This window comes from Arthrobacter sp. IK3, assembly GCF_051337705.1.
Taxonomy (GTDB): domain Bacteria; phylum Actinomycetota; class Actinomycetes; order Actinomycetales; family Micrococcaceae; genus Arthrobacter_B; species Arthrobacter_B koreensis.
The window spans coordinates 1-222,964 of sequence record NZ_JBPPSW010000008.1; the positions used below are offsets into that span (position 1 = coordinate 1).

Genomic DNA, 222,964 nt, shown 5'->3' on the forward strand with positions numbered 1-222,964 from the left:
GGGGGGGCCAGTTGGCCCGCCCCACTGTTTTTTTAAGCCGAGTAGAATTGGCTTGATCCAAAATTTTTCAACAAGGAGAACCATGGCCAGCTTTGTAGACCGTGTTGTACTGCATGTTTCAGGCGGTGCCGGCGGCCATGGTTGCGTGTCCGTAAAGCGTGAGAAGTTCAAGCCGCTTGGCGGTCCCGACGGCGGCAACGGCGGGGACGGCGGGGACGTCATCCTGCGCGTTGACGGCCAGACCACCACCCTGCTGGACTACCACCACGCACCGCACCGCCACGCTGGCAACGGCGGACCGGGCATGGGCGACTGGCGCGCCGGCAAGACGGGGGAGACCCTGGTGCTTTCCGTACCGGAAGGAACCGTCGTCAAGACCAAGGATGGCAAGGTCCTTGCAGACCTGGTTGGCATGGGCGCCGAATACATCGCCGCGGCAGGCGGACAGGGCGGCCTGGGCAACGCCTCGCTCTCCTCGCAGAAGCGCAAGGCCCCCGGCTTCGCCCTGCTCGGCACCCCCGGCGACGAGCGGGACATCGTCCTGGAACTTAAGTCCATCGCAGACATTGCACTGGTTGGGTTCCCGTCCGCCGGCAAGTCCTCCCTGATCGCTGCGATGTCCGCTGCCCGGCCAAAAATTGCCGACTACCCCTTCACTACGCTTATTCCGAACCTCGGCGTTGTCCAGGCCGGCGATGTCCGGTTCACGGTGGCGGACGTTCCCGGCCTGATTGAAGGTGCTTCGGAGGGCAAGGGACTGGGACACCACTTCCTCCGGCATGTTGAGCGATGCGCCGCCCTGGTCCATGTGCTGGACTGCGCGGCCCTCGAAACGGACCGCGATCCGCTTGGGGACCTCGACGTGATCGAGGCCGAACTCGAAAAGTACGAAGTGGACATGAGCTACGCCGGTGCTGACGGCGACGTCGTGCCCTTGAACCAGCGGCCCCGCCTGGTGGCGCTGAACAAGGTGGACGTTCCTGACGGCCGCGACATGGCTGAATTCGTCCGTCCCGAACTCGAGAAGCGCGGTTATCGTGTCTTCGAGGTCTCCGCGGCCAGCCACGAGGGACTGCGCGAACTCGGCTTCGCGATGGCTGCCATCGTCGCCGAGGCCCGCAAGGCCGTGGAAACGGCGCCGCCGCGCGTCGCGCCCCCCGTTGTCCGTCCCCGCTCCGTCAACGCCAAGGGTGGATTCACCATCCGGCGGGAAGAGCGGAACCTGGAGCCGCTGTTCCGCGTCCTGGGTGAGAAGCCCGTGCGCTGGGTCCAGCAGACAGACTTCACCAACGACGAAGCCGTGGGCTACCTCGCGGACCGCCTGGCGAAGCTTGGCGTTGAAGACCAGCTCTTCAAGGCAGGCGCAAAGCCCGGCGACGCCGTGGTGATCGGCGAGGGCGACGGCGTTGTCTTCGACTGGGAGCCGACCATGATCGGCGGAGCCGAGCTCCTTGCAGCGTCCCCGCGCGGCTCGGACATCCGCATCGAAGAGTTCTCCCGTCCCACCCGCAACGAGAAGCGTGAAGACCACCAGAAGCGCAAGGATGCCCGTGCGGCAGCCCGCGCGGAGCTGGAAGCCGAACGCAAGGCTGGAATCTGGACCGAGTCGGTGAACTACAAGCACTCCCGCCCCACATCGGGCGATGACGACTAATCGCTTCACAGACGCGGGGCACGGGCCCGCTTGGGCATAGGCTGGTTCGGTCATGAGGAAAGAAAACGCTGAAGCCAAGTCCACCGCCGCACCCAAGCGCCCGTTGATGTCCCGTGCCGGACTGGCACGTGCCCGCCGCGTCGTCGTTAAGGTGGGGTCCTCCTCCCTGACGTCGGTTGCGGGCGGTATCTCGGATGAGGCCCTGACCTCGCTGGCGGACGTGCTGGCAGCGCGGCGCCGGCAAGGAACCGAAGTCATCCTCGTGTCCTCCGGTGCCATCTCCGCCGGACTGGCCCCGCTGGGGCTGTCCAAGCGGCCCTCACAGCTGTCCACCCAGCAGGCTGCTGCCAGTGTTGGGCAGGGCCTGCTGATGGCCCGCTACACGGAAGCGTTCGGTCGCCACGGAGTCACGGTCAGCCAGGTCCTGCTGACCATCGAAGACCTCATGCGGCGCACGCACCACGCCAATGCGCACCGGGCGCTGGAACGCCTGCTGAACTTCGGCGTCGTGCCCATCGTCAACGAAAATGACACTGTGGCCAGTCACGAGATCCGCTTTGGCGACAATGACCGCCTGGCCGCGCTGGTGGCGCACCTGGTCAAGGCAGACGCCCTGATCCTGCTTTCCGACGTCGACTCCCTCTACGACGGTCCGCCGTCGGCCGGAGCCCGCCGTATTCCGGAGGTTACCGGAATGAAGGACCTGGAAGATGTCCGGATCGGCAAGGTCGGCAAAGCGGGCGTGGGTACCGGGGGCATGGTCACCAAAGTGGAGGCCGCGACCATCGCCGCCCAGTCCGGCATTCCCGCCCTGGTTACCTCCACTGAAAACGCAGCGGCGGCCCTGGCCGGCGAAGACGTGGGTACCTGGTTCACCACGCGGGGCGTCCGCCAGCCCATCCGCCTGCTCTGGCTGGCCCATCTGGCCCGCATCCAGGGAACGCTCGTCCTGGACGACGGCGCGGCGCGGGCCGTGGGGGAGCGCCGCCGTTCCCTGCTCCCGGCCGGAATCGTGGCCGTCGAAGGCCATTTCGAACCCGGGGATCCGGTGGCCCTGGCCGATACATCCGGGCGGGTCCTGGCCCACGGCCTCACCAACTATGCGTCCGATGAACTGCCCCGGATGCTCGGACGTTCCACGCGCGAACTGGCGAAGGAATTCGGCCGCGGCTATGAACGCTCGGTGGTACACGTCAATGACCTCGTGATCCTCCAGCCGCACGGTTCTTCGGCGGTTCAGCCTGTGTCACGCACCCTCCAGGACGACGGCGCCGCCGCTACACTGGGAGCATGACCGTCCAAGAGACCGCTTCCGTGAACCGCAACGCTGAATCCGTGCCCACGCCGGAGGAAGTCGAAGCCGGAGTCCACAGCATCGCAGACCGGGCCCGCGCCGCTTCCCGCCGGATGGCCCGCGCGAACCGGGCGTGGAAGGACCTGGCACTGGAACAGATTGCGCAGGATGTGGTCGCGCGTCGTGACGCCGTCCTGGCCGCCAATGCCAAGGATGTGGAGCGCGGGCGTTCCAGCGGCACGTCGGAGGCGCTCCTCGACCGGCTGACGCTGACCCCGGAGCGTATCGATGCCCTCGCCTCCGCCCTGCGCAACCTTGCCGGCCTGCCGGACCCGGTTGGTTCGGTGGCACGCGGTCAGACACTTCCCAACGGGTTGCGGATGCGCCAGGTGCACGTTCCCTTGGGCGTCGTCGGAGCCATCTACGAGGCCCGCCCCAACGTAACCCTGGACATTGCCGGACTCGCACTCAAGAGCGGCAACGCCGTGATCCTGCGCGGCGGCAGCGCGGCAGCAGCCACGAATACCGTGCTCGTGAACCTGATCCGCGATTCACTGGACACCGTGGGGCTGCCCTCCGACGCCGTGCAGACAATCGACCAGTTCGGGCGGCCGGGAGCGAACTTCCTGATGAAGGCGCGCGGCAAGGTTGATGTCCTCATTCCGCGTGGTGGCAGGGACCTGATCCAGAACGTGGTCACCAATGCGGCGGTACCTGTCATCGAAACTGGGGAAGGCAACGTCCACATCTACCTGGACGAAACCGCGCCCGAGGAGATGGCGGTGGACATCCTGCTGAACGCCAAGACCCAGCGCCCCAGTGTCTGCAACACCGTGGAGACCCTCCTGGTACACGCTGACTGTGCTGCCGCTCGGGAAGTGCTCTCGGCACTGACCGCTGCGGGAGTCCGCCTGCACGCGGACGAGCGCATCCGTGGAATCCTGCCGCAGGGCACTGCGGTGCTGGAGGCAACGGAGGAGGACTGGGGCCGGGAATACATGGACCTGGACCTCGCCGTGGCCATGGTGGACTCGATGGACGAAGCGCTGGAGCACATCAGGACTTTCTCCACCGGCCATACCGAGGCGATCATCACCAATGACCTCGCGAACGCCGAGCGTTTCATCGCGGAGATCGATTCCGCGGCCGTGATTGTCAACGCCTCCACCCGGTTTACCGACGGCGGCGAACTGGGACTCGGTGCCGAGGTAGGCATCTCCACGCAGAAGATGCATGCGCGCGGACCCATGGGACTGAAGGAACTGACCACCACCAAGTGGATCATCCAGGGCGATGGCCAGGTGCGCGCCTAGGCAGGGCTGCAGGCGTGCGGACTGCGGAGTTATCGCCCCGTACGCGTACCATTGATCTAGAAACGATGCTCCGCCGGGATGCCCGGCGGTTGATTTAGGGAGATTCATGCTGATCCAGCTTTCCAGTGCTGCGCTGATGGCGGCCGAAGTTGCCGAAGAACACGCCGAAACGTCGCCGTTCGTGTACGGCGGAGTGATCTTTGCGATTTTCATGGTGCTGATGTTCGCGACCATGGCATTCACCAGCCTTGGCCACCGCCATGAAGCGGTGCCGGAACACGTTGATCCCCAGCGCCAGTTCCCGAACAAGCACGACCACGGCCAGGGCATCCCCGAATAGGCTTCGGGAGCAGCTGAACCGGCTGGGACCATGGAAAGCGCAGATCAGGAGCAGGCGAAAAGCCCGCGTCCCTACCGGCTGGGCGTGATGGGCGGGACGTTCGATCCCATCCACCACGGCCACCTCGTAGCCGCAAGTGAAGTGGCCTCGGTTTTCGACCTGGATGAAGTCGTCTTCGTGCCCACCGGCGAGCCGTGGCACAAGTCCGCCCAGGAGGTCACCCCGGCTGAACACCGGTACCTGATGACGGTCATCGCCACCGCGTCGAATCCGCGCTTCAAGGTCAGCCGCGTGGACATCGACCGTCCGGGACCCACCTACACGATTGATACGCTGAGGGATCTGCGCCATGCGCGCCCGGACGCAGAGTTGTTCTTCATCACCGGCGCCGATGCGATGGCGCAGATCCTTTCGTGGAAGGACGTCCAGGAACTGTGGTCCCTGGCCCACTTCGTGGGCGTCACGAGGCCCGGGCATGAACTGCAGAACATGGGCCGCGATGACGTCAGTCTCCTGGAGGTTCCGGCGATGGCCATCTCTTCGACAGACTGCCGGGCGCGCGTGGCGGCATCGGAGCCCGTCTGGTACCTGGTGCCGGACGGCGTGGTCCAGTACATCGCCAAGCACAACCTGTACACCCCTGTTCAGCAGCAGACGAGGCCCGCCACCACTGAGCCAGTAGCCTGAGCAATCAACACCTGATGGGTAGGAAATGACGAACGGTCCAGAGTCCGCAGACGCACCCCGACGCAGCCGCCGCGCGGCCGGCACCGGGACTGCTGCCGGAGCGCAGGAACGGGAGTCCCAGCAGCGGGCCAGGGACCGCGAGGCACTGCGCGCTTACAAAGCGCTGACGGACAGCCAGCCCCGGCCTGATGCGGCTGATGCCAACCCGCCAACCCGTCGGCAGCTCCGTCTCGCCCAGCAGGCCGCCGCCCAGCAGGCCGCCGCCCAGCAGGCCGCCGCGCAGGAGGCCGCCGCCCGGAAGAATGCCCCACCGGCCGAACCGGCGGACCGGCAGCAGCCGCCCGCGGCAGAACAGCGGAACGATGCTCCAGCGTCCCGGCAGGGCCGCAGGGACGGAACAGCTGCCGGCAAGAACTCCGCGCCCCAGCCGGGAACCCGCCGGGAACGCCGGCGTGCCGCGGCAGCAGCTGATCCGGCAGCTGTACCCGCCCATGACGCAGCAGAACATGACGCAGCGGCGGGCCGGGCCGCAGCCGGCGAGGCTCCCTCCGGCAAGGCCGCATCTGCGGACACATCCGAACCGGCCGGGGAACCTGGAACGGCCGAGGAACCTGGAACGGCCGAGGAACCTGCACCGAACGAAAAGGCTGCGGAAGCGTCCGCCGTCCAGGCGCCCGTCGTCAAACCCCTAACTCCTGCTCCCCAACGCGCTCCAGCAGTCCGCGAAGACTCGGCGGCAGGAGCACAGGCGGCGGAGGAGCGGCAGCCCGCGCCGGAACCGAACGCCGATATTGCCAACATGACGGTGGAGCAGGCGCTGGCTGCCCGCGAAGCTCTGAAGCACCAGGCCCGCAACCAGGTTGCTGCAATGGAAGCGCTCCAGCAGTCCGACCCGCATGCCGTGGACCTCGAACTGCTGGCACAGCAGCGGGCGTTGGCTGAACGCGCGGCTGTGCTCAACCGCAGGACGCAGAACATGCAGCGCCTGGCCCAGGAAAATGAGCAGCGCCGCTCATCACCCTCGGACCCCACCACCGCGCACAACCTGGCCATGGTGACCCCCCTTGAATTCGTGGAGGTGCCCGGGCTCGAGCGTCCGGTGATGCGGCCACCGGCCACTTCGCACGTGCCCGTAGTGACGTCGTCGAACCCTGCTGCGCGCAAGCCGCCCGCAGGACGGATGGCTCCGGCAGCGAGGCCAGGGACCGAACGCCGGCCCGCCAGGCTGGAGGAATCCGCCCCCGCCGCCCGTGCGGAAGTGCGCCATTCCAAGATCCTGGCCCGTGCCGACGCCCTGGTGAACGCACCACTGGAAGTTGACCAGGGTGCCAAGCCCGTGGGTGCCCGCAGCGCCTTCGGCCTGGACCCGCTGGATGTCATGACCGCAGGCCTCGGCCGCACTCGGAGGATACGGTTTGTATCCCTGGGAATCGTGGGTGTAGGGCTTATTGCCCTCACCATCGGAGTACTAATGATCGTCGGCGGCTTTGGCAGCTGATACCAAACTAGGAGACATGTGAGCGCCACCGAATCATCCATGAGTATTGCCCGGACCGCAGCCAAAGCGGCTTCGGACAAGCTGGCCGACGACATCGTAGCCATCGATGTGAGCGAACGGCTGGCCATCACGGACATCTTCCTCATCGCTTCGGCCTCCAACGAACGCCAGGTCAACGCGATCGTGGACGGCGTCGAAGAGGAACTCGCCAAGGAAGGGCTGAAGCCCGTCCGCCGCGAGGGCCGGAGCGAAGGCCGCTGGGTACTACTTGATTACGCCACCGTGGTGGTGCACGTACAGCATGAGGAAGACCGCGTCTTTTACGCTCTTGAGCGCCTCTGGAAGGACTGCCCCTCAGTGGACCTCCAGCTGCCTGACTCCGAGCCGGCTTCCGGGCAGGAATAAGCTATCCGGGTGCGGGGCAGGACTACCGGAACTGCTCCGCACCGCCTGAATTTCATAGGTGTAGTTTGATTTTGCACTGTGGCCCATCTGTACTAAAGTAGAGGAGTTGCTTCGGCCCGGAGGGAAAGAACCGGACTGAAGAAACATCCGAAAACTGCCTGTACTGGTACGGGTAATCCGGGGCTGTGGCGCAGCTGGTAGCGCACCTGCATGGCATGCAGGGGGTCAGGGGTTCGAGTCCCCTCAGCTCCACCGATAGAACGCCGGGCAGCCGGCATCTAGGGCTGAATGAATGCCATTCGGTGGACAATACAACTGAATTGGGGCTGTGGCGCAGCTGGTAGCGCACCTGCATGGCATGCAGGGGGTCAGGGGTTCGAGTCCCCTCAGCTCCACCACATCAATCCACCCCGGTCTTCGGACCGGGGTGGTTTTTCGTTAACGCCGGGAGCCGGTTCACAGGACCCGCAGTCCGGCCCGCGCGCTAAGGGCCGTCAGCCCTTCGAGGCCGAACGCGCCCACCGGCCCCTGCACTCCGGACGCACCGGCGTGTCCGTCCCGGAGTGCCACGGCTGCTTCGGCGAGCAGCTCCCCGGTCAGGGTATAGACGTTGGGACCCTGCAGACGGACCTCGACGGCGGTATACCCGCGGCTGTCCGACAGGTTTGCCACCGTGTAGCTCCCGGACCTGGACCGTTCGCGTTCGTCCGGACCGCCGCCCGGCAAACCTCGCAGAGACGCAGCCCTGGCCAGGGCCTTTCGGCCACCCGGCAGCCTCTGCAGGGCGCTGGCGGCACGCGTGAGCGGTCCAGCCACACGGGCGAGCGCGGGAAACCATCCGTTGTAGACTTCCACGGCGGCGAGGACGGGGTAGGTCCCGGGCAGGAACAGTACTTCCGTGCCCATTGCGAGGAAGGCCTGCCTCCTCCGGTCCTGCACCCTGAACTCGTATCTGGCGCTTCCCATCCGGCGGGTGAACAGCGAGCCGGAGCGGTACACCGCAGTTGGGCGGGTCAGCGCCTCCGCGAGGGTTGCCCGCGTCCCTCCACTGATGCCGCGCCGCAGCGATCCAAGCGCAAAATAACCGATGCGCAGGTAACCCCCGGGTGTGCCTGCTGCCTGCGCTGCCAGCGCGCCGGCCAGGACTCCGGGCACGTAATCGTAGCCGAAGGCGGGAACCATGGTGGCGCCGTTTGCGGCAGCACGGTCCGAGAACTGCTCCTGGAGCTGCTGGACAAAATCGACTTCGCCGGTCGAGTCTACGTAGTGGGCGCCGGCGTCGGCTGCAGCTGCGGCGGCCGCGTAGCCGTACCTGCTGAAAGGACCAACCGTGGACACGAGCACGTCTCCGGCTCCCACCAGGGCCCGGACAGTGGAAGGGTCAGTGGCGTCGGCAGTCCGGTACGTAAGGCCGTTCGGAGCCGCGAGGGGCTGCAGCGACGCTGCGCTGCGCCCCGCAAGTACAGGGTCCACGCCCCGTGCAAGCAGCGAGGCGACCACCAGCCGGCCGGTGTAACCGGAGGCTCCAAAAACAACGATCCTGGGTGCCATCCCTGTTTCCAGCCTCCTCGGATTGCCCAGGCGCTGACACCGGGCAGTGACGCGCACAGTACGCGCAGTCTAGCGGCGCAGGCTGGATCTAAACAGCAACGTTCAGCGGACCCGGGGAGCCGTGTGGCAGGCTGGGTGGGATGACGATTGAACCCCCGGCTCCCGGAGAGCCCCGCCGCCCGCACGGACCACGCGACGCCGGCGATGCCTGGGTTGTAGCCCCCGACGGACAACGGTATTGGGGCAGGTTCGGTGCAGCAGGGCTGCTCGCCTGCGATCCCGGCCGCGGCATCCTGCTCCAGCACCGGGTTTCATGGAGTCACCACGGCGGTACCTGGGCGCTGCCCGGCGGTGCCAGGCACCAGGGTGAGTCGGCACTCGATGCGGCGCTGCGGGAGTCCACCGAGGAAGCCGGCGTTCCGCCCGCTTCACTGCGCCCCAGGTTTATGAGTGTCCTTGACCTGGGCATCTGGTCCTATGCCACGCTCATGGCCGATGTTGAACAACCGTTCGACCCGGTGATCAGTGACCAGGAGAGCGTGGAACTGGCATGGGTGGCACCGGAGAACGTGGACGGGCTGCCGCTGCATCCGGCCTTTGCCGAGGCATGGCAGCGGCTGCGGCCACTGCTGGGAATCCGGCCGGCGCTGGTTGTTGACGCCGCCAACCTGGTGGGCACCGTTCCCGACGGCTGGTGGAAGGACCGCGCCGCCGCGGCAGAAAGGATCCTTGAAGCCCTGGCAGGACGCGGGCCGGCTGGTATGCCGGCAGACCTGCTGGGACTCCCGGAAGACCTCTGGTACCCGGAGATCACGGTGGTGCTTGAGGGCCGGGCACGTACGGCCAGGGACACAAGCGGCCTGGAGATCATCCGTGCCGAAGGCTCCGGGGACGACGCCGTCGTGGAGGCTGTGCGCCGGCTGGCAGCCGAGGGGCGCACGGTAAGTGTCGACACCAGTGACCGGGCGCTTGCCGAAACCTGCCGGGCACTGGGCGCCCACGTGGCGGGTGCCGGAGAACTGCGTACCGTGCTGGAGTCCTAGGCCCGGATCCCGGGGCGGCAGAAGGTGCGCAGGAAACCCGCGACGATCATGCCCTGTCCGGCGCAGTACGTCAGCATCACGAGCGCGCTGGTGATGTCCGGCATCGACTCAGGCATGAAGATGCGGAAGGCAAGAATGGTGTCCGAGCCCAGGAAGAGCACACCGCCGGCGGCGATCAGCGGGCTGCAGCGGGCCGCCGTGGCTGCCGTTCCGCCAAGCACCGCACCGTAAAGCGCGACGGCGGGAGCCAGGGATCCCAGCGACGGCCAAAGTACCAGGAGCATGGCGGCCCACCACAGCGGGAAGACCAGCGCCCAGCGGGGGAAGCCGCGCACCGACGCGTACTTCCAGAGCAGCCTGATGTAACACAGGTGCGCCAGGCCAAAAGCGCCCAGCATCACCGGCAGTTCGGGAAGCCGGGGAAGCAGGGCGGCTGCGCCGTCGCCAATCCAGGAAAAGAGCAGGGCAGCGAGGACCAGGGCCGCCGGACCGTTCTGCCACCGGCCGCGCAGGCCCCACAGTGCTGCAGCGGCCAGCAGCGGCATGAGCGTCAGCTTGGTGGATGCGGCCAGCCAGTCGGCTTCGACGGCGCGGGCGGCCACGTGCACCGCGGACATGGCGGCAAACGGAGCAAACGCCCACCACCAGTTGAGCGGCGCTGCCTGGACCTGGTTACGGGCAGGGGCAGTGGACACGGACACTCCTTTGGATCGGCTTGAGCATCCTAAACGAACGTTGCTGCCTCGGAGCGGCGCGCCACGGGGCCCGTAAGATGAGTCGTGGCAACCCAGCTGGCCTGCTGCAGGAATGAAAGCGCTGGTACGCGCGTTACTCCTGAGGTGCGCGGCCCGGAACGGGCCGGACGCAGCCGGCGTTGCCGCCGCGCAGAGCCGGACTTTTCCGCTGTGTCAGCCAGCACCAAGAACCCCGCAGAGGATATCTTCACCCTTGAGTACCGAAACCCGCCCGGCCCTGCGTCCGGCAAACGACCACAGCCCCGGCACGGACCGCCTGGATGCACGAACCAAGACCGTGATTGGGCTGCTGCTGGTCTCATCCTTCGTGGTGATCCTGAATGAGACCATCATGAGCGTGGCACTGCCCCGGCTGATGGCGGACCTGCAGATCACGGCGCCCACGGCCCAGTGGCTCACCACCGGTTTTATGCTGACCATGGCCGTAGTCATTCCGGCTACGGGCTACTTGCTCCAGCGCTTCACCATGCGCGCCCTGTTCCTGGCTGCCATGTCACTGTTCAGCGCAGGGACGCTGCTGGCTGCCCTCGCCCCGGGGTTCGGAATGCTTCTGGGCGGCAGGATCATCCAGGCCAGCGGCACGGCCATCATGATTCCGCTGCTGATGACAACCGTGCTGAACACCGTCCCGGTCCACCGGCGCGGCACCATCATGGGCACCATCTCCATTGTCATCGCGGTGGCTCCGGCAATCGGCCCCACCGTCTCAGGCCTCATCCTCAGTGTGCTCGACTGGCGCTGGATGTTCTGGCTCGTCCTGCCGATCGCCCTCCTGGCGCTGGGACTTGGAGCGCTGAAGGTACAGAACCTGACCGAGACCAGGCGGACGCCGTTTGACGTGCTCTCCATCCTGCTGTCCACGGTTGCCTTCGGCGGCCTGATTTTCGGGCTGAGCAGCATTGGCGAAGCGGCTGCCGGCGAGGCACCTGTCCCGGTGTGGATCCCCGTAGCCCTGGGCGCACTCTCGCTGGCCGCCTTCGTTGCCCGGCAGCTGTTCCTGCAGCGCAGTGACCGTGCGCTGATGGACCTGCGGACGTTCTCCAGCCGGCCGTTCGTCGTCGCAATCATCATGGTCCTGATCAGCATGATGGCACTCTTCGGTGCCCTGATTGTCCTGCCCCTCTACCTGCAGAACGTCCTCGGCCTGACCGCCCTGGATACCGGGCTGCTGCTGCTGCCCGGCGGCGTCGTGATGGCTGTCCTGTCGCCGATCGTGGGCCGGCTCTATGACCGCGTTGGCCCCCGCCCGCTGGTGATCCCCGGAGCGCTGGTGCTTACCTCCGCCCTGTGGGGACTCACCATGCTGGACCAGGGCACTCCGGTTGCCCTGGTGATCGCCCTGCACTGCCTGCTGAACGCCGGTCTTGGGTTCATCTTCACCCCGCTGTTCACGTCCTCGCTGGGGTCCCTGGACCGTTCCCTCTACTCCCATGGCAGCGCGATCCTGAATACCCTGCAGCAGCTGGCGGGAGGCGCCGGAACGGCAGTGTTCATCACCCTCATGACCACCGGAACCGCGGACGCGCTCAGCAACGGTGCCGACGCCGTCGAGGCTGCAGCCGCGGGCGTGCATACTGCCTTCTTCTGGGGCGCCGTGGTGTCAGTTGGCGCCCTGGCGGTGTCCTTCCTGGTGCGCCGGCCGAAGAACGCCGCCCCTGCCGAACCGGGAGGAACCCACTAAACGGTCAGGGACCCAGCACCCGGTCCAGGTAAGCGTTCGTGAAAACCCGGTCAGGGTCCAGGTCATCGCGCAGGCGGACGAACCGGCCAAAGAGCGGATAGCGTTCCGCCAGACTCACCGCACCGAGGCTGTGTTCCTTGCCCCAGTGCGGCCGGCCTCCGTGGGCCAGCATCAGTGCTTCGAAAGCGGCGAAATACTCGCCGGGGTCTTCGCGGTAATAGCGGTGTACGGCGATGTAGGCGGTGTCCCGGCCGTACGCCGTGGAGAGCCAGCGGTCATCCGCGGCCGCCCAGCGGACTTCCACCGGGAAAGAGATCCGCCAGTGCGGATTGTCCGCCACGAGCTGCCGCAGACCGGCGAAGGCGGAAGGCAGGTTCTGTGCGGGAACGGCGTACTCCATTTCACGGAACCGCACCGTCCGGTCCTGGGTGAAAACCCGGGAAGACCGGTCCGTGTATTCGCGGCCGCCGAGCGCTGCGGCCGCCACCCGGTTCACGGCCGGAACCATCGCGGGTATCGCCGAACCGGCGGCGCAGGTAGCCCGGAACACAGTGTTGGAGAGCAGCGAATCATCAACCCAGCGGCGCAGCGGCGGCAGCGGGGCCGGGGGAGAAGAGGCGGGCAGGCGGGTATTGGTCTTCGTGGCGGCCCGGCCGGTGTGCGGAAACCAGTAGAACTCGAAGTGGTCCGCTTCTTCCACCCGATCGGCCAGACCGGAGACGACGGTCTCGAGGGATTCCGAACGTTCCTCGGCACGCAGGAGGAATGCCGGCACGCACTGCAGCGTGACCTCGGCAATAATCCCCAGCGCTCCGAGTCCCAGGGCAGCGGCCGGGAGCAGCGGGTCCCCCTCCGGCAGGCTGAGGCGGCCGCCGTCGGGCTGGATGAGGACCAGCCCGCAAACCTGGGTGGACAGCCCGCCGAATCCGGCACCGGTGCCGTGGGTGCCGGTGGAAACGGCGCCGGCGGTCGACTGCCGGTCAATGTCGCCCAGGTTCGGCATCGCCAGGGCGTAGGGAGCCAGCAGCCGCGGAACCGCATGCAGGCGGGTGCCGGCCAGCAGTGTCACCCGGCCCGTTCCCGGATCAGCGCTCACCAGTCCCTGCAGCCGGGAGAGGTCCAGCAGCACATCCGGCGCTTCCGCGATCCCGGTGAATGAATGCCCGGCGCCCACGGCCTTCACCCGCAGTCCTTCCGCGGCAGCGCCCGCCACGGCGCGCTGCAGGGAAGCGACCGACGCCGGAACCTGGATCCGCTGCGGCCGGACCCGGACGGTCCTGGCCCAGTTCTGCCAGCTGCGTCCCTTCACCGGCCCGCGCCGGATGTCCGGGCTGGGATCGACCCGTTTCACAGGAAGGCCTTGCCTTCGCCGCGGTACGTCGGCAGGACGGCTGCCACCTGCCCGTCCCTGACCAGATGGAACTCATTCACCCGCTCGGACAGTTCTCCGGATTTAGCGTGTCGCAGCCAGACGCGGTCTCCGGGCCTGAGACCGCCCGCTGCCGGTCCTGCGAGCGGCGTCTGGACCTCTCCGGCACCCTCCCGCGGCAGCAGGCGCAGGCCCCGGGGCCACGCAATCTGCGGTACCCGGCTGGAACCGGGAGGGCCGGAGGCGATCCACCCCCCGCCAAGCACCGTGGTAAACCCGGGACCCGGGCGCCGGACCACATCCAGGGCGACGGCGGCTGCCGGGGCGGGCGAAAAGGACCGGTAGTTATTGAACAGGTGTCCGGCAAAGATACCGGATCCGGCGGTGATTTCCGTGACCGCCGGATCAGCGGCCGTGGCTTCAACCGAGCCGGTGCCGCCGCCGTTGACGAACTCGAGGTTGGCCAGCTCGCCCAGTGCCTGCACGATCCGACCGCGCCGGGCGGTGAGTTCGGCCATGGACCGGTTCTGGACCAGGCGCATGAGCCGGTTGCGGACGGCGGCACCGGGGACAGCGTTCCCTACGCCGGCCACCTGCGCTTCATACATCATCAGGCCCACCAGCCGGAATCCGGGCCTGGAAGCGACCGCGCGGCCAAGCTCGGCAACCTGTGCCGGGGTCTGCAGGGGAGAGCGGCGTGTGCCGATGAAGCCGAACAGCCGTGAGCGCCAGGAAGCGTCGGCGTCCAGGCAGATCCGCAGCGTGCAGCGGCTGGCCGGGGGCAGCACGGCGTCGATCAGGTCAAGCTGCTCCTCGCCGTCGACCATCAGCGTGACCCGGGAGGCCAGCAGTTCGTCCCCCGCGAGGCGGCGCAGCGCTTCCCGGTCCGCGGTTGGGTAGCCCACCACCACGTCGTCGAAGTCCCGGGCGAGCCACAGGGCTTCCGCGAGCGTGAAGGCAAGGATTCCGGAAATGCCCGGCACCTGCTGCAGCGACTGAAGCACCCCGCGCACCCGGAGGGACTTGCTGGCGATTCGCAGGGGTACTCCCGCGGCGCGGCGCACCAGGTCACGGGTGTTCCAGCGCAGGGCATTCAGTTCCAGTACCGCGGCAGGAGCGGGAATCCCGGCCACCGCGCCGGTCAGCGATGCCCAGTAGGCATCCGGGTTCAGCCAGGGTTCGGCGTCGGGGCCGGCGATGGCGCCGGCGGCCAGGTCCAGCATCGTGCCGCTCGGTCCGGAACGCAGGACATCGGGGGAACCGGTATCTTCCATGCCTGGATCCTAGCGGCGGCACGTGCGTTTAAGGCTGAGGTTCGTCTCCCAGATAGGCCAGGAGCGCAGACCGGACGAAGGCTGCGCCGCCGTCCCCGCCGTAGTTCGCCGCGAACCGCGGATCCGACACGTACATTTCCGCGAGGGAGCGGACGTAGCCATCCAGCTCTCCCTCACCCGTGGGAGCTCCCGGGACGCTCTTCAGCCACGCGACGTGCCGTTCCGCGAGTCCGCGCGCCACGGGGCCGGTGGGATCAGCTCCCTGTTCAGCGGCCTCTGACCAGGCCCGCCCCAGTTCCTGCGTTTGTTCCTGCCAGGCGGCGCGCTCGCCGTCGTCCATGTTCTTCCACCATTTCTCGGAGCGCGCGTACGCTTGCGTCCCCCATCTGCTTTCAACCTCATCCTTGTACTGGGTATGGTCGAATCCGTCGAAGGTTTCCTCGGGCATGATCTGCTGTCCTTTCTCCAATGCTGTGATGGTCTTCCGGACCGATGCGGCCTGCCGCAGCAGCCGGTCCTGTTCTTTCTCCAGCCAGGCCAGGTGGTTCCGCAGTGCCGCCGCGGGGTCTTCGCGGCGTTCCAGGACGCCGGCGATTTCCGGCAGGCCCAACCCCAGTTCGCGCAGCAGCAGGATGCGCTGCAGCCGTACCAGGGAATCGCGTCCGTAGTAGCGGTAGCCATTGCTGCCGGTCCGCGCAGGGGGCAGAAGGCCAATCGCGTCATAGTGCCGAAGCGTCCGGCTGGTGATGCCGGCCCGGCGCGCCACGTCCTGCACGCTGAACTCACGTGCCGGTTCCGCGCTGTGCGTGTTCATACTGCAACGCTAAGGGTTGACGCAGCGTCAATGTCAAACGGTTCAGCTGAGCAGTGCTGCCAGGTCCCGCAGCTCGCCGGCAGCTGTCAGCGTTGCGGCGGTTCGCAGCAGACCGCCGATGTTCTCCGGACTGGCATCGTCCAGGGCATGCCCGACGCCGGGCAGCAGCGGGACCTGCAGGCGCACGTACCGCTCGCCAAGGGCGAGGCCCAGCAGGTTTCGGGTGAGGCGGCCGGGTGCTCCATACAGGGACTCGATGATCGGTTCCAGGGCGGCGAGCTGCTCAGGGTGTGCCAGCTGGGACACCGCATTGGGCTCAAGGGACTCTCCACCGTTCTGCAGGCCGGTTCCCATGGACACCAGCAGGATGTCCTCACCTTTCCGGACCGTGCGCTGCTGCACCACGGCGATGGCGAACCCCACAAAGGCAGGATCGTTCGCGGCCAGCCCGCCGTCCACCAGCAGCCGGTCCACGCCGTCCGGCCCGCGGTAAGGCACCGGTTCAAAATAGGTGGGGGCGGACGACGTCGCCAGTGCCGCGAGCTGCATCGGTGCGTCCCCGAGCGGGTCCTGGCCAAGCCCTCCGCCGCTGAAGAGCAGCCCGGCGACGTTGCGGATGTCCACCGTCACAACTGCCACCGGTTTCAGGGCCGCGGAAAGCGGCAGGTCCCCAAAGAAGCCATTCAGGTACCGGCGCAGGGGCTCGGAGGAGTAGCGGGCCTTCGGGCCCGGGGAAACGGTGCCGCGGGGTTCCTGCCCGGTGCCGGAGAAGATCTCCGCTCCGTGGTCAACGTAGAGGCTGAGCAATTCAGCGGCGGTGGGCGGCACGCCGTTCGTGCCGGGGCTGGTGAGCCCCAGGGCCAGGATTCCCCCGGTTGACGTTCCGACCACTACGTCAAAGAGTTGGGAGACCGGTTTTCCGGTTTGTTCCTCGAGGGCGGCAAGCCAGTAGGCAGGGAGGATTCCCCGGATTCCGCCGCCGTCAAGTGAAAGGACTCGAATCATTGCGGCTCCCAGGGTTGTGGCGGGCGTGGCGGTACGTGGGAGCCATGCTGGCTGCCGGCCTCGGAGCCGGTCAACGGTGCGCGCCCGTTCCGCCAGCCAACGGCCGGAACCTCTTTGTTACGGAGCGGTCACAGCGTATTGCCAGTATTCCGGGTTACGCTTGCCACATCTACAGGGCATTTGCTCTACTACGCGGCTGGGAAGTCGAAGAGACTCCAGAGGCGCTTATGAGCATTGCTGCACAACCACGTACCACGAGGAACCGCGAGAACGCTGTTGCCAGCAGCTATTCAGCGCTGCTGAAGATCATCCGCGACGAAGGGCTGCTCAAGCGGCGCCGTGCTTTCTACATCACCACCTTCGTGTTCCTCTGCGCCGGCCTCATCGCTGCCGGCACCGGCTTCTTCCTGATAGGGGAGAGCTGGTTCCAGCTGCTGATCGCAGCAGCACTGGGCATCCTGTTCACGCAGCTTGCCTTTATTTCCCATGAAGCTTCCCACCGCCAGGTATTCGAGTCCGGTCCCGCGAATGACCGCGCCGGTCGATTCCTCGCCAACGCCGTCGTAGGCATCAGCTACCAGTGGTGGATGAACAAGCACACCCGGCACCATGCCAACCCCAACACGGTGGGCAAGGACCCGGACATCGAGATGGACACCATCTCCTTCCAGGTTGAGCAGGCCGAAACCCGCAAGGGTTTTCTGGCGTGGCTGACCCGCCGCCAGGGCTGGCTGTTCTTCCCGCTGCTGCTGCTCGAAGGCATCAATCTGCATGCAACCTCCATCCGGCACCTGTTCTCCAAGAACAAAGTCAAGGGCCGCTACACGGAGATCACCATGGTCTTCCTGCGCCTGGGCCTCTACGTGGCCGCAGTGTTCTTCTTCCTGCCCGTGGGTATGGCGTTCGCCTTCCTCGGCGTCCAGCTCGGCGTCTTCGGTGTCTACATGGGCGCGTCCTTCGCGCCGAACCACAAGGGCATGCCGCTGATTCCGCGTGACTCCAAGGTTGACTTCCTCAGCCGCCAGGTCCTGACCTCGCGTAACATCACCGGCCGCGGCATGAACACGTTCATGGGCGGACTGAACTACCAGGTGGAGCACCACCTGTTCCCGAGCATGCCGCGCCCGCATCTGGCCCGTGCCTCGGAAATCGTGAAAGAGCACTGCGCCAAGCACAAGATTCCGTACACCGAGGCAACGCTGACGCAGTCCTATGCGATTGTGGTCCGCTATCTGAACCGCGTGGGTCTTTCCGCCCGCGATCCGTTCGACTGCCCGGTGCGGTCCCAGTACCGCTAGGCCACGGGCTGCCGGAACAGGCAGGCAGGGACGGCTCCCGGTCCGGGGGGCCGTCCTTTTGCGTTGTCCGGAGCCGAAGCCGGATATAAAGTGCCCTGGCTGTCTGCAAGACTGGGGGCATGCCTTCAACTTCCGTAGCCGGACTGCCCGCCGTTAAACGCACCAAGGACCAGGCAATGCACATTGGTGCCAGGCTCGAGGACCGGATCCACTCCACCCGCATGAACGCTGCCCGCAAACGCGGGGGCGTGCAAACGGTGCTGTCCTTCACCGGGTACGGCTCGACTACCTGGGTGCGGGTGCTGGGCAGGGTGGTCCTGGCCAAGCCGGGCAAACTCTCGGCCCGCACCGGAACCGCGCAGGCGCTGCGTGACGGGGTGCGCGGGTGGCGGAACTTCATCAGCCCGCCGGTCAACGACGCCGTCGTCTGCGTCGAAATCGGCGATGAAAAACACCTTGTCACCGCAGACCGCGGCGGTGTCATCGACGCCGTACTTCCGGCATCCCTGGCGCCGGGCTGGCAGAGCATTACGCTGCGTCCGGAGGCAGAGCCCGACGCCGCACCGGTTGCCTCCCCGGTCTACATCGTCGATCCGGCGGCCACGACGGGCGTCATATCCGATATCGACGACACCATCATGGTCACTGCCCTGCCGCGTCCCTTCCTCGCCGCGTGGAACACCTTTGTCCTCGATGAGCATGCCAGGACTCCCACCCCGGGGATGGCAGTGCTGATGGACCGGCTGATGCGGGAGAACGAAGGCGGACCGGTTTTCTACCTCTCCACCGGGGCGTGGAACGTAGCCGCAACCCTGACGCGCTTCATCACCCGCAACCTGTACCCGGCCGGGCCGCTGCTGCTCACTGACTGGGGCCCCACCCGTGACCGCTGGTTCCGAAGCGGTCCGGAGCACAAACGCACCCAGCTTGAGCGTCTGGCCAAGGAATTCCCGGACATCAGCTGGCTCCTCATCGGAGACAACGGCCAGCATGATGAGGCAATCTATGCGGAGTTCAGCCGGACCCATCCACAGAACGTGCAGGCCGTGGCCATTCGGGAACTTTCCCCGAGCGAGGCCGTCCTGGCCGGCGGACGGTCATCCGGTCCGGGCGCCCCGCCGCGGGACATTCCCTGGATCTACGCTCCGGACGGTGCAGGAATGTCCCGGCAGCTGATGGAGAAGGGGATCCTGCCCGAGGCCGGCTAAGGCTGGTCTTCCTCCGTGCGGATGGTGCGCATGATGCGCCGCAGGCTCATCGCCAGCGAGGCGGTGGCGTCCATCGGGGTGTCCGGTGACGCTTGTCCGTTCATGGTGCTGACGAGCTCCCGGACGGCGTTGACCGCCTCGGCGTACTCCTGCGCATCGGCGTCCCAGGTTTCGACGGCGTCCGCGGACGTGAGCATGGCGCGTTCCAGTGCCTCGGACACCGTCCCGGGAACCGGAGTTTCCTCCGGCGAGGTCCAGATGGCCGTGGCCAGGACCTCTGTCATGTCCTCCACATAGAGCGTGACGCGTTCCATGGCGCGCAGCGCACGGAAATCTGCATTCAGGTCACGCTGGTGGCGCCGCCGCCGAAGGTTGCCGTGGCGGCTGGAGTCGGCCAGCTGCACCGCTTCCCGGACTTCGCGGCTGAAGGAAATCAGCTCCGTGCGGCGGTTGGACCAGTCCTCGTGCTCCGGCGGCCACGACTCGCCAACGGCCATGCCCATTTCCCGCAGCTGGCGGGCCAGGGTAAGCCGCAGCGAGGCCAGTCCGTCCACCGCGCCGTTCAGGTGCAGCGGCGGATAGAGCACTGCGTTGACGGTTAGGCCCACGAGAACGCCCACGAGCATCTGTACGGCGTAGCCGTAGGAGTAACCGTCGGCGTCGTCGCCGCCCAGTACCAGCACGAACAGTGCCGCGACCGGCAGGTAGTCCCGCCCTGCGCCGAGCCGGGGAATGCCGGCGAGCAGCACGCCGAGTCCCACAATCAGGGAGATGGTCCACACGGTGGGTCCGCCAAACAAAAGGGCGATCAGGGCCAGGCCGATTCCGCTGACGAGGCCAATCAGGGTCTGGATTCCCGCCCGTGCCGTGCCGGCGACCGTCGGATACATACTGACCAGGGCGCCCAGGGGCGCGTAATACGGGTACTCGGAGGCGACTCCGGGAATCAGCGGGGCGATGCTCCAGGCGATGCCGACTGCCACGGCCGCCTTCACCGCGAGCTGGAAGCGGGTGTAGCGCAGCATCCCGGTGAGCCGGTTGGACACGGCTGCCAGGGACGGTTTGGGCAAGGACTTGCCGCGGAGAGCCATTTGGCCAGTATGCCTGCTGCCTGCCGGGCCGTCGATTTATGCGACCTGTCCCACTGCCCGGGCCAGCCGCCCGGCTGCCTACCGCGGCGGAGGAGCCGGGCCGGGGGAGGGCGAGATGCTGATGCCTTCCAGCACATCGGCCAGCCGGTCCAGGAAGACCCTGGTACGCGGACCCTGCCGGTCGTTGATGACCAGGGCAAAGATGCTCCGGGCCAGCCGGATCTCCGGGACGTCAAGGACTACGACGCCGCGGCTGTGGTTCAGCATGGCCAGTTCCGGTACCAGCGCGGCCCCGATGCCCGCGGCGGCCATCTCCAGGCTGGCATTGAAGTCGTCGCAGTAGGCAGCCACCCTCGGGTGGAGGCTGCAGCTGGCGAACAGCCGTTCAATGACGAGCGCATCCGGAGTGCCCGGGTGGTGCATGATCCACGGCATGTCCGACAGCTGTTCGGCGGTGACCTTGGCGCCCGGCCGGATTCCCCATGCCTCGGGAAGCACCACACGGAAGTTGTCATCCCCAAGCCATTGCCGGCTCACGGTCCCGGGCCAGGCCAGGCCGCCCTGTCCCACCTGGAACACCAGTGCCACATCCAGTTCCCCGCCGCTGCGGAGCCCCTGGATTGTCTGCCCGGGCTCGGCCACGAAGATCTTCAGGTCAATCCCCAGGTCCTTCCAGTCCGGGGACCCCACGAGCCGGGGGAGGGCGAAAGTGGCGAGGCTGGGAAAGATGCCCAGGCGCAGTTCGTGCCCGGTGCCGGCTTCCGCGCGGGCCGCGGCGGCCAGCAGCGCGTCCATGTCGGTCAGCACCTTGGCGGCGTGGCGGGACATGACGACGGCGGCTTCCGTAGGCACTGCCGCGCGCGCGGACCGCTCGAAGAGGGTGGTTCCGGTCTCGCGCTCCAGTGCGGACATCTGCTGGGAAACGGCGGAGGCGGTGTAGCCGAGGTGCACTGCGGCTGCTGCGAAGGACCCGCTGCGCATGACTTCGAGCAGGGTCTTGAGGTGGATCGGATTGACCACGGCCGTCGTTTTCCCCTCTGTGGTGAGTCGGATCGACGTCGACCACAATATCTAGTGGTGGCAGGTACTACGCGCGACACGCCCAGCAGCGGCGACACGCGATCATTCCGCCAGCCCCACAGCCTGTGCACCCGGTCTCCACAGGCTGTGGAGAAGTACCTGTTTCCCAGCGGAATCCCACGTAAATCCACGGCTCTTCCTGTGCAGAAACTGTGGACGACGGACGTGTCGAATGACATACTTGTAATACATCATCTAGGGGTAGGGCATCGGCTGTCGCACTAGATGTAGTGGCTGGATGTAGTATCAATGGACAGACTTCAGCATTACCTAGGGGAGACCACCATGACCGTCACGGTTTACACCAAGCCCTCGTGCGTACAGTGCAACGCCACCTACCGCGCCCTCGACAAGAAGGGGATCGCGTACCAGAGCGTCGACATGTCCCAGGACCCGGAGGCACTCGAGCGCGTACGGGCACTGGGGTACATGCAGGCTCCCGTGGTTATCACCGATCAGGACTCCTGGTCCGGCTTCCGCCCGGACAAGATCGAGGAACTGGCCCAGGCCAGCGTCACCTCCGTCGCCTAGCCTGGACTAGACGCACGCTGCAGGCTTCTGCCGGGAAGGCACAAGGGCCGCAGGCACGAATGCAGTACAGGCGCAGCCGCCAAGAAAAGCCAAACCGCTGTCAAAGAAGCAGGATGCAATGACATTGGGAACCGTGATTCCGGGAGCCGGAGCCGCCTCAGGCTCCGGCAGGCTGCACGTCCCGGGCCGCTCGGCCGGGAACGCGGATTCCCCCGAGCCGAATCCGGTCACTGACGCAGACCTGGTGTACTTCACCTCTGCGTCCGGCTACACCGGACGGTTCGCAGCCAAACTGAACCGGCCGTCCGCCCGGATTCCGCTGCTGACCTCCGCGCCGACTTTACTGGCGCGCCGGCCGTACGTCCTGCTGCTTCCCACCTACGGTGGAACGGCAGCGCAGCCGGGAGCCGCAGCCAAGGGTGCGGTTCCCAAACAGGTCATCAAATTTCTGAACGTCGAGTCGAACCGGGAACTTATCCGGGGCGTCATCGGCGCGGGCAACACGAACTTCGGTGAGAACTACTGCCTGGCGGCGGACATCATTTCCGCCAAGTGCAAGGTCCCCGTTTTGTATCGATTTGAACTCATGGGCACGTCGGAGGACGCTGCCACGGTAAACCAAGGATTGGAAGAGTTTTGGACACATCAGTCGCAGAAGCCGGCATGACGGACTCCAAGGAGCTGCCGGAAGCCTACAAGGGCCTGGGCTATCACGAGCTCAACGCCATGCTGAACCTCTACGGCAAGGACGGTGAAATCCAGTTCGACGCCGACCGTGCGGCTGCACGCCAGTACTTCCTTCAGCACGTCAACAACAACACCGTGTTCTTCCACGACCTGGAAGAGAAGCTGGACTACCTGGTCAAGAACGACTACTACGAGCGCGAGACGCTCGACCAGTACACGATGAACTTCATCCGTGAGCTCTACAACCGGGCCTACAAGAAGAAGTTCCGCTTCGAGACCTTCCTCGGCGCCTTCAAGTTCTACACCTCCTACACGCTCAAGACCTTTGACGGCAAGCGTTACCTGGAGCGCTACGAGGACCGCGTGTGCATGGTTGCCCTGCACCTGGCCCGCGGCAACGAGCAGCTGGCCACCCAGATGGTGGATGAGATCATCGAGGGCCGTTTCCAGCCCGCCACCCCCACGTTCCTCAACGCCGGCAAGAAGCAGCGCGGCGAGCTGGTCTCCTGCTTCCTGCTGCGCATCGAAGACAACATGGAGTCGATCGGCCGGTCCATCAACTCCGCACTGCAGCTCTCCAAGCGCGGCGGCGGCGTTGCCTTCGCGCTGACCAACATCCGCGAGGTCGGTGCTCCGATCAAGCAGATCGAGAACCAGTCCTCCGGCGTCATCCCCGTGATGAAGCTTCTTGAAGATTCCTTCTCCTACGCCAACCAGCTCGGTGCCCGCCAGGGCGCCGGTGCCGTGTACCTGCACGCCCACCACCCGGACATCAACCGGTTCCTGGACACCAAGCGGGAGAACGCGGACGAGAAGATCCGCATCAAGACCCTCTCCCTCGGCGTCGTCATTCCGGACATCACCTTCGAGCTCGCCAAGCGGGACGAGGACATGTACCTCTTCTCCCCGTACGACGTCGAAAAGGTCTACGGCATGCCGTTCTCCGACGTTTCTGTCACCGAGAAGTACTACGAGATGGTTGACGATTCCCGGATCAAGAAGACCAAGATCAAGGCCCGCGAGTTCTTCCAGACCCTGGCTGAAATCCAGTTCGAATCCGGCTACCCGTACATCATGTTCGAGGACACGGTGAACCGGGAAAACCCGATCGACGGCAAGATCATCATGTCCAACCTGTGCTCGGAAATCCTCCAGGTTTCCCAGCCCACCACGTACAACGATGACCTTTCCTACGACCAGACCGGCAAGGACATTTCCTGCAACCTGGGTTCGCTGAACATCGCGAAGACCATGGATTCCCCGGACTTCGGCCTCACCATCGAGACCGCGATCCGTGCCCTCACTGCTGTCTCGGACATGAGCCACATCGGTTCGGTTCCGTCCATCGCCAAGGGCAACGACCAGTCGCACGCCATCGGCCTGGGCCAGATGAACCTGCACGGCTACCTTGCCCGCGAGCGGGTTCACTACGGTTCCGAAGAGGGCATCGACTTCACGAACATCTACTTCTACACGGTGGTCTATCACGCCGTGCGAGCCTCGAACCTGCTGGCCATTGAAACCGGCCGCACGTTTGCCGGCTTCGAGAAGTCCAAGTACGCCTCCGGCGAGTTCTTCGACAAGTACGTGAACGGCGAATGGGTTCCGCAAACCGAGCGTGTGCGGGAACTGTTCGAGAACGTGCACATTCCCACCCAGGCCGACTGGGCCGCCCTGCGCGCTTCGGTCATGGAGCACGGCATCTACAACCAGAACCTGCAGGCTGTTCCGCCGACCGGTTCGATTTCCTACATCAACAACTCCACCTCCTCTATCCACCCGGTGGCGTCGAAGATCGAAATCCGCAAGGAAGGCAAGCTGGGGCGTGTCTACTACCCGGCTCCGTACCTGACCAACGACAACCTGGAGTACTACCAGGATGCGTACGAAATCGGCTACGAGAAGATCATCGACACCTACGCCGCTGCCACGCAGCACGTGGACCAGGGCCTGTCCCTGACGCTGTTCTTCAAGGACACCGCCACCACGCGTGACATCAACAAGGCGCAGATCTACGCCTGGCGCAAGGGCATCAAGACCATCTACTACATCCGCCTGCGCCAGCTCGCCCTGGAAGGCACCGAAGTTGAGGGCTGCGTCAGCTGCATGCTGTAGCCGCCGTCCCGCTTCGACTTCTTCAAGACAAGGAAAACAATGACCGAGAAGCTTAAGCTGATCGACCACGTGCAGGCGATCAACTGGAACCGCATCCAGGACGACAAGGACGTAGAAGTCTGGAACCGCCTGGTGAACAACTTCTGGCTGCCTGAGAAGGTGCCCCTGTCCAACGACGTCCAGTCATGGAACACGCTGACGCCGGAAGAGCAGCAGCTGACCATGCGGGTCTTCACCGGCCTGACCCTGCTGGACACCGTGCAGGCAACTGTGGGTGCCGTCTCCCTGATCCCCGATGCGCTCACCCCGCACGAGGAAGCGGTCTACACGAACATCGCGTTCATGGAGTCCGTCCACGCCAAGAGCTACTCTTCGATTTTCTCCACCCTGTGCTCCACCAAGGAGATCGAAGAAGCGTTCCGCTGGTCCACGGAGAATGAGAACCTGCAGAAGAAGGCCCACATCGTCACGGATTACTACCGCGGCGATGATCCCCTGAAGCGCAAGGTGGCCTCCACCCTGCTGGAGTCCTTCCTCTTCTACTCTGGCTTCTACCTGCCGATGTACTGGTCCTCGCGGGCCAAGCTGACAAACACTGCAGACCTGATCCGCCTGATCATCCGTGACGAGGCCGTGCACGGCTACTACATCGGCTACAAGTTCCAGCGCGGCCTGGAGACTGTTTCCGAAGAGCGCCGCCAGGAGCTGAAGGACTACACGTACGAGCTGCTGTACGAGCTGTACGAGAACGAAGTCCAGTACACGCACGACCTGTACGACGGCGTCGGGCTGGCTGAGGACGTCAAGAAGTTCCTGCACTACAACGCCAACAAGGCCCTGATGAACCTGGGCTACGAGGCTATGTTCCCGTCCACCCTGACGGACGTGAACCCGGCAATCCTTTCGGCGCTGTCCCCGAACGCGGATGAGAACCACGACTTCTTCTCCGGCTCGGGCTCGAGCTACGTGATCGGCAAGGCCGTGAACACCGAAGACGAGGACTGGGACTTCTAGTACGCTGCCGGAGCAAACTCGTTCCGCAAGCGGCAAAGGGCCGCCTATCCGGGGAAAATCCCGGATAGGCGGCCCTCCTTGTTTTATGCCGGAGACAAATCAGTTACCGGCGGCGCGGCCCCGCTTGGCAAACCGCAGAACAGTGCCAGCTGCCATCAGCAGAAGTCCTGCTCCAGCAGCAAGCATCCATCCCCGCTGGACGCCGGTTGCGGCCAGTGCGCCGCTGCCGTTCGAAGTGTCCGATGCGGCAGACGGCAGAATACCGCCAGCCTGCCCGGGGTCTGCGCTTCCGGTATTCGTTCCCGGGCCCGAAGTGTCCGGCGCCTGGCCCATCCCTCCGGTACCCGGACCGGGCGTCGTGCCACCACCGTTCCCGGTGCCGCCGTCGTTCCCATTCCCTGGATCCACGGGATCAGCAGGATCCGTGGGGCCGGGTACCGGCCCCTGGTTGAAGGACAGCAGGTTCACCGGTGAGTAGTGCACGGCACCATGGGGGTCACGCGTCTCCACGTACCAGCCCCGCTCGCCTTCGCCGGGATCGGCCCAGGTTGCTGTAACAAGCGATCCGCTCTCGACACCGGTCTGGCAGCTGATGTCGGCAGTGGAGAGAATGTCCACTGAGAACGCATCGGTGGCCAGTTCCTTGGTGCGGACCTCGATGCCCAGGTCCGAATAGCTCATGGTGAATTCCTGATGGTGGGGTTCCAGCGAAGGATCGTTCGAGTTGTACTGGTCCAGCGACGGCGAGTAGGTGCGGGCGGTGACGTCCCCTGCGGCGTTGTCGAAGTGCAGGAGGCGCAGGAATCCCTGACCGCCCTCGGGCAGGCCCTGGTAGTCGAACAGGATCTGATGGACTTTCCGGTCGGTGGTGCCGTCGCCGTCGTCATCGAATTCGTCCACCCGGGTGTAGGCGTCGTGGTAGTGGCCGGAGAAGACCATGGCCACATTGGGGTTTGCCGCAACGACCTCGTTCTGGATCCGTTGCGGAACCGGCCCCAGCCCGCCGGTTGTTAGGAGGTATTCGTGCAGGTTCAGCACTGCGGTGCGTTCCGGGTATTTCTCCAGGACGCTGTTCATCCAGTCGATTTCCTTGTCGGCAGGTCCCCAGCCCATGTAGAGCATGATGAAGTCGATTCCGCCGGCGGTGATGAGGTCATAGTGTCCTCTGTTGTCCTGGTACGTGCCGCCGTACCAGGGGTTCTGGTTGAACCGGCCGGCGCCGAACCAGTTGGAGAAGGCTCCGTAGTCTCCTGTCTTGTGTCCGACGTCGTGGTTTCCGGCAAGCACCCCGTACGGCAGTCCTGCTTGGTCCAGCTGCCGGTAGGCGGCGTCTGCGTTTTCCCACTGGTATTGCTTGTCCGACTCATCGACGATGTCGCCGGTGTGGAACACGTACTGCAGGTTAAGATCATCGCGGCGGTTCAGGAAATATCGGTGGATGTTCAGTTGGTGCTCGTAGAAGGTCTCGTTGTAATACTGCGTATCCGATTCCCAGCCGAGCGTGAAGTCGTATTCGTTCCGGGGCGTGTCCTCAGAGTAGGCCGGCTCCACCACAGTGGACCGGGTGGACCGGTCCGCCCCGGCGAATCCTTCGGAGTGCTGAATTAGAACCTGTATTTTCCCCTCCGCTTCGTGTTCCGCTGCCGGAACCATGGCCGTGAGGTCGAAGGCGGACGAGCCGCTGGCTCCGGTGGTGACGTGGCGGTCCACCTCTTCCCACGCACCGCTGGTCCTGTTGAGTACATACATCAGGACCTTGGCATCGGGATTGGCCGATCCGGTCCACTCGAGCCTGGCGGTGTAGTCCGTTCCTGCGTTCGGCGGGACGGTGACTTCGAAGAGCTGGTACGGGAATTCGCTGCTGGAAGACACCTCGGATTCCACTCCGTCAGAGCCGGTGATTTTCTGCAGTTCCCGCTCATCCAGCAGAGTCTTCGCTGATCTGTCCAGACCGGCGGCGGTGCTGGTGGTGCCGCGGTACGACGCTACGGATGATGTCCCGGGGGCGAGGCGGTAGCCTTCCCGGAAGCACACGTCCAGGTGGTCTGCGCTGGGGTCCGTGACGCGGGCGCTCAACGTGACGGGACCGCCGTCGACCGCGGTGTTGTCTGCGGGGGAGAGTTCCTCTGCGGAGGGCTGCTCCACCGGAGTGGTGAACCGGATGGTCTTTTGGGCAATGTTGCCGACCTTGTCCTGGCCCGAAATGGCCAGGTCATGGGATCCGGCCTGGAGGGTGAGCGACGACGTCTCGTAGGGGAGCGGGATCGTTTCCCCGTCGAGGAGGGCGCTGATGGAGTCAACGCCGGACCCGGCGTCCGAAGCAGAGGCGTCGATGGTGAAGGCGCCCTGGTAATCCTGCCCCTCCTCGATGGTTGTTGTGAGCTCCGGTGCGGTGTTGTCGACCCTGACGGTGCGGATGAGTGAGTACCCGGGAATTTCGGCGCTGACGTTGTGTCCGCCGTCCGGAACGGCCGTGGTGTCCCAGGCATAGGAACGGGCGGTGAACGCGTTCTCCGGGATTGTGAAGGAGGCATCGAAGAAGTCGAGCTTGCCCGCGCTGTCGCCCATGTTCAGCACCCGGTTGGGGTCCGTGTACCCGGCGGGGTACAGGGTGCGGCCATCGGGCAGGATCATTCTCAGGTTCTTGATCTGGAAGTCGTCATTGTTTTCATCCGGATCAATTTCGGGGGCCGCCTTCGTGCCTGAGTACACGCTGAGGACCGTGTCCTGGCCCGGAGAAACCTTGGACAGCGGTACGGAAACGGTGATGGTTTCGTAGCCCTCATAGATTCCGTCGTCGAAGATGTGCAGGATGTCTTCTCCGGCAAGGACACCGTTGCGGAAGAAGGTATCGACGCCGGCGGCTTCAAAGGCGAAAACCGGTTCGTCTTCGAGCGCCGGGTCGGTGCTCTCCACCGTCGTCCCGTCGATGTCCAGCTGTACGGGAGAGGGGTATTGGTCCGCCGCGGCGGCAACGGTGGTGGTACCCGAAACGAACTGACCCTCTTCGAGGTTCAGGCGGACAGGGGCGTTGTCCGCGCCTTCGGCATTAATGCGGCGCAACTGAGTCTGTGAGGTAGTGCCCCCGTCACTGGCTACCAGGTAGTACTCGTACCACTTCTTCCCGGTGAGGTCGGCCGCCGCCACTTTGTGGGTGAACTGCAGGCTGGACGGCGTCCCGGGATTGGCAGCCTGGAGGTTGATGGCGGTGAAGTCCTGGTCTGCGCTGCTTTTGAGGTAAAGGGTCAGGCTGCGGACTATCGAGTTGTCCCGGGCTTCAGCGGCGATGGTCAGCTCGGTGCCGGCGCCGAAGGTGGACGATGTGGCATCAGTGATCTCCGGTGCCGACCCGTCCAGCGGCAGGACCTGCAGCGGGTTGGCGGCCTGCTGCCCGGATACTGCGCCCGGCGTAGGGGCCGCGTTGCCAAGCAGTGCCTGCCGTGTCCTGTCCTTCGCATCCGCAGCGTACTGCAGCCCCTGGCCCGCGGCGACGTCTTTGGTTCCGCCAAGGTTGTAGTAGGCCCGGTTCACGGGTATTCCGGATTTGGTGGTGATCTCGATGCCCCGTGCGCTGCCGTTCGCCATGCCCCCGGTATGGATTTCCACGATATCGGTGCCGGCGGCCAGGGTGGTGCCGTAGATCCGGTTGAACTCTTCGGCGTCCATGCCATCGTTGGGGCCGTTCTTGATCCAGAACACGAGGGTGCCGCCGGCGGGGATCGAGACGTTGCCGGGGCTGGCCGGCCAGTCCGTGATGCTGGAGTTGCTAAGGTCCTCCAGCGGGTAGAGATAGCGGAGCTGATAGTCGCCGAAGTTGATGGCGCGGCTGGTGGGGTTGTAAACCTCGATGAACTCGTATCCGTCAGAGCCGCCCACATTCGGTGAGTCCACGAGGAGCTCGGTGATCTGAAGTTCAGCGCCCTCCGCCGGGTTCGGTTCCGCAGGCACTCCGGTTGGGGACGGAACGGGTACGGGTTCGGCCGGAGCAGGTGTTGGCTGCGGCTCGGACGGAGCCGGCCCGGGGGCCGGGCCGGCTGGCTCCAGTGCGGCTGGATCTACCGCGCCCGGGGTGGGAACTCCGGAACCGAGAACGCGAAGTGCAGGCGTGCCGCCGTCTCCGGGCCTGAAATGGGCGGAAACGTCAATGCCGGTCGAGCCGGCAGGGTAGTAGGACCAGCTGATGCTTTGGCCGGCATTATCGGAGACCCGGATGCCGCGTTCGCCGCCATTGGCTAGTCCGGCCTGTCCGGACACCCTAACCAGGGGGTACCCGCCCGGAGCCGTCCCGTCCAAAGACGCGTAGTAAGAGCGGAAGTCGGCGTCGGTCCTCCCGGCAGTGTCTACGGTCGCTGTTTGATACTGGACCCAGAACACGGTTGCCTGGCCAGGCCGAATCACTGTTCCGTCCGGAACCGAGAGAGGAACATCCCGGCTTTGGTCATCGGAATCGGTGTAGGTGTAGGAGAGCTGGGCTCCAGCCGTTCCAACGGAAATGTCGGTGCCTGTGGTGTTCAGGACCTCAAAGAATTCGAAGTTGTCATATCCGGTGTTGTCCGGTGCGATTTCGGTGACCATCAAAGCGGGTAAAACGGGCGCCGGGGCAGCGGCCGCTGCGCCCATTGACGTGGTCAGGAAACCGGCGGTAACAGCGGCAGCCAGGAACACGGCGGTCACGGAGGAAAGAGAATTCCGGCCACACCTTCCGGGCACGGGTTGGCAGTGGGACTGCGGCAAGGGAGGACTCCTAGGAGAGGATCGGGTGATTCCCAGAGCCTAGGGATGGAACGTGTCCTGCAGCTGAACAAAAGACCAATGGGAGGTATGCGCCTTCATCCGGTTCTGCCTGGACAGCAGCAGGGCCATGAAACTAATCGCCCATCGGCTTCCGCCGCTGCTGTTTGGTCGCTGACCGCTGCTTCTTAGCGTCGAGGCGCCGAACCTTCGATCCCCGTGTGGGTTTGGTACGGCGGCGGACGGCAGGGCCACGTTCCAGCCCGCGTGCCACCGTCTCGGCGAGCTTTGCCAGGGCGATCTCGCGGTTGCGCAGCTGGGACCGCTGTTCCGACGCCGTCACAACCAGTGATCCGGCAATCAGGCGGTGCCCCAGACGCTGGAGAAGCATTGCCCGCTGCGCGTCCGACAGCACCGCGGAATGCGCAACGTTCCAGGACAGCGCGACGCGGCTGTCCGTGGTGTTCACGTGCTGCCCGCCAGGTCCGGAGGAGCGGGAGAAGCGCCAGACGAGCTCCGAGGCAGGGATCGTCAGCGCAGGCGATACCGATAGGTCCATGGCACCAGCGTCGCACGAATGCTCGTTCCCTGCGTCAGGCCCCACATGCCCGTTGAGCCTGCAGCTAAGCTGGGGACCGACAGAGGGCAGGACCTGCGCATGCCACAGTGAAGGGCACCGAAATCTCAGGGGGGAGACGCTGGATATGAGCAGAGGGCACACTGGTTATTCTGTGGCTGGAACACTTCTGGCAGCAGCGGCGCTGCTCGCGGGCTGCGCATCCGGCGCCGCCGGGGAACCCGCGCCGGACGTGCAGCTGTCACGATTCGGCTCCGCGGATGAGCTGCTGGCCGCCGTCAACGGACTGTATGGCTGCGATCCTGAAGCGGCAGCGGAGCCAACGACTATCGTTTTCGATGGATACCTTCCGCAGTACGCGATGTGCTCCGAGGCGCTGCAGATTGTCCGCTACGAAAATGAGGAAGACCGGATCACCGTCTCGAACCTGCTGCCCAACGGCCAGAATGGACCGGAGGGCATGGCCGAAGGGGCCAACTGGCACGTGCTGCCTCGGCCCGGAACCGCGGCTCCCGGCGAGAAGGAACTGAAGGACCTTGCCTATCAGCTGGGTGGCCGTTACGTGGACCTCATGGCAGAGGGATGATCCCCGGCTGCCCAACCACTGAAACAGATGACGCTGAATAGCCAGGCTCACCCGGTGCCGCATTACTGTGAGGTTCGAATAGTGTTTCCGGAATCTGAAAAGCGAGTTTGAACGTGACTATCCCGGCCGAAGAATTTGACACGGTTGTTGTGGGGGCAGGAGTGTCGGGCCTTACCGCTGCGCGGCTGCTGGCAGCCAGTGGACACCGCGTGGTGGTACTTGAGGCGAGGGACCGGATCGGCGGCAGGCTGCACACCGAACGCCTCGACGGCCGGGTCACGGACCTCGGCGCATCCTGGATCCACGGGATCGACGGCGGCCCGCTGCACGCGCTGACACGTGCCTTCGGGATGGCCGACGTCGAGTTCACAGTTGGCAGTTACCAGCCGGGCGGCCGGCCCATCGCATACTACGGGCCCGACGGCGCCCGGCTCTCCGACAGCGCCGCCGGCCAGTTCATCGCAGACGCCGCCCGCGTGGAAGACCAGCTTGCCGCCGTCATCGAGGTCACGCCGCCTGGCGCCAGCTACGCAGCAGCGGCGCGCACCGCCGTCGGGCAGGTGGCCGAGGCCGGCAACTGGGACCCGGAGCGGGCGGCGCGCGTCATCGAATACCTCGATCACCGTTCCGAGGAACAGTATGGTGCCGACTCGCACCTGCTCGATGCGCATGGCCTGGAAGACGAAGTCATTCTCGGCGACGAGGTGGTCTTCCCCGGCGGATACGACGAGCTGGCATACAACCTTGCGGCCGGGCTCGACGTACGGCTTGGGCATGTAGCGACCCGCGTCCTGCGGCCCGGAGCAGCGGGGAACGGATCCGGCGTCGTCGTGGAGACAAGCGCGGGAACCTTTGCGGCGGCACAGGCGGTAATCACGGTTCCGGTCGGTGTCCTTCAGTCAGGCCGCCTCACGTTTGAACCGCCGCTGCCGGAGACAGTTGCGGGCGCGGTTGCGAAGTTCCGGATGAACACCTTCGAGAAGATCTTCCTGCGCTTCCCGGAGCGGTTCTGGGATGAGGACGTGTATGCGGTCCGCCGGCAGGGCGAAGCTGCCAGCTGGTGGCATTCCTGGTATGACCTCACTGCCATCTCCGGTGAACCCACGCTGCTGACCTTCGCGGCGGGGGAGTGCGCACGGGAGATTCGGGGGTGGCCGCAAGCACGCGTGGTGGACTCGGTGATGGATTCACTGCAGCAAATATACGGTTCCGAAATTCCTTCCCCCGTGCACGCCCGGATCACCGACTGGCAGGGCGATGAGTTCGCCGGCGGTGCCTATGCCTACATGGCGCGGGGATGCACCGGGGAGGACCACACGCTCATCGCAGCGCCCATCGACGGCGTGCTGCATCTGGCCGGGGAAGCCACCTGGGAGGAAGATCCAGCCACCGTCAACGCTGCCCTCTGCTCGGGGCACCGGGCAGCGGAACGGATCCTCGGAACGCAAGTGCCGTACGAATCCCTGGCTGAACCGTTGCAGGCGTCGTTCCGCGCGCCGTGAATATCCGCGTCGGTACTGCTCCGCCCTGCCGGATTGTGGGAAAGTTGCAGGGGAGGAACAAATGCCGCGCCAGCTCGTCAAGACCCACATCGCCCTCATCGGCTGTGTGTGCCTGTGCCTGCTGGGATATCTCTCGTGGTTCGAATCCCAGGCGCAGCAGGCAGCGGCGCAAACAGCGCAGCTGGACTTCGACTCGCCCTCCAGCCTCGCCGTCGTCGTCAACAAGAACCGGCCGCTGGCCGATCCCGCCTACGTTCCGGCGGAACTGCACGACGCCGGGGGCGTGCTTCTGCGTCCCGAGGCAGCGGGTGCCTTCAGCCGCTTGAACGCTGACGCGGCTGCCGCCGGCGTTGGTATAACGGCTGTCAGCGGCTACCGCACGGCCGCGGACCAGGCTCACATCCATGACTCGTACACAGCCAGCTACGGGCCTGAGACAGCGGACGGCATCTCGGCCCGCGCCGGATACAGCGAACACCAGACCGGGCTCGCCGTGGACATTGGCAACGCGGACGGATCCTGCGCCCTCGAGGCCTGTTTCGAAGCGACACCGGCGGGGGCCTGGGCTGCCGCCAACGCCCACCGGTACGGTTTTGTGGTCCGGTACCCCGACGGCGCCGCACCGGTTACCGGATTTGCGTACGAGCCGTGGCACCTGCGCTTCGTGGGGACCGAGCTCGCCGCCAAGCTCCACCGTTCCGGCCAGACCCTGGAACAGTTCGCCGGCCTGCCGCCGGCACCGAACTACTAGACCGCGCCTCGCACCGGGCGGCTCAGTGCCCGCGCCGGCATCGCGGCTTCGGGAGAAGCCAGCTCCACCCGGTGGGTGCGGCAGCGCACGCAGCGCACATAGACGATGACACCCTGCGAGGTCGCGTGTCTGGATGCCGTCACCCACCCGTGTTCGCAGGCGGCGGGAGGGGCTTGCGGCGGTGTCCGCCGGTCCAGATCGATGTTCATGCCTCCGAGCATGCTGTAATGCTCATATGCATCTCAACCCTTACGGCGAGTACGCTGTCCTCCTGGCGGCGTCGCTGGCCAACGACTGGCCGGAATCACGGGCGGGCATCATCGCCCGGACCCGCGAACACGGTATGACCATGGACTTTCCCCACGCGCCTGGGGACCACGAAGCGGTTCACCGGGTCATCCAGCGGTGGCTGGACGTGGTGGACGCCGGCACCCCAGCCCTCCGCGCCGAACTGCTGAACGAGTTGATGAAGGACGCTGCGGCCTACCCCCGGCTGACCGACCATGACCAGGAAGGCTGGCACCTGCACTACCGCGACGACGGGCAGCCCCTGGCCGGGGTGCTGCTGGCAGTCTTCAGCGTGGGAACGGCCCTGCACCTGACCACGCGGGGAATGACCCGGCTGAAGCGGTGCGAAGCCGGTGACGCCCCGGGGGATCCATGCCGCAACGTCGTCGTGGACGTCACCCGCAACGGCCGCCAGCGGTTTTGTTCTGTCCGCTGCGGCAACCGGGCAGCCGTCCGCCGGCACCGGGCCGCGCAGAACTGGCCCGCGTCGGCGGGCCGGTCCCGTCCCGGGCGCTGAAGGCTGTGCAGGGACGGCAGAGTGCGGGATTCTGGAAGCCAGACCCTGCGCACGCTAGGAGCTTTTCGATGAATGCCATCATGCCCAAGCTGACCCTGAACAACGGCGTGGTCCTGGATGCGGTGGGCTTCGGTGTCTATCGAAGCGCCCCGGCGGAGACCACGGTTGCGGTGGAGACCGCGCTGGCCAACGGTTACCGGCTCATCGACACTGCAGCTGCCTACCGCAACGAAACCGAAGTGGGCGCTGCCCTCGCCCAGTCCGGCTTCGACCGGGCCGAACTGTTCATCACCACCAAGCTCTGGGTTGATGACTACGGCTATGACGCGGCCCTGCGTGCCTTCGACGCCAGCATGGGCAGGCTGGGCCTGGACGTGCTGGACCTGTACCTGCTCCACCAGCCGCTGCCGTCCGACTTCGACCTCACCGTAGCTTCCTACCGGGCGCTTGAGACCCTGTACGAACAGGGCCGGGTGCGGGCCATCGGGGTGAGCAACTTCGGGACGGAAGAGCTCAGTGACCTGCTTGCGCGCACCGACGTCGTACCGGCCGTAAACCAGATAGAGGTGCACCCCTATTTCAGTGAACCCGGGCTGCGCGCCTTCAACCTGGAGAACGGTATCCTGACCGAGGCATGGTCGCCGATCGGCGGCGTCACCCGGTACTGGCGGCACGGATCCGGGGCAGCGCCGAAGGACCCGCTGCATGACCCGGTGATCGTCCGCATCGCCGCGGCTCACCACAAGACACCTGCCCAGGTGATCCTCCGCTGGGAGATCCAGCTGGGCATCTGCGTGATTCCCAAATCGGTGACCCCCAAGCGGATCGCGGAGAACATCGACCTCTTCGATTTCTCCCTGAGCGCCGCCGAACTCTCCGACATCAGCGCCCTGGACACCGGTGTCCGCGCCGGCCCCGATCCGGGAACCATCACCCGGAGCTGACACGGCCCGCACGGCACCGTCCCGGAAAGATACCGTCCCGGGAGGACACAGTACGACGCCGCTCCGCCGCGCTTTGCTAGTCTCACGGCCATGGAGAATCCCCAGTGGGCCGCGGCGTCGGCACGGGTTGAACAGGCGCTTACCGAGCGCGGATCGGCAGCGCAGGTAGTGGTGACGGACGGATCCGCGCGGACCGCCGTCGAGGCAGCGCAGACGCTGGGCTGTGAGGTGGGAGCGATTGGGAACAGCCTGGTGTTCATGGCGGACTCAGCGCCCCTCCTGGTCATCACGTCCGGTGCGCACCGGGTGGACACGGCGGCGCTGGCCCAGCGCCTGGGCAAGCAGAAGATCAGGCGGGCGACACCGGAGCAGGTGCGGGAGGCAACGGGCCAGGAGATCGGCGGCGTTGCTCCCCTCGGGCACCCCGTGCCCGTGGAAACCGCCATCGACGAGGACCTGGGCGGCTATCCCGCGGTGTGGGTCGCCGCGGGAACGCCGTATTCGGTGTTCCGGACAAACCTTGCGGAGCTCGTTCGGCTGACCGGCGGCACAGTGGTGAAGGTCGACTGAGATCAAATGCGCCGCCTGCGGCCTGTTGACGGCGCCGGCGGGCGGGCGCAGGGTGGTAGGCAGACCAGAGGAGACGGACCGCAGCCAGCCAGCCGGCGTCGTGCGCTGAGGCGTCCGGGCAGCGGAAGGACAAGGATGAAGACACGCGAACTGGGGCCGTCCGCCCTGAAGGTATCCGAGCTGGGGCTGGGATGCATGGGGTTCAGCCAGGGGTACGGACCGTCCGGCAGCCGGGAACAGGCCATCAAGCTGATCCGCACGGCGTTCGACCGCGGTGTCAGGCTCTTTGACACCGCCGAGGTGTACGGCCCCTACACGAATGAGGAGCTGGTGGGCGAAGCCGTAACTCCGTTCCGGGACCGGGTGGTCCTGGCCACCAAGTTCGGCTTCAAGATCAACCGGGACGGACGTCAGGTTGGCCTGGACAGCCGTCCGGAACACATCCGGGAAGCAGTGGACGGTTCGCTGCGGCGGCTGGGGACGGAATACATTGATCTGCTGTACCAGCACCGGGTAGATCCGCAGGTTCCCATTGAGGATGTTGCCGGAACGGTGAAGGAGCTCATCACCGAAGGCAAGGTGAAGCACTTCGGGCTGTCGGAAGCTTCCGCGGGCACTATCCGTGCCGCCCATGCGGTCCAGCCCGTCACTGCGGTGCAGAGCGAATACTCCCTGTGGTGGCGTGAGCCGGAAGAACATGTCCTGCCGGCCTGTGCACAGCTCGGCATCGGGTTTGTGCCCTTCAGCCCGCTGGGACGGGGATTCCTCACCGGAAAGATCTCCCCCTCCACCCAGTTCGCCTCCGGTGACATGCGCGGCAAGCTGCCACGTTTTACTCCCGAGGCCCGGGAAGCGAACCGGGCGGTCGTGGAACTGCTGGAGGCCACGGGCCGGGCCAAGGACGCGACGCCCGCCCAGATCGCCCTGGCCTGGCTGCTCGCCCGGAAACCCTGGATCGTACCGATTCCGGGCACCCGGAAACTCGAACGGCTCGAAGAGAACCTTGGGGCCACCAGCGTGGGCCTCAGCGCAGAGGACATAAAAGCGCTGGACGACGCCGCTGCCCGCATACCGGTTCAAGGCGCCCGCTACCCTGAAGAGCTGGAGAAAACGATCGACCGTTAGCCAATGGACCGGGAGGACACGCAGCAATGGGCAACCGTGGGGCCGACGCCTACCGGCGCCGGATGGAACGGGCCGCCAGGATACGTGCGGCAGGAGTTCCTGCTGAAGCGGATGGCGAGACGCCTGAGGAGACGGCGCTGCGGCGGCGGAAGGAGCAGGTGGATCCGGCTGACAAGGCTGACTACCTGATCCGCGATGCCATGCTGCGCGGGGAATTCGAGAACCTGCAGTACGCCGGAAAACCCCTCCCGAACCTTGCGGAAGCCAACGACCCCGACTGGTGGATCAAGGGGCTGATCCAGCGCGAGAACATCAGCGGCCTGGGACCGCCCGCCCTGCTGCTGCGGGTCGAGGATGCGGAGCTGGACAATGTACTGGACGCCAGGTCCTCCGCAGTGCAGGTAAGGGAAACCGTGGAAGAATTCAACCAGCGGATCATCGAAGCCCGTAGGCAGCTTCTGGGAGGCCCGCCCGTCATTACGAAACTGCGGGACGTGGAACTGGAAGTGCAGCGCTGGCAGGAACGGCGGGGCAGTGCAGCTACCCCCGAGCCGGCGCCCGAGCCGAGCCGTCCCTGGTGGCGCCGTCGCTGGTGGAGCCGGGCCAGGAACCGCGCGCAGTAGAACCCCGCCCGGTTGCCCGGGCACGAACGTGAAACACACAGACACACAGAAGGCAGGACCATGGGAGCAGTACGGCTGGAGCACGCCTCCGCAGCGGAGATAACGGACCTGGCAGCGGTCCTGGCGGAGGCCTTCGCGGACTATGCCTGGACCCGCTGGACCGTAGACAGCGAGCGCCGGGAGGCCCGGACGGCCGCCATCCAGCGGCTCTACCTGGAGCATCTGGCCCTGCCGCACGGAGAGGTGTGGGCCAATGAGGGCCGAACCGCCGTCGCCGTCCTGCTTCCGCCGGACCTGGCGGAGCTCGACCCCGCGCCCCTGACCCCTGAGCTGCAGGAGAAACTCGCGTCCCTGCACGGCGAATCGGTGCGGAACCTGGCGCATGCCCTGCCTGAGCCGCCGCCCGGGGCCTGGACCCTGGCGACCATCGGCGTCGCTCCCCGGGAACAGGGCAGCGGGCAGGGTACCGGGCTTCTGGAATCCGTGCTGGCCGCCGGTCCCGGACGGACCATAGCCCTTGAAACCTCCTCGGAATCCAACGTGGCTTTCTACCGCCGGTTCGGGTTCGAGGTGTGGGCGGTCTCGGAGATGCCCGACGGCGGCCCGCCGGTGTGGTCAATGCTGCGCTCTCCGGACGCACCCGTCGAGGCTGTATCCGCCTAGGCCGCACCCTCGACGGGGCTGCCCGCGCTCGGCACACTTTAGGGAGTCCCTCCAGCCGTAAGTGCCCGACGGAAGGTTGGCCCGTGCTAGGTCTGGAACTCGTAGTGGCCCTGGGGGTTGCCATCCTGGCCTGCTCGCTGGGCGCGGAACGGCTCCGCATTGGCGCCCCTTTGCTGCTGCTGGCCGGGGGAGTGGCCCTGGGGTTCGTGCCGGCGTTCCGGCAGGTTGAACTGCCGCCGGAAGTGGTACTGCTGCTCTTTCTTCCGGCCCTGCTGTACTGGGAGAGCCTCACCACGTCCCTGCGGGAGATCCGCAGCAACCTGCGCGGCATTGTCCTCTCCGGCACCGGGCTGGTCCTGGTGACTGCGGCGGCCGTTGCCTTCACGGCCAACGCCCTGGGCATGCCCTGGGGCCCGGCCTGGGTCCTCGGCGCCGCGCTGGCTCCCACCGATGCCACAGCCGTGGCCGTCCTGGCCCGCAGCCTGCCGCACCGCAATGTCACGGTGCTGCGGGCCGAGAGCCTGATCAACGACGGCACGGCCCTGGTGATCTACGCCGTTGCCGTGGGGATCGTGGCGGGTGACGGCGACTATACGCCGCTTTCCATCTCAGGGATCCTGGCACTGTCCTACGGGGGCGGCATCGTCTCGGGGCTGCTGGTCGCGTGGGCCGGGATCTGGGTGCGCCGCCGGATCCAGGATCCCGTGCTGAACAACGTCGCCACCTTCATCACCCCCTTCGCGGCCTTCCTGCTCGCTGAGGAGACGGGCGGGTCCGGGGTGCTGGCCGTCGTCGTCGTTGGCCTGATCATGAGCCAGGCCGGTCCGCGGGTGACGGCCGCGCTGGCCCGCCGCCAGTCGCAGGCCTTCTGGTCCTTCTCCACGTTCATGCTCAACGCCGCGCTCTTCGTGCTGATCGGCATCGAGCTGCACGTGGCAGTGCGGCTGCTGAGCGGGCCGCAGATCGCCGTGGGCCTGGTGGCGGTCGCCGCAGTGTCGATCGTGCTGGTGGTGGTGCGCATCGCCTTCCTGTTCGTCACCACCTACATGATCAGGATGATCGATCGGCGTCCGTCGCAGAAACTCCGCCGGGTCAGTAACCGCTCCCGTGTCCTCAGCGGTATGGCGGGCTTCCGTGGTGCGGTGTCCCTGGCAGCGGCCTTGGGCGTTCCGGCCCTCACCGCCGCGGGTACGCCGTTCCCGGACCGGGGGCAGATCATCTTCGTGACAGCAGGGGTCATCCTGGTGACGCTTACGGTGCAGGGCCCGCTGCTGCCGGTGATCGTCCGGTGGGCACGGCTGCCCCAGGACACGCGGCTGGAGGAGGAACGACGCCTGGCAGAAGTGCGGGCCGCCGAGGACGGCCTGTCTTCCCTGCCGGAACTCGCGGCCAGGCTGGGCACGGACGGCCGGGTGGTGGAACGGGTGACCCATGAGTACCGGCACCACCTGGAAGTCCTGCGGGCGGACGGAGCCGCCCAGCCGGCGGGGGAACCGGCGCCGGCGCTGGCACACTGGCAGCAGGAGACGGAGCTGCGGCTGGCGCTGCTGGAGCGCAAACGCACGGTAGTGCTGGCGCTGCGGGACGAGCGCACCATCGATGACCGGGTGCTGCGGATGCTGGAGACGCGGCTGGACGTGGAGGAACTGCGCCTGACGCAGCCGGACCGCGACGACTGATCCGGGCGCAGCCGGGCCCGGTCCGTGGTTCCGGCTCCTCCGGCTCAGCGTGCTGTGACCACCGGAAGCTCATCCCAGACCGTGGTGTAGCGCGGCGAGGAGTACTTGCGGGACATGGTCCATTCCGGGCGGGCACTGGGCATCCCCGCCACGCCAAGTCCTATGCTGGCGGAGCCGTATTTGTCCGCGACCTTGCCCAGCAGCTCCCCAAGGTGGCGGTGTTCCTGCTCCGGGACGAAGGCATCGAGGACCGGCTGGGCTCCCGCATCGGAGAGGCCGCTGAGCATTACTCCCGCCTTGGTGTAGGGGACGCCTTCAACGATCTGGTCTTCGAGCGCGCACACCGCCGCGCGGGTCAGTACCACCGGGTCCGAGGTGGGGCTTTGCAGTTTGACGGTGACGGAAGGAAACGACGCCGCTTTGTGGCTGAAGTGCGACGTCCCGGCGTAGGCGGTGAGCACCCGTGCCTGCTGGTGTTCGCGCTGCAGCCGGGACGCCGCCTGCTGGGCATAGATGCTCATCACCTGCCTCATCTCAGCCGCAGTTGTCACCGGCACGGAGAAGCTCCGCGAGAAGATCAGCTGCTGCCGGTCGGCGCGCTCCTCTTCCAGCGGCAGGCACGGCGTGCCGTTGAGTTCCAGGACGGTCCGTTGCAGCGTCACGGAGAAACGGCTGCGGATCACAGACGGATCGGCGGCTTTGAGGTCCGCGACGGTCCGGATGCCCATCGCTTCGAGCCGTTTGCCCAGCTTGGCTCCCACGCCCCAGAGCCCGGTGACCGGAACCCGGGACATGATCGTCGCTACGGCACCGGGGTCCATGGTGTCCAGGTTGCAGACCCCGTTCAGGTGCCCGTTCTGCTTGGCGATCCGGTTGGCGAACTTGGCCAGCGTCTTGGTGGGCCCGATGCCCACGCAAACGGGCAGGCCGGTATTGCGGGCTACCGCGGCGCGGATCCGCGCGCCCTGCGTATCGAGTTCACGCGGCGTGCCGGCCAGGCCCAGGAAGGACTCGTCGATGGAGTAGACCTCCTGCCACAGGGCGTACCGGCCCAGCAGTTCCATGACCCGGGAACTCAGGTCTCCGTAAAGTTCGTAGTTGCTTGAACGCTGGATCAGGCCAAGATGCGGTGCAGCTTCGGCCAGCTTGAACCAGGGCTCCCCGGTCTTGATTCCCAGGGCTTTCGCCTCATCGGAGCGGGCCACCACACAGCCGTCATTGTTTGACAGCACGACGACGGGCACGCCTTCCAGCCGGGGGTCGAAGGCGCGCTCGCAGGAGACATAGAAACTGTTGACATCCACCAGGGCGATCCGATGGAGCTGCCCTGCGGGGGAGCGGACACCGCCACCGGCCGGATGCTCAGACATGGTGGAGGCAGCGGGTCACGACACCCCAGATGGTCAGCGCCGCCGGGTCCGGAACGGCTACGTCCCGGTACTCCGCGTTTTCAGCAGCCAGGACAATGCCCCGGCCGGTGAGCCTGAGGCGGCGCACTGTCAGCTCCCCGTCCAGGACGGCGACAACCACTGAGCCGTCACGGGGCGTCAGGGAACGGTCCACAATGAGTTCGTCTCCGTCACTGATTCCGGTGCCGGACATTGAGTCCCCGGAAACCCGGACGATGTAGGTGGACGTAACGTCCCGGATCAGATGCCGGTTGAGGTCGATGCGCCCGTCGAAATAATCACGTGAGGGACTGGGAAAGCCGGAGGCGGCATCGGCGTCGGACACCGAAGCGGAGCGTGAACTGCCGGAGACATTGAAGACAGGCATCCGCCGGGCACCTCCGCTGCTTTTAGAACATACTTTCGATTACCCAACACTAGCACCGTGCGGCCGTCCGGAAGATAGAGTGCGGTGCTGTGGAACCACTTTTCACGCCGATGGCGGACTCGGTACTCCGGCTGGTCGCGGCGGCGCTGCCGGTACCCTCAGCGGGACGCAGGGTTTTCATCGGCGTGGACGGGGTGGATGGGGCGGGCAAATCAACCTTCGCGGACGCCCTGGGCGCCCGCCTCCGCTGGCCGGTGATCAGGATTTCGCTTGATGGTTTCCACCGGCCCAGCCGCGAGCGCTACCGGCAGGGCAGGGCATTGCCGCTCGGATTCTTCGAAGACTCCTATGACTACGCTGCCTTCCGGCGGCTGGTGGTGGAGCCCCTGCGCCCGGGCGGTTCGGGACGCTACCGTGCGGCCAGTCACGACCTGGCCTCCGACCGCCAAGTCTGCGGTCCGGAACTCCCGGCGCCCAATCCGGCGGTGGTGCTGGTGGATGGACTGTTCCTGCACCGGCCGGAACTGTCCGGCATCTGGGACGCGACGGTTTTCCTGGATGTGTCTTTCGAAACATCCTGCCGAAGAATGGAACTCCGGGACGGGGCCGATCCTGACCCGCTGGCGCCGTCGAATCGCCGCTACGTCGGCGGCCAGCAGATCTACCTCGCGGCCTGCAATCCATGCGCTGCCGCGTCAGTGGTGGTGGATTACAACGACGCCGCGGCGCCGCGGCTGGTCCGTCCGGCTCCGCCGCAGTCCCTCCGGAATGCCGGCGGGGGTAACAGCTGAGGCGGAGGCCTGCGCACCCGGAGAGGTGCCCGGTTCGGACTGGCTCCGCAGCGGCGATACCGTTAAGCGCATGAACGTCGAGGTGTACATCCCGCCCAAGCTGGGCCGGGAGCTGGAAGAGCTGGCCGCAGAACAGGAAGTTCCGGTGGAGACCCTGATCCTCAACGGAGCCCGCCTGCTGCTGGAGCACCGCCACCGCCGGAACCACGTCCAGTCCTAGCCGCCCGCTGAATTTTCCGCCAACCCCTTCCATGCAACCTGCCGGTTGCCTATGGTGTCTGCATGGATGCTGTCTTCCGGGCGTTGGCTGATCCGGTCCGCCGGATCCTGCTGGAGGAACTCGCATCCCAGGCGGGACAGACGCTGTATGAACTGTGCGTCCGGCTGATCAGCAATCACGCAATAGGTATTACGCGGCAGGGAGTCTCAAAGCATCTGGCGGTCCTCGAATCAGCCGGACTGGTCAGGGTGGAAGCAGACGGCCGCTACCGGCGGCACCACCTCTGCCCTGAGCCGCTGACCCTGGGAGTTGCCGGATGGATTGGCACCCTGGCACTCCCGCTGCCGCCGCGGCAACCCGAACGAAACGAAGCGGAAGGACCGGAGCCATGAGGATTGTGACGGCAAGCATCTTTGTTGATGACCAGGAAAAGGCACTGGATTTCTACACCCGTGTTCTCGGATTCGAGAAGCGGCAGGACCAGCCAGCCGGAGGCGCCCGCTGGCTGACTGTGGGGAATCCGGGGGAGGAGGGCGGCGTCGAACTGCTGCTGGAGCCCAGCTCGCATCCTGCCGTGGCCCCCTTCAAGGAAGCACTGGCGGGTGACGGGATTCCCTTCAATTCCTTCGCAGTGGATGACGTGGCAAAGGAGTACGAGCGGATGCTGGCTCTCGGCGTCGAATTCACGCAGCCACCGGCGAACATGGGTCCGGTGACCACCGCGGTCTTTTCCGACACCTGCGGGAATCTCCTGCAGATCGCCTCCATGAGCCAGGACTGAGACGGCTCGATGTGCGCCGGGGGCCCTCACACACCCGGCGGGAGGCTAATGCTTGGAACCGTAGCTAGGCTCGCGCAGGGTGGAGCCGCTGATGCGGTGCATCCGCTGGCGGCAAAACGGGTCATAGACGGCGACGCCGATCCGGCCGGTTGCGGGATCGGCAGAGCGGATGCAGGTGCACGGGGCGTTCACGTGCCTGGACCTTTCTACTGCTGGAAACCGGAACTAGGTTCTTCCATTTTTACTCCCCGAAGCCGGAGTCCTTTCGCCAAGCGCGGTCCGGGACCGGCCGCTGGAGCGCCGGGAAACCGCCGATGCCCACACCCAGGTGGAGCGCCTGACGCCGGCGTCTTCCCACAGCACCTGGACCGCTTTCGCTGACCAGGTGCAGGTTTCGCCGGCAACGTGCTCTGCGCAGCCCGGAAAGCGGATCCACGCCCACACCGGGATGGCGGGCATGGCCGTGGTGGGCGGAAAGTGGTCAAAATCAAGTTCTTCGGGAGTCAGCCCGATGGGTTCCGCGCGCCTGGCATACCTGGCCGCCAGCCGCGCCGCAGCCTGAGGATCCATGGTTTAAGTAGAACATACGTTCGAATCTTTTAGCCGGCAGGCGAGGAACGACTGCACTGGGTTCCGCCGCCGAAGTGCGGCACAATGCTGTCCATGTGCGGACGATATGTGATGGCCCGGGCCACGTCGGACCTGGTTTCGGCTTTCGCGGCGGACCAGGTGGTGGGGGAGGACGTGGGACCGTCCTGGAACATAGCCCCGACGGATGATGTGCGCATCATCACGGAACGCCGCGGCCCGGACGGCACGCAGCGCCGCCTGGCCACAGCCAAATGGGGCCTGGTGCCGGTGTGGGCAAAGGACCCCAGGGTGGGATCCAGGATGATCAACGCCCGCCGGGAGACCATCCTGGAGAAGCCCGCGTTCCGCAAGGCGGCGGTGAAGAGACGGGCGCTGGTGCCCGCAGACGGCTACTACGAGTGGGAAAAGACCGAGGACGGAAAGATCCCGACCTACCTTTCCCCCACGGTTCCTGATCCGATTGCTTTCGCCGGACTCTACGAATTCTGGCCCGACCCCAACCTGCCCGACGACGACGAGCGCAAGTGGCTGCTCAGCGTCACCATCATTACCACCGAGGCGGCCGACGAACTCGGGCACATCCACGACCGGACTCCGCTGGTGGTGCCCAGGGACCTCTACTCCGAATGGCTGGACCCTCAGCTGACGGACGCCGAGGCAATCGCGACCCTGCTGGATGCGATTCCCGAACCGGTCCTCACCCCGCGCGTAGTGTCCAGCGAAGTCAACTCGGTGAGGAACAACGGTCCGCAGCTGATCCGTCCCGCGGAACCGGCAGCGGACTAGGTCCGGCGGAAGGATCTACCAGGCGTAGTCCTCCGGTGCCGGCTGATGGCCGGGGAAGATCTCATCCAGTTTCCGCAGTGCGCCGTCATCCAGTTCCACCTCCAGGGCGGCCAGGGCGTCGTCGAGCTGGCCCATGACCCGCGGACCAACGATCGGGGCGCTGACTGCGGGCTGGTGCAGCAGCCAGGCCAGGGCGAGGATCCCGGGCTCAATCTCCAGCTCAGCCGCGAGGTCCTCATACGCCTGGATCTGTTCCCGGTGCTTTGCCAGCAGCTCCTGGACCCGCCCCTCCGCACGCCGGCCACCGTCCTCCTGGGACTTCAGGATGCCGCCCAGCAGACCGCCCTGCAGCGGAGACCAGGGGATGAGGCCCAGCCCGTACTCCTGCGCCGCAGGAATTACTTCCAGCTCCACGGACCGGTTGACCAGGTTGTAGATGCTCTGTTCCGAGATCAGGCCGGCGAAATTGCGCCGCCGGGCGCTTTCCTGGGCCTGGGCGATATTCCAGCCGGCAAAGTTGCTGGACCCGTTGTAGATGATCTTGCCCTGGGCAACCGCGGTTTCCATGGCCTGCCAGATCTCGTCCCACGGGGTATTCCGGTCAATGTGGTGGAACTGGTACAGGTCGATGTAGTCCGTCTGCAGCCGCTTCAGGCTGGCATCCAGCGCCTGCCGGATGTTCAGCGCCGAGAGGAAGGTCTGGTTGGGCCCCGGCCCCATGGACCCGTAAAGCTTCGTGGCAAGAACAGTCGACTCACGCCGTCCGCCGCCCCTGGCGAACCAGCGCCCGATGATCTCCTCGGTCAGCCCTTTGTTCTCCCAGCCGTACACGTTCGCCGTGTCAAAGAAGTTGATTCCGGAATCACGCGCCGAATCCATGATGCCGTGCGCCTGGTCCTCCGGAGTCTTGGGGCCGAAGTTCATGGTGCCCAGGCAGAGGCGGGAGACCTGCAGGCCGGCGCGGCCCAGATGCGTGTACTTCATGGTTCCTCGGTTCATCGGTGGAAGGGTCAGGGGTGCAAGGGTCAGGCTGGAGTCGCCCGCTCATGCAAGGTTTGCTCCACGGGCCATTCAACACCGCCGCGGAGACACGGGGAAGGTGCCGGCACCGTGGCGGGGCCGCGGGCAGGATAGCCTGAGTACGCACATTCCAGGACGCGCCGGGAGGATAAGTGGCCGAATCGTACTACCGCTCACTGGGTGAGGGGACTTTCGAATCAACCCATCACACGCAGGGTGCCTGGAACGAGGACGAGCAGCATATGGCGCCGGTAGCCGGGCTGCTGGTGCACTGCCTGGAAGAGGCCGATCCCCGTCCCGGGATGCGGCTGGCACGGGTCAGCTTCGAAATCCTCGGCGTCATCCCGCAGGGCGTCTTTGATGTCACCACCAAGGTCATCCGTCCCGGACGCACCATCGAACTGCTGGAGGCCGAGCTGACGGCCGGCGGACGGACAGCCGTGCGTGCCACGGCCTGGCGCCTCGCGCTGGGAGACACCACCGAGGTTGCTGCTGTGGAAGACGAGCCAATGCCCGGCCCCGGGCAGGCTGAAGGATTCGAAGGCATGACCGCCTGGCCGGGGGACTTCATCAACGGCCTCGAGTTCCGGGCGGTTCCGGGACTGCGGCCCGGACGCGGCCAGGTGTGGGTGCGCTCGCCGTTTGAAATGCTCGACGGCGTGCAGACGCCTTCCACAGTGCGGCTCCTCGGCCTGGTCGACGCCGCCAACGGCATTGCCGCGCGCGTCCCGCCGGGAGGCGACAGCTGGATGTTCCCCAACGTGGACCTGCAGATCCATCTCTACCGCCGGCCTGCGGGACAATGGCTCGGGCTGGATACACGGGTCAGTTTCGGTACGGACGGAATCGGCCTGACGTCCTCGGTACTGCACGACGAGTCCGGGCCCTTCGGACGCAGCGAACAGATCCTCACGGTCCGTCCGCTGGGACGGAACTGACCGGTGGGAGCACGCGTGCTGGATGTTTACCGGCAGGAAAAATCCTTCGGCGCCGCCGGAGACCTGCAGCACGCCCTCGACCTGCTCTCAGCCGCCCGCGGCGGCCAGCTGGGTCCGTCGCTGCGGATCTACCAGCCGCGTCCCACCGTGGCCTTCGGGCAGCGCGATGCCCGCCTGCCCGGATTTCCCGACGCCGCCGCGGCCTGCCGGGACCTGGGCTTCGAGCCCCTGGTCCGCAAGGCCGGCGGGCGGGCGGCCGCCTACCACGAGGGCTGTCTGGTCCTTGACCACATAGAACCCGAAGCCGACGCCGTCAGGCACTCGCTGGCGCGCTTTGCTGACTTCGCGCAGCTGCTCGCCGGAGCCCTGCAGCACGCCGGCGTACCAGCAGGCGTCGGCGAGATCCCCGGCGAGTACTGCCCGGGCGAGTACAGCGTCCACGGGGGAACCGAAGCCCGGGTCAAACTCGTGGGTACCGCGCAGCGCGTAGTCTCCGGTGCCTGGCTCTTTTCCTCGGTGGTTGTCATCGAGGACTCCGCACCGCTGCGCGGAGTCCTTACCGCCGTGTATGACGCCCTGGGCCTGGACTGGGATCCATCCACGGCAGGGGCCGCCGAGGACCTGCGTCCCGGGCTCACCGTCGCCGTGGCCGAGGCGTCCCTTCTTGCCGCCTACGGCAGGTACGCCGCGCTCCGCACCGCAGATCCCCGGCACCTGGAGCGGATCACCGCGCCCGGGACCACCGTCTTTCCAACCGCTGCCCCGGCCCGTTAGGCTCGGGCAGCGGAAGCCACCTCAAGAAAAGGACCCGCACGTTGCCTAAGAAGAGCGTCGAGAACACTGCCCTGCGGCTCAAGGCCGTCCTGGAAGTCCTGGCGCGCCAGGACCCGTCAGCGGAGAAGAAGACATCACGGGCGGACGTGCTGCGCCAGGCACTGGAACAGGTTCCGCTGGAAGGCACTGAAGCGGTGCTGCTGGCCAGCGGCGTCGCCCGCGGCGAACGGGCGCTGGTTACCGCCAGCACCAAACTGGTCAAGGCGGGCTGGATCCTGAAGGAAGGCCGCGCCGGGTGGAGCATCACCTCCGAGGGCCGCTCCGCGCTCTCCGACTTCCCCGATGTTGAACACCTGCACGCTGCTCTCAGCGGCAGCGAGCACTCGGTCACGGCAGTGACAAAGGCAGAGGCGCACAGCGAAGCCGTGCTGGAGGAGGCCCTGGTGGTCTCCGACGCCGCCGCCGAACCGGCAGCGTCGGTCCACGGTGCGCACGCCGACGAGCACTACGACGGACCGTCCTTCCCCCAGCCGAACGCCGTCGCAGTGCCCGGAACGTTCGGTTCCGCGCTCGGCGGTGAGGACTGGGATCCCTCATCCGACGCCGTCCAGCTGGGCTTCGACCGCAGCGATGAACTGTGGAAACTCAGCGTTGACCTGCCTGCGGGGAGCTACGAGTTCAAGGCTGCGCTGAACCGCAGCTGGGACGAGAACTACGGTGAGGGCGCGCACTTCGACGGCGCCAACTACCAGATGGGGCACGCGGGAGGGCCCGTGACCTTCCTGTATGACCACGCGACCCACACGGTGGTAACCAAACCCGACGGGCTATAACCGCGCAGCCGGTGCCGGACACCGGTGCCTCGGGACTATCATCAGGGGCACGGCAACGGCGAAGGAGTGCCCATGAACGTCCCCTCCATCCCGGAACAGGGCTAGCGGCTTTTGGCGGCAGGTTGGCGCGATGCGCTTGGCCCGGCTGGCCGGCCGTACCGCAGGGTCCTGGCGGCCGCAGCGGCCGCAGGATCGGCCGCGGGTGTCTACTTCCGGCTCGTCCGGCCGCTGCGCCGGCGCACCGAACCGGGGGCCGGCCCGCGGATGCCCGGGGATGCGGTCCTTACCGGCCCCGTGCTGCAGTACACCCGCAGCATCCTCATTCCGGCACCCGCGGCGGACGTCTGGCCGTTCCTGAACCGGATAGGGCACGGCCGGGCCGGTTGGTTCGTGTTGGACCGGGTGGGCCTGCCGGACCAGCGGGAAGCTGACCGGGCCGTCCCGCAGCTGCGGGACCTGGACATCGGAGACCTGCTGAGCACCGGAACCGGGCACCGCCTGCGGATCAAGGAAGTCCAGCCCCGGGACTGGATGCTGTGGGCGAACGGGGACGGCCGGTCCACCTGGCTCTGGCTGTTGAAACCTCTGCGGCCCGGGCAGACCCTGCTGGTGGTGCGTGCCCGTTTCCAGTACGGATTCCGGCGTCCCGGTGCCCTGACCTCGCTTCCTCTCGACGCCGTCTACTGGGCATCCGTCCGGCGGTCCATGCTGGCCATCCGGGACCGGGCCGTGCTCCGTTCGGCAACCCGTTTGGGGAAGGGCTGAGCCAATCCAGGAGCACCGCTCACCGGGCAGCCGGAGCCACTGCTAGCGTGGATGTATGGAAGAACTTCCTGCCGCCCAGCTGCTGCTGTCTGGACCCCGCGGCCGGGAACTCTGCCTGGACCTTGCCCGGTCACTCGCCCCCCAATATCCAGCGTTCTCCTGCGGAAGCAGCGACCAGCTGCCCCGCGGCCTGGGGCAGGAATCCAAGCGGGTGCTCCAGGTGCTCAGGGCCCTTCCCAGCCGCCCCGAAATCGCTGTTGCACAAGTCCTCCAGAGCCTGGACCGCGTCGTAAAGGGCGCGTCCTACTGGCAGCCGCCGTCGGAAACTGCGCGTGTGCTGGCCGAACCCGATGTGAGGGACCTGCTCATCCCGGTAGCCGTCGCCGTCGTTCGTGCCCGGCCGCAGTGGTGGCTGGCCCCCGGCGCGCTGACCCAGTATTACGTCCAGTGGATCGCCAGCACCACGGTTCCCGGGACGGACCCGCCAACCCTGGCCGGCAGTGCCGCCGGACTGCAGCGCTGGCGCGAGTCGATTTCAGCCGAGGAAGGCAACACTCCGCTGGTCGCCACCTGGACCGGCCGCTGGTGGTCCGTTCCGGCGCTGTCAGACGTTCCGGTCACCACCCCGGCGATTCCCGGCAACGGCCCGGCGGGGCTGCGGATGGTGGAAGATCCGCTGCCGTGGAACATGGCGCGGACCTATCCGCTCCGGGCGGCGGAAAACGCCCGGATCTACGAAATCCGGGAGGCGCGCAGCTGGCAGGACCTGGTCTCGGCCTATCCGCTGGAGGTGACGCGTTCGCGCGGACGCAGCTGGGCGGTCAGCTCAGGGAAAGCGGAGGCCGACACCTGGTTCTGGGCGATCCCGGACTGGCAGGCGGTTGCCCGGGACTACGACGGCGTCCATCTCAGCGTCGCGGGTTACCTCCGCACAGCCGGCAGCGTACTGGATGCCGCCGGCATGAAGACCATGCTGGCCGGCTGGGCTCCCGCCGAGACCTGGTGGCTCAAGGACGTCCTGGTCCCGGCCGGCGACCCGGTGAACTGGACGGCCACCCCGGACCACACCGGCTGGCAGGTCCAGGCGGCAGAAGTACCTTGATCCACGCTGTACCTTGATCCACGCCGTTCCCTGATTCACACAGTTCCCTGATCCCGCTCCGCCCCGATACCCTCCGGACACGCCGAAAGGGCAGTTACGGCTGCTTTGAAGCCTCATTCGAGCCGTAACTGCCCTTTCGGGGGTGGGGGAGGGGGCGGGAGCCTAATGGCCGCGCGCGATCCATTCGTCCAGGTGCGGTGCCTCGGCGCCGATCGTCGTCGAATCCCCGTGCCCGGTGTTCACCGCGGTCTCGGCCGGCAGCGTCAGCAGGCGCTCCCGGATCGAGGCGATGATGGTGCCGAAATCGCTGTAGGAACGGCCGGTCGCGCCCGGACCGCCGCTGAACAGCGTGTCACCGGAGAAGAGCACCGGAGTGCTGCCTTCTTCGTCCTCGAGCAGGAAGCAGACCGAGCCGGGGGAATGCCCGGGGGTGTGCAGAGCCTCGAGCGTGACGCCGGCAATCTCGAACGTGTCGCCGTCTTCGATGACGTCATCGGGTGCTTCATCCGGGAACACTGCGTCCCAGAGCATCCGGTCCGCCTCGTGCAGGAACACCGGTGCGCTGAACCGGTCCTGGGCCTCAGCCACGGCACGAATGTGGTCGTCGTGGCCGTGGGTGAGCAGGATGCCCATGACTTCCCGGTCCCCAACCGCTTCGGCGATGGCGTCGACGTCGTGCGCCGGATCAATGATGATCACCTGCAGGTCATTCCCGATGATCCAGACGTTGTTGTCCACGTCCCAGGTGCCGCCGTCCAGGCTGAAGGTGCCAGAAGTGACAACCTTGTCGATGCGGGCCGCCACTAGAGTTCCACCACCGAGCGCAGGACCTTGCCGTCATGCATCTTGGTGAAGGCTTCCTCGATGTCGCCCAGGCCGATCCGCTCTGAAACGAAGGCATCCAGGTCCAGCCGGCCGAGCTTGTACTGCTCCACCAGCATCGGGAAGTCGCGGGAGGGCAGGCAGTCGCCGTACCAGGAGGACTTCAGCGATCCGCCGCGGCCAAACACGTCGGCCAGCGGCAGCTCGATCTGCATGTCCGGGGTGGGCACGCCCACCAGGACCACGCGGCCGGCGAGGTCACGGGCGTAGAAGGCCTGCTTGTAGGTTTCCGGGCGTCCCACGGCTTCAATAACGACGTCGGCGCCGTTGCCGCCGGTGAGCGCGCGGATGGCTTCCACGGGATCCTCTTCGCGGGAGTTGATGCCGTGCGTGGCGCCGTTGGCCAGGGCGAGGTCCACCTTCGCCGAGTCAATGTCCACGGCGATGATGGTGGTGGCGCCGGCCAGCTTGGCTCCGGCAACGGCGGCGATGCCGACACCGCCGCAGCCAATCACGGCCACGGATTCGCCGCGCTTGACCTCACCGGTGTTGATGGCTGCACCAATGCCGGCCATGACGCCGCAGCCGAGCAGGCCCACGGCGGCGGGATCGACGTCGTCGTCCACCTTGGTGCACTGTCCGGCGGCAACCAGGGTCTTCTCGGCGAACGCACCGATGCCCAGCGCGGGGGAAAGCTCCGTGCCGTCTTCCAGCGTCATCTTCTGGGTGGCGTTGTGCGTGTTGAAGCAGTACTGCGGCTGGCCCTTGCGGCAGGCGCGGCACTCGCCGCACACTGCGCGCCAGTTCAGGATCACGCGGTCGCCCGGGGCAACTTCGGTGACGTCGGGGCCGACGGCGGAGACCACACCGGTTGCTTCGTGGCCGAGCAGGAACGGGTAGTCATCGCTGATGCCGCCCTGCTTGTAGTGCAGGTCCGTGTGGCAGACGCCGCAGGTGAGGATGTCCACCAGGGCTTCTCCGGGCCCGGGATCCGGAACCAGGATGGTCTCCAGCGAGACGGGGGCATTCTTTTCCTTGACTACTACAGCTTGGACCTTGTGAACCATGGGGGAGGGCTGCCTCTCGGGTGATGTCTCAGGGGCACCCCGGCGTTCCGGGGCTACGGTTCCATCCTAGGGACGCCGATGCCGGGAGTCACTTTCGCGGCTCCCGGCATCGGTTCGGAGAAAAGCTCAGGTCACAGGCCCAGACGGGACTTCACCTCGGCGGCGGAGGGGTTCGTCGCAGCGGAGCCGTCGGGGAAGATCACGGTGGGAACGGTCTGGTTGCCGCCGTTCAGGGATTCCACCAGCTCGGCGGTTCCTTCGGTGTCCTCGATGTTCACCTCGGTGTAGCCGATTCCCGCCGAATCCAGCTGGGACTTCAGCCGGCGGCAGTACCCGCACCAGCTGGTTGAAAACATGGTGATGGTTCCGGCGTCGGGAGTGAATGCTTCGGCTGTGGCGGACATGGGAGCTCCTTGCTTCTTTACGGGGTGTTCTGCTGATTTCTCAACGCCGGTTCCGGCGGTTTGATTCCCCGGCGGCACGTCCTGCCGGCCGGGGAAGGAGCTGCGGAATGAACCGGATACACAGTGCCATCCCGGCGAGCTCCACGAAAGTTTGGGTGACGACGGCGGCGGCAGCGGTTCCGCCGGCATCTGGCAGCGCGAGCGCCAGCGGGAGCACCACCAGTGAATTGCGCGTCGCTCCGCTGAACGCCAGTGCACGGGCACTGCCGTAGTCCAGCCCGCCCGCCCGGCCGGTGAACGCCCCGGCGAGGACCATGACGGCCAGGAACACCGCGTACAGGGGCACCAGCCAGGCCAGGGAGAGTCCTTCCTCCAGTACCCTGCGGGCCTGCGAGGCGGCCACAGTAAACAGGACAACAAGCATCAGCGGCACCATGGACGCGTTGCCGGCGGCTGCGAGCGCACGGAAGGCCGGACGGCGGCCGGCCAGGAGCTGGGTAGCTGCCGCGGCTGCCAGTGGAAGGAGGATGAGGAATACCAGGGCTTCCAGGAACGGCCCGGGTTCAATGAGACCGGCGACCGATCCTGAGGTGAAGAGCCAGAGGAAGGGCGGCAGCAGGAGCAACTGGGCAATCATCAGCAGCGGAGTGGCCGCCAGGAGCTTGCCGTGGTCCGCCCCGCCCAGGGCCGAAAACACGATCACGTAGTCAACGCAGGGAGCGAGGAGGACCAGCAGCACGCCGGTGAGGAGCGCGGCGTCGTGCGCCACGAACCGGGACAGCACGAAAACCAGCGCGGGTACCAGCACGAAGTTCAGCAGCAGAAGCAGCCCGAGGAACCGCAGGTCCAGCAGGCCGGCGCGGATCCGGGTGAACGGCACCGCCAGGAACGTGGCGTAGAGGAGCAGTGCGATGGCTGGATTGATCAGGGCCTGCAGGGCTGACGCGCCGGGAAGAGCCGCACCGGCCAGGAAACCTGCAGCGAGGGCAGCTAGGCAGAGGCTGATCTGGTGCCGCTCGAGTGCATCCCGGAGACGGATGCCGGCCATGCTGTCCATTCCTGAAGACTATCCTCCCGGGAGGCCGTCTCCGCCGCGGCCGGTTCGGGGGCCGGCGCCCGTACAGGGCAGACTGGAACCATGTGCGGAAGATACGTCATGGCCCGGGCAGTCGGTGACCTGGTGGCTGAAGCGGAAGCCGAGGCCGACGCGAACCTTGAGCTGCGCCAGTCCTGGAACGTTGCTCCGACGTCGGACGTGCCGGTGGTGCTTGAACGGGTGATCGACGACGCCGCCGTGCGCCAGGTGCACGTGGCTCGCTGGGGACTGGTACCGGGGTGGGCGAAGGACATCTCCGTGGGTGTGCGGGCGTTTAACGCCCGCAGCGAGACACTGCTGGAGAAGCCAACGTTCCGCGAGGCGGTCCTGGCCCGCCGGTGCGCAGTGCCCATGGAGGGCTACTACGAGTGGCAGGCCGGACCCGCCGGTACCCGCAGGCCGTATTTCGTGCGCCGTGCCGACGGAAGGCTGCACTGGTTCGCCGGGCTGTATGAATGGTGGGCGGATCCGGCCCTGGCGGCAGGGGACCCGAACCGCTGGCTGCTCTCCGCCTCCGTGATCACGCTCGCCTCTCCGGAGCCGGACAGCGCGGACCCGGCCCTGCGCACGCTTGGCGAACTCCATGACCGGATGCCGCTGCCGCTGTCCGGGCAGGACCTGGATGCGTGGATCGCCCCGGGGACGCTGAACGCCACCGCAGCACTCGGGTTGCTCTCACGCGTCCTGGGCAACGCCTACGCCGCCGCAGGCAGCTGGATGATCCAACCGGCCAGTCCCGCGGTCGGAAACGTGCGCCATGACGGTCCGTGGCTGCTGGACGCGGACGCTGATCCCCGCACCGAAGCCGGGGCCGTGCTGTTCTAGGAAGCGGGCGCGAAGGTCAGGAGGCGGACAGTGCCGCACCGGGGTCCCCGGGGTCCAGGACGGACAGGGTGACCGTGCCGTCCTCGGCAACCCGGAGGCCGGGGTTGTGGCAGACTTCCCAGCGGAAACCGTCCGGGTCCGTGAAATACCCCGAGTAGCCGCCCCAGCTCATCTGCATGCCCGGAGCAGCTATTGAGCCTCCGGCGGCAGCCGCGTCATGCAGGATTGAATCCACGTCCGTAGGGGAGCCGACGTTGTGCGCCAGGGTCACCGGTGCCAGGCTGGCGGACCCGGTGGCTCCCGACTCGGCAGCCAGATGGTCGCTGCGGAAGAAGGACAGCAGGATTCCGTGTCCCACCTGGAAGAACACGACTTCCCCGGGGACATACTGCACCGGGGTCCAGCCGAGGCGGCTGTAAAAGGCGTGGGACACTTCAACGTCGCGCACGCCTAGGGTAACGACGCTCAACTGGGGCTGCATGAAAGGAATCTTCCCACCGAAACCCCGGTAAGCGAAGTAGGTTGCCTGCCCGGATTTCGCGCCGCGCGGCCGTGTTCCCGGCAGGGGCCGTTGACGCGGCCGGTATGGGCGGGCTCTCATGGAAGGCGGCAGTGCACGTCCAGGGGCGCAGCGGAGTCCGGGAACGGTCTTCTCCCGCGCTATCGCGAGAATGGGACGAGGCCCATGAGCACAGCGATCCCCCCTCATTCCGGCCAGCCGGAGCGATCCGGCGCTTCCCCGGTGTCCGGCGCAACTTCCGTTCCCCGCGGCGGGGACGGCCCGCCGCGGGACGGCTCAGCCGGGACCGGCAGTTCCGGACCGCCGGCCTGGCTGCGGATCGCGATCCCCGTGCTGCTGATCGTTATCTGGTTCGGCCTCGGGGGTGTGGGCGGCCCCTACTTCGGCAAGATCAGCGAAGTGCAGCAGAATGACCAGGCCTCCTACCTGCCATCGAGCTCGGAATCGACCAGGGTCAGCGAGCTGCAGCCGCAGTTCACGGACAGCGAGGCGATTCCCGCCGTCGTGCTTTATGTGAACGATTCCGGACTGACGGATGCCGACCGCACGTTTATCCAGGACCGGAAGAAGGCCTTCGCGGAGGCTCCGGGGGTCAGCGGCGGCGTGTCTCCGGCACAGTATTCGCAGGACGGCAAGGCGGCGGAGATCTTTGTTCCCATCACGGATGACGACGCCGCTGCGGACAATGTGGAGAACCTCAGCACAGTGGCGAAGGACGGACTGCCCGGCGGGCTCACTGGGTACGTGACCGGACCGGCCGGGCAGCTGGCGGACATTTCCCAGGCCTTCGGCGGAATCGACGGTGCCCTGCTGGTCGTGGCGGTGGTTGCCGTGCTGGTGATCCTGGTGATCGTCTACCGGTCACCGCTGCTGCCCATCCTGGTTCTGCTGACCTCCATCCTGGCCCTCTCCGCGGCGATCCTGGCCGTGTACTGGCTGGCGAAGGCGGGAGCAGTAACGCTGAACGGGCAGGTGCAGGGCATCCTCTTCATCCTGGGTATCGGCGCCGCCACGGACTACTCCCTGCTCTATGTCGCCCGCTACCGGGAGGCCCTGCGCGACAACGCAGACCGCTGGGGCGCCACCCGTGCGGCCCTCCGCGGCACGATCGAGCCCGTCACTGCCTCCGCCGGTACCGTGGTGGCGGGCCTGCTCTGCCTGCTGCTCAGTGACCTGAACTCGAACAAAGCGCTCGCGCCCGTGGCATCGCTGGGAATTGTGTGCTCCTACCTGGCGGCCATGACACTGCTTCCCTCGCTGCTTTTCGTCTTTGGCCGGGCCGCGTTCTGGCCGCGCCGCCCGGCGTTCGGTTCGCCCCACCCGGACCGTGACCACCAGGCCCGCGGGTTCTGGCCCGGGGTTGCCCGCACCGTGCGGAACCATTCACGGCGCACCTGGCTGATCTGCGCCGTCGTCCTGGCCGCAGCCGCGGTGGCGGTAGTGGACTTCCGCGCGTCCGGGGTGCCGCAGAGTGATTTTGTGCTGGGGCAGACCGAAGCCAAGGAGGGGCAGGCGGCGCTGGGGAAGCATTTTCCCTCCGGGTCCGGCAGCCCGGTGCTGATCGTGGCCCCCGAATCCGGGCTGCAGTCCGTGGCGGACACCGTGCTGGAAACCGACGGGATTTCCGACGTCACGGTGGTGGCTCAGGGCACTCCGGCCGGGACGCTGCCCGTCACGGATGCCGGCGTGCAGGTTCCGCCCATCCCCGGTTCCGAAAACGCGGCTCCGAAGACAGTGGACGGACAGGTGCTGCTCCAGGCCACCCTGACCGAGAACGCGGATTCGGCCGCGGCGGAGGACACGGTCCGTGAGCTGCGCCAGAAACTGGCCGGGCAGCAGGACGTGCTGGTGGGCGGCACCACGGCCACCACGGTGGACACCAACGACGCCGCGGAACACGACCGGAATCTCATCATCCCGGTGGTACTGGTGGTGATCTTCATCCTGCTCATGCTGCTGCTGCGGGCAGTGCTGGCCCCGTTCCTGCTCATCCTGACCGTCATGCTGTCCTTCGGGGCCACCCTGGGCGTCTCCGCCCTGCTGTTCAACTACGTACTGGACTTCCCGGGTGCCGATCCGGCGGTGCCGCTGTACGGGTTCATCTTCCTGGTGGCCCTGGGCGTGGACTACAACATCTTCCTCATGACCCGGGTGCGGGAGGAGAGCCTTGCCCTGGGCACCAGGGACGGAATTATCCGGGGGTTGATGATTACCGGCGGGGTCATCACGTCCGCGGGAATCGTCCTCGCCGCAACGTTTGCGGCGCTGGGCGTGATCCCGGTGCTGTTCCTCGCGCAGCTGGCGTTCATTGTCGCTTTCGGCGTGCTGCTGGACACCCTGGTGGTGCGCTCGCTGCTGGTTCCGGCGCTGTCCTACGACATTGGACCGCGCATCTGGTGGCCCTCGAAACTGGGCCGGGAGGCCCCCGCGGAGGACGCTGCAGCAGCCTCCCGGTAAACTTGTCCCATGGGAGAAACAGTGGAAACAGACCCGACGACCGAACAACTTGGGGCCGTACGCACGGCCATTGATGAGATTGACGAAGAAATTGTGGCCCTCATCTGGCGCCGCGAGCGCCTGGTGCGGCTGGCCGGGGGACTGAAGGACGACGACGCCCAGGTCCGCGCCCGGGGCCGGGTTGAGGAAGTCATCAACCACGTCCGCGAAGCCGCCGAGGCGCAGGAACAGGACTCCGAGGTGGTGGAGAAGACCTACCGCGCCATGATTGACGCGTTCATCGAATACGAACTGCGTACCCGGCACGAGGACGAAACACAGGCACGCCTGGACGCCTTCAGCCGCAGCTAGCAGGCTGCACAGCGGTGCATCTGCCTGCCGGAACGGCTACCAGGCGGCGGGAGCCGAGCCGAGCGGGGCAGCAGGCAGGTCCCATGCCATGACAGGGACCGGTCCCGCGGAGCTGAAAGCCAGCGGCGGCGCCAGTCTCTCGCCGGGTCCCCACCAGGTCTGTTCCGCCGTCCGGGGCAGCGAAGCCGGGGTTGGATCCGGTGGAGACTCCCAGGGGGGAGGCATCGGCCGGCGGGCGTCTGCGGCACGCTGGAGTTCCACTGCCGTCCGGGCCAGGGAAAGCCTCGCCGCATACACCTCGCCGTCCAGCCGCCGGGTCCACGCCCGCACGGCCGCTGCGGCGGCAAGGTATCCCGTGGCATGGTCCAGTGCCTGGACGGGCAGCGGAAGCGGTGCATCCGCAGCGGACCAGGCCATGCCGGCGTCGGCAATCCCCGAGGCCGTCTGCACCAGGGAGTCGAAGCCGCGGCGTGCGCGCCACGGTCCGGTCCAGCCCCAGGCATCGAGGGCCACGGTCACGACGCCGGGGCGCAGCTGCTGGAGGCGGTGTTCGTCCAGCCCCAGTCCGGTGAGGGCACCGGGACGGTAGCCGTGCACCACCAGATCTGCGGTGGAAATCAGTTCCCGGACCTTCGCCGCCCCGCCAGGTGTGCCCAGATCCAGCCGGGCGCAGCTCTTTCCCACCGTCATTTCGGCTTCCAGCGACGGCTCGTTCCAATCCGGCGGATCGATGCGCAGGACCCGGGCGCCGAACCCGGCCAGGAAACGGGTGGCAACCGGCCCGGCGATGACCCGGGTGAGGTCCAGGACCCGAACTCCGTCCAGGGGCCGCAGCGGGGTTCCGGTGGTTTCCGCGGGAGGCCGTGCGGCGCGCCGGATCCAGCCGACGAGCGGTTCGGCGCTGACGGCCTGCCCCTGTGGGGAGGACTGCCACTGCTGCGTTGTCCGCAGCTGCGCTGCGCAGCCGCCCGCTTCCACCACGGCGGCTTCGAGTTCGCCGCCCTTCCAGGCCTGAACCGCCACCGAAGCGGTGTCAGGTGTGGCGTCGGCCGGAAGCCCCAGGACGGCGAGCGCGGCACGGCGGTGATGCGGGGCATTGGTGTGCAGCCTGATCCAGCCGTCAGCACACCGGTAGTCCCGCGAGAGCGGGTCCCAGGGCGGAGGAACTTCCCAGCCCGCGGGACGGAAGGATGAGCCGAACCAGGCGCGGGCAAGATCAGGGCTGGTGCCGGCATGCACGGGAACCCCGGAGAGCCGGGAGGCGAGCTCCGCGACTGCACTGCCCGCCGCGCCCACTGACGCCGCTGCGAAGGCACGCACCGGGTAGCAGGACTCCATGTTCCAGCCCCCTCCGGTCCGTGACCCTGTTGCAGTAGGCTACGTCAAGGGCCTGAGCCCGGACAGGGCGGGGCCGCACAAAAACCAGGCATGAAAGGCGCGGCAGGTGAACCATCCCGGCACGGCAGGAAGCTCCCACTGGAAAGCGGTGGCGGCAGCGCTCGCAGATACCCGCCGGCTGGACCTCTACGCACGGATCATTACCGCCGCCGGGAAGGGGGAACCGCTCTTCCGGGACAGCCTGGACCGGGCTGAAGCCAAATCCCTGGACGCCCTGCAAAAGGCGGGGCTGGTCCGGTCCGGAGACGGCGGCCTGTTCCCGGTGCCGGAAGTCTTCTCCCGCCTGCTCGCTGCGGACCAGACTCCCCGGGACGAATCCCCCATGCGCCACCTCGGGCCGGGGAGCTCGGGCAGCCTGCCGGCCAAACGGACCGAACGCCTCGAAGTGCTGCACCATCTGGCCGGAGAAGTCTTTTCCCGGCACGGGGTCCTGGGCGGCGCAGATAATCCTGCAGCCAGCCGTGCCCGGCTGACGGAAGCCGAAGTCACCGGGCGGCTGGCGGCCCTGACCAAAGACCCGGCCATGTTCCGGCGAGCCATGGTGGATGAGGGAATCGTGCGGCGCAGCCCGGACGGATCAAGCTACTGGCTCGCGGCCCCGCGCCCGGCCAGCGGCATCGAATTTGCCGGCTGACGGCGCACCGGCCCCCTGTCCAGGCAGCTCCAGGCGTGCCGGCTCATCGCTCAGCGGGCGAATGACGGCGTGTCCCGCAGCTGACACTGCAGCACACGGCAACCGGGCACCGCGCTGCGGACCGTTGACTTGACCGGACTGCGGGCGTCGAATGGGTAGTGGGTTTTGGTTCCGGACCATCCGCGTATGGCTTCCCTAGGAGGCGTCATTGGCCGCTCGATTCACTGCCCGCGGAGCCGAAGCCACGCATCCCGGGGCACGCGCCGCCACAGACCTTGGATCGCCGGCGTCGTCCTATCCAACGGGTTCCGCACCGGCTGTCCCCGCACCGCCTGCGCCTCCGCGCCGGGCCGGAGCAGCAGCCCCGGCCCCGCATAACCGCCGGCAGGTTGCCCTGGTGTTCAGCGGCCTCATCATGGCGGTTCTGATCTCGGCCCTGGACCAGACGATCGTTTCCACCGCGCTGCCAACGATAGTGGGTGATCTGCACGGCCTGGAGCATTTGTCCTGGGTCATCACCGCCTACCTCCTGACGTCCACGATCGGGCTGCCCATCTACGGCAAGCTCGGCGACCTGCTGGGACGCAGGAACATCTTCATCTTCGCGATTGCGGTCTTCCTGCTGGGATCTGCGCTTTCGGGCCAGGCCCACAGCATGGGCGAGCTGATTGCCTACCGGGCGCTGCAGGGAGTTGGTGGTGGCGGGCTGATCATCGGTGCGCAGGCAATCATCGGAGACATTGTTTCGGCACGCGACCGCGGCAAGTACATGGGATTGATCGGTGCGGCCTTCGGCGTCGCCTCGGTCAGCGGACCCCTGCTGGGCGGATACCTGACCCAGTACTGGTCCTGGCGGTGGGTCTTCTACATCAACCTGCCGCTCGGCGCGATTGCCCTGGCGCTGATCATTACGTCCCTGCACCTGCCCAGGCGCAGCGCTGCCGGCATCAAGCTGGACTATCCCGGCGCCGTCATGCTCGCCGTTGCGAGCGCGGCACTGGTCGGCATTACGAGCTGGGGCGGAACCACTTACGCCTGGACGTCCCCAACCATCCTTGGCCTCGGGGCGGCCGCGCTGGTTGCCGTCGCGGTGTTCATTCCGGTGGAGCTTCGCGCCGAGGAGCCCATCCTTCCGCTGCGCCTGTTCAGGATCCGCAACTTCGTCGTCTGCTCACTCGTGGGACTCGCCGTCGGGCTGGCGATGTTCGGCAGCATCTCCTACCTGCCGACCTTCCTGCAGATGGTCAACGGTGCCAGCGCCACGGACTCGGGATTGATGATGCTGCCCATGACGGCCGGCCTGCTGCTGAGCTCCATTGGAACCGGGCAGCTCATCTCCCGCACCGGCCGGTACAAGATCTACCCGGTTGCCGGCGCGCTGATCATGATTTTTGGCCTGTTGCTGCTCTCGCGCATCTCGGCCAGCAGCCCGTACTGGTTCACGGCACTGGGAATGTTCGTCCTGGGACTGGGAATCGGCATGCTGATGCAGAACGTCGTGCTGATTGTGCAGAACAGCGTTCCGCCGCAGAACATGGGCACAGGAGTCTCCTCTGCCAACTACTTCCGCCAGATCGGCGGAACACTCGGAATCGCCGTCTACGGATCGGTCTTCATCTCCCGGCTCAATGACCAGGTGGCGGATGCCCCGGCCGCCGTGCGGTCAGTGACCAGCCAGGGAGTGAACTCCATCAGCCCGGACCAGCTGCGGGCCTTGCCCGCGCCGGCTCGGGATTTCATTGCCGACGCGTTCGGAACCGCCCTGCCTCCGGTCTTCCTGCTGGGTATCCCGGCCCTGGGGGCGGCGTTCGTGCTGACGCTCTTTATTCGGGAAATACCGCTGGCCAGGACGGCCAGCGTTCAACTGGAAGGGGAGGCGCAACACTAATGGCCTCAGGTGCACATGCTGCAGTACCGGTCGGTGCCGGAAGTACGGAAACCCAGGACGAGGGAACGCCGCGCGGGCGGGTGCTGGTGTTTACCGGCCTGGTTCTCTCCGTCCTGCTCGCGGCACTGGACCAGACAATCGTGGCCACGGCCCTTCCCACCATCGTGGGGGACCTCAACGGCCTTGAACACCTCTCCTGGGTAGTCACCGCCTACATCCTGGCCGCGACCATCGGGCTGCCCATCTACGGCAAGCTCGGTGACCTGTTCGGCCGCAAGAACATCTTCATCTTCGCCATTGCCGTCTTCCTGCTGGGCTCCGTCCTCTCCGGGCTGTCCCAGAACATGGGCCAGCTGATCGCGTTCCGGGCCCTGCAGGGCATCGGCGGCGGCGGACTCATGATCGGCGCGCAGGCCATCATCGGAGACCTGGTCTCCCCGCGGGAACGCGGGCGCTACATGGGGCTGATCGGGGCTTCCTTCGGCCTGGCTTCAGTGGGCGGGCCGCTGCTGGGCGGCTGGATCACCGATTCGTGGTCCTGGCGCTGGGTGTTCTACATCAACGTGCCCATCGGCGCGGTCGCGCTCGCCGTCGTCATCACCTCCCTGCACCTTCCCAAGGTCTCCGGGCGCCGTCCGCGCCTCGACTACGCCGGCGCAGCGCTGCTTGCGGTTGCCTCAACGGCCCTGATCCTGGTCACCAGCTGGGGAGGCACCACCTATGACTGGGGCAGCCCGCAGATCCTGGGCCTGGCCGCTGCCGCAGTGCTGGCCGGGGCGGCGTTCGTCTGGGCCGAACGGCGCGCGAGCGAACCGATCCTGCCGCTGGGCCTGTTCCGGATGCGGAACTTCCTGATCCCGGTGCTGGCGGGCATCGCCGTCGGAATAGCGATGTTCTCCACCATCTCCTACCTGCCCACGTTCCTGCAGATGGTCAATGGCGCCACCGCCACGCAGTCGGGGCTGATGATGCTGCCGATGATGGCCGGGCTCCTGCTGACGTCCATCGGCACCGGGCAGCTCATTGCGCACACCGGGCGGTACAAGATCTACCCCGTCGCCGGGTGCGCCGTGATCATTGCCGGGCTGGTGCTGCTCTCGCGGATTTCCCAGGACACCCCGTACTGGTTCACGGCGATCGGGATGGCTGTGCTTGGCCTGGGGATTGGTGCGCTGCTGCAGAACCTGGTGCTGATTGTGCAGAACAGTGTTCCGCAGCAGAACATGGGCACTGCCATCTCCGCCGCGAACTACTTCCGCCAGATCGGTGCTTCGTTCGGTATTGCCGCCTTCGGGTCCATCTTCATCCAGCGGCTGACCGACCAGCTTGCAGATGCCCCCGCCGGGGCTGCGGGGATGCTTCCCGCGGAAGGCATCAATTCGCTCACTCCGGCGGTGCTGCAGTCCCTTCCCGGCCCGGTGCAGCAGGCAATCGGAGCAGCGTTCGGAACGGCCCTGCCGCCCATCTTCCTGCTCAGCATTCCCCTGGTTGCCGCAGGCGGGGTGCTGTGCCTGTTTATCCGGGAGATTCCACTCTCAACACAGTCACGGGTGGAGGCAGCAGCAGAATAAATCCGAACTCACACCAGCTTCCCAGAGGGCACTGCGGGGATTGTCAGAGTGCAGTCGTACACTGGAGATTCGAATATATATTCGAATAGGGTTCAGTTCCGGGAGATGCTTCATCTGTCCGGAGCAGCGGCCGGACATCAATCCAATTCAGGCGAAGGCCACACCGGCAATAGGCACAGCGAGGGGCAGCCATGGGACTTTTTAGTGAAGCGGTGGAGGTAGTGTGCTCACCCGCGGGCATACCGCTGCGCCTTATCTGGCAGGGAAGGACATACAAGGTGGCAGCCAACCCGGTGCGCTGGTATGAACGCCGCAGCTGGTGGGAGGAAGAACCCCGGGCAGAGCGCGGACACGGCCCCGGACTGGTGGATTCGGAAATCTGGCGGGTCCAGGCCCGCCTGAGTCCGCGCTCGCCGCTGCGCACCCTGGACATTTCCCGGCAGACTGCCTCCAACACCTGGCGGCTGATCCGGATCCATGACGCCCTGCGGGAAAGCGCTTAGCGCGCGTGCCGTGAGTACCGTGCCATGAGCTTCACCCATCTTCACGCCGCTACGGCCTTTTCCGCCCACTACGGCACGTCCTGGCCGGAAGAGCTGGCCCAGGCCGCCGCAGCGGACGGAGCCGACGCGCTCGCCTGCACGGACCGTGACGGCCTGTACGGCACGGTCAAGCACCTGCGTGCCTGCATGGACGCCGGCATTGATCCCATCGTCGGGGTGGACCTTGCCATCCTGGACGGGGAAGGCCGGGACGCTGAGGTGACCGGCAGGGCGGTCATCCTGGCCCACGGGAATAACGGGGGAGCGGGCTACCACGCGCTGTGCCGGCTCATTTCCGACGCACATGCCGGAACCTCTCCCTCCAAGGGGCGTACGGGACGCCCGCCCGGCGTCACCCTCGAACAGCTTGCAGCCCGGGTACTGGGCAGGGACGGGGAACCCGTACTGACCGTGCTGGTGGGCCCTTATACCGACGTGGGACGGGCCATGCGCAGCCGCAGCTATGCCGTGGCCCGCACCCTGTTCCGGCGCTGGCTCTCGGTCATGCCGCGCGCGGCGCTCGCCGTGGAGGTAGTCACGCACCTCAGCGCGCCGGGAACCAACCTGAGCCTGGCCCACGCCGTGCGGATGTACCGGCTCTCCGATGAAATGCACCTCCCCGCCGTGCTGACCAACGCCGTGCGCTACGTGGATGAAGACGGCGCCGCTACCGCAGACGTGCTCGACGCCGCACGCGCCCTGACCGCCATGGCGCAGCTGCAGGACCTGCAGCCAAATGGGCAGGGCTGGCTCAAGACGGGCAGGCAGATGGCAGCGCTCGCCGCGGAGATCAGCGAGGAAGCAGGCTACGGGCGTGCCGGGGCAGCCAAGCTGCTGGCCGGAACGGAGGCGCTCGCCGATACCTGCCGGATCGACCCGGAAGCAGACATGGGGTGGAAGCAGCCCGTGGTCCCGGAAGCCGGGGTCATCGGGATCGACGCGGAACCGGTGCTGGAACTGCGCGGACGCTGCGAAGCCGGAATAGGCAGGCGCTTCGGGCACCTGGGCGGTGCCGCGGAAGCTGCCATGCGCAACCGGCTGGAACACGAGCTGGGGATTATCGAGAGGCTCGGCTTTGCCGCCTACTTCCTCACTGTCGCGGAAGTCTCCACCATGATCCGGGACATGGGAGTGCGAGCGGCGGCACGCGGATCGGGTGCGTCCTCGCTGGTGAACTACCTGCTGGGCATCAGCCACGTGAACCCGCTGGCACACAACCTCATATTTGAACGGTTCCTCTCCCGGGACCGCTCCACGCTGCCGGACATCGACATTGACGTTGAAAGCGCCGAACGGCACAACGTGTACCACCGCATCTTTGAACGCTTCGGCGCCCAGCGGGTCACCCTCATGAGCATGCAGAACGGTTACCGGGCGCGCGGAGCGGTGCGCGACGCCGGCCTGGCCCTGGGATTGCCTGATGAGGAGGTCAGCGCCGTGGCCAAGGCACTGTGGCGCTTCTCGGCGAGCCATTTCCGTGAGGCGCTCGCCGAGAAACCCGAACTGCGCGGCGTGGCCGAGGCCGTGCAGCAGAACCGCCAGCTGGACCTGCTGGTGGACCTGACCGAACGGCTGGACCGGCTGCCCCGCCATATTTCAATGCATCCGTGCGGGGTGATCCTGGGGGACACCTCGCTGTTGGACCGCACGCCCGTGCAGCCCAGTGGCCTGGGCCTGCCCATGTCCCAGTTCGACAAGCACGACATGGATCCAATGGGCATGCTCAAGCTGGACGTGCTGGGCGTGCGGATGCAGTCCGCCATGGCGTTCGCCCTGAACGAGGTGGTTCGGGTCCATTCCGGCGGAGACGACGTAGCCCGGGCCGGAAAGCATGTGGAAGAAACCGAACCCCGCCCGGAGTGGATCGACGAGGACGGGCGGATCGACCTGGATGCCGTTCCGCTGGATGACGAGCCCACCTTCGAGCTGATCCGCAGCACGCACACGCTGGGCTGCTTCCAGATCGAGTCGCCCGGCCAGCGGGAGCTGGTGGGCAAGATGGCGCCGCGGGACTTCAATGACCTGATCATCGACATTTCACTGTTCCGGCCAGGGCCCATGAAATCCGACATGGTGCAGCCGTTCCTGGAGCACCGCCACGGCTGGGCCCCGGCGGTGTACCCGCACGAATCGCTGCGCCCGGTGCTGGCGGAAACCCACGGGGTGACGGTCTTCCACGAACAGGTGCTGCGGACCTTCGACGTCTTCACCGGCTGCGGGCTGGCAAAGGCCGATGAGCTGCGCCGGCTGCTGGGCAACCCCGCTGCCGAACAGGGGGTGGAGGATTTCTTCCGGCAGGCGGCGCAAAAACGCGGTTACGACGCGCAGACCATCGACAACGTCTGGGGAACACTCAAGGCCTTCGGCAGCTTCGGTTTCTGCAAGGCCCACGGCGCCGCCTTTGCCGTGCCCACCTACCAGTCGGCCTGGCTAAAGGCACACCATCCCGAAGCGTTCCTTGCCGGAATCTTCGAGCACGATCCAGGCATGTATCCGCGCCGGCTGCTCGTGGCCGAAGCGCGGCGTATGGGCATCCCCATCCTGCCGCTGGACATCAACCGCAGCGGCGAGCAGTACCGGGTGGAATGGGTTCCGCCCCTAACGGCGGCTCCGGGGCGCAGGGCAACCCCCGGCAGGTTCGGGATCCGGCTTAGTTTCGCCGGGATTTACGGTCTTTCCGCCGCGGAGGTCCGGCGGATCGCCGCCGGGCAGCCGTTCGATTCCCTGGCGGATCTGCGTGCCCGCGCCAAACTGTCCCGGCCCTCGATGCAGCGGCTGGCGCAGCTGGGTGCCTTCGACTCGCTGTCCCGGGAGAGCGGTTCGCGGGGCACCAGGGCGGACCTGCTGCAGCACCTTGCCGAAACATCCGGTAAACCCGGAACCCGCAAATACGATCCGATACCGGGGCAGCTGGCGCTTCCGCTGGGCGATACCGAACTGGCCAACCTCGTGCCGCAGCTGCCTGAGCCCACACTGCCGGAGCGGGTCCGCACCGAACTGGACCTGCTCGCCGTCGACGTCAGTGCCCACCTGGTGGACAGCTACGAACCGCTGCTGGCGGCCCTGGGTGTAACCAAGGCCGAATCCCTGCTGGGGCTGCGCAACGGGTCCGAGGTCCTGGTTGCCGGAATCCGGGTGGCTACCCAGACCCCGCCGATGCGCGGAGGCCGCCGGGTGGTGTTCATCAGCCTGGATGACGGAACCGGCTGCGTGGACTGCACCTTCTTCACCGAGGCGCAGGAGAAAACCGGCCCGCTGCTCTTCGGTACCGAACTGATGCTGATCCGAGGGCTGACCCGGCGCACCGGGCCGCGGGGCATGAGCCTGCAGGCGCTGCAGGCCTGGGACCTGGCGGACACCGCGTCCCTGCCGCTGCCGCGGGCGGCGGCGAAAGCCCCCCGGACACGGCTCCGGAAAGAGGGCAGGCCGGCCGCGCGGCCGGTTGGTCGGGCTGAAGAACAGCGGATAACATCGTAAGGGCGCGCACCGTAGCTGCATGGGCAACCCCGTGCTCAAGCGCCAGTACAAACGAATCAAGGAGACAACGTGTCAGTGCCGGAACAGTTCACCCTCATCGTCGACGGCGAAGAGACCACGGTGGATACTGGCACCACCGGTGCTCAGCTCTTTTTTGAGCGACGCGAAGTCGTGGTCATGCGTGTCGACGGAGTCCTGAGGGACCTCGACACCCCGCTGGCTCCGGGCCAGAGCATCGAAGCCGTAACCATCGATTCGGAAGACGGCCTCAACGTCCTGCGCCACTCCACCGCCCACGTCATGGCCCAGGCCGTGCAGCAGCTGCGCCCCGACGCCAAGCTGGGCATCGGCCCGTACATCAAGGACGGCTTCTACTTCGACTTCGATGTTGCCGAGCCCTTCACGCCGGAAGACCTGAAGACCCTCGAGAAGATGATGCAGAAGATCGTCAACTCGAACCAGAAGTTTGTGCGCCGGGTGGTCACCGAGGAAGAAGCCCGCGAAGCGATGGCCAACGAGCCGTACAAGCTCGAACTGCTCGGGAAGAAGGACGGCGCCGAGGAAGCCGGCGAAGGCGCGAACATTGAGGTCGGCGCCGGGGAAATCACCATTTACGACAACGTTGACCGCAAGTCCGGGGACACCGTCTGGTGCGACCTGTGCCGCGGCCCGCACCTGCCCAACACCAAGCTGATCTCCAACGCCTTCGCGCTCACCCGCTCCGCCGCTGCCTACTGGCTGGGCAACCAGGCCAACCAGCAGCTGCAGCGCATCTACGGCACGGCCTGGCCCACCAAGGATGACCTGAAGGCCTACCAGGAACGCCTGGCCGAGGCCGAGCGCCGCGACCACCGCAAGCTCGGCACCGAACTGGACCTGTTTTCCTTCCCGGACGAGCTCGGTTCCGGCCTGCCGGTGTTCCACCCCAAGGGCGGCATCATCCGCAAGGCCATGGAGGACTACTCCCGCCAGCGCCACACCGAGGCAGGCTACGAGTTCGTCTACACCCCGCACATCACCAAGGGCCACCTGTACGAGGTTTCCGGCCACCTGGACTGGTACCGCGACGGCATGTTCCCTCCCATGCACGTTGACGAGGTCACCGACCCGGAAACCGGCGAGGTCACCAAGCCCGGCCAGGACTACTACCTGAAGCCGATGAACTGCCCCATGCACAACCTGGTCTTCCGCTCCCGCGGACGCTCCTACCGGGAACTGCCGCTGCGGCTCTTCGAATTCGGTTCGGTGTACCGCTACGAGAAGTCCGGCGTCATCCACGGACTGACTCGCGTGCGCGGCATGACCCAGGACGACGCCCACATCTACTGCACCCGCGAGCAGATGAAGGACGAGCTGACCAAGACCCTGAACTTCGTCCTGGACCTGCTCAAGGACTACGGGCTGGATGACTTCTACCTGGAGCTTTCCACCAAGGACCCGGAAAAGTACGTCGGTTCCGACGAGGTCTGGGAAGAAGCCACCCGCACCCTGGCCGAGGTTGCCGAGGCCTCCGGCCTGGACCTGGTGCCGGATCCCGGGGGAGCAGCCTTCTACGGTCCGAAGATCTCTGTCCAGGCCCGCGACGCCATTGGCCGCACCTGGCAGATGTCCACCATCCAGCTGGACTTCAACCTGCCGGAGCGCTTCGAACTTGAGTACCAGGCTGCCGACGGAACCCGCCAGCGCCCGGTCATGATCCACCGTGCGCTGTTCGGTTCAGTGGAACGCTTCATGGCAGTGCTGACCGAGCACTACGCCGGCGCCTTCCCGGCCTGGCTCGCTCCGGTCCAGGTAGTGGGTATTCCCGTCGCCGAGGCATTCAACGACTACATGTACGACGTCGTGGACAAGCTCAAGGCAGCGGGCATCCGCGCCGAAGTCGACGCCGGAACGGACCGCTTCCCGAAGAAGATCCGCACCGCTTCGAAGGAGAAGGTTCCCTTCGTCCTGATCGCCGGCGGTGAGGACGCCGAAGCCGGCGCAGTCTCCTTCCGCTTCCGCGACGGCAGCCAGGACAACGGCGTGCCGGTGGAGGAAGCCGTGAAGCGGATCGTCGAAGCGGTAAGGAACCGGGACAAGTAGCGGCACGGGGGAGTCCAGATGGAAAGCCAGGAACAGTATCCGCACGACGGCGATGTGACGGATAACTTCGAACTCGCCGGAGTGCCGGACGCCTTCCAGCGCCTCTGGACTCCCCACCGGCTCGCCTACATCAAGGGCGGGCAGGACCAGGTTTCTTCCGAGGACAACTGCCCGTTCTGCACCGCGCCCTCCCACACGGATGAGGAAGCGCTGATTGTCCACCGCGGGCGGCACGCCTTCGTGATCCTGAACCTGTTCCCGTACAACGCCGGCCACCTGCTGGTGTGCCCTTACCGGCACGTACCGGACTACACCGACGTCGACGCCGAGGAGACGGCGGAAATCGCCGCCCTGACCCAGACCGCCATGCGCGTGCTCCGGAAAGTTTCAGCGCCGGCCGGTTTCAATCTGGGAATGAACCAGGGGGCCGCAGGCGGCGCCGGCATCGCCGCGCACCTGCACCAGCACATTGTTCCGCGCTGGAGCGGCGACGGGAACTTCCTGCCGATCATTGCCCATACCAAGGCCATCACGCAGACCCTGGGCGAAGTTCGGCAGATGGTTGCCGATGCCTGGCCTGCCGCTGCTGGCGAAACTTCTTCCGGCGGCCCGTCCGCTGCCGCCGGAAACGACGAGGCCTAGAACGTGCTGAACAAATATGCCCGCGGTTTCTTTACCGCACTGTTTACCCCCCTTGCGTCCTGGCTGATCCGGCACCGGGTCTCACCGGACGCCGTCACCGTTGTGGGAACCCTCGGCGTCATGGTCGGCGGACTCGTGTTCTATCCGCTGGGCCAGCTTTTCTGGGGCACGATGTTCATCGTCCTCTTTGTGTTCTCCGACGTCATTGACGGGATCATGGCCCGCCAGCAGGAGCGCAAAGGCAAGTGGGGTGCCTTCCTGGACTCCACGCTGGACCGGTTTGCCGACGGCGCACTCTTCGCCGGCGTCAGCATCTGGTTCTTCACCGGGGGAGACAACGACGCGATAGGCGTTGCGGCGGTCATCTGCCTGGTCCTGGGCATGCTGGTCTCCTACATCCGGGCCAAGGCCGAGTCGCTTGGCTTCGACGCCAACGTGGGGCTGGCCGAACGGGCCGAGCGCCTGGTCTTCCTGCTCACTGCCACCGGCCTGGTGGGACTCGGGGTACCGGACGTGGTGCTGCTGGTTGTCCTGGCGGCACTGTCCCTGGCCAGCTGCGTCACCATCGCCCAGCGGATGGGCACGGTGCGGCGCCAGTCCGCCGCCGCCGTCGCCAGCGGAGACCGCGACCGTGACGTGGACCAGGACATGGGTAAAGATACGTAGCGAAGGCCCCTGAAAGCGGTACGCGGGCTTATTATTGGCTTTCCGGCCGTACTACCAGAGAGCTTGTCATGCCTACAGAAACACCGTCCCAGCCATCCGCGTCAACCGGCGGCAGCCGCGTCAAGCGCGGCATGGCTGAGATGCTCAAGGGCGGCGTCATCATGGACGTCGTCACTGCCGAACAGGCCCGGATTGCCGAAGACGCCGGCGCCGTTGCCGTAATGGCCCTGGAACGGGTTCCGGCAGACATCCGCGCGCAGGGCGGTGTCTCCCGGATGAGTGATCCGGACATGATCGACAGCATCATCGACGCCGTCTCCATTCCGGTCATGGCCAAGGCACGCATTGGGCACTTCGTCGAAGCGCAGGTGCTGCAGTCCCTCGGCGTCGACTACATCGACGAGTCCGAGGTACTGACCCCCGCGGACTACGCCAACCACATCGACAAGTGGAAGTTCACCGTTCCCTTCGTCTGCGGTGCCACGAACCTGGGCGAAGCGCTCCGCCGGATCAACGAGGGTGCAGCCATGATCCGCTCCAAGGGCGAGGCCGGAACCGGCGACGTCTCCAACGCCACCATGCACATGCGCCAGATCCGCACCGAGATTGCCCGGCTGTCCTCGCTTCCCGAGGATGAGCTCTACGTCGCCGCAAAGGAACTGCAGGCACCGTACGAACTGGTCAAGGAAGTCGCCTCCGCAGGCAAGCTCCCGGTGGTCCTGTTCACCGCCGGCGGCATTGCCACCCCGGCCGACGCAGCCATGATGATGCAGCTCGGTGCCGACGGCGTGTTTGTTGGCTCCGGCATCTTCAAGTCCGGCAACCCTGCCCAGCGTGCAGCCGCGATCGTCAAGGCCACTACCTTCCACGACGATCCGGATGAGATCGCCAAGGCGTCCCGCGGCCTGGGCGAAGCGATGGTCGGTATCAACGTGGACGAGATTCCGCAGCCGCACCGCCTCGCCGAGCGCGGCTGGTAAGCACGGCAAGAAAAGACAGCGCACCGGCACCGGGTACTCCCGGTGCCGGTGCGCTTTTTGCTTTCCTAGCCGAGTGCCATGGAGTAGGTGCGCCCGCGGCCCACCAGGGAGAATCCCCGGGCCGAGCAGAGGTCCTGGCCCGCGGCCGTGGCGTTCACCACCAGGTGTTCGGCACCGGCAGACTCCGCTGCGGCTGCTGCGGCACTTAGCAGCGCGGTACCGAAACCCCGCCGTCGGCTGGACGCGCCGACGGCCAGGGAGAAGATCCCCGCGGTCTTGGACAGGCCCGCGACGCCGGTGGGATAGAAGGCGTAGGCCCGCCCGGTCATGCGGGCCGAATCCCGGGCCGCAATGTGCCAGGCCTGCCGGGGCTGCGAGTTCCCCACCCGCAGTTCCTCGGCGTCGGCCCCGGAGACTTCCCGCGGCTGGTGTTCCACCGCGGCGCCTTCCGCGGACCAGGCCTGCGGAGCGCGCACCGGTGCGGTCATCCAGCAGGTCTGCGGTCCACGCCGGAAACCGAACGTCTCCAGCGGCGCGCTGTCCACTGAACCGCCCAGCCAGGCAGTAACCGAGGACGCTCCCAGCCGGGAACCCTCCGCCAGCCCGGGCCGGATCCCCGACGGCGATATCTCTTCCGGGAACATCAGCATCAGCTGGCGGCGTGCCGGAAGCCAAACCCACCGGGACTCATGCGTGCCAAAGGAACGGCCGCCGGTCGCTGACGCGAGGGCGGAGAACCAGGTGTGCTGCAGGCGCTGGCAGGAGGCAATGGTGGGCATGGTTTTCAGGACAGGCCCCGGCGTTCCAGCAGGGGAGCGAGGAGCGCGTCCCGGCCGCGCAGGTCGCGGAAGGACTGCAGCGGATCCCGGGAGAAGCCCTTCGACAGCAGCTTGCTCCGGAACGCATCACCATTGGCACGGGTCAGCCCGCCGTTCTCGGTAAACCACTGAACCGTGTCGGCGTCGAGCACTTCACTCCAGATGTAGGAGTAGTACCCGGCCGAGTAGCCTCCCGGGAAGATGTGCTTGAAGTAGCCGGTGCGGTACCGCGGCGGAACCAGCGCCGGATCGATCCCTGCCTGCACGAGCGCCTTGTGCTCGAAGGCCTCCGGATCGGGTACCGGCTCCTGTCCCGGCGAAAGTACATGCCAGGCCCAGTCCAGCAGCGTAGCTCCAAGGTACTCTGCGGTCCGGAAACCCTCGCCCCACAGGGAGGCAGCCCGGATCTTTTCCAACAGGCCCGAGGGAAGCGGCTCCCCGGTCTGGTAGTGCCGTGCGAAATTGGCGGCAACCTCATCATTGAGCATCCACATCTCGTTCACCTGGGACGGGTACTCCACGAAGTCACGGGGAACAGCCGTTCCGGCAAACCGCGGGTACCCGACGTTGGAGAACAAGCCGTGCAGTGCGTGGCCAAACTCGTGGAAGGCGGTTACTACCTCGTCGAAGGTCAGGAGTGCGGCTTCGCCCGCTGCGGGCTTGGAGATGTTCAGGTTGTTAACCACCACCGGCTGGTGGCCCAGCAGCCGTGACTGGGAGACGAGTTCGTTCATCCAGGCACCGCCGCTCTTCGTGTCCCTGGTGAAGTAGTCACCCAGGAACAGTCCCAGCCCCGTTCCGTCTTCATTATGGACTTCCCAGACCCGGACGTCCGGATGGTAGCCGGTGAGATCCGGACGCTCCGTGAAGGTGATGCCGTAGAGCCGGTTGGCGGCGAAGAACACCCCGTCGTGAAGGACCCGCTCAAGTTCGAACCAGGGACGCAGGGCCTCAAGGTCCACGGCGTACTCCTCGCGCCGGACCTGCTCCGAGTAGTACGCCCAGTCCCACGGCTGGAAGTCCTCGATCCCGTCACGGGCGGCAGCGGCACGCAGCTTGTCGGCTTCGGCCCCGGCGTTGCGGACCGCCGGCGGGACCAGCTGGGAGAGCATGTCTTCCACTGCTGCCGTGGTGGGCGCGGTCTGGTCCTCCACGGCATAGGCGGCGTGGCTTTCGTGTCCCAGCAGCGCGGCCCGCTCAGCACGCAGCGCGGCGATTTCGGCTGCAATCTCCAGGGTTGAGTTGGCGTTGCCGCGGAATCCCCGGTGAACGGAGGCTTCGAAGAGCCGCCTCCGGACGTCCCGGTTCTTCAGCTTCGCCAAGGCCGGCTGAGGCGTCGGCAGAACAAGAGTGAGCAGGTACTTTCCCGTGGCACGTGCGGCCTCCGCAGCTGCGGCGGCAGCCGCGACGTCGTCGGGTGAGAGTCCGTCAAGGTCCGCCGCGTCGTCCAGCACCAGGGCCGAATCGTTCGTGTCCGCGAGCAGCCGCTGGGAGTAGGTGGTGCCCAGTTCGGAGAGGCGGGTGTTCAGTTCCCGCATCCGTGCCTTGCCGGCGTCGTCGAGTGCTGCGCCGGCGCGAATGAACAGGCGGCGGTACTCCGCAAGCAGGCGGGCAGACTCTTCATCCAGGCCGTCAGCCGGCACGGCGTTCACCCGCTCGAACAGTGCCGAATCCTGGTAGATGGTGCCCTGGTGCGCCGAGAGCAGGGGACTGACCTGCTGCTCCAGCGACTGGACCTCGTCCGTTGCATGGGACATCACCGCGTTGGAGAACACGGAAACCGCCCGAGCCAGCGTCTGGCCGGAGCGCTCCAGCGCCGCGATCGTATTGTCGAATCCTGCCGGTTCCGGATTGGAGGTGATGGCACGGATCTCCTCCTGATGTTCCTCCATCCCGGAGGTGAAAGCCGGCAGTAGATCGGCGGTGGTGATGGCCGTGAAATCGGGGAGGCCGTACGGCAGGGTGCTTGGTGAAAGTAGGGCGTTGCTCATGGAAACAAACACTTTCACAGCGGGGCCTGCGCAACCAGCCGACGGGCCGCGTATGCTCATCCTCGACCGCATTGGGCCGTGCCGGGACTGAGGACAACACATTCGGGGGAAGAATGAACGAAGACCGCCCACCGGCTTCCCGGACAGGGAAGCTGCTGGCTGTGCTGCTACTGGCATCGGCGCTGGGGCTTGGCTCCTGCACCGCTGCGCAGGAGCCGGACCCGGCCCCTGCAGAGCCGTCGTCGTCCTCTCCGTCCGCGGATCCATCCCCCGAGCCCTCGGCGACGCCGGGCGCCGGACCGGAATGCCCCGGGCTCCGCTGCACCTCGGTGATGCTGGCGGGGGACCTGCTGGTCCATCCCCAGCTTTGGGACCAGGCCCGCCTGGATGCCGGCACCACCGGGAAGCAGCCGCTGGACTTCGAACCGCTGCTGGAGGGCATGCGTCCCTACATCTCGGGAGCGGACCTTGCCGTCTGCCACATGGAAACTCCAGTCGCAGAGGCGGACGGACCGTACGCCGGCTACCCGATGTTCAATGTGCCGCCGCAGATCCTCACCGCTGCCGCCGCCGTCGGCTACCAGGCCTGCACCACGGCCAGCAACCACACCGTCGACGCCGGCACCGAAGGCCTGAACCGCACCCTCGGTGTGCTGGATTCACTGGGCCTGGAGCATACCGGCTCCTATGCGACCGAGGCCGACTCCGAAATCCCGATGATTCTGGATACTTCAGGGGCGCGGATCAGCGTCATCGAAGCGACCTACGGCCTGAACGGGCTCGAGGCGGAGCACCCGTGGCAGGTGGACATGCTCGACGCCGAAGACATGATTGCCCGGGCGCAGGCGGCCCGGGAACAGGGCGCAGACATTGTGCTCGGCGCAGTCCATGCCGGTGACGAATACGCCTCCATGCCCAACGCGCAGCAGATCGAAACCGCCCATGCCCTGGCGGACAGTGGCCAGTTCGACCTGATCTACGGACACCACACGCACTCCGTGCTGCCGATCGAGAACTACAACGGCACCTGGATCGTCTACGGTCTCGGCAACGCGGTCACCGAGCTTTCGCCCTGGTACGCGGTCAACAATGAGGGCCTGATTGTGCGGGCACAGTTTGCCCAGGAGAACGACGGCGCCGACTGGCGGGTCAATGACCTCGCCTGGGCGCCGTCGGTCATTGTGCGTGATCCGTACCGGTGGTGCTCGGTAGCCGCGGACCTGCCGCAGGGGCCGTGCGCGTCGGAGGCACAGCAGGCCGAAGTGCGGCAGCGGACGGTCTCCGTGGTGGAGTCAATGGGGGCCGGGCAGGACGGGGCGCACGAGTGGCTGGTGTCCGAGGATGTTTCTGCGCGTTGAGGCCTGGGCGTTTGGCGTCCGGCCGGCGTGCCGGCCTGCGTCCGCCGGGCGTGCCGGCGTCCGTCCGCCGGGCGCCGGAACGGCGGGCGGACCGGAACTCCGTCCGCCGGGCGCGCCGGAACGGCGGCAACGAAACTCCTTCGCTCGCAGGGCTCGCTGCGGAGTATTAAAGCCGCCTAACCCGGCCCGCCCGTTGGGAGCGCAGCGTTCGCCTTCTCGACACACGGTTATCGTCTGGTCTCCGAGGGCGGGACGTGCCGGTTGACCCGGTGCTGAATCGTCGGGGCGCGACCCATCGTTGCTGTTAGCCTCGGCTGGTGAGAATGACGTTACGGCCGTGGCTGCCGGATGATGCTGCCTCCCTGTTGGCTGCTGTTCAGGCAACCCCTGATCTTGATACCCAGATGGACCGCCTTGCCGTGGATGATCTGGACGCTGCAGAGGCTTATATTCGATCCGACCTGCGGTTCCACCCGGATGACGGCATGTGCAGCTTCGCCGTGGAGGTCGACGGACGGGCCGTGGGGAATATTGGGCTCGGCCACATAGATCACCGGCACCGCACTGGCTGGCTGTCCTACTGGATCAGCCGCGACAGCCGAGGACTTGGACTCGCCGGAAGGGCAGCGGCGGGCGTGGCAGACTGGGCGCTCCACGATCTCAACCTTTTCCGCATCGAACTGGGGCACAGGGTGAACAATCCGGCCTCCTGTGCCGTGGCACAACGTGCAGGTTTCCTGCCGGAGGGGATTGAGCGTTCAAAGCTGGAGTACGGCGGCGTGCGTTTCGATGTGGAAACGCATGCGCGGCTCGCGACTGATCCTGCTGCGGCTCTGGATCTTCCGACCCTCAAACTGTAGAACTTCCTGCATCGGAGGTGCCGTCCGGTGTCCCTGGCCACAGGAAGGAATTCGTCATGGCAAAGGTTCTGATTCATGCGACGGTGACGCTGGACGGGTACATGGCAGACCCGGAGGGCGGCGTCGACTGGATGTTCGACGTCGATGCGACGGAGGAAGACACGGCGCTGGTGAACCGGGTTGTCGGTGAGATCGGCGCCGTCGTTGGTGGTGCCAACCGTGCGCGGACAATCGAGGACGGGGAGGAGCCATACGGCGGCCTGCCGGGGGTGCCCGTTTACCTGATGACGCATACCGCGGCGGAGCCCGTGGTGAAGGACGGGGTCACCTACACCTTCGTCGTGGATGACATCGGTAGTGCCCTGGAAATAGCCAAGGTTGACGCAGGGGAGAAAACCGTGAGCCTGCTCGGCGGGAGGATCTCACGGCAGTGCCTGCAGCTTGGCGCTGTGGATGAGATCCAGCTGCACGTGGTGCCGATCCTGCTTGGAGCCGGGATTTCCCTCTTCGGAGGGCTGGGCCAACGGGTGAACCTGGAACTGATTGAGGAGGCCGCGTTCGGGGACGGAGTGCACCTGCGGTACCGGGTGCTTCGGTAGTTTTGGCTCTGTGCCGGCATGTCCGTCCGGCACGCCTGGTTGCCCCGTTCGCTCGCCCGTCCTGTCCGTGTGCCCACCCGACCTGTCCGCTCGTCTCCACCCGTTCGCCCGTCTGTCCGCCCGCCGGGCGGGCCGGAACGGCGGCAACGAAACTCCTTCGCTCGCAGGGCTCGCTTTGGAGTATTAAAGCCGCCTAACCCGGCCCGTCCGGCGAACCCACCGCGTCACCCTGCCTTTGGAGTGCGCGGATCCTACGGAGAGTGACAGGTGTGGCGGGTGGGTTCACACCGGCCACTGGGGTAACGGCGGGTGGGAAACCCGGAAGGCGGCGCCTGCAGGAAAGGGGGCTGACTCCGGGGTTCCCAGGGCTCGTTGCGGATGGTGCCTGGTGGGGTCACGTCTGGCGCAGGGGTAACGGTGGCTGGGAAACGCCGCGGCGAAGGTCTGTGGCGCTTGCGGCGGCTGCGAAACCCGGTCGCGCAGGTTGAGATCGGTTGAGGCAGTTCCCAGGGCTCGTGATGGGTGGGGCGGATGGGGTCACACCGGTCGCTCGGGGTAACGGTGGCTGGGAAACCCGGAAGGCGGCGCCTGCGGGGGAGGGGGCTGACTCCGGGGTTCCCAGGGCTCGTTGCGGATGGTGGCTGGTGGGGTCACATCTGGCGCAGGGGTAACGGCGGCTGGGAAACCCGGACGCCCGAGGCACACAGGTCCGGACGCTGAGGCACACAGGTCCGGACAGCAGGGGCGCGCGGCGGTTGGGGCCGCCAGGTCCCGGCCGCGGCTAAGCGGACACCGCCACCGGAAAACCCGCGGGGAACTACCGGGGACGGTTGGCAGCGTGGGAACGGGCGAGCTCGGAGAGGCGGGCAAGCTCGGCGAGGTCCGCGTCGGACGCGGGAGCCGGGTTGAAGGAACCATAGCGGCGGGTCACAGCCTTCTCGATCAGGAAGTCTGCGATCGCCGGGTTCTTGGGTAGAAGCGAACCGTGCAGGTAGCTGGCCACCACGTTCTGATACCGGGCGCCCTCGGTGTCGTCCTTGGAGTTGTTGCCCTCGCCCTTGCGGACCAGCGCCAGAGGCTTCGCATCCGGCCCCAGGAAGGTCTGGCCGCTGTGGTTCTCGTAGCCGTGGATCTCGCCGAACTCTTCACTGACTGAGAGCACATTGCCGATCAGCCGGTCCGGTCCGCCGTGGGTTTCAATGTCCAGGACCCCGATGCCGGGGATGAGGACGCCGTCGTGCGTTTTGAAGAACCGGCCAAAGAGCTGGTAGAGCCCGCAGATGACCAGCATAGGCAGGCCGTCGTCGGCCATGGCGCGCAGCGAAGGCGCCAGGGCCTGCAGGTCCTGCTGGATCACCACCTGGCCGCTGTCCTGCCCGCCGCCACCCACAATCAGGTCCGCGTCGGAAGGGAACTCGTCGCCCGGGTTGTACTCGGTGACTACCGGGTTGTACCCCTGCCACTTCAGGCGCTGCTTGAGCACCAGGACGTTGCCCCAGTCGCCGTAGATGTTCATGTCCCGGGGGTACAGCTGGACGATGTGGATGTCCCGGCTCATGAGACCACCTCAACCTTCGTGATCTTGGAGAGTTCGCGCCGCACGGCAAGCATGGCGGTGTACGTGCAGAATATGCGCTTCGGCTGTGTACCGGAACCGGCAATGAACTTGGCCAGCGCATCGGGGATGTCCGGAAGAACGTCGCCCACCGGAACGTCGTCGTACTTCAGGCGCAGGGCCATGTCATAGGCGCGCACCCCGGTGACCATGTCTACGCCGTCAGAGAGCGTTTCGAAGTCCACATCCCAGAGCCAGGACATGTCCCGGCCGTCTGCGTAGTTGTCATTGATGGCGATCATGGTTGCGTAACCGTGTGCCGCGAAGGACTTCAGGCCCAGCCGGAACCCTGAGGGGTTTTTCACCAGCACCAGTTCCAGCGGTGCGCCGTTCACGGTCAGGGACTCACCGCGGCCGAAGGCCGGTTCAACGTTGGACAGCGACTCGAACAGCGCCGTCCGGTTTGCCTTGGCGCCCAGGATCTGCCGGGCAAACGTCAGTGCCGCGGCCGCGTTGAAGATGTTGTAGACGCCGCGGAGCTTCAACCCCGTGGTGGCAGGAGTGCCGTCAACCAGGAAGTCAGCCTCGGTTTCGGCAACCCGGGTGAGCACGACGTCGGCCGGCTGGGCAGCTGCGATCGCTTCGGAGCGGGAGCCGCGCATCTCGTCATCGTTCGGGAAAGTGCTGCGCAGCGAGGCATCCAGGCCAAAGTAGGCGACCTTCGGGCCGGACAGGGAATCGGCGATGGAGGCTACCCGCGGATCCTCGCGGTTCAGCACCACGGTTTCCGTAGTGGCCTTAGCGATCTGTTCCAGCAGCCGGGTGGTCTTGTCGATCTCGCCGAAGCGGTCCAGCTGGTCCCGCAGGACGTTGAGCAGCAGGGCATAACGCGGCTGGATGAGCTTCACGAAGTGAACGGCATGGGCTTCGTCCAGCTCCAGGACGGCAATGTCCGCGTCCAGGCGCCCGCGCAGGTCCACTTCGCCAAGCAGTGCCGCGGCCACGCCGCGGGTGAAGTTGCTGCCGGTCCGGTTGGTGAAGACCTTCAGGCCCTGGCCTTCCAGCAGCTCCACGACCATCTTGGTGGTGGTGGTTTTGCCGTTGGTACCGGAAACGACGGCGACGCCGAGGGGCAGGGTGGAGAGCGTCCGCCGGATGAAATCCGGATCGATTTTCTCCACTACGAGGCCGGGAAGTGCGGACCCTCCGCCGCGCAGCCGCGAGGCGCCGCGGACCAGTTTGCCGACCAGAATGGAGAAAGAACTCATGGATACCGAATATATCCCACCGTCACGAACCGGGCCGGGACGCCGCGGGCAACCTAGAATGATCCAATGACTGAAATCACGTCGCAGGACGCTGCGTCACCGCTGGTGGGAGTGCTGGCGCTCCAGGGCGGAGTCCGTGAACACGTACACGCCCTCGAAGCGGCAGGGGCGCGCACAACGCTGGTCCGCCGCGCAGCAGAGCTCGACGCCTTGGACGGGTTGGTGCTTCCCGGCGGGGAATCCACCACCATTGACAAGCTGATGCGCCTCTACGGCATCGCCGAACCGCTCCGCGCAAAGATTGCGGAAGGATTTCCCGTCTATGGCTCCTGCGCAGGCATGATCCTGCTCGCCGAGCGCATCACCGACCCGGCGCTGGACGCGGCCGGAGAACCCCAGCAGACCCTCGGCGGGCTGGACATAGTGGTGCGCCGCAACGCATTCGGCCGGCAGCGTGAGTCCTTCGAAACCAGCCTCGCGTTTACCGGCCTGCAGTCCCTGCCCAGCCAGGACCCCGCGGCTCACACCGAAAACGTGCACGCCGTCTTTATCCGGGCGCCCTGGGTGGAGAAGGTAGGCTCCTCCGTGCAGGTTCTTGCACAGGTCCCGGCCGGAGACGCCGCAGCGGGCGCTGAAAGTGGTGCAGCTGATTCAGTCGCTAGAATTGTTGCAGTGCGTTCGGGAAAACTGCTGGCCACCTCGTTCCATCCGGAAGTAACGGGGGAGCGCCGTATCCACGAACTATTTATCCAGATGATCAGAGGAGACGCGTAAAGCATGTCGGGCCACTCGAAATGGGCAACCACCAAGCACAAGAAGGCCGCAATTGATGCCAAGCGTGCAAAGTCCTTTGCCAAGCTGATCAAGAACATCGAAGTTGCGGCGCGTGCCGGCGGCGCGGACATGGCCGGCAACCCCGGCCTTGAACTCGCCGTGCAGAAGGCCAAGAAGACCTCTGTTCCCAACGACAACATCGACCGCGCCATCAAGCGCGGCGCCGGCCTGACCGGTGAAGTCGTCGACTACACGGAAATCATGTACGAAGCCCGCGGTCCCCAGGGATCCGCCGTGCTGATCGAGTGCCTCACGGACAACAAGAACCGCGCGGCCTCCGAAGTCCGCCTGGCTATTACCCGCAACGGCGGCTCGGTGGCGGATCCCGGCTCGGTTTCCTACATGTTCAACCGCAAGGGCGTTATCTCCCTGCCCAAGAAGGACCTCACCGAGGATGACCTGCTGATGGCAGTGCTCGACGCCGGTGCTGACGAAGTCAAGGAATCCGGCGACAACTTCGAGATCCACTGCGACCCCACGGACCTGCGTGCCGTAGTGGCAGCCCTCGAGGAAGCCGGCATCGAATACGAGACCGACGAAGTCGAGTTCGTTTCCTCCATGCTGGTGGACCTGGAAGCAGACGCCGCCCGGAAGTTCATGAAGCTCGTCGACGCGCTGGAGGAACTGGACGACGTCCAGAACGTGTACTCCAACGCCGACATCTCCGCGGACGTTTTCGCGCAGCTCGAAGAAGACTGAGCACCGCGTGCCTCTCCGGGTCCTGGGGGTTGACCCGGGACTGACCCGCTGTGGACTGGGCGTAGTCGACGTCGAGGGCAACCGCCGCGCCACCATGGTGGCCGTGGGGGTAGCCGGCACGGAAGCCGGCACTGCCCTCGACGCCCGGCTGCTGGCCATTTCGGAGGCGATTGAGCTCTGGCTCGATACGCACACACCGGATGTCCTGGCCGTTGAGCGGGTCTTCAGCCAGCTCAATGTCAGCACCGTGATGGGCACCGCGCAGGCGTCCGGCGTCGTTATTGCTGCCGCCGCGCGCCGCGGGATTCCGGTAGCCCTGCACACCCCCACCGAGGTCAAGGCCGCGGTAACCGGTTCGGGGTCGGCGAACAAGGAGGCAGTGGGCAGGATGGTCACCAAGATCCTGCGGCTCACCGAAATGCCGCGGCCGGCCGACGCCGCCGATGCCCTTGCGCTGGCCATCGCCCACGCCTGGCGTCGCGGTGCCATGGGGCCGGGGCAGGCAGCTACCCAGGGATCGGCGGCAGCGGGCGGGGGACTGGCCGCCACCGGCCTCACCCCGGCGCAGCGGCTGTGGGCGGAAGCTGAAGCCAAAGCGAGACGCGCGCACCGCTAAAGTTCCGGCAAACCCGGGCCGGGACAGTAGGCTGTTCGTAGATATGTTCTATTTCGTTCCCGGATCACAGCACGGAGTTTCCCCATGATTGCCTCCCTACGCGGCGTCGTAACCCACGTCGGCACTGCATCCGCCGTCCTTGACGTCAACGGCGTCGGCATGGCCGTCCAGGCAACTCCGCAGACCCTGATGTCCCTGCGGACAGGCGCCGAAGCGCTGCTGCACACGGCCCTCATTGTCCGCGAGGATTCGATGACCCTGTTCGGTTTCGCCGAGCCGGGGGAACGGGAAGTGTTTGAGACCCTGCTGGGCGTCAGCGGCGTCGGCCCGCGCATCGCCCTCGCCGTGCTGGCAGTCCACACACCCGAAGCAGTGCGGATCGCCGCCTCATCCGGGGATGACAAGGCCTTCAGCAAGGTTCCGGGAATCGGCCCCAAGGGAGCCCGCCGGATTGTCCTGGAGCTCGCGGACAAGCTGGTTCCGCTCGGCACCGATGAAGCGCCGGCCGGCGTGCCGGCCTGGAACGAGCAGGTGCTCTCTGCGATGACCGGGCTGGGCTGGTCGGAGAAGGACGCCACGGCCGCCGTTGAAGCCACGGCGGCAGAGCATCCCGACGCCGCCGCGGCGGGCAACGTGGCCGAAATCCTGCGCCTGACCCTCCGCCGCCTCGGCCAGGACGGTGCCCGCGCCCGGTCCCCGCAGCGGGCGGGCTAGCGTGGCCGCCTCCGAAACGCTGACCACGGCGGCCCCTGATCCGGATGACAAGGCAATCGAGGCCGCGCTGCGTCCGAAGAACCTCGACGATTTCGTGGGCCAGAAGCGCGTCCGGGAGCAGCTGTCCCTGGTCCTGGAGGCCTCCCGCCTGCGCGGCCGCAGCGCAGACCACGTACTGCTTTCCGGCCCTCCCGGCCTGGGCAAGACCACGCTGTCCATGATCATTGCCGCCGAGATGAACGCGCCCCTGCGGATCAGCTCCGGCCCGGCGATCCAGCACGCCGGCGATCTGGCGGCCATCCTCTCCTCCCTCACGGAGGGGGAAGTGCTTTTCCTCGATGAGATCCACCGGATGTCACGGCCTGCCGAGGAAATGCTCTACATGGCCATGGAAGACTTCCGCGTTGACATCGTGGTGGGTAAAGGCGCCGGCGCCACCGCCATTCCGCTGGACCTTCCCCCCTTCACCCTGGTGGGCGCCACCACCCGTGCCGGGCTGCTGCCGGGCCCGCTCCGGGACCGCTTCGGCTTCACCGGGCACTTGGAGTTCTATTCCACGGCCGAACTCGAGCTGGTGCTGCGCCGCTCCGCGATGCTGATGGACATGAAGGTCAACTCTGCCGGTTTCGCCGAGGTTGCCGGCCGGTCCCGCGGAACGCCGCGTATCGCGAACCGCCTGCTGCGGCGGGTCCGTGACTGGGCACTGGTCCACGGAATCGACCAGATCGACGCGCGCTCCGCGGGCGCTGCGCTGGACATGTATGAAGTGGATGAACGCGGCCTGGACCGGCTGGACCGTGCCGTGCTGCATGCCCTGGTCACCAAGTTCGGTGGGGGACCCGTGGGCTTGTCCACCCTGGCGATCGCCGTCGGCGAAGAACCGGAGACCGTGGAAACCGTCGCGGAACCCTACCTGGTCCGCGAAGGCCTCCTGGGGCGCACCCCGAGGGGCCGCATCGCCACACGCGCTGCCTGGGAACACCTGGGACTGCAGATGCCCGACGCCGCTGCGCAGCTCATCCCTGAATCGCTGTACACCGGGCCGGGCACGGCCGAATCGGCGGACCCGGGCGAGCCCTGACGGGTTCCGGCCCCGGTATGCAATCAGCGGCGGATGCCTGCACAATAAAATCTACGGGGAAACTTAAGCGGCCGGTGGACCGTTTTCCCCTTAGACTGTTTTGACGTCCGCTCCGCCGGTGCGCTGATTCCGGCATACCGCATACATACCGCAACAGAAACGGAACCCTTCGTGTTCTTGAATGTCTTGGCCCAGACCACCGATACGGGAGCTCAGGGCGGTTTTACGTTCTCCAGCCTCCTGCTGCCGATCCTGCTCGGCCTGTTCATCTTTATGATGTTCCGGAAGCAGAAGAAGACCCAGAAGACCGTCCAGGAGCAGCGCACCCAGATGGTTCCCGGCACTGAGGTCATGACCCAGTTCGGTCTCTTCGGCACCATCGTCTCCGTCGACCAGGAAGAGAACAAGGCTGTCCTTGAGCTTTCTCCCGGCAACACCGCCACCATTCACCTCCAGGCGCTGACCAAGGTTGTCACCGCGCAGCCCGAGGAAGCAGAGACCCAGGACGCCGTCGTTCCCGATGACGCTTCTTCCCTCACCGGCGACGTATCTGCCGCCGAGGACCGTTCGCGCGAAGCGGCTGCTGAAGCACCGCAGGACGAGACCCCGGACGAAACGCTTAAGCGCCTCGACCGCGAGAACAAGAAAGACAACTAGACTCTCCGAGGACCTGCAGGCAGAGCAGTTGATGCAGGTCCGCCGGATCCATCTGTCTCCGGCGATCACGCCCTAAAGGAAAACCCTTATGCCTCGAACCGGCTCCGGCCCGGCAGCAAAAAAGACGCTCATTTGGTTGGGCGTCCTTTTTGCTGCCCTGGCCCTTTTGCTCGGCGGCGGCTCCATGTGGAGCAACGCCAGCTGGACTCCAAAGCTCGCCCTTGACCTTGAGGGCGGCACCCAGATGATCCTTGCCCCGAAGGTGCAGGGCGGTGACTCCCAGATCAGCCAGGAACAGCTGGACCAGGCCGTGGAGATCATCCGCCAGCGCGTGGACGGCAGCGGTGTCTCCGAAGCGGAGATCACCACGCAGTCCGGCCGGAACGTCGTCGTATCGCTTCCGGGCACGCCGACAGCCGAAACCCGGGCACTGATCCAGGCCTCGGCGGCCATGGAGTTCCGCTCCGTCATTATGGGCGGGCCGGGCCAGGCGCCTGCCGCGGAAACGCCGACGCCGGACGAGGCACTGCCGCAGCCCACGGCTGAACCCCAGAACGGTTCGGACATGAACTGGGTCACCCCCGAGCTGTATAAGGAGTTCGAATCGACGAACTGCCTGGACCCCTCGGCGCTTGAGGCTTCGCTGGAGCCGGCACCGGCAGACCAGCCGATGGTTGCCTGTGAACCGGGAACCGCCGGCAAGTACATCCTCGGGCCGGTGGAAGTCCCCGGCTCCATGCTGGAGGATGCCAGCTTCGGCATGGCACAGAGCGGCCAGGGCCAGTCCCTGAACGAGTGGGCCGTCAACCTCGACTTCAACCGTGAAGGTACCGAGAAGTTCCGCGCTGTCTCCGAGCGCCTGCTCAGCTTCGGTGACGGATCCCCGCAGAACCAGTTCGCGATCGTCCTGGACGGACAGGTGATTTCCGCCCCGTCCATGAACGTCCTGATCACCGACGGCAACGCCCAGATCACCGGCCAGTTCACGCAGGAGACCGCCAAAGCGCTTTCCGAGCAGCTGAAGTACGGTGCCCTGCCGATCAGCTTCGACATCCAGAGCGAGCAGCAGGTCTCCGCCACCCTTGGCGCCGACCAGCTCCGCATGGGCCTGATCGCCGGCATCATTGGCCTGATCCTGGTGGCCGTGTATTCGCTCTTCCAGTACCGGGCCCTCGGCTTCGTTACCATCACCTCGCTCATTGTGGCCGGCGTGCTGACGTACCTGGCCATTGCGATCCTCGGCTGGTCCCACAACTACCGGCTCTCACTGGCAGGTGTTGCGGGCCTGATTGTGGCCATCGGCCTGACCGCGGACTCGTTCATCGTCTACTTCGAGCGAATCCGGGACGAACTGCGTGAGGGCAGGGGACTGGTCTCCGCTGTGGACATCGGCTGGAAGCGTGCCAAGCGCACGGTCCTGGCGTCCAAGGCAGTGAACCTGCTCGCCGCCGTCGTGCTGTATTTCGTCGCCGTTGGCAACGTCCGCGGCTTCGCCTTTACCCTCGGCCTGACTGCCATCGCCGACCTCATCGTCGTGTTTATGTTCACGCACCCGGTGATGGTCCTGCTGGCCCGGACCAAGTTCTTCGGCAAGGGCCATAAATGGTCCGGCCTCGATGCCACGCGCCTGGGTGCCGTTCCGGTCTACCGCGGCGCAGGACGCCTGCGCGAACCGGCAGCGGGCAACGCCAACGACGACGCCGCAGGCTCGCCCGCTCCCGCCGTCAAACCCGCAGGGGCCTCGAAGGCAAAGAACAAGGGCGCCGCCCGCGAAGCAGAGCGCCGGATGACGATTGCCGAGCGCCGGGCAGCGGCCGCAAGCGGCGGCAAGGACGAATCCGCAAAGCCCAACGAGGCTGCGGACAAACACGATTCAATGGCAGGCTCCGGCCGCGACGCGGAGAAGGAGGGCAACTGATGGGTAAGCTTCCCGCGTTCGCCCGGTTCGGCAATGAGCTCTACACCGGCAAACGGTCCTACAACTTCGTGGGACGCTACCGGTTGTGGTTCCTGATTGCCGCAGCTGCGGTGCTGCTCTCAATTCTGATCCCGGTAGCCAAGGGCGGGTTCAACTTGGGAATCGATTTCCGCGGCGGTTCCGAGTTCACCGTTTCCGGCGTGGAGGACACGCAGGTTTCGGTGGGTGAAGAAGCCGTGAGCGAAGTAGTCTCCGGTTCCGATCCGCGCGTGACCAACATTTCCCCCGGGACAATGCGCATCCAGACCGAAGAGCTCAGCGACGACCAGACCTTGGACGTGAAGACGGCCCTGGCTGAGGGGTACGGCGTCAACGAGGACCAGGTGACGTCCACCTTCATTGGCCCGACGTGGGGCAACGACGTCAGCCGGCAGGCCCTCATTGGCCTCGTGGTGTTCGTCGCCCTGGCCGCCCTGCTGATGGCCCTGTACTTCAGGACCTGGAAGATGTCCCTCGCCGCGATCACCGGACTGCTGGTGGTCATGACGGTGACCGCCGGCCTGTACGCGCTCAGCGGGTTCGAGGTAACGCCGTCGGCCATCATCGGGTTCCTTACCGTCCTGAGCTACTCGCTCTATGACACGGTGGTGGTCTTCGACAAGATCCGGGAAAACACGGCCAACCTGGATAAACAGACCAAGCGGACGTTCGCCGAACAGGTGAACCTCGCCGTCAACCAGACGCTGGTCCGTTCGATCAACACTTCCGTGGTCGCAGTGCTGCCCGTGGCATCCGTGCTCTTCATCGGTGCCTACCTGCTGGGCGCCGGCACCCTGAAGGACCTGTCCCTGGCGCTGTTCATCGGCATCATCCTGGGTACCCTGGGCACCCTGTTCGTCGCCGCCCCGCTCTACGCCTGGCTGCGCCGCCGCGAGCCGGAAATCGTGAAGCACACCAAGCGCGTCACCGAGCGCCGTGAACAGGAGGCGCCGGCCGCGCCGGCCGCCGCTTCCGCGACGTAACACCCAGACTGCATTCCTGCCACCGGTTCCGTTACTTCCCACGGGGGAAGAACGGAACCGGTGGTGTAAGCGGGGCAGCCAAGGGGCATAGACTGGGCAGATATCTGGAAAGAAAGGGCAGCAGTTGGCCGAGAGCGCGACGCCTGCCGAAAGCGCAGGAAAAGACCGGGACGAGAACTCTGTCCCGGAAGCGGTGAACTCCCCGGACAAGGGGTCCGGCGGTAAGACGCCTGCCGCAGTCCAGGTAAAGCCTGGCCCCGGGCAGACGGTTGCTCCTGCCCAGAAGCCCGCGCCCAAACCCGCCCCGGTACGCAGGCACGGTACGCGTGCCCGGCTCGCCCGCTTGGCCGGCCGAGGGACATCCTATTCACCGATGCTCGAACCCCTCCTGCGCACCGTCCGAGCCAATAACCCGCGCGAAGACCTGGACCTGATCCAGCGCGCCTACCTAGTCGCCGAGCGCTGCCACGAAGGCCAGAAGCGCAAGAGCGGCGACCCGTACATCACCCATCCGGTCGCCGTCGCCACCATCCTTGCCGAACTCGGCATGACCGGCACTACCCTGGCCGCCGCCCTGCTGCATGACACGGTGGAGGACACTGCCTACTCGCTGGATGAGCTGCGCAGCGAATTCGGTCCCGAAGTGGCAATGCTGGTGGACGGTGTTACCAAGCTGGACAAGGTGACCTTCGGTGACGCGGCCCAGTCCGAGACCGTGCGCAAGATGGTCGTCGCCATGGCCAAGGACATCCGCGTGCTGGTCATCAAGCTGGCGGACCGCCTGCACAATGCCCGCACCTGGCGCTTCGTCTCGCCGGAGTCTTCCGCACGCAAGGCACGGGAAACACTCGAAATCTTCGCCCCGCTGGCCCACCGGCTCGGCATGAACACCATCAAGTGGGAACTTGAAGACCTCTCCTTCGCGGCCCTGCACCCGAAGGTCTATGACGAGATTGTCCGCATGGTGGGGGACAGGACCCCCGAGCGGGAGAAGTACCTCTCCACCGTGCGCAGCCAGATCGCCGAAGACCTGCACAGCGTCAAAATCAAGGCCACCATCACCGGCCGCCCCAAGCACTATTACTCGATCTACCAGAAGATGATTGTGCGGGGCAAGGACTTCGACGACATCCATGACCTGATGGGCGTGCGGGTGCTCGTGGACTCGGTCCGGGACTGCTACGCCACGCTTGGCGCACTGCATGCGCGCTGGAACCCCCTGCCCGGGCGGTTCAAGGACTACATCGCCATGCCGAAGTTCAACATGTACCAGTCGCTGCACACCACGGTGATCGGGCCGGGCGGCAAGCCGGTGGAAATCCAGATCCGCACCCATGACATGCACCGCCGCGCCGAGTACGGTGTTGCCGCGCACTGGAAGTACAAGGACAGCGCGAAGAACGGCTCGCCCGCTCCGGACAACTCGGACATGGGCTGGCTGCGGTCCCTGGTGGACTGGCAGCAGGAAACCTCGGATCCGGACGAGTTCCTGGATTCGCTGCGGTTCGAGATCAACGCCCGCGAAGTATTCGTGTTCACGCCCAAGGGTGAGGTCATGGCCCTGCCCGCCGGCTCGACTCCGGTGGACTTCGCCTACGCCGTGCACACGGAAGTGGGCCACCGGACCATCGGCGCCCGCGTCAACGGCAAGCTGGTTCCACTGAACAGCGAGCTCCAGCACGGGGACTGGGTGGAGATCTTCACCTCCAAGGCCGAAGGCGCCGGACCGAGCCAGGACTGGCAGGGATTCGTCAAGAGTCCCCGCGCACGCAACAAGATCCGCCAGTGGTTCACCAAGGAACGCCGCGAAGAGGCGATCGAAAAGGGCAAGGACCTGCTGACCCGCGGCATGCGAAAGCAGAACCTGCCGCTGCAGCGCCTCATGACGCATGACGCGCTGATCGCCGTGGCACAGGAACTTCACCACCAGGACATCTCCGCGCTGTATGCCGCCGTTGGTGACGGCCATACCTCCGCGCAGAACGTCATTGAGCACCTGGTTTCGCTCATGGGCGGGCACCAGGGTGCCGAGGAGGACCTCGCGGACACTCCGGTGTCCTCCGCGAATGCGAAGCGGCCCAAGTTCTCCGACTCCGGCGTCACCGTGCGCGGGGTAGGGGACGTATGGGTGAAGCTGGCCCGCTGCTGCACTCCGGTGCCGCCGGATCCAATCATCGGCTTCGTGACCCGCGGATCGGGCGTCTCGGTGCACCGCACCGACTGCCGGAACGTCCAGGAGCTGCGGGACCAGCCGGACCGCATTGTTGCCGTTGACTGGGCACCTACCCAGTCCTCCGTGTTCCTGGTCGAAATCCAGGTGGAGGCACTGGACCGGAAGTCACTGCTCTCCGACGTCACGCGGGTGCTCTCCGAGAACCACGTGAACATCCTCTCGGCCAGCGTGAACACCTCCAGCGACCGCGTGGCCATGTCCAAGTTCGTCTTTGAGATGGGCGATCCCAAGTACCTCAGCCACATCCTCAGCGCGGTCCGCCGGATAGACGGCGTGTACGACGTCTACCGGACCACGGGAGACCAGCGCCGGGTCTAGCGCCGGGCAGCGGACCCGGATTCTCCTTCCAGTTCCGCTGCCACCTGTGCCACCGCCTTGAGTGCGCGCCGCGTTCCGGGAATGCGGTAGCCGCTGCGCAGCAGGGTCAACAGGTACGACGGCGGACAGTTCAGTTCCGCGTCCCTGGCCATGGCCAGCAGCACCGGCACTGACTGCTCCAGCGGAAAGTGGAGGGCGACGTCGTACGCTGTCCGCAGCGGATGCGTCACCGGCACGGAACCCAGCAGCATCCGGTCCGCAGGGCCAAGCGCCACCTCATGCAGCACCGCTCCGCTGAACGGCGGCAGGGCGGTGCTCCTGCGCCGGGAATCCGCGAGCAGGGCCAGCCTGCCCGGGGAATCGGCGCAGCCGAAGATCCAGGCTGCGCTCATCCAGCCGAAGGCGTAGCGCCCGCGAACCTGTTCCGGCAGGCTGTGCTGCGCTGCCAGCGCCCTGGCCAGCGGAGAGACCCGAACATCCCACCGCAGGAAGGTATCGCCGTACACCCGCGTCAGCAGGCCGTCGCGGCACATGCCCTGCAGCTCGGGAAGCGTGAACACCTGGCCGGCATGAAACACCGCACCGCCCGTGGAGGTGACCTGGGGGATTGCACCGTGGTCCGGGCAGGGGAGGGACATTCCTCCAGACTTCCTGCCCGCGGGTTAAAGCGAAAGGCCCGGACGCCGCCTGTGGAAAAGCGGAGTCCGGGCCTGCCGGCGCGTAGAGCGCTGGAGCTAGGAGAAGTCCTGGGCTGAACGGCGCAGGGTTTCAAGCCACTGCTCGCGGGCTTCAAGGGCTTCACGGGCGTTGGCGATTTTCTTGGCGTCGCCGTCCTTCTCGGCGGCGGCGAGCTCATCGCGCAGGGTGGCGATGGCCGCTTCCAGCTGCGTCAGTGCGCTGTTGGTGCGGGCCTTCGTCTCCGGGTTGCTGCGCTGCCAGTGCTCGTCCTCGGCGGCCTTGACGGCTTCTTCGACCTTGCGGATGCCCGCTTCCATGCGGCCCATGTCAGCGCGCGGAACCTTGCCCGCTTCTTCCCAGCGGTCGCGGATGGACTGCAGGGCCTTGCGGGCTGCGTTCAGGTCCGTGACCGGCAGAATTTCCTGTGCTTCCTTGAGGAGGGCTTCCTTGACCACCAGGTTGGCGGCGAACTCTTCGTCGATCACCTCGTTGGCGGCCTGGCGGGCTGCGAAGAACTTATCCTGTGCGGCACGGAACCGTGCCCAGAGGGCGTCGTCGTCCTTGCGGCTGGCGCGCTTGGAGGCCTTCCACTCATCCATGAGCCGGCGGTATTCGGCGGCAGTGTTGCCCCAGTCAGTGGAGTCGGAAAGCGCTTCGGCGCGGGCAATGAGGTCTTCCTTTGCCCGCTTGGCCTCGGCGTTTTCATTGTCCAGCTGGGAGAAGTAGGCGCGGCGGTGCCGGTCGAAGACCGTGCGGGCCGAACGGAAACGCTTCCAGAGGGCGTCCTCGTTGCTGCGTCCCAGCCGGGGTCCGTTCTTCTGCGCGGCCTTCCACGCTTCGAACAGCTCGTTCATCCGGTTGCTGCTGGTCTTCCACTGGATGCTGGCCGGGTCCTTGGCGGCAATCTCCTCCGCTTCGGCAACAATTGCTTCGCGGGCGGCGAGTTCACGCGCACGGACGGCCTCGGCTTCGGCGCGTTCGGCGGCTTCGGCTGCCTTGATGCCGGCCTGCAGGTCTGCAATGCGGGCGTCCAGCGCCTTGACGTCGCCCACCATCTTCCGCTCAGCCACCTGGGCGGAAAGGTGCTTCAGGGTCTTGTGCATGTCCGAGGCCGGTGCCTTGGCTGCCAGGCGCTGTTCCAGCAGGATGACCTGGCTGACGGCGTCGTCGTACTTGCGCACGAAGTAGCCCAGCGCCTCCTCGCGCGTGGCATCGGGGTACTGGCCAACGGGGAACTCTTCGCTGTCAACGATCAGGAAGACGTGGCCGTCCTCCTCGACGCGGGCGAATTTCGCGGCTTCTTCCAGCGGAGTGGTGTGGGCGGCTGGGGCTGCCACTACGGGCGCCGGGGCTGCTGCTCCGGGACGGGCTGCAGCCGGTGCAGGAACCGGGTGCCGGGCCGCGAAAGCTGCCGGGCTGGGAGCTGAGGGCCGCTGCGTTTCCGGAACGTTCCCGGTGGTTTCGTCGGATTTTTGACTGTCTGTCACCGCTAAAAGTCTTTCACTCGATGGATGGCCGCTGAGCGAATCCCGCAGAGCCATTACTTCAGGGTAAACGAATCTATCGTCACCGGGGTTGAAGGCCTTCCGTCCCGGCCGCCGTCAGCCACGCCATCGGCGGCTATCGCCTCCAGAACTTCAAGCCCTGACGTTACCTTACCCATTATCGTGTACCCGCCGGTTTCCTGCGTTATTACGGAGTCCTTGTAGGCAATGAAGAACTGCGTGCCGTGGGAGTCGGGGCTGGCGCCGCGGGCTACGGCAATGGTGCCTGCAGGGTAGGTGCCGTCTTCCGGGCTGTTCTCAACCGGACCCCACTGGTAGTCCGGATCCCCGGCTCCGGTCCCGTCCAGGGAACCGCACTGCAGAACGCCCATGGTGTCCTGGGTGGTCAGCCGGTGGCAGTCCTTTCCGTCGAAGAAGGAGGAATCGGCCAGGGACTTGAACACGGCAGCTGCCTGCGGGGCTGCGCTGCCGTCCAGTTCCACGCCAATGTCCGCACCGTTCAGGACCAGCGTCCCGGTGAACGTCCTGCCTGCCGCGAGGGACGGGTCCGGGATGGCGGAGGCGTTCTGCCCGGCTTTGGCTTCCTGCTTGAGCGCGGCCAGGTCATCGGCCGTGGGGTTCGACGAGAACCAGAAGACCTGCAGGGCGACGGCCAGGGCCAGGACCAGCGCTCCGGCTGCCCCGGCGAACGCATTGTCCCTCAGCCGGCGTTTCCGCTGATCCCGGGCGAACGCCTCTTTGGCCTCCTTGCGGGCCAGCCGCTGGCGGGCGGTCCGGTTGCTCTGGCTGCCGGCTCTCACTGCCGTCCTCCTCGGGGGTAGGGAATGCGGATAGCTTCCGGGATCGCCTCCGGTGGCGGTCCGGAGCCCGGAAACGGCTAAAATGGGTGCCGCACACAGTTTAGGCACGTAACTTGTGTGCCTTCCCAGTATTTGGTCCGCCGCGCGCTGCACTGCGCCGTGCAGCGGGCCGCCTGATCCCAAAGGAGTCTGCCGCATGGCACGCAAGGCCTCACTGTCCGGTTTCCCTGAATGGCTACCGCAGGAGCGCCTCGTTGAACTCCATGTGCTGGACGTGCTGCGCCGCACCTTTGAACTGCACGGTTTCGCGAACATTGAAACCCGCGCGGTGGAGACCGTCGGCCAGCTGCTCCGCAAGGGAGAAATCGACAAAGAAGTCTACGCGCTGAGCCGGCTGCAGGCCGAGGAGGGGGAAGGCCCGGCAAAGCAGGATCCCAACCAGCTGGCCCTGCACTTTGACCTCACCGTCCCGTTCGCGCGCTACGTGGTGGAAAACGCCGGTCACCTGGCGTTCCCCTTCCGCCGCTACCAGATCCAGAAAGTCTGGCGCGGTGAACGTCCGCAGGAAGGCCGCGCCCGCGAGTTCACGCAGGCGGACATTGACGTGGTGGGCGACGGCGAGCTGCCGTTCCGGTATGACGTCGAGCTGGCGCTGGTCATCGCCGAAGCCCTCGGCGCGCTGCCCATCCCGGACTTCCGGATCCGGGTGAACAACCGCAAGCTGGCCGAAGGCTTCTACCGCGGAATTGGCCTCGAGGACACCGCGGGGGTGCTGCGCAGCATCGACAAGCTGGAAAAGGTTGGCGCTGACCGGGTGGCCGAGCTGCTGCAGGAAGAGCTGGGCGCCACGCCCGAGCAGGCTTCCCTGGCATTGAAGCTCGCGTCCATCCGCACCGAGGACGAGTCCTTCGTTGACCAGGTCCGCGCCCTGGGCGTCACCAGCGAACTGCTGGACACCGGCCTGGAGGAACTGCGGCAGGTCATCGCCGAAGCCGCCCGCCGGGCACCGGGCAAGGTCATTGCGGACCTTTCCATTGCCCGCGGCTTGGACTATTACACCGGCACGGTCTACGAAACGGTGCTGGTGGGCCACGAACAGCTCGGCTCCATCTGCTCCGGCGGCCGCTACGACTCACTGGCGACCAAGGGCAGCCGGTCCTTCCCCGGCGTCGGGCTCTCCATTGGCGTCACCCGCCTGGTGATGCGGATCCTCAGCCAGGAATTCGCTGAAGCCAGCCGCTCGGTTCCCACCGCCGTCCTGGTGACCCTTGCCGACGACGATTCATGGTCTGCGGCGCAGGACGTCGCCGCAGCGCTGCGCGGACGCGGCATCGCCGTCGAGGTTGCGGCGAAGGCAGAGAAGTTCGGAAAGCAGATCAAGTACGCCGACCGCCGCGGCATCCCCTTTGTCTGGTTCACCTCCGAAGACGGAACGCATGAGGTGAAGGACATCCGTTCCGGAGACCAGGTGCACGCCGACCCGGCGGTGTGGACGCCGCCCGCAGAGGACCTTGTTCCGCAGGTCAGCGCGCGCGGCTAAATGTTGCACGGCTGAAACACGCCGTTCTCCGATCGCGGCATGCGGCTGGCCTATAGTGGCTGCATGAAAACCCCGTTGCGGATCGGCTATGCGGCCATGCTCGAGCAGTTCCACCCCAGCGAAGCGGTTGCGCTGTCTGCGTACGCGGAGGAGCGCGGCTTCTCCGGAGTCATGGCGGCAGACCACTTCCAGCCGTGGGTTCCGGCGCAGGGCCAGTCGGCCTTCGTCTGGAATGTGCTCTCGGCACTGGGGGAGCGGACCAGGGGGGACCTCGGGCCGGGTGTGACCGCTCCGACCTTCCGCTGGCATCCCGCCATGGTCGCGCAGGCCTCCGCAACCCTGGCGGCCATGTACCCGGGCCGGCACTGGCTGGGCCTGGGTTCCGGCGAGGCGCTGAACGAGCACGTCACGGCGCAGTACTGGCCGGAGGCCCCGGAGCGGATCAACCGGATGTTCGAGGCGATCGAGATCATTTCCAAGCTCTTCGCCGCGTCCGTGGCCGGTAAGGACGTCCGCCACAGCGGCACGTTCTACAAGATGGAGTCCACCCGGCTCTGGACCATGCCGGAGGTTGCTCCGGAAATCCTCGTCGCCACCGCAGGGCCGGTAACCGCCAAGCGTGCCGGACGGCATGCCGACGGCCTCATCACCGTGGGCGCGCCGCTGGAGAAGATCGAGGGCCTCTTCGCGAAGTTCGACGCCGGTGCCCGCGAGGCCGGCAAGGATCCGGACACGATGCCCAAGGTCCTGCAGCTGCACATGAGCTGGGCCCCCACCTACGAGGAAGCCCTCGCCAACGCCATGACCGAATGGCCCAACGGCGGCATGAAGTTCCCCAAGGCGGATATCCGCTCGCCCTTCGAGCTGGAGCAGATGGCGCGGCTGGTCCGTCCCGAGGATTTCGAGGGCAGGCTGCTGATCTCCGAGGACCCGGACGTGCACCGCGCGTACATCCAGAAATTCCTCGACCTCGGATTCGACCGCGTGTACCTCCACAATGTGGGGCGGAACCAGCGTGAATGGATCGACGTTTTTGGCACGTCGGTGCTGCCGGAGCTGCATCGATGACGCTGGACCACTTCCTGACTGAATCTTCGGACCGAATTACCGCGCCAACCACCCGGCTGGTCATCACGCCTGTAGAAGGAATCGGAGAGATTCGTTCCGGCGATGACCTGGCGGGCCTTATTGGACGGGCCTGCGGAAAGGACCTGCGCAGCGGAGACATCCTGGCGGTGACTTCCAAGGTTGTCTCCAAAGCCGAAGGCCGCACCATGCCCGCCGCCGACCGTGACGCTGCGGTTGAGCAGGAGACGGTGCGGGTGGTTGCCAGCCGCGAGCACGCCGGCGGGACCACAAGGATCGTAGAGAACCGGCTCGGCATCGTCGCAGCCGCAGCCGGCGTGGACGCATCCAACACCGAGGACGGGACGGTGCTCCTGCTCCCGGAGGACCCGGATGCCTCGGCGCGGGCCATCTGCCGCCGGCTCAAGCAGGACTTCGGCGTGGACATCGGCGTCGTTATTACGGACACGCTGGGACGCCCCTGGCGGCAGGGACAGACGGATGCCGCGATTGGCGCCGCAGGGCTGAGCGTCCTGCTGGACCTGCGCGGCACCCCGGATGCCTCCGGCCGGCCGATGACCGCCACGGTGTCCGCGGTGGCCGATGAGATCGCTGCCGCTGCGGATCTGGTCAAGGGAAAGACTGCCGGACTGCCGGTTGCGCTGGTTCGCGGCCTCGAAACGCTGGTCACGGTGGGCGGCATGGACAAGGACCCGGGGGCGAAGGCTTTGCTGCGTCCCGCCGGGGAAGACATGTTCCGGCGCGGCAGCGCGGAGGCCTTTGAAGACGGGCGCCGCTCCGGGACCAAGACGGGTTACAACGCCGGCTATGACGACGGGCATGCGGCCGGCTACGAGGACGGGTACGCCGCCGGATATGCCGCAGCCGCTGCCGAAGCGCGCCGCCGGACCCGCAGCACGGGTTCCCGCTGAGGCCACGGGACTTCCGCATGGAGCTGATCCCGGCTGGGACCGCCGTGGCAGCTGCCGCCCCTACCGGGCCAGAGCAATCAGCGGCCGTCCCGTCAGCGGATGCCGCAGCAGCTCAGCCCGAACCCCGTAGACGCGCTGGATCAGCTCCGGCGTCAGGACCGACCCCGCCGGGCCGGAGGCAACGACCCTTCCGCCGCTGAGCACGATCAGGTGCGAACACGCTGCCGCTGCATGGTTGATGTCATGCAGCGCTGCCGCCACGGCCGTCCCCTCCGCAGCAAGCTTCTCCAGCAGTCCAAGGGTTTCAAGCTGGGCCGAGGCATCCAGGTGGTTGGTGGGCTCATCCAGCAGGAGCACCTCAGGTTCCTGCGCCAGCGCCCGTGCCAGCTGCACCCGCTGCTGCTCACCGCCGGAAAGCGTGGAGTAGGATCGCTCCGCTAGGCGGAGCACCCCGGCTGCCGCCAGGGAATTCTCCACGACGTCCAGGTCTCGGCGGCTGTCCCCGGCCAGCAGGCTGCGGTGGGGCGTCCGGCCAAGGGCTGCCACCTCGCGGACCCGCTGGGATGTCTCGCCCGGCAGGGACTGTTCCACCAGCGCGATGATTCGCGCCCGTTCCCGTGCCCTGGTGCTTGGAAGCGGCCGGTCCCGCAGCCGTACCGTTCCGGCGTCGGGATCCAGGACTCCTGCCAGCACATGAAGCAGCGTTGATTTTCCTGCGCCGTTGGGGCCAAGCAGCCCGGTAAAGGTACCGGGCTCAAGGGTGCAGTCGACGCCGTCCACCAGCACACGGCCGCTGCGGACCAGCCGCACCCGCTCCGCTGAAACGCCGGCGGCTACGGCGGTGCCGGCCCTCATGCGCCGCTCCTGCGGCGGAGCAGCAGCAGGATAAAGAACGGTGCCCCAATCAGCGCCGTCACGATTCCCACCGGAATCTCCCGGGGGTCAAACACAGTCCGCGCCGCGGTGTCCGCCAGGACGAGGAACAGGGCCCCGGCCAGGGCGGAGAGCGGCAACAGCGAACGGTTGGAGGCCCCGGCCAGCATCCGCACCGCGTGCGGCAGGACCAGCCCCACGAACCCGATGGATCCGCTCACGGAGACCATGGCGCCGGTCAGCAGGGCGGTGGCTCCCAGCAGCGTCCACCGCACGGCAGGGACGGGCACGCCCAGCGCGGAAGCGGCGGTGTCACCGAAGGAGAAAGCGTCCAGGATACGGCCGCAGAATATCAGCGGAATCCCGACGGCGGCGAGTGCCGGGAGGGCGATCGCGGTGCTGGACCAGGTGGCGCCGGCCAGGGACCCCATCAGCCAGCCGAGGACTTCACGGTAGGAATCGCCCTGTGCGGTCCAAAACACCACGAAAGACGCGGCGGCTGCGGCCAGGGAAGACACCGCCAGCCCCGCCAGTACGGTTCGGGTGGGCGTGATGGAGCCCAGGGCACCGGCCAGAGCGAGCGTTGCGGTCATCGCCAGCATGGCCCCGGCGAACGCCGCGACGGGAAGCACGACGGCGGCGCCCAGCAGCAGCACCGTCACCGCCCCCAAACTGGCTCCGGAGCTCAAACCCAGCAGGTAGGGGTCGGCCAGCGGATTGCGGGTCAGCGCCTGGATCACCGCGCCGCTGAGGGCCAGGCCGGCACCGACCGCCGCTGCCGTCAGCACGCGCGGCAGCCTGAGGTCCCGCACGATAGCTTCCTGCAGCGGTGTCAGGGATCCGCTGCCCGGACTAGCCAGCGCCAGCCACGCCTCCTTCACCCCCAGACCGGCAGGTCCCACCGTGAGCGCCCAGAGTCCGGCAGCCAGCAGTCCCACTGCCAGGGCGGCACCTACCAGCCAGGCGCGCGAGCGCGGAGGCCGGGCGGGACGTTCGGCGGCGGGGGCCCCGGGGCGGGCGAGGGTGTCAGTCAAGGGCGGCCAACTGGTCGGTGAGGGAGCGTACGGTTTCCACGTTGCGCACCCCTGCTTCGGAGGCGGCGAAGGGAACCACCAGGTAGCGGGCGTCCCGGACGGCCCGAAGCTGGGACATCACTGAGTGGGACTCCAGCACGGCCTTCTTCTTCTCCACACTTCCCCAGGCGGAATCGACGAGCACAATGACGTCAGGGTCCGCCTCGGCAACGGCCTCCCAGGAGTAGGGTGTCCATCCCGCGTCGATCCCGGATGCTATGTTCTCCAGCCCGGCGGATTCCATCAGCAGGGCGGGGGCACCGCTGCCGGCCCCCACATAGGGGGTGTCGGACCCGGAGCTGTACCAGAGGGCGCTGTACCCCTTGCCGGACGGGGAGAGCGCCTCGAGCTCGGCCCGCTGTGCCTCCACCAGTTCCGCTGCCGCACCGGCTGCCCCGAACAGTTCCCCGGCTTCTTTGATGGAGGCAAAAACGTCGTCGAACGTCAGCGGGCTGGGCCGGTACCCGTCTTCCATACAGGCGGCCGGTGATACGTAGCTCGCCACGCCCAGGTCTGCGAGCTGCGCACGTTCGCCCGCCCCGTCGGCGGAGAAGTTCGATTCCCAGCCGGCGAAGACCAGGTCCGGAGCGAGCGCCAGGACCGCCTCCCGGGAGGGCACCTTTTCGGCCAGGACCGGTGGAACCGGCGAACCGGTCCAGGCATCGGGCACCGGGCCGTCAGAGAAGGCGGTGCCAACAATCTTTTCGCCCAAACCCAGGGCCAGGAGCAACTCGGTGGAGGTGGACTTGATGGTCACCACGCGCTCAGGGGGAGCGTCCAGCGAGACTTGGGTGCCGCAGTTGTCCAGCTCCAGCGGGAATCCGGGATCCGCGGTGTTGGAGGCCGTGGCCTCGGGGCTTTGGGCCCGGGCGGGGTCCTGGGACACGCCGGCGCAGCCGGTCAGGGCCAGGACGGTGAGGCCGGCAACCGCGGCCGGGCGCAGGAAACCGGATGAAACAGGGAACGGGGGAGTCATAGAACCTCGCAGGGAGAAGTGATCCGGGCGGTGGTTCCGCGGACTGCCGTGCCCACGGAAAAGGTGCGGCTGGGCCCAAATCAAGGCCTGCTGATCCCCGGCCAATCGGGCCGGTAAACGGTTGCCGCCTGCCGGGCAGAAAGCGCACCGGCGGCGATTTCTACACTCTTGCAGAACTCGCCTTCGTAGCCAAGGATGTCGGGCACGGAGAACGGAGCTGCACCGCAGCTTTAATGCCTCCGAAACGCAGGAGAAATGTTTAGCCCAAAAGATGATGAAAAGCCCATGCGGCCTTTTTGCGAAACGGGCGGCTTGGCCGCCGGATTGTGGAGGATGTTTTGACGATCGTTCGAACCGCACTGACGCAGACCACCTGGACCGGGGACGAGGAGTCCATGGTTGCCAAGCATGAGGACTTTGTCCGCCGCGCTGCAGCGGAAGGCGCGCAGGTTATCTGTTTCCAGGAACTCTTCCACGGGCCGTATTTCGGAATTGTCCAGGACAGCAAGTACTACGAGTACGCCCAGGCTGTTCCGGGTCCGCTGACTGAGCGGTTTTCCAAACTGGCCGCAGAGCACAACATGGTGATTATCCTTCCCGTCTACGAGGAAGAGCAGCCCGGCGTCTACTACAACACGGCTGCGGTAATCGACGCTGACGGAACGTATCTGGGCAAATACCGGAAGAACCACATTCCCCATGTGGAGAAGTTCTGGGAGAAGTTCTATTTCCGTCCGGGAAACCTCGGCTGGCCGGTCTTCGACACGGCAGTGGGCAAAGTCGGCGTCACCATCTGTTATGACAGGCATTTTCCCGAAGGCTGGCGGGTCCTGGGCCTGAACGGTGCCCAGCTGGTCTTCAACCCGAACGCCTCCAAGCCAGGACTCTCCAACCGCCTCTGGGAACTTGAGCAGCCCACCGCCGCGGCTGCCAACGGCTACTTCGTGGTGGTCCCCAACCGGGTAGGGGAGGAAACCAATGAATTCGGCGAGGAGGCAGTGGATTTCTACGGCACCTCCTACATCGCTGATCCGCAGGGCAACTACGTGGGTGAGGTCGGAGCCCGTGACGGCGAAGAGCTGATGATCCGTGACCTGGACATGGACCTTGTCCGTACCGCACGGAACAACTGGCAGTTCTACCGGGACCGGCGTCCGGACGCCTACAACCCCATCACGGCACCGTAAGCCCGGAGAACGAAGAGGAAGGCAAGGAAACGCCCTATGGCAACAACACTGATCTCCGGTGGCACCGTCGTCACCGCCACCGGCCGCAGCGCTGCGGATGTCCTGGTGGACGGAGAGAAAATCGCGGCGGTCCTGGCACCGGGCTCCACCCTGCTGGGACACGACTTGGCCGGCTCGGTGGACACCGTCCTGGACGCCACCGGCAAATACGTGATTCCAGGCGGGATCGACGCTCACACTCACATGCAAATGCCCTTCGGCGGCACCGAAGCCTCAGACACGTTCGAGACCGGCACCCGGGCAGCGGCCTGGGGCGGAACCACCACCATCGTGGACTTCGCGATCCAGCGGTACGGCGAACGCGTGATGGACGGTCTCGCGGCCTGGCACGAGAAGGCCGCCGGACAGTGCGCCGTCGACTACGGCTTCCACCAGATCATCGGCGACGTCAACGATGACTCGCTCAAGGCGATGGAAGCCCTGCCGGACGAAGGTGTGTCCAGCTACAAGCTGTTCATGGCCTACCCCGGTGTCTTCTACAGCGATGACGCGCAGATCTACAAGGCCATGCGCGTCGGAGCGGAGACCGGGCTGATGACCATGATGCACGCAGAGAACGGTCCGGCCATCGACGCGATGGTTGCCGAGCTCCTGGCCCAGGGCAAAACCGATCCCTACTACCACGGCGTTGCACGCGCCTGGCAGATGGAGGAGGAAGCCACGCACCGGGCCATCATGCTCGCCAACCTCACCGGCGCCCCGCTCTACGTGGTCCATGTCTCCGCCAAACAGGCGGTAGAGCAACTGGCGGCGGCCCGGGACAACGGACAGAACGTCTTCGGCGAAACCTGCCCGCAGTACCTTTACCTCTCGCTGGAGGACCAGCTCGGTGCCGAAGGGTTTGAAGGCGCCAAGTGGGTCTGCTCCACACCCCTGCGGTCCAAGCATGAGCACCACCAGGACCGCATGTGGCAGTCGCTGCGAACCAATGACATCCAGATGGTGGCCACGGACCACTGTCCCTTCTGCATGAAGGGCCAGAAGGACATGGGCGTTGGGGACTTCTCCAAGATCCCCAACGGCATCGGTTCGGTGGAGCACCGGATGGACCTGATGTATCAGGGCGTGGTGGACGGCAAGATCAGCCTGGAACGCTGGGTGGAAATCACCAGTACGACGCCGGCACGCATGTTCGGCATGTACGGCACCAAAGGTGTGATCGCCCCGGGAGCCGATGCCGACGTCGTGATCTATGACCCGAACGGCCACACCTCCATTGGGGTGGAAAAGACCCACCACATGAACATGGACTACTCCGCGTGGGAGGGCTATGAGATCGAAGGCCACGTGGACACCGTGATGTCCCGCGGCCGGGTGATCATCAACAACAACGAGTACCTGGGCAGCAAGGGTCACGGGCAGTACGTCCGCCGCGCAACCAGCCAGTACCTGGTCTAGGGGGAAACATGGAATTCGGTGCAGTACTGCAGTGCAATCCTCCCGCCCAGCGGACGGTGGCACTGGCAAAGAAAGCCGAGGAACACGGGTTCGACTACGTCTGGACCTTCGACTCGCACCTGCTCTGGCAGGAACCCTACGTGATCTACAGCCAGATCCTGGCCGAAACCCGGTCCATCAAGGTGGGGCCCATGGTCACGAATCCGGCCACCCGGGACTGGACGGTGACGGCGTCCACGTACGCCACGCTGAACCAGATGTACGGGAATCGGACGGTGTGCGGGATCGGCCGCGGAGACTCAGCGGTGCGGGTGACCAACGGTGCGCCCACCACGCTAAAAACCCTTCGCCAGGCGATCCACGTGATCCGCGAACTGGCGAACTCCCGGCCGGTCGAGTACAACGGCGCTACGCTCCAGTTTCCCTGGAGCAAGGGGTCCGAGCTGGAAATCTGGGTGGCGGCCTACGGGCCGCTGGCGCTGAAACTCACCGGAGAGGTGGGGGACGGGTTCATCCTCCAGCTGGCGGACGTGGACATTGCCGAATGGATGATCCGCACCGTCCGGCAGGCAGCGGTCAACGCCGGCCGGGACCCGGACAGCATCTCCTTCTGCGTGGCAGCGCCCATGTACATCGGCACGGACCGGGAGCACATGCGCAACCAGTGCCGCTGGTTCGGCGGCATGGTGGGCAACCACGTGGCGGACATCGTGTCCAAGTACGGTTCGGATTCCTCCGTTCCGCAGGCTCTGACCGACTACATTGCCGGACGCCAGGGCTACGACTACAACGAGCACGGCCGGGCCGGAAACACCCACGCCGACTTTGTGCCGGACGAAATCGTGGACCGGTTCTGCATCCTGGGCACCGCCGAAGAGCACATGGAAAAGCTCGAGAAACTCAAGGCCCTGGGCGTCACCCAGTTCGCCGGATACCTCCAGCATGACAACAAGGAGGAAACCCTGCGCGTCTACGGGGAGACGGTGATTCCCGCCCTGCGGGACCACGTGGCTGCGAAGGCATGAAAACCGAATCACGACGACGGCGGCGCCCTTCCGCGGTCGCGTGGGGGATCGGCGGGGTGCTGCTGCCGGTCCTTCTCTGGGAGGCGTACAAGGCTGTTGGCCCTGCGTCCGGGGTCAGCGTCGGCGGCGTGCCGCTGCTGCCCCGGACCACGGACCTGGCCATGCCGCATGTCTGGACCATGCTCGAGCGGCTGCTGGCACCGGAATCCTCCGCCTCGGGCGCCGGACCCATGTGGCTGGCGGTCCTTCAGGCAGCCGGCTTCACGCTGGGCATCGCGGGGGCCGGCTGGCTACTCGGCGTCGCCGTGGGGCTGGGACTGGCCATGCTGATGCAGCGCTTCCGCAGCGCCAACTCGGCGCTGCTGCCCTGGATCATCCTGAGCCAGACGGTGCCGCTGATCGCCATTGCTCCGTTGGTACGGCGGTGGGGCTCGCAGCTCGAATTCGGTCCGTTCATCTGGGAGAACTGGATGTCCGTGGCCGTCATCTCCGCATACCTGGCGTTCTTTCCGGTGGCGATTGGTGCCCTGCGCGGCTTCGGTGCGCCGGAGAAGGCGCATGAGGACCTCATGCGCACCTACGCCCTCGGGTGGTGGCAGACGTTCCTGCGGCTTCGCCTGCCGGCGAGCGTGCCCTACCTGCTGCCCGCCTTGCGCCTTGCTGCCGCGAACGCGGTGATTGGCGCGGTGGTGGCGGAGGTTTCCATTGGCCTCCGAGGCGGCATTGGCCGCATGATCGTCGAATTCGCCGCCGCCGCGGGAGGTGATCCGGGCAAGCCCTGGGCACCAATCTTCGGAGCCGTGCTGCTGGGCCTGGCCGCGGTGGGATTCGTTGCTTTGATCGGCGCACTGCTGCGCCGTTACCGCAGAGGAGAGCAGGCAGCATGAATGGCAGAACCGATTCACTAACGACGCCGGAGGGCGGGGGAGCGGTTCCTGTCCCCGCGGTCCACGTGGCCGGCGTCCACCGCGTCTTTGGTTCCCCGCGCAGCCCGGTCCAGGCCCTGCGGGACGTCAGCCTGAGCATCGCGGAGGGGGAGTTCGTTTCCCTGATCGGACCCTCAGGCTGCGGCAAGAGCACCCTGATGCGCCTGGTGGCGGACCTTGATTCGCCCACAACCGGAAGCATCAGCGTTTTTGGCAAAAGCACACGTCAGGCACGGCTGGACCAGGACTACGGCATTGCGTTCCAGCAGGCAGGGCTGCTGCCCTGGCGAACCGTGCGCGGCAACATCGAGCTGCCGCTGCAAACCCACGGCGCCGCTCCTGCGGCCCGGCGGGCGCGGACCGATGACCTGCTGGACATGGTGGGACTCTCCGAGTTCGGCGGGCACTACCCGGACCAGCTCTCCGGCGGCATGCAGCAGCGGGTGGCCATCGCCAGGTCCCTGGCCGAGTCCCCGAAGCTGCTGCTGATGGATGAGCCGTTCGGAGCGCTGGATGAGATGACTCGGGAGAGGATGCAGAACGAACTGATCCGCATCTGTGCCGAGACGGGCTGTGCCGTCGTGTTCGTTACGCACTCAATCCCGGAGGCCGTGTTCCTTTCCGACCGGGTGGTGGTGATGTCGCCGCGGCCGGGCGAGATCCGAGAGATCGTGGACATTACTCTTGGTACGGCCGGCGCCCGCGGTGCGGGACTGCGCGAGGAAACTTCTTTCTACGACGCGATCCGTTCAGTGCGCGAGGCCCTGCACGGGTCTGAGCCGGCGGCGGTCCGGGGAGCAGAAACCCGATGAGCGGGATCGTCCAGGACCCGCCCGCCGCGCCTGCAGCGGGAGTGCCGCCGGAAACCCGCGGAGCAGCCGGAATCGATCCGGGACGGTTCTCCGGACTGGGCCGCCATGTTGCCGCTCCGCTGCTGCTCGGGGCCGCAGCGCTGATCCTCTGGCAGGGCGTCGTCTGGGTGCTGGAAATCGAGCCATTCATCGTCCCGGGGCCGCTGGCGATCGTGGAATCCTTCGCCGACAACGTCGCGAACGTCATGGGCGCCGCCGTCGTCACCGGGGTGAACGCCGCCGTCGGGCTGGTGCTTGGAGCCGTGCTGGGGGTTGCTGCCGCTGTGGCGGCCGCAGCCGTCCCGGCCCTGGACCGGCTCGCCGCACCGGTGGTAGTGGCACTCTCCGTCATTCCGATCGTGGCGCTGGCTCCGGTGCTCTACACCATGTTTGGCGCGGACCAGCAGGCTACCCGGCAGGTCGTGGCCGGCATCGCCGTCTTCATCCCCGTCTACGTCAATTCGCTGCGCGGTTTCCGGCAGGTAAAGCCCGTGCACCGGGACCTGATGCGTTCCTACGCCGCAGGGAAATGGCAGATTACCCGCAGCGTCACCCTGCCCAGCGCCGTGCCGTACATGTTCACGGGCCTGCGGATCGCGTCCTCGCTGGCCGTCGTGTCGGCGCTGATTGCCGAGTACTTCGGCGGGCCGGTAGGCGGCCTTGGCAAGTCGGTGACCTCTGCGGCGTCGAGCAGTAATTACACGCTGGCCTGGGCCTACGTGCTGGGCGCCGTCCTGCTGGGGCTGCTGTTCTACGCGGTGACCGCAGCCCTGGAGAAGTACTTCTCCAGGCACACCGGCGGCTCCTGAATCCGGCGCCGTGCCTTAGATGTTCCACCCGCACCACTTCGTCCGCACCAACCGCCCGTATGAGGGGAAGCACATGAACACACAAAGGAAACCGCTCACCATCCTCGCCTCCGGCCTGGCAGTCACCGCCCTCGCGCTGGCCGGCTGCGGCGGAGATTCCGGGGACGGCTCTGCCGCTGCCGACGAGCTCACCCCGGTGAAGCTGCAGCTGCAGTGGTTTGCCCAGGCCCAGTTCGCCGGCTACTACGCCGCGCTGGACCAGGGCTTCTTCGAGGAGGAGGGCCTCGACGTCGAAATCCTGGAAGGCGGTGCGGACATTGTTCCGCAGGATGTCCTGGCTTCCGGAGACGCCGACTACGCCATCTCCTGGGTTCCCAAGGTCCTCGGCTCCATTGAGCAGGGCGCAGCGATCACCAACGTGGCGCAGATCTTCGAACGCAGTGCCACCCTGCAGGTGGCCATGGCGGACGCGGGCATTGACGGTCCGGAGGACCTCGCCGGCAAGAAGGTTGGGTCCTGGGGCTACGGCAACGAATGGGAGCTGTTTGCCGGTATGCAGCAGGCCGGCGTCGAAATCGATGACATTGAACTGATCCAGCAGGCCTTCGATATGAACGGTTTCCTCGCCGGGGACATCGATGCAGCGCAGGCCATGACGTACAACGAATATGCTCAGGTGCTGGAGACGGAGAACCCGGACACCGGAGAGCTCTACCAGCCGGAGGACCTCACGGTCATCGACTGGAACGAGGAGGGCACCGCGATGCTCCAGGACGCCATCTGGGCGGATACCCAGCGGCTGGAGGATGACGAGGAATACCAGAAAACCACAGTCGCCTTCATCAAGGCGGCCATCAAGGGCTGGGCGTACGCGAAGGACAACCCCGAGGAAGCGGCGGAGATCGTCACCGGGGCCGGGTCCACGCTGGGCACGAGCCACCAGCTCTGGATGACCAACGAGACGTCCAAGCTGATCTGGCCGTCGACCAACGGCGTCGGCCTGATCGATGAAGATGCGTGGGAGCAGACCGTGGACATCGCCCTCGGCACCAAGAACGAGACCGGTGCAACGATCATCAGCGAAGAGCCGCCCGCCACGGCCTGGACCAACGAGTACGTGGAGGAGGCACTGGCCGAGCTGGAAGAGGAAGGCGTTGACACCAAGGGGGCGGACTTTGCACCCCTTGAGGTTGAGCTCCAGCCCGGAGGTAACTGACCCCGGTTTGATTGCATTCCGTCCTGGCCGGCGCGCTGCTTCCTTTCGTGGACCGTTGAATGGTTCGGACTGATGGCGGTGTGCCGGCCGGGGCCGTTTTGCAGTGCGGGCTGGACCGGGAGGTCCCAGGGTAGAAGGTGTCGCGTTTGGGCTCCCCTCACCGCGAATCAATGCGGGCGGGGTATATGCGACTCCAAAAGCTGGATCGTTGGGTTTCCGGTATTTCTGGAGCGTTGGTGCGGTGAAGGACCCTTACGGGCACGTCCGAGCGTGCCCACTTGAAAGGGAGCAGGTACGTGGAAACGTATATTGCTAACTTGGAGACGAGAGTCGATTTCGTCTCAAAGTACGCAAATGCTGTAAAGAAAATCTAATTCACACTAGTTTGATTCTTGACATTTCGCAGGGATGCACGCATGCAGAGCTATGGTAATTCATGGCGTGGTACGGGTACCCAAACGACCACTTGGTAGACATCGTCTATGGCGAGGTGAGCCACAACATCGTCGGTCGGATTCAGAGTCTGCTTCCCTACTCCACGCCCCTGAAGGTGAACCGAGCCTTCTTACTCATGCTGCCTCCTTTGATAATCGAACGACGGCGAATCGCTCACACTGTCAGCCACCGTGGCAGTTGCAGCTGCTACGACCTCTTACTTGTCCGAGAAGAACGGAAGGCCGCTCCCTGGAGGGAGCGGCCTTCCCCCTGGCTACTGGTTGACAGCTATTGACCGGAGGGATCCGTGTCTTCCAATTCGACTGCCAGCATCAGAACTGACAGTTGTGGATCTGACCAGAAGGCGTCGAGGGTGATGCCGTGCTTCTGTCGGTGCCAGGCAAGGCGAGGAGCGTGAGCCATGCCTTTCTCTTGGGCCGGTTCGCCTAGTACACGAACTAGTTCGCTCCTGTACAGCTCAAGATGGCTTTCTATCTCGGCACGTGTACCACCAAAGGTGGCGATAACTCTGATCGAACTGCCGTCGATGTGCCACTGGCCCGTGAAATGAGTTCCAGGAGCATGGAAATCATAGCTAACCAGGTCCCCTGTGCCGCCTCGACTTCCGACATCAGTGTGAATGCCACGGATAGACAGGAAATCGATAATGCCAGCTTCAGAACTGGGACAGGCCGATTGGGTCAGGGCGTCAATGGTTTCCCTGACCTGGTCTGACGTAGGCCATTGCCGGGTATGGAACTCCATGGTGCCCATTTCGCCGTGATCTGCGGCTCAGCAAGCCTGTACCACTGGCTGTGCCAAGAGGGTCACGGGTAAATCTGGAACTGAGTTTGCACCATTCTTATGTGCCATTTGCAGTTCCCAGCGTATCTGGGGAGGGCACGTGGATGAGTAGTAGTACCCACATCTCCATACCCAGTTGGGTCCGTAGGCCGGCTTCATCTTGCTCATCAGCGATTGAAATGCGCCTCTGACTGCATGTTTGTCTCGAATGTCGTCCACTGGTAAGCGGCGGTTGAGACATCCGGCACAGCGGCACCGCTCGTCGCCGTAACCGGGTCCGCGACTGGACCTGCGGCAGACGACGGTGCGGCCGTCAGACCGGTCGCGAGCAGAACTGCAAATACTGCGAGAGCGGACAGGGCTTTAGATTTAAAAGATCGACGCATAATTCCCCCAAATATGACGTGGTCAAGTGTCGAAGGAGCATGACACTTCCCAGTCGAATCGTCAAGAGTTGAGCATCACTGTCGAATGTGCGTGATTGGGTCCGCGGAGAGGAGTCCAGTGTTTACCGCAGTTTCGTGTCCGAGAATGGGCACAGGAGAAATTCCTAATCATGGCACGCAGACGATCGAGCAGGTCATAGCTCACGTCCGACGAGGTCAGAAAATGCTCAACGACACCCGCTCAACGCCGAAGGCGCACTGCTATCCGGGGCTTTCGCGCTAAGGGACCGGCTAATGGGACCCCTCAAATGCTTATGTTCGGGGTGAGTCCTGCACCGTCCGCTAGGCTGGGGCCGTTGCACCGATGGGGTGTGGCAGCTGGTCAGGGGGGACCACCATTAACAGAAGACCGTCAGTAGGAATGATCGTCGTACTAGCGATCTTGGGTGGCTTTGTCCTTGGAATAGGAACGACGCCCATGTCGGATGAATCCGCTGCTGAGACCGGCACAGTTGTGATGGCTCCCATAGCGTCGATGGGGGCCTCGGGACTGACGGATGATCCTGCGACAGCGGTCTACGAATCGTTCATCGATTGTTCTGCCGATTAAGCCTCCGGTCCCAGCGCGGTCTTGGACCGGAGTGACCAGATCGGGCCGGAGAACAGCGTGATGGTTCCACCCGAGCAGCTCAGAGCCATGGGCCTGCCGGAATCAGAGGTCACAGCCCAGGAACACGTATGGAATGACTTGAGTCCCGAAACGCGCGAAGAGCAGTTGTGCCGTGCTGCTCAGCAGGACGATTTCACGGAGGAACCCCGTTGAACGGTCATTCTGCTTTTGAGGAGCTGGGTTGTCACTGGAGAGATCACGGCCTTTCGAATAACTCTGCAAGCTTGCAGAACCAAGGAATTCGCCGATGATGGATCACGGGGGCCGGTTTAGAACTCATCAACGACGAAGGCGCGCCGTGAAGCTCGCTATCAGTCTCCTTCTCGCCGCCTGGGTGGGATCTGTTGCCTTCAGCGCTGTAAATGAAGGGGCTGTTCCTCCCGTCTCGGAGTTCGGAAATATTCCCGCGCCCAGCAGGGCAGGAGAAGTTTCACAATTCTGTGGCTCCGGAGGCTGCTGGTGGGAAATGGACGTTGAAATCGAATCCCCGCAGACTGCAAGGTCTCTAGTTGCCGATCTGGGGCTGGCATGGGAACGTTGCGAGCCGATGAACGTGTGGACGTTGCGCAGGACATGCACCGGCCGTGTTGAAGGTGGTGGGGGTCTTCGGATCTACCTCCGGTCTGACTTCTTTCTGTCCTAAACGCGTCAAATTCCAGTTGGCCGACATGCCGTGTTCCACTCAGGGATCGGCTTACGCATCGGTTGCTAAGTGGATGCCCCAGAGAGCCGCAGCCGGGCGAACAGGAGTGGGCGAACATCATGCCGTGGGCGGCTTGACTGGTGGGGCTAGGCTTTGGACAATCTCAGAGGAAGTTCCCTGGATGCACCCTTCGGCAGAAGCAAGCCTGGCAATGCGGGAGGTTATTTTGTGGACGACCCGGAAGAAGGGCCGGCACGGATGCGTCAACAAGACCTGAGTCCCGCGCCCAGAGGGTCGTTCGAGAAGCTGCAAGACGCGAATGTTCCCACCTACCTCTTGATCGTTATTCTTGTGTCGCTGTTTTCACCTCTACAGGAATCGATAGGATTTTGGCCCGCCTTGGCTACCGTCGTTTTGGCAGGTTTCGCGGCATTACAGCTAGTAGAACTGCTCCTACGGCCGGTGAAGAGAAAGCGGCTTGCGTTGGATGCGGAGCAAGGACTCTTCGAATGCGCCCATCGTGAGGAAGGACCAGCGCTCAGGCAAAACTGGGCTTTAGGGTACGTGAAGGCAGAGCCAGGCAAAGTGCTATTTCAAGCGAAGACGGGCTTCACCGGTTCTGTGGCGGGCTCAGTCGAAATCTATTCCGAGCCGCAGCTTGTTAGCCCGGCGGTAAGAGCGCCGTGGACGGTTTTCCCAGGAGGAAGCGTCATTGTTTTGAGCACGAACAAGGGAAGCATTGAACTCGCTGCATCCGCATCCAGCCTGAGCCTGTTCACCGAACGAGCCCTGAACGGTGACTGAACTAGCTCGGCGATTCTCACCGCAGGGCCGCTACTCATTCTCATTCCGCCGTGGCCCGAAAGATGTATCTGACAATGGAGCCCATGCATACCATCCGGAGCCATCCCTTCCGGTTTGCAGGGTGGCGGCCAAGGTATCGAAGGCAGCAACAGCCTCGGCGTTGCGGGCAGGACCGGACGCACGGAATATCCGGGCAGGCGCGTCGTCCTCGTACGAGGCGAACTCGACGTCGTACCTCTCACCGAGTTCGTCGGCCACGCATTCTGCCAGCCGGTTGCCCTCAGCCGTAAACCGGTGGGCCGCCTCCGCGGACACCCACTCGAAGTCCTGGGTCATGGAAAGGTAATAGCGCTCTTCCCATAACTGGAGCGCGCGGATGAGTTGCTGCGTCAGGCCCGAGTCCTCATAGCTGACTGGGCCGCCGAACCAGAGCACCGTCCCGGCGTAGTCCGGGAACATCCGTACGGTTAGCCGGCGGCTCCTTTCCGGAGTTGTCATGTCAGGAGCCTACTGCCGCATTGGCACCGGTGCAGCCCGGCGATCTAAATCTCCGGGCAGATGTTGTCTGGGAGCGGTGCCCGTTAGCCGACCCAACACGAGCACCACCGCTGTCGTTGATCCCAAGATTGGGACCACTACAGATGCACCTAATACCGATATGGAGCTGAGGGCCGGGTCGACAGATAGAACCAAAGCCCAGCAGCAGCGCCCACGCCCCAAAGAAACGAGGACAAAGAACTCAAGGCCATTGATGTCCATCACGTCTACTCCCAGGTCATTGGTTTGCCCATCCTATGCTTTAGTGAACCGGGCCCTGACCGAGCACTTGGCAGCGGCGAACAACGCTGGGGCGTCCCACTGAGGGATCTGCTAACGCGATACCTTTCATAAAGCCGCAGCAGTTGATAGCACTACTCTGCAGGCGCGAACCTCAGCCGTCCCGGTTACGATGTCCCCGCTTCCGTTCCGTCAGCATCATGCTGATAAGCGCAGCGAAAACTACGAGGGGCATAAGCCCGGTAAGCACCGCTATGTGGCTAGGAAAAATCGCACCAGGAATGCCGAGGGCAGCAACAATCACGAACGCCGGCAGCATGAAAGAAAGCCGCAGTTTAATGTAAGTACCGATTGGTTTCGTCATGGTTGACTCTCTCCACTGTGCCGGCTCTGGTAGGACTGGCCCCTATGCGGTCGTATGTGCGGGAAATCTACCAGCTGATCGCCGTAACAGCCGCAGTAGCCTCTGTCGCGTGGTTCGTGTGAAGGTAGCGAGATAACGCGAACGTGGAATGGCACCCATACATCCGAGCTGTATGTAAGTGAGTGACAGCTTCCGTGAGGGCGTCTCGCTCAAGGATCCCTAACCGGGCGCAGCCGATGGCTGCTGAGGGTGCTTAAGCTCTCGGTCTATCTGCACTCTGCGCGATGCGGTGTTCGTAGGCTGCATTGCGCTCCCGGTGGCAGAGCCCAATTTGCAGCATGGGAGCCTGCAAGACGTGCGGGTACAGCTCGACAAAGGTGTCTCGTATCGCCCAGTCAGCGGATCGATAAGCTGATGGGCCTTTCTGCTCTGTAAGCGGCTGTCCGTACAAGCCGATGAGTCCGTTCTTCACAGCATCGTATCCGGCATCGACAGCTGTAATGACGTTCCGGGCATTCGCGTAGGTGAAAAAGTTGAGGCTGAAGAGGGATCCGTCTATGGCCGCCCATAGAGCATTAATGGTCGCGATACGGGGTATCACGAAGGCCCCTCTGGTCACGCCTAGTAGCGTCTCGTCATCAGAACCGCCGGAAGGCCCAAGCTCGCATCCAAGGCGCTCAAAGTAGTTGCGGGGCTGCTCTGTTCCTAAGGGCCAAGGAGTCTCAACGACGGCTTGGATGAATTCCACGATGACACCCGGATTGGGGTTGAGGGACTCTTTGCGTCCAAAAGGCGTGTCCATGGCTGCACCCTACCCCTCCCCGTTGGCGCGCGTGGTGTCGCGATCAGGGGTCCCTCAGCGGGTCACGCCGACCGTTCCTGCATACAGGACGTACGATTGCTCGCCATACGGGCGATCAATGGCTAGATTGTCACCACCGGCCAACCTGTGGAGAGGCCGCTAACAACCTCGGAGTACAGCTATGGCAAGTGGCCGCAGGCGATGGAGATACCGTGATCCGTCCTGGCTTCAAATTGGTCTGCTGTACCTGCTAGCGATTATTTTTGCCTTCGACCCAACTCCTACTCGAATGGCCTACGTATTGGTTTTTGCTTTCTTCGTGACGGTTCTCGTTGTAGTCAAGGTGATGAGGAAGTCAGGTCACCAGACAAATGCAGATGACCAATTCCGCTCCTGATCACCGTGCCGGGAGGTGTCCCGCTCAGGGATCCCTTACTGCGGCACCTAGGCATGGAAACATGATGGGTGGTTCCCTGGAAACTGCCACGCAGCACAACGTCAGCACCATTCTGCAATGATCGGTCGACGAGCCTGTGAAAGCAGAGGAGATGCGTCATTGGAAGAATATCCCCCAGCCGCCGTCATTCGACAGCGCAGAATGAAATGTGTTGCAAGAGCGCTCTTCTTTCTGTCCGCGCTGGCGGTGCTGACGCCCCTTGTAGTTAGTCTCTTGGGTTACAACGTGGATCTGCCGCTTGGCCTGATCGCCACTTCTCTGCTGATAACGGGAATCATCTTCCAGACTCGGTCAGACCCGGTCTATGCCAGGACTCCACAGGACAGTGAGTAGTCCCCTTGCGGGAAGTTTACTGCGACGCTTCGGCGCTGAGGACGGATTCGGGACCCTACAAGCTCAGGACGGCACCCACAATGAGAACTGCACCTAGCCCGAGCAGCGCTATCCAAGCCTTTCTTTCACGGCCCAACGGTTTTCCTTTGGTTCGCGGGTGGCGCGCTGCCCAAAGTGCGCCGGCCACGATGAGCGCAACTCCGCCCAAGAGGCAGACAAAGAAGAGGATCGTGCCGTAGGTGTCCATCGCTTATGCATCGTACGGTGTCTGCGTCATTAATACCCCTGACAGCGTCTCGCACTGAGGGATCGGCTTACAGGGAGTCCGATCGACACAGGAAAGGCCGGCGTTAGGACACCGGCCTGGGGCTAGTATTTGGTCATGTCAGACGACCCCGCCCGTCGAGTCATCCGCCTGTTTCCTGACTACGGGCACCGGTGGCCACTTTGGGTGAAGAGCGCCCGCGGCCACCCGAGCAAATACACAATGGAGCCGGATGACTTCGGGTTGTCAGAAACCCTAACGGATCGTCTCCGCGCCTCGTACGACGCTTGGCATGCAGAGACCCTTTACGAGAACGATTGGAGTTCGCGCGCCAAGGAACGGGCTTGGAAGTCTGAGGGTGCCAGTGTCGCCGAACAGCTTCGATCAGAGGTCAAAGCCTTCGCTGACGTGGAATACGATGAGTAGCCTCACCGGCACCCCAGACGTCGTGCTCAAGGATGAGATCTGCGATGTTCAGACAACGGCTCCGCTGTTGAACTGAGCGCGCTTGGAGCGGCGTGGGACCCCGCGGGCCCAGAATGCGATCATGAGCCCCGCTGTCGCGGCTCCTCCTGCTTCAATCCAGGACGACGACCAAGTTCCTTCCGGAGTGGGAACTGCAAAGGCAAGCACCAGTACCGCGATCCCCAGCAAAACCTCGGCCCCAGTCTGGAATGGCCGGACGCGGTACGCGGGGTCGACCAGCCGGACGAAGGGGATGATCGGCAACACGAATAATCCAAGGCTGAAGACCACGAAGATGACGTTCAACGTGAAGATGACCAGACCGAGCGCCAGCAAGCTGAAGAACTTCAGAACCTGCAGCACGCGGAGTGGGTTTGCCGGTGTCCATCGGCTCAGCAGCAGCCCCCAGGCCGGCAGCCCAAGCAGCCAGCCACCGGCCCAGAGGCCGAAATCCAACAAGGCCAGGACCACGAGTAGGGTACCTGGCAGCAGGAATGCCGCGGCCTGTCGCAGCGAGGTGAGTCTTCCGGTCGGAAAGAAGATGCACGCACCGATCAGGAGATACGCGACCACGTACCAAGGCAGTAGCTGGATCACGGGCACCTGGGAAGATCCATAAGCGAGCAGTGTCAGCGAAACGACCATCACGCACACCCCGGCGAACGTCCACGGCCTGCGATCAAGGACTGGTGCAGCATCCCCCAATGTCATGAATCGCACTTTACTGCCTTTAGCTCCTCCGGGAAGCTGTTGGATTCCACGCATCGATTTCTGGGGTACGCCATGGTGACAGAGCTGTCCCAGTGAGGGATCCTAAATGGAACATCTCGACGCGTTGCGATCGTCGTATCCAACTCGGCATCGTGCGCGAAGAATTCCTCTTGAGGTTCCCGGACAAATAGAGCCGCTCGAAATCTTCGAAAAATCACTGAAGAGAATCCTGATGCCCACAGAGCTAAGATTTCAGGTTGGACGACGGGAGTATAGGACTGGAAGAGTCAGGCCGGGCCACTTACGCGTGCGATATCATCCCGTCAACGCATCGTGACCTACCGATGCTGCGCCTATTCCTTCCTTTTCGAGAGCCCTCTCTCGATGAGACCGAAAACATTGTGCGATGGTCCCGATACGTCTCCGTAGAAGATCAATCCGCTTCGCTGGATTGGTTTGAAGCGACCGCGGGGATGGCCCAGGAACAACCATCCATTCGCGGTCTCGTCTCCTGCATGGGCGAGCTGGATGAGGAAACTGCCAATGCGCTTCGTGACGCGATTGGCTCCATAAAGCTCCAATATCCTCGGTGGATGGGATACGCCGAAGCGCCACGGACGAACTCGCCAGGGCGAGTCTTCGGAGACGAATACTTCGAGGCACACGTAAGTTTTGACGATGCGATGGCCGGGCGAAGGGTCCCGGAGTTCGCATGGGATGCCGAACGGCGTCTTGCATGGGGTGGACGGCTGTATCCGGACTCTTTGATCGTGGCCGCCGAGCCATTCCTCTTTCGACAACTGATGGATGACCTTCGCCTCGACACTGTGCCGGTGAGGGCAGATCGAGATTTACTGCCCCGGAGCGCTGGCGACTGACCGCACGCCCGCTACCGGCTCCAATGGATCCGTAAACGCGCTGAGGGATCTCTCAGGGGACGCATGACGCGCGGGCAACCTCAGTGGCTTCCGGGGGTCCGCGAACGGGGTCCTGACTTTGGATGGCACAGCGTGGGTGGCTGGAGAACGTACTGCTGAACAGCGCTTCGACTGCGGATAGATTGCCCAACCAGATTCACTGATGGTGCCCGTTCGCGTTGGACGGGCACCATCTCATTGCTCCGCGAAGGAACGTCCGTAATCTAGGCCGACAGACAGAACATCCATCCGAGTGTTCGCCACCCGCTCAACATAATCAATGACGTCCCACCGCTTGAGTTCTCCGATGACGATGACAGGGCGCTGATACCCATTCACCTCCCACTTGGCATCCGGCAGGGTCACGCTCAGTACGTCTGCCAAATAAACCCCCAGCTCGGAAGCTAATGAGGCTTCGATCTGGCCTCGTTTCGCAATCATTGATTCGACCGCCTTGAGTCCCTCCACGTCAAAGGAAAGTGTGATGCCATGCGCCACACAGAGATCGTTGAGAGTGGCATATTCCCCTATGGTGAGGCGGTGCGTCACGGCGTCGTTCTTGCCTCGCGGCCGATAGTCAGCCTTATAGCTGACCACACCGGACTTGTTCGTCTGCTCCTGACCGTCGTCCATTTCGTGAACGTAACAAATAATGCCTCTCACGGCACGCTACCGAAGCTCCGCATTGAAGCTAAGCGGTTGAGAGCGATCGGTTGGACCATGGCTTCACGCATACCCGGGCCGTCGCCGATTTTGTCGATGGTTTCCTTGATGGGGTGATCATTAGTGAGGGCGGCACCCACGATGAGAACTGCACCTACCCCGATCAGCGCTATCCAAGCCTTTCTTTCGCGTCTCAACGGTGTTCCTTTGGTTCGCGAGTGGCCCGCTGCCCAAAGTCGGCCGGCCACGATGAGCGTAAGTCCGCCCAAGACACTGACTAAGAAGAGGATCGTCCCGTAGATGTCCAGAGGTAATGCACCGTACGGTGTCCGCGTCATCAGTACCCCTGACAGCGTCTCGCGCTGAGTATCCCTGACTGGCACACCTTCCAGCTTCCTCCCTTGGTATACGAAGAACGAGACAGATACTGCGGGCGTTTCCGGTCGCGGCTGCCGGTGTCTCTAACACCACCGTTTCTGGGCGACCTGTCGCCTGTGGGCTTGGAGACTGACTAGACGTTCACTTTCACTCGAAGCGACTATCCCCTGAGCGTGTCAGTGGCTCCTCGTAGGCTGCATGTATGAAGATGCTCCTACTCTCTAGATTCATCGGCGCCATTCCCAGGTTTTTAAATACCCCGAGTCTTGATGCCCGCGCAGCCACACGCATCGCCTACATTGATGATGCCTCCGTACCTCTAGGGAGCGCGCCCTTCATCGAACGCGAACGCCTCCAACTTCAAGAACTGGGATACTCCCTAGTGCCCGTAAGAATCGGCCAGGGAACTGCAGCTGACCTTGCCGCTGTGCTCGATACGGTGAACGCGATCTATGTTTCCGGCGGCATGGCCGACTACCTTATGGCGACCCTGCGACGCGTCGGTGCCGACACAGTATTGATTGAACGGATTCGAGCAGGGCTGCCTTACATGGGAGCGAGTGCCGGAGCGATGATTATGGGGAAAAACATTGAGCCGGCGATCGCTCTCGACGGACACACCGAGGGAGTCTCTTTAGACAACTGCAAGGGGCTTAGCCTGGTAGACGCAGTGATTCTGCCCCATGCTGATGGGCTATTGCCTCCCTACCCGCCCGAAACGATCACCGCGGTGGCTCACCAATTCGAGGGCACACCCGGACTGATGATGCTGGCAGATACCGAAGCACTTCTCGTCGTAGACGGAAATATACGCTGCGTCGAATCCTCTGAAAACGAGTAGGCGTTATGGGGTGATTGCTGAGCAGCAGGATCAGCTGTGGGAAGTGGCGACGTGGAGACTCTTTACGGCCGATCGCCAGGAACCTTCGTAAGAATACTAAGCGGGTGAGGATCCTCCTACTGCAGTCCTGTGGTACTCGGTTGTCAGCATCGAAGCGTAGAGTCCGGCACCTGTCGATGGCTGGCAGGGAGGAAACATCCCCGGGGATAGCCGGCGCTACTCAGCCGCGGTCATCTCTGAGAGCTGGTGCGTGCTGGCGAAGCTGCAGCGTCTGGATGTTACCCAAACGCTGGTCAGTGTGGTGGCCTCTAAGTCGAAGCGGGACTGGTTACCGAAACAAATTTTGCCGCAGCGGCCATAGGGGTCCGCGTCGCACGGTTCGTTCGGCAGCAGCGAAACGACATATTGGCGCGACCGAGGCAAGGGCACCGGACATCCCGGGCTATGAGTTGAACCGTCCGGGCCGAAGGATCCCGTCCGCACGTTGCCAGGGCAGGGGGTGTCGCAGACAAGAACAAGCGGGCACTGGCTGGGGACGCGCAGCCAGTGCCCGCAACGCTACGGCTGAACGTCTCCCGGCGGCGTCGTGGACGTGCGGCCGCTTCGCCATATGATGGCGGCGCCCGACGCGATGACCAGGCCGATTCCGGCTACCGCCGAAACCGGCAGTTCCTGGCCCAGCGCCAGAGCGCCGACGACGGCGGCCGCCGCCGGATCAACGGCAAACAACGTCCCGACAACACGCGGAGATGTGAGCTTTGTGGCCAGGAAATCCAACGTGTACGCCAGGGCAACTCCCAGTAGGGCCGATATCAGCACAGCCACCCAGTCTGCGGTGTCCAGCTTCGGCACGGCGGGCAGGGAGAACGGTGACAGCAAAAGGGCAGCAACCCCCACTGACAAAGCCAGTCCCTGAATGCCCGCGCTGTCCTGACCGACCCGGCCTGCCATCAGCGTGTAGGTTCCGAACGCGACCGCGGCCCCGAGTCCGAACAGGACACCGAAGCCGTTGGGGTCGGTTTGGACGCCCGCGACGGCGGCGACTCCCGCCAGGGTCAGTACCGGCAGGCACCTGTCAATGAGACCCTTGGCTCCGAGGCTGGCCACGGCCAGCGGGCCGAGGAACTCGAAAGTGACCGCCAAGCCAAGTGGAATACGTTCAAGGGCGCTGTAAAGCAGGACGTTCATGGCAGCCATAGCCGCCCCATACAGCAGGATCCCGGACCAGGCCCGCGAGTCCAGCCTCCGTATCCGGGGCCGGGCTATGGCGAGGAGGAGGAACGCAGCAAGCCATAGCCGGAGCCCGCTCGTGGCGAGGGGACCGGCAACGGCAAAGACGCCGCTGGCCAGAACCGAGGATATCTGGATGCTGATCGAACCGATGATGACGCAGGCTGCGCCCGTCAGGGCGCGCGAACGAGAGGAGAGATTGTGGAACACGATAACCATTTCTGGGCAGACCGAAAGACCGGTCGTTGACAAGGAAGTCAGACGACAGGCAGCCGCTCAGAAAAGAATGGGAAGAATCCGCGATGCCTGTCAGCGGTGCGCGGACGGTCCTCGGCGGGCAGAACAGCCCAGGTTGCTCATCGGGTCCATAAGGGGAGCGTATTAGTGGAACAGGTTCAAGGCCAACTGTGACTGGCACCGCCGGGAGTGTAGCTGTGCTTACCTTGCGCAGCGCGTGCTACGGGCTCCGGCCATACGGTCTGTTTAGTTTGAGGGTACGTACGCTTCGCAGCGGGACTGGAGTTCGCTGGCAGCTGAGGTCCAGGTATCCACGTTCAAGTTCCACGACACGTCCGGGTTTTCGGCTTTCCGGAGGACGTTCTCGGTGGGGGAGGAGAACTCCTTCAGGAGCTGGGAGATGTCCTCAGGCGCGGCTTCGGAGATTTCCTGGAGTTCGCCGTGCAGCGGGCGCGCATCCTCCGCGCTTAGGGCCATGCCTGATGTGCCATCACGGATTATCACGGCTGACATGACCTGACCCAAGGGGCCCTGCCCGTCCGGGCCGAGGAGTTCCACGCACGACTGCTCTTCAGTAGCCCGAACGGTTTGCGGACTGGGGGATTCCGCACTCCCCGTCGGTGTTGTCGTAGACGTAGCCTGCCCAGCCGCAGCACCTGCGGTGGCTGTACTGCATCCTGTAAGCAGCAGTAGTGCGAACACAGGGCTGATGGCAATTTTTCTCATGGGTCCCCCGCGAGTGATAAATGGTGGTGACAATCTAGCCGCTGGTTGTCCCGGCGTCGACCACTTTGCGCGCCGGTGGTTGAGAAATCCGCTGCCGTGCCTCCGCTGCTCGGTCCTGGAGCGCGGCAACGACCTTCTGGACCGCGGTCCGGTGGAGAGCTTCGGGACGGCAGAGAATATCAACGTGCCTGGTGAGCTGAAGTCCGTCGAGGGGTTTCAGGACAACTCGGCTGCCGGGTTGGGGCGCTGCCGTGTGGCGGGGCATCAGTGCTACGGCGTCGCTCGCAGCGACGATGGCGGCTGCCGTGGAGAACTCGTTGATCCGATGCGAAATGTTCAGGGGCCGGCCCGCGTGGACGGCGATGCTGTCAAGAGCCGAGACCAGCGGGTAGCCGTCCTGCACCGATATCCACTGCTGTTCCGCGAGGTCCGCGACGCGGACCGCTGCCTGGCCAGCGAGACGGTGCTGCTCGGACATGGCGATGTCCAGGGGTTCCTGCAGCAGGGGAATCACCGTCACGGAGGACGGCCAGGGCGGGCTGTGCTGCAGCCGGTGTGCCACGACGAGGTCGAAGTCAGCCGTCAGGGCGGGAAATTCATCCTGTCCCACGTCCCGGTCATGGCAGAGCAGGCGGGGATTATCCGCACCGGCAAGATCAGCCAGCAGCGGGCCGAAGAAGGCCAAAGCGGCACTGTTGAAGGCACAGACCGTCACGGACGCCGTCGGGTCCTGCACATAACGGCTCACGGCCTGTTCCGCAGAGCTCATTGCGACGCTGATCTGTGCTGCTGCCTCGGCCAGGGACCGCCCGGCACCGGTCAGCACCAGGTTCCTCCCTCGGCGTTCCGTCAGGGGAACCTCGACCCGGCGCTGCAAAGCGGTCAGCTGCTGCGACACCGCGGAGGGGGAGACATGCAGGGCCCGCGCTACTGCTGCCAGGCTTCCGCGTTCGCCCAATTCCCTGAGCAGCCGCAGCTGATGGATATCCATAAGCGAACACTAAACCATTGGTTTACAAACTGCCCTCTCGTCTAATCAAACCGGACGGGTGAGACTCAGTGGGTGCCCCCAAATCCAACCCCTCTCAAGTACTCAAAGCTCCCGGCTCCCGCGACGCGGAAGCGGTGCTCCGGCCCGGTGAGCTCTTTTCTCGTTGCCCGGCGCATTGACGGGTTCCTCCTTCTGGTCGCCGTGGTGTGGGGCAGCAGTTACCTGGCGGCGAAATCGCTCACCGATACTGCCGGTGTCACCGTCATCCTCTCCCTGCGATTCCTCATCACGGCTTCTGCCCTGTGGTTGATCTGGGTGATCCGCAGCCGGCGTACCATCGGGGGCCGCGAAGCAGCCGTCGGCGTCGTCCTCGGACTCACCCAGGCAAGCGTGCTGATCCTGGAAACCCACGGGATTGCCGGTACCAGTGCCACCAACGCCGGACTGATCATCAGTCTCGTGGTTGTATTCACCCCCATAACCGAGGCCATCGTCTTCCGCGCGAAACTGCCGCGCATGGTCTTGGGCGCCGCGGTGATCGCCGTCGTCGGGGTATGCCTGCTGGTTTCCGGGGACGGTTTTGCGACGCCGACTCCCGGAGACATCCTGATGCTCGCCGCTGCGGTGGTGCGCGCCATCCATGTCACTGCCGTCTCCGGGCTCACCCGGGGCCGCGCCTACAGTCCGTTGAACCTGACGCTGGTGCAGAGCGCCGTCTGCGCCCTCGTCTACACCGTGGGCGATCCCACCGGTGTCCTCAGTGCCGTCCGAACGTTCACTTCCGCGCAATGGCTCGGTGTCCTCTACCTTGGCCTGGCCTGCAGCGTCTTCGCGTTCCTCGTGCAGACCTGGGCCATCCAGCAGACTTCAGCGTCCCGTGCCAGCCTCCTCATGGGTACCGAACCCATTTGGGCCGTGCTCATCGGACTCAGCATTGGTCAGGACACCCTCAGCCTCCCGGGCATCCTAGGCGCCACCCTCATTGTTGCCGGAACGTACCTCGGGCTGCGGGCCGAAACACGCCACCGAGTCCGGCTCCGACGCAACCGGCCGCGGCAGGGTCGGTTCCAGATTGGAGAGCCGGGTGGAACCGGTTAGCTGCGGGTTTGGCCGGCTTCGGAACCGGCGGCCGGAAGCCGGGAGCGGAGAACCGGCACTCCGGGGCCGTCGAGCTGATCCAGATAAGCGTCGCGGCCGGCCATGGCCATCACGAGGGCGAGCGTCGTCCCGGTGATGAGAGGACCCGAGCCCGCCGCGAACGGTCCGTCCTGTGCGCGTAACCGCAACCCGGCCGTATGGGTGCGGCTCTCAACCGTGAAGTTGCGCGACGCGAAGAATTCGGCCACGGACGTCAGCGCCTCAACAGGGGCTGTGTGGGGAAGTCCCAGGGGCTGGCGTATGTCCTGGGCGTGCACGACGACCTCACCCAGGTAGGCCGCTGTATGCCCGGAGGGTGCCGTGGTGCTGGTGATGACGGCGCGGAAACGGGCGAGTGTCTCCACGGGCGTCTTGCCCAGATGCTCGGCCATTCGGCGCTGGTTGTGCACGTCGGGCCGGAACCGCGCGCCAACCATGCTGCGCAGCCAGCGCCACTGGTTCAGGCTGGCCGCGGCGGTGAGGTGGGCTGTGACTTCCTCGACGTTCCACTGGCCGCACAGAGTGCGGTGCTGCCACTGCACCGGGCTGAGGTTCGCCAGCGCGTCTGCCAGAACCTTTCGCTCGGCGTGTGCCAGCGCCCACAGATGGTCATGCTGTTTTTGCGGCATAAGAAACGCCCATTTCTTGTCGGTTTCGGGATTCGTTACTCGCTGCGTGTCTCAAACCGTACCTGGATCCACTTCAGTTCAGCGCGCGGCAAAACAGCGGTGACGACGCCGCCGCCTGGGAGGCGCGCACCGATGCCGTAAACGAACGGGTCGGTATCAACTTCCGCACCGGGGACGTCCGCGCCGTCGAGAATGGTTCGGGCCTGGCCGTTGACCATCCGTGCCGTGACAACGGGTGCGCGCTGATCCCAGGGTTCACCGCCGGGCCATAGCTCCTCCCGGTACTGGTTGGACAGAATGTGGTTGACGTGGTCTGCCAGGAGGTCCTGGAGCGAAGCGCTTGGCTCGCGCTGCCACGTGGTTCGCACGGCCTCCCACAGCTGGGGATAGCGCATTCGCTCCACCTGTTGAATCAGCCAGGCGGGCCGGGACCACGGCGGAACTTCCTCGATCGCTTGCAGCGTCTCGGCGTCGAGATCCGCGCGGTTCACCGGGTCCGACCTGTCGTCCGGATTGCGCCAGAGGGTATAGGTGATGCTCGCCGTCAGTTCGCTGTACCCAGTCTCATCCAGAATGGAGTTCACACTGACGGAATCCGTGTCCTCCAGTGCCGGTTGGGATGCGAGGCCGACCACGGGGATAGGCATCAATGTCAGGCTTTTGGCCTCTTCGACCCGGGGGTCCGGTGCGTCTTCGGGAAGTATCCCCATCCATTCCATGCCCCACTATGGATCAACACGGTGAGCCTGTAAATGTCCCTCGTTTTTCCAGTTTACGTTTTGTCAGTCGGGGATCCGCCGGCGCCAGAACCAACAGCGAGCCGTCCTGGGCTAGGCTGGGGCCGTCGCACCGCTGGGGTGCGGGAGGCCATGGGGGACCGCCGTGAGAAGAAAACCGTCAATAGGCATGATTGTGGGAGCCTCGCTCGTGGGTGGCTTTGTTCTCGGGATCGGCACCATGCCCGCATCCGATCAATCCGTGGTCCACTCAGTCCGGCAGGCAACTGCTGCCGTGCCGGCGTCGGCGCCTTCAGCGGTGGCGGACGATCCCGCGACGGCGGTGTACGAACCGTTTGTCGCATGCTCCGCCGATTACGTTGATGGACCGGGTGCTGACCTGGACCGGGGCAACCTGATCGGCCCGGAGAACAGTGCGATGGTTTCCCCCGAACAGCTGATAGCCATGGGTATCCCTGCAGCCGACGTCGGGCTGCAGGCCCGGGCGTGGGAAGAGCTCAGCCCAGAGCAGCGCGACGAACAGCTGTGCCGCGGCGCCCGGCAGACCCCGGCCGTCGTGGAGTCCCGCTGATCCACAATTCCGGATCTGTGCAGGAAGCCCCCGATATATCTCGTCTCCGAACCCTCATTTCCTACGTATTGACCGGCGGGACGGCTGTGTAAGACTTCGCGGATGAACGGGCCCCGGAGGAACAGCGCAACAAAGACCTGGATACGGCAGCATCCATACCTGGCCGTGGTGCTGGGTTACGCGATCTTTCTCGTGGTGGTCACAACCGTAGTGGGCCTTACTAATGGATCCCTGGACGTTGCCGAAATACTGTTCCAGGCGCTTATGTATTCCCTGGTCTACTGGCTCCCCGCATTCTTCCAAGCGCGGACCGTTCGCAGGACCAAGGAGCGGCTCGATGCACACGGACAGTCAAAAGCGTATCTTCGCTACCCGGATGCGCGGCCGGGATCGCTCAGCGGAACATGGAACCAGGGAATTGCGACTCCCGCTGAGGGGTCCCTGCGCTTCCAGCCCGCCGTTTATGACAATTTGGAGCCATCCGGGCGCGCAACCGACTTTGTGGTCCAGGAAGTACTTCCCGAACGCCGGAAGGTCCGGCGCAATGAACGGAAGTATCTCTGGGACGTCGGGTATGAAGTGGTAACCCTGCTCACTGACAAGGGGAGGGTGCAGGTCGCCGCGAGTCCGGAAACTCTGGACAGTCTCGTCGAGCTCCTGGCATCCGGTCCCGGAACCCCGTCCTGAGCGTCTGGGATGCGGTAGCCGACACACTGATGGTCAAACACACTTTACGTACAGGTCGCTTGACAGTACAGTGTCCTTGACAGCTGGTTGGACCGAGGAAAGGCGAACAGATGAGCGTTGAAGACACCCGGAACAAATGGGGCCGTGCGCGGTTCGGCGGCAGGACTTCCCATTTGATGGCCGCTTCGCTGGCCATTGCCGTCCTCGTGTCCGCCGCGCTGGGCTGGCTGTTCATGGTGCTGCGGAACGGAGACCGGCCGCTGCTGGCGTTCGGCATCATGGCAGTCTTTACCCTGCCCATCGCGGCGGTGCTGGCGTGGGTAGTGCTCGTGGACCGCTCGACCATCCCCGGTGCACTCAAGAAACCCGAAGACTCCGTCGAGTCCGTGTGGTATGACAAAGCCGCCAGCGGCGCGTTCACCGACATCCTCCTGGTGGGCGGACTGGGATGCGCAGCACTCACGTTCCTTGGCACCGAAGGTACGGCAGGCCTGGTCCTGGGCGGTGTGGTTGCCTTCGCCATGCTGGACTTCGGCGTGCGCTACCTTTGGCAGAAGAAAACCGCGGCCTGATGGAGAACTCACTGACCCTCCGCCGATCGGAGCGTGGCTGGTCACAGCAGCACCTCGCCGACGAACTTGGCGTCTCGCGGCAGACCATCATCTCCATCGAAAAGGGCCGTTACGACCCCTCGCTGCCGCTTGCCTTCAGGCTCGCCGCCGTCTTCGACTGCCGGATCGAGGACCTGTTCATCCCCGAGCAGGTTTCCTCCGGCTGAGCCCGCGCAGCTCCCGAAAGGCCCCAATGGCCGAAAGACTCCCGACGTCCCGAAAGGCCCATCGATGCCTGACCCAATCCTTCCCTCTCGCCTGCCGATCGCCGCAGCACCCATGGCCGGCGGACCAACAACGACGGCGCTGGCCTCAGCCGTTGCCGACGCCGGCGGGTTTGCGTTCCTGGCCGGCGGCTACAAGACGCCCGCTGCCCTCGCAGCGGAAATCAGCGAACTCCGGGCCGGTGGATACCCATTCGGCGTGAACCTCTTCGTTCCGTCGCCGGACCCCGTAGATGAAGCTGCCTTTCGCGCTTATGCCCGGCGGCTGCAGCCCGAAGCGGACCGCTACGGGCTGACTCTTGGCGAGCAGCCGGTGGCCGATGACGACTTCTGGGAGGAAAAGCTTGAGCTGCTGATCCAGGATCCAGTCGACGTCGTCTCGCTGACCTTTGGACTGCCGGCAGCGGCGGACATCGCCGCGCTGCAGGGGGCCGGAACCACCGTCCTCGCTTCCGTGACCACCCCCGCGGAGGCACGCCAGGCACAGGATGCCGGTGCGGACGGGCTGATAGTCCAGGGGCCGCGGGCTGGGGGCCACAGCGCCACCTTCGACGCGGACCGCCAGATCAACGAGGTATCCACCGCAGACCTGGTCAGGGAAGTGCGGGCAGCAACCGGTCTGCCCGTCATCGCCGCCGGCGGTGTCGACGGTCCTCAAGCAGTCCAGGCCCTCCTGGCTGCCGGTGCGGACACTGTGGCCGTGGGAACCCTGCTGCTGCTGGCGGACGAAGCCGGGACCTCACCCACCCACCGCTCCGCACTGGCCGGCAGCGAGTTCTCCGAGACCGTGCTTACCCGCGCATTCACGGGCAGGCCGGCGCGGGCGCTGCGCAACGGATTCGCCGAACGTCACGGCGGTTCCGCCCCGACTGCCTATCCAGCGGTACACCACCTCACGCGGGAACTGCGCCAGGCGGCCGGCAAAGCGGGCGACGCCGACACCCTGCACCTGTGGGCCGGAACCGGCTGGCGGAACGCGCCGCAGCTTCCCGCAGGGCAGGTCATCGCCTGGCTCATGGAACACGGTAGCCAAACTCACGCGCCGGCGGAGGAGAGCCGGAATAGTCCGGACCGCCCTGGCACCCTAGGCTGAAAGAAGGATGCGGCCCGCCGCGCCTGCCCGTTGAACTTCTGAGAGGACCGTCTTGAGCAAGCTGCCCTGCGCCGAACTCCACCTGCACATTGAGGGAACCCTGGAACCGGAGCTGATCTTTGACCTGGCCGCCCGCAACGGCATCGAGCTGCCCTACGCGGATCTGGACGAGCTCCGTGCCCGCTACGAGTTCACCGACCTGCAGTCCTTCCTTGACCTCTACTACGCCAACATGGACGTCCTCCGCACCGAAGCGGACTTCGCGGACATGACCCGTGCCTACCTGGCCCGCGCTGCAGCGGCCGGAGTGAGGCACGTTGAAGTGATGGTGGACCCGCAGGCGCACCTGGCCCGCGGCGTCGCACTTGAAACCTGCATCCAGGGCGTGGCCGCCGTGCTGGAGACCTCCGAGGCGGAATTCGGGATGTCCACGGCGCTGATCGCAGCATTCCTGCGCGACCGCCCGCAGGAAGAAGCCTCCAGGGTCCTTGCAGACCTGCTGGCCATGAACGCGCCTATCATCGGCATCGGCCTGGACTCTGCGGAGCTCGGCAACCCGCCGGAGAACTTCGTGCCGCTCTATGAGCAGGCGCGCGCCGCCGGCCTCAAGCTCGTGGCGCACGCGGGGGAGGAGGGTCCTTCCCACTACATCGAGCAGGCCCTGGACCTGCTGCTGGTGGACCGGATCGACCACGGAATCCGCTGCATGGATGACCCGGAACTGGTGGCACGGCTGGAGCGCGAGCAGGTTCCGCTGACCATCTGCCCGCTGTCCAACGTGCGGCTGCAGGCAGTTGATTCGCTGGAGAGCCACCCGCTGCCGCTGCTGCTTGAACAGGGCCTGAACGTGTCGGTGAACTCCGATGACCCGGCGTACTTCGGCGGCTACGTCGATGACAACTTCGCCGTGCTCCGCAGGACCTTCGACCTCAACCCGGCACAGTTGGCCAGGCTCGCCGAGAACTCCGTCACGGCGTCGTTCGCTTCCGCGCAGCGCAAGGCCGAGCTCTTCGCGGAAATCGAGGCCTGGCTTCTGGCAGAAGGTATCGCCTAGGCGGCCGGCCGGCCCCTCCCGCCGGCATCGCCCCGGCCGCGGCGGAAGGTCAGCCGCACTATGGCACCGGCGGCAATCGCCATCAGGCCCAGCGAAATATCCAGTAGCGGAAGCGAAAGCGCCAGCAGCAGGGCTCCGGCGATGCCGAGCACGTTGAGCACCCGCGGCGTGTACCAGTGCCGCTTCCGCAGCGTAAACGCGATGACTGCCGTGCCGCTGGCGTACAGCAGGCCGGTGAACGCGGCGACTCCCAGCAGCGTGGTCAGCGGGAACGCCAGGACCAGGGCAACAACGACGGCGGCACCTGCGGTTATGCCGGCCCACGGCACTGCGGGGCGGCCGCGCAGCAGCGCCCGCCGGCGGCCGAAGACCGGGGCCAGCTCGCCCTCCTCCGCCATGGCCGCGCCGATCCGTGCGCAGCCGGCGTTCAGGGCAGACAGCGCGCCCAGCCCGGCGGCAGCCGCAGCGATCAGCACTGCCCCGGTGCCCACGCCGCCGCTGAGCTCCGCCGCCGGAACCAGCAGCGGAGCAGGCTCCGCCGCGAGCGACGCGGGCCCGAAGAAATCCAGCAGCGACTGGCCAAGCACCAGGTAGAGACCCAGGACGACGGCGATAGCGGCCGGCAGTGCGAGCGGAATGTTCCGCGCGGGGGAGCGGACATGCGGTCCCAGCGAAGCCAGATACCCGTAACCGATGAAGGCGAAGTAGAGCAGCGCGGAGGACTCAAGGAGTCCGGCAAACCCCGGCTCCGGCAGGGTCGCCAGCTTCGGGGTGCCGCCGGGAAGATCCGAGTTGAACGCCACCACGGCCACAAAGGCCAGCACCGCAACGACGAAGGCCACGACGAAGCGGGACACCCAGTCGCTGCGCGATGCGCCAAACAGGTTGAGGACCGCAGTCAGGACGACGGCGGCAACGGCTACCGCCACGGCGTGACCAGGTGCCAGATAGGTTCCCAGCATCAGCGCCGCCACCGCTGCCGCCGCCAGCCGAGAACACAGGAACACCCAGCCGGTCACGAACGCCGCCGTGGGACCGAGGATCACCCGCGCAGCCCGGGTGCCGCCGTCGTCGTAATTAGCCTGTCCCTCATTCAGCGCGGAACTGATCTGGTAAATCGCCACCCCGCAGGCATAGGCGACGACGGCGGCAATCACCAGGGGCAGGGCGAGCGACCCGCCGTCCGCGCTCACCGCGGCCGGGAAAACAATGAACACGCCCGCGCCGATGATCGAACCGATGCCTGCCGTGGTCGCGTCGTACCCGCCCAGCGGGCGTGCAGTGGCGGCATTGCCGGACAAACGGGCCTCCAATCGGTCAGCCCTTGGCCGGGAAGCGCGGGGAACACCGGTAAACTCGAAGAAGATCTCTACTCACAATGGGCGGAAACAGGTGGTTTCCGCAACCAATCGAAGTTGAAAGGACTGCTGTGCTGCGCACACATGCCCTTGGTTCCCTGAGGGCCGAGCATATTGGACAGACTGTCACCCTGGCCGGCTGGGTTGCCCGCCGCCGGGACCACGGAGGCGTAGCCTTCCTTGACCTGCGTGATGCCTCCGGCGTTGCCCAGGTTGTTGTCCGTGAAGAGGACGTCTTCCACGGCCTGCGCAATGAGTACGTCCTGCAGATCACCGGCAAGGTTGAGCGCCGTCCCGAAGGCAACGAGAACCCCGCCCTCGCCACCGGCGAGATAGAGGTCATTGCGGACGACGTCGTCATCCTCAACACTTCCGACCCGCTGCCGTTCCAGATCGACGAGCACGTGGAGGTGGGCGAGGAAGCACGCCTGAAGCACCGCTACCTGGACCTGCGCCGTCCGGCTCCCGCCGCTGCCATGCGGCTGCGCTCCGAGGCCAACCGCGTGGCCCGCGAACTGCTCCACGACGAGGGCTTCGTGGAGATTGAAACCCCCACGCTGACGCGCTCCACTCCCGAGGGTGCCCGCGACTTCGTGGTCCCGGCACGGCTGGCCCCCGGCTCCTGGTACGCGCTCCCGCAGTCCCCGCAGCTGTTCAAGCAGCTGCTGCAGGTGGGCGGGTTCGAGAAGTACTACCAGATTGCCCGCTGCTACCGCGACGAAGACTTCCGGGCCGACCGCCAGCCGGAGTTCACGCAGCTGGATATCGAGGCGAGCTTCGTCGAAGAGGATGACATCATTGCCCTCGGCGAGCAGATCGTGAAGTCGCTCTGGAAGCTGATCGGCGTCGAGATTCAGACCCCGATCGCCCGGATGACTTACGCGGATGCCATGGCCCGCTACGGCTCCGACAAGCCGGACCTGCGCTTCGGCCTGGAACTGACTGAGCTCACCGAGTTCTTCAAGGACACCACCTTCCGCGTCTTCCAGGCGCCCTACGTCGGTGCCGTGGTGATGCCCGGCGGCGCCTCTCAGGCCCGGCGCACCCTCGATGCCTGGCAGGAATGGGCCAAGCAGCGCGGCGCCAAGGGCCTGGCCTACGTGCTGGTCCAGGAAGACGGCACGCTCACCGGTCCGGTCGCCAAGAACCTCACCGACTTCGAGCGGGAAAACCTGGCAGAGAAGGTCGGCGCCAAGCCCGGCGACTGCATCTTCTTCGCTGCCGGTCAGACTTCCGAAGCCCGTGCCCTGCTCGGCGCTGCCCGCGTTGAAATCGGCCACCGTACCGGCTTGATCGACCCGAAGGACTGGGCATTCGTCTGGATCGTTGACGCCCCGATGTTCGAGCCCGCCGCCGCAGCAGTGGCAGCCGGGGACGTAGCCGCCGGTGAAGGCGAGTGGACCGCAGTGCACCACGCCTTCACCTCCCCGAAGCCCGAGTTCCTGGACACCTTCGACACCGATCCCGGCTCTGCCCTGGCCTACGCCTACGACATCGTCTGCAACGGCAACGAAATTGGCGGCGGTTCAATCCGTATCCACCGCCGCGACGTGCAGGAACGTGTCTTCAAGGTCATGGGCATCTCCGAGGAGACCGCCCAGGAACAGTTCGGCTTCCTGCTTGAAGGTTTCAAGTACGGCGCTCCGCCGCACGGCGGCATCGCCTTCGGCTGGGACCGTGTGGTGGCGCTGCTGGCCGGCGCCGACTCGATCCGCGACGTCATCGCCTTCCCGAAGTCCGGCGGCGGCTACGATCCGCTGACCTCCGCTCCGGCTCCGATCAGCGCCCAGCAGCGCAAGGAAGCCGGCGTGGACTTCAAGCCGGAGAAGAAGCAGGACAAGCCAGCCTCCTAGCCCTATCCAGACAAATACCCGGCCGCCGATTTGGTGGCCGGGTATTTGTGTTTTCCGGGCCATGCTAAACGGGAAGCGTACTTTGTGTATTGGGCTAATGTGCCACTCAACGGACGTTTTTCGGCCTTTACTATTCCCGCGGCCCATCGTTCATTCGTAGTGTCCTTAAGGCGATAATTTTCTGTCCGCACCCGGCTACCTGCCGCATCGTCGAATTACTGCGGGCCAGCTAGGAATACGAATGAAGTCTCAACCTGCGCGAGGACGACAGCGCACCGCACCAAAAACACATTCCCTGGGCAGCCGCCTGACCACGGCGTCGCTGAGCGCCGCCTTGGTCCTGGGCATCACCGGATTCGCCACGGAGATACCGCAAACCCCCGGGAAGGACACTGCAGCCACCGGCTCCACGGAATCGCAGCTCCCGCTCGACATAGCCGGTTTCTACGACACGACGGCGTCCGGAGCCCCGCGCGAGCTACGGAACGACCTCGCCGGCGTCCTCCGGGGCCAGGTCCAATTCGCCCAAAGCCATACGATCAACCCTGCCGGCAACACCCTGGCAAGAATGCCGTCCCTGGTGACGGACCGGGCTGCGTTGGTCCTCTTCTCTCCGGAGTCCGGGGCAGCGCGGGCCAGCGTCACGGCCACCGTGAACGGAGCCTTGCAGGGAACTATGGAACTGGCACCGCCGGCACAGATTCCCCGCTCGGACATGGACATCACGCAGAACAGACCGGACGTCGCCTATTCCTCAACAGCCTGGACCGCCGAGCTGCCCTGGAACTGGATGAAGCCCGGACTTGAACTGACCTTCGAAACGGACAAGGGCAGCGGGGTGCTGGAACGTGCGGGCATCGAATTCGCGGCACCGGCGGAAATGGTGATCAGCTCCATTCAGCTCGGCATGCTCACCGATTATCCGGAATCCAGCGGGCATTACATGTTCAATGAGCCCGAGAAGTCGGGGTCTGACTACTTCCAGACAATTCCGGTATCAAAACTGACCATGGCCAATTACGAACCGGTACGCCTGGATAAGGTCATTGTGGCGTCCGGAACGGTCTACGAGGAAAAGAGCGCCGTCAATGGCGATGTCTATTCCGGGGACCTGCGGGAGAACGTTGGCAAGGCCCAGGTGAGCACGGGCATAAACCTTGCTAACTTCGGCACCACCAGCGGACCCATGGACCAGAGGCAGCCCGGCACGTTCAACCAGCGGATCATCCACCACTCCGCCGGCAACTACGCCAACGGGGTACACCGGCACGGACTCAGCGGCGGCAACGGCATGGCAACCCTGTATGACTCGGTGGGCAATGAGCTCAGCCACGAACTCGGCCATTCCTACGGGCTGGGGCACTACCCGGGGGTCGACACGTCCAAGCAGGGCGACGAACGGGTCATCAATGCGAGCCACCACAGCGAAAGCGGCTGGGGCTACATTGCCTACCGGGACCGGATGCGGTCCAACCTGTCCTCGAACACCGCTTTCACGGCCGAGGGATTCGACCTAAGCGCCGGAAAGTTCAGCCAAAACTACCAGGCGATCTACAACTACCACCGTGACACCATGTCCGGCGGCAGCAATTCCAGCACCCTTTCCCGCTACACCCATGTCACCGGTTACAGCACCGACATCACCCAGCGCTCCCTGCGCACCGTGGTTCCGGACCTCGCCTATCCCAGCGGCTACCGGGACTGGGACGCCGCCGCCGGTCAGTACGTCGATGCGAAGGTGAAGACACCGGCATTTTCGGCTCCCCGGCCTACAGCGGTAGGGGTTCCGGTCTACACCCTGCTGGGCGGGTACAACCCTGCGAAGCCGGAGCAAACAGTCCTCTACCCCGCGTTCCGCAGCAACTACGGCAACGTTTTCCGCCTTCCGCAGGCGGATACCGCAACCACGGATTCAACCCGCCGCTGCTGGCTTGAGGTCACCTTCGCCGACGGCCGGGTGGATAGGACCGCGCTGCAGGCCAGCGACGGTGTCAAGCAGTTCAACGTCAACCTGGCGCATTCCGACCAGCCGTCCGGGGCATCGATGTACTGCCGCATCAACGGGACAACCACCAAGCTGGGCAACTCGATTTCAATTGCGCCGAACCAGGAACCGCTGCGTCCCGCCGTGGTGATTGGGCAGGACGCCGGGTACGAAGCCCTGCGGGCCGTTGAGCTGCCGGAGCTTGAGGCGAAGCTGCAGGCCGTAGCAGGCCGCGCGGCGCCGGTGCTGGATACCGAGGGAACCGTGCTCCTGGCGAGCTGGAAGGACGATCTGCGGGGACTCAGTTCGGCCGCCCGGGACATCGCCGATTCTGTCCTGGCGCAGACGGAGACCGCCGCCTCGGTGGACGCTTTCATCCGGCTCAACCAGGAGCCGCTCGAGTCGGGGAATGCGGCCGTGACCGCTGAACTGTTCTCGCTGCTGGACACAGCCGGTTTCACCGAGAGCACCACCCGGGTGCTCCCTGCGGGTGGAAGCCTGCTGGTAGACGGCGGCCACTGCCTGGTGCTGGGAGAAGACCTCGGCGTCACCGTGCCCAAGGACAAAACGCTGTGCGCCGACACGGCCGCCCAGCGCTGGTTCCAGGATGCGCGCGGAGCCATTCACAGCGAACTGCGTCCTGACCTGTGCCTGGTGGCCGGAACGCCGGTCAGCACGTCCCCGTGTGCCCGGACGTCGGGAGCCCAGGTGTGGATCCAGGAAGCTGACGGACACCTCAAGAGCGCTGTCTCGAGCTATCTGGACTTCTACCGCAACCAGGGAATTGCGGGAATGTACGGGAGGACAAACGGCTCCAACCAGGTCTGGACCGGGCTGGCTGCGGCCGGCAGCCCCGGGACGGCCGTGCTGAGCGCGGCCAGTCTCGCTACTATCGCCGGCCTGGATTTCGCCGTTGCGTCAACGGACGCGTTTATCCGGGTGAACGGAGCAGGCCTTGAAGCCGGGGACCCGGCTGCCGCAGCAGAGCTCAAATCCCTCCTGGCCGCGAATGGATTCATGGAAAGCTCCGAGAAGTACCTGCCGGAGGGCAGCCGGCTGCAGGTCAACAACGGCCACTGCCTGGTGTTGGGGGAGGACCTCGGCGTCACCGTGCCCATCAGCAAGAACGCCTGCGCGGATACGGATGAGCAGCGCTGGTTCATGGACACCCGCGGCGCCATCCACAGCCAGGCCCGCCCCGACCTGTGCCTGGTGCCGGCAACTCCGGTAAAGGCAGCGCCGTGCGCACCGGCTGACGGATCCCAGGTATGGCTTCCGGAGGCTGACGGGCACATCAAGAGCGCCGTCTCGAGCTACCTCGACTTCTACCGGGAGCGGGGATTCGCCGGCATGTACGCGAAGAACTCGGGCGCAAACCAAATCTGGACCGGACTCCAGGCAGCTGCGAATCCGGGACTGGCCGCACTGAATTCCGACAGTCTGGCTGTGCTGTTCCGGGTGGGACTTGATGCCTAGCTGAGCCCCCGGTGGTGCGCGTCCGGAGGCAGCGACGCACACCACCGGGCCGGCGCATCAGATCCTGATGGTCCCGGAGATGAGGGTCCTGGACTCGCCGCCCACCCAAATGTCCCCGCCGTCGGCTTCCACCTGGACGCGGCCGGTTCGGCCCAGGACCGTCCCCTGCGCGGCGGTGTACGTCGACGGCGCCCTTCCACTGCCAATCAGCCACTGAGCTGCACCGGCGTTGAAACTCCCCGTCACGGGGTCCTCACAGGGAAGCTCATCGGAGATGAAGGTGCGTACTTCAAACTCGCTCGCGGCGCCGCCGGGGTGCGGGCCGATGACGCCGACGGCCAGGCCGGCCATGGCCGGGTAGTCGGGCCGGATGGCCAGTACCTGAGCTGCCGATTCGAGCAGCACACCGATCCACTCTGGCCCGTTGACCAGCCAGGCAGCGTCCTTCAGCGCCTCACGGGGAAGCCCCAGGCCGGCCGCCACACGGTCCAGGACGTCCCGGGCAACAGGCCCGAACCGTGTCAGTTCCGGAGCCGCGAAGGCCAGCAGGCCGGCGTCGTCCGCCTTGATCCGCACCAGGCCGGCGGCGGATTCCTGGACGAGGATGCCTTCCTGCCGGGGTTTGCCTCCGGCTTCCAGCCAGGCATGGGCAGAGCCGAGGGTGGGATGCCCGGCGAACGGCAGCTCCTCGGTGGGCGTGAAGATCCGGACACGGTAGTCGGCCTTCGGAGCCGTTGGCGGGAGGAGGAACGTGGTCTCGGCCAGGTTGGTCCAGTTCGCAAACTGCTGCATCCGGGCGGTGCTGAGCCCGGAGGATTCAAGGACGACGGCAAGCGGATTGCCGCCGAAGGCCTCGGAACTGAACACATCAATCTGGGCGAACGGGCGGTCGGACGCGGGAGTTTCGGGAGTCACTATCTGAGCTTAGTGAAGTGGGTGCCGGCTCAGGCAAATGCCGGAACCGCGAGATTCCGGAAGGCAGAGCCGTGAAAGACCAGCGGCTCATGTGCGCCGTCGTGGGTTGAGTAGCCGTGGACGCGGAGCAGGACGACGGCGTGATCCCCGGCAGGTATCTCGTTCTCGACTGACGTTTCGAGCCAGAGGGCGGCCTCGTCCAGGAACAGGGCGCCCGTTTCGGTTTCGTGCAGGCTCAGCCCGGCAAAGCGGTCGCCGTCGCGGGAAGCGATCTGGCGGCAGACGCCGTCGTGCCCCGTGCCTAGGACAGACACGCCAATCCGTCCGGCAGTCCGCAGAACCGGCCAGGTGCGGGAAGTGTTCTGCACCGCGAACATGACCAGGGGCGGATCCATGGAGACGCCGACGGTGAAGGAGGACGCCACGATTCCCTGCGGTGCGCCGTCGATTTCCGCGCAGAGGGCTGCAATGCCGGATGGGAAGCGTCCAAAGGCCTGGCGCAGTGCGTTGGGATGGAGATCGGTTTCAAGTGCCATGGGGATTCCTCTGCCTGACGCGCAGCCTGCTGCGTGAACCGCGGAAGGCCAGCGCTGTACTTGCCGGACCGGGAGATCCACCGGAACGGCCGAATCGTCACCTGGAGCACCCCGCTACGGCGAGAGGGTTGCCGTCCAGCCGGCCAGGGCCTGTGGCTGGAACTCTTGATTCTGGCTACCAATCTAGGAGCCGTAATGTCCCGGGGCAAACATCCGTCACATTACGGCCACGCCGGGCAACACTTCGTAACGGCACGTCTTCCCGCACTCCCGCAGACAGCCATTACAGTGTCCGCATGAGACAACGCTGGTTCAAACAGGTAGACGTCTTCGGCAGCAAGCCGTATCAGGGCAACCCGCTGGCCGTGGTCCTGGATGGAGAAGACCTCGACGACGAGGCGATGCTGCAGTTCGCCCGCTGGACGAACCTCTCCGAAACCACTTTTGTCCTTCCCGCTACGCAGGACGAGGCGGATTACCGGGTGCGGATCTTCACGCCCGGCGGGGAGATTCCGTTCGCCGGACATCCGACGCTGGGAACCTGCCACGCGTGGACCGAGGCCGGCAACACACCGATCAAGCCCGGGCTGGTGGTGCAGGAATGCGGAATCGGGCTGGTGCCCCTGCGCGTCAACGCGGGCCTGGCGGCGTTTGCGGCTCCCCGGCTGATCCGCACCGGGCCGGTGGAGGAAGGGACACTGGCGCGCGTGACGGCTGCACTGGGGCTTACTCCGGACCAGGTCCGCGGACACCAGTGGGTGGACAATGGTCCCGGCTGGCTGGGCCTGCTGCTCCCGGATGCGGAGACCGTACTCTCGCTGCGTCCGGACCACGCCGCCATCGGCGACCTTCGGGTGGGTGTGATTGGCCCGCAGCCGGAATCAGCCGAGACGGACTTCGAGGTCCGCGCGTTCGCGCCCGGCCTGGGCGTGTCCGAGGATCCGGTTACCGGAAGCCTCAACGCCGGACTGGCCCAGTGGCTGATCGGCGACGGAATCGCCGAGGAACGCTACACCGTCACCCAGGGCACCGCTGTCCACCGCTCCGGGCTGGTCAGGGTCTTCACCCGCGAGGGGCGCATCTGGATCGGCGGGGAGTCTGTCACCTGCATCGACGGCTCCGTTTCCCTCTAATCCCATCCAGATGACAGAAACTGCACGTATGGAGCCCCATACGTGCAGTTTCTGTCATTTCGTTTGCGGGACGGGCGGAAACGCGGGGGGAGAGGGCACGGGTAGCCTTGAAGCGTGAATGACTTGTTCAACAGCGGCGAGGACCAGGACCAGCAGGACTACGACGACGACGCCGCGGAGACAGACTCCCGGCAGCGCCCGCGCAGCCCGCTTGCGGTACGCATGCGCCCGCGCAGCCTCGATGAGGTTGTTGGCCAGCAGCACCTGCTGGCCCCCGGGTCACCGCTGCGCACCCTGGCCGAAGCCCCGCAGGGCGGCCCGGCAGGCCCGTCCTCGGTCATGCTCTGGGGGCCGCCCGGAACCGGCAAGACCACCCTTGCGCACGTCGTGGCGCGGGGACAGGGCCGGAAGTTCGTTGAACTCTCGGCAATCACGTCCGGCGTCAAGGACGTCCGCCGGGTCATGGACGACGCGCTCACCGCCCGGGACCTGCACGGCATCACCACCGTCCTGTTCCTGGACGAGATTCACCGCTTCAACAAGGCACAGCAGGATGCGCTGCTGCCGGGAGTGGAGAACAGATGGGTTGTCCTGATTGCGGCAACCACGGAGAATCCGTCCTTCTCCGTGGTGTCCCCGCTGCTTTCCCGTTCCCTGCTGCTGACTCTCAAGCCCCTGACCGAAGCGGACATTTCCGGGCTGCTGCAGCGCGCCGTCGAAGATGAGCGGGGGCTGGCCGGCCGGGTCAGTCTCAGTGATGAAGCCCTTGAGCACCTGGTGCGCCTGGCGGCGGGGGACGCCCGCCGCGGGCTGACCGCGCTGGAGGCCGCTGCCGGCGTCGCGTACTCTGAACGCGACCCGGACGTGACCGTGCCCACCGTGGAGCTGGCACACGCAGAACAGGCCCTGGACGTTGCAGCCCTGCGCTATGACCGGGCCGGGGACCAGCACTATGACGTCACCAGCGCCTTCATCAAGTCCCTGCGCGGTTCCGACGTCGATGCCGCCCTGCACTACCTGGCCAAAATGCTGGAGGCGGGGGAGGACCCGCGCTTCATCTCCCGCCGGCTCATGATCTCCGCGGCGGAAGACGTTGGCATGGCTGATCCGACGGCGCTGCAGACAGCGGTAGCGGCGGCCCAGGCCGTGCAGATGATTGGCATGCCCGAGGGCAGGCTGATCCTGGCCGAGGCCGTGGTGCACATTGCCACCGCTCCAAAGTCCAACGCGTCCTACAAGGCGATTGGCGCCGCTACTGCGGACGTGCGGTCCGGATACGGGATTGGCGTGCCGGCGCATTTGCGCGACGCTCACTATCCGGGCGCGAAGCAGCTGGGCCACGGCAAGGGCTATATCTATTCCCATGACGCGCCGCATGGCATCGCCAAGCAGCAGTACGCGCCGGACGACCTGGTGGGCAAGGACTACTACAAGCCCACCGCCAACGGAGCGGAACGGGATATCTCGGCCCGGCTGGAACGGCTCCGCGGAATCATCCGCGGACAATAGGCGGAAACGTCCGCCGGGGCGGCGCCGGCACCCCCGCTCGGAGGGCCCGGTGCGTGCTAGCATTGTTGGTTGACTGGCAAGCGCACTGCCGGACCATCCCACCAACCAGCCGGATTTACTTCCGGATGCGGTGGAACTGTGTCCCGTAACTGCGTTGCAGCAGAAGGCAGCGGTTGGCCGGAGCTCTCCCTAATGGAGGCCAGTGACTACGTATTAGCCGTGCACGGCGGGTTCTCCCGGCGCGTACGGCAAAACCGCCAAAACAGTGAAAGGTGAACGTGGCTAATTCAACACGTGCACGCCGTCAGGCTCGCGCTTCGCGCGCCCTCGGCATTGCTTTGACCCCCAAGGCAGCAAAGTACTTCGAGCGCCGGCCTTACCCCCCGGGTGAGCACGGCCGCGCACGCCGCAAGCAGGACAGCGACTACGCAGTCCGCCTGCGCGAAAAGCAGCGCCTGCGCGCACAGTACGGCATCCGCGAAGCACAGATGACCCGTGTCTTCGAAGAAGCCCGCCGCACCGCCGGTCTGACCGGTGAAAACCTGATCGAGCTTCTCGAGATGCGTCTTGACGCCCTCGTGCTGCGTGCCGGCTTCGCCCGGACGATCGCCCAGGCCCGCCAGCTGGTTGTGCACCGCCACATCATGGTTGACGGCGCCCGCGTGGACCGCCCGTCGTTCCGCGTGTCCGAAGGCCAGCTCATCCATGTGCACCAGCGCAGCGAGACCATGACGCCGTTCCAGGTTGCCGCTGCCGGCGCCCACCGCGACGTCCTGCCCGCTGTTCCGGGTTACCTGGATGTCTCCCTGGAGAAGCTGCAGGCCCGCCTGGTTCGCCGCCCGAAGCGCTCGGAAATCCCCGTGACCTGCGAAGAGCAGCTCGTGGTGGAATACTACGCACGCTAATTCGACTGCGCTCCCGCCTGCGGGAGCCAAGGCGAAACTGAAGCAGCCCGTGGCCTTTGCGCCGCGGGCTGTTTCGTTTCCCGGCCGTGTCCGCGCACGGACCGCCCGGGAACGCGCCGCCGCCAAGTAAGTGTCCGGTCCCGTCAATGGGTAAGGTACATAGCGGAAACTCTTAGAAAACAACCCAAGGAGAACCATGTCAGGTGGAGATATTGCCGGTCTGATCGCAGCCGGGGTTTTTGCCGTGCTGGTTGCGCTGCTGGCCGTCCCCATCCTCAAGCTTGGGAAAGTGTTCGACGAGCTTCGCGGATCGATCAAGACCCTCAGCGATGAGACCACGCCGCTGATCGACGAGGTTACCAACACGGTGTCAACCACCAACCTGCAGCTGCAGAAGGTGGACGGCATTTCCTCGAACGTCTCCGACGCTTCCGCCAACGTCTCCGCACTCACGTCCCTGGTGGCCGCGACCGTCGGCTCCCCGCTGATCAAGGTTTCGGCCTTCACCTACGGCGTCCGCACCGCACTGACTTCCCGCCGCCCCGCCGGGCGCGGCCGGCGCAGCCGCTAGGACCTCCCGCCATGCAGTCCACCACAGGAGCAGCACATGATTAAGCGTGTCTTTTGGATGTCGATCGGCATCACTATCGGCGTGATTGCGGTCCGGCGCATTTCCGATGCCAAAGAGAGCCTCGGGCCGGCCGGCCTCAACCGCGCAGTCGGCACCGCCGCCGATGCCCTGCACGATTTCACTGACGCCTTCCGTGACGCCATGACCCAGCGCGAAGGCGAACTGCGCTCCGCACTCGGCATGGACACCACCGACACGGTTGCCCAGACCATGTCCTCAGCCCGCCGCTGACTTTCCCCACCCCCGCTGCCCACCGGCGCGGAATTGATTTACCAGAAGGGTAAGAAACACCATGAAGTCCCACGAGATCGCACGCCGCTGGCTGGATTTCTTCAGCAGGAAGGGCCACACGGTCGTTCCCTCCGCGTCGCTCGTCAGCAACGACCCCTCGCTGCTGTTCACCGTTGCGGGCATGGTGCCCTTCATTCCGTACCTCACTGCGCGTGAGACCCCGCCGTACAGCCGGGCCACCAGCGTGCAGAAGTGCATCCGCACCGCTGACATCGAAGAGGTCGGCAAGACCGCACGCCACGGCACCTTCTTCCAGATGGCGGGCAACTTTTCCTTCGGCGACTACTTCAAGGAAGACGCCATCACCTTCGCCTGGGAGCTGCTCACCAGCCCGGTAGAAGACGGCGGCTACGGCCTTGATCCCGAGCGCCTCTGGGTCACCGTTTACGAGGACGGCGACGAGCGCGACGACGAGGCCCGTGCCATCTGGCGGGACAAGGTGGGCGTGCCCAACGAGCGCATCATCGGCACCGGCAAGGCAGACAACTACTGGAACACCGGCCAGGCCGGCCCCGGCGGCCCCTGCTCCGAGATCTACTATGACCGCGGCCCGGCGTACGGACTCGAAGGCGGCCCCGCCGTGGACGAGACCCGCTACATCGAGATCTGGAACCTGGTCTTCATGCAGTACCAGCTCTCCGAAGTGCGTTCCAAGACGGACTTCGACGTCGCCGGCGAGCTGCCGCAGAAGAACATCGACACAGGCCTCGGCCTCGAGCGCCTTGCCATGATCCTGCAGGGCGTGGAGAACATGTATGAGACGGACCAGGTCCGTCCCGTCCTGGACAAGGCAGCCGAACTCTCCGGCAAGTCCTACACCTCTGCCGAAGATCCCTCGGATCCGCACCACGCCGACGACGTGAAGATGCGCGTCGTGGCAGACCACATCCGTTCGGCCCTCATGCTGATCTCCGACGGCGTCACCCCCTCCAATGAAGGCCGCGGCTACGTGCTGCGCCGCCTGATCCGCCGTGCCGTGCGGGCCATGCGCCTGCTCGGCGTCGAAACCGCGGTGCTGCCCGAGCTGCTGCCCGTTTCCCGGGACGCCATGAAGGGCACCTACCCCGAGGTCGAGACCGACTTCGCCCGGATCTCCCGAATCGCCTACGCCGAGGAAAAGGCGTTCCTGCGCACTATCGCCTCCGGCACCGAGCGTCTCGAAGTTGCCGTGCAGGAATCCAAGGCTGCCGGCCGTCCGCTCTCCGGTGCCGACGCCTTCGCCCTGCATGACACCTACGGGTTCCCGATTGACCTCACCCTGGAAATGGCCGAGGAAGCCGGACTGAAGGTGGATGAAGCCGGGTTCCGTTCCCTGATGCAGGAGCAGCGCAAGCGTGCCCAGGCCGACGCCCGCGGCAAGAAGCACGGCCACTCGGACATGTCCGTGTTCAACGAACTCCTCAAGGCCGGCAACACCGTGTTCACCGGCTATGACGAACTGCTGACCGAATCGTCGGTACGCGGGATCGTGTCCAACGGCCAGTCCGTGTCCTACGCAGGCCAGGGAACCGAGATTGAACTCGTCCTGGACGAAACCCCGTTCTACGCGGAAGCGGGCGGCCAGGCCGCCGACGTCGGCCTCATCACCGGCGACGGCTTCGTCGTCGAGGTCTCCGACGTGCAGCGCCCGGTCAAGGGACTGACCGTCCACAAGGCCGTAGTCCGCGAAGGCGAGATCTCTGCCGGTGCCCTTGCCCAGGCCGCAGTCGACGCCGAGCAGCGCCACGCAGCCGAACAGGCGCACTCCGGCACGCACATTGTGCACGCCGCCCTGCACCAGATCCTCGGCCCGGAAGCGCTCCAGCGCGGCTCCTTCAACAAGGCCGGCTACCTGCGGTTCGACTTCTCCTGGGGCGAAGGCCTCTCCGCTGCGGCCAAGTCCGAGATCGAAGAGGTCTCCAACCTTGCCATCCGCAGCAACCACAAGGTCGAAACCAAGATTATGTCCCTCGCAGACGCCAAGGCACTCGGTGCCACGGCGCTGTTCGGCGAAGCCTACGGGGACCAGGTGCGCGTAGTGGAGATCGACGGCGAATGGTCCCGCGAACTCTGCGGCGGCACGCACGTGGACTCCACGTCCCGCATTGGGTCCCTGACCCTGCTGGGCGAACAGTCGGTCGGTTCAGGCAACCGCCGCGTCGAAGCCTTCGTGGGCATGGATGCCTTCCGCCACCTGGCCGCCGAGCGCGCCCTCGTGAACGAGCTGTCCGAACTGCTCAAGGTTCCCTCCGTCCAGGTGCCGGAGCGCGTCGCAGCAACCCTCGCCAAACTGAAGCAGGTTGAGAAGGAACTCGAGCGCCTGCGCCGCGAACAGCTCGCAGCATCCGCGGCAGCACTGCTCGGCTCCGCCGTGGACATCGACGGTGTCCGCCTGCTGGCCCACGACGCCGGTACCGTCTCCGGCGCCGATGACCTGCGGACCCTGGCACTGGACCTGCGGTCCCGGCTGGGAAGCGAAGCGGCAGTCGTTGCCGTAGCAGGCGCAGCCAACGGCCGCCCGGTAGTCATCGTCGCCACCAACGAGGCAGCCCGTGAGGCCAAGGTCAAGGCAGGTGCGCTGGTCAAGACCGCCGCCGGTGTCCTCGGCGGCGGCGGCGGAGGCAAGGACGACGTCGCCCAGGGCGGCGGCACCGATGCAGCCAAGATTTCCGAGGCGCTGGATGCCATCCGCGCAGCGGTGGCGAACCGGGGCTAGCGCCACAGTGTCCGGCTATCCGCGCGGAACCAAAATCGGCGTCGACGTTGGACTCGCACGCGTCGGGGTCGCTTCCTGCGACCCCGACGGCCTGCTGGCCACTCCCGTCCGCACGCTGAAACGCGATGCCAAAAAGAACAGCGACATCCAGGTCCTGGTCCGCGAAGCCGGCGAGCGGGAGGCAGTCGAGTTCTTCGTCGGCCTGCCGCAGAGCATGAAGGGCACTGAAACCGCGTCCACGGCGATGGCCAGGGACTACGCGCAGGCCTTGGTGCAGGCGCTGGACAAAGCAGGACTCGACGTACCGGTCCGGCTGATCGACGAGCGGCTGAGCACAGTCAGTGCCCACCGCTCCCTGCGTGAAGCTGGCTTGGAGACACGAAATCACCGTAGAGTGGTAGACCAAGTGGCCGCTGTGGGTATATTGCAGCAGGCCATTGACATGCAGCGTTCCCTGGGACGCGATGTGGGGGTGCAGGTCACACTACGCCGGAGCACGCATTCCGCTGCTGCGGCCCCGAACGAGGAGCCAACTATTTTCGAGGAACGCCGCCCCGAAAGCGACAAGTCGTCGTGAGCCACAGGTACCCCGACCCCTACGGAACGGGAGAGCGCCCGGACCATGAACCGGCCGCTGACGGCTATGCCGGTGGGGAACATGCGGACACCCGGTATCCGGAGCCGCATTTCGACGACGCCCGGTACGAAGATGACAGCTACGTGGACGCCCGGCACGCCGATGCCCACACAGGTGCCCACACCGGGGGAGAGCACCAGGAAGCCGCTCCCGCCGTCCAGCACTTCTTTGGCGAAGAGGAGCCTGCTCCGAGCAGGCGCAGCCGCCGGCCTTCCCGGGAAAAGCAGCGCCGCCGTCGCCGCCGCACCATTGTCATGGTGGTGGTCCTGGCGGTCTTTGCCGGTGCCGTCTTTGGCCTGACAGTGTTCCTGCGGGACCTGCTTGGCATGAACGAGGTTGAGGACTATCCCGGTCCGGGTGAGGGAACCGTCTCCTTTGTGGTGCAGCCGGGCGACGGCCCGCTGGTGATCGGCAACAACCTCGCCAGCGAGGATATTGTTGCCAGCTCCAAGAAGTTTGTGGAAGTCTTCCAGCAGGAATCCCAGGGCCGTGAAATCCAGCCCGGAACCTTTGAAATGCGCCTGCAGATGAGCGCATCAGGTGCGCTGGGCGCACTGCTGGGCGACGGCGGAACTGCCGTCCACTATGCGGCGATTCCCCGTGACCAGCGCCAAAACGAGACGTTCGATGAGCTGGTGGCGTCAACCGGCATCCCGCTGGAGGAGTTCACCGCCCTGGCCCAGGATCCCCAGGCGTTTGGGCTGCCGGAACAGGCCGTGAGCCTGGAAGGCTACCTGTTCCCCGGTGAGTACCGCTTCCCGGTGGACATGACGGCGGAGGAGATCATCACCGAGATGGTCCAGAATGCCTTCAACGCACTGGAAGAAGCCGGCGTCACCGACCCGGCCGAGCAGTACCGCGTCCTCACCAAGGCAAGCATCATCCAGGCCGAGGCCGGCGAAGCCGACTACGCCACCGTTGCCGGTGCCATCGAGAACCGGCTCCGCGCTGACAACACGGAGACCAACGGCCTGATCCAGTCGGATGCGACCGTCACGTACGGCCTCGGGCGGAAGAGCTACAACCTCACCCCGGAAGAGAAAGCGGACACTTCCAACCGCTGGAACACGTACGCCAACCCGGGACTGCCCGTGGGGCCGATCGGCTCACCGAGCGTGGAGGCGATCGACGCCGCTGCGAACCCTGCAGACGTTCCCTACTTCTACTGGGTCACGGTCAACCTGGATTCGGGGGATACGAAGTTCTCCTCCACCCTGGCTGAGCATGGGCGTTACGTGGCCGAATACCAGCAGTGGTGCAGCACCCAGGAAGCCGGAAGGTGCGACTAGTTGTCCGGCCGCAAACGGGCGGCGGTATTGGGACACCCGATCGGGCACTCCCGTTCGCCCCAGCTTCACCGCGCCGCCTATGACTACCTGGGTTTCGACTGCAGCTACGACGCAATTGACGTAACGGAGGAGGCAGCGGCGGGTTTCGCCGATGCCCTCCGGGCCCAGCCGGAGTGGAACGGCCTGTCCGTCACCATGCCCCTCAAGGCCGTACTGGCAGCAGCCGTTGACCGGCTGGATCCCCTCGCCGAAGCCCTCGGAGTGCTCAATACCGTGACCTTTGAGCACAGATCCGGGGGAGCCGTGCTCACGGGCTGGAACACTGACGTGACCGGCCTGGTCAACGCGCTGCGGCATGCCGGCGCAGGAGAAGCCCCTCGCGGTGTCATCCTCGGCGCCGGGGGAACGGCCTGTGCGGCCGTCGCAGCCCTTGCCCGCATGGGCTGCACCAGCGTGGACGTCCATGCCCGCAGTTTCCGCGGCTCGGGTGGAACGGGCGGCCAGGCGGACGTCGCGCACGTCGGTGAACGGCTGGGCGTGCAGGTAAACCTGCGGCCCTGGGACGAAGCCGCCGCATCCTGCGCAGCAGCCGACGTCGTTCTTTGCACCCTGCCGCCCCGCGGCGCTGACGCACTGGCGCGCGAATTCAGTGCCCTCCGTGCCCACCGCGCAGGCGCGGTGCTCCTGGATGCCGCCTACGATCCCTGGCCGAGCGCCATTGCCGCAGCGTGGGAACAGGCTGGCGGCACCATCGTGCCAGGCCTCGAAATGCTCCTCTACCAGGCAGTGGAACAGGTGCGTCTGTTTACCGGCAGCGCGTTCCGCGACGAGCCCGCCGTCATAAACGTGATGTGTGACGCAGTGGGACTGCCCCGGCGCTGAAGGCCCCTTCCGAACGTGGCAGTATTGAAGCCATGTTGCGTTGGTTGACCGCCGGTGAGTCCCATGGGCCTGCACTCGTCGGAATTATTGAGGGCGTCCCTGCGGGCGTCGAAGTAAGCACCCCGTCCATCCAGGAAGCGCTGGCACGCCGGCGCCTCGGTTATGGCCGCGGTGCCCGCATGAAGTTCGAACAGGACGAGGTGCGCATCCTGGGCGGAGTCCGGCACGGACTGACACAGGGCGGCCCCGTGGCCATCGAGGTGGGCAACACCGAGTGGCCCAAGTGGGAACAGATCATGGCCTCCGATCCCGTCCCGGCGGAAATCCTCGAAGGCCAGGCGCGCAACGCCCCCCTGACCCGGCCGCGTCCGGGCCACGCTGATTTCACCGGCATGCAGAAATACGGCTTCAGCGAGGCCCGTCCGGTGCTCGAGCGCGCCAGCGCACGCGAGACGGCAGCCCGGGTGGCGCTTGGCGCAGTGGCCTCGGCGTTCCTGAAGCAGCTTGGCGTTGAGCTCGTCAGCCACACGGTTGGCATTGCCGGCGTCGCATCGCCCGAGGGAGCGGCACTGCCGCTGCCCTCCGACGTTGCTGCGCTCGATGAAAACCCGATGCGCTGCTTTGACCCGGCCGTCACCGACGCCATGGTTGCCGAGGTAGACGCCGCCCACAAGGAAGGCGAGACCCTCGGCGGGGTCGTGGAAGTGCTCGCCTACGGCCTGCCGCCGGGACTGGGCAGCTACGTTCACTGGGACCGCCGCCTCGACGCACGCCTGGCCGGAGCCCTGATGGGCATCCAGGCCATCAAGGGCGTCGAAGTGGGGGACGGATTCCTCACCGCTTCCCGCCGCGGTTCCGCCGCGCACGACGAAATCCTGCAGGACGGGTCCGGGCGGGTTATCCGTTCCGGCAACCGCGCCGGCGGCATCGAAGGCGGCATGAGCATTGGCGAAGTGCTGCGTGTGCGCGCTGCCATGAAGCCCATCGCCACCGTGCCGCGTGCCCTTAAGACGGTGGACGTTTCCACCGGCGAACCTGCCCGCGCCCACCACCAGCGCTCGGACGTCTGTGCCGTGCCTGCCGCCGGCGTCGTCGCCGAAGCCATGGTGGCACTGGTCCTCGCCGAGGCAATGACCGAGAAGTTCGGCGGCGATTCGGTGGCGGAAACGGCACGGAACCTGCGCACGTACCTGGAGAGCATCCCGGACTCGCTGTCCTCGACCGGTACCGGCACAGGTGTCTAGCCGGCACCTGGTCCTGATCGGCCTGATGGCGGCCGGCAAGTCCGTTGTCGGCCGGCAGCTGGCCGCACGGCACAACCTGCCCTACGTGGACACGGACCAGCTGGTGGTGGAGGAACACGGGCCCATTCCGGAGATCTTCGCCCGGCACAGCGAACGGTTTTTCCGCGAAGCCGAGGCGCGGGCAGTGGCCGGGGCGCTGGACTCACCGGTGCGCTCGGTGATCTCCCTCGGCGGCGGGGCGGTCCTGGACACCGGAACCCAGCAGCTGCTCAAGCACGCTACGGTGGTATTTCTGGATACGGACCTCGCCACGGTGCTGCCGCGCATCTCCCGCACCGCCAACCGCCCGCTGCTGGCCGGAGACCCGGCGCTGCGCTGGAGCGCTCTGGCAGAGGCCCGCAGGCCATTTTACGAATCGCTGGCAGACATAGTCATAGATACCAGGGGACTGGCAATCGCCGAGGTGGTGGAACGCATCACCGCCGCCCTGGACGAAGGAGAGAACTAAATGCCCGCTGAAGCCACCGTCATCGAAGTGACCGGTGAGAAGCCCGCAGAGAACTACGACGTCGTCATCGGCAACGGCCTGCTCGGCCGCCTTCCGGCGATGCTGGGGGAGCGGGTCCGGCGCGTCCTGGTGATCCACCCCCGCGCCCTGCGCACCACGGGTGACACCGTCCGCGACGAGCTCGCCGAAGCCGGCCTTACGGCGCTCACCGCGGAAATTCCCGACGCCGAGGAGGGCAAGCACATCCAGGTTGCCTCCTTCTGCTGGCAGGTCCTGGGACAGAACGACTTCACGCGCTCGGACGCCATTGTGGCCGTGGGCGGCGGAGCGGTCACCGACGTCGCCGGTTTCGTGGCAGCCACCTGGCTGCGCGGCATCAAGGTGGTGCACATCCCCACCAGCCTGCTGGGCATGGTGGACGCGGCAGTGGGCGGCAAAACCGGCATCAACACCGCCGAGGGCAAGAACCTGGTAGGTGCCTTCCACCCGCCTGCAGGAGTCCTGGCGGACCTGGATGCCCTCGGTTCACTGCCGAAGAACGAACTGCTCAGCGGCATGGCGGAGGTCGTCAAGTGCGGCTTCATCGCGGATCCGGCCATCCTTGACCTGATCGAAGCGAAGCCGGAGGCTGTTGCCGACGGCGGCTCCGACGTCGTCCGTGAACTGGTGGAACGCGCGGTCCGGGTCAAGGCGGAGGTTGTGTCCGCCGACCTGCGGGAAGCCGGCCGCCGGGAGTTCCTGAACTACGGCCACACCCTGGGCCACTCCATTGAACTGGCCGAGCGTTACCAGTGGCGCCACGGCGCGGCGGTTTCCGTGGGCATGGTCTTCGCCGCGGAACTTGGCCGCATGGTGGGCCGGCTGGACGACGCCACCGCTGACCGGCACAAGGAGATCCTGACCTCCCTTGGCCTTCCGGTGACCTACCGCCGTGACCGCTGGAGCGCGCTGCTGGACGGCATGCGCCGGGACAAGAAGTCCCGCGGCGACCTGCTGCGGTTCGTGCTCCTGGACGGGCTGGCCAGGCCGTCCATCCTGGAGGTCCCGGATACGTCCCTGCTCTTCGCTGCCTACCAGGAGATCGCGTCCGAACCGGAGACCGGGATTCGCCTCAGCCTGTAGGTATTCACCGAACAGGTAGAATGGTCGACGGACAAGACTCGAAGCAGAAGCGAAACGACGAAAGAGAAACTGTGGCAACGACCAACGACATCAAGAACGGCACCGTGCTGAAGCTTGAAGGCAACCTCTGGAGCATCATTGAGTTCCAGCACGTAAAGCCGGGCAAGGGTGGTGCGTTCGTCCGTACCAAGATGCGCAATGTCCGCTCCGGCAAGGTTGTCGACAAGACGTTCAACGCGGGCATCAAGATCGAAACCGCCACGGTTGACCGCCGCGATTACCAGTACCTGTACAAGGACGGCGAAGACTACGTCTTCATGGATACCTCGGACTATGACCAGCTCACGGTCCCGGGCTCGATCGTCGGCGACTACGCCAACTTCATGCTTGAGTCCATGATGGTCACCATCGCCATGCACGAAGGTGCCCCGCTGTACATCGAACTGCCGGCTTCCGTGGTCCTGGAGATCACCTACACCGAGCCGGGCCTGCAGGGCGACCGTTCCACCGGCGGCACCAAGCCGGCCACCGTTGAAACCGGTTACGAAATCCAGGTCCCGCTGTTCCTGGAAACCGGCACCAAGGTGAAGGTCGATACCCGCACCGGAGACTACCTGGGACGCGTTAACGAGTGAGTGCACGCAGTAAAGCAAGAACACGGGCACTTGAGGTGCTCTTCGAAGCGGAGCAGCGATCCATGTCTCCGCTCGAATCCCTGCGTTCCCGCCGGGAAAAGACGGACCAGGTTATCAATCCCTACACCATGGACCTGGTGGAAGGCGTGATCGCCAAGCAGGAGCAGATCGACGAGTTCCTTGGCACGTATTCCCAGGGCTGGCCGCTGGAGCGCATGCCTGCGGTTGACCGCATCATCCTGCGCCTTGGCAGCTGGGAACTGCTGTATAACGACGACGTGCCGGACAAGGTTGCCATCAGCGAAGCCGTTGAGCTGGCCAAGTCGCTCTCCACGGATGAATCACCTGCGTTCATCAACGGACTGCTGAGCCGCCTGCATGAGCTCAAGGATTCACTGCTGGCCTAGCCCGGCAGAACCCTGCGCGTAAGGCCCGGCGGGATTACCCGCCGGGCCTTCGCATGTCCGGGCTGCCCCTGCGGGAGGGGGGAATCCCTACCAGCGCCGTCCGGCTGCCGCGACACCCAGAAGCTGGGTGCGGGTGCGTGTCAGCTCCGTCAGCAGCCGGTGTTCCCGTGCCGTGTTCTTGTCCGGATCCCGGCCGTTCACCAGCTGCTGCCGGGTCAGGGCAAGGTTCGTAGCCTCGCGGATGAACGAGCGCATATAGGTCTTGGCACCGAAGGCTCCTGCCCAGTTCAGGGCCTGTCGGCGGCCTCCCGGAGTGGAGAGCAGGTCCACCTCCGCGGGGGTGAACCAGCCGGCGGCCGCGTATTCTCCGAGCCGCTGCCCGGTGAGCCGCCGCTCCTGCCGCCGAAGCCACGTCACCCCGCCCACCGCGAGGGCGAAGAGCGGTACCTGCAGCAGGAAGTAGAAGACGAAGAAGTCATCCGCCACCAGCGCCATCCCGCCGTTCCAGAACATGTGGCCGGCCACCGCCGCGGCGAGCCCGGCGGCGAATCCTCCCACGATGCGCCCGGCACCGGGCCGAGCGACGGCGATGCCGAGGCCCAGCCCAATGGCGGCCGTGAAGAGCACGTGCGCGAAGGGCGACAGGAGCCCGCGCAGCACAAAGACGAAACCCAGCTGCAGCCCCACTCCGCCGGCTTCGAACAGCGCAGCACTGAAGTACAGGATGTTCTCCGTGAATGCGAAGCCGGCGCCGACGACGCCGGCATAGACAATCCCGTCCAGGGGACCGTCAAAGTGGCTGCGGCGCACGAACACCAGCATCAGGACTCCGAGCCCTTTGGCGGTTTCTTCCACCAGCGGCGCCTGGATCACCGTGGTCAGCACGTCTGCGGGCGTCAGCGGCAGCAGCATGACGAGGACCTCGTTGACCGTGCTGCCCAGCAGGAGGGTAATGGCCACAGAAACGCCGGCGCCCCACAGGAAAGCAAAGATGAGGGCTCCGCGGGGCTCGGGCTCCCACCGGTCAATCCAGTGCAGGCCCAGCAGGCAGATGCCCAGGGGGATCAGCGCCAGGATCCCGCACAGGATGAACGCCTCGCTTCCCAGGGCCGCGAAGAGGAACAGTCCCACCAGGACCAGCACTATCCCGGCTGCCGCGATCAGCAGGATGTTCAGCACTCCGGAACCGCCGCGCCCCGCGGCGGGAACGCTGAGTCCGGGCAGCGGTTCGGAGGGCTGCCCGGGCGGAGTGGCAGGACCGTTGCCGGGCATCAGGGTCATGGGCGGGTGCCTGTCATGGACCCAAGAATATACGCGTGAGCTGCTGTGATAGTTTTGAGAAGCATTCAACCTTTAAGTCCGTCCTGTGAGGCGGGGAAGGAGGAAGCAGAATATGGATCTTCGTGATTCCCGGCAGGCGCAGCTGCCTGCCCGCACCGTTCTGACTTCAGCTGATATTGACCGCGTACTGACACGCATCGCCTACGAGATCCTTGAGGCAAACAAGGGCGGCACCGACCTGGTGCTGATGGGCATTCCCCGCCGCGGTTATCCACTGGCCCGCCGGCTCGCCGCCAAGATTGCGGCCGCGGATCCCACCGTCCACGCAGAGGCCATCACCGGACAGCTTGACGTCACTATGTTCCGTGACGACCTGGCACACCAGCCCACCCGGCCCCCGTATCCCACGCAGCTTCCGCCCAGCGGGATTGACGGCAAAGTGGTGGTCCTGGTGGACGACGTCCTCTACTCCGGCCGTACCATCCGTGCAGCACTCGACGCCCTGATCGACCTCGGCCGTCCCCGCGCCGTCCGCCTGGCCGTCCTCGTGGACCGCGGACACCGCGAGCTGCCCATCCGCGCGGACCACGTTGGCAAGAACCTGCCCACCGCCGCCGTGGAAAAGGTCCGGGTGAGGCTGGCAGAGACCGACTCGCCGGCACTGGACGAAGTCGTGATCGAAGGCACTGCATGAAACACCTGCTCTCCACCCTGGACCTCTCCTACCAGGACGCCATCTCCATCCTGGACACTGCGGAGGCCATGGCGGCTGTGGGGGAGCGGGAAGTCAAGAAGCTTCCCGCCCTTCGCGGCCGCACAGTGGTCAACCTCTTCTTCGAGGACTCAACCCGCACCCGCATCTCCTTCGAAGCCGCCGCCAAACGGCTCTCCGCGGACGTCATCAACTTCTCCGCCAAGGGATCATCGGTCTCCAAGGGCGAGTCACTGAAGGACACCGCCCAGACGCTGGCGGCCATCGGTGCCGATGCCGTGGTGATCCGCCACGGAGCCTCGGGCGCCCCGGCGCGCCTGGCCAACTCGGGCTGGATCGACGCGGCTGTCCTCAACGCCGGCGACGGCACCCATGAGCATCCCACCCAGGCGCTGCTGGACGCGTTCACCATGCGGCGGCACTGGGCTCAGCTGCACGGGGTTCCTTCCGCCGGTACGGACCTCAAGGGCATGCACGTGGCGATCGTGGGAGACATCCTGCACTCCCGTGTGGCCCGCTCCGACCTCTGGCTGCTGAAGACCCTCGGCGCGGAAGTAACGCTGGTGGCACCGCCCACGCTGCTGCCCTTCGGCGTCGAATCCTGGCCCTGCAAGGTCAGCTATTCCCTGGATGAAACGCTGGAAACCAAGCCGGACGCCGTCATGATGCTCCGTGTCCAGGCAGAACGCATGCATTCCGCGTTCTTTCCCACGGTGCGGGAATACTCACGCCGATACGGGTTCGACGACGTCCGGCTGGACCGCCTGGACACCCTTGGCATGGACAACACGATCCTGCTGCACCCCGGCCCGATGAACCGCGGCCTCGAAATCTCCTCTCGGGCCGCCGACTCGCCGCGCGCCACCGTCCTGGCCCAGGTCAGCAACGGTGTCTCCGTCCGCATGGCCGCCCTCTACCTGCTGCTCTCCGGTGAAAGCAGCTCCCAGCGCACACCACAGGAAGTATCTGCCCAGTGACTACAGCAATCCCCGCCAAGCCCGCCCCCGCGGATTCCCCGAAGCTTTCTTCCACCGGAACGTACCTGCTCCGCGGCGCCTCGCTGCTGGGCAAGGAACAGGCCGACCTGCTGATCCGGGACGGCGTCATCGCCGCCGTGGGCCAGGGACTCGACGCGCCCGAAGGCGCACTGACCATCGACGCCCACGGCCTGGTGGCGCTGCCCGGCATGGTGGACCTGCACACCCACCTCCGCGAACCCGGACGGGAGGACGCCGAGACGGTAGAGACCGGAACCCGGGCAGCGGCCCTGGGGGGTTTCACCGCCGTCCACGCCATGGCCAACTCCAATCCGGTGGCGGACACCGCCGGCGTCGTGGAACAGGTCTACAGCCTGGGCCTGAAGTCCGGCTGGGTGGACGTGCGCCCGGTGGGCGCCGTCACCGTGGGCCTGCAGGGCGAGCGGCTGGCCGAGCTTGGTGCCATGGCCGACTCGCGTGCCCGTGTCCGGGTGTTCTCCGACGACGGCATGTGCGTCCATGACCCGGTGCTGATGCGCCGCGCGCTCGAATACGTCAAGGCGTTCGACGGCGTCGTGGCCCAGCACGCACAGGAACCCCGTATGACCGACGGGGCGCAGATGCACGAGGGTGAAGTCAGCGCAGTCCTGGGCCTGCCCGGATGGCCCGCCGTGGCCGAGGAATCAATCATTGCCCGCGACGTGCTCTTGGCCCAGCACACCGGCTCACGGCTGCATGTGTGCCACGTGTCTACCGCCGGGTCCGTGGAGATTATCCGATGGGCCAAGGAGCGCGGCATCAACGTGACCGCCGAGGTCACCCCGCACCACCTGCTGCTCACCGACGAGGCCGTCCGCAGCTACGACCCCGTGTACAAGGTGAACCCGCCGCTGCGCACGGAATCCGACGTCGAGGCCCTGCGCCGCGGGCTTGCCGACGGCACCATCGACATCGTCGGCACCGACCACGCACCGCACCCCAGCGAGCACAAGGAATGCGAGTGGGCGCAGGCTGCGATGGGCATGACCGGACTTGAAACGGCGCTGTCCGTGGTGCAGGCAACCATGATCGAAACCGGACTGATGGACTGGGAAGGCTTCGCACGGGTGACTTCTGCCACTCCGGCCAGGATCGGACGCGTAGCAACACAGGGAAGGCCGCTGGAAACCGGTGAACCGGCAAACGTCATATTGGTAGACCCGGCTGCGCGGCGCACCGTGGACCCCCATAAGATGGCAACCATGGGCAAGAACAGTCCTTATGCAGGGCTGGAACTGCCCGGAATGGTCCGTGCCGCTTTCTTCGCCGGCCACCCCACCGTCCTGGACGGAGCACTAAACGGCCCCCGTGCCGCAGCAGCAGAGGAGACTCCATGGATTGGCTGATCTTCCTCGTCGCGGTCCTGGCCGCCGCCGCCATTGTGCTCACCCTGTTCGCCGTCGGCTGGCGGGGACGCCGCCAGCGCCAGGCGGACATTCCCCGGCCCCGGCCGCTTCCCGAAGACCTGGAGCTGCCCCGGTTCGAGGCTGACGGACAATACGTCGCCACCACTACCGCCGGCGACTGGCTGGACCGCCTTGCGGTCTACGGCATGGGCGTCAAGTCAGTGGCGACCGCCGCGGTCTTCGACGAAGGCCTGCTGTTCGCACGCAAGGGCGCACCGGATGTCTGGATCCCGCGGGAAGACCTGCGCGATGTGCGCCTGGAACGCGGGATGGCAGGAAAATTCGTGGAGAAGGAGGGCCTGGTCATGGTGACCTGGCAGCTCGGACCCAAGCGGGTCGACACCGGGTTCCGCACCCGGGCGGCCGACCACAAGAACCCCCTGGTTTCGGCGATCAAGGCGCTGGGCCCGGAATCAGCAACATCTAGCGAGGAACAACTGTGACAGTGAACCAAACCCCCGCCCCGAGAACAGCTGTCCTCATGCTGGAGGACGGCCGCAGTTTCCGCGGCCGCAGCTACGGAGCCACCGGCACCGCACTGGGAGAGGCTGTCTTCGCCACCGGCATGACCGGCTACCAGGAGACCATTACTGACCCCTCCTACGCCCGGCAGCTGGTTGTCCAGACGGCACCGCACATCGGCAACACCGGCGTGAATACCGACGACGCCGAGTCCCGGCGCATCTGGGTTGCCGGCTACATTGTCCGCGACGCCGCCCGGAAGCCCTCGAACTGGCGCTCCGAGCGGACCCTGGACGAGGACCTCGCAGCCCAGGGCGTGGTTGGCATCTCCGGAGTCGACACCCGTGCCATCACCCGCCACCTGCGCGAGCGAGGTGCCATGAAGGCCGGCATTTTCTCCGGTGAGGCTGCCCTGCGCAGCGACGCCGAGCTGCTCGCTGAAGTCCGCGCGCAGGAGTCAATGGCCGGTTCCCGCCTTGCCGAGGAAGTGAGCATCGAGGCAAGCTACGTCGTCGAGCCCTCCGCGCACGGCTGGGACGGCGAGCCGCTCTTCACCGTGGCCGCCCTGGACCTTGGGATTAAGTCCATGACCCCGGTGCGCTTCGCCGAACGCGGGGTCCGCGTGCACGTGCTGCCCGCCTCGGCCACGCTGGAAGACGTGCGGGCCCTGAACCCTGACGGCGTCTTCATGTCCAACGGCCCCGGCGACCCCGCCACCGCCGACAACCAGGTGAAGCTGCTGCGTGACGTGCTGGACACCGGCACCCCGTTCTTCGGTATCTGCTTCGGCAACCAGATCCTGGGCCGCGCCCTCGGCTTTGGGACCTACAAGCTGCCCTACGGCCACCGCGGCATCAACCAGCCGGTCCTGGACCGCCGCACCGGCAAGGTTGAAATCACCTCCCAGAACCATGGCTTCGCCGTCGACGCACCGCTGGACGGTCCCGTCACCGCTCCCGAAGCGCGCTTCGGCACGGTGGAAGTGAGCCACATCAGCCTCAACGACAACGTGGTGGAAGGCCTCGCCTGCCTGGACATCCCCGCATTCTCCGTCCAGTACCACCCCGAAGCCGCTGCCGGCCCCCACGACTCCGCCTACCTCTTCGACCGCTTCGTCGACCTGATGGCCTCCAGCAAGAACAAGGAATCCCGCTAATGCCCCGCAGAACCGATCTCAAGTCCGTCCTGGTGATCGGCTCCGGCCCGATCGTCATCGGCCAGGCCGCCGAATTCGACTACTCCGGCACGCAGGCACTGCGCGTGCTGAAGGAGGAAGGCCTCCGGGTCATCCTGGTCAACTCCAACCCGGCAACGATCATGACCGACCCGGAGTTCGCCGACGCCACATACGTCGAGCCGATCACTCCGGAGGTGGTCGAGAAGATCATCGCCAAGGAACGCCCCGACGCCGTGCTGCCGACCCTGGGCGGCCAGACCGCGCTGAACACGGCGATCGCCCTGGACAAGAACGGTGTACTGGAGAAGTACAACGTCGAGCTGATCGGTGCCAACATCGAAGCCATCGAGCTCGGCGAAGACCGCGAGAAGTTCAAGGGCGTCGTCGAACGCTGCGGCGCCGAGTCCGCGAAGTCCATCATCGTGCACAGCATGGACGAGGCCTTCGCCGCTGCCGAGGAGCTCGGCTACCCGATGGTGGTCCGCCCGTCCTTCACCATGGGCGGGCTCGGTTCCGGCCTGGCCTACAACGCCGAGGACCTGCGCCGCATCGCCGGTGCGGGCATCCAGTACAGCCCCACCTCCGAGGTGCTGCTCGAAGAGAGCATCCTGGGGTGGAAGGAATACGAACTTGAGATGATGCGGGACAAGAACGACAACGTGGTTGTTGTCTGTTCCATCGAGAACTTCGACCCCGTGGGCGTCCACACCGGCGACTCGATCACCGTGGCCCCGGCGATGACCCTGACGGACCGTGAGTACCAGAAGCTGCGGGACATCGCCATCGCCGTCATCCGCGAGGTTGGCGTTGACACCGGCGGCTGCAACATCCAGTTCGCCATTGAACCGGACACCGGCCGCGTCGTCGTCATTGAAATGAACCCGCGCGTCTCCCGCTCTTCGGCGCTGGCCTCCAAGGCAACCGGATTCGCGATCGCCAAGATCGCCACCAAGCTCTCCCTGGGCTACACGCTGGATGAGATCCCGAACGACATCACCAAGAAGACCCCGGCGTCCTTCGAGCCGACCCTGGACTACGTGGTGGTGAAGGTTCCCCGTTTCGCCTTCGAGAAGTTCCCGGCCGCGGATCCCACCCTGACCACCACCATGAAGTCCGTCGGCGAGGCCATGGCCATTGGCCGCAACTTCACCGAGGCGCTGCAGAAGGCCCTGCGCTCCCTGGAACAGAAGGGCTCGCAGCTCAGCTTCGACCCGGTGGATCCCGCGGATGTTCCGGCTCTCATCGAAGCCGCCAAACGGCCCACCACGGACCGCCTGGCCCAGGTACAGCAGGCACTGCTGGGCGGCGCTACCGCCGAGCAGCTCTTCGAGGCCACCGGAATCGACCCCTGGTACCTGGACCAGCTCGAACTGATCAACGAGGTTGCCGAGGAAATCCGCGGCGCCGCCCAGATCAATGAGGACGTCCTGCGCCTGGCCAAGCGCCACGGCTTCTCCGACGCGCAGATCGGCCGGCTCACCAACCAGCCGGAGCCAGTGGTCCGCGGCGTGCGCCACGTCCTGGGTATCCGCCCGGTCTACAAGACGGTGGACACCTGCGCCGCGGAGTTCGCCGCGTACACCCCCTACCACTACTCCTCCTACGACGAGGAAGACGAGGTGGCGCAGCACGCCAAGCCGTCCGTGATCATCCTCGGCTCCGGGCCGAACCGCATCGGCCAGGGCATCGAGTTCGACTACTCCTGCGTGCACGCCACCATGGCGCTGCGCGAAGCCGGGCACGAGACCGTGATGATCAACTGCAACCCGGAGACCGTGTCCACTGACTACGACATCTCCGACCGCCTCTACTTCGAGCCGCTCACGCTCGAGGACGTGCTGGAAGTCATCCACGCCGAACAGCGCACCGGCGGTGTCCTGGGTGTCTTCGTCCAGCTCGGCGGCCAGACCCCGCTGAAGCTGGCACAGGAACTGGCCGACGCCGGCATCCCGATCCTGGGCACCTCGCCCGAGGCGATCGACCTGGCCGAGCACCGCGGCGCCTTCCAGCGCGTGCTGGACGAGGGCGGGCTGGTGGCCCCGAAGAACGGCACCGCCGTGTCCTTCGAGGACGCCAAGAAGATCGCCGACGAGATCGGCTACCCGGTCCTGGTCCGCCCCTCCTACGTGCTGGGCGGCCGCGGCATGGAAATCGTCTACGACGAGGCGAACCTGTCCCGCTACATCGCCAACGCCACGGAAATTACCCCGGACCACCCCGTCCTGGTTGACCGGTTCCTGGAAGACGCCATCGAAATCGACGTCGACGCGCTCTTCGACGGCACCGACCTGTACGTGGGCGGCATCATGGAGCACATCGAGGAGGCCGGCATCCACTCCGGCGACTCCGCCTGCGTGCTGCCTCCCATCACGCTGGGCACGGACGTCATTGGCCGCGTGGTCGAAGCGACCCGTGCCATCGCCTCCGGCGTGGGCGTGCGCGGCCTGATCAACATCCAGTTCGCCCTCGCCTCGGACGTGCTCTACGTGATCGAAGCCAACCCGCGTGCCTCCCGCACCGTACCGTTCGTTTCCAAGGCAACCGGCGTCCAGCTGGCCAAGGCCGCGGCGCTGATCGGCACCGGCACCACCATTGCCGAACTGCGTGCGGCCGGAAAGCTCAAGGCAGCCGGAGACGGCTCCTCGCTTCCGCTGGATGCGCCGGTGGCCGTGAAGGAAGCCGTGCTGCCGTTCAGCCGCTTCCGCACGCCCGAGGGCACCGTGGTGGATTCGCTCCTCGGCCCGGAAATGCGTTCCACCGGCGAAGTCATGGGCATCGACAAGTACTTCGACACCGCCTTTGCCAAGTCGCAGGCTGCCGCCAACTCGGCGCTGCCCACGGCCGGCAAGATCTTCGTCTCCGTCGCCAACCGGGACAAGCGCTCGATCATCATGCCGGTGAAGCTCATGAGCGACCTCGGCTTCGAGATCCTCTCCACCGGCGGCACGGCAGATGTCCTGCGCCGCAACGGCATCCAGGCCACCACCGTCCGCAAGGTCGCCGAAGGCACCGGACCCGACGGCGAAGGCACCGTGGTGGACCTGATCACCGCCGGTGACATCAACATGGTCATCAACACGCCCTCCGGTGGACAGGCCCGGGGCGACGGCTACGAAATCCGTGCTGCTGCCACCTCGATCGGCTGCCCGGTCATCACCACGGTGTCCGAGTTCACCGCCGCGGTGCAGGCCATCGAAGCGATGCGTTCCTACGAATGGGACGTGTGCTCCCTCCAGGAGTACGCCGCCAGGCTCCAGGCTTCCAGCCTTGCCTGAGCACGGCATTGACGCTGCCCGCAGGCGCGCACCCTTTGGTGCGCGCCTGCGGGCAGCGATGGACACGCGCGGCCCGTTGTGCGCCGGCATCGACCCCCATCCCGGCCTGCTGGCCGCCTGGGGACTGAACGACGACGCCGCCGGGCTCGAACGCTTTTCGCTGACCGTCCTGGAGGCTGTGGGGGAGCAGGCTGCTGCCGTCAAGCCGCAGGTGGCACTCTTTGAACGCCACGGCTCCGCCGGCATGGCCGTGCTTGAACGGCTGCTGGCCGCCTGCACCGAGGCGGACGTCCTCTCCATCGCTGATGCCAAGCGCGGGGACATCGGCTCCACCATGGCCGCTTATGCCGACGCCTGGCTGCGGGACGGATCGCCGCTGGCAGCGGACTCAGTCACCCTGAGCCCCTACCTGGGATATGAATCGCTGCGGCCCGCCATGGACCTCGCTGCCGCGACCGGAAGGGGAGTCTTCGTCCTGGGACTGACCTCCAACCCGGAAGGCGCGTCGGTGCAGCACGTGGGCTCGGACCGTTCGGTGGCAGCCCGGATTGTCGATGCCGCTGCCGCCGAAAATGCAGGGGCCCGGACGCTGGGCTCCACCGGACTGGTAATCGGAGCAACTGTCGGTTCCGCCCTGGCTGACCTGCGCATCGACCTGGCCGCAGCCAACGCGCCCATCCTCGCCCCGGGCCTCGGGGCGCAGGGCGCAACGGGCGAAGACCTGCGGATAACCTTCGGTGCGGCCTACGCGAACGTACTGGCCACCTCCAGCCGGGACATCCTCAAGGCGGGCCCGGACCGCAGCGCACTGCGCGAAGCCGCCGCCCGCACGCTGGACGGCCTTCCGCAGCCATAGTGGAAACCGGTACGTCTTACGTACCGGTTTCCATTGCATTGCCCGCACAGTGCGGATAGGTTCGGACCCTAGCCCAAGAAACCGCAAAGCCGCCGGTCACAACCAGTTTGACGGGCGGTCAGTCTTCGCCCGGGAGAGCCAATTGAACCTCAAACCACTGACTGAAGCCGAGCGCACCAGGGCGCGGGAAAAGGCCACCGCCGCCCGCACTGTGCGGGCGGAGATCAAGTCCAAGATCAAATCCGGTGAACTCTCGGTCGAGGAGGTCATCGTCTCCCGCGCTTCCGAGGAAGCAGTGGGCCGGCTGAAGGTCGTAGACCTGCTGCGCGCACTGCCTGGTGTGGGGGAACGCCGCGCAGCTGGAATAATGGCTACCGTGGGCATTGCCCCCACCCGCCGGGTGCGGGGCCTTGGTGTCCACCAGCGCAAGGCGCTGATCGAATTACTGGAGTCCGACTAAGCCGGCCGCCCCAAGCGGCTGCGGCGGCGTCGGACCTGTTCCCTAAACAAGTGAGGTCTACGTGTCGCAACCGCGGCTGACAGTTCTGGCAGGTCCCACCGCCGTTGGTAAAGGCACGGTGTCCACCTACATCCGGGATAACTATCCCGAGGTCTGGCTCTCGGTGTCCGCTACCACCCGCGCCCCTCGCCCGGGCGAGGAAAACGGCGTGCACTACTTCTTCGTGACGGCCGAGGAGTTCGACGACCTGGTCTCCGAAGGCCAGATGCTCGAGTGGGCCGTGGTGCACGGACACAACCGGTACGGGACGCTGCGCCGCACGGTTGAGGCCGCGATGGCGGAAGGCCGGTCGGTCCTGCTGGAGATTGACCTGCAGGGCGCGCGGCAGGTCAAGGAGTCAATGCCGGAAGCGAATTTCGTCTTCCTGGCACCGCCGTCCTGGGACGAAATGATCCGCCGGCTGGTGGGCCGGGGCACGGAAACACCCGAAGAGCAGCAGCGGCGCCTGGAAACCGCTAAACTGGAACTTGCTGCCGAGCCCGAGTTCGATCACACTGTCATCAATGATGACGTTCAGCGGGCTGCAGCAGAGCTCGTTTCACTCATGGGGATCAGCCCTCGCCAACGCTGAGCTGCTGTTCTTGATCCGCACGAAAACTTTGGAGATCTTTTGTCTACCCAGCCTGAAGGCATCATCAACCCGCCGATCGACGACCTGCTGACGGCCGCTGATTCCAAGTACGCTCTGGTCATCTACGGCGCCAAGCGCGCCCGCCAGATCAACGCCTACTACTCCCAGCTGCACGAAGGCCTGTTCGAGTACGTTGGCCCGCTGGTGGAAACCAAGCTCAACGAAAAGCCGCTGTCCATCGCCCTGCGCGAGATCAACGACGGCATGCTGGTAGTCCGCGCCAACGAAACCGCCGAGTAAGGCACTGATCCACGGCTAGGAGGTAGGACAGGCGTGCGCATTGTCCTGGGGGTGGGCGGCGGTATTGCTGCCTACAAGGCAGCCTTGCTGCTGCGCCTGTTCACCGAAGCCGGCCACAGCGTCCAGGTGGTGCCCACCGAGGCTTCCACCCACTTCGTGGGCATTGCCACCTGGGAAGCACTTTCCGGGCATCCCGTCAGCACCACGGTGTTCGACGCCGTGGATACCGTCAACCACGTCCGGCTCGGCCATGAAGCCGACCTGATCGTGGTGGCACCGGCCACCGCGGACCTGCTGGCCAGGGCCGCTGCCGGCCTGGCCTCCGACCTGCTCACCAACACGCTGCTGATGGCACGCGGACCGGTGTTCTTCGCCCCGGCCATGCATACCGAGATGTGGAACCATGCGGCCACGCAGGCCAACGTCGCCACCCTTCGCTCCCGCGGCGCCGTCGTCATGGACCCCGCTTCCGGCCGCCTGACCGGCAAGGACTCGGGCCCGGGACGGCTTCCGGAGCCGGAAGATATTTTTGCCGCCGCGCTGGCAGCGGCGGGACAAGCTCCCGCCGGATCCGCGCCGGCAGCGGCGGGACAAGCTCCCGCCGGATCCGCGCCGGCAGCGGGCCTGCTCGCGGGCCGCCGGGTCACCGTCACCGCCGGGGGCACCCGGGAACCCCTGGATCCCGTTCGCTTCCTGGGCAACAGGTCATCCGGAAAGCAGGGTGCAGCCATCGCCGCCGCCGCCCTTGCCGAAGGGGCCCAGGTGCGGTTCATCGCGGCCCACCTTGAGGTTCCCCCGCCCCAGGGCGTTGACCTGGTGCAGGTTGAAACTGCCCTGGAACTTCGCGACGCCGTCCACGAGGCGGCGAAGTCCACGGATGTCCTGGTCATGTCCGCCGCCGTGGCGGATTTCCGGCCGGGAGAGAATGCGGACACCAAAATCAAGAAGCGCGACGACGGCGGGGATCCGGTAATCACGCTGGTGCGCAACCCGGACATCCTGGCTGAGACCGTGCAGAACCGCTCCGCTTCCGGATCCGGGCCCTCCCTGATTGTCGGTTTCGCCGCGGAAACAGGCGATGACAGCGGATCCGTCCTCGAATACGGCCGCCGCAAACTCGAGCGGAAGGGCTGCGACCTGCTGGTCCTCAACCAGGTGGGCCGTGCGCTGGTGTTTGGGCAGGACAGCACCGAGGTGAGGATTCTCTCACCGAAGGATGACCCGGCCGCCGAACCGCCTGCCCTCACCGGGAGCAAGGCAGAGATCGCCCGGCATCTCGTCCAGCGGATCGCCGCTGAACTGGCCGGCTCCCCGGCCCTGCACGCCACGTCCTGACCCAGGCGGGGACTGTCCCCGGAACGAAGTAGAGTAAACCCGTGACTTCCAGCAATACGACTGCCCCTGCCGAACCAAGTGCCCTGCGGCTGTTCACCTCCGAGTCGGTGACCGAAGGCCATCCGGACAAGATCTGTGACCAGATCAGTGATGCGATCCTCGACGGCCTGCTCAAGGCGGACCCCGAATCCCGCGTTGCCGTGGAGACGCTTGTGACCACCGGCCTGGTCCACGTTGCCGGCGAGGTTACCACCGAAGGCTATGTGGAAATCCCGCAGCTGGTCCGGGACACCATCCTGGACATCGGCTACGACTCCTCGGCCAACGGCTTCGACGGCGCACGCTGCGGTGTCTCCGTCTCGATCGGCCAGCAGTCACCGGAGATCGCTTCCCGCGTCTTCAACTCGGTGGAGAACCGTTCCGGCGATGCCGTGGACCCCTTGGACGCCCAGGGCGCCGGTGACCAGGGCATCATGTTCGGTTTCGCCAGCGATGAGACCAGTGTCCTGATGCCCACGCCCATCTGGCTGGCGCACCGGCTCTCTGAACGCCTGACCCAGGTGCGCAAGGACGGCACGCTGCCGTACCTGCGTCCGGACGGCAAGACCCAGGTCACCATTGGCTACGACGGCGACCGGCCGGTCTCCGTGGACTCCGTCGTCGTCTCCACCCAGCACGCTGCGGACCTGGACCAGGGCCAGCTGCACCGCGACATGGTTGAGTTCGTGGTCAATCCCGTGCTCGCCGGAACCGAACTGGACACCTCCGGGGTGCGCCACATCATCAACCCGGGCGGTCCGTTTGTCATTGGCGGTCCCGTGGGCGATGCCGGCCTTACCGGCCGCAAGATCATTGTGGACACCTACGGCGGGTTCTCCCGCCACGGCGGGGGTGCCTTCTCCGGCAAGGACCCGAGCAAGGTGGACCGGTCCGCTGCCTACGCCATGCGCTGGGTCGCGAAGAACGTGGTGGCTGCCGGACTTGCACGCCGGGCCGAAATCCAGATTGCCTACGCCATTGGCATGGCCCGCCCGGTTGGCATCTACGTCGAGACGTTCGGCACGGAGACCGTAGACCCGATGCGCATCTCCCAGGCCATCAACGAGGTCTTCGACCTGCGTCCGCTGGGCATTATCAACGCACTGGACCTCAAGCGGCCCATCTACCAGAAGACTGCCGCCCACGGGCACTTCGGCCGTGAGGACGAAGGCTTTACCTGGGAACGCCTCGACAAGGTCGAGGAACTGCGCCGCTGGTTTAACGCCTAGCGCCATGGGGGAGCATCCGCCGCAGCGTGCGCCCCGGGAAGGGCACGCTCCAGCGGAGGAAGCCGTGCAGCTCTCCCTGCTGCACGGCTTTAGTCCGCCCGCAGCGCCGGTCGGGAAGTCCCAGCCGGCACCGGAGCTGCCCATCGCCCGGGTGCTGCTCGACTCCCCGCTGCCGCACCTGGACCGTCCCTTTGATTACCTGGTGCCCGCGGAGCTCAGCGATGCAGCGTCTCCGGGCGTGCGCGTCAAGGTTCGCTTCGGCGGGCAGGAACTCGCCGGTTTCCTGATTGAGCGGCTTGCATCCACGGATACGACCGCCCGGCTGGTGAACCTGGGCAAGGTGGTTTCACCGGTCCCCGTGCTTAGCCCCGAAGTCCTCAGCTTGGCCCAGTCAGTTGCGGCACGCTATGCCGGATCCGTCCACGACGTGCTGAGGGTGGCCGTTCCGCCGCGGGTAGCGCGCGTTGAAAAAGAGTTCGCAGGCCGGGTTCCCGGCGCCGGAGCCGGAACGGGATCCCCAGAAAAACCGGCAGACCGCTCCGGGACGTCCGAGGCTGTTCCCGAACCCACGCAATCGGAGCAAAACCCGTTCCGGCGGTACGCGCACGGCCCGCGTTTCCTGAGCCACCTCGCAGCCGGCCACAGTCCGCGGGCCGTGCTGAGTTCCCTCCGCGGCTACGGTCCCGACGCCTGGCCGCGTGAAATAGCTGCCGCAGTGGAGGCCACCGTGCTCTCCGGCCGTGGCGCCGTCGTAGTTGTACCGGACCAGAAGGACCTGGCGCGTGTGATGGACGCGTTGCAGGAGAGGGTGCCCGCGGACACCGCGGTGCGCCTGACCGGGGAGGACGGTCCCACCCCCAGGTACCGCAGTTTCCTGCAGCTGCTTTACGGCGACGCGTCCGTGGCGGTGGGCACCCGTTCCGCTGCCTACGCGCCGGTGGCAAACCTGGGCCTTGTCTGCATCTGGGATGACGCCGACGACCTGCATGCCGAGCAGCGCGCGCCGTACCAGCATGCCCGCGACGTCCTGCTGCTCCGGGCCGAGGCCGCGGGCGCGGGAATGCTCGTTGCTTCCCATACCCGAAGCACCGAAGCGCAGCGGCTGATCGAGTCCGGCTGGGCGGCTGCCCTGGATGCTGAGCGGGCCCTGGTGCGTGCCTCAACGGCACGGGTGATGAGTACGGCGGACACCTTCAACCTGGAGCGGGACCCGCTGGCCGCCCGGGCCAGGATTCCGCATGCGGCCTGGAAGGCCGCCCAGGACGGACTCAAGCGCGGCCCGGTGCTGGTGCAGGTGGCCCGGACGGGTTTCTCCCCGGCCCTGTCCTGCCAGGACTGCAGGGAGCCGGCCCGCTGCCGGCAGTGCCAGGGGCCGCTGGCGCAGTCCGGACGCAACTCGCCGCCCGCCTGCCGGTGGTGTGCCCGGCCGGAGCCGAGGTGGCACTGTCCGCACTGCGGAAGTTTCCGGCTGCGGGCGTCCACCGCAGGAGCGGGACGGACCGCCGAGGAGCTCGGCCGCGCCTTCCCGTCCGTGACAGTGGTGTCCTCGGCGGGAGACCATATCCGCGCAGAGGTGCCCGATGTGCCCGCACTGGTAGTCGCCACTCCGGGCGCGGAACCCGTGGCGCCGTCGGGCTATGCCGCCGCGCTGCTGCTGGACGGGACCGCCATGCTCTCGCGGCAGTCACTGCGGGCACAGGAAGAAACGCTGCGCCGCTGGCTTACTGCAGCGGCCCTGGTCCGCCCGGCATCGGACGGGGGAGTGGTTGTGGTGACCGCTGACGACACCGCCACCGTGGGCCACCTGCTGCGCTGGGACCCGGCGGGAGCAGCCGAACGCGAACTCGCCCTCCGCCGGGAACTGGGGCTGCCGCCCGCCGTGCGCTACGCGGAGCTGACCGGTTCCCGCGACGGGCTGGACAGTTTCGTGTCCCGGCTCGGCCTGCCCGAAAGCGCCCGGATCGTGGGCCCTGCCCCGGTGGAAGAACCACCAGCTCACGGCGGAGAAACCACCCCGCGCTGGCGTACCCTCTGCTTCTTCCCCTACGGGGATGCGAACGTGATCACGCCGGCGATGCGGTCCGCCAAGGCGGCGCTTTCCGCACGGCGGACGGGTGATCCGGTGTACATTCGGGTTGACGCGCCGGACGGGCTGTAGTTCCGGTTAGGCCGCTTTTCCGGTGCCGGGGGAGTGTTCCACGGGTACCGTGCGCCGGCCGCTGCCGGGCCTGAGCGGCAGGTGCAGGCTCAGGACTCCGTTGGCGTAGTGCGGCGAGACTCCTGACGGATCAACGCTCCCACCCACCGCAATGCGGCGGAAAATAAGTCCGTCTTCCCTCTCACGCACGCTCCAGAGCGTTCCGCTGTCCATCCCGCGCAGGCTGCGGTGGGCCCGGATGAGAAGGAAGTCGCCGTCGAGCTCCACGGAGAGCGATCCGGGGTCTATCCCCGGGAGGTCTGCATTGAGGACAAGGAAACCGCCGTTCCGGTAGAGGTCTGCGGCGGTGCCGCCGCGCGCCTGGCTGCGGGCTTCCAATGCTGCTCTGTGCCGTTCGTGGTCCTGGGGCGGAACCCCCATGGGCATGATGATCATCTCCTGGCAGAAACACATTCCCGTGCTGCAATTCTAGAAGTGGTGCGCCCGGCATTCCGAATCCTCTACAGTGTGGCAATGGCCATAACCCCTGACACCAAGAACTGGACCTGGGTCCTGGACCGGACGTGCCCCGAGTGCGGTTTCACCGCCTCGGAAACCGAGTACGCGGACATTCCGCAGATGCTGCTGGAAAACGCCGAGGCCTGGCAGGACGTCCTGGACCGTCCGGACGCAGCGGTGCGGCCGGATGAGAGCACCTGGTCGCCGCTTGAATACGCGGCTCACGTCCGGGACTTGTGCAACGTGTACCGAATGCGCCTGCTCCTGATGGTGGATACCGACGGCGCGGAGTTCCCGGACTGGGACCAGGACGCCACTGCCGTCGCTGAACGTTACGGCGAGCAGGTCCCGTCCCGGGTTGCCGCAGACCTCCTTGATGAAGCCCAGGCGACGGCGGACGCCTTTGCCGCCGTCGAGGACCAGGACCGCACACGCCGCGGTCTCCGCTCGGACGGCAGTACCTTCACCGTTGAGTCGCTGGCCCGGTACTTCATGCACGACGCCGCCCACCACCTGTGGGACGTCCGGCCCAGGTGAGCCCGGCCCGGATTGGGCGCCGCACTGCGTTCAGGCAGGCATGATAGACAGGTTGCTGATGTTTTGTCTGCGCCCTGCCACCGCGGGGCGCCCGAAAGGAGATCCATGTCGTATCCAGCAGCAAGCCGTGAAATCCAGCTGGCAAGCCGTCCCGAGGGGTGGCCTGCGGAGGAGAACTTCCGGCTCGCAGAAGCCGGTGTTCCCGCACTGGAGGATGGACAGGTCCTGGTGCGCAACACCCTCATGTCGGTGGATCCCTACATGCGCGGGCGGATGAATGACGCGAAGTCCTACGTTCCCCCGTTCCAGGTGGACGCCCCGCTCGAGGGCGGTGCGGTGGGTGAGGTCGTTGAGTCCCGCGCGGGCACCCACAAGCCCGGAGATACCGTCCTCCACAACCTCGGCTGGCGTGACTACGCTGTCCTGGACGCCAAACGGGCCCGAGTTATCGACACCACAATCGCACCGGCCAGCGCCTACCTGGGCGCCATGGGCCTGACGGGCCTCACGGCGTGGGCCGGCCTGACCAAGGTGGCGGATTTCCGTGAAGGCGACGCGGTGTTCGTTTCAGGTGCTGCGGGGGCGGTCGGCTCCATGGCGGGGCAGATCGCCAAGGCACTGGGAGCGCGGCGGATCATCGGCAGCGCGGGGTCGGATGAGAAAGTCCGCCGCCTGCGCGAGCTCGGTTTTGATGCCGCCTTCAACTACCACGACGGCCCGGTGAAGGAGCAGCTCAAGGAAGCCGCCGGTGCGGACGGAATCGACGTTTACTTCGACAACGTCGGCGGGGACCACCTGGAAGCCGCAATCTCCGTGTTGAACAAGTACGGGCGGGTAGCCATGTGCGGTGCCATCTCCGCCTACAACTCCACCGAGCCGCAGAGCGCTCCCCGAAACCTCTTCCAGGCCATCGGCAAGGAACTCACCCTCAAGGGCTTCATTGCCAGCAGCTACAACCAGTACGCCGGTGAATTCGCTTCCCTGATGGCGGGCTGGCTGCAGGACGGCAGTGTCCGCTACGACGAGACGTTCGTCGACGGGCTGGAGAACGCCCCGCAGGCCTTCATCGACCTGATGAAGGGCGCGAACACCGGAAAAATGATCGTCCGGCTGGCCTAGCGCTTCCTTCCGGTCCGGTCCGCGAATGCCTGGGAGGCCTCCGCCGCAGCGCCAAGAAGCTGCTGGGCGGAGGTCTCCCAGTCATATGCTGCGGCCCGGGCCAGTCCTGCCTCTGATGCTTCGCGCCAGCGCTCCGAATCCGAGAGGCTGCGCACCGCGTCGGCAAACCCCTCGGGGCTCTCAGGGTCCACCAGCACGGCAGCACCGCCGGAGACCTCACGGAAGATCGGTGTGTCTGCCGCGATCACCGGGGTGCCTGCCGCCATCGATTCGATGATCGGCAGGCCATAGCCCTCTGCCTTTGAGAGGGAGACCAGCGCGGTGGCACGCCTGAGCAGAGAGTCGTACTCGGCGTCGGAGACCCCATTGTGGAAGACCACCCGCGACGGGTCCGCGCACAGCGCCTCCAGTTCGCTGCGGCGGGCCGGGGAAATCCTGCTGAGCAGGTGCAGCGTGTAGCCGGGCAGGCCGTCCATGCCCCGGACGATCGTTTCCACGTTCTTGTACGGCATGAAGGAACCCATGTAGAGCAGGAACTTCTCCGGCGGCAGCGCTGCATCCCGGGGAACGGTGCCGGGCTGCGGGGCGTTTGACACCATCCGAACCGGGCGCCGCGTCAGCCGGTGCCTGGACATCAGCTCGCGCGTGGTGTCGGAGATGGTGGCAACGACGTCGGCACGGTTCAGCAGCAGGCGCTGGGGCCAGTAGGCCAGATGGTACAGCCGCCACAGCAGGCGCACCGGCAGGGGCAGGAAGCCCGGCGGAGTGGGGTTCTGGTAGTAGATCAGGTCATGCAGGGTCAGGACCAGCGGATACCGGCGTCCCCAGCTGCCCATGGTCTGCATGGGGCAGACGACGGCGTCGGCTCCCAGTTTGTTCACATGCCGCGCCACGAAGAGTTCGGCCGGGGAGAGCGGGGAGTTGATTTTGGTCCACGGGACCTGCGGCAGCAGTGCCAGCTGGCGTTCATCGCTGATCAGCATGCGGACATCCGCGCGGCGGGACACCGCCTCGATGAGGCTGGCTCCGTACCGGCTGATGCCGTCATGCTGGTCAGTGCGGGTGAAGCGGGCATCAAAGACGATCCTCATGCGCTGCGATGCCTCCGGCCCAGGAAATCGGTGATGAGCGCCGCGGCTGAATCCGGCGCTTCGTAGTGCACCAGATGTCCCACCCCTTCAAGGATTTCAAGTTCCGAATCCGGCACCAGGGCCGCGAGCCGGCGCTGGGCCGGCACCGAGCCAATGTCATCCCGGTCAGCGGCGATCAGCAGCACCGGCATGCGCAGGTGGGGCGTAAAGTCCCGGACAGTCTCGGAAATGGACGACCGGAACGCGTCCAGCACCACCGTCCGTGAGGCGAAGGCGCTGAAATACGCATCATGCTGGCCATGGATCCAGCGCCGCAGGCCCGGGTTCCGGGTCTTGGCCATGAGCATGCTCATCGCGCGGACGATTCCCGGGTTGGCCAGCAGCGCCCGTCCGGGTTTCTCAGGCAGCCTGGCTGCGGCGAGGTAGTACAGTTCCGCAAGTTTGCTGGTGAAGCCCTTGGGGCCCTCAAGGGCCGGCTCGCTGATCGGGTTGATAAGGATGAGTTCGCTCAGAAGCTCCGGATGCGCTGCAGCCGTGCGCGCGGCAATGATGGAGCCGAACGAGTGGCCCAGCAGGACCGTGTCCGGTCCCAGGCCCATGACATCGAAGCCGGCGCGGACGAAATCCGCGTAGGCCGCGGCGTCGTGCGTTCCTGGAAGGGCGGCGCCCTGTCCGAACCCGGGCAGGTCCGGAAGGATCACCCGGTGGCCGGGCAGCGCCTCCACCAGCCGCAGCAGCCCGTGATGGTCCCCGCGGAAGCCATGGACCATAAAGATGTCCGGGCCTGCGGTTTCCGGGTCCGCTGCGGGGAAGTCCCAAAAACGCTGGGGAGTTCCCTGCACGGCGACGGTTCGGACCGTAGCCCGGCGCTGGAACGGCGCCGGGGCACCGGATGCCGCGGCAGGGCGGCGCCGCAGCAGCATCAGTTCACCTCGCTGGGGTTTGACCCCGTACGGCGTCCGCTGTCCATACCGTCCAGCGCTGCCATCTGACCTGCGTCAAGTTCGAAGGAAAAAATGTCGAGGTTCTCCGCTATCCGCTCCTCGCTGCTGGCCTTGGGTATCACGGTGTGCCCGGACTGCACATGCCAGCGCAGCACTACCTGGGCAGGCGAGCGCCCTGTATCTGACGCGATCCGGCGCACCAGTGGATCTTCGAGAAGGGCTCCGCGCCCCAGCGGGCTCCAGGCGACGGTGCGGATGCCGTTGGCCTTCTGGAAGGCCCGCAGTTCACGCTGGGCCAGCCAGGGATGGAGTTCCACCTGGTTGACGGCAGGCACCACGGAGGTGCCGTCCAGCAATTCTTCGAGGTGTTCACGGTTGAAGTTGGAGACACCGATCGCCCGGATCCGGCCTTCGGCGTACAGCTTCTCGAGTGCCTTGTACGTCTCCACAAAGAGCCCCCGCTCCGGGCACGGCCAGTGGATCAGGTACAGGTCCAGGTAGTCGAACCCGAGTTTCTGCAGTGAAACGTCAAAGGCGCGAAGGGTGGACTCGTAGCCGTGGTCCGTGTTCCACACCTTGGACGTGACGAAGAGATCTTCGCGGACCACATGTCCCGCGTCCGTGAAGTTCCGGACAGCACGGCCGACTCCCTCTTCGTTTCCGTACAGTGCCGCGGTGTCGATGTGGCGGTAGCCGAGGGACAGGGCGGCGCTGACCAGGGGCGCCGCGTCCTGCGCCGGAACCTTGTAGGTCCCATAGCCCGCCTGGTCCATGAGTACGCCGTTGTTCAAAGTCAGTTTTGGTGCCGGATCCATGGTGCAACTCTACCGAGGCGCACCCGACGTGCGCTCCTGCCGTGCCGCGTGTACCGTGAGGAGCCCGTAAAGGCCTGCTGACAAGCAGTTTCCCCCAAGCCATGGCGTTTCTGGAAAAAGCTTGATTGCATAGGGCCTTACAGTGCGCCGACAGGCTGCGGCAGGTGAAAATGCCCCGTTCCACGCCGGTGCCCGTGGCGGGACCTGCATCCCTGTTTACCCCCAACAAAATGGCACTACTAAAGGATCGGAGTAGTCGATGGTGACACTTGGAGAGGTTTTCGTCAGCGAAATGCTGGGTACAGCAGCGCTGATAGTCCTGGGCTGTGGTGTAGTTGCCAACGTTGCCCTGGGCAAGACCAAAGGCAATGGCGGCGGCTTCCTGATGGTCAACTGGGGATGGGGCCTCGGCGTATTCGCCGGTGTCTACCTCTCCGTGATGTCCGGCGCGCACATCAACCCCGCCGTGACGGTTGGCGTCATCACCGGCGGGGCGGAAGAATTCGTACCCGGTGTGGCAGTGACCATCGGATCCACCCTCACGTACTTCGGCGGGCAGATGCTTGGGGCCATCATTGGCGCCTTTGTCGCCTGGCTCGCCTACAAGAAGCAGTTCGACGATGAGCAGGATCCGGCCAACATCCTGGGTGTGTTCTCCACCGGTCCGGCCATCCGTTCCTACGGCTGGAACGTGGTCACCGAGGTAGTGGGCACCTTCATGCTCGTGTTCGTGATTGTCGCCTTCGCCGGAACTCCTTCCGGGCTTGGGCCGCTGGCCGTCGCCCTGCTGGTTGTCGGCATTGGCGCATCCCTCGGCGGACCCACCGGGTACGCCATCAACCCGGCCCGTGACCTCGGCCCCCGCATTGTCCACGCGCTGCTGCCCATCCGGAACAAGGGCAACAGCGACTGGGCGTACTCCTGGGTTCCGGTTGTTGGCCCCCTGCTCGGCGGGGCGCTGGGCGGCTGGGCCGGCGGCATCATCCCGCTCCCGGAAATCATCTAGCACTTCCACGTCCGCAAGCCCCAAGACCTCAAAGGAGAGACCCACGTGACCGACAGCAAGCAGCAGTACGTGATCGCAATCGACCAGGGCACCACCAGCAGCCGGGCCATAGTCTTCGACCACGACGGCAAGATCGTTTCAACCGGGCAGAAGGAACACGAGCAGATTTTCCCGCGGGCCGGCTGGGTGGAGCACGATCCGATGGAGATCTGGACCAACGTCCGCGAGGTTGTTGGCACCGCACTGTCCAAGGCAAACCTGACGCGGCATGACATCGCCGCCGTCGGCATCACCAACCAGCGCGAGACCGCAGTGGTGTGGGACCGGAACACCGGCAAACCTATCTACAACGCCATTGTCTGGCAGGACACCCGCACCCAGCCGATCGTGGACGAACTGGCCAAGGACGGCGGCCTGGAGCGGTTCAAGGACAAGGTGGGACTGCCGCTGGCCACCTACTTCTCCGGAACCAAGATCAAGTGGATCCTGGACAACGTGGAAGGCGCGCGCGAAAAGGCGGAAAACGGCGACCTCATGTTCGGCAACACGGACTCATGGGTGACCTGGAACCTGACCGGCGGCACGGACGGCGGCGCGCACATCACCGACGTCTCCAACGCTTCCCGGACCATGTTCATGGACCTGGACACCCTCACCTGGGACCAGTCGATCCTGGATGTCTTTGGTGTCCCCGCGTCGATGCTGCCGGAGATCCGTTCCTCCTCCGAGGTCTACGGGACGGTCCACGGCTCGCAGCTGCTGCGCGAGACTCCCGTGGCCGGCATCCTGGGTGACCAGCAGGCCGCCACCTTCGGGCAGGCTGCGTTCGGGGTCGGCGACGCCAAGAACACCTACGGAACCGGCAACTTCCTCATCTTCAACACCGGTGAGGAAAAGGTCATGTCCGAGAACGGGCTGCTCACCACTGTTGCCTACAAGATTGGCGATGCCGCGCCCGTGTACGCCCTGGAAGGCTCCATCGCCGTCACCGGTTCGCTGGTGCAGTGGCTGCGGGACAACCTCGGCATCATCAACAGCGCCCCGGAAATCGAGGAGCTGGCCAGTGCCGTGGAAGACAACGGCGGCGTGTACATCGTCCCGGCGTTCTCCGGCCTGTTCGCACCGCACTGGCGCTCCGATGCCCGCGGCGTGATCGTGGGCCTCACGCGGTTCGTGAACAAGAACCACATTGCCCGCGCCGCGCTCGAATCAACTGCCTTCCAGACCCGTGAAGTCCTGGACGCGGTGAACGCGGATTCCGGCGTTCCGCTCACGGAGCTGCGGGTTGACGGCGGCATGGTTGCCAATGATGCCCTCATGCAGTTCCAGGCAGACATCCTCGGCGTGGACGTGGTCCGTCCGGAGGTCGTGGAGACGACGGCCCTGGGTGCTGCCTACGCGGCGGGGCTCGCCGTCGGCTTCTGGAACTCCACGGACGAAGTGGCAGCCAACTGGAACGAGGGAAAGCGCTGGACCCCGAACATGGACCAGGCCGAGCGTGAGCGGCAGATGCGCCTCTGGAGCAAGGCCGTGACGCGCACCTTCGACTGGGTGGACGAGGACGTTCTGTAACCACGGCACCAAGCGTCCGAACCGGCAAAGCCGCTCCCGGGTCCGGGAGCGGCTTTTTCGGTGCCTGACCCCTGCGTGTTGTGTTTGACCTGCACGAATACTGGCCGGTAACGTGCTGGCAGCATCAATGGTGATGCCCATCACACAGAAGCGGGTCCTCGTGGCAGCAACAGCAGATACAAGCACGGCCGGCGCTGGCAGGGACGCGCTGCCGGTAGCGGTGATCGGTGCCGGTCCAAGCGGGCTGGCGGCCATGCGGGCCGTCTCCAAACGCGGACTAGACGTCGTGGGTTTCGAAGCGCACAACGACGTCGGCGGGTTGTGGAATATCGCCAACCCGGACAGCACTGTTTACGAGTCCGCGCACCTCATCTCGTCGCGTACCACCACGGAGTTTGCCGAGTTTCCCATGCCCGGGGGCACACCGGACTATCCGGGACACCGGCACCTGCTCCGGTACTTCCGGAACTATGCCGGACACTTTGGGCTGACCGGGCGGATTCGGTTTGGCACGCGGGTAACCGCCGCGGTCCCAACGGACGACGGCGGATGGCAGCTCAGCTGGCAGGGACCCGACGGTGCGGGCAGTGGACGGTTTGGCGCCGTCGTGGTGGCATCGGGAACCCTGCACACCCCGTACCTTCCCTCATTTGCGGGGGAGTTTACCGGAGAGATCAGGCACTCGGCCCGGTACAAGGACGCAGCGGAACTGGCGGGGAAACGGGTACTCATCGTAGGTGCCGGTAACAGCGGCTGCGACATAGCGGTTGACGCCGTGCACCACGCGGCGGCCGTGGACATCAGCGTGCGCCGCGGATACTACTTCGTGCCGAAGTATGTTTTCGGCCGGCCCACGGACACCCTGAACCAGGGCAAACCCCTGCCCCGGCCGCTGAAGCAGTTCCTGGACAAGCGGCTGCTGCGCATGTTTACCGGGGACCCGGCACGTTTCGGCTTCCCGAAACCCGACTACCGGATCTACGAGTCCCATCCGGTGGTTAACTCGCTCATCCTGCACCACCTCGGCCACGGCGACCTGTCCGTGAAACCGGACATTGAGCGGCTGGAAGGTTCCACCGTCCATTTTCGGGACGGGACGCAGGGGCAGTATGACCTCCTGCTGTGCGCCACCGGCTATGTGCTCAGCTATCCGTTCCTTTCCCGGGACCTGCTCGGCTGGGCGGGAGCTTCGCCGCAGCTTTACCTGAACATCTTCAGCCGGCAGGCGAGGAACCTGATGGTGGTGGGGATGGTGGAAGCATCCGGGCTGGGCTGGGAAGGCAGATACCGCCAGGCTGAGCTGGTGGCCGCCTACCTCGCCGCACAGCAGGACAATCCAACCGCGGCTGCCGCCTTCGACGCCGCCGTGCGGGGACCGTCTCCGGATGTCACCGGCGGTTACCGGTACCTGGGGTTGGACCGGATGAGCTACTACGTGAACAAGGACGCCTACCGGGCTGAGCTGGATGCCCACCTCTCCCGGTTTGCGGGCACTTCCGCCCACGCTGACCGGGCGCCGGTGGAGGTGCAGCAGTGATGTCCATTGACGACGTCGTTCTCAATTTCTCGCCCGGCTCACTGGTGATCCTCAATATTGTCCTCGCCGTCATCATCCTGGGCATCGCCCTGGAAGTGCGGCCGGCGGATTTCCGCACCGTGGCACGGAGCCCCTCAGCGATTCTGCTGGGGATTGGCGCGCAGTACGTGCTTCTGCCCGCGGTGACCGTGGGTATTGCACTGGCACTGCAGGTCCCCGCCTCAATCGCCCTGGGAATGATCCTGGTGGCCTGCTGTCCGCCGGGCGGAATCTCGAACGTGCTGACCCATCGGGCGCACGGCGATGTTGCGCTCTCCGCCTCCATGACTGCCGTGTCCAACCTCGTAGCGATCATCGTCATGCCGCTCAACGTGGCGTTCTGGGCTGCGCTGAGCCCGTCCACGAACTCGCTCATGCGCGACTTTTCGCTGGACCGCGGCGGCATGCTGGTTCAGGTGCTGTTGATTATCGGCCTGCCGTTCGCGCTGGGCATGCCGCTGGCCCGGCGTTACCCCGCGCTCACGGACAGGCTGCGGCCGTGGGTGCAGCGGATCGGGCTGATAGCCCTGCTGGCGTTCATCGTGGCTGGCACCGCCAGCAACCTGGAGCCGCTGAAGGAGCATCTGGGAACCATCTTCCTGGTGGTTGCGCTGCACGACGCCGTGGCCCTGGCAGTGGGGTACTGGGCGGCCGCCGCCGTTCGGCTGGACGAAGCCAGCCGGCGCGCCGTCACCTTTGAAGTGGGAGCCCGGAACACCGGGCTGGGCCTGGGGCTGACCCTGACGTTCTTCTCGGGGCTGGGCGGGATGGCCATGGTTGCCGCCTGGTGGGGGATCTGGGACATCCTGGCCGGACTGGCACTGGCTGCGTGGTGGCGCCGGCGGGATGCCCGGAAGGCCGCAGCGTCGCAGGAGGCCGCGCTGTGACCCGGGTCTGCGTGACCGGAGGCAACGGGTTCCTCGGAAGCGCCGTCGTATCCCGCCTGGCCGCGGACCCCGGCGTCAGCTACGTCCTGAGCCTGGACCTGCGGGAGCCTGACCCCGAGCGGGAGATTGACGGCGTCGAATACGCGCTGGGGGACATCAACGCACCGTATCTGGACACTCTGCTGGCGGATCACCGCATAGACACGGTGGTGCATCTGGCGGCGATCGTGAATCCCGGCCGGGACACCACCAGGGAACAGGAGTACCAGGTGGATGTCATCGGTTCGAGGAACGTGCTCTCCGCATGCGTCCGGTCCGGGGTGAAGCACGTGGTTATCTCATCCTCCGGAGCCGCCTACGGCTACCACCCGGATAACGCGCCCTGGCTCAAAGAGACCGACCCCCTGCGCGGCAACGACGAGTTCGCCTATTCCCGGCACAAGCGGCTGGTCGAAGAGGAACTGGCCAGGCTGCGCACCGAGCACCCGGAACTGCGGCAGACCATTTTCCGCATCGGCACCATCCTGGGGGCACGGGTGCGGAACCAGATCACTGCCCTCTTCGACGCCCGGCGGCTGCTGCGGGTGGCCGGGAGCGAGTCACCGTTTGTCTTTATCTGGGACCAGGATGTGGCTGATGCCATGGCCCAGGCCGTGGTGACCGGGCGCACCGGAGTCTTCAACGTAGCCGGTGACGGAGCCCTGACGGTCCGCGAGATCGCGGCGCTGACGGGCAAACGGACAATCACGGTACCTGCTCCGCTCCTCGCGGCGGCACTGTGGGCGGGACAGAAGCTCGGGCTGACGGTGCATGGACCGGAGCAGCTGCGGTTTCTGCGCTACCGGCCGGTGCTGGACAACACGGCACTCAAGGAAGAATTCGGGTTTACGCCCAGCCGTACCAGCCGGGAAGCGTTCCTCGAGTTCCGGAAGGCAAGGGACGCTGAACGCGTCCGGCAGGGATGACGACGCCGCTGCCGGCCGGGCGCTCCGGGCGCCTGCGGCCGGCAGCGGCACGTGACAACCCCGCGGCGGGCACCGCCGTCGGGCGCTGCCTGTTGTAAAGTGGAGAAATGACCGCTTTGCTCAACCTTAGATAGCCGCGTTTGCAGACAAACGCGGCAGCCCCTTGCATCTGACGAGGGGCTTTTGTGTGTCTGGGGAAGAGTTCTAAGCGCACGCGGAGCCGGCGGCATGCCGGAGGCCGCGCATCACCAGGATTTCTTGAGGACAGAGGCGAAGCATAGTGAGCACGCAGTCACAGACTGACCAGTCGGAAGAGGCCGTATACAGTTTCGCGGCCATGGAGAAGAAGTGGCCGGCTGTCTGGGACGACCTTGGCGTTTTCACCCCGGCCGACGACGGCTCGAAGGAACGCCGCTACGTCCTGGACATGTTCCCCTACCCGTCCGGTGACCTGCACATGGGCCACGCTGAAGCGTTCGCGATGGGCGACGTCGTTGCCCGGTACTGGCGCCAGCTCGGCTTTGACGTGCTGCACCCGATCGGCTGGGACTCCTTCGGCCTGCCCGCCGAAAACGCCGCGATCAAGCACAACGCCCACCCCAGCGAGTGGACCTACCGCAACATCGACACCCAGGCCGGTTCCTTCAAGCGGTATGCCATCAGCGTTGACTGGTCCCGCCGCCTGCACACCTCCGACCCTGAGTACTACCGCTGGACCCAGTGGCTGTTCACCCGTTTCTACGACCGCGGGCTTGCCTACCGCAAGAACTCCCCGGTCAACTGGTGCCCGAAGGACCAGACCGTGCTGGCCAACGAGCAGGTTGTCAACGGCGCCTGCGAACGCTGCGGCACCCAGGTCACCAAGAAGGCCCTGAACCAGTGGTACTTCAAGATCACCGACTACGCTGACCGGCTGCTGGATGACATGGACCAGCTGAAGGGCCACTGGCCGGAGCGCGTGCTGGCCATGCAGAAGAACTGGATCGGCCGCTCCGAGGGCGCCCACGTCCGGTTCGCCATCGAGGCCGCCGGCAACAAGCCCGAGGAACAGGTCACCGTCTTCACCACCCGCCCGGACACCCTGTACGGAGCAACGTTCTTCGTGGTGGCCGCGGATGCACCGCTGGCCCTGGACCTGGTGGACGACGAGCACCGCGACGCACTCCTGCAGTACCGCGAGGACGTCAAGGCGCTCTCGGATATCGAACGCCAGGCCACGGACCGCACCAAGACCGGTGTCTTCACCGGCCGTTACGCGGTCAACCCGCTCAACGGCGAGAAGCTGCCGGTCTGGGCAGCCGACTACGTGCTGGCCGACTACGGGACCGGCGCCATCATGGCCGTGCCCGCGCACGACCAGCGGGACCTGGACTTTGCCCGCACCTTCGACCTGCCCGTCCGCGCGGTACTGGACACCGGCGAAGAGGACCCGTCAGTTTCCGGCACCGCCACCACCGGCGAAGGAACCCTGGTGAACTCCGGTGAGCTCAGCGGCCTGCCGAAGTCCGAGGCCATTCCCGCAGCTGTCCGCATCCTGGAGGAAAAGGGCACGGGCGAGAAGTTCGTGAACTTCCGCCTGCGGGACTGGCTGCTCTCCCGCCAGCGTTTCTGGGGCACCCCGATCCCCATCATCCACTGCGAAGAGTGCGGCGAAGTTCCGGTTCCCGATGACCAGCTGCCGGTCACCCTGCCCACCGGGCTGAAGGGTGAGGCCCTGGCCCCGAAGGGCACGTCCCCGCTGGCCTCGGTGGAAGAGTGGGTCAACGTTCCCTGCCCGTCCTGCGACGGTCCGGCCAAGCGTGACACGGACACCATGGACACCTTCGTGGACTCCTCCTGGTACTTCATGCGCTTCGTTTCGCCGCACTTCACCGAGGGTCCGTTCGACCCGGAGGCAGTCCGGAACTGGATGCCCGTTGGCCAGTACGTTGGCGGCGTCGAGCACGCGATCCTGCACCTGCTCTACTCCCGGTTCTTCACCAAGGTGGTCAAGGACATGGGCCTGATCGAGGCCGATGAGCCGTTCAGCGCACTGCTGAACCAGGGCCAAGTCCTCAATGGCGGCAAGGCAATGTCCAAGTCGCTGGGCAACGGCGTGGACCTGGGGGAGCAGCTGGACAAGTACGGCGTCGACGCCGTGCGCCTCACCATGGTCTTCGCCTCCCCGCCGGAAGACGACGTGGACTGGGCGGATGTCTCGCCGTCGGGCTCCGCCAAGTTCCTGGCCCGCGCCTGGCGCCTCGGCCAGGACGTAGCCTCCGAACCGGGCGCCGACGCCGCCGCGGGGGACAAGAAGCTGCGTTCAGTAACGCACCGCACCATTGCCGACGCCGCTGAACTGCTGGATGCCGGCAAGTTCAACGTGGTGATCGCCAAGCTGATGGAACTGGTCAACGCCACCCGCAAGACCATTGACTCCGGCGCCGGTGCAGCGGACCCGGCAGTCCGCGAAGCAGCCGAAACCGTGGCCGTGATCCTCAGCCTCTTCGCCCCGTACACGGCCGAAGATCTCTGGAATGCGCTGGGCCACCCGGCCTCGGTTGCCAACGCAGGCTGGCCGGCGGTTGATCCGTCGCTCCTGGTCCAGGACACCGTCACCGCGATTGTCCAGGTCAAGGGCAAGGTCCGCGACCGCCTGGAAGTTCCGGCAGACATCACCGAAGACGCACTGCGCGAACTGGCGCTGGCTTCGGAGCAGGTGCAGAAGACGCTCGACGGCGCCGGCATTCGCACCATCATTGTGAAGGCACCCAAGCTCGTGAACATCGTGCCTGCCTAAACATGATGGACTGGGCGGCGCTGCGCGGACGGTGGTTCCGTTCCCGGGAAACCGGGGGCGCTGAGCCGGCATCCCGTCCGCGCATCGCCGTCGTCACCGACTCATCCTGCTCCCTGCCCGAACAGTGGACGGAAACGCCTGCGCTGGCGTCGCTGGTGCGGGTTGTTTCCATGCCGGTGATGATCGGGGACCAGATCTACGGCGAGGGCACCGACAAGATGATCGGCGCCCTCGCACTGGCCCTTGCGCAGGGCCAGGAAGTCCGCACCTCCCGGCCGGCTCCCGGAGCGTTCGAGGCTGTCTACGCCGAGCTGGCGGCCGCCGGGTTCGAAGCGGTGGTGTCGGTTCATCTGTCCTCCCGGCTCTCCGGAACCGTTGACTCCGCCCGCCTGGCAGCCCGCTCGGCAGCCATACCCGTCCAGGTGGTGGATACGGCGTCCGTAGCCATGGGGCTCGGTTATGCGGTGCAGGCTGCCGCCCGCGAGGCCCTGGACGGAGCGGGAGCGGACGACGTCGCTGCTGCCGCCCGCGCCAGTGCCGCGGCCGCCCACATCCTCTTCTACGTCCCCAGCCTCGATCAGCTGCGCCGCGGGGGCCGGATCGGTGCTGCCGCCGGCTGGTTCGGAACGCTCTTTGCGGTCAAGCCCATCCTCGCCATCCGGGACGGACTGGTTGTTCCCCTGGAACGCGTCCGAACCGCGCCGAAGGCCCTCGCCCGGCTCCAGGAGCTCTCCCGCGAAGAACTGGCCCGGCGGTCCGGGCCGGTGCGCGTTGCGGTGCACCACTTCGGCAACGAAGCTGAAGCCGAACGTTTGGCCGCCGCCGTGATCCATGAAGTGCCCGACGCTGAAGTGATGCTCTGTCCGCTGCCTGCCGTGCTCGCCGCGCACGCCGGTCTGGGCGTGCTGGCCGTTGCCATTGCACCGAGCAAGCCAGCCGGACCGGCGCTGGGCGCCGGGACCGGCACGGGTCCTGCTGCCGTCCGGGCACCGGGTATCCCCGGCAACATCCGGGGTACCGGACCGGCCGGAGGCTCGGGCCCTGCCGGCGCTGCCGGCCCGGGCGGAGATGCTGGCGCAGGTGAAGAGGCTGCTCCCGGTGGACGCGTGGGGGGACCCGGCACCGACGGCCAGCCGCCAAACTCCCTCGCGGACCCTGACCGGGACATCGACTAACCCGGGCCAAGTCTTCCTGCACAACACGGCAGCTCAGCCCGGCGCTTCACATCGTTCGCGAACGGGAATCCGCGCTTCCGGCCCGGTTGTAGGCTCCCCATCATGGCCAATCACCGCTGGGATACAGAACCACCCGCCGCGCTGCCGTCCCGGCTTGCTGTGCGTCGTCTGGCCGCGGGGCAGCCGAACCGCCAACAGCGGTCACGATCGCCGTATCAAGACGACTTCCTGGGCTCCCGGGAGGAGGACGCCTGGGCGCTCCCCGGACGGGACGGCTCCGCTGCCCATGTTGGCGATGCCGGTGCTGCGGGAGCCGAACCTGGCGACGAGAGCTTTGACGACGGCTTCGACGACGCCGGGCGTCCGGAAGCCCGGCGGCGGTGGGGCTTCCCGCTGCGTGCCGGAATACTGGCAGCCTGTCTTATGCTTGCAGCCGCTGTTGCCGTGCCGCTGCTGCGCGACCGGGGGCCGGTGCTCGCCGTGGAACTGGACTCCAGTCCGGAAGCGGAAGCCACGGCGGAGGGGGCACCGGCCGGGAGCGGGCATCCGGACAACGAAGCGTCCCCAACGGCGGTAGAACCTACCGCAGCCGGGAACCCGGGATCGCCGGAGGAGCGGGCCGGCGCTAACGGGCTCCACGCGGGAGCGGCAGGCGGCGAGCTTGTGGTGCACGTTGCCGGAGCCGTCGCAGCACCCGGACTGGTGCGCATCCCGGCGGGCGCCCGCGTTGCAGACGCCGTCTCCGGCGCCGGAGGGGCCACGGGCGAGGCCGACCTCACCCGGGTGAACCTCGCCGCGCCCATGACGGACGGATCAATGGTCGTGATCCCGGCGAAAGGTGATCCGGCTGTCCCGCTGGGTCCTTCAGGCGCGGTGGGCGCGGAACAGCCCGCCGGAAGTGCCGGGAGTTCAGCGGCGGGAACCAGTGGCGGGGAAACAGCGGTAAACCTGAACACCGCCGGTGAGACGGAGCTTCAAACCCTGCCGCGGGTCGGTCCCGTGCTGGCGGCCAGGATCGTTGCCTGGCGTGCTGAGCACGGTCCGTTCCAGCGGCCTGAGGACCTGGATGCCGTGCCGGGAATCGGGGAGGCCATGCTGGCTGCCCTTCTGCCGCTGGTAGCGGTATGACCCCGGTACTCGTGCATCCGGTCCACCGGCGGGTGCCTGGCTGCTGCCGTTCCCACCGCCCGTTCCGTGACCGGGAACAGGCGAATGGGACGTAAGAGCCGGTGGGAACGCTACACCGCGGCTGCCGTCGCCGGGAGAGCGGCCGGCACCCGCCGTCCGCCAGTCGCCGAGAAGGCTCAGCCGGCCGCCCGGCGTTACAGCGCCTTCTTAGGGCGTGCCCGGTTCCTCCCCGGCCGCCAATGGCCCGCCGGGGCAGCCCGGAACACCAGTGCCGGACCTGATGCCAGGACCGTACCTGCCACCAGGAGGGTCTACGGGACCCGGACCGGGCCCGCGGGTGGCACGGGAATTCGCCCGCATCACGAGTTACGCCTGGTTCCCGTGGCTGTCTGTGCCTGGGCCACCGCCGCCGCGGCGGTACGCCTTCCAGGGCCGGTCACCCTGCTGGCTGCTGCAGCCGGAGGTGCGCTGCTTCTGCTCCTCCTCGTGGTATCGCCGTGGAAGCGTCAATCCCGGTATGGCCGCTCGCTGGCGGCGGCACTGGCACCCCTGGCCGTGCTGGCGCTGGTGGCAAGTTCGGCCGGCTCAGCAGTGGTGTCCCGGCACTCCGGTCCCGCCGGGGCAGCTGTCACCTCCAGCGCTTCCATCACGGGAGAACTGGTGGCCCGCAGTGATGCCCGCCCGGCCGCTGCGGACCGGTTCAGCGGCAAGCCACGGTACCTCCTGGAAGCAGAGCTGAACAGTTTCACCTGGGCAGGTGAACGTTCACCAGCCAACCTGCCGGTCCTGGTAATTGGCGGGGAAGCGTACGCCGGTATCCATCTGGGTGACAGGTTCAGCACCGCAGGAACCCTTAGCGCGTCCGCTCCCGGGGACCGCAGCGCCGCTGTCCTTCGTGTTTCCCGTCCACCGGCTGTCCAATCAGCAGGCGGGCTGCTGGCGCTTGCCACCGATCTGCGGACGGGCTTTGCCAGCCGCGCCGAGGCCATCGGGAACCGGGACGCAGCTGGACTGCTCCCCGGCATGGTCCTGGGAGACAGGTCGGCCGCCCCGGAGGACCTGACCAAGGCTATGCAGGACACCGGGCTCACCCACTTGACTGCGGTATCCGGCGCCAACTGCAGTTACCTCCTCGCCTTCGTGTTCCTCGTTGCCCGCCTCTTCCGGGCCCCCCGGGCAGCCGCGGCAGTGGTGGCCGTTGTGGTGCTGGCCGGTTTTGTCCTGGTGGTCCGGCCGGACGCAAGCGTGCTGCGGGCGGCGGTCATGGGATCGATCGGTACTGCCGCAGTGCTCACCGGACGGGGGAAGGTGCCTGCAGCACTCCTGTGCCTGTGCGCAGTGATTCTTCTTGTCGCGGATCCCTGGCTCAGTGGCAGCTACGCCTTCATTCTGTCGGTGTCGGCGACGGCTGGACTGATCTTCCTGGGGCCGCGGCTGACTGCGGGCCTGGGCCGTTTCCTCCCGCAGCCGCTGGCCGTACTCACCGCCGTTCCCCTCGCGGCGCAGGTTGCCTGCTCTCCGGTGCTTATCCTGCTGCAGCCGAACCTGCCCGCTTACTCCCTGCCGGCCAACATAGCTGCGGCGCCTGCCGTTCCCTTTGTCACCATCGCCGGCATGGCAGCGGCAGTGCTCGGGCAGGTGGCACCGGCGCTGGCCTTACCCCTGATGCTTTCCGCCGGCGTGGGTGCCGGATGGGTGGCAGGTGTTGCTCGGTTCTTTGCCGACGCGCCGGGAGCACTGCTGCCCTGGCTTCCGGGTCCAGCGGGTGCAGCCGCCATGGCGGCTGCCGCGGCTCTGCTGACGCTCGGCGTGATGCGGCTGGGGCGTGTGAAGGGCTCTGGGGGTGCAACCGCGCCCACCCACGGGCAGGGACACCGTCAGATTCGCTCTCTGAGGACACATCCCGCCGCCCGCAGGAGCGGCAGGATGCGTGGCTCCCGGACGGTGGTCCGGCTGGGCGCGGTGCTGGCCGGGGCAGCCCTTGTGGCTGTCCTGGCGGCCGCTGCCCTCCGTCTCGTTCCGCAGGACGCGGCGGGCCGGGCGTGGATCGCCGCGGCATGTGACGTGGGCCAGGGAGACGCACTGGCAGTACGGACGGGGCCGGAGTCTGCAGTCGTGATCGACGCTGGCCCGGACCCGCCTGCTTTGGATGCGTGTTTGGACCGGTTACGGATCCGGACGATCGATCTGCTCGTCATCACCCATGCCCACGCGGACCACTACGCCGGGGCCGCTGCAGCCGGTGACGGCAGGATGGTGGAATCGCTCGCGTTCTCCTCCGCAGAGCCCGGCCTGCCCGCGGAAATCTCGGAACTTGCCCGCGGGCTCGGCGTCCAACCCCAGCGCCTGGCTAAGGGCGGACACGGCCAGCACGGGGGAGTGCGGTGGGACGTTCTCTGGCCGCCTGCCAAAGCTTCCCCTGGGGCAACCGGGAACGGACCCCCGGCCGGACTGACCGAAAATGACGCCAGCGCCGTCCTGCTCGTGCGGACTGAAGGAATAAACCTGTTGTTCACCGGGGACCTGGAAGAAGACGCTGCCCGGCAGATGCTGCGTTCCAGTCCTGAATTGCGGTCGGAAACCGTGCACGTTCTCAAGGTGGCGCACCACGGCGCACGCAACTCCGGTGGGGTGCTGCCGGCAGAGCTGCGGCCGCCGCTCGCGCTGATCTCCGTGGGGAAGGAGAACACCTACGGACATCCCGCACCTGAAACGCTGAAGAACCTTGAACAGGCAGGCTCGCGAATCGCCCGAACGGATCAGCTGGGTAGCTTTGTCCTGCACCTCAAGGACGGCAGCCTGCTGGTGAGCGGACTGGATGCCGGGTTCTGACGATTTCCTGGCTGGCGGCAGAACGTGCTGGTCCGCTCACACGGCGGGGCTGGACAGGATGGTCCGCAGGTCCGCCATTGCCGCAGTGAAGTCCTTCGCACTGGCCTGCACATTGGCGGCCGCGCCCAGCCACCCGGCTTCCATGACGGAAATCGCGGCGTAGGCAGCATTCGCTGCGAGGGACGCCTCGTAGGCGGGGTCGCCGTCGATGCTCGAGTACTGCGGATTGGCGGCCAGCCAGTCCCGGACTGTGGTCATGAACTGGGCACAGGCATCCACCAGGGTGGTGGTTCCGGCATCACGGGCAGCAGGCTGTTTGCCGGCAAGTTCCGCCCGCAGCGTGGCCACCTCCGGGTCGGTGCTCTCCAGCGACGCACAAATAAGCGCGAACGTGCCCGCCGGGGTGTCCCTGCCGTGCTTTGACAGAACATCGTAGGCGGCGTCCGGCGGCAGGACGTTCATTGGCCGGCCGACAATGGCCGCATTCCTCGAGGGGAAGTAGTTGAAGAACGTGCTCCGGGAAATCACTGCCTCTTCGCAGATCTCATCCACCGTGACGGCCTCAAACCCGCGTTCCAGGGCGCCCCGGACCGCGGCCAGTTCAATGCGGTTCTCCGTGTCCCGGCGCTTGCGCTCCCGGAGTCCGGGTGCACGGGCAGAGTCACCAGTGGCCTCGGGAACCGGTATACACGGGACGCTTTCCTGCCGTGAGGCATCGTTCACTCCGACCACGCTCCGCAGGGCGTCGGCTGCGGAGAGGCAGGCTGCCAGCGGCTCGGGCAGGTCGCGCAGCGGAATGCTCCACCACTGCGAAGCCGCGTACAGGGCCGCGTATCCGGACGTGACCGCAAGAACTGCTTCGGTCCGCGGGTCACCGGGAAGCCGGGCATGCTGCGGATTGGCCCGAAGCCAGCCTTCAACAGCGTCACTGAGGCTGTTCTGGACCCCAATGAGGCCGGAGGAATACTGGCTCATGGCTGCGGGCTGCTCGGTGATCAGCCGGGTCCGGTCCCGCAGGACATCGGCGTCGGCGGTCCGGTGGGCGAGGCTGGGAACCTGCAGTTCCAGCAGTCCCCGGACCAGGTCTTCGGCATGCCGCGAGAAAATTGGGTGCGTCACCTCGGGGCCAGGCACCGTCAGTGGCTTGCCGATGATCGCAGCGTCCCGGGACTGGAAATGGTTGAAGAACGTACTCCGGGAAATATCGGCCCGGGAACAGATCATTTCAACCGTCACGCGTTCAAAGCCCTGTTCCAGCGCGGCGCTCACGGCGGCACGCGCTACTACGGACGGCGGCTGCCGGCGGGAGGGCTTGCGCCGGGAGGGGGTACCCTCTTCTGCGGCCACGAAATCACTCTCCTTAGGCGTATGCCTCCGCAACACTAGCGGCACCCGCCGATGCACACAAACTTGACCGGAGCCGTCGCCGCTGCCCGCTGCCGGCATGGTCAGTCCATCCTGATCGTCCGCCGCAGCCGCATCTTCTGTGGCAAAAAGGACGACGGCGGGAGTTGGCCGGCCGGGCCCATCGTGGCAATGTTGGGGGTGATTGATTCCGCGTTTATCTTCCCAGGAGCAGTGCATCCGTGAATCCGGCCGTGCCAAAGAAAACTTCCGCTAAGCCGGCGGCAGGTACTGTCTCCTGGCGGCAGGCCGCGCCGGCTCCCGTAGTGCTGCTGACGGGGCCGGAGGAGTACCTTGCCGGTCGGGCGATGGAGAACATCCGGCTGCAGCAGCGCAGCCAGGCTCCGGACACAGAAGTCATCCGGATCGACGCCGCTGCCTATGCCTCCGGGGAACTGACACTCATTGCCAGCCCGTCCCTCTTTGGCGAGGCCAAGTTGATCGAAGCGGCGAACCTCGCCCACATGAGCGAGGAGTTCCTGAACGATACGCTGGCCTACCTGTCGGACCCGGCCCCGGACACGGTGCTGGTCCTGCATCATGGCGGGGGAAACCGGGGAAAGAAACTGCTGGACGCCGTCAAGTCCTCCAAGGCGCCGGTGGTTGACTGCCAGCCGTTCAAGAAGGACGCCGACAAAGCTGATTTTGTCTCCCAGGAGTTCAAGGCAGCCAAGCGCCGGATCGACGGCGGAGCGGTCCGTGCGCTGGTCAGCGCCGTAGGGTCCAGCCTGGCCGAACTCGCGTCCGCCTGCCAGCAGCTGATGAACGACACCTCCGGCGAAGTTACCGAAGAAACTGTCGAGAAATACTACGGCGGGCGGGTCGAAGCAACAGCGTTCAAGGTAGCGGACGCCGCATTAGCCGGCCGGGCGGGCGCGGCGCTCTCAATGCTGCGGCACGCCCTGGCCACTGGAGTGGACCCGGTTCCGCTGGTGGCCGCACTGGCCATGAAGGTGCGGGGCGTGGCCCGGGTGGCAGACCTCCGCGGCTCGTCCGCGTCGCTGGCCAAGGAACTGGGGATGGCTCCCTGGCAGGTTGACCAGGCACGCCGGGACGCGCAGCGGTTCTCCTCCGAATCCCTGGTGAAGGCCGTGCAGGTCCTCGCCGAGGCGGACGCGCAGGTCAAGGGCGCCGGCCGTGACCCGGTGTATGCGGTGGAGCGGGCCGTAACCGTGATTGCACTGGCAGCCTCCGGGCGCTAGGTACGCACCCCCGCAGTGTCCGGCTGGCTGAGGCCGCCGGCACATCTGCATGGGGCCTTAACCCAAAAACGGCCGGTCCCGAAGGACCAGCCGTTTCTGCGTAAAACTCAGGGTGTTGCTTCCGCTTAGAGCGCGTTGACCTTCTTGGAGATGGCCGACTTGCGGTTAGCAGCGTTGTTCTTGTGGATAACGCCCTTGCTGACAGCCTTGTCCAGCTTGCGGGTAGCAGCCTGCAGGGCTGCCTGAGCCGCTTCCTTGTCAGCAGCGGTGACAGCGTTATCCACGTTGCGGATAAGCGTCTTCAGCTCGGACTTCACCGAGTTGTTGCGCTGACGCGCCTTCTCGTTGGTGAGGATGCGCTTCTTCTGGGACTTAATATTGGCCACTTATAAACTCTCTTTGTATTGCGGACTTGGTCGGTGAGGGAATTTCAGACCAGACATTGACTGAGCGGCGTGGGGATACCGTAATGGCGCCCGGCCTGAAGTGCCCGTCGACCTGCGCGGACACACAGCAATAAATGTTAGCAGAACTTCGCGGGCAGTGCGGAACCCGGCACGCTTCCGGGCCCGGTCAGCCGCGAAGAGCGGAGAGCCGGTCCGCCACCCGTTCGAAGACAGCGCGGTCCACTACTGCACCCTGGCGCCGGACATCGGCCGGGTCCAGGGTGATAATGCGGTCCAGTTTTACTTCACTGGGACGGCCCTTGCTGTCCCAGGCGCCGGAACCAATGTCCAGATAGGCCGGATCCGATCCACGGGAGTTGTTCCGGTCCCTCGTGGTCAGCATCAGGCCCAGCAGGCGGGAGCCGCTGCGCCCAATCAGCAGTACCGGGCGGTCCTTGCCCTGGGAAGGATCCTCTTCGTACGGGACCCAGGCCCAGACAACTTCACCGGGGTCCGGGGCTCCGTCCGGCCTGGGGGCATAGACGGGCTGAATGCGTCCGGTGTAGTCACCGGGATAGCCGGCAGTCCGGGACGTGCGCGCCGAAGACGTCCCTGCAGCAACCGTCCCCGGAGCCGAAAACCGCGGGTCCGGCGTCCGGCTGGTCTTGGACAGGGCCCGGCGGGGAGCCTTCGCAGGTGGCGCGGCCAGGTGCCGGGCCGCACGCAGGGCCGTCCGGGCAAGGCTGAGCAGGTTGCGGGAAGAAAAAGCCATGCGGACATCCTAGGCCCGGCAACTGCCGGGCCGCTGCGCAGCGTCCGGCCAGTGTCAGCCGCGGACAGTTCGGGTCCGGCGGGGTAAACGTGGGAGACTGTTAACTTAGAAACCAGTCCAACTTCGTTCAATCCCTGCGTGCGAGCGGCGCTTCGGAATGCGATCGCGCATCCGGCACGGCGCCGAAGCCATGCAAACAGTAAAGGAACCGCCACAGTGTCACCTCTGGCCCGCTTCTCACCGGTGCCTGCCGCGACGGATCCGGCGATCATTCGGAATTTCTGCATCATCGCCCACATCGACCATGGCAAGTCCACCCTGGCTGACCGCATGCTCCAGCTCACCGGCGTAGTCCAGCAGCGGGACATGAAAGCCCAGTACCTGGACCGCATGGACATTGAACGCGAACGCGGAATCACCATCAAGTCCCAGGCTGTACGCATGCCGTGGGAACTCGAGAACACCTCCTACGCCCTGAACATGATCGACACCCCGGGCCACGTCGACTTCACCTATGAAGTCTCCCGCTCCCTGGCGGCCTGCGAAGGAGCAGTGCTGCTGGTGGATGCCGCTCAGGGGATCGAAGCGCAGACCCTTGCCAACCTCTATCTGGCGATGGAAAACGACCTGACCATCATCCCGGTCCTCAACAAGATCGACCTGCCGGCAGCGCAGCCGGAGAAGTACGCCGAGGAACTCGCCCATCTGATCGGCGGCGACCCTGCGGACGTCCTGAAGGTCTCCGGCAAGACCGGTGTGGGCGTCGAAACCCTGCTGGACCAGATTGTCCGGGACATTCCGGCCCCGGTGGGCGATCCCAACGCACCGGCACGTGCCATGATCTTCGACTCCGTCTATGACACCTACCGCGGCGTGGTCACCTACGTCCGCGTGGTGGACGGCAAGCTCTCCCCGCGCGAACGCGTGCAGATGATGTCCACCCGCGCGAGCCACGAACTCCTTGAAATCGGCGTCAGCTCGCCCGAACCCACGCCTTCCAAGGGCCTCGGCGTCGGCGAGGTGGGTTACCTGATCACCGGTGTGAAGGACGTCCGCCTGTCCAAGGTGGGGGACACCGTCACCAATCTGGCAAAGCCCGCCGCCGAATCACTGCCCGGCTACGCCGATGCCAAGCCCATGGTCTTCTCCGGCCTGTACCCGATCGACGGCGCCGACTACCCGGTACTGCGTGACGCGCTGGAAAAGCTGATGCTCAACGACGCCGCGCTGGTGTACGAACCCGAAACCTCGGCCGCCCTCGGTTTCGGTTTCCGCGTGGGCTTCCTTGGCCTGCTGCACCTCGAAATCACGCGTGAACGGCTCGAGCGCGAATACAACCTGGACCTCATCTCCACCGCACCCAACGTTGAGTACGAGGTGACGCTTGAGGACAACAAGGTGGTCACCGTGACCAACCCCAGCGAGTACCCCGAAGGCAAAATCAAAGAGGTCCGCGAGCCGATGGTGGCGGCCACCATCCTGGCACCCAGTGAGTTCGTGGGGGCCATCATGGAACTGTGCCAGACCCGCCGCGGTGTCCTGGGCGGCATGGACTACCTCTCCGAAGACCGGGTAGAAATCCGGTACCGCCTGCCGCTGGCCGAGATTGTCTTCGATTTCTTCGACGTGCTGAAGTCCAAGACCCGCGGCTACGCCTCCCTGGACTGGAAGGCCGACGGCGAGCAGGTCTCCGACCTGGTCAAGGTGGACATCCTGCTGCAGGGCGAGCAGGTGGACGCCTTCAGCTCCATTACCCACAAGGACAAGGCCTACGCCTACGGCGTCATGATGACCGGGAAGCTGCGGGAACTGATTCCCCGGCAGCAGTTCGAGGTTCCCATCCAGGCCGCCATCGGCTCCCGCATCATTGCCCGCGAATCCATCCGCGCCATCCGCAAGGACGTGCTTGCCAAGTGCTACGGCGGCGACATCAGCCGTAAGCGCAAGCTGCTGGAAAAGCAGAAGGAAGGCAAGAAGCGCATGAAGATGGTTGGCCGCGTGGAAGTCCCGCAGGAAGCCTTCGTGGCTGCCCTGTCCTCCGACGAATCCAAGGACAAATCCAAGAAGTGACACCCAGCGCACTGCCCCTCGGGGATCCCGCGCCAAAGGACGGACTTCTCCCGTCCGACGCAGCAGCGGCGGCTGCAGAGCGGAAATTCGGGCTGTACGTCCACATTCCGTTCTGCGCCGTACGCTGCGGCTACTGCGACTTCAACACCTACACCGCTACCGAACTGGGTGGAGGTGCCTCGCAGGACGCCTACGCGGCCACAGCCGCGCAGGAGGTGCGTTTCGCTGCCGGGGCGCTGACGGCGTCAGGCCTTCCCGAACGCCCCATTGAGACTGTCTTCTTCGGCGGCGGAACCCCAACCCTGCTGCCCGCCGAAGACCTGGCCGCCATCCTGGGCACAGCCGTACAGCAGTGGGGTCTGGCACCAGGCGCGGAAGTTACCACTGAGGCCAACCCCGACTCGGTGACCCCGGAATCGCTGCAGCTTCTTGCCGATGCCGGCTTCACCCGCGTGTCCTTTGGCATGCAGTCCGCCGTGCCGCACGTCCTGGCGGTCCTGGACCGCACCCATACGCCTTCCCGGGTGCCTCAGGCGGTGCAGTGGGCGCGGGATGCCGGACTGAAAGTCAGCGTCGACCTGATCTACGGCACGCCCGGTGAGTCCCTGGCGGACTGGAAGCACTCGGTCGAGGAAGCCCTGAGCTACGAACCCGACCACATTTCCGCCTACGCGCTGATCGTAGAGGAGGGGACCAAGCTGGCCGCGCGCATGCGCCGCGGCGAAGTCCCGCCTATCGACGACGACGACCACGCGGACAAGTACCTGCTGGCCGACGAGCTGTTCACGGCTGCCGGGCTCAACTGGTACGAGGTCAGTAACTGGGCGCGCACGCCGCAGGATGCCTGCCGGCACAACCTGGCCTACTGGCGCAGCGATGACTGGTGGGGGATCGGACCCGGGGCGCACTCCCACGTTGGCGGTGTCCGCTGGTGGAACGCCAAGCACCCCACGGCCTACGCCCAGCGCATCGCGGCGGGGGAGTCACCCGCCGTCGGGCGTGAGACCCTCGACGCGGACACCCGCTACCTCGAAGACGTCATGCTGCGCACCCGGCTGGCCGAAGGCCTGCCGCGGGAACTGCTCCGCCCGGAGGGACGGCACGAGATCGCCGGCCTGATTGCGGACGGCCTGGTTGAACCGAAGGCCGCCATCGCGGGAACCGTGCTGCTCACGCTTCGGGGCCGGCTGCTGGCCGACGCCGTGGTGCGGCGCCTGCTCCCGTAGACCGTGCACAGAACCAAAAGACCCGCCGGCCCCCATGGGGCGGCGGGTCTTTCGCGTGGGGCCGGAAGCGTCAGCGCTGACGTGTCAGCGGAAACGGCGCAGGTTGAAACGGTAGCGGTAAGGCCGGCCGCGGTTGCATTCGATTCCGGCGATCACCGAGTACACTGCCACGACAATCCAGATGAGTGCATTCAGGATGGCGAAATACCCGCCGACCACCGGAATGAAGGAAAGCAGCCAGGCAACGAGGGCCAGGATGGTGGGGGGTAGCGTGAAGTTCAGCGCTTCCTTGGACTCCTGGGCCGTGAACGGCCCGCGGTCACGGAACACCAGATAGATGATGAGGGAAGGAACAAAACCCAGGATCCCGCCAAAATGGGAAAGGGTTGCCCACTGGCGGTCTTCCGACGCGGTCAGGGGAAGGGCGTTGGCCGGGGCACCCTGGTAGTCCGGGCGCGCCGGCGAACCGCTGTTAGCCGGCTGCGGGTGGTTCGGGCGTGGGTTGGACACGGTGGCTTTTCCTTTAACTCTCAGATGACGCAGGGGTCGCCCCCCCCGCGGGTACCTGTTGTTAGACAAGGGTACTGGCTTCAGCGGCCGGAGCAGGCACCGGGGCCCCGCGTGCCGTGCCGACGGCGGGCGCGCCAGGTTTCCGGCGCAGTCCTACGGAACGGTGAGGAAGTCGATGACTTCCTCCACCCGGCCCAGCAGTGACGGCTCCAAATCGGCGTAAGTGCGGACCGAACCCAGGAGCTTCTTCCAGCCCACGGCGACGTCGGTGTGGTCGCGGTGCGGCCAGCCAAGTCCCTTGAGGATTCCGGTCTTCCAGTCTTCATGCCGGGGCACCACGGGCCATTCAGCCAGTCCGATGACGTGGGGCTTGATGGCCTGCCAGACGTCCACGTACGGGTGCCCGACAATGAGCACGTTCCCGGCAGCTCCGGGCACCCTCATGGCTTCAGCCGCTATGCGGGATTCCTTGGACCCGGACACCAGATGGTCTACGAGGATCCCGAGCCGCCTCCCGGGTCCGGGAGAGAACTCCCGCACGGCACCGGCAAGGTCGTCCACGCCGTGGAGGGGTTCGACGACGATGCCTTCAATCCGCAGGTCGTCACCCCAGACCTTTTCCACCAGTTCCGCGTCGTGTTTGCCCTCAACCCAGATACGGCTGGCCCGGGCCGTTCGCGCACGGACGTTCTCCACGGCGACAGAGCCTGACGCCGTACGCCGGGCAACGGGGGCCTGGGCCTGAACGGCCGGGACAACTTCAACGGGTTCGCCTTCCAGGAGGAATCCGAAGCCCAGCTCAAAGGACCGGGTGCGCCCGCGGTAATCTTCCAGCACCACCAGGTGCATGCCGCCGGATTTCTCGGTGCGGATCACCGCGCCTACCCACCCGGTCTGGACTTCCTCCAGCACCAGGCCCTTCTCGGCACCCACCTGCCGCAGGGCCTTACGGGCCGGGGCGGTGATGTCCTGCGGACCCCACTCGTAGCTGGGCATGACTCCTCGTTCCTGACGACGCGCGAAGGGCCTGCGGTGGCGGCAGGCACGCAGGAACCAATGCTAGCAACGGGAGCGGATGGTATTAGACTTAGCACTTAGGGACACCGAGTGCTAAGTCTGGCCTGAGAACAGCTGCCAGCGGAAAGCCAGTCAGCGAAGGAGGAAACCATTGAGCGAACCACGCCGGCTCGAGGTGCTCCGGGCCATCGTCGAAGACTACGTCCACTCGCGTGAACCGGTCGGCTCAAAGGCCCTGGTTGAACGCCACCACCTCGGGGTTTCCTCCGCAACCATCCGCAATGACATGGCTGTCCTCGAAGAAGAGGGCCTGATCGTTGCGCCGCACACGTCCGCAGGGCGCATCCCCACGGACAAGGGCTACCGCCTGTTCGTGGACCAGCTTTCGGACCTCAAGCCGCTTTCCGCGGCTGAACGCCGTGCCATCCAGACACTCCTGGAGGATGCGGAGGACATCGATGACATTCTGGACCGCACGGTGCGTCTCCTCTCCCAGCTGACCAACCAGGTCGCCGTCGTTCAATATCCGCACCTGGGCAATGCCAAGGTGCGGCACATCGAATTCGTCCTGCTGGCACCGGCGCAGGTGCTGGTAGTCCTGATCTCCACGACGGGCCGGGTGGAACAGCGGGTCATCACCGCCCCCGCTCCCGTAACCGAACAGGACCTGCACGAACTGCGCCAGCACTTCCTCCAGGCACTGGCCGGAACCACTCTGACCCGGATCACTTCCCATCTCGCGGATACGCTGGCCACCGTGCCGGCGCACCTGCGCGGCACCGCTGGCGCGCTGGGACGGGCACTTGAACAGCTGGCCGGCATCAACCGTGAAGACCGCATGGTGATGGCCGGCACTGCGAACCTGGCCCGGGCCACCGGTGACTTCCCGCTGACCATCGGCCCCATCCTGGAGGCCCTCGAAGAGCAGGTGGTCATGCTCCGGCTGCTCTCCGAGATGGAACAGGATGCCAGGGGTGTTTCGGTGCGGATCGGATCCGAGAATCCGTACGGTTCCCTGTCCGAGGCATCCGTCGTAGCCACTGGGTACGGGCCGGACGCGTCCGCTATGGTTGGAATCCTCGGTCCCACCCGGATGGACTACCCCAACACCATGGCAGCGGTCCGAGCCGTTGCCCGCTACCTTTCCCGGGTCCTGAACAACTGACCCACCAGACCGGCAGGCGCGCCGAACGGTGCCCTGCGGAAGACTAACCACCCCCGAGGCGGGGTACGCAATACAGGAAGCGATGTGCACGAGTGAGTGATCACTACCAGGTACTCGGCGTGAGCCGGGATGCCACCGGCGAGGAAATCAAGAAGGCCTACCGCAAGCTGGCCCGCAAACTGCATCCGGACGTGAATACCGCCCCCGGAGCTGCGGACGAGTTCAAAGCCGTGACCCATGCCTACGAGGTCCTCTCCGACCCGCAGAAGCGCCGGGTCTACGACACCACCGGCCAGGAAAACGGCACGGACAACGGGTTTGGCGGCGCCGGCTTCGGCGGCCAGGGCTTCGGCTTCCAGGACATCTTCGACACCTTCTTTGGCGGCGGAGCCCCCGGCGGGGGACGGGGCCCGGCATCGCGCACCCGGCGCGGCCAGGATGCGCTGATCAACGTCCGGATCGACCTGAAGGATGCCGTCTTCGGCACAAACAAGAAAATCGACGTCGAAACCGCTGTCCTCTGCCCCACCTGTGAGGGCTCCTGCTGCCAGCCCGGAACCTCGCCCCGCACCTGCGACATCTGCCACGGCAGCGGCCAGGTCCAGCGTGCAGTGCGTTCAATCCTCGGCCAGGTCATGACCACCGCGCCCTGCGGCTCGTGCCAGGGATTCGGCACCGTCATCCCGGACCCGTGCCACGAATGTGCCGGGGAAGGACGCGTCCGCAGCCGCCGCACCCTGACCATCAAGGTTCCCGCCGGCGTCGGAACAGGCACCAGGATCCAGCTCAGCGGACAGGGTGAAGCCGGAACTGCCGGCGGACCGCAGGGTGACCTGTACGTCGAAATCCGGGTCAACGCGGATCCCGTGTTCATGCGCGACGGCGATGACCTGCACGCAACCCTGACGGTGCCGATGACGGCGGCCGCACTGGGCACCGTCATCACCATGGACACCTTTGACGGTGAACGTGAGATCAACATCAAGGCCGGCACCCAGTCCGGTGAAGTCACTACGCTCAAGGGTCTTGGCGTGACCCACCTGCGCGGTTACGGCCGCGGTGACCTGATGGTGCACGTCCAGGTGGAGACCCCGCAGAAGCTCGACGCCGCGCAGGAGGAACTGCTGCGCCGGCTCGCGGAACTGCGCGGAGAGGAATTCGCCGAAGGGCGGGTCAGCGGCAGCAGCAACAGCGGTGTCTTCGCCAAGCTGCGCGACCGTCTCGGCAACCACTAGGCGCCGGAGCCCACGGTGACCAACCCCATCTTCTTCGGCGATCCCGAACTCGTTGCTGCCGCGGCACCGGGGAGCGTCTTCGCGCTCACCGGCCCTGAGGCGCGGCATGCAGTGGCAGTCAAGCGGCTCTCACCGGGAGAAGACGTGGATATTGTCGACGGCGCCGGAACCCGCCTGCGCGGAACCGTACGGTCCGCCGAGCCGGGATTGCTGGAAGTCGATGTCCGGGACGTAGCGGTAGAATCAGGCCAGGACTGCGAGATCACGCTTGTCCAGGCACTGGCCAAGGGCGACCGGGACGAGCAGGCGATCGAGGCCGCAACCGAACTTGGCGTGGACGCAGTCCTTCCCTGGCAGTCCGAGCGCAGCATCGTGCGGTGGCGTGCTGACAAGGCGGCCAAGGGCCAGGCCAAGTGGCGCGCCGTAGTGACCTCGGCGGCCAAGCAGTCCCGCAGGTCCCGGATTCCGCAGGTGCGCGATGTCGCCGACAGCAAGGCCCTTGCTGCGGTCCTGGCGGGGACCGATTTGGTCCTGGTGCTTCACGAGGAAGCCGACGTTCCACTGGCAGCTGCCGTTGAACTCGCGCTGGCACGGTCCGTGGGAACCGGCCTGGAGGCTGGAATCCGGTCCATCGCCGTCGTGGTGGGGCCGGAGGGTGGAATCAGCCCGGCTGAACTCCAGGCCTTGCGGAACGCCGGTGCGGTTGCGGTTCGGCTGGGTCCGCATGTGCTGCGTTCCTCGAGTGCGGGCCCTGCTGCCCTGGTGCTGCTGAACCACCTGCTGGGCCGCTGGAACTGAGCACGGCCCGGGCGGACTAAGGTCCTTCCCGGGTCAGCTGCTGAATTTGGGCTCTCCGAGGCCGGAGAGCCTAGTAGACCGTGAAGCGCTTCGAATCCTCGTTCTCGCCCTCGCCGTGGAACACGCGCAGGCTGTACTCACCGGGGTCCAGGTCGATCTGGATGTCGAACATCGCCGTCTCGCCGGATGCGGCATCCAGCCGGATCTCACCGGATTTCAGGGCGGACGTCTCAGGCCGTCCGTTGACTACCCGCTCCACGCTCCAGAACAGCGGCTCATCGCGCTCCACGGCGGAGCCGGTGACCGTCACGGAAGCCTCAGTGCCGTCTCCCGCCTGCGGGCTGATGATCCAGATCGGCGCGGGCATGGACTTGTCCCGCGTGAGGTCCCCTTCCAGGTCCTCATGGCCGAACGCCTTGTAACCGGCCTTGCCGTCCACGAGTACGGCAACACTTGCGTTGTAGCCGGCAGTAGTCAGGCCCGCATTCGCGGCTGCGGCGGTTGCCGTATACACCAGCTGCTGGACCGCGCGGTGGGCCATGCCGGCATCCAGGGACGGCTTGAAGGCATCCGCGGAAATGTCCACTGTGATGACGTTCTTGCTGGAGATCGAGGCAGTGACCCTGGAGGCCGGGGCCCACGGCGTGAAGTAGTCATCATCTGACGGCGTCGCGGTAGTCATGGTCATTACCGCTTCCCCGATGGGGTCGCCCGTGTTCTTCGACGGAAGGAACTCACGGTACAGCTGGACATCGGACCCGTTCAGGCCCAGCCAGTAGACCGGCATCACTACCTTTGATTCCGTAGCTTCCGCAGGTGCGGAAACAGCCATCGGGTGACCCTCGGGGGAAGTCGCGGCGCTAAAGGAGCTGGGCATGCTGGTGGTGGGCAGTTCCGCAACCACGCCGCAGGAACCCAGAAGCAGCGGGGCTGCTGCCGCGGCCAGCAGGAGGCGGAAACGTGCGGAGCGGCGAGTTCGCTGCTCGGTCATGACTGTCCCTGCCTTCCATGTCCTGTGCCGGCACGAGTCCGGTCGATGCTGTGGGGGTCCGTCCGGGACAGGGGGTCGCGGCCGGAGCATTCCATCAAGCTTGGCACAGCCGCACGGGCCCAAACCGGGGGTTCCGGCCTTCCGGCCGGGACTGATACTTGATTGAGACCCAGACGATGCCAAGCCGAGACAAACGGCGTAATACAGCTCACACAGTCCGTAACTGATCCGCCGATCCGTTCCCTGCAGCGCTACCGGAAGCCGGCGGGGCACGTGCGGGCGCATATCCAGTAGAATTAAGAAGTCTGTGGGCACCATGAACTTCAGCAGACGTACCATCCAGAATTCCGATAAGGGGCGATGAGAGGCCGAGGGGCCGCATATATGACCGAATCTTCAGCAGGAATCGGCACCATCCGTGAGGACCAGCAGACGATTGTCTTCGACTCAACCGAGCACATGGTCCAGTCTTTGGGCGCGAACGATGAAGCCCTGAAAGTCATCGAGAACGCCTTTCCGGAGGTGAACCTCCACGTCCGCGGAAACGAGCTCTCAGTCTCCGGCCCAGCCCCTGCAGTGGACCGGACCGTCCGCCTCGTCAACGAGGTCCGCGTCCTTGCGCGGCACCAGACGCGGGTGACGCCCCAGATCCTCGAACAGCTGATCACCATGCTCAGGGACCAGAGTGCGGACCGGCCGGCCGAGGTCCTCACCCAGAACATCCTTTCGACGCGCGGCCGCACCATCCGCCCGAAGACGCTCAACCAGAAGAACTACGTTGACGCGATCGACCGCAATACGGTTGTCTTCGGGATAGGCCCGGCGGGCACCGGAAAGACTTACCTGGCCATGGCCAAGGCGGTCCAGGCCCTGCAGCAGAAGGAAGTCAACCGAATCATCCTGACCCGTCCGGCGGTTGAAGCGGGGGAGCGGCTTGGATTCCTTCCCGGCACGCTTAACGACAAGATCGATCCGTACCTGCGTCCGCTCTACGACGCGCTGCACGACATGATGGACCCGGAATCGATTCCCCGGCTCATGGCCGCCGGAACCATCGAGGTAGCCCCGCTGGCCTACATGCGTGGCCGTACCCTCAACGACGCCTTCATCATCCTGGACGAAGCGCAGAACACGACGCCGGAACAGATGAAGATGTTCCTGACGCGCCTTGGGTTCGGGTCCAAGATGGTGGTCACCGGCGACGTTACCCAGGTGGACCTCCCCGGCTCCACTACCTCCGGCCTGCGGATCGTCCATGAAATCCTGGACGGCATCGAGGACGTGCATTTCTCCGAACTCACCGCCACTGACGTCGTCCGGCACCGCCTGGTGAGCGACATCGTGACCGCCTACAGCGAGTGGGATGAAGAACGCCGTTCCCGCACCGGGGCAGGCAATGCGGCGCAGGAGAAGAAGCGATGAGCATCGAAGTCAACAACGAGTCAGCCATGCCGGCGGACGAGGAAGCGCTGTCCCGCCTGGGCCGGTTCGTCCTGGACGCCATGTACGTCCACCCGGAGGCCGAACTTTCGATCATCCTCGTGGACGAGGACGCCATCGAAAAACTTCACATCGAGTGGATGGACCTTCCCGGCCCCACCGACGTGCTGTCCTTCCCGATGGACGAGCTGCGTCCCGGCACACCGGGACGCCCAACCCCGGCGGGGGTCCTGGGGGACATTGTGCTGTGCCCGCAGGTTGCGGAACGCCAGGCTAAGACGGCCGGCCACGGCCTGGAAGACGAGCTCCTGCTGCTGACTACCCACGGCATCCTGCACCTGCTTGGCTACGATCACGCCGAACCCGAGGAGGAAGCCGAAATGTTCGGCCTCCAGCGCCGGCTGCTCTCGGACTACACGGGCAGGGAAGCCCCGAAGGAGACACGCAGTTGAGCGTAGGCGTCCTAGTGGTCATGGCCATCGCCTTCGTGGTGCTGGCCGGACTCCTGACCGCCGCCGAGGCAGCCTACGGCTACCTCCCGCGCCATGAAGCCGAGGCGCTGCTCACCGGCCGCGCCGGGAAACCGCTGAAGCGGATCCTGCAGCACCCTGTGGCGCACATGCATGCGCTGCGGTTCTGGCGGGTCTGGTTCGAAATGGCGACGGCGGTGTCGGTCGCCATGGCTTTCCAGCTCGTCGTCGAGAACCTTTGGCTTGCCGGGCTCCTGGCTACGGTCACCATGGCCGGAGTGGGTTTTGTGCTGGTGGGAGTCTCCCCGCGCCAGATCGGCCGGCGGCACGTCACCGGCGTCGTAGTCCTTACCGCAGGGCTGGTGAGCGTGCTGCGCACCATCCTTGGACCTATCCCCGGCTGGCTCGTGAAGATCGGCTCCGCCGTGGCCCCGGGAACGCAGGGCCCGGATGCAGCCTTCTTCACGGAGGAGGAGTTCCGCGAACTGCTGGACCGCGCCTCGGAAGCGGACATGATCGAGAACACCGAAGCGGAACTGATCCATTCCGTCTTCGAGCTTGGCGATACCAAGGTGCGTTCGGTGATGGTCCCGCGGACTGACATGGTTTGCATCGATTCGGGGTCCACCCTCCGGCAGGCGATGTCCCTGTTCCTGCGGTCGGGTTACTCCCGGGTGCCCGTCATCGAGGACAGCGCGGACCAGATCGTCGGCATCCTCTATCTCAAGGACGTAGCGGCCCAGATGCACGGCCGGGATCCTGAAGCCGGCAGCCAGGCCGTGGACGGTTTTTGCCGGCCGGTCCGCTATGTCCCCGAATCCAAGGCGGTGGGGGAGCTGCTGCAGGAACTGCAGCGCGAGTCCACCCACGTGGCCGTGGTGATCGATGAGTACGGCGGAACTGCCGGACTGGTGACCCTCGAAGACCTGATCGAAGAGATTGTTGGCGAAATCGTTGACGAGTACGACTCAGAGCGGCCGGACATCGAAGACCTGGGCGACGGCCGCTACCGGCTCAGCTCCAAGGCCGGAATCGATGACCTCGGCGAACTGTTCGACATCAGCCTCGAGGACGACGAGGTGGATACCGTGGGCGGCCTGCTGGCCAAAGCCCTTGGCCGCGTGCCTATCGTGGGCAGCGAAGTAGTCGTCGAGTCGATCGTGCTCCATGCCGAGCGGCTCGAAGGACGGCGCAACCGGGTCTCCCACGTCCTTGCCTGGCGGCAGCCGGAAAACGGCGAAGACTATACGACGGCGGCGGCCCACCCGGACCGCCCACAAACAACAGAACTGGTACCCCGAAATGACTGAACCCACGTTCCGCGCCGGATTCGTGTCCCTGGTGGGACGGCCCAACGCCGGCAAGTCCACGCTGACCAACGCCCTGGTAGGACAGAAGGTGGCGATCACCTCGGCGAAGCCGCAGACCACCCGGCACACCATCCGCGGAATCGTGCACAGGGAAACGTCCCAGCTCATCCTGGTGGACACGCCCGGTTTGCACCGTCCCCGCACCTTGCTGGGACAGCGGCTCAATGACCTGGTAGCGGACACGCTTGCAGAGGTGGACGCCATCGGGTTCTGCCTGCCCGCCAACGAAGCCGTGGGCCCGGGCGACCGCTACATTGCAAACCAGCTGGCAGCGCTGAAGCGGAAGCCCGTCGTCGCGCTGGTTACCAAGACGGACCTGGTTGACCGCGCCGCCCTCGCGAAGCAGCTGATGTCCGTGACGGCACTGGGCAACGAAGTGCTGGGGGAAGCGGGCTGGGCGGACGTTGTTCCGGTCTCCGCTGCCGACGGCTTCCAGGTGGACACTGTTGCGGATGTCCTTGCCTCACACATGCCCGCGTCCCCTCCGCTGTACCCGGACGGAGAGCTGACCGACGAACCGGAAGCCGTGATGGTTGCCGAACTGGTCCGTGAAGCGGCGCTCGAGGGCGTACGGGATGAACTGCCCCATTCACTTGCCGTGGTGGTCGAGGAGATTGTCCCCCGTGAGGGCCGCAGCGACGAAAACCCGCTGCTGGATGTCAGGGTAAATCTCTACGTTGAACGTCCGTCGCAGAAAGCGATTATCATTGGGCGGGGCGGTTCACGCCTTCGCGAAGTGGGAACGAATGCACGCCGCGGCATCGAAGCGCTGCTGGGTACCCGGGTTTACCTGGACCTGCACGTGAAGATCGCCAAGGACTGGCAGCGGGATCCCAAACAGCTGGTAAAGCTGGGATTCTAGCCGCCCCGGGCGGCGTCCGTCCGGGTCCCAAGCTTCTTTCCAGCAACGGCCCGTACACTTTGTTCATCCATTTTCGCAAGCCATCAGTTTCAGATCCAGGGGAGGGAACGGCTATGCCATCACGCCGTGCCGCTACAGGTCATGGTCCCTCCGGATCTGCCGCTACCAGCCGACGCCGGCCCTCACCCGTTCCGGGCGGTCGTCACCTGGGCAACGGAAAAGCGCGCGGGGCGCACCCGGTGCTTGCCGCGGTGGCAGTGCTGCTTTCCCTCACGCTGGTCTCCGGACTTGTGTTCGCAGGGGTCCAGCTCATGCGCCTGCAGAGCAACTTCGACACCAAACCGCTGAACATCGGGCAGGGCCAGCCTGAAATCCCCGCGGACACCAACCGGGATTCGATGCAGATCCTGGTGCTGGGCACCGACAACCGGGACGGCCAGGATTCGAACAACTCCGACGTCATGATGCTCGTGAACATGGCGGCGGACCGGTCCCATGTGACCGTGGTGAGTTTCCCCCGCGACCTGCTGGTCCCGCTGCCCGCCTGCACCGACCCTGAATCCGGACTCCAGTTCCAGGCGATGGACCTTGCCCAGTTGAACGGAGCGCTGGGCAACGGCGGTCCCGGCTGCACCGTGGCAGCCATCAACGAGATGACCGGCCTGAGCATTGACCACTTTATGATGGCCGACTTCAATGCCGTGAAGGAACTGTCCAACACCCTGGGCGGCGTTGAGGTCTGCGTCAACCAACCGGTAGACGATCCGCTCTCCGGCCTGAACATCCCCGCGGGGGTTTCCAGTGTCCAGGGCGACCAGGCACTTGCGTTCCTGCGCACGCGCCACGGCTTCGGCAACGGCGGCGATGAAGGCCGCATCAAGGCACAGCAGAGCTTCCTTGCCTCCATGGTCAGGAAGGTCCAGGGCGAGGGGACGCTGAACAACCTTCCCCGGCTGTACTCCATCGCGGACACCGTGACGAAGAACCTCACCGTGGATGAGGGGCTGACGGACATCTCCACGCTCATCGCCCTGGCAGGGCGGCTCAAGGACGTGGACCTTGGCAACGTCGCTTTCGTGACGGTCCCTGTTGTCCCGTACGAACTTGATCCCAACCGGCTGGTCCTGGACGAGGACGCTGCCCAGCCGCTGTTCGACGCCCTGATCGCAGACCAGCCCGTCGGCGCGGCAGCAGAAGAGGAACCGGCGGCGGAGACTCCCGGCACGGCGACCCCGGGGACCACCCCCGAGCCCGTGGAGGCCGAGATTGATCCGGCTGCCATTCCGGTGACCATCCTGGATGGCATCGACGGAACGGAGAGCGGCCGCGACGCCGAGCTGGCAAAGTACCTGCTCAGCGAAGGGTTCACGCAGGCACTGGCCGGCGGCCTGTCCGCCTCAACGTCTCCGGGCACGCAGGTCTTCTTCGCGCCGGGCTTTGACGATATGGCCCTGGAAGTTGCCGAAGCGCTGAACATTCCCGCATCCCAGGTTGCCGTGAGCTCTGCCGTGACCGGCGTCGTCGTGCAGGTAGGGTCCGATTTCACCAAGGGCAACGTCATGGAGGACACGGGGGATCTTGGCGGCCTGACCGGACAGACCGCGGCGCAGGTTACGTGCCAGTCAGCGTTCGGTTACTGAGTTTTCTATAGCCCCTAAACGTGCGTGCTAGTCTGGGCACGTGCGCGCAGAGATCCTCCTTCTTAGCTGCCGCGGCGAGGCCACGCAACCCACTGTTTAGGCCGAACCCTCGCTGCGGAGTTTGTGTTGCCCGGCCACCATTTCTAAAGCTCTCAAAGAAAAGGCCACCCCAGACATTATGCGAAACGCACAGCAGCCCTCCGGCATGCCGATCCACAAATATGTTCCGTTCCAGGACCAGATCAGCGTGGATCTGCCAGACCGCACCTGGCCGGACAAAGTGATCACCAAGGCACCGCGCTGGTGCGCCGTCGACCTCCGTGACGGTAACCAGGCGCTGATCGATCCCATGACGCCGGAACGCAAGCACAAGATGTTCGACCTGCTGGTCAACATGGGTTACAAGGAAATCGAAGTCGGATTCCCGTCCGCCTCCCAGCTGGACTTCGACTTTGTCCGCCAGCTGATCGAGGGCGATCGGATCCCGGACGACGTCACGATCCAGGTTCTCACCCAGTCCCGCGAGCACCTCATCGAACGCACCTACGAAGCCCTCGAAGGCGCGGACCGCGCAATTGTCCACCTCTACAACTCCACCTCGGTGCTGCAGCGCAAGGTCGTCTTCAACACGGACCAGGACGGGATCGTGGACATTGCGCTGACCGGAGCACGGCTGTGCAAGAAGTACGAAGAGCAGCTGCGTGGCATCGATGTGACCTACGAATACTCGCCCGAGTCCTACACCGGCACGGAGCTGGACTTCGCCCTGCGCATCTCGAACGCGGTAGCTGAAGTCCTGGAAGCCTCCACCGACCGGCAGATGATCCTGAACCTGCCGGCCACGGTTGAAATGGCCACACCGAACGTTTATGCGGATTCCATTGAGTGGATGCACCGCAACCTCGCCAACCGTGAGGCAATCATCCTCTCCCTGCACCCGCACAATGACCGCGGAACCGGGGTTGCGGCGGCAGAACTCGGCTACCTCGCCGGTGCGGACCGAATCGAAGGCTGCCTGTTCGGCAACGGAGAGCGCACCGGAAACGTGGACCTGATCACTCTGGGCATGAACATGTTCAGCCAGGGCATCGACCCGCAGATCGACTTCTCCAACATGGACGAAATCCGCCGGACGGTCGAGTACTGCAACCAGCTGCCCGTTCCCGAGCGGTCCCCGTACGGCGGCGACCTGGTCTTCACGGCATTCTCCGGATCCCACCAGGACGCCATCAAGAAGGGCTTCGAGTCCATGGAGAAGGAAGCCGCTGCAGCCGGCAAGTCCGTGGACGAACTCGAATGGGGCGTGCCTTACCTGCCGATCGACCCGAAGGACATTGGCCGCAGCTACGAAGCGGTCATCCGCGTGAACTCGCAGTCCGGCAAGGGCGGCGTGGCCTACCTGCTCAAGAACGAGCACAACCTGGACCTCCCGCGCCGCGCACAGATCGAATTCTCCGGAGTCATCCAGCGGCGCACGGACACCGTGGGCGGCGAAGTTACCGGGGCCGAACTGTGGCGTGTGTTCCAGGACGAGTACCTGCCCACCACGCCGGACACCGGCGCCGAGCCGTGGGGCCACTACGCCCTCAGCTCCGTCACCGCGGACACTGCGGAGAACGGTTCATTCCTGCTGACCGCCAGCCTGCGGGCCGGCGGCGTGCAGCAGCGCCGGGTAGCATCCGGAACCGGTCCCATTGACGCGCTGCTGCAGATCCTGAGCCAGGACGGCGTGGATGTGCGGCTGCTGGACTACTCGGAGCACGCACTGTCCGCAAGCGGCAAGGCAATGGCCGCGGCCTATGTTGAACTCGCCGTCGGCGAGCGTGTGCTGTGGGGCGTCGGCATCGACTCCAACACCACGCTTTCGGCGCTGAAAGCCGTCATCTCCGCCGTGAACCGGGCGATCCGCGACGCGTCAGGCGAATAGCATCCCCGTCCGGCAATCAGCCGGACAGCGCGCCCGGTACGCAGCTGCGCACCGGGCGCGCTGGCGTGCAGGAATACCGTCCTGCAGGAAAAAGCGGTCCAGCGTGGGAAAATGGATCCGTGGCCACTAAATCATTCGCTTCACGGACCTACCGTGACGAGGGCGTGGTGCTGCGTACCCACAAGCTGGGTGAAGCGGACCGGATCGTCATCCTCCTGACGCGCAACCACGGCCAGGTCCGCGCCGTCGCCAAGGGTGTGCGCCGCACGTCCAGCAAGTTCGGCGCCCGGCTCGAACCCTTCATGGTGGTTGACCTCCAGCTCTCCCACGGGCGCAACCTGGACATTGTGACCCAGGTCCAGACCAAGGGGGCCTATGGTGCGGGTATCGCCGCAGACTACGCGCGCTACACGGCTGCAGCCGCAGTCGCCGAGACGGCCGAGCGCCTAACCGACGTCGATGGCGAGTCCGCGAACGCGCATTACCATCTGGTCATCGGTGCGATGGCCGCCCTGAGCCGCGGAGCCCACTCACCGGAACTGATCCTCGATTCTTATCTCCTGCGGGCACTGTCCACAGCGGGTTGGGCGCCGTCCTTTACTGACTGTGCCCGCTGCGGAGCACCCGGTCCGCACAGCGCTTTTTCCGCCCCGCTGGGCGGTGCCGTGTGCCCGGCGTGCCGGCCGCCGGGCTCTGCCTCTCCGTCCGCCGAGACCATGCTGCTGCTTGCGGCACTGCTCAGCGGCGACTGGGGGTACGCAGACGCCTCCGGTCCACAGCCCCGCCGGGAATCGGCAGGGCTGGTAGCCAGCTACCTGCAATGGCACCTGGAACGGGTAGTTAAGTCCCTTCAACATGTGGAGCGTGTATAGCTTTGGTTCCTCCCCGCAACTCTCCGGCTGCTCCGTGGCCGCATCCTTCCGGTGCGGTACCGCCGCCGGTTCCCCGCGACCTGGTTCCGGCGCACGTGGCGATCGTGATGGACGGCAACGGCCGGTGGGCCAACCAGCGCGGACTGCCGCGCACCGAAGGACACCGTGCGGGGGAGGCAGCACTCCTGGACGTCATGGCGGGCGCCGTCGAAATCGGCATCAAGCACGTTTCCGTGTATGCCTTTTCCACCGAGAACTGGAAGCGTTCCCCGGAAGAAGTCCGGTTCCTCATGGGCTTCAGCAGGGACGTCCTGCGCCGCCAGCGTGACCAGCTGGACGAATGGGGAGTGCGCATCCGCTGGTCCGGGCGGCGGCCCCGGCTCTGGGGCTCGGTGATCAGGGAACTCGAGGTAGCCGAGGAACAGACCAGGAACAACACCACCTGCACCCTGAACATGTGCGTGAACTACGGCGGCCGGGCCGAGATCACTGACGCCGTCAGTGCCATCGCCGAAGACGTCAAAGCCGGCAAGCTGCGTCCCGGAAGCATTTCCGAGAAGACAATCCAGCGCTACCTCGATGAGCCGGACCTTCCCGACGTCGACCTCTTCCTCCGCACCTCCGGGGAGCAGCGGCTCTCCAACTTCATGCTCTGGCAGTCCGCGTACGCGGAGATGGTTTTCATGAATACGCTCTGGCCCGACGTCGACCGGAGGACCCTGTGGGAAGCGGTGGAGATCTACGCGCGCAGGGACCGGCGCTACGGGGGAGCGGTGGACCAGGCGGCAGCGGGAGCCTAGCGGCTGTGCTGTCCGGGCAGGTAGGTTGCCGCCCACTTGCCCAGCCGGTCATACGCCAGCCTGCGGACCGGCTTTGCGGAGAGCATCACGTCATGCAGCGCCCCGTCGAAACGCAGGACCGTTACCACCGGGCCCAGGAGCAGCGCCCGCTGGACCATCAGGTTCACGTCCAGCACGCTGTCCGTGCTTTTCATGGTCTCGTTCCAGGTGGCACCGATGGTCGACCGTGCGGAAGCCATCACCAGGACCGGGCACGTGATGTCCAGCCCGCGGGCCACCTTGGCATGGCCGGCCAGCACTGCAGTGATCCAGCCGGCCCGGACAGGCCAGCTGCCCGGCGGCTTCCAGACCGGATCCAGTTCCCACTCGCCGTCCGCTTCCGCGCTGAGGGACCGCCAGTAGAAATCCAGCTCGGGGATCTTCAGCCGGGTCTTGGGGCGGGTGAGCGCCAGCGGTTCAAGCAGGCCGGCAGCGGCGTTGCGGGCCAGGGAGCTGCCGCGCAGTTCAAGCCAGGGGCTGTTCAGGATCAGCGCCGCAATCCGGCCCGGATGCCTGTGCGCCCACAGCGAGGCGATCAGGCCGCCGGTTGAATGCGCCATGAGGGTCAGGCGCACCGGTGTCTGGGTCCCGCGGCTTTCGCGGATGTCGGCTTCGACGGCGGCCAGGGCTGCTTCGATGTCCGCGTCGTAGTCGGAGAGGTCCGTAATGAACCCCTCGGACTGTCCCGGACGGAGGCTGCGGCCGTACTTTCGCAGGTCCACGGCATAGAACGCGACTCCGCGCCCGGCCCAGAAGCGCGCCAGTTCAGTGTGGAAGAAGTAGTCCGCCCAGCCGTGGATGTAAACCACTGCATTCACCGGGGCAGGCTCCACCGGCGCCCGGAGCCGCGCCAGCCGTTCCCTGATCCGCCCGGTCAGCGACGGCGGCGGGGGAGGCTCCGGTGTGTAGGACACCAGCGTCGCGGTAACCGGGCCTTCGTCATCCTCGCCAAGTTCGAGCGTCAGTGCCCGGTAGCCGTCGCCGAGCCTGTCAGGTTGCCAGTTCTGCCCCATGTATCGAAAATACACGAACGAGTCGGTGCTCCCTGACCGCGATTTGGTGCAGGAGACCGCGAGTGGAAGCATTAAAACATGCGCGTCTACCCCACGTTCTTCCGGATGGTGTTCTCCGGAATGGACCCCGAAAAAGCCCACAAGATCGGCTATGAGGCCATCCGTGCCGCAGCCTTCACCCCTGCCGCGCCGGTGCTGCGTGCCCTGACCCGTCCGGCCCCGGACCAGTCAGTCGATGCGCTGGGCCTGAAGTTTCCCTCGCCCTTCGGACTGGCCGCCGGCTTTGATAAGGAAGGCGCCGCCGTCGTTGCACTGGCGAATCTCGGCTTTGGCCACGTTGAACTCGGCACGGTGACGGCCCAGGCGCAGCCCGGCAACGCCAAGCCCCGGCTGTTCCGCCTGGTGGAGGACCGCGCCGTCATCAACCGCATGGGATTCAACAACGACGGCGCCGCTGCGGTCGCGCCCCGGGTGCGGAAAGCCGTCGATGGCCTGTACCGGCGCTGGGGACGCAGCCGCCCGATCGTCGGCGTCAACATCGGCAAGACCAAGAAGGTAGGGCTCGAGAACGCCGTTGAGGACTATCTGGCCAGTACCCGGCTGCTCGCTGCCGACGCCGATTACCTGGTTGTGAACGTGAGCTCACCCAACACGCCGGGGCTGCGCCAGCTGCAGAGCATCGATTCGCTGCGTCCGCTGCTGACCGCAGTGGGACGGACAGCCGATGAAACTGCAGGACGGCACGTGCCGCTGCTGGTGAAGATCGCTCCGGACCTCACCGATGAGGACATCGACGACGTCGCACGCCTGGCGCTCGACCTTAAGCTCGACGGCGTCGTTGCCACGAATACAACGATCGAACGTCAGGGCCTGGTCACCGACGCGGAAACGGTTATTGCCGCCGGAGTCGGCGGGCTCAGTGGGGCGCCGCTGAAACAGCGTTCGCTGGAGGTCCTTCGCCGGCTGCGCAGCGCGCTGGGCCCGGATCCGGTGATCATCTCCGTGGGCGGCGTTGAAACCGGAGACGACGTTCAGGAGCGCCTCGCTGCGGGGGCCAACCTCGTTCAGGGCTATACGGCGTTCCTGTACGAAGGGCCGTTCTGGGCCGGGCGGATCAACCGCCGCCTGAGGGCGCTGCAGCGCCGGGGCTGAAAAACCGTCTAGGGCAGACAACGAAGAAGGGACCGGCTGAACCGGTCCCTTCTTCGTTGTCTGTATCTATGCCCGGGAGGCAGGAATCCGCTAGGAGACCTTCTCGCCGCGGCGTACCTGCGGCTTGGGGAGACGGAAACGGCGCAGCTGCAGGGCGCGGGAAATTCCGTACCAGACGTCGCCCTGGTTGGGCCCACCGAACTTCTCGGTGAGCCGGCGGCGCAGGAGGAAGCGGATGCGGATGCTGTCCACGATCACCAGGACGATCAGTGCCCAGAAAGCCATAAGGATGAAACTCTGGACAGTGAGGTTCTGGATGAAGCTGGCCACCACAAAGACGGCCGCGGCGATCATCACGAATTCGCCGACGTTCCAGCGCGCGTCCACGACGTCGCGCACGAAGCGGCGGTTGGGCCCCTTGTCCCGCAGGGGCAGGTACCGTTCGTCGCCGGTATCCAGGGCGGCACGCGTTTTCAGGCGTTCCTCGCGCATGGCGGCACGGCTTGCCTCGCGGGCGGCCTTGCGGTCATTGGGGACCAGCGGGCGCTGACGTGCCGCTACCTGGTCCTTGCGCCGCGGGGTGGGGGCACCCTTGCCGGTGGAGCCGCCGGACTTGGGCGACTCGGCCTGGGCTGCAGCTGCCTGATCCACAGTTTCCTGCGCGGTGGGCGCTTCTTTCTTTCGTCCGAACACTCATCAAGGATACCTGAACCCCACAGGCCGTGCGCGGCCGTTACGGCGCGGCCAAAACCCGGCAGCTGCGGGCGTTGCCGCAGGCCCGCGCCTCGAAGCGGCAGGGCGCGCGGTTGTAGGGTGTGCCCTATGACTTCCTCTTCCCACACCTCCAGCACGGTCCCGGACGAAGCAGCGCTGCGCGCCAGCGTGGCGGCGGCATTTCCCCGCACGCTCGAGGACCTCACCAGGCTGGTAGCCATTCCCGGTATCGCCTGGGATTCATTCGATCCGAAAAACCTGGACCGTTCGGCGGACGCCGTCGCGGAACTGCTCCGCGGCGCAGGCCTGGAGGACGTGCAGATCCTGCGGGTGGACAACAACGGCAAGCCCGGAGGCCCCGCCGTCGTGGCCCGCCGTCCTGCCGCGCCGGGCAAGCCCACGGTCCTCCTGTACGCCCACCATGACGTCCAGCCGCCGGGTGATCCGGCACTCTGGGAAACCGAACCGTTCACGGCGACTGAACGCCATGGCCGGCTGTATGGCCGCGGTGCGGCGGATGACAAGGCCGGAATCATGGTCCACGCTGCGGCCCTGCGTGCGCTGAACGATGTGCTCGGCGACGAGCCGGGCGTAGGCATTACGTTCTTCATTGAGGGCGAAGAGGAAGCCGGCTCCCCGACCTTCCGCACCTTCCTCGAAACGTACCGGGACCTGCTTCGTGCCGATGTGATAGTGGTTGCCGACTCCGGCAACTGGAAGATCGGCACGCCGGCACTGACCACCAGCCTGCGCGGACTGGTCGACGGGACCTTCGAGGTGCGGGTGCTTGGCCATGCCGTGCACTCGGGGATGTTCGGCGGACCCGTCCTTGATGCACCGACCCTGCTGGCCCGGCTCATTGCCACCTTCCACGACGAGCGCGGCAACCTCGCCATTGACGGCCTGGAAGGATTCGACGACGCCGCCGTGGACTACCCGGAGGATGACTTCCGGCAGGATTCCTCGGTCCTGGACTCTGTCCGGCTGGCGGGGGAGGGGTCCATCGCGTCCCGCCTCTGGACTAAGCCGGCACTGTCCATCATCGGCATCGATGTACCTTCCGTGGCGATGTCCTCCAACACCATCCAGCCCACGGCACGGGCGAAGTTCTCCATGCGCCTGGCACCCGGGCAGGACCCGGAAGCCGCGATGGACGCCATGGCCCGCCACCTGGCAGCCAACGCACCCTTCGGTGCCGAAGTGACCTTCACTCCGGGGGAGCGGGGCAACGCCTTCGCCACTGACACCTCTGCCCCCGCCGCCAAGACTGCTCTGTGGGCCCTGGAAACAGCGTGGGGAACAACGCCCGTCGAGATGGGCGTCGGCGGCTCAATCCCATTCATTGCGGACCTCGTGGAGGTCTTCCCGCAGGCATCGATCCTGATCACCGGCGTGGAAGATCCGGATTCCCGGGCACACTCGGCGAACGAGTCCCTGCACCTGGATGACTTCGAGAATGCGATTCTCGCTGAGGCCCTTCTTTTGGCCCGTCTGGGAATGCAGGAAACCCCTTAGCCCGTTACTGCTGAAGGGGTGCGCCGACGTACCATTGAGTGAACTGGCGCCGGCCCGCACAGCGGCAAGCTGCTGAGCGGACCGGCCGCCCGGACGGAAAGAGAGAAGCAATGAGCACTTCCACGAGTGAGAACGCTGGCCTGGTTGGAACCGAAGCCGCCGAAGAACTGCCCACGCATGACGTGATGCTCTCCGAGGTAGCTGCCGGCAAGGTCCGCTCCCTCCTTGAGCAGGAGGGCCGCACCGACCTGCGGCTGCGGGTTGCCGTTCAGCCCGGAGGCTGCTCGGGCCTGATCTACCAGCTTTACTTCGACGAGCGCGTGCTCGACGGGGATGCCGTACGCGACTTCGACGGCGTCGAGGTCATCGTCGACAAGATGAGCGTGCCGTACCTGGCCGGAGCCTCGATCGATTTCGAAGATACGATTTCCAAGCAGGGTTTCACCATCGACAATCCCAACGCCGGTGGCTCCTGCGCCTGTGGAGACTCCTTCCACTAGGCCTGAAACCGCGGCTTTCGGGCCGTAATAGAGGGTATTCTGCCCGGCACGCGGTGCGGTCTGTCACTGGACAGCACCGCGTCCGGGGTAAGCTCTACACGTAGTAGTAAAACTGATCGTGCGCAGCTGGGGGATTTTTCTGTCCGCTGTGCCGCACTTGCACGTAACAAGAGGAAGGGCCGTCTGTGAGTTCGCAGGACCGAACCAGCAGCCGACGCGCCAGGATCTTAAAGATCTCAGCCGTAACGTCGGCCGGCGCGTTGTTTTTATCGGGTTGTTCATCAGATGTCCAAAAGGGCTGGCTGCCCACGGAACGGGACACGACCAACCACACCGGCCGCATCATGGACCTCTGGGTCAATTCATGGATTGCTGCTCTGGCCGTAGGTATCCTCACCTGGGGACTGATCCTGTGGTGCATCATCGCCTACCGTCGCCGGAAGAACGAGACCGGCTACCCGCGCCAGCTCAGCTACAACCTGCCGCTGGAAATCTTCTACACGGCGATCCCGCTGTTCATGGTCCTGGTGCTCTTCTTCTTCACCGACCGCGACATCCGGGCACTCGACGCCCGCGTTGATGATCCGGACGTCATTGTGGACGTCCGCGGCAAGCAGTGGGCCTGGGACTTCAACTACGTCAAGGAAGACAAGTACTACAGCGGTGTCCAGGTCAACCTGGACGGCGAGGAAAAGTCCCAGGACGAATTCCCCACGCTGTACCTGCCGGTCAATAAGTCCGTTGAACTGCAGCTCAACTCGCGCGACGTCATCCACTCCTTCTGGGTGCCTGCGTTCCTGCAGAAGCGGGACATGATCCCGGGGCGCACCAACTACATCACCCTCACCCCGCAGCAGGAGGGCACCTTCGAAGGCAAGTGTGCCGAGCTCTGCGGCGAGTACCACTCTGAAATGCTCTTCAATGTGAAGGTCGTCTCCGAGGCCGAGTACGAGGCGTACATCGCCACCCTCGACGATGGCCAGCTGGGTGCTGAATACGACCGCAACACCAACCTGAATCCGACGAAGTAAGGAGGTAGGAGGAAAGCTATGACTACCCTGGAATACACTTCGGAGGAATCAGGCACGCGGGTCGCACCGCGCGTTGTGCCGGTCTCCAAGGGACGCATCGTCGTCAACTGGATCACCTCCACTGACCACAAGACCATCGGGTACATGTACCTGATCGCGTCATTCATCTTCTTCTGCCTCGGCGGCGTGATGGCCCTGGTCATCCGTGCCGAGCTGTTTGAACCCGGAATGCAGATCCTGCAGACCAAGGAACAGTACAACCAGCTGTTCACCATGCACGGCACCGTCATGCTGCTGATGTTCGCAACCCCGCTCTTCGCCGGCTTCGCCAACGTGATGATGCCGCTGCAGATCGGCGCACCCGACGTCGCCTTCCCCCGGCTTAACGCGCTGGCGTTCTGGTTCTTCCTCTTTGGCAGCACCATCGCGGTCTCCGGGTTCATCACCCCGCAGGGCGCCGCCTCCTTTGGCTGGTTCGCCTATGCGCCATTGTCGAACACGACATTCTCGCCGGGTGTCGGTGGTGACCTTTGGGTCTTCGGCCTTGCCCTCTCCGGCTTCGGCACCATCCTCGGTGCGGTGAACTTCATTACCACGATCATCTGCATGCGTGCCCCGGGCATGACCATGTGGCGCATGCCGATCTTCACCTGGAACACGCTGGTCACCGCCATCCTGATCCTCATGGCCTTCCCGCCGCTGGCTGCCGCTCTGTTCGCACTTGGTGCGGACCGCCGGTTCGGTGCGCACATCTTCGATCCCGAGAACGGCGGCGCAGTCCTCTGGCAGCACCTGTTCTGGTTCTTCGGGCACCCCGAGGTGTACATCATCGCCCTGCCGTTCTTCGGCATCGTGTCGGAGATCTTCCCGGTCTTCAGCCGCAAGCCGATCTTCGGCTACAAGGGCCTGGTCTACGCAACGATTGCCATCGCTGCCCTGTCCGTGACTGTGTGGGCCCACCACATGTACGTGACCGGCGCCGTCATGCTGCCGTTCTTTGCCTTCATGACCATGCTCATCGCGGTACCGACCGGTGTGAAGTTCTTCAACTGGATCGGCACCATGTGGCGCGGATCGATCACCTTTGAAACTCCGATGCTCTGGAGCATCGGCTTCCTGATCACCTTCCTCTTCGGTGGCCTGACCGGCATCATCCTCTCGGCTCCTCCGCTGGACTTCCACGTCTCGGACACCTACTTCGTGGTTGCACACTTCCACTACGTGGTCTTCGGTACCGTCGTCTTCGCAATGTTCGCAGGCTTCTACTTCTGGTGGCCCAAGTGGACCGGCAAGATGCTCAACGAACGCCTGGGCAAGATCCACTTCTGGCTCCTGTTCCTGGGCTTCCACGGCACGTTCATGATCCAGCACTGGCTGGGTGTCATCGGCATGCCGCGGCGCTACGCTGACTACCTCGTGGAAGACAACTTCACCGCGATGAACCAGTTCTCCACGATCGCCTCCTTTGTCCTGGGTGCCTCCCTGATTCCGTTCTTCTGGAACGTGTACATCACCTGGCGTCACGGCAAGAAGGTTGAAGTGGATGACCCGTGGGGCTTCGGTGCCTCTCTCGAGTGGGCTACTTCCTGCCCGCCGCCGCGCCACAACTTCACGTCGCTGCCCCGAATCCGTTCGGAGCGTCCGGCCCTGGACCTGCACCACCCGGAACTGCAGCAGACTGTCACCAACGAGTCCGCACCGGGCAAGGTCTACGGTTCGGCTGACCGCAAGGAGAGCGTCCAGTGAAAATCGAGGCAAAGCTCTTCCTCCTGATGGCGCCGTTCTTCGCAGCAGTTGGCGTTGTCTACGGTTACCTCGTTGAGTGGATGGAGCCGGTAGGCTTCCTGGCACTGTTCCTGACCGCCGGCATGTCCCTGATGATCGGGTACTACCTGATGTTCACGGCACGCCGGGTGGGCATGCGCCCGGAAGACCGGCTTGATGCCGAAATCCACGAAGGATCCGGCGAACAGGGCTTCTTCAGCCCCTGGAGCTGGTGGCCGCTTGTCCTGGCGACCGCCTGCGCCGGTGCCTTCCTCGGTCTCGCCGTCGGATGGTGGGTGCTGTACATCAGCGTTGGCCTCGCCGTCGTCGGCCTGATCGGCTGGGTTTACGAATACAGCCGCGGTAACCACGCGCACTAGGCTTAGCAGCCACAACTAAAGATCAGTTGGCCGGAGGGCCCGCAGTTACCTGCGGGCCCTCCGGTTTTCTCCATGTGCGGCCGTTCCGGGGCAGGCCGGACGAACCCCTGGGAGGGGAGGGCAGGAAGTCCGTGGCCGGCATGTGCCCCCGGTATCCTTGGATAAGCACCCCACCCAGAGGAAGGTCCGGCCCGCCCATGTCCGAACCGCTGCCTGCACGCCCGGTCCCCGAGCCATGATCAAGCGTGCCCTGAAATCCTTTCCGGACGGGATCGATCCGGAGTCCGGGAAAGCCAAGCACCGTCAGCTCGAAGAGATCCTGCGGCGGTTCGTCGAGCTTCACGCTCCTCCCGGAACGGCCGTACCCTCGGAACGTGAGCTCTCGGAACACTTCCAGGTAGCCCGCATGACAGTGCGGCAGGCCATTGACGCCCTCGTGGCGGATGAGGTCCTGGAGCGCGTTGTCGGCGTGGGAACGTTCGTTGCCAGGCCCAAGATGGACCTGCAGATCAAGCTGACTTCCTACAGCGAGGAGATGCACCGGCGGGGCATGGTGCCGGATGCACGCGTGCTCACGTTCGAGCAGGTGCCTGCGTCCCATCTCGTGGCCCGGGAACTCCAGATCGACCCCGGGCAGCCTGTGGTGCGCTTCCGCCGCCAGCTGCTGGCCGACGGTGAGCCCATGAGCGTGGACGAGAACTTCATTCCCGCCTGGCACGTTCCGGGCATGCTGGAAGAAGAGCCTCCCACGTCGCTGTACCGGGTCCTGAGTGAACGGTACGGCATGGTCATTGAGTGGGGCGAGGACACCATCGAGGCCACGGCAGCCACAGCGTCGACTGCGAGGCTCCTCAATGTGGACCTTGGCGCTCCGCTCCTGAAAATCCAGCGCCACGCGTACGTCTCCCGGTCGATGGTGGACTACTCCGTGTCCTACTATCGCGCGGACCGCTACAAGCTCTGGGTGCCGCTTCAGCGGCCCGGAATCCGGACACCGCGCACTTACCACCCCGGACGCCACCAGGCGACCTGAACCAAGAATGGAGGGATCGCCGCATGGAGATCCTGAGGATGTACAAGCAGGACCCGCCGCGCGGGATGCTCTTCAAGGAAGTTGTTTATGAGCCTGAGGATCTTTCGCTCATGTACACCAAGGGAAGGGTTGGCCACGAGGGAACCGTCTCCGTCAAGGAAGGCATTGACCCCGGGCAAGCGGAGGAGCTGATCCACGAGTATGGAGAATCGGCGGCGGGGGAGGGGTACGCCGAAATCCCCGAGGAGGAGCAGCACTGGGTCATAGCCCAGTACGCTCTCAAGACCAAGGACGGGACCGAGCGTGACAGGTACCTTGAGCACAAGGCAGCAACCGCCATCGGCACCTACTTTTCCTGGCGGGGACTCGGCTCCGTCGAGGAGACCGGCTTCAGCCCGTACAAGCTGAATATCCTGTGCCTCGTTCCGGACGTAAAGCTGGCGGTCAAAGGCATTCAGGTAGTCCTGAGGGAATCCCGGCTGGACTTCACCAAGCTGAGCATCGGCTCCGCACCCTTCGCGGACCTGGACCACCCCGTCCGCCGTTATCCGCTGCCCTCGAAGGTGCCGTTCGCGCTCTAGGCGGCGCCGTTCCGGCTGCAACTACGACAGGAAAAACAAGGAAGCCCCCGTCCCAAAGGACGGGGGCTTCCTGAGTGTTCGAGCTAGTGCTTCTCGATCGAGGCCGGAGCCTCATCCACTTCGCTTGCCTCAACTTCGGCATGCGGCTCGTGGTGGTGTGCGGCCTCAAGTTCGGCCGGGGTCACCGGAGCAACACGGTCTTCGAAGAAGAACCGGGAGAGGGCCCCGCGGCGCTTCTCGCTGCGGCTGATCTTGCCCTTGGCGTCCGGCTGTGCCGGCGTGACCTCGGGGGAATCGAACGCAACGAGCTTGTAGCGCTTGAACTCGTCCAGCGGCTCGTGAACCTCGATGTACTCACCGTGCGGGAGACGGACGATGCGGCCGCTCTCGACGCCGTGGAGGACAATCTCGCGGTCCTTGCGCTGCAGTGCCAGGGCGATGCGGCGGGTCACGATGAATCCGATGACCGGTCCGAAGAAGAACAGGAAGCGGAGCCAGTACGTCACATCGTTCAGCGACACCAGGAAGTGCGTGGCGATGAGGTCGGAGCTGGCAGCAGCCCACATGACGCAGTAGAAGATGACGCCGGCAACACCGATGGCGGTGCGGGTCGGAGCGTTGCGCGGACGGTCCAGCAGGTTGTGGATCCGCTTGTCCTTGGTGACCCAGGCTTCGATCCACGGCCAGGTGAACAGGAGCGTGAACACGATGCCTGCAGGCACGAGGGCCGGCAGCAGGACGTTCAGGGACAGGGTGTTGACGCCCCAGGGGAACGGAATGTTCCACTCAAACGGGAAGCCGAACAGCCAGCCCGGCATCAGGCGCAGGGCGCCGTCAACCCAGCCGATGTACCAGTCAGGCTGGGTGCCTGCGGACACGGGGGAGGGGTCATACGGACCGTAGTTCCAGATCGGGTTGATCGTGAACACTGCCGAGATGAAGGCAATGATGCCGAAGACGATGAAGAAGAATCCACCGGCCTTCGCTGCGTAGACCGGTCCAACCGGGAAGCCGACAACGTTGTTGTTGGTACGTCCCGGACCGCGCCACTGGGTGTGCTTGTGGATGACCACCATGAAGAGGTGGATGCCGATCATCAGCAGGATCAGGGCAGGAACCAGCAGGATGTGAAGGACGTACAGGCGTCCAATCACTGCGGTTCCGGGGAACTCGCCGCCGAAGAGGAAGAAGCTGATGTAGGTGCCAACAACCGGAACAGCCTTGATCACGCCGTCGATGATGCGCAGGCCGTTGCCGGAGAGCAGGTCATCGGGGAGCGAGTAGCCGGTGAAGCCGGCAGCCAGGGCCAGGATGAGCAGCACGCCGCCCACTACCCAGTTCAGTTCGCGGGGCTTGCGGAACGCGCCGGTGAAGAAGACGCGCAGCATGTGCACCGATACGGAGGCAACAAACAGCAGGGCCGACCAGTGGTGGACCTGGCGCATGAAGAGGCCGCCGCGGACGTCGAAGGAGATATCCAGCGACGAAGCGTAGGCAACGGACATCTCTACGCCCTTGAGCGGAACGTAGCTGCCTTCGTAGTGGGTTTCCGCCATGGACGGATCAAAGAAGAACGTCAGGAACGTTCCGGAGAGGAGCAGAATGACGAAGCTGTAGAGCGCCACTTCACCAAACATGAAGGACCAGTGGTCAGGGAAGACCTTGCGGCCGAACTCCTTGACCATCATCGAGCCGCTTACGCGGGAGTCGACGAAGTTGGTGATGCGCCCGAGCTTGGTCTTCGGCTCGTAGGTGCCGGATACAGAGGTAGCACTCATGATCAGCCACGCTCCCAGTAGCTCGGTCCAACGGGTTCAGTGAAGTCGCTGGTGGCAATGAGGTAGCCCTCGTCGTCAACGGCGATCGGCAGCTGCGGCAGTGGACGGACGGCCGGACCGAAGATGACAGCGCATTCCTGGGTCAGGTCGAAGGTGGACTGGTGGCACGGGCACAGCAGGTGGTGCGTGTGCTGTTCGTAGAGTGCCACCGGGCAGCCAACGTGGGTGCAGATCTTGGAGTAGGCAACGATGCCGTCCACGGACCAGTCTTCGCGTCCGGGGGAGGGGTTCAGCTCGGACGGGTCCAGGCGCATGAGCAGGACAACAGCCTTGGCCTTTTCCTCGAGCTTGTGCTCGGCGTCGTTCAGGCCCTCGGGGATCACGTGGAAAGCAGAGCCCAGGGTGACGTCCGAAGCCTTGATGGGGGTGCCGCTCGGGTCGCGGGTCAGGCGTACGCCGTTGTCCCACATGGTGTGGCGCAGGACGTCACCGGGCAGCGGGCCCAGGTCGCGGAACAGGACGATAGCGGGCAGCGGAGCCAGTGCCATGGCACCCAGGAGGGTGTTGCGGATCAGCGGGCGGCGCTTGATGCCGGTTTCCTCGATGATGTCGCCGATCATCTTCTCGGCGACAACGCGGTCCTCTTCCGGACGGATCTCGTGGCGTTCCTCGATGACTTCGTGGTCCGGCATGAGGGTCTTGGCCCAGTGGACAATACCGACGCCGATGCCGAGCATCGCGAAAGCGGTGCCGAGGCCCAGGAACAGGTTCTGGACGCGCAGCGTCCCGATGCTCTCATCCAGGCGGATAAAGAAATATCCGTAGAAAAACAGGAGCGTACCGAGCACCGAGATGGCGAAGAGAATCGCCACCTGCTTCTCGGACCGCTTCTCAGCCCGGGGATCCGTGTCGGCCAGGCGAGGACGGTGCGGGGGAAGTCCAGGATTCTGGAATTCCCCTTCTTCGCCCTGGCCAGCCGTAGCGACGGTGCCCGAGGTGTTCGGACTGCCGTGACTATGGTCGCCCATGATCCCCCTCATCCTTCTCTTGAAACTGCATTAGTAGACCTATGTGTAACTGTGATGTCACCCCGTGGGGTGAGCGCGGCGATGACTAGGAAGACCGGGAGGTCAACCAGATGGTGAAAGCGATGATCAGGCCCAGGCCGGCTGTCCAGATGAACAGGCCTTCGGAGACCGGACCAAGCGAACCGAGCTCGGCTCCACCCGGGGAACCGTTGGCTTCGATGTTCTTCAGGAAGGTGATGATGTCCTGCTTCTCCTCGGGGGAGAGGTTCGCGTCAGAGAAGACGGGCATGTTCTGCGGGCCTGTGACCATGGCCTCGTAGATGTGCTTCTCGCTGACGCCTTCCAGGGCCGGGGCGAACTTGCCGCGGGTCAGGGCGCCGCCTGCACCGGCAGCGTTGTGGCACATGGCGCAGTTCACGCGGAACAGCTCGCCGCCGGCGGCAGCGTCGCCGTTGGCTTCGATGTACTCCTCTTCCGGTACGGAAGGACCGGCGCCGAGGGAGGCTACGTAGGCGGCCATCTGTGCGGTCTGTTCTTCGTTGAACTGCTGGGGCTTCTGCTGGGCCTGTGGGCCCTGCATGGCCATCGGCATGCGGCCGGTGCCAACCTGGAAGTCGACGGACGCGGCACCAACGCCTACCAGGGAGGGGCCGTTCTCGGTTCCGCTGGCCTCCATGCCGTGGCAGGTGGCGCAGTTCGCAATGAAAAGCTTCTCGCCCTGCTGCACATCATCGGCAGTGTAGGTGGTGGCGGCCTGGGCTTCATTGGCTCCGGAAGCAGCTGCGTAGATGCCGCCGGTAACGATGAGGCCCAGCAGCAGCAGTGCTACTGCTGCAAGGGGATGACGTCGCCTTTGCGATAGTGCCTTCACTTAGTGGTTCCTAACTTGTGTGGTCTTTTGGTTACTCGTGCCACTTTGAATATTGCTGTGGTGCTGCCCTGACGGACTACTTGAGGAAGTAGATGATGACGAAGAGGGCAATCCAGACCACGTCGACGAAGTGCCAGTAGTAGGACGTCACGATCGCGGAAGTCGCCTCGAAGTGTCCGAACCGCTTTGCGGCGTAGGCACGTCCGATGATGAACAGGAACGCGATCAGGCCGCCGGCCACGTGCAGGCCGTGGAAACCGGTGGTGATGTAGAACGAAGATCCGTAGGCGTTGGAGGACAGCGAGATCCCGTGGTGCACGAGTTCTGTGTACTCAAAAGCCTGGACGGCAACGAAGATGGCGCCGAGGAAGAAGGTCAGGTAGAACCACTCGACCATTCCCCAACGGGCAATCTGGAAGAGCCCGCCGGTGCGGCGCGGCTGGAGCCGCTCAGCGGCGAAGACGCCGAACTGGCAGGTGAAGGAGCTGGAAACAAGGATCACCGTGTTCACGAAGGCGAAAGGCACGTTCAGCTTGGCCGTCTCGATCTCCCACATCTCGCCCGAGGTGGAGCGGAGCGTGAAGTACATCGCGAAGAGCGCAGCAAAGAACATGAGTTCGCTGGAGAGCCACACCACGGTCCCTACGGAGACCATATTGGGGCGGTTCAGCGTGGGGTGAGCCGGGGTACTGGGGGCATGGGTCGCTGTTGTCACATAGACATTATGGCCGTAAAACTGCCCACTTCACCAACAGAACCAGACGAACGGCGCGTCCGGTTCGTTCCCAAACCGCCCACTTCCCAGCAACGGCGCGGAACTTGCCGTCCGGAAACAAATCAGCATTTTCTACGATTCGTAGATAACCTAGAGCCTGTGAGTATGTTTTCGAGTTCCGAGCACACCTGGCCGTCGCTTATTACCGCGCTTATTGCGGGGCAGAACCTGAGTTCAGAACAGACCTGGTGGGCGATGAACACGATCATGGCCGGGGACGCGTCAGACGCGCAGATCGCCGGCTTCCTGGTCGCCCTGCGCGCCAAGGGTGAGAGTGTCGAAGAACTCACCGGCCTGGTGGAAGCCATGCTCGCCAACTCCCGTCCCATCGACATCCCCGGCGAAACCCTGGACATCGTTGGAACCGGGGGCGACAGGCACAACACCGTCAATATTTCTTCCATGGCCGCCCTTGTCTGTGCCGGAGCCGGTGCCAAGGTGGTCAAGCACGGCAACCGCGCGGCGTCGTCCTCCTCCGGTTCAGCCGACGTCATCGAGGCGCTGGGTGTCCGGCTGGACCTGCCGGTGGACCGTGTTGCCCGGGCAGCCGTGGAGGCAGGCATAACCTTCTGCTTTGCCCAGGTCTTCCATCCCTCGATGCGGTACGCAGCCGTGGCGCGCAGGGACATGGGCGTAGCAACCGCGTTCAATTTCATGGGTCCCCTGACCAACCCGTCCCGTCCCTCCGCCTCCGCAATCGGCGTGGCGGACGAGCGGCTGGCGCCGCTGATTGCCGGAGTACTCGCAGCCCGCGGCGTCCGTGCCCTGGTGTTCAGGGGTGGGGACGGACTGGATGAGCTGACGACGACGGGCAGCTCCACCGTCTGGGAGGTCCGGAACGGTGCCGTGGAGCGCTCAACGGTGGATCCCCTGGACCTCGGGATAGGCCGGGCCACCCTGGACGACCTGCGGGGCGGAGACGCCGCCGCCAATGCCGCCGTCGTGCTGAGTGTGCTGGCGGGGGAGCGTGGCCCGGTCCGGGACGCCGTACTGCTGAACGCTGCCGCGGCCCTGGTAGCCCTGGATCCCTCCGCCGAAGGAACGCTGACGGACCGTCTGCGTCAGGGCCTGCGACGGGCGGAGGAGTCTGTGGACAGCGGGCAGGCGCGCAAGGCCCTCGACCGCTGGGTGCAGGTCACGCAGTAGGAAACCGGAAAATTCCGGCGGGCCGGTATCCGCAGGCTCGCAGCCGCAAACACCTAA

At 65.7% G+C, this 222,964-nt stretch carries 206 protein-coding genes, 2 tRNA genes and 1 riboswitch; of the genes, 144 read left to right on the top strand and 64 right to left on the bottom strand.

The features are described 5' to 3' along the window. Positions 1-82: 82 nt before the first annotated feature. The 9 genes from obgE (at position 83) to ACSLGO_RS11680 (ending at position 7,589) form a co-directional block, all read left to right on the top strand. Positions 83-1,654, top strand: a complete 1,572-nt coding sequence (gene obgE, locus ACSLGO_RS11640; RefSeq protein WP_091604229.1) for a GTPase ObgE — start codon at positions 83-85, stop codon at positions 1,652-1,654. A 52-nt stretch (positions 1,655-1,706) separates the two neighbouring features. Next, positions 1,707-2,948 carry a glutamate 5-kinase gene (gene proB / locus ACSLGO_RS11645; RefSeq protein ID WP_377955396.1) on the top strand — a complete coding sequence of 414 codons (1,242 nt, stop codon included), beginning with the start codon at positions 1,707-1,709 and terminating at the stop codon, positions 2,946-2,948. After that, positions 2,945-4,261, top strand: a complete 1,317-nt coding sequence (locus ACSLGO_RS11650; RefSeq protein WP_263126980.1) for a glutamate-5-semialdehyde dehydrogenase — start codon at positions 2,945-2,947, stop codon at positions 4,259-4,261. Before proB ends, ACSLGO_RS11650 begins: the two co-directional genes overlap by 4 nt. Positions 4,262-4,367: 106 nt before the next feature. Next, the gene (locus tag ACSLGO_RS11655; RefSeq protein WP_091604235.1) at positions 4,368-4,601 is read left to right on the top strand and encodes a hypothetical protein; all 234 of its coding nucleotides are present in this window, start codon (positions 4,368-4,370) and stop codon (positions 4,599-4,601) included. A 30-nt stretch (positions 4,602-4,631) separates the two neighbouring features. Continuing rightward, positions 4,632-5,288, top strand: coding sequence for a nicotinate-nucleotide adenylyltransferase (nadD, locus tag ACSLGO_RS11660; protein WP_091604238.1), 657 nt, complete (start codon positions 4,632-4,634; stop codon positions 5,286-5,288). Positions 5,289-5,313: 25 nt separating this feature from the next. Next, a complete protein-coding gene (locus ACSLGO_RS11665) occupies positions 5,314-6,786 on the top strand; it encodes a hypothetical protein (RefSeq protein ID WP_436401165.1) in 1,473 nt (490 codons plus the stop codon). Between the two features lie 18 nt (positions 6,787-6,804). Then, positions 6,805-7,191 (top strand): ribosome silencing factor, encoded by a 387-nt coding sequence (gene rsfS, locus ACSLGO_RS11670; protein WP_325787181.1) that lies wholly within the window; start codon positions 6,805-6,807, stop codon positions 7,189-7,191. Between the two features lie 179 nt (positions 7,192-7,370). Next, positions 7,371-7,443, top strand: a tRNA-Ala gene (locus tag ACSLGO_RS11675). 70 nt (positions 7,444-7,513) lie between these two features. After that, positions 7,514-7,589: transfer RNA gene (locus tag ACSLGO_RS11680), tRNA-Ala, on the top strand. Positions 7,590-7,647: 58 nt separating this feature from the next. Here the strand turns inward: ACSLGO_RS11680 and ACSLGO_RS11685 are convergent. Next, positions 7,648-8,742: a saccharopine dehydrogenase family protein gene (locus ACSLGO_RS11685; RefSeq protein ID WP_436401166.1), complete on the bottom strand. Its 1,095-nt coding sequence runs from the start codon at positions 8,740-8,742 to the stop codon at positions 7,648-7,650. Between the two features lie 140 nt (positions 8,743-8,882). On the opposite strand from ACSLGO_RS11685, the gene ACSLGO_RS11690 reads away from it, so the two are divergent. Next, positions 8,883-9,785 (top strand): NUDIX domain-containing protein, encoded by a 903-nt coding sequence (locus tag ACSLGO_RS11690; protein ID WP_436401167.1) that lies wholly within the window; start codon positions 8,883-8,885, stop codon positions 9,783-9,785. Here ACSLGO_RS11690 and ACSLGO_RS11695 read toward each other — a convergent pair. After that, a complete protein-coding gene (locus ACSLGO_RS11695) occupies positions 9,782-10,480 on the bottom strand; it encodes a lysoplasmalogenase family protein (protein WP_436401168.1) in 699 nt (232 codons plus the stop codon). The genes ACSLGO_RS11690 and ACSLGO_RS11695 overlap by 4 nt on opposite strands. 253 nt (positions 10,481-10,733) lie before the next feature. On the opposite strand from ACSLGO_RS11695, the gene ACSLGO_RS11700 reads away from it, so the two are divergent. Continuing rightward, positions 10,734-12,221, top strand: a complete 1,488-nt coding sequence (locus ACSLGO_RS11700) for an MDR family MFS transporter (RefSeq protein ID WP_436401169.1) — start codon at positions 10,734-10,736, stop codon at positions 12,219-12,221. A gap of 4 nt (positions 12,222-12,225) precedes the next feature. Here the strand turns inward: ACSLGO_RS11700 and ACSLGO_RS11705 are convergent, their stop codons facing one another. The 4 genes from ACSLGO_RS11705 to ACSLGO_RS11720 form a co-directional block, all read right to left on the bottom strand. Next, entirely contained in the window at positions 12,226-13,572 is a 1,347-nt protein-coding gene (locus ACSLGO_RS11705; RefSeq protein WP_436401170.1) for a D-arabinono-1,4-lactone oxidase, read from the bottom strand. Next, the gene (locus tag ACSLGO_RS11710; protein ID WP_436401236.1) at positions 13,569-14,813 is read right to left on the bottom strand and encodes an amino acid deaminase/aldolase; all 1,245 of its coding nucleotides are present in this window, start codon (positions 14,811-14,813) and stop codon (positions 13,569-13,571) included. Before ACSLGO_RS11710 ends, ACSLGO_RS11705 begins: the two co-directional genes overlap by 4 nt. Positions 14,814-14,892: 79 nt before the next feature. Then, entirely contained in the window at positions 14,893-15,678 is a 786-nt protein-coding gene (locus ACSLGO_RS11715; RefSeq protein WP_263126972.1) for a MerR family transcriptional regulator, read from the bottom strand. Between the two features lie 42 nt (positions 15,679-15,720). After that, positions 15,721-16,683 carry a patatin-like phospholipase family protein gene (locus ACSLGO_RS11720; protein WP_436401171.1) on the bottom strand — a complete coding sequence of 321 codons (963 nt, stop codon included), beginning with the start codon at positions 16,681-16,683 and terminating at the stop codon, positions 15,721-15,723. Between the two features lie 227 nt (positions 16,684-16,910). Between ACSLGO_RS11720 and ACSLGO_RS11725 the strand changes: the two genes are divergently transcribed. Both ACSLGO_RS11725 and ACSLGO_RS11730 read left to right on the top strand, forming a co-directional pair. After that, the gene (locus ACSLGO_RS11725) at positions 16,911-17,981 is read left to right on the top strand and encodes a fatty acid desaturase family protein (protein WP_091604261.1); all 1,071 of its coding nucleotides are present in this window, start codon (positions 16,911-16,913) and stop codon (positions 17,979-17,981) included. Between the two features lie 119 nt (positions 17,982-18,100). Next, a complete protein-coding gene (locus ACSLGO_RS11730; RefSeq protein ID WP_436401172.1) occupies positions 18,101-19,189 on the top strand; it encodes an App1 family protein in 1,089 nt (362 codons plus the stop codon). On the opposite strand, the gene ACSLGO_RS11735 is transcribed toward ACSLGO_RS11730, so the two are convergent. Continuing rightward, a complete protein-coding gene (locus ACSLGO_RS11735; RefSeq protein WP_091604266.1) occupies positions 19,186-20,280 on the bottom strand; it encodes an FUSC family protein in 1,095 nt (364 codons plus the stop codon). The two genes, ACSLGO_RS11730 and ACSLGO_RS11735, sit on opposite strands and share 4 nt — an antisense overlap. A gap of 78 nt (positions 20,281-20,358) precedes the next feature. Further along, on the bottom strand, positions 20,359-21,300 hold the full coding sequence (locus tag ACSLGO_RS11740; RefSeq protein WP_263126967.1) for a LysR family transcriptional regulator: 942 nt from the start codon (positions 21,298-21,300) through the stop codon (positions 20,359-20,361). A 345-nt stretch (positions 21,301-21,645) separates the two neighbouring features. Between ACSLGO_RS11740 and nrdH the strand changes: the two genes are divergently transcribed. The 4 genes from nrdH to nrdF all read left to right on the top strand — a co-directional run bounded on the left by nrdH (position 21,646) and on the right by nrdF (position 25,707). Then, positions 21,646-21,891 (top strand): glutaredoxin-like protein NrdH, encoded by a 246-nt coding sequence (gene nrdH, locus ACSLGO_RS11745; protein WP_091605847.1) that lies wholly within the window; start codon positions 21,646-21,648, stop codon positions 21,889-21,891. Between the two features lie 118 nt (positions 21,892-22,009). Beyond that, positions 22,010-22,558, top strand: a complete 549-nt coding sequence (gene nrdI, locus ACSLGO_RS11750) for a class Ib ribonucleoside-diphosphate reductase assembly flavoprotein NrdI (protein WP_386887128.1) — start codon at positions 22,010-22,012, stop codon at positions 22,556-22,558. After that, on the top strand, positions 22,555-24,693 hold the full coding sequence (nrdE, locus tag ACSLGO_RS11755; protein WP_176697597.1) for a class 1b ribonucleoside-diphosphate reductase subunit alpha: 2,139 nt from the start codon (positions 22,555-22,557) through the stop codon (positions 24,691-24,693). Before nrdI ends, nrdE begins: the two co-directional genes overlap by 4 nt. A gap of 39 nt (positions 24,694-24,732) precedes the next feature. Beyond that, positions 24,733-25,707 carry a class 1b ribonucleoside-diphosphate reductase subunit beta gene (nrdF, locus tag ACSLGO_RS11760; protein WP_091604277.1) on the top strand — a complete coding sequence of 325 codons (975 nt, stop codon included), beginning with the start codon at positions 24,733-24,735 and terminating at the stop codon, positions 25,705-25,707. 99 nt (positions 25,708-25,806) lie between these two features. Here nrdF and ACSLGO_RS11765 read toward each other — a convergent pair whose 3' ends face one another. Then, positions 25,807-30,381: a metallophosphoesterase gene (locus ACSLGO_RS11765; protein WP_436401173.1), complete on the bottom strand. Its 4,575-nt coding sequence runs from the start codon at positions 30,379-30,381 to the stop codon at positions 25,807-25,809. Between the two features lie 193 nt (positions 30,382-30,574). Continuing rightward, entirely contained in the window at positions 30,575-30,997 is a 423-nt protein-coding gene (arfB, locus tag ACSLGO_RS11770; protein WP_436401174.1) for an alternative ribosome rescue aminoacyl-tRNA hydrolase ArfB, read from the bottom strand. Positions 30,998-31,169: 172 nt separating this feature from the next. Between arfB and ACSLGO_RS11775 the strand changes: the two genes are divergently transcribed. The 3 genes from ACSLGO_RS11775 (at position 31,170) to ACSLGO_RS11785 (ending at position 33,854) form a co-directional block, all read left to right on the top strand. Then, positions 31,170-31,601: a hypothetical protein gene (locus tag ACSLGO_RS11775; protein ID WP_436401175.1), complete on the top strand. Its 432-nt coding sequence runs from the start codon at positions 31,170-31,172 to the stop codon at positions 31,599-31,601. Positions 31,602-31,714: 113 nt separating this feature from the next. Then, on the top strand, positions 31,715-33,103 hold the full coding sequence (locus ACSLGO_RS11780) for a flavin monoamine oxidase family protein (protein ID WP_436401176.1): 1,389 nt from the start codon (positions 31,715-31,717) through the stop codon (positions 33,101-33,103). 61 nt (positions 33,104-33,164) lie between these two features. Beyond that, positions 33,165-33,854, top strand: a complete 690-nt coding sequence (locus ACSLGO_RS11785) for a M15 family metallopeptidase (RefSeq protein WP_263126960.1) — start codon at positions 33,165-33,167, stop codon at positions 33,852-33,854. Here the strand turns inward: ACSLGO_RS11785 and ACSLGO_RS11790 are convergent. Beyond that, positions 33,851-34,063 carry a hypothetical protein gene (locus ACSLGO_RS11790; RefSeq protein WP_152274637.1) on the bottom strand — a complete coding sequence of 71 codons (213 nt, stop codon included), beginning with the start codon at positions 34,061-34,063 and terminating at the stop codon, positions 33,851-33,853. The genes ACSLGO_RS11785 and ACSLGO_RS11790 overlap by 4 nt on opposite strands. 26 nt (positions 34,064-34,089) lie before the next feature. Between ACSLGO_RS11790 and ACSLGO_RS11795 the strand changes: the two genes are divergently transcribed. From ACSLGO_RS11795 to ACSLGO_RS11825, 7 genes are all read left to right on the top strand, one after another. After that, a complete protein-coding gene (locus ACSLGO_RS11795) occupies positions 34,090-34,659 on the top strand; it encodes a CGNR zinc finger domain-containing protein (RefSeq protein ID WP_091604299.1) in 570 nt (189 codons plus the stop codon). Positions 34,660-34,727: 68 nt separating this feature from the next. Further along, the gene (locus ACSLGO_RS11800; RefSeq protein WP_436401177.1) at positions 34,728-35,603 is read left to right on the top strand and encodes an aldo/keto reductase; all 876 of its coding nucleotides are present in this window, start codon (positions 34,728-34,730) and stop codon (positions 35,601-35,603) included. A 90-nt stretch (positions 35,604-35,693) separates the two neighbouring features. Further along, complete coding sequence (locus ACSLGO_RS11805; RefSeq protein ID WP_152274635.1) at positions 35,694-36,173, top strand: YbaK/EbsC family protein; 480 nt, start codon at positions 35,694-35,696, stop codon at positions 36,171-36,173. A gap of 135 nt (positions 36,174-36,308) precedes the next feature. After that, positions 36,309-37,298, top strand: coding sequence for an aldo/keto reductase (locus tag ACSLGO_RS11810; RefSeq protein ID WP_436401178.1), 990 nt, complete (start codon positions 36,309-36,311; stop codon positions 37,296-37,298). A 26-nt stretch (positions 37,299-37,324) separates the two neighbouring features. Further along, the gene (locus tag ACSLGO_RS11815) at positions 37,325-37,921 is read left to right on the top strand and encodes a DUF1992 domain-containing protein (RefSeq protein ID WP_325787200.1); all 597 of its coding nucleotides are present in this window, start codon (positions 37,325-37,327) and stop codon (positions 37,919-37,921) included. A gap of 60 nt (positions 37,922-37,981) precedes the next feature. Further along, positions 37,982-38,584 carry a GNAT family N-acetyltransferase gene (locus ACSLGO_RS11820; protein ID WP_091604314.1) on the top strand — a complete coding sequence of 201 codons (603 nt, stop codon included), beginning with the start codon at positions 37,982-37,984 and terminating at the stop codon, positions 38,582-38,584. Positions 38,585-38,667: 83 nt separating this feature from the next. Then, positions 38,668-40,263 carry a Na+/H+ antiporter gene (locus tag ACSLGO_RS11825; protein ID WP_325787201.1) on the top strand — a complete coding sequence of 532 codons (1,596 nt, stop codon included), beginning with the start codon at positions 38,668-38,670 and terminating at the stop codon, positions 40,261-40,263. A gap of 44 nt (positions 40,264-40,307) precedes the next feature. Here ACSLGO_RS11825 and ACSLGO_RS11830 read toward each other — a convergent pair whose 3' ends face one another. After that, the gene (locus ACSLGO_RS11830; RefSeq protein ID WP_436401179.1) at positions 40,308-41,633 is read right to left on the bottom strand and encodes a Y-family DNA polymerase; all 1,326 of its coding nucleotides are present in this window, start codon (positions 41,631-41,633) and stop codon (positions 40,308-40,310) included. Then, a complete protein-coding gene (locus ACSLGO_RS11835; protein WP_325787205.1) occupies positions 41,626-42,039 on the bottom strand; it encodes a LexA family protein in 414 nt (137 codons plus the stop codon). The genes ACSLGO_RS11830 and ACSLGO_RS11835 overlap by 8 nt, the downstream gene beginning before the upstream one ends. A gap of 89 nt (positions 42,040-42,128) precedes the next feature. Between ACSLGO_RS11835 and ACSLGO_RS11840 the strand changes: the two genes are divergently transcribed. The 4 genes from ACSLGO_RS11840 (at position 42,129) to ACSLGO_RS11855 (ending at position 43,831) form a co-directional block, all read left to right on the top strand. Further along, positions 42,129-42,830: a uridine kinase gene (locus ACSLGO_RS11840; RefSeq protein ID WP_436401180.1), complete on the top strand. Its 702-nt coding sequence runs from the start codon at positions 42,129-42,131 to the stop codon at positions 42,828-42,830. A gap of 70 nt (positions 42,831-42,900) precedes the next feature. Beyond that, a complete protein-coding gene (locus ACSLGO_RS11845; protein ID WP_176697573.1) occupies positions 42,901-43,050 on the top strand; it encodes a hypothetical protein in 150 nt (49 codons plus the stop codon). 62 nt (positions 43,051-43,112) lie between these two features. Further along, the gene (locus ACSLGO_RS11850; RefSeq protein WP_152274628.1) at positions 43,113-43,442 is read left to right on the top strand and encodes an ArsR/SmtB family transcription factor; all 330 of its coding nucleotides are present in this window, start codon (positions 43,113-43,115) and stop codon (positions 43,440-43,442) included. Beyond that, positions 43,439-43,831, top strand: a complete 393-nt coding sequence (locus ACSLGO_RS11855; RefSeq protein ID WP_091604331.1) for a VOC family protein — start codon at positions 43,439-43,441, stop codon at positions 43,829-43,831. Before ACSLGO_RS11850 ends, ACSLGO_RS11855 begins: the two co-directional genes overlap by 4 nt. Positions 43,832-43,876: 45 nt before the next feature. On the opposite strand, the gene ACSLGO_RS11860 is transcribed toward ACSLGO_RS11855, so the two are convergent. Together ACSLGO_RS11860 and ACSLGO_RS11865 are read right to left on the bottom strand one after the other, a co-directional pair. Next, complete coding sequence (locus ACSLGO_RS11860; protein WP_176697574.1) at positions 43,877-44,023, bottom strand: hypothetical protein; 147 nt, start codon at positions 44,021-44,023, stop codon at positions 43,877-43,879. Positions 44,024-44,056: 33 nt separating this feature from the next. Continuing rightward, positions 44,057-44,401 (bottom strand): hypothetical protein, encoded by a 345-nt coding sequence (locus ACSLGO_RS11865; RefSeq protein ID WP_091604334.1) that lies wholly within the window; start codon positions 44,399-44,401, stop codon positions 44,057-44,059. A gap of 93 nt (positions 44,402-44,494) precedes the next feature. Between ACSLGO_RS11865 and ACSLGO_RS11870 the strand changes: the two genes are divergently transcribed. After that, positions 44,495-45,208: an SOS response-associated peptidase gene (locus tag ACSLGO_RS11870; RefSeq protein WP_325787213.1), complete on the top strand. Its 714-nt coding sequence runs from the start codon at positions 44,495-44,497 to the stop codon at positions 45,206-45,208. A gap of 15 nt (positions 45,209-45,223) precedes the next feature. Here ACSLGO_RS11870 and ACSLGO_RS11875 read toward each other — a convergent pair whose 3' ends face one another. After that, positions 45,224-46,192 carry an aldo/keto reductase gene (locus tag ACSLGO_RS11875; RefSeq protein ID WP_436401181.1) on the bottom strand — a complete coding sequence of 323 codons (969 nt, stop codon included), beginning with the start codon at positions 46,190-46,192 and terminating at the stop codon, positions 45,224-45,226. A 188-nt stretch (positions 46,193-46,380) separates the two neighbouring features. On the opposite strand from ACSLGO_RS11875, the gene ACSLGO_RS11880 reads away from it, so the two are divergent. The 5 genes from ACSLGO_RS11880 to ACSLGO_RS11900 all read left to right on the top strand — a co-directional run bounded on the left by ACSLGO_RS11880 (position 46,381) and on the right by ACSLGO_RS11900 (position 50,640). After that, complete coding sequence (locus ACSLGO_RS11880) at positions 46,381-47,166, top strand: thioesterase family protein (RefSeq protein WP_436401182.1); 786 nt, start codon at positions 46,381-46,383, stop codon at positions 47,164-47,166. 3 nt (positions 47,167-47,169) lie between these two features. After that, positions 47,170-47,940, top strand: a complete 771-nt coding sequence (locus tag ACSLGO_RS11885; protein WP_436401183.1) for a lipoate--protein ligase family protein — start codon at positions 47,170-47,172, stop codon at positions 47,938-47,940. Between the two features lie 41 nt (positions 47,941-47,981). Beyond that, positions 47,982-48,773, top strand: coding sequence for a pullulanase X25 domain-containing protein (locus ACSLGO_RS11890; RefSeq protein ID WP_386887145.1), 792 nt, complete (start codon positions 47,982-47,984; stop codon positions 48,771-48,773). A gap of 111 nt (positions 48,774-48,884) precedes the next feature. Then, positions 48,885-49,538 carry a hypothetical protein gene (locus ACSLGO_RS11895; RefSeq protein ID WP_386887147.1) on the top strand — a complete coding sequence of 218 codons (654 nt, stop codon included), beginning with the start codon at positions 48,885-48,887 and terminating at the stop codon, positions 49,536-49,538. Between the two features lie 55 nt (positions 49,539-49,593). Beyond that, entirely contained in the window at positions 49,594-50,640 is a 1,047-nt protein-coding gene (locus ACSLGO_RS11900) for a hypothetical protein (RefSeq protein WP_325787219.1), read from the top strand. A 162-nt stretch (positions 50,641-50,802) separates the two neighbouring features. Here the strand turns inward: ACSLGO_RS11900 and ACSLGO_RS11905 are convergent, their stop codons facing one another. The 4 genes from ACSLGO_RS11905 to ACSLGO_RS11920 form a co-directional block, all read right to left on the bottom strand. After that, on the bottom strand, positions 50,803-51,444 hold the full coding sequence (locus ACSLGO_RS11905) for an MBL fold metallo-hydrolase (protein WP_263126943.1): 642 nt from the start codon (positions 51,442-51,444) through the stop codon (positions 50,803-50,805). Further along, positions 51,444-52,529, bottom strand: a complete 1,086-nt coding sequence (locus ACSLGO_RS11910; RefSeq protein ID WP_091604355.1) for an S-(hydroxymethyl)mycothiol dehydrogenase — start codon at positions 52,527-52,529, stop codon at positions 51,444-51,446. Before ACSLGO_RS11910 ends, ACSLGO_RS11905 begins: the two co-directional genes overlap by 1 nt. A 131-nt stretch (positions 52,530-52,660) precedes the next feature. After that, positions 52,661-52,933, bottom strand: coding sequence for a mycoredoxin (locus tag ACSLGO_RS11915; protein ID WP_091604360.1), 273 nt, complete (start codon positions 52,931-52,933; stop codon positions 52,661-52,663). 40 nt (positions 52,934-52,973) lie between these two features. After that, entirely contained in the window at positions 52,974-53,990 is a 1,017-nt protein-coding gene (locus tag ACSLGO_RS11920) for a bile acid:sodium symporter (RefSeq protein WP_386887152.1), read from the bottom strand. Positions 53,991-54,071: 81 nt separating this feature from the next. Here ACSLGO_RS11920 and ACSLGO_RS11925 point away from each other — a divergent pair, with 81 nt between their 5' ends. Further along, complete coding sequence (locus tag ACSLGO_RS11925; RefSeq protein WP_436401184.1) at positions 54,072-54,854, top strand: SOS response-associated peptidase; 783 nt, start codon at positions 54,072-54,074, stop codon at positions 54,852-54,854. A gap of 16 nt (positions 54,855-54,870) precedes the next feature. On the opposite strand, the gene ACSLGO_RS11930 is transcribed toward ACSLGO_RS11925, so the two are convergent. Further along, positions 54,871-55,335, bottom strand: coding sequence for a VOC family protein (locus ACSLGO_RS11930; protein WP_152274576.1), 465 nt, complete (start codon positions 55,333-55,335; stop codon positions 54,871-54,873). Positions 55,336-55,539: 204 nt separating this feature from the next. On the opposite strand from ACSLGO_RS11930, the gene ACSLGO_RS11935 reads away from it, so the two are divergent. Both ACSLGO_RS11935 and ACSLGO_RS11940 read left to right on the top strand, forming a co-directional pair. After that, complete coding sequence (locus ACSLGO_RS11935) at positions 55,540-57,831, top strand: MMPL family transporter (RefSeq protein WP_436401185.1); 2,292 nt, start codon at positions 55,540-55,542, stop codon at positions 57,829-57,831. Positions 57,832-57,840: 9 nt separating this feature from the next. Continuing rightward, positions 57,841-58,182, top strand: coding sequence for a chorismate mutase (locus tag ACSLGO_RS11940; RefSeq protein ID WP_091604375.1), 342 nt, complete (start codon positions 57,841-57,843; stop codon positions 58,180-58,182). Positions 58,183-58,218: 36 nt separating this feature from the next. Here ACSLGO_RS11940 and ACSLGO_RS11945 read toward each other — a convergent pair whose 3' ends face one another. After that, positions 58,219-59,520, bottom strand: a complete 1,302-nt coding sequence (locus ACSLGO_RS11945; protein ID WP_325787227.1) for a CoA transferase — start codon at positions 59,518-59,520, stop codon at positions 58,219-58,221. Positions 59,521-59,626: 106 nt separating this feature from the next. Between ACSLGO_RS11945 and ACSLGO_RS11950 the strand changes: the two genes are divergently transcribed. The 9 genes from ACSLGO_RS11950 to pdxS all read left to right on the top strand — a co-directional run bounded on the left by ACSLGO_RS11950 (position 59,627) and on the right by pdxS (position 72,062). Beyond that, positions 59,627-60,214: a DUF2087 domain-containing protein gene (locus tag ACSLGO_RS11950; RefSeq protein ID WP_436401186.1), complete on the top strand. Its 588-nt coding sequence runs from the start codon at positions 59,627-59,629 to the stop codon at positions 60,212-60,214. A 208-nt stretch (positions 60,215-60,422) separates the two neighbouring features. Next, entirely contained in the window at positions 60,423-62,102 is a 1,680-nt protein-coding gene (locus tag ACSLGO_RS11955) for an MDR family MFS transporter (RefSeq protein WP_436401187.1), read from the top strand. Beyond that, the gene (locus ACSLGO_RS11960) at positions 62,102-63,673 is read left to right on the top strand and encodes an MDR family MFS transporter (RefSeq protein WP_091604383.1); all 1,572 of its coding nucleotides are present in this window, start codon (positions 62,102-62,104) and stop codon (positions 63,671-63,673) included. Before ACSLGO_RS11955 ends, ACSLGO_RS11960 begins: the two co-directional genes overlap by 1 nt. Before the next feature lie 191 nt (positions 63,674-63,864). After that, positions 63,865-64,176, top strand: a complete 312-nt coding sequence (locus tag ACSLGO_RS11965) for a DUF6504 family protein (RefSeq protein ID WP_386887162.1) — start codon at positions 63,865-63,867, stop codon at positions 64,174-64,176. Between the two features lie 24 nt (positions 64,177-64,200). Further along, positions 64,201-67,692, top strand: a complete 3,492-nt coding sequence (locus ACSLGO_RS11970) for a DNA polymerase III subunit alpha (protein WP_436401188.1) — start codon at positions 64,201-64,203, stop codon at positions 67,690-67,692. 69 nt (positions 67,693-67,761) lie between these two features. Next, positions 67,762-69,774, top strand: a complete 2,013-nt coding sequence (thrS, locus tag ACSLGO_RS11975) for a threonine--tRNA ligase (protein ID WP_091604392.1) — start codon at positions 67,762-67,764, stop codon at positions 69,772-69,774. Positions 69,775-69,792: 18 nt separating this feature from the next. Further along, positions 69,793-70,416, top strand: coding sequence for an HIT family protein (locus ACSLGO_RS11980; RefSeq protein ID WP_091604395.1), 624 nt, complete (start codon positions 69,793-69,795; stop codon positions 70,414-70,416). 3 nt (positions 70,417-70,419) lie between these two features. Beyond that, on the top strand, positions 70,420-71,082 hold the full coding sequence (pgsA, locus tag ACSLGO_RS11985) for a phosphatidylinositol phosphate synthase (RefSeq protein ID WP_386887167.1): 663 nt from the start codon (positions 70,420-70,422) through the stop codon (positions 71,080-71,082). Positions 71,083-71,150: 68 nt separating this feature from the next. Next, positions 71,151-72,062 carry a pyridoxal 5'-phosphate synthase lyase subunit PdxS gene (pdxS, locus tag ACSLGO_RS11990; RefSeq protein WP_091604401.1) on the top strand — a complete coding sequence of 304 codons (912 nt, stop codon included), beginning with the start codon at positions 71,151-71,153 and terminating at the stop codon, positions 72,060-72,062. A 65-nt stretch (positions 72,063-72,127) separates the two neighbouring features. Here the strand turns inward: pdxS and ACSLGO_RS11995 are convergent, their stop codons facing one another. Both ACSLGO_RS11995 and ACSLGO_RS12000 read right to left on the bottom strand, forming a co-directional pair. Beyond that, entirely contained in the window at positions 72,128-72,841 is a 714-nt protein-coding gene (locus ACSLGO_RS11995) for a GNAT family N-acetyltransferase (RefSeq protein ID WP_091604404.1), read from the bottom strand. 5 nt (positions 72,842-72,846) lie between these two features. Then, complete coding sequence (locus ACSLGO_RS12000) at positions 72,847-74,871, bottom strand: M3 family metallopeptidase (protein ID WP_436401189.1); 2,025 nt, start codon at positions 74,869-74,871, stop codon at positions 72,847-72,849. Positions 74,872-74,984: 113 nt separating this feature from the next. Here ACSLGO_RS12000 and ACSLGO_RS12005 point away from each other — a divergent pair, with 113 nt between their 5' ends. From ACSLGO_RS12005 to ACSLGO_RS12015, 3 genes are all read left to right on the top strand, one after another. Beyond that, positions 74,985-76,229 (top strand): CapA family protein, encoded by a 1,245-nt coding sequence (locus ACSLGO_RS12005; protein ID WP_436401190.1) that lies wholly within the window; start codon positions 74,985-74,987, stop codon positions 76,227-76,229. 323 nt (positions 76,230-76,552) lie between these two features. Then, on the top strand, positions 76,553-77,089 hold the full coding sequence (locus tag ACSLGO_RS12010; protein ID WP_386887620.1) for a GNAT family N-acetyltransferase: 537 nt from the start codon (positions 76,553-76,555) through the stop codon (positions 77,087-77,089). A gap of 56 nt (positions 77,090-77,145) precedes the next feature. Then, positions 77,146-77,688 carry a dihydrofolate reductase family protein gene (locus ACSLGO_RS12015; RefSeq protein WP_436401191.1) on the top strand — a complete coding sequence of 181 codons (543 nt, stop codon included), beginning with the start codon at positions 77,146-77,148 and terminating at the stop codon, positions 77,686-77,688. A gap of 817 nt (positions 77,689-78,505) precedes the next feature. Here ACSLGO_RS12015 and ACSLGO_RS12020 read toward each other — a convergent pair. Then, positions 78,506-79,246: a type 1 glutamine amidotransferase gene (locus ACSLGO_RS12020; protein ID WP_436401192.1), complete on the bottom strand. Its 741-nt coding sequence runs from the start codon at positions 79,244-79,246 to the stop codon at positions 78,506-78,508. Beyond that, a complete protein-coding gene (locus ACSLGO_RS12025; RefSeq protein ID WP_436401193.1) occupies positions 79,243-80,511 on the bottom strand; it encodes a MurT ligase domain-containing protein in 1,269 nt (422 codons plus the stop codon). Before ACSLGO_RS12025 ends, ACSLGO_RS12020 begins: the two co-directional genes overlap by 4 nt. 66 nt (positions 80,512-80,577) lie before the next feature. Between ACSLGO_RS12025 and pdxT the strand changes: the two genes are divergently transcribed. From pdxT to ACSLGO_RS12070, 9 genes are all read left to right on the top strand, one after another. Further along, the gene (gene pdxT / locus ACSLGO_RS12030; RefSeq protein WP_436401194.1) at positions 80,578-81,285 is read left to right on the top strand and encodes a pyridoxal 5'-phosphate synthase glutaminase subunit PdxT; all 708 of its coding nucleotides are present in this window, start codon (positions 80,578-80,580) and stop codon (positions 81,283-81,285) included. Between the two features lie 3 nt (positions 81,286-81,288). Further along, positions 81,289-82,044, top strand: a complete 756-nt coding sequence (locus ACSLGO_RS12035) for a YebC/PmpR family DNA-binding transcriptional regulator (RefSeq protein WP_152274562.1) — start codon at positions 81,289-81,291, stop codon at positions 82,042-82,044. Between the two features lie 7 nt (positions 82,045-82,051). Beyond that, positions 82,052-82,660, top strand: coding sequence for a crossover junction endodeoxyribonuclease RuvC (ruvC, locus tag ACSLGO_RS12040; RefSeq protein WP_433121999.1), 609 nt, complete (start codon positions 82,052-82,054; stop codon positions 82,658-82,660). Between the two features lie 84 nt (positions 82,661-82,744). Beyond that, positions 82,745-83,374, top strand: a complete 630-nt coding sequence (ruvA, locus tag ACSLGO_RS12045; protein WP_091604431.1) for a Holliday junction branch migration protein RuvA — start codon at positions 82,745-82,747, stop codon at positions 83,372-83,374. Positions 83,375-83,393: 19 nt separating this feature from the next. Further along, positions 83,394-84,455 carry a Holliday junction branch migration DNA helicase RuvB gene (ruvB, locus tag ACSLGO_RS12050; RefSeq protein WP_226802474.1) on the top strand — a complete coding sequence of 354 codons (1,062 nt, stop codon included), beginning with the start codon at positions 83,394-83,396 and terminating at the stop codon, positions 84,453-84,455. A 177-nt stretch (positions 84,456-84,632) separates the two neighbouring features. Then, positions 84,633-85,112, top strand: coding sequence for a preprotein translocase subunit YajC (gene yajC, locus ACSLGO_RS12055; protein WP_263129009.1), 480 nt, complete (start codon positions 84,633-84,635; stop codon positions 85,110-85,112). Positions 85,113-85,200: 88 nt separating this feature from the next. Next, positions 85,201-87,030: a protein translocase subunit SecD gene (secD, locus tag ACSLGO_RS12060; protein ID WP_325787481.1), complete on the top strand. Its 1,830-nt coding sequence runs from the start codon at positions 85,201-85,203 to the stop codon at positions 87,028-87,030. Next, positions 87,030-88,052 (top strand): protein translocase subunit SecF, encoded by a 1,023-nt coding sequence (gene secF, locus ACSLGO_RS12065; RefSeq protein ID WP_091604437.1) that lies wholly within the window; start codon positions 87,030-87,032, stop codon positions 88,050-88,052. The genes secD and secF overlap by 1 nt, the downstream gene beginning before the upstream one ends. A gap of 373 nt (positions 88,053-88,425) precedes the next feature. Continuing rightward, a complete protein-coding gene (locus tag ACSLGO_RS12070; RefSeq protein WP_226802473.1) occupies positions 88,426-90,603 on the top strand; it encodes a RelA/SpoT family protein in 2,178 nt (725 codons plus the stop codon). Here the strand turns inward: ACSLGO_RS12070 and ACSLGO_RS12075 are convergent. The 3 genes from ACSLGO_RS12075 to ACSLGO_RS12085 form a co-directional block, all read right to left on the bottom strand. Next, a complete protein-coding gene (locus tag ACSLGO_RS12075) occupies positions 90,600-91,241 on the bottom strand; it encodes a hypothetical protein (protein WP_386916629.1) in 642 nt (213 codons plus the stop codon). The genes ACSLGO_RS12070 and ACSLGO_RS12075 overlap by 4 nt on opposite strands. A gap of 96 nt (positions 91,242-91,337) precedes the next feature. Then, positions 91,338-92,768, bottom strand: coding sequence for a DUF349 domain-containing protein (locus ACSLGO_RS12080; protein WP_226802463.1), 1,431 nt, complete (start codon positions 92,766-92,768; stop codon positions 91,338-91,340). A 53-nt stretch (positions 92,769-92,821) separates the two neighbouring features. Next, positions 92,822-93,586 (bottom strand): peptidylprolyl isomerase, encoded by a 765-nt coding sequence (locus ACSLGO_RS12085; protein WP_263126921.1) that lies wholly within the window; start codon positions 93,584-93,586, stop codon positions 92,822-92,824. 196 nt (positions 93,587-93,782) lie between these two features. Here ACSLGO_RS12085 and hisS point away from each other — a divergent pair, with 196 nt between their 5' ends. The 3 genes from hisS (at position 93,783) to ACSLGO_RS12100 (ending at position 97,123) form a co-directional block, all read left to right on the top strand. Next, entirely contained in the window at positions 93,783-95,126 is a 1,344-nt protein-coding gene (gene hisS, locus ACSLGO_RS12090) for a histidine--tRNA ligase (RefSeq protein ID WP_386887181.1), read from the top strand. A gap of 63 nt (positions 95,127-95,189) precedes the next feature. Next, complete coding sequence (locus tag ACSLGO_RS12095; protein WP_436401195.1) at positions 95,190-96,194, top strand: TIGR03557 family F420-dependent LLM class oxidoreductase; 1,005 nt, start codon at positions 95,190-95,192, stop codon at positions 96,192-96,194. Beyond that, positions 96,191-97,123, top strand: coding sequence for a coenzyme F420-0:L-glutamate ligase (locus tag ACSLGO_RS12100; RefSeq protein ID WP_436401237.1), 933 nt, complete (start codon positions 96,191-96,193; stop codon positions 97,121-97,123). Before ACSLGO_RS12095 ends, ACSLGO_RS12100 begins: the two co-directional genes overlap by 4 nt. 60 nt (positions 97,124-97,183) lie before the next feature. Here the strand turns inward: ACSLGO_RS12100 and ACSLGO_RS12105 are convergent, their stop codons facing one another. From ACSLGO_RS12105 to ACSLGO_RS12115, 3 genes are read right to left on the bottom strand one after another with little or no spacing between them, the layout of a single operon-like run. Further along, entirely contained in the window at positions 97,184-97,978 is a 795-nt protein-coding gene (locus ACSLGO_RS12105; protein ID WP_436401196.1) for an ABC transporter ATP-binding protein, read from the bottom strand. After that, the gene (locus ACSLGO_RS12110) at positions 97,975-99,030 is read right to left on the bottom strand and encodes a putative F420-0 ABC transporter permease subunit (RefSeq protein ID WP_419242661.1); all 1,056 of its coding nucleotides are present in this window, start codon (positions 99,028-99,030) and stop codon (positions 97,975-97,977) included. Before ACSLGO_RS12110 ends, ACSLGO_RS12105 begins: the two co-directional genes overlap by 4 nt. After that, positions 99,023-100,045 (bottom strand): putative F420-0 ABC transporter substrate-binding protein, encoded by a 1,023-nt coding sequence (locus tag ACSLGO_RS12115; protein ID WP_436401197.1) that lies wholly within the window; start codon positions 100,043-100,045, stop codon positions 99,023-99,025. Before ACSLGO_RS12115 ends, ACSLGO_RS12110 begins: the two co-directional genes overlap by 8 nt. Positions 100,046-100,383: 338 nt before the next feature. Here ACSLGO_RS12115 and ACSLGO_RS12120 point away from each other — a divergent pair, with 338 nt between their 5' ends. The 7 genes from ACSLGO_RS12120 to ACSLGO_RS12150 all read left to right on the top strand — a co-directional run bounded on the left by ACSLGO_RS12120 (position 100,384) and on the right by ACSLGO_RS12150 (position 107,517). After that, positions 100,384-101,232 carry a nitrilase-related carbon-nitrogen hydrolase gene (locus ACSLGO_RS12120; RefSeq protein ID WP_091604470.1) on the top strand — a complete coding sequence of 283 codons (849 nt, stop codon included), beginning with the start codon at positions 100,384-100,386 and terminating at the stop codon, positions 101,230-101,232. Positions 101,233-101,268: 36 nt separating this feature from the next. After that, complete coding sequence (gene hydA / locus ACSLGO_RS12125; protein WP_325787471.1) at positions 101,269-102,690, top strand: dihydropyrimidinase; 1,422 nt, start codon at positions 101,269-101,271, stop codon at positions 102,688-102,690. A gap of 8 nt (positions 102,691-102,698) precedes the next feature. Further along, on the top strand, positions 102,699-103,715 hold the full coding sequence (locus tag ACSLGO_RS12130) for a TIGR03842 family LLM class F420-dependent oxidoreductase (RefSeq protein ID WP_091604476.1): 1,017 nt from the start codon (positions 102,699-102,701) through the stop codon (positions 103,713-103,715). Continuing rightward, positions 103,712-104,602, top strand: a complete 891-nt coding sequence (locus tag ACSLGO_RS12135) for an ABC transporter permease (protein ID WP_152274551.1) — start codon at positions 103,712-103,714, stop codon at positions 104,600-104,602. The genes ACSLGO_RS12130 and ACSLGO_RS12135 overlap by 4 nt, the downstream gene beginning before the upstream one ends. Further along, entirely contained in the window at positions 104,599-105,453 is an 855-nt protein-coding gene (locus tag ACSLGO_RS12140) for an ABC transporter ATP-binding protein (protein WP_152274550.1), read from the top strand. Before ACSLGO_RS12135 ends, ACSLGO_RS12140 begins: the two co-directional genes overlap by 4 nt. Further along, positions 105,450-106,301, top strand: a complete 852-nt coding sequence (locus ACSLGO_RS12145) for an ABC transporter permease (protein ID WP_436401198.1) — start codon at positions 105,450-105,452, stop codon at positions 106,299-106,301. The genes ACSLGO_RS12140 and ACSLGO_RS12145 overlap by 4 nt, the downstream gene beginning before the upstream one ends. Before the next feature lie 73 nt (positions 106,302-106,374). Then, complete coding sequence (locus ACSLGO_RS12150) at positions 106,375-107,517, top strand: ABC transporter substrate-binding protein (protein ID WP_436401199.1); 1,143 nt, start codon at positions 106,375-106,377, stop codon at positions 107,515-107,517. 723 nt (positions 107,518-108,240) lie between these two features. Here the strand turns inward: ACSLGO_RS12150 and ACSLGO_RS12155 are convergent. Beyond that, a complete protein-coding gene (locus tag ACSLGO_RS12155) occupies positions 108,241-108,726 on the bottom strand; it encodes a hypothetical protein (protein ID WP_436401200.1) in 486 nt (161 codons plus the stop codon). 894 nt (positions 108,727-109,620) lie between these two features. Between ACSLGO_RS12155 and ACSLGO_RS12160 the strand changes: the two genes are divergently transcribed. Both ACSLGO_RS12160 and ACSLGO_RS12165 read left to right on the top strand, forming a co-directional pair. After that, positions 109,621-109,752, top strand: a complete 132-nt coding sequence (locus tag ACSLGO_RS12160) for a hypothetical protein (RefSeq protein WP_436401201.1) — start codon at positions 109,621-109,623, stop codon at positions 109,750-109,752. Between the two features lie 931 nt (positions 109,753-110,683). Then, complete coding sequence (locus ACSLGO_RS12165; protein WP_436401202.1) at positions 110,684-111,259, top strand: hypothetical protein; 576 nt, start codon at positions 110,684-110,686, stop codon at positions 111,257-111,259. 30 nt (positions 111,260-111,289) lie between these two features. On the opposite strand, the gene ACSLGO_RS12170 is transcribed toward ACSLGO_RS12165, so the two are convergent. The 5 genes from ACSLGO_RS12170 to ACSLGO_RS12190 form a co-directional block, all read right to left on the bottom strand. Then, the gene (locus ACSLGO_RS12170; protein WP_436401203.1) at positions 111,290-111,757 is read right to left on the bottom strand and encodes a hypothetical protein; all 468 of its coding nucleotides are present in this window, start codon (positions 111,755-111,757) and stop codon (positions 111,290-111,292) included. Between the two features lie 433 nt (positions 111,758-112,190). Beyond that, positions 112,191-112,400, bottom strand: coding sequence for a hypothetical protein (locus ACSLGO_RS12175; protein ID WP_091604492.1), 210 nt, complete (start codon positions 112,398-112,400; stop codon positions 112,191-112,193). Positions 112,401-112,653: 253 nt separating this feature from the next. Continuing rightward, positions 112,654-113,202 carry a hypothetical protein gene (locus tag ACSLGO_RS12180; protein ID WP_436401204.1) on the bottom strand — a complete coding sequence of 183 codons (549 nt, stop codon included), beginning with the start codon at positions 113,200-113,202 and terminating at the stop codon, positions 112,654-112,656. A 1,529-nt stretch (positions 113,203-114,731) separates the two neighbouring features. Beyond that, positions 114,732-115,433: a hypothetical protein gene (locus tag ACSLGO_RS12185; RefSeq protein WP_091604500.1), complete on the bottom strand. Its 702-nt coding sequence runs from the start codon at positions 115,431-115,433 to the stop codon at positions 114,732-114,734. A gap of 1,112 nt (positions 115,434-116,545) precedes the next feature. Further along, complete coding sequence (locus tag ACSLGO_RS12190) at positions 116,546-116,983, bottom strand: DUF6278 family protein (RefSeq protein WP_436401205.1); 438 nt, start codon at positions 116,981-116,983, stop codon at positions 116,546-116,548. Positions 116,984-117,593: 610 nt separating this feature from the next. On the opposite strand from ACSLGO_RS12190, the gene ACSLGO_RS12195 reads away from it, so the two are divergent. Further along, positions 117,594-118,232, top strand: a complete 639-nt coding sequence (locus ACSLGO_RS12195) for a Type 1 glutamine amidotransferase-like domain-containing protein (RefSeq protein WP_325787456.1) — start codon at positions 117,594-117,596, stop codon at positions 118,230-118,232. 558 nt (positions 118,233-118,790) lie between these two features. On the opposite strand, the gene ACSLGO_RS12200 is transcribed toward ACSLGO_RS12195, so the two are convergent. From ACSLGO_RS12200 to ACSLGO_RS12210, 3 genes are all read right to left on the bottom strand, one after another. Further along, positions 118,791-119,672, bottom strand: coding sequence for an EamA family transporter (locus ACSLGO_RS12200; RefSeq protein WP_436401206.1), 882 nt, complete (start codon positions 119,670-119,672; stop codon positions 118,791-118,793). 273 nt (positions 119,673-119,945) lie between these two features. Next, positions 119,946-120,212: a hypothetical protein gene (locus tag ACSLGO_RS12205; protein ID WP_377955446.1), complete on the bottom strand. Its 267-nt coding sequence runs from the start codon at positions 120,210-120,212 to the stop codon at positions 119,946-119,948. A 247-nt stretch (positions 120,213-120,459) separates the two neighbouring features. Next, positions 120,460-121,416, bottom strand: coding sequence for a LysR family transcriptional regulator (locus tag ACSLGO_RS12210; RefSeq protein ID WP_436401207.1), 957 nt, complete (start codon positions 121,414-121,416; stop codon positions 120,460-120,462). A 147-nt stretch (positions 121,417-121,563) separates the two neighbouring features. Between ACSLGO_RS12210 and ACSLGO_RS12215 the strand changes: the two genes are divergently transcribed. Further along, positions 121,564-122,514, top strand: a complete 951-nt coding sequence (locus tag ACSLGO_RS12215; protein WP_436401208.1) for a DMT family transporter — start codon at positions 121,564-121,566, stop codon at positions 122,512-122,514. Here the strand turns inward: ACSLGO_RS12215 and ACSLGO_RS12220 are convergent. Together ACSLGO_RS12220 and ACSLGO_RS12225 are read right to left on the bottom strand one after the other, a co-directional pair. Further along, entirely contained in the window at positions 122,511-123,182 is a 672-nt protein-coding gene (locus ACSLGO_RS12220) for a maleylpyruvate isomerase family mycothiol-dependent enzyme (RefSeq protein WP_091604524.1), read from the bottom strand. The genes ACSLGO_RS12215 and ACSLGO_RS12220 overlap by 4 nt on opposite strands. Positions 123,183-123,217: 35 nt before the next feature. Next, the gene (locus ACSLGO_RS12225; protein ID WP_436401209.1) at positions 123,218-123,892 is read right to left on the bottom strand and encodes a hypothetical protein; all 675 of its coding nucleotides are present in this window, start codon (positions 123,890-123,892) and stop codon (positions 123,218-123,220) included. 196 nt (positions 123,893-124,088) lie between these two features. On the opposite strand from ACSLGO_RS12225, the gene ACSLGO_RS12230 reads away from it, so the two are divergent. The 6 genes from ACSLGO_RS12230 to ACSLGO_RS12255 all read left to right on the top strand — a co-directional run bounded on the left by ACSLGO_RS12230 (position 124,089) and on the right by ACSLGO_RS12255 (position 128,159). Continuing rightward, positions 124,089-124,490, top strand: coding sequence for a hypothetical protein (locus tag ACSLGO_RS12230; RefSeq protein WP_433123727.1), 402 nt, complete (start codon positions 124,089-124,091; stop codon positions 124,488-124,490). Positions 124,491-124,592: 102 nt separating this feature from the next. Continuing rightward, entirely contained in the window at positions 124,593-125,177 is a 585-nt protein-coding gene (locus ACSLGO_RS12235) for a hypothetical protein (RefSeq protein WP_436401210.1), read from the top strand. Between the two features lie 110 nt (positions 125,178-125,287). Next, positions 125,288-125,749 (top strand): hypothetical protein, encoded by a 462-nt coding sequence (locus ACSLGO_RS12240; protein ID WP_386887220.1) that lies wholly within the window; start codon positions 125,288-125,290, stop codon positions 125,747-125,749. Beyond that, positions 125,749-125,955, top strand: coding sequence for a helix-turn-helix transcriptional regulator (locus ACSLGO_RS12245; RefSeq protein WP_325787445.1), 207 nt, complete (start codon positions 125,749-125,751; stop codon positions 125,953-125,955). Before ACSLGO_RS12240 ends, ACSLGO_RS12245 begins: the two co-directional genes overlap by 1 nt. Before the next feature lie 64 nt (positions 125,956-126,019). After that, a complete protein-coding gene (locus tag ACSLGO_RS12250; protein ID WP_386916606.1) occupies positions 126,020-127,105 on the top strand; it encodes an NAD(P)H-dependent flavin oxidoreductase in 1,086 nt (361 codons plus the stop codon). A 52-nt stretch (positions 127,106-127,157) separates the two neighbouring features. Beyond that, complete coding sequence (locus tag ACSLGO_RS12255; protein ID WP_263126897.1) at positions 127,158-128,159, top strand: adenosine deaminase; 1,002 nt, start codon at positions 127,158-127,160, stop codon at positions 128,157-128,159. On the opposite strand, the gene ACSLGO_RS12260 is transcribed toward ACSLGO_RS12255, so the two are convergent. Then, on the bottom strand, positions 128,156-129,460 hold the full coding sequence (locus ACSLGO_RS12260) for an APC family permease (RefSeq protein WP_436401211.1): 1,305 nt from the start codon (positions 129,458-129,460) through the stop codon (positions 128,156-128,158). The two genes, ACSLGO_RS12255 and ACSLGO_RS12260, sit on opposite strands and share 4 nt — an antisense overlap. A gap of 128 nt (positions 129,461-129,588) precedes the next feature. On the opposite strand from ACSLGO_RS12260, the gene aspS reads away from it, so the two are divergent. Together aspS and ACSLGO_RS12270 are read left to right on the top strand one after the other, a co-directional pair. Beyond that, positions 129,589-131,370, top strand: a complete 1,782-nt coding sequence (aspS, locus tag ACSLGO_RS12265; protein WP_193313236.1) for an aspartate--tRNA ligase — start codon at positions 129,589-129,591, stop codon at positions 131,368-131,370. 241 nt (positions 131,371-131,611) lie between these two features. After that, the gene (locus ACSLGO_RS12270; protein WP_436401212.1) at positions 131,612-134,830 is read left to right on the top strand and encodes a M66 family metalloprotease; all 3,219 of its coding nucleotides are present in this window, start codon (positions 131,612-131,614) and stop codon (positions 134,828-134,830) included. A gap of 57 nt (positions 134,831-134,887) precedes the next feature. Here the strand turns inward: ACSLGO_RS12270 and ACSLGO_RS12275 are convergent, their stop codons facing one another. Both ACSLGO_RS12275 and ACSLGO_RS12280 read right to left on the bottom strand, forming a co-directional pair. Beyond that, positions 134,888-135,745 (bottom strand): PhzF family phenazine biosynthesis protein, encoded by an 858-nt coding sequence (locus ACSLGO_RS12275; protein WP_436401213.1) that lies wholly within the window; start codon positions 135,743-135,745, stop codon positions 134,888-134,890. 29 nt (positions 135,746-135,774) lie between these two features. Further along, positions 135,775-136,281 carry a flavin reductase family protein gene (locus tag ACSLGO_RS12280; RefSeq protein ID WP_436401214.1) on the bottom strand — a complete coding sequence of 169 codons (507 nt, stop codon included), beginning with the start codon at positions 136,279-136,281 and terminating at the stop codon, positions 135,775-135,777. 51 nt (positions 136,282-136,332) lie between these two features. Then, positions 136,333-136,452: riboswitch (SAM riboswitch) on the bottom strand. A 125-nt stretch (positions 136,453-136,577) separates the two neighbouring features. On the opposite strand from ACSLGO_RS12280, the gene ACSLGO_RS12285 reads away from it, so the two are divergent. The 14 genes from ACSLGO_RS12285 to nusB all read left to right on the top strand — a co-directional run bounded on the left by ACSLGO_RS12285 (position 136,578) and on the right by nusB (position 150,169). Further along, positions 136,578-137,414, top strand: a complete 837-nt coding sequence (locus ACSLGO_RS12285) for a PhzF family phenazine biosynthesis protein (RefSeq protein WP_152274532.1) — start codon at positions 136,578-136,580, stop codon at positions 137,412-137,414. Between the two features lie 114 nt (positions 137,415-137,528). Then, positions 137,529-138,923: a replication-associated recombination protein A gene (locus tag ACSLGO_RS12290; RefSeq protein ID WP_436401215.1), complete on the top strand. Its 1,395-nt coding sequence runs from the start codon at positions 137,529-137,531 to the stop codon at positions 138,921-138,923. A gap of 278 nt (positions 138,924-139,201) precedes the next feature. Next, on the top strand, positions 139,202-139,828 hold the full coding sequence (gene rpsD / locus ACSLGO_RS12295; protein WP_091605876.1) for a 30S ribosomal protein S4: 627 nt from the start codon (positions 139,202-139,204) through the stop codon (positions 139,826-139,828). A gap of 196 nt (positions 139,829-140,024) precedes the next feature. Then, entirely contained in the window at positions 140,025-140,399 is a 375-nt protein-coding gene (locus ACSLGO_RS12300; protein ID WP_091604559.1) for a DUF948 domain-containing protein, read from the top strand. A 36-nt stretch (positions 140,400-140,435) separates the two neighbouring features. Beyond that, positions 140,436-140,690, top strand: a complete 255-nt coding sequence (locus tag ACSLGO_RS12305; protein WP_377955456.1) for a hypothetical protein — start codon at positions 140,436-140,438, stop codon at positions 140,688-140,690. Positions 140,691-140,751: 61 nt separating this feature from the next. Further along, on the top strand, positions 140,752-143,445 hold the full coding sequence (gene alaS / locus ACSLGO_RS12310; RefSeq protein ID WP_091604562.1) for an alanine--tRNA ligase: 2,694 nt from the start codon (positions 140,752-140,754) through the stop codon (positions 143,443-143,445). Next, on the top strand, positions 143,411-144,022 hold the full coding sequence (gene ruvX, locus ACSLGO_RS12315) for a Holliday junction resolvase RuvX (RefSeq protein WP_152274530.1): 612 nt from the start codon (positions 143,411-143,413) through the stop codon (positions 144,020-144,022). Before alaS ends, ruvX begins: the two co-directional genes overlap by 35 nt. Then, positions 144,019-145,371, top strand: a complete 1,353-nt coding sequence (gene mltG, locus ACSLGO_RS12320; protein ID WP_436401216.1) for an endolytic transglycosylase MltG — start codon at positions 144,019-144,021, stop codon at positions 145,369-145,371. The genes ruvX and mltG overlap by 4 nt, the downstream gene beginning before the upstream one ends. Next, on the top strand, positions 145,372-146,253 hold the full coding sequence (locus ACSLGO_RS12325; protein ID WP_436401217.1) for a shikimate dehydrogenase: 882 nt from the start codon (positions 145,372-145,374) through the stop codon (positions 146,251-146,253). A 32-nt stretch (positions 146,254-146,285) separates the two neighbouring features. After that, positions 146,286-147,497: a chorismate synthase gene (gene aroC / locus ACSLGO_RS12330; RefSeq protein ID WP_091604571.1), complete on the top strand. Its 1,212-nt coding sequence runs from the start codon at positions 146,286-146,288 to the stop codon at positions 147,495-147,497. Beyond that, positions 147,490-148,005, top strand: a complete 516-nt coding sequence (locus tag ACSLGO_RS12335) for a shikimate kinase (protein ID WP_436401218.1) — start codon at positions 147,490-147,492, stop codon at positions 148,003-148,005. The genes aroC and ACSLGO_RS12335 overlap by 8 nt, the downstream gene beginning before the upstream one ends. Further along, complete coding sequence (gene aroB / locus ACSLGO_RS12340) at positions 148,006-149,127, top strand: 3-dehydroquinate synthase (RefSeq protein ID WP_263126891.1); 1,122 nt, start codon at positions 148,006-148,008, stop codon at positions 149,125-149,127. A 71-nt stretch (positions 149,128-149,198) separates the two neighbouring features. Beyond that, entirely contained in the window at positions 149,199-149,762 is a 564-nt protein-coding gene (efp, locus tag ACSLGO_RS12345) for an elongation factor P (RefSeq protein WP_055240995.1), read from the top strand. Next, a complete protein-coding gene (nusB, locus tag ACSLGO_RS12350; protein WP_091604577.1) occupies positions 149,759-150,169 on the top strand; it encodes a transcription antitermination factor NusB in 411 nt (136 codons plus the stop codon). Before efp ends, nusB begins: the two co-directional genes overlap by 4 nt. Positions 150,170-150,256: 87 nt before the next feature. Here nusB and ACSLGO_RS12355 read toward each other — a convergent pair whose 3' ends face one another. Next, on the bottom strand, positions 150,257-151,450 hold the full coding sequence (locus tag ACSLGO_RS12355) for a PrsW family intramembrane metalloprotease (protein ID WP_091604580.1): 1,194 nt from the start codon (positions 151,448-151,450) through the stop codon (positions 150,257-150,259). A gap of 112 nt (positions 151,451-151,562) precedes the next feature. On the opposite strand from ACSLGO_RS12355, the gene pyrR reads away from it, so the two are divergent. The 12 genes from pyrR to metK all read left to right on the top strand — a co-directional run bounded on the left by pyrR (position 151,563) and on the right by metK (position 164,348). Then, on the top strand, positions 151,563-152,144 hold the full coding sequence (gene pyrR, locus ACSLGO_RS12360; RefSeq protein ID WP_091604583.1) for a bifunctional pyr operon transcriptional regulator/uracil phosphoribosyltransferase PyrR: 582 nt from the start codon (positions 151,563-151,565) through the stop codon (positions 152,142-152,144). Further along, positions 152,141-153,139 (top strand): aspartate carbamoyltransferase catalytic subunit, encoded by a 999-nt coding sequence (locus ACSLGO_RS12365; RefSeq protein ID WP_152274526.1) that lies wholly within the window; start codon positions 152,141-152,143, stop codon positions 153,137-153,139. Before pyrR ends, ACSLGO_RS12365 begins: the two co-directional genes overlap by 4 nt. 8 nt (positions 153,140-153,147) lie before the next feature. Continuing rightward, positions 153,148-154,524, top strand: coding sequence for a dihydroorotase (locus tag ACSLGO_RS12370; protein WP_091605888.1), 1,377 nt, complete (start codon positions 153,148-153,150; stop codon positions 154,522-154,524). After that, positions 154,512-155,027, top strand: a complete 516-nt coding sequence (locus ACSLGO_RS12375; RefSeq protein WP_091604589.1) for a PH-like domain-containing protein — start codon at positions 154,512-154,514, stop codon at positions 155,025-155,027. The genes ACSLGO_RS12370 and ACSLGO_RS12375 overlap by 13 nt, the downstream gene beginning before the upstream one ends. 38 nt (positions 155,028-155,065) lie before the next feature. After that, positions 155,066-156,202: a glutamine-hydrolyzing carbamoyl-phosphate synthase small subunit gene (gene carA, locus ACSLGO_RS12380; RefSeq protein WP_152274613.1), complete on the top strand. Its 1,137-nt coding sequence runs from the start codon at positions 155,066-155,068 to the stop codon at positions 156,200-156,202. Next, positions 156,202-159,498: a carbamoyl-phosphate synthase large subunit gene (carB, locus tag ACSLGO_RS12385; protein WP_436401219.1), complete on the top strand. Its 3,297-nt coding sequence runs from the start codon at positions 156,202-156,204 to the stop codon at positions 159,496-159,498. Before carA ends, carB begins: the two co-directional genes overlap by 1 nt. After that, positions 159,491-160,354, top strand: a complete 864-nt coding sequence (gene pyrF, locus ACSLGO_RS12390; protein ID WP_436401220.1) for an orotidine-5'-phosphate decarboxylase — start codon at positions 159,491-159,493, stop codon at positions 160,352-160,354. The genes carB and pyrF overlap by 8 nt, the downstream gene beginning before the upstream one ends. 142 nt (positions 160,355-160,496) lie before the next feature. Further along, positions 160,497-160,814 (top strand): integration host factor, actinobacterial type, encoded by a 318-nt coding sequence (mihF, locus tag ACSLGO_RS12395; RefSeq protein ID WP_091604601.1) that lies wholly within the window; start codon positions 160,497-160,499, stop codon positions 160,812-160,814. Between the two features lie 61 nt (positions 160,815-160,875). Next, positions 160,876-161,445 carry a guanylate kinase gene (gene gmk / locus ACSLGO_RS12400; protein ID WP_419242687.1) on the top strand — a complete coding sequence of 190 codons (570 nt, stop codon included), beginning with the start codon at positions 160,876-160,878 and terminating at the stop codon, positions 161,443-161,445. 39 nt (positions 161,446-161,484) lie between these two features. Next, positions 161,485-161,745 carry a DNA-directed RNA polymerase subunit omega gene (gene rpoZ / locus ACSLGO_RS12405; RefSeq protein WP_055241005.1) on the top strand — a complete coding sequence of 87 codons (261 nt, stop codon included), beginning with the start codon at positions 161,485-161,487 and terminating at the stop codon, positions 161,743-161,745. 33 nt (positions 161,746-161,778) lie between these two features. Beyond that, positions 161,779-163,080 (top strand): bifunctional phosphopantothenoylcysteine decarboxylase/phosphopantothenate synthase, encoded by a 1,302-nt coding sequence (locus tag ACSLGO_RS12410; protein ID WP_436401221.1) that lies wholly within the window; start codon positions 161,779-161,781, stop codon positions 163,078-163,080. A 41-nt stretch (positions 163,081-163,121) separates the two neighbouring features. Beyond that, complete coding sequence (gene metK, locus ACSLGO_RS12415) at positions 163,122-164,348, top strand: methionine adenosyltransferase (protein WP_091604612.1); 1,227 nt, start codon at positions 163,122-163,124, stop codon at positions 164,346-164,348. Here the strand turns inward: metK and ACSLGO_RS12420 are convergent. Beyond that, entirely contained in the window at positions 164,338-164,571 is a 234-nt protein-coding gene (locus ACSLGO_RS12420; protein ID WP_386887625.1) for a hypothetical protein, read from the bottom strand. The two genes, metK and ACSLGO_RS12420, sit on opposite strands and share 11 nt — an antisense overlap. On the opposite strand from ACSLGO_RS12420, the gene ACSLGO_RS12425 reads away from it, so the two are divergent. Continuing rightward, complete coding sequence (locus tag ACSLGO_RS12425; protein WP_436401238.1) at positions 164,485-166,506, top strand: primosomal protein N'; 2,022 nt, start codon at positions 164,485-164,487, stop codon at positions 166,504-166,506. The two genes, ACSLGO_RS12420 and ACSLGO_RS12425, sit on opposite strands and share 87 nt — an antisense overlap. 6 nt (positions 166,507-166,512) lie before the next feature. Here the strand turns inward: ACSLGO_RS12425 and ACSLGO_RS12430 are convergent, their stop codons facing one another. Then, positions 166,513-166,941 carry an Hsp20/alpha crystallin family protein gene (locus ACSLGO_RS12430; RefSeq protein ID WP_436401222.1) on the bottom strand — a complete coding sequence of 143 codons (429 nt, stop codon included), beginning with the start codon at positions 166,939-166,941 and terminating at the stop codon, positions 166,513-166,515. A 78-nt stretch (positions 166,942-167,019) separates the two neighbouring features. Here ACSLGO_RS12430 and ACSLGO_RS12435 point away from each other — a divergent pair, with 78 nt between their 5' ends. Both ACSLGO_RS12435 and ACSLGO_RS12440 read left to right on the top strand, forming a co-directional pair. After that, complete coding sequence (locus ACSLGO_RS12435) at positions 167,020-167,541, top strand: DinB family protein (RefSeq protein WP_436401223.1); 522 nt, start codon at positions 167,020-167,022, stop codon at positions 167,539-167,541. A gap of 105 nt (positions 167,542-167,646) precedes the next feature. Then, positions 167,647-168,660, top strand: a complete 1,014-nt coding sequence (locus ACSLGO_RS12440) for an NADP-dependent oxidoreductase (RefSeq protein WP_263126885.1) — start codon at positions 167,647-167,649, stop codon at positions 168,658-168,660. Here ACSLGO_RS12440 and ACSLGO_RS12445 read toward each other — a convergent pair. From ACSLGO_RS12445 to ACSLGO_RS12455, 3 genes are read right to left on the bottom strand one after another with little or no spacing between them, the layout of a single operon-like run. Beyond that, positions 168,657-169,751 carry a glycosyltransferase family 4 protein gene (locus ACSLGO_RS12445; RefSeq protein ID WP_436401224.1) on the bottom strand — a complete coding sequence of 365 codons (1,095 nt, stop codon included), beginning with the start codon at positions 169,749-169,751 and terminating at the stop codon, positions 168,657-168,659. The genes ACSLGO_RS12440 and ACSLGO_RS12445 overlap by 4 nt on opposite strands. Then, the gene (locus ACSLGO_RS12450) at positions 169,748-170,674 is read right to left on the bottom strand and encodes an alpha/beta fold hydrolase (RefSeq protein WP_436401225.1); all 927 of its coding nucleotides are present in this window, start codon (positions 170,672-170,674) and stop codon (positions 169,748-169,750) included. The genes ACSLGO_RS12445 and ACSLGO_RS12450 overlap by 4 nt, the downstream gene beginning before the upstream one ends. Further along, positions 170,674-171,510 (bottom strand): aldo/keto reductase, encoded by an 837-nt coding sequence (locus ACSLGO_RS12455; protein ID WP_436401226.1) that lies wholly within the window; start codon positions 171,508-171,510, stop codon positions 170,674-170,676. Before ACSLGO_RS12455 ends, ACSLGO_RS12450 begins: the two co-directional genes overlap by 1 nt. A gap of 262 nt (positions 171,511-171,772) precedes the next feature. Between ACSLGO_RS12455 and ACSLGO_RS12460 the strand changes: the two genes are divergently transcribed. The 9 genes from ACSLGO_RS12460 (at position 171,773) to ACSLGO_RS12500 (ending at position 185,430) form a co-directional block, all read left to right on the top strand. After that, entirely contained in the window at positions 171,773-172,516 is a 744-nt protein-coding gene (locus tag ACSLGO_RS12460) for an MIP/aquaporin family protein (protein WP_091605893.1), read from the top strand. 45 nt (positions 172,517-172,561) lie between these two features. After that, positions 172,562-174,088: a glycerol kinase GlpK gene (gene glpK, locus ACSLGO_RS12465; protein ID WP_091604632.1), complete on the top strand. Its 1,527-nt coding sequence runs from the start codon at positions 172,562-172,564 to the stop codon at positions 174,086-174,088. Between the two features lie 133 nt (positions 174,089-174,221). Further along, the gene (locus ACSLGO_RS12470) at positions 174,222-175,625 is read left to right on the top strand and encodes a flavin-containing monooxygenase (RefSeq protein ID WP_436401227.1); all 1,404 of its coding nucleotides are present in this window, start codon (positions 174,222-174,224) and stop codon (positions 175,623-175,625) included. After that, positions 175,625-176,551: a bile acid:sodium symporter family protein gene (locus tag ACSLGO_RS12475; RefSeq protein WP_436401228.1), complete on the top strand. Its 927-nt coding sequence runs from the start codon at positions 175,625-175,627 to the stop codon at positions 176,549-176,551. The genes ACSLGO_RS12470 and ACSLGO_RS12475 overlap by 1 nt, the downstream gene beginning before the upstream one ends. Next, entirely contained in the window at positions 176,548-177,516 is a 969-nt protein-coding gene (locus ACSLGO_RS12480; RefSeq protein WP_091604637.1) for an SDR family oxidoreductase, read from the top strand. Before ACSLGO_RS12475 ends, ACSLGO_RS12480 begins: the two co-directional genes overlap by 4 nt. Before the next feature lie 337 nt (positions 177,517-177,853). Then, entirely contained in the window at positions 177,854-180,295 is a 2,442-nt protein-coding gene (gene leuS, locus ACSLGO_RS12485) for a leucine--tRNA ligase (RefSeq protein ID WP_091605899.1), read from the top strand. 2 nt (positions 180,296-180,297) lie between these two features. Continuing rightward, positions 180,298-181,470 (top strand): DegV family protein, encoded by a 1,173-nt coding sequence (locus ACSLGO_RS12490; protein ID WP_325787626.1) that lies wholly within the window; start codon positions 180,298-180,300, stop codon positions 181,468-181,470. 102 nt (positions 181,471-181,572) lie between these two features. Next, positions 181,573-182,598 (top strand): helix-hairpin-helix domain-containing protein, encoded by a 1,026-nt coding sequence (locus ACSLGO_RS12495; RefSeq protein WP_436401229.1) that lies wholly within the window; start codon positions 181,573-181,575, stop codon positions 182,596-182,598. Positions 182,599-182,979: 381 nt separating this feature from the next. Further along, complete coding sequence (locus ACSLGO_RS12500) at positions 182,980-185,430, top strand: ComEC/Rec2 family competence protein (RefSeq protein ID WP_436401230.1); 2,451 nt, start codon at positions 182,980-182,982, stop codon at positions 185,428-185,430. A gap of 36 nt (positions 185,431-185,466) precedes the next feature. Here the strand turns inward: ACSLGO_RS12500 and ACSLGO_RS12505 are convergent, their stop codons facing one another. Then, on the bottom strand, positions 185,467-186,777 hold the full coding sequence (locus ACSLGO_RS12505; RefSeq protein WP_325787620.1) for a TetR/AcrR family transcriptional regulator: 1,311 nt from the start codon (positions 186,775-186,777) through the stop codon (positions 185,467-185,469). 251 nt (positions 186,778-187,028) lie between these two features. Between ACSLGO_RS12505 and holA the strand changes: the two genes are divergently transcribed. Beyond that, the gene (gene holA, locus ACSLGO_RS12510) at positions 187,029-188,036 is read left to right on the top strand and encodes a DNA polymerase III subunit delta (RefSeq protein ID WP_436401231.1); all 1,008 of its coding nucleotides are present in this window, start codon (positions 187,029-187,031) and stop codon (positions 188,034-188,036) included. A 125-nt stretch (positions 188,037-188,161) separates the two neighbouring features. Here holA and rpsT read toward each other — a convergent pair whose 3' ends face one another. Then, positions 188,162-188,422: a 30S ribosomal protein S20 gene (gene rpsT, locus ACSLGO_RS12515; RefSeq protein ID WP_055241021.1), complete on the bottom strand. Its 261-nt coding sequence runs from the start codon at positions 188,420-188,422 to the stop codon at positions 188,162-188,164. 187 nt (positions 188,423-188,609) lie between these two features. Then, entirely contained in the window at positions 188,610-189,194 is a 585-nt protein-coding gene (locus ACSLGO_RS12520) for a type II toxin-antitoxin system PemK/MazF family toxin (RefSeq protein WP_436401232.1), read from the bottom strand. Between the two features lie 216 nt (positions 189,195-189,410). Between ACSLGO_RS12520 and lepA the strand changes: the two genes are divergently transcribed. Both lepA and hemW read left to right on the top strand, forming a co-directional pair. Continuing rightward, positions 189,411-191,264: a translation elongation factor 4 gene (lepA, locus tag ACSLGO_RS12525; protein ID WP_436401233.1), complete on the top strand. Its 1,854-nt coding sequence runs from the start codon at positions 189,411-189,413 to the stop codon at positions 191,262-191,264. Next, positions 191,261-192,490, top strand: coding sequence for a radical SAM family heme chaperone HemW (gene hemW, locus ACSLGO_RS12530; protein ID WP_091604660.1), 1,230 nt, complete (start codon positions 191,261-191,263; stop codon positions 192,488-192,490). Before lepA ends, hemW begins: the two co-directional genes overlap by 4 nt. Positions 192,491-192,574: 84 nt before the next feature. Here hemW and ACSLGO_RS12535 read toward each other — a convergent pair whose 3' ends face one another. Together ACSLGO_RS12535 and ACSLGO_RS12540 are read right to left on the bottom strand one after the other, a co-directional pair. Beyond that, on the bottom strand, positions 192,575-193,000 hold the full coding sequence (locus ACSLGO_RS12535) for a DUF4870 domain-containing protein (RefSeq protein ID WP_091604663.1): 426 nt from the start codon (positions 192,998-193,000) through the stop codon (positions 192,575-192,577). A gap of 153 nt (positions 193,001-193,153) precedes the next feature. Then, positions 193,154-193,996, bottom strand: a complete 843-nt coding sequence (locus tag ACSLGO_RS12540) for a DUF3097 domain-containing protein (RefSeq protein WP_377955474.1) — start codon at positions 193,994-193,996, stop codon at positions 193,154-193,156. A gap of 172 nt (positions 193,997-194,168) precedes the next feature. On the opposite strand from ACSLGO_RS12540, the gene hrcA reads away from it, so the two are divergent. From hrcA to ACSLGO_RS12555, 3 genes are all read left to right on the top strand, one after another. Then, positions 194,169-195,182, top strand: a complete 1,014-nt coding sequence (gene hrcA, locus ACSLGO_RS12545) for a heat-inducible transcriptional repressor HrcA (RefSeq protein WP_263126875.1) — start codon at positions 194,169-194,171, stop codon at positions 195,180-195,182. A gap of 92 nt (positions 195,183-195,274) precedes the next feature. Next, positions 195,275-196,417, top strand: coding sequence for a molecular chaperone DnaJ (dnaJ, locus tag ACSLGO_RS12550; protein WP_152274505.1), 1,143 nt, complete (start codon positions 195,275-195,277; stop codon positions 196,415-196,417). Positions 196,418-196,432: 15 nt separating this feature from the next. Further along, positions 196,433-197,215 carry a 16S rRNA (uracil(1498)-N(3))-methyltransferase gene (locus ACSLGO_RS12555; protein WP_091604676.1) on the top strand — a complete coding sequence of 261 codons (783 nt, stop codon included), beginning with the start codon at positions 196,433-196,435 and terminating at the stop codon, positions 197,213-197,215. 70 nt (positions 197,216-197,285) lie between these two features. On the opposite strand, the gene ACSLGO_RS12560 is transcribed toward ACSLGO_RS12555, so the two are convergent. After that, positions 197,286-198,206, bottom strand: coding sequence for a GerMN domain-containing protein (locus ACSLGO_RS12560; RefSeq protein WP_176697579.1), 921 nt, complete (start codon positions 198,204-198,206; stop codon positions 197,286-197,288). Between the two features lie 384 nt (positions 198,207-198,590). Between ACSLGO_RS12560 and ACSLGO_RS12565 the strand changes: the two genes are divergently transcribed. The 8 genes from ACSLGO_RS12565 (at position 198,591) to ACSLGO_RS12600 (ending at position 207,587) form a co-directional block, all read left to right on the top strand. Beyond that, entirely contained in the window at positions 198,591-199,628 is a 1,038-nt protein-coding gene (locus ACSLGO_RS12565; protein ID WP_226802453.1) for a PhoH family protein, read from the top strand. Then, on the top strand, positions 199,625-200,098 hold the full coding sequence (ybeY, locus tag ACSLGO_RS12570) for an rRNA maturation RNase YbeY (protein ID WP_091604685.1): 474 nt from the start codon (positions 199,625-199,627) through the stop codon (positions 200,096-200,098). Before ACSLGO_RS12565 ends, ybeY begins: the two co-directional genes overlap by 4 nt. A gap of 20 nt (positions 200,099-200,118) precedes the next feature. Further along, complete coding sequence (locus ACSLGO_RS12575; protein WP_386887630.1) at positions 200,119-201,426, top strand: hemolysin family protein; 1,308 nt, start codon at positions 200,119-200,121, stop codon at positions 201,424-201,426. After that, a complete protein-coding gene (era, locus tag ACSLGO_RS12580) occupies positions 201,419-202,348 on the top strand; it encodes a GTPase Era (RefSeq protein WP_091604691.1) in 930 nt (309 codons plus the stop codon). The genes ACSLGO_RS12575 and era overlap by 8 nt, the downstream gene beginning before the upstream one ends. Before the next feature lie 239 nt (positions 202,349-202,587). Further along, the gene (locus tag ACSLGO_RS12585; protein WP_255300512.1) at positions 202,588-203,988 is read left to right on the top strand and encodes an LCP family protein; all 1,401 of its coding nucleotides are present in this window, start codon (positions 202,588-202,590) and stop codon (positions 203,986-203,988) included. Positions 203,989-204,166: 178 nt separating this feature from the next. Beyond that, positions 204,167-205,915: a 2-isopropylmalate synthase gene (leuA, locus tag ACSLGO_RS12590; protein WP_091604697.1), complete on the top strand. Its 1,749-nt coding sequence runs from the start codon at positions 204,167-204,169 to the stop codon at positions 205,913-205,915. 119 nt (positions 205,916-206,034) lie between these two features. After that, on the top strand, positions 206,035-206,787 hold the full coding sequence (recO, locus tag ACSLGO_RS12595) for a DNA repair protein RecO (protein ID WP_091604700.1): 753 nt from the start codon (positions 206,035-206,037) through the stop codon (positions 206,785-206,787). A 2-nt stretch (positions 206,788-206,789) separates the two neighbouring features. Further along, entirely contained in the window at positions 206,790-207,587 is a 798-nt protein-coding gene (locus ACSLGO_RS12600) for an isoprenyl transferase (protein ID WP_387006116.1), read from the top strand. On the opposite strand, the gene ACSLGO_RS12605 is transcribed toward ACSLGO_RS12600, so the two are convergent. Further along, a complete protein-coding gene (locus tag ACSLGO_RS12605) occupies positions 207,584-208,639 on the bottom strand; it encodes an alpha/beta hydrolase (protein ID WP_436401234.1) in 1,056 nt (351 codons plus the stop codon). The two genes, ACSLGO_RS12600 and ACSLGO_RS12605, sit on opposite strands and share 4 nt — an antisense overlap. A gap of 78 nt (positions 208,640-208,717) precedes the next feature. On the opposite strand from ACSLGO_RS12605, the gene ACSLGO_RS12610 reads away from it, so the two are divergent. After that, a complete protein-coding gene (locus ACSLGO_RS12610) occupies positions 208,718-209,791 on the top strand; it encodes a quinone-dependent dihydroorotate dehydrogenase (protein ID WP_263126869.1) in 1,074 nt (357 codons plus the stop codon). A 90-nt stretch (positions 209,792-209,881) separates the two neighbouring features. Here ACSLGO_RS12610 and ACSLGO_RS12615 read toward each other — a convergent pair whose 3' ends face one another. Further along, positions 209,882-210,442 carry a DUF3043 domain-containing protein gene (locus ACSLGO_RS12615; RefSeq protein ID WP_338157550.1) on the bottom strand — a complete coding sequence of 187 codons (561 nt, stop codon included), beginning with the start codon at positions 210,440-210,442 and terminating at the stop codon, positions 209,882-209,884. A gap of 171 nt (positions 210,443-210,613) precedes the next feature. Here ACSLGO_RS12615 and ACSLGO_RS12620 point away from each other — a divergent pair, with 171 nt between their 5' ends. The 7 genes from ACSLGO_RS12620 (at position 210,614) to ACSLGO_RS12650 (ending at position 217,309) form a co-directional block, all read left to right on the top strand. After that, entirely contained in the window at positions 210,614-212,020 is a 1,407-nt protein-coding gene (locus ACSLGO_RS12620) for a dipeptidase (protein ID WP_436401235.1), read from the top strand. Between the two features lie 110 nt (positions 212,021-212,130). Further along, the gene (locus tag ACSLGO_RS12625) at positions 212,131-212,520 is read left to right on the top strand and encodes a HesB/IscA family protein (RefSeq protein WP_055241041.1); all 390 of its coding nucleotides are present in this window, start codon (positions 212,131-212,133) and stop codon (positions 212,518-212,520) included. A gap of 185 nt (positions 212,521-212,705) precedes the next feature. Next, a complete protein-coding gene (ctaC, locus tag ACSLGO_RS12630) occupies positions 212,706-213,551 on the top strand; it encodes an aa3-type cytochrome oxidase subunit II (RefSeq protein ID WP_091604718.1) in 846 nt (281 codons plus the stop codon). Positions 213,552-213,569: 18 nt separating this feature from the next. After that, positions 213,570-215,297 carry an aa3-type cytochrome oxidase subunit I gene (gene ctaD / locus ACSLGO_RS12635; RefSeq protein ID WP_091604721.1) on the top strand — a complete coding sequence of 576 codons (1,728 nt, stop codon included), beginning with the start codon at positions 213,570-213,572 and terminating at the stop codon, positions 215,295-215,297. Further along, complete coding sequence (locus tag ACSLGO_RS12640) at positions 215,294-215,695, top strand: cytochrome c oxidase subunit 4 (protein WP_091604723.1); 402 nt, start codon at positions 215,294-215,296, stop codon at positions 215,693-215,695. Before ctaD ends, ACSLGO_RS12640 begins: the two co-directional genes overlap by 4 nt. Before the next feature lie 235 nt (positions 215,696-215,930). Next, a complete protein-coding gene (locus ACSLGO_RS12645) occupies positions 215,931-216,728 on the top strand; it encodes a GntR family transcriptional regulator (RefSeq protein ID WP_091604725.1) in 798 nt (265 codons plus the stop codon). 23 nt (positions 216,729-216,751) lie between these two features. Next, entirely contained in the window at positions 216,752-217,309 is a 558-nt protein-coding gene (locus ACSLGO_RS12650) for a hypothetical protein (protein WP_325787598.1), read from the top strand. Positions 217,310-217,392: 83 nt separating this feature from the next. Here the strand turns inward: ACSLGO_RS12650 and qcrB are convergent, their stop codons facing one another. The 4 genes from qcrB to ctaE form a co-directional block, all read right to left on the bottom strand. Beyond that, positions 217,393-219,087: a cytochrome bc1 complex cytochrome b subunit gene (qcrB, locus tag ACSLGO_RS12655; protein ID WP_091604729.1), complete on the bottom strand. Its 1,695-nt coding sequence runs from the start codon at positions 219,085-219,087 to the stop codon at positions 217,393-217,395. A gap of 2 nt (positions 219,088-219,089) precedes the next feature. Further along, on the bottom strand, positions 219,090-220,115 hold the full coding sequence (gene qcrA / locus ACSLGO_RS12660; protein WP_091604731.1) for a cytochrome bc1 complex Rieske iron-sulfur subunit: 1,026 nt from the start codon (positions 220,113-220,115) through the stop codon (positions 219,090-219,092). Between the two features lie 85 nt (positions 220,116-220,200). Then, positions 220,201-220,986 (bottom strand): cytochrome bc1 complex diheme cytochrome c subunit, encoded by a 786-nt coding sequence (gene qcrC / locus ACSLGO_RS12665; RefSeq protein ID WP_091604733.1) that lies wholly within the window; start codon positions 220,984-220,986, stop codon positions 220,201-220,203. 76 nt (positions 220,987-221,062) lie between these two features. Continuing rightward, entirely contained in the window at positions 221,063-221,701 is a 639-nt protein-coding gene (ctaE, locus tag ACSLGO_RS12670; RefSeq protein WP_091604736.1) for an aa3-type cytochrome oxidase subunit III, read from the bottom strand. A 165-nt stretch (positions 221,702-221,866) separates the two neighbouring features. On the opposite strand from ctaE, the gene trpD reads away from it, so the two are divergent. Then, the gene (gene trpD, locus ACSLGO_RS12675; protein ID WP_263129005.1) at positions 221,867-222,907 is read left to right on the top strand and encodes an anthranilate phosphoribosyltransferase; all 1,041 of its coding nucleotides are present in this window, start codon (positions 221,867-221,869) and stop codon (positions 222,905-222,907) included. Positions 222,908-222,964: the final 57 nt, after the last annotated feature.

Coding starts and splice junctions, on each gene's coding strand:
- ACSLGO_RS11855 (WP_091604331.1), top strand. CDS start 43,439: ATGAGGATTGTGACGGCAAGCATCTTTGTTGATGACCAGGAAAAGGCA.
- ACSLGO_RS11690 (WP_436401167.1), top strand. CDS start 8,883: ATGACGATTGAACCCCCGGCTCCCGGAGAGCCCCGCCGCCCGCACGGA.
- ACSLGO_RS12490 (WP_325787626.1), top strand. CDS start 180,298: ATGATGGACTGGGCGGCGCTGCGCGGACGGTGGTTCCGTTCCCGGGAA.
- secF (WP_091604437.1), top strand. CDS start 87,030: ATGGGTAAGCTTCCCGCGTTCGCCCGGTTCGGCAATGAGCTCTACACC.
- ACSLGO_RS12005 (WP_436401190.1), top strand. CDS start 74,985: ATGAACGAAGACCGCCCACCGGCTTCCCGGACAGGGAAGCTGCTGGCT.
- ACSLGO_RS12105 (WP_436401196.1), bottom strand. CDS start 97,978: ATGAGGGCCGGCACCGCCGTAGCCGCCGGCGTTTCAGCGGAGCGGGTG.
- ACSLGO_RS12230 (WP_433123727.1), top strand. CDS start 124,089: ATGATTGTGGGAGCCTCGCTCGTGGGTGGCTTTGTTCTCGGGATCGGC.
- ACSLGO_RS11940 (WP_091604375.1), top strand. CDS start 57,841: ATGGGAGAAACAGTGGAAACAGACCCGACGACCGAACAACTTGGGGCC.
- secD (WP_325787481.1), top strand. CDS start 85,201: ATGCCTCGAACCGGCTCCGGCCCGGCAGCAAAAAAGACGCTCATTTGG.
- ACSLGO_RS12185 (WP_091604500.1), bottom strand. CDS start 115,433: ATGACATTGGGGGATGCTGCACCAGTCCTTGATCGCAGGCCGTGGACG.
- ACSLGO_RS11725 (WP_091604261.1), top strand. CDS start 16,911: ATGAGCATTGCTGCACAACCACGTACCACGAGGAACCGCGAGAACGCT.
- pdxT (WP_436401194.1), top strand. CDS start 80,578: ATGACTGAAATCACGTCGCAGGACGCTGCGTCACCGCTGGTGGGAGTG.
- ACSLGO_RS12450 (WP_436401225.1), bottom strand. CDS start 170,674: ATGCTGCTGCGGCGCCGCCCTGCCGCGGCATCCGGTGCCCCGGCGCCG.
- era (WP_091604691.1), top strand. CDS start 201,419: ATGACTGAACCCACGTTCCGCGCCGGATTCGTGTCCCTGGTGGGACGG.
- nadD (WP_091604238.1), top strand. CDS start 4,632: ATGGAAAGCGCAGATCAGGAGCAGGCGAAAAGCCCGCGTCCCTACCGG.
- ACSLGO_RS11930 (WP_152274576.1), bottom strand. CDS start 55,335: ATGCAGCCCCAGTTGAGCGTCGTTACCCTAGGCGTGCGCGACGTTGAA.
- ACSLGO_RS12075 (WP_386916629.1), bottom strand. CDS start 91,241: ATGTCCCTCCCCTGCCCGGACCACGGTGCAATCCCCCAGGTCACCTCC.
- ruvA (WP_091604431.1), top strand. CDS start 82,745: ATGATTGCCTCCCTACGCGGCGTCGTAACCCACGTCGGCACTGCATCC.
- ACSLGO_RS12145 (WP_436401198.1), top strand. CDS start 105,450: ATGAGCGGGATCGTCCAGGACCCGCCCGCCGCGCCTGCAGCGGGAGTG.
- aroB (WP_263126891.1), top strand. CDS start 148,006: ATGCCCGCTGAAGCCACCGTCATCGAAGTGACCGGTGAGAAGCCCGCA.
- ACSLGO_RS11685 (WP_436401166.1), bottom strand. CDS start 8,742: ATGGCACCCAGGATCGTTGTTTTTGGAGCCTCCGGTTACACCGGCCGG.
- ACSLGO_RS12605 (WP_436401234.1), bottom strand. CDS start 208,639: ATGGGGCAGAACTGGCAACCTGACAGGCTCGGCGACGGCTACCGGGCA.
- ACSLGO_RS12175 (WP_091604492.1), bottom strand. CDS start 112,400: ATGACGAAACCAATCGGTACTTACATTAAACTGCGGCTTTCTTTCATG.
- ACSLGO_RS11945 (WP_325787227.1), bottom strand. CDS start 59,520: ATGGAGTCCTGCTACCCGGTGCGTGCCTTCGCAGCGGCGTCAGTGGGC.
- nrdF (WP_091604277.1), top strand. CDS start 24,733: ATGACCGAGAAGCTTAAGCTGATCGACCACGTGCAGGCGATCAACTGG.
- ACSLGO_RS12140 (WP_152274550.1), top strand. CDS start 104,599: ATGAATGGCAGAACCGATTCACTAACGACGCCGGAGGGCGGGGGAGCG.
- ACSLGO_RS12470 (WP_436401227.1), top strand. CDS start 174,222: ATGCCCATCACACAGAAGCGGGTCCTCGTGGCAGCAACAGCAGATACA.
- proB (WP_377955396.1), top strand. CDS start 1,707: ATGAGGAAAGAAAACGCTGAAGCCAAGTCCACCGCCGCACCCAAGCGC.
- ACSLGO_RS12430 (WP_436401222.1), bottom strand. CDS start 166,941: ATGATCATCATGCCCATGGGGGTTCCGCCCCAGGACCACGAACGGCAC.
- aroC (WP_091604571.1), top strand. CDS start 146,286: ATGTTGCGTTGGTTGACCGCCGGTGAGTCCCATGGGCCTGCACTCGTC.
- ACSLGO_RS12455 (WP_436401226.1), bottom strand. CDS start 171,510: ATGGATCCGGCACCAAAACTGACTTTGAACAACGGCGTACTCATGGAC.
- ACSLGO_RS11715 (WP_263126972.1), bottom strand. CDS start 15,678: ATGAACACGCACAGCGCGGAACCGGCACGTGAGTTCAGCGTGCAGGAC.
- ACSLGO_RS11915 (WP_091604360.1), bottom strand. CDS start 52,933: ATGTCCGCCACAGCCGAAGCATTCACTCCCGACGCCGGAACCATCACC.
- ACSLGO_RS12205 (WP_377955446.1), bottom strand. CDS start 120,212: ATGTCAGCCGTGATAATCCGTGATGGCACATCAGGCATGGCCCTAAGC.
- ACSLGO_RS12560 (WP_176697579.1), bottom strand. CDS start 198,206: ATGACCGAGCAGCGAACTCGCCGCTCCGCACGTTTCCGCCTCCTGCTG.
- ACSLGO_RS12240 (WP_386887220.1), top strand. CDS start 125,288: ATGAGCGTTGAAGACACCCGGAACAAATGGGGCCGTGCGCGGTTCGGC.
- ACSLGO_RS11785 (WP_263126960.1), top strand. CDS start 33,165: ATGCCGCGCCAGCTCGTCAAGACCCACATCGCCCTCATCGGCTGTGTG.
- ACSLGO_RS12010 (WP_386887620.1), top strand. CDS start 76,553: ATGACGTTACGGCCGTGGCTGCCGGATGATGCTGCCTCCCTGTTGGCT.
- qcrA (WP_091604731.1), bottom strand. CDS start 220,115: ATGGGCGACCATAGTCACGGCAGTCCGAACACCTCGGGCACCGTCGCT.
- nrdE (WP_176697597.1), top strand. CDS start 22,555: ATGACGGACTCCAAGGAGCTGCCGGAAGCCTACAAGGGCCTGGGCTAT.
- ACSLGO_RS11850 (WP_152274628.1), top strand. CDS start 43,113: ATGGATGCTGTCTTCCGGGCGTTGGCTGATCCGGTCCGCCGGATCCTG.
- ACSLGO_RS11925 (WP_436401184.1), top strand. CDS start 54,072: ATGTGCGGAAGATACGTCATGGCCCGGGCAGTCGGTGACCTGGTGGCT.
- carA (WP_152274613.1), top strand. CDS start 155,066: ATGCTGGAGGACGGCCGCAGTTTCCGCGGCCGCAGCTACGGAGCCACC.
- ACSLGO_RS11920 (WP_386887152.1), bottom strand. CDS start 53,990: ATGGACAGCATGGCCGGCATCCGTCTCCGGGATGCACTCGAGCGGCAC.
- ACSLGO_RS12000 (WP_436401189.1), bottom strand. CDS start 74,871: ATGAGCAACGCCCTACTTTCACCAAGCACCCTGCCGTACGGCCTCCCC.
- leuA (WP_091604697.1), top strand. CDS start 204,167: ATGCGAAACGCACAGCAGCCCTCCGGCATGCCGATCCACAAATATGTT.
- ACSLGO_RS11790 (WP_152274637.1), bottom strand. CDS start 34,063: ATGAACATCGATCTGGACCGGCGGACACCGCCGCAAGCCCCTCCCGCC.
- ACSLGO_RS11960 (WP_091604383.1), top strand. CDS start 62,102: ATGGCCTCAGGTGCACATGCTGCAGTACCGGTCGGTGCCGGAAGTACG.
- ACSLGO_RS12190 (WP_436401205.1), bottom strand. CDS start 116,983: ATGGACGACGGTCAGGAGCAGACGAACAAGTCCGGTGTGGTCAGCTAT.
- ACSLGO_RS11910 (WP_091604355.1), bottom strand. CDS start 52,529: ATGGTTCACAAGGTCCAAGCTGTAGTAGTCAAGGAAAAGAATGCCCCC.
- ACSLGO_RS12300 (WP_091604559.1), top strand. CDS start 140,025: ATGTCAGGTGGAGATATTGCCGGTCTGATCGCAGCCGGGGTTTTTGCC.
- ACSLGO_RS11795 (WP_091604299.1), top strand. CDS start 34,090: ATGCATCTCAACCCTTACGGCGAGTACGCTGTCCTCCTGGCGGCGTCG.
- ACSLGO_RS12270 (WP_436401212.1), top strand. CDS start 131,612: ATGAAGTCTCAACCTGCGCGAGGACGACAGCGCACCGCACCAAAAACA.
- hisS (WP_386887181.1), top strand. CDS start 93,783: ATGGCACGCAAGGCCTCACTGTCCGGTTTCCCTGAATGGCTACCGCAG.
- qcrB (WP_091604729.1), bottom strand. CDS start 219,087: ATGAGTGCTACCTCTGTATCCGGCACCTACGAGCCGAAGACCAAGCTC.
- ACSLGO_RS11815 (WP_325787200.1), top strand. CDS start 37,325: ATGGGCAACCGTGGGGCCGACGCCTACCGGCGCCGGATGGAACGGGCC.
- ACSLGO_RS12645 (WP_091604725.1), top strand. CDS start 215,931: ATGATCAAGCGTGCCCTGAAATCCTTTCCGGACGGGATCGATCCGGAG.
- ACSLGO_RS12440 (WP_263126885.1), top strand. CDS start 167,647: ATGTCGTATCCAGCAGCAAGCCGTGAAATCCAGCTGGCAAGCCGTCCC.
- ruvX (WP_152274530.1), top strand. CDS start 143,411: ATGCCATCCGCGCAGCGGTGGCGAACCGGGGCTAGCGCCACAGTGTCC.
- ACSLGO_RS12355 (WP_091604580.1), bottom strand. CDS start 151,450: ATGACCCTGATGCCCGGCAACGGTCCTGCCACTCCGCCCGGGCAGCCC.
- ACSLGO_RS12160 (WP_436401201.1), top strand. CDS start 109,621: ATGTCGGATGAATCCGCTGCTGAGACCGGCACAGTTGTGATGGCTCCC.
- ACSLGO_RS12150 (WP_436401199.1), top strand. CDS start 106,375: ATGAACACACAAAGGAAACCGCTCACCATCCTCGCCTCCGGCCTGGCA.
- ACSLGO_RS12620 (WP_436401235.1), top strand. CDS start 210,614: ATGACTTCCTCTTCCCACACCTCCAGCACGGTCCCGGACGAAGCAGCG.
- ACSLGO_RS12285 (WP_152274532.1), top strand. CDS start 136,578: ATGAGACAACGCTGGTTCAAACAGGTAGACGTCTTCGGCAGCAAGCCG.
- pdxS (WP_091604401.1), top strand. CDS start 71,151: ATGCCTACAGAAACACCGTCCCAGCCATCCGCGTCAACCGGCGGCAGC.
- ACSLGO_RS11870 (WP_325787213.1), top strand. CDS start 44,495: ATGTGCGGACGATATGTGATGGCCCGGGCCACGTCGGACCTGGTTTCG.
- ACSLGO_RS12035 (WP_152274562.1), top strand. CDS start 81,289: ATGTCGGGCCACTCGAAATGGGCAACCACCAAGCACAAGAAGGCCGCA.
- ACSLGO_RS11980 (WP_091604395.1), top strand. CDS start 69,793: ATGGAAAGCCAGGAACAGTATCCGCACGACGGCGATGTGACGGATAAC.
- ACSLGO_RS11865 (WP_091604334.1), bottom strand. CDS start 44,401: ATGGATCCTCAGGCTGCGGCGCGGCTGGCGGCCAGGTATGCCAGGCGC.
- ACSLGO_RS12280 (WP_436401214.1), bottom strand. CDS start 136,281: ATGGCACTTGAAACCGATCTCCATCCCAACGCACTGCGCCAGGCCTTT.
- ACSLGO_RS12235 (WP_436401210.1), top strand. CDS start 124,593: ATGAACGGGCCCCGGAGGAACAGCGCAACAAAGACCTGGATACGGCAG.
- ACSLGO_RS11720 (WP_436401171.1), bottom strand. CDS start 16,683: ATGATTCGAGTCCTTTCACTTGACGGCGGCGGAATCCGGGGAATCCTC.
- ACSLGO_RS12195 (WP_325787456.1), top strand. CDS start 117,594: ATGAAGATGCTCCTACTCTCTAGATTCATCGGCGCCATTCCCAGGTTT.
- ACSLGO_RS12365 (WP_152274526.1), top strand. CDS start 152,141: ATGAAACACCTGCTCTCCACCCTGGACCTCTCCTACCAGGACGCCATC.
- ACSLGO_RS11995 (WP_091604404.1), bottom strand. CDS start 72,841: ATGCCCACCATTGCCTCCTGCCAGCGCCTGCAGCACACCTGGTTCTCC.
- ACSLGO_RS11830 (WP_436401179.1), bottom strand. CDS start 41,633: ATGTCTGAGCATCCGGCCGGTGGCGGTGTCCGCTCCCCCGCAGGGCAG.
- ACSLGO_RS11845 (WP_176697573.1), top strand. CDS start 42,901: ATGAACGTCGAGGTGTACATCCCGCCCAAGCTGGGCCGGGAGCTGGAA.
- ACSLGO_RS12025 (WP_436401193.1), bottom strand. CDS start 80,511: ATGAGTTCTTTCTCCATTCTGGTCGGCAAACTGGTCCGCGGCGCCTCG.
- ACSLGO_RS11735 (WP_091604266.1), bottom strand. CDS start 20,280: ATGGCTCTCCGCGGCAAGTCCTTGCCCAAACCGTCCCTGGCAGCCGTG.
- ACSLGO_RS12100 (WP_436401237.1), top strand. CDS start 96,191: ATGACGCTGGACCACTTCCTGACTGAATCTTCGGACCGAATTACCGCG.
- ACSLGO_RS11820 (WP_091604314.1), top strand. CDS start 37,982: ATGGGAGCAGTACGGCTGGAGCACGCCTCCGCAGCGGAGATAACGGAC.
- ACSLGO_RS11650 (WP_263126980.1), top strand. CDS start 2,945: ATGACCGTCCAAGAGACCGCTTCCGTGAACCGCAACGCTGAATCCGTG.
- ACSLGO_RS11835 (WP_325787205.1), bottom strand. CDS start 42,039: ATGCCTGTCTTCAATGTCTCCGGCAGTTCACGCTCCGCTTCGGTGTCC.
- ACSLGO_RS11875 (WP_436401181.1), bottom strand. CDS start 46,192: ATGAAGTACACGCATCTGGGCCGCGCCGGCCTGCAGGTCTCCCGCCTC.
- ACSLGO_RS12170 (WP_436401203.1), bottom strand. CDS start 111,757: ATGACAACTCCGGAAAGGAGCCGCCGGCTAACCGTACGGATGTTCCCG.
- ACSLGO_RS12625 (WP_055241041.1), top strand. CDS start 212,131: ATGAGCACTTCCACGAGTGAGAACGCTGGCCTGGTTGGAACCGAAGCC.
- ACSLGO_RS12095 (WP_436401195.1), top strand. CDS start 95,190: ATGAAAACCCCGTTGCGGATCGGCTATGCGGCCATGCTCGAGCAGTTC.
- ACSLGO_RS11800 (WP_436401177.1), top strand. CDS start 34,728: ATGAATGCCATCATGCCCAAGCTGACCCTGAACAACGGCGTGGTCCTG.
- nrdH (WP_091605847.1), top strand. CDS start 21,646: ATGACCGTCACGGTTTACACCAAGCCCTCGTGCGTACAGTGCAACGCC.
- ACSLGO_RS11805 (WP_152274635.1), top strand. CDS start 35,694: ATGGAGAATCCCCAGTGGGCCGCGGCGTCGGCACGGGTTGAACAGGCG.
- ACSLGO_RS11730 (WP_436401172.1), top strand. CDS start 18,101: ATGCCTTCAACTTCCGTAGCCGGACTGCCCGCCGTTAAACGCACCAAG.
- alaS (WP_091604562.1), top strand. CDS start 140,752: ATGAAGTCCCACGAGATCGCACGCCGCTGGCTGGATTTCTTCAGCAGG.
- ACSLGO_RS12475 (WP_436401228.1), top strand. CDS start 175,625: ATGTCCATTGACGACGTCGTTCTCAATTTCTCGCCCGGCTCACTGGTG.
- ACSLGO_RS11970 (WP_436401188.1), top strand. CDS start 64,201: ATGAGCTTCACCCATCTTCACGCCGCTACGGCCTTTTCCGCCCACTAC.
- arfB (WP_436401174.1), bottom strand. CDS start 30,997: ATGGACCTATCGGTATCGCCTGCGCTGACGATCCCTGCCTCGGAGCTC.
- ACSLGO_RS12610 (WP_263126869.1), top strand. CDS start 208,718: ATGCGCGTCTACCCCACGTTCTTCCGGATGGTGTTCTCCGGAATGGAC.
- ACSLGO_RS12575 (WP_386887630.1), top strand. CDS start 200,119: ATGGCCATCGCCTTCGTGGTGCTGGCCGGACTCCTGACCGCCGCCGAG.
- ACSLGO_RS12070 (WP_226802473.1), top strand. CDS start 88,426: ATGCTCGAACCCCTCCTGCGCACCGTCCGAGCCAATAACCCGCGCGAA.
- ACSLGO_RS12225 (WP_436401209.1), bottom strand. CDS start 123,892: ATGGGGATACTTCCCGAAGACGCACCGGACCCCCGGGTCGAAGAGGCC.
- ACSLGO_RS12250 (WP_386916606.1), top strand. CDS start 126,020: ATGCCTGACCCAATCCTTCCCTCTCGCCTGCCGATCGCCGCAGCACCC.
- ACSLGO_RS12305 (WP_377955456.1), top strand. CDS start 140,436: ATGATTAAGCGTGTCTTTTGGATGTCGATCGGCATCACTATCGGCGTG.
- nrdI (WP_386887128.1), top strand. CDS start 22,010: ATGACATTGGGAACCGTGATTCCGGGAGCCGGAGCCGCCTCAGGCTCC.
- ACSLGO_RS12375 (WP_091604589.1), top strand. CDS start 154,512: ATGGATTGGCTGATCTTCCTCGTCGCGGTCCTGGCCGCCGCCGCCATT.
- ACSLGO_RS12130 (WP_091604476.1), top strand. CDS start 102,699: ATGGAATTCGGTGCAGTACTGCAGTGCAATCCTCCCGCCCAGCGGACG.
- ybeY (WP_091604685.1), top strand. CDS start 199,625: ATGAGCATCGAAGTCAACAACGAGTCAGCCATGCCGGCGGACGAGGAA.
- ACSLGO_RS11900 (WP_325787219.1), top strand. CDS start 49,594: ATGGAAGAACTTCCTGCCGCCCAGCTGCTGCTGTCTGGACCCCGCGGC.
- ACSLGO_RS11965 (WP_386887162.1), top strand. CDS start 63,865: ATGGGACTTTTTAGTGAAGCGGTGGAGGTAGTGTGCTCACCCGCGGGC.
- ACSLGO_RS12115 (WP_436401197.1), bottom strand. CDS start 100,045: ATGACTCCCCCGTTCCCTGTTTCATCCGGTTTCCTGCGCCCGGCCGCG.
- ACSLGO_RS12220 (WP_091604524.1), bottom strand. CDS start 123,182: ATGCCGCAAAAACAGCATGACCATCTGTGGGCGCTGGCACACGCCGAG.
- ACSLGO_RS11810 (WP_436401178.1), top strand. CDS start 36,309: ATGAAGACACGCGAACTGGGGCCGTCCGCCCTGAAGGTATCCGAGCTG.
- ACSLGO_RS11665 (WP_436401165.1), top strand. CDS start 5,314: ATGACGAACGGTCCAGAGTCCGCAGACGCACCCCGACGCAGCCGCCGC.
- ACSLGO_RS12495 (WP_436401229.1), top strand. CDS start 181,573: ATGGCCAATCACCGCTGGGATACAGAACCACCCGCCGCGCTGCCGTCC.
- ACSLGO_RS11655 (WP_091604235.1), top strand. CDS start 4,368: ATGCTGATCCAGCTTTCCAGTGCTGCGCTGATGGCGGCCGAAGTTGCC.
- carB (WP_436401219.1), top strand. CDS start 156,202: ATGCCCCGCAGAACCGATCTCAAGTCCGTCCTGGTGATCGGCTCCGGC.
- obgE (WP_091604229.1), top strand. CDS start 83: ATGGCCAGCTTTGTAGACCGTGTTGTACTGCATGTTTCAGGCGGTGCC.
- ACSLGO_RS12565 (WP_226802453.1), top strand. CDS start 198,591: ATGACCGAATCTTCAGCAGGAATCGGCACCATCCGTGAGGACCAGCAG.
- ACSLGO_RS12445 (WP_436401224.1), bottom strand. CDS start 169,751: ATGAGGATCGTCTTTGATGCCCGCTTCACCCGCACTGACCAGCATGAC.
- ACSLGO_RS12135 (WP_152274551.1), top strand. CDS start 103,712: ATGAAAACCGAATCACGACGACGGCGGCGCCCTTCCGCGGTCGCGTGG.
- ACSLGO_RS12180 (WP_436401204.1), bottom strand. CDS start 113,202: ATGGACACGCCTTTTGGACGCAAAGAGTCCCTCAACCCCAATCCGGGT.
- ACSLGO_RS12540 (WP_377955474.1), bottom strand. CDS start 193,996: ATGCCCAGCTACGAGTGGGGTCCGCAGGACATCACCGCCCCGGCCCGT.
- hydA (WP_325787471.1), top strand. CDS start 101,269: ATGGCAACAACACTGATCTCCGGTGGCACCGTCGTCACCGCCACCGGC.
- ACSLGO_RS12650 (WP_325787598.1), top strand. CDS start 216,752: ATGGAGATCCTGAGGATGTACAAGCAGGACCCGCCGCGCGGGATGCTC.
- ACSLGO_RS11710 (WP_436401236.1), bottom strand. CDS start 14,813: ATGCTGGACCTGGCCGCCGGCGCCATCGCCGGCCCCGACGCCGAACCC.
- ACSLGO_RS12520 (WP_436401232.1), bottom strand. CDS start 189,194: ATGGCTTTTTCTTCCCGCAACCTGCTCAGCCTTGCCCGGACGGCCCTG.
- pyrR (WP_091604583.1), top strand. CDS start 151,563: ATGGATCTTCGTGATTCCCGGCAGGCGCAGCTGCCTGCCCGCACCGTT.
- leuS (WP_091605899.1), top strand. CDS start 177,854: ATGGAGAAGAAGTGGCCGGCTGTCTGGGACGACCTTGGCGTTTTCACC.
- ACSLGO_RS12245 (WP_325787445.1), top strand. CDS start 125,749: ATGGAGAACTCACTGACCCTCCGCCGATCGGAGCGTGGCTGGTCACAG.
- ctaD (WP_091604721.1), top strand. CDS start 213,570: ATGACTACCCTGGAATACACTTCGGAGGAATCAGGCACGCGGGTCGCA.
- ACSLGO_RS12435 (WP_436401223.1), top strand. CDS start 167,020: ATGGCCATAACCCCTGACACCAAGAACTGGACCTGGGTCCTGGACCGG.
- ACSLGO_RS12155 (WP_436401200.1), bottom strand. CDS start 108,726: ATGGGCACCATGGAGTTCCATACCCGGCAATGGCCTACGTCAGACCAG.
- ACSLGO_RS12015 (WP_436401191.1), top strand. CDS start 77,146: ATGGCAAAGGTTCTGATTCATGCGACGGTGACGCTGGACGGGTACATG.
- ACSLGO_RS11935 (WP_436401185.1), top strand. CDS start 55,540: ATGAGCACAGCGATCCCCCCTCATTCCGGCCAGCCGGAGCGATCCGGC.
- ACSLGO_RS12020 (WP_436401192.1), bottom strand. CDS start 79,246: ATGAGCCGGGACATCCACATCGTCCAGCTGTACCCCCGGGACATGAAC.
- ACSLGO_RS12210 (WP_436401207.1), bottom strand. CDS start 121,416: ATGGATATCCATCAGCTGCGGCTGCTCAGGGAATTGGGCGAACGCGGA.
- trpD (WP_263129005.1), top strand. CDS start 221,867: ATGTTTTCGAGTTCCGAGCACACCTGGCCGTCGCTTATTACCGCGCTT.